Source organism: Bradyrhizobium sp. 41S5 (assembly GCF_011516665.3).
GTDB classification, from domain to species: domain Bacteria; phylum Pseudomonadota; class Alphaproteobacteria; order Rhizobiales; family Xanthobacteraceae; genus Bradyrhizobium; species Bradyrhizobium quebecense.
Map to the genome: position 1 here is coordinate 7,708,721 of NZ_CP083721.1, position 228,289 is coordinate 7,937,009.

Annotated in this window: 216 protein-coding genes, 2 pseudogenes and 1 riboswitch (1 of these 219 only partly in view); of the genes and pseudogenes, 92 read left to right on the forward strand and 126 right to left on the reverse strand. The window is 64.7% G+C overall.

Going from position 1 to position 228,289, the window contains the following annotated elements; all coding sequences use genetic code 11:
- Positions 1-167: 167 nt before the first annotated feature.
- Positions 168-1,223 carry an ABC transporter substrate-binding protein gene (locus HAP47_RS36955; protein WP_173643794.1) on the forward strand — a complete coding sequence of 352 codons (1,056 nt, stop codon included), beginning with the start codon at positions 168-170 and terminating at the stop codon, positions 1,221-1,223.
- A gap of 13 nt (positions 1,224-1,236) precedes the next feature.
- Here HAP47_RS36955 and HAP47_RS36960 read toward each other — a convergent pair.
- Positions 1,237-1,996 (reverse strand): annotated as a pseudogene (locus HAP47_RS36960) (IS5 family transposase).
- A 303-nt stretch (positions 1,997-2,299) separates the two neighbouring features.
- Here HAP47_RS36960 and HAP47_RS36965 point away from each other — a divergent pair.
- From HAP47_RS36965 to HAP47_RS36985, 5 genes are all read left to right on the forward strand, one after another.
- Positions 2,300-4,078, forward strand: a complete 1,779-nt coding sequence (locus tag HAP47_RS36965) for a glucan ABC transporter ATP-binding protein/ permease (RefSeq protein WP_173643793.1) — start codon at positions 2,300-2,302, stop codon at positions 4,076-4,078.
- Between the two features lie 251 nt (positions 4,079-4,329).
- Positions 4,330-5,733 carry a D-alanyl-D-alanine carboxypeptidase family protein gene (locus HAP47_RS36970; RefSeq protein WP_173643953.1) on the forward strand — a complete coding sequence of 468 codons (1,404 nt, stop codon included), beginning with the start codon at positions 4,330-4,332 and terminating at the stop codon, positions 5,731-5,733.
- A gap of 177 nt (positions 5,734-5,910) precedes the next feature.
- Complete coding sequence (locus HAP47_RS36975) at positions 5,911-7,593, forward strand: long-chain fatty acid--CoA ligase (protein WP_173643952.1); 1,683 nt, start codon at positions 5,911-5,913, stop codon at positions 7,591-7,593.
- Positions 7,594-7,601: 8 nt separating this feature from the next.
- Positions 7,602-8,180 carry a DUF924 family protein gene (locus tag HAP47_RS36980; protein ID WP_173643792.1) on the forward strand — a complete coding sequence of 193 codons (579 nt, stop codon included), beginning with the start codon at positions 7,602-7,604 and terminating at the stop codon, positions 8,178-8,180.
- Positions 8,181-8,288: 108 nt separating this feature from the next.
- Positions 8,289-8,774 carry a peroxiredoxin gene (locus tag HAP47_RS36985; protein ID WP_097673720.1) on the forward strand — a complete coding sequence of 162 codons (486 nt, stop codon included), beginning with the start codon at positions 8,289-8,291 and terminating at the stop codon, positions 8,772-8,774.
- A 176-nt stretch (positions 8,775-8,950) separates the two neighbouring features.
- Here HAP47_RS36985 and rnhA read toward each other — a convergent pair whose 3' ends face one another.
- Genes rnhA through ispH form a run of 3 tightly spaced genes read right to left on the reverse strand, consistent with a single transcriptional unit; the run spans position 8,951 to position 11,360 of the window.
- A complete protein-coding gene (gene rnhA / locus HAP47_RS36990) occupies positions 8,951-9,412 on the reverse strand; it encodes a ribonuclease HI (RefSeq protein ID WP_171947839.1) in 462 nt (153 codons plus the stop codon).
- On the reverse strand, positions 9,400-10,380 hold the full coding sequence (locus HAP47_RS36995) for a homoserine kinase (RefSeq protein WP_173643791.1): 981 nt from the start codon (positions 10,378-10,380) through the stop codon (positions 9,400-9,402). The genes rnhA and HAP47_RS36995 overlap by 13 nt, the downstream gene beginning before the upstream one ends.
- Before the next feature lie 5 nt (positions 10,381-10,385).
- A complete protein-coding gene (ispH, locus tag HAP47_RS37000; protein ID WP_173643790.1) occupies positions 10,386-11,360 on the reverse strand; it encodes a 4-hydroxy-3-methylbut-2-enyl diphosphate reductase in 975 nt (324 codons plus the stop codon).
- A 229-nt stretch (positions 11,361-11,589) separates the two neighbouring features.
- Between ispH and HAP47_RS37005 the strand changes: the two genes are divergently transcribed.
- Positions 11,590-12,285 carry a DUF1013 domain-containing protein gene (locus HAP47_RS37005; protein ID WP_050405544.1) on the forward strand — a complete coding sequence of 232 codons (696 nt, stop codon included), beginning with the start codon at positions 11,590-11,592 and terminating at the stop codon, positions 12,283-12,285.
- 114 nt (positions 12,286-12,399) lie between these two features.
- Here the strand turns inward: HAP47_RS37005 and HAP47_RS37010 are convergent, their stop codons facing one another.
- The 4 genes from HAP47_RS37010 to HAP47_RS37025 all read right to left on the reverse strand — a co-directional run bounded on the left by HAP47_RS37010 (position 12,400) and on the right by HAP47_RS37025 (position 16,985).
- On the reverse strand, positions 12,400-13,500 hold the full coding sequence (locus HAP47_RS37010; protein WP_173643789.1) for an acyltransferase family protein: 1,101 nt from the start codon (positions 13,498-13,500) through the stop codon (positions 12,400-12,402).
- 78 nt (positions 13,501-13,578) lie between these two features.
- Positions 13,579-13,851 carry a hypothetical protein gene (locus tag HAP47_RS37015; protein ID WP_173643788.1) on the reverse strand — a complete coding sequence of 91 codons (273 nt, stop codon included), beginning with the start codon at positions 13,849-13,851 and terminating at the stop codon, positions 13,579-13,581.
- A 316-nt stretch (positions 13,852-14,167) separates the two neighbouring features.
- On the reverse strand, positions 14,168-16,078 hold the full coding sequence (locus HAP47_RS37020) for a propionyl-CoA synthetase (RefSeq protein ID WP_173643787.1): 1,911 nt from the start codon (positions 16,076-16,078) through the stop codon (positions 14,168-14,170).
- A 124-nt stretch (positions 16,079-16,202) separates the two neighbouring features.
- The gene (locus HAP47_RS37025; RefSeq protein ID WP_173643786.1) at positions 16,203-16,985 is read right to left on the reverse strand and encodes a hypothetical protein; all 783 of its coding nucleotides are present in this window, start codon (positions 16,983-16,985) and stop codon (positions 16,203-16,205) included.
- A 160-nt stretch (positions 16,986-17,145) separates the two neighbouring features.
- Here HAP47_RS37025 and HAP47_RS37030 point away from each other — a divergent pair, with 160 nt between their 5' ends.
- A complete protein-coding gene (locus HAP47_RS37030) occupies positions 17,146-18,690 on the forward strand; it encodes a cation:proton antiporter (protein ID WP_173643785.1) in 1,545 nt (514 codons plus the stop codon).
- Between the two features lie 16 nt (positions 18,691-18,706).
- Here the strand turns inward: HAP47_RS37030 and HAP47_RS37035 are convergent, their stop codons facing one another.
- From HAP47_RS37035 to HAP47_RS37055, 5 genes are all read right to left on the reverse strand, one after another.
- Entirely contained in the window at positions 18,707-19,513 is an 807-nt protein-coding gene (locus HAP47_RS37035) for an SDR family NAD(P)-dependent oxidoreductase (protein WP_173643784.1), read from the reverse strand.
- 96 nt (positions 19,514-19,609) lie between these two features.
- On the reverse strand, positions 19,610-20,023 hold the full coding sequence (locus HAP47_RS37040; RefSeq protein ID WP_173643783.1) for a DUF1850 domain-containing protein: 414 nt from the start codon (positions 20,021-20,023) through the stop codon (positions 19,610-19,612).
- On the reverse strand, positions 19,984-22,092 hold the full coding sequence (locus HAP47_RS37045; protein ID WP_173643782.1) for a TRAP transporter permease: 2,109 nt from the start codon (positions 22,090-22,092) through the stop codon (positions 19,984-19,986). The genes HAP47_RS37040 and HAP47_RS37045 overlap by 40 nt, the downstream gene beginning before the upstream one ends.
- Before the next feature lie 222 nt (positions 22,093-22,314).
- Positions 22,315-23,262 carry a TAXI family TRAP transporter solute-binding subunit gene (locus HAP47_RS37050; RefSeq protein WP_173643781.1) on the reverse strand — a complete coding sequence of 316 codons (948 nt, stop codon included), beginning with the start codon at positions 23,260-23,262 and terminating at the stop codon, positions 22,315-22,317.
- A gap of 180 nt (positions 23,263-23,442) precedes the next feature.
- The gene (locus HAP47_RS37055; protein ID WP_173643780.1) at positions 23,443-23,595 is read right to left on the reverse strand and encodes a hypothetical protein; all 153 of its coding nucleotides are present in this window, start codon (positions 23,593-23,595) and stop codon (positions 23,443-23,445) included.
- Between the two features lie 279 nt (positions 23,596-23,874).
- On the opposite strand from HAP47_RS37055, the gene HAP47_RS37060 reads away from it, so the two are divergent.
- A complete protein-coding gene (locus tag HAP47_RS37060; RefSeq protein WP_173643779.1) occupies positions 23,875-25,089 on the forward strand; it encodes an EAL domain-containing response regulator in 1,215 nt (404 codons plus the stop codon).
- Positions 25,090-25,103: 14 nt separating this feature from the next.
- Here HAP47_RS37060 and HAP47_RS37065 read toward each other — a convergent pair whose 3' ends face one another.
- Positions 25,104-26,006 (reverse strand): HpcH/HpaI aldolase/citrate lyase family protein, encoded by a 903-nt coding sequence (locus HAP47_RS37065; RefSeq protein ID WP_210285302.1) that lies wholly within the window; start codon positions 26,004-26,006, stop codon positions 25,104-25,106.
- 19 nt (positions 26,007-26,025) lie between these two features.
- Positions 26,026-26,505 carry a hypothetical protein gene (locus HAP47_RS37070; RefSeq protein WP_173643777.1) on the reverse strand — a complete coding sequence of 160 codons (480 nt, stop codon included), beginning with the start codon at positions 26,503-26,505 and terminating at the stop codon, positions 26,026-26,028.
- Positions 26,506-26,711: 206 nt separating this feature from the next.
- On the opposite strand from HAP47_RS37070, the gene HAP47_RS37075 reads away from it, so the two are divergent.
- Positions 26,712-27,011: a hypothetical protein gene (locus tag HAP47_RS37075; protein ID WP_173643776.1), complete on the forward strand. Its 300-nt coding sequence runs from the start codon at positions 26,712-26,714 to the stop codon at positions 27,009-27,011.
- Between the two features lie 116 nt (positions 27,012-27,127).
- Here the strand turns inward: HAP47_RS37075 and HAP47_RS37080 are convergent, their stop codons facing one another.
- Complete coding sequence (locus tag HAP47_RS37080; protein ID WP_173643775.1) at positions 27,128-28,324, reverse strand: hypothetical protein; 1,197 nt, start codon at positions 28,322-28,324, stop codon at positions 27,128-27,130.
- A gap of 157 nt (positions 28,325-28,481) precedes the next feature.
- Positions 28,482-29,111, reverse strand: coding sequence for an NUDIX hydrolase (locus HAP47_RS37085; RefSeq protein ID WP_173643774.1), 630 nt, complete (start codon positions 29,109-29,111; stop codon positions 28,482-28,484).
- Positions 29,112-29,203: 92 nt separating this feature from the next.
- Between HAP47_RS37085 and HAP47_RS37090 the strand changes: the two genes are divergently transcribed.
- The 3 genes from HAP47_RS37090 to HAP47_RS37100 all read left to right on the forward strand — a co-directional run bounded on the left by HAP47_RS37090 (position 29,204) and on the right by HAP47_RS37100 (position 30,972).
- A complete protein-coding gene (locus HAP47_RS37090; protein WP_173643773.1) occupies positions 29,204-29,629 on the forward strand; it encodes a PaaI family thioesterase in 426 nt (141 codons plus the stop codon).
- 12 nt (positions 29,630-29,641) lie between these two features.
- A complete protein-coding gene (locus tag HAP47_RS37095; protein ID WP_173643772.1) occupies positions 29,642-30,652 on the forward strand; it encodes an aldo/keto reductase in 1,011 nt (336 codons plus the stop codon).
- A gap of 119 nt (positions 30,653-30,771) precedes the next feature.
- Positions 30,772-30,972, forward strand: coding sequence for a hypothetical protein (locus HAP47_RS37100; RefSeq protein ID WP_173643771.1), 201 nt, complete (start codon positions 30,772-30,774; stop codon positions 30,970-30,972).
- 114 nt (positions 30,973-31,086) lie between these two features.
- Here the strand turns inward: HAP47_RS37100 and katG are convergent, their stop codons facing one another.
- A complete protein-coding gene (katG, locus tag HAP47_RS37105; protein ID WP_173643770.1) occupies positions 31,087-33,252 on the reverse strand; it encodes a catalase/peroxidase HPI in 2,166 nt (721 codons plus the stop codon).
- A 118-nt stretch (positions 33,253-33,370) separates the two neighbouring features.
- On the opposite strand from katG, the gene HAP47_RS37110 reads away from it, so the two are divergent.
- Positions 33,371-34,330, forward strand: coding sequence for a LysR substrate-binding domain-containing protein (locus tag HAP47_RS37110; RefSeq protein ID WP_173643769.1), 960 nt, complete (start codon positions 33,371-33,373; stop codon positions 34,328-34,330).
- A 166-nt stretch (positions 34,331-34,496) separates the two neighbouring features.
- Here HAP47_RS37110 and galU read toward each other — a convergent pair whose 3' ends face one another.
- Together galU and HAP47_RS37120 are read right to left on the reverse strand one after the other, a co-directional pair.
- A complete protein-coding gene (galU, locus tag HAP47_RS37115; protein WP_173643768.1) occupies positions 34,497-35,372 on the reverse strand; it encodes a UTP--glucose-1-phosphate uridylyltransferase GalU in 876 nt (291 codons plus the stop codon).
- A 141-nt stretch (positions 35,373-35,513) separates the two neighbouring features.
- Positions 35,514-36,815: an NADH:flavin oxidoreductase/NADH oxidase family protein gene (locus HAP47_RS37120; RefSeq protein WP_173643767.1), complete on the reverse strand. Its 1,302-nt coding sequence runs from the start codon at positions 36,813-36,815 to the stop codon at positions 35,514-35,516.
- Positions 36,816-36,915: 100 nt separating this feature from the next.
- Between HAP47_RS37120 and HAP47_RS37125 the strand changes: the two genes are divergently transcribed.
- The 3 genes from HAP47_RS37125 (at position 36,916) to HAP47_RS37135 (ending at position 40,938) form a co-directional block, all read left to right on the forward strand.
- The gene (locus HAP47_RS37125) at positions 36,916-37,335 is read left to right on the forward strand and encodes a MerR family transcriptional regulator (protein WP_173643766.1); all 420 of its coding nucleotides are present in this window, start codon (positions 36,916-36,918) and stop codon (positions 37,333-37,335) included.
- 134 nt (positions 37,336-37,469) lie between these two features.
- Entirely contained in the window at positions 37,470-38,849 is a 1,380-nt protein-coding gene (locus HAP47_RS37130; protein WP_173643765.1) for a lytic murein transglycosylase, read from the forward strand.
- A 361-nt stretch (positions 38,850-39,210) separates the two neighbouring features.
- Entirely contained in the window at positions 39,211-40,938 is a 1,728-nt protein-coding gene (locus HAP47_RS37135; protein WP_173643951.1) for an SGNH/GDSL hydrolase family protein, read from the forward strand.
- A gap of 121 nt (positions 40,939-41,059) precedes the next feature.
- Here the strand turns inward: HAP47_RS37135 and HAP47_RS37140 are convergent, their stop codons facing one another.
- Both HAP47_RS37140 and HAP47_RS37145 read right to left on the reverse strand, forming a co-directional pair.
- Complete coding sequence (locus HAP47_RS37140) at positions 41,060-41,434, reverse strand: CsbD family protein (RefSeq protein WP_173643764.1); 375 nt, start codon at positions 41,432-41,434, stop codon at positions 41,060-41,062.
- Positions 41,435-41,494: 60 nt separating this feature from the next.
- Positions 41,495-42,229 carry an SDR family NAD(P)-dependent oxidoreductase gene (locus HAP47_RS37145; protein ID WP_173643763.1) on the reverse strand — a complete coding sequence of 245 codons (735 nt, stop codon included), beginning with the start codon at positions 42,227-42,229 and terminating at the stop codon, positions 41,495-41,497.
- Between the two features lie 194 nt (positions 42,230-42,423).
- Here HAP47_RS37145 and HAP47_RS37150 point away from each other — a divergent pair, with 194 nt between their 5' ends.
- Positions 42,424-43,203: an SDR family NAD(P)-dependent oxidoreductase gene (locus HAP47_RS37150; RefSeq protein ID WP_173643762.1), complete on the forward strand. Its 780-nt coding sequence runs from the start codon at positions 42,424-42,426 to the stop codon at positions 43,201-43,203.
- Positions 43,204-43,304: 101 nt separating this feature from the next.
- The gene (locus HAP47_RS37155) at positions 43,305-44,192 is read left to right on the forward strand and encodes a TauD/TfdA dioxygenase family protein (RefSeq protein WP_176396259.1); all 888 of its coding nucleotides are present in this window, start codon (positions 43,305-43,307) and stop codon (positions 44,190-44,192) included.
- Positions 44,193-44,406: 214 nt separating this feature from the next.
- Here the strand turns inward: HAP47_RS37155 and HAP47_RS37160 are convergent, their stop codons facing one another.
- A complete protein-coding gene (locus HAP47_RS37160; RefSeq protein ID WP_173643761.1) occupies positions 44,407-45,066 on the reverse strand; it encodes a YqgE/AlgH family protein in 660 nt (219 codons plus the stop codon).
- 136 nt (positions 45,067-45,202) lie between these two features.
- Between HAP47_RS37160 and HAP47_RS37165 the strand changes: the two genes are divergently transcribed.
- Together HAP47_RS37165 and HAP47_RS37170 are read left to right on the forward strand one after the other, a co-directional pair.
- Positions 45,203-46,039: a protein-disulfide reductase DsbD domain-containing protein gene (locus HAP47_RS37165; RefSeq protein ID WP_173643760.1), complete on the forward strand. Its 837-nt coding sequence runs from the start codon at positions 45,203-45,205 to the stop codon at positions 46,037-46,039.
- 274 nt (positions 46,040-46,313) lie between these two features.
- Complete coding sequence (locus HAP47_RS37170) at positions 46,314-47,705, forward strand: lipopolysaccharide biosynthesis protein (RefSeq protein WP_173643759.1); 1,392 nt, start codon at positions 46,314-46,316, stop codon at positions 47,703-47,705.
- A 114-nt stretch (positions 47,706-47,819) separates the two neighbouring features.
- On the opposite strand, the gene HAP47_RS37175 is transcribed toward HAP47_RS37170, so the two are convergent.
- The 12 genes from HAP47_RS37175 to cysG all read right to left on the reverse strand — a co-directional run bounded on the left by HAP47_RS37175 (position 47,820) and on the right by cysG (position 59,509).
- Complete coding sequence (locus HAP47_RS37175; RefSeq protein WP_173643758.1) at positions 47,820-48,608, reverse strand: 3-hydroxybutyrate dehydrogenase; 789 nt, start codon at positions 48,606-48,608, stop codon at positions 47,820-47,822.
- Between the two features lie 12 nt (positions 48,609-48,620).
- On the reverse strand, positions 48,621-49,790 hold the full coding sequence (locus HAP47_RS37180) for a DUF3734 domain-containing protein (protein ID WP_173643757.1): 1,170 nt from the start codon (positions 49,788-49,790) through the stop codon (positions 48,621-48,623).
- 162 nt (positions 49,791-49,952) lie between these two features.
- A complete protein-coding gene (locus HAP47_RS37185; RefSeq protein ID WP_173643756.1) occupies positions 49,953-50,450 on the reverse strand; it encodes a CAP domain-containing protein in 498 nt (165 codons plus the stop codon).
- Positions 50,451-50,765: 315 nt separating this feature from the next.
- Positions 50,766-51,815, reverse strand: coding sequence for a sulfate/molybdate ABC transporter ATP-binding protein (locus HAP47_RS37190; protein ID WP_173643755.1), 1,050 nt, complete (start codon positions 51,813-51,815; stop codon positions 50,766-50,768).
- A complete protein-coding gene (gene cysW, locus HAP47_RS37195; RefSeq protein ID WP_231168647.1) occupies positions 51,805-52,767 on the reverse strand; it encodes a sulfate ABC transporter permease subunit CysW in 963 nt (320 codons plus the stop codon). The genes HAP47_RS37190 and cysW overlap by 11 nt, the downstream gene beginning before the upstream one ends.
- Before the next feature lie 11 nt (positions 52,768-52,778).
- On the reverse strand, positions 52,779-53,564 hold the full coding sequence (cysT, locus tag HAP47_RS37200) for a sulfate ABC transporter permease subunit CysT (RefSeq protein ID WP_231169037.1): 786 nt from the start codon (positions 53,562-53,564) through the stop codon (positions 52,779-52,781).
- 84 nt (positions 53,565-53,648) lie between these two features.
- Positions 53,649-54,638, reverse strand: coding sequence for a sulfate ABC transporter substrate-binding protein (locus HAP47_RS37205; RefSeq protein WP_173643754.1), 990 nt, complete (start codon positions 54,636-54,638; stop codon positions 53,649-53,651).
- A 197-nt stretch (positions 54,639-54,835) separates the two neighbouring features.
- On the reverse strand, positions 54,836-55,564 hold the full coding sequence (locus HAP47_RS37210; protein WP_173643753.1) for a phosphoadenylyl-sulfate reductase: 729 nt from the start codon (positions 55,562-55,564) through the stop codon (positions 54,836-54,838).
- The gene (locus HAP47_RS37215; RefSeq protein WP_173643752.1) at positions 55,561-56,076 is read right to left on the reverse strand and encodes a DUF934 domain-containing protein; all 516 of its coding nucleotides are present in this window, start codon (positions 56,074-56,076) and stop codon (positions 55,561-55,563) included. The genes HAP47_RS37210 and HAP47_RS37215 overlap by 4 nt, the downstream gene beginning before the upstream one ends.
- Positions 56,063-57,718, reverse strand: coding sequence for a nitrite/sulfite reductase (locus HAP47_RS37220; protein WP_173643751.1), 1,656 nt, complete (start codon positions 57,716-57,718; stop codon positions 56,063-56,065). Before HAP47_RS37220 ends, HAP47_RS37215 begins: the two co-directional genes overlap by 14 nt.
- A gap of 25 nt (positions 57,719-57,743) precedes the next feature.
- Positions 57,744-58,061, reverse strand: a complete 318-nt coding sequence (locus tag HAP47_RS37225) for a DUF2849 domain-containing protein (RefSeq protein WP_173643750.1) — start codon at positions 58,059-58,061, stop codon at positions 57,744-57,746.
- Positions 58,058-59,509: a siroheme synthase CysG gene (cysG, locus tag HAP47_RS37230; protein WP_173643749.1), complete on the reverse strand. Its 1,452-nt coding sequence runs from the start codon at positions 59,507-59,509 to the stop codon at positions 58,058-58,060. Before cysG ends, HAP47_RS37225 begins: the two co-directional genes overlap by 4 nt.
- Positions 59,510-59,756: 247 nt before the next feature.
- On the opposite strand from cysG, the gene cysD reads away from it, so the two are divergent.
- The 3 genes from cysD to HAP47_RS37245 all read left to right on the forward strand — a co-directional run bounded on the left by cysD (position 59,757) and on the right by HAP47_RS37245 (position 64,803).
- Positions 59,757-60,551: a sulfate adenylyltransferase subunit CysD gene (gene cysD, locus HAP47_RS37235; RefSeq protein WP_050425832.1), complete on the forward strand. Its 795-nt coding sequence runs from the start codon at positions 59,757-59,759 to the stop codon at positions 60,549-60,551.
- A 24-nt stretch (positions 60,552-60,575) separates the two neighbouring features.
- On the forward strand, positions 60,576-62,495 hold the full coding sequence (gene cysC / locus HAP47_RS37240) for an adenylyl-sulfate kinase (RefSeq protein ID WP_173643748.1): 1,920 nt from the start codon (positions 60,576-60,578) through the stop codon (positions 62,493-62,495).
- Between the two features lie 145 nt (positions 62,496-62,640).
- On the forward strand, positions 62,641-64,803 hold the full coding sequence (locus tag HAP47_RS37245; RefSeq protein WP_173643747.1) for a malate synthase G: 2,163 nt from the start codon (positions 62,641-62,643) through the stop codon (positions 64,801-64,803).
- A 477-nt stretch (positions 64,804-65,280) separates the two neighbouring features.
- Here HAP47_RS37245 and HAP47_RS37250 read toward each other — a convergent pair whose 3' ends face one another.
- The 3 genes from HAP47_RS37250 to HAP47_RS37260 form a co-directional block, all read right to left on the reverse strand.
- On the reverse strand, positions 65,281-65,436 hold the full coding sequence (locus HAP47_RS37250; RefSeq protein WP_061880958.1) for a Thivi_2564 family membrane protein: 156 nt from the start codon (positions 65,434-65,436) through the stop codon (positions 65,281-65,283).
- 112 nt (positions 65,437-65,548) lie between these two features.
- Entirely contained in the window at positions 65,549-66,178 is a 630-nt protein-coding gene (locus HAP47_RS37255; RefSeq protein WP_173643746.1) for a DUF2865 domain-containing protein, read from the reverse strand.
- A gap of 125 nt (positions 66,179-66,303) precedes the next feature.
- Positions 66,304-67,122 (reverse strand): L,D-transpeptidase, encoded by an 819-nt coding sequence (locus HAP47_RS37260; RefSeq protein ID WP_173643745.1) that lies wholly within the window; start codon positions 67,120-67,122, stop codon positions 66,304-66,306.
- 210 nt (positions 67,123-67,332) lie between these two features.
- Here HAP47_RS37260 and HAP47_RS37265 point away from each other — a divergent pair, with 210 nt between their 5' ends.
- The 3 genes from HAP47_RS37265 (at position 67,333) to HAP47_RS37275 (ending at position 69,461) form a co-directional block, all read left to right on the forward strand.
- Positions 67,333-68,445: an AI-2E family transporter gene (locus tag HAP47_RS37265; RefSeq protein ID WP_173643744.1), complete on the forward strand. Its 1,113-nt coding sequence runs from the start codon at positions 67,333-67,335 to the stop codon at positions 68,443-68,445.
- A gap of 76 nt (positions 68,446-68,521) precedes the next feature.
- A complete protein-coding gene (locus tag HAP47_RS37270) occupies positions 68,522-68,893 on the forward strand; it encodes a DUF883 family protein (protein WP_173643743.1) in 372 nt (123 codons plus the stop codon).
- Positions 68,894-69,011: 118 nt separating this feature from the next.
- Positions 69,012-69,461: a hypothetical protein gene (locus HAP47_RS37275; RefSeq protein ID WP_173643742.1), complete on the forward strand. Its 450-nt coding sequence runs from the start codon at positions 69,012-69,014 to the stop codon at positions 69,459-69,461.
- 188 nt (positions 69,462-69,649) lie between these two features.
- Here HAP47_RS37275 and HAP47_RS37280 read toward each other — a convergent pair whose 3' ends face one another.
- From HAP47_RS37280 to HAP47_RS37315, 9 genes are all read right to left on the reverse strand, one after another.
- Positions 69,650-70,042 (reverse strand): hypothetical protein, encoded by a 393-nt coding sequence (locus HAP47_RS37280; protein ID WP_173643741.1) that lies wholly within the window; start codon positions 70,040-70,042, stop codon positions 69,650-69,652.
- A 342-nt stretch (positions 70,043-70,384) separates the two neighbouring features.
- A complete protein-coding gene (locus HAP47_RS37285) occupies positions 70,385-70,558 on the reverse strand; it encodes a hypothetical protein (protein ID WP_173643740.1) in 174 nt (57 codons plus the stop codon).
- 123 nt (positions 70,559-70,681) lie between these two features.
- Positions 70,682-70,861 (reverse strand): hypothetical protein, encoded by a 180-nt coding sequence (locus HAP47_RS37290; protein WP_173643739.1) that lies wholly within the window; start codon positions 70,859-70,861, stop codon positions 70,682-70,684.
- Between the two features lie 82 nt (positions 70,862-70,943).
- Entirely contained in the window at positions 70,944-71,870 is a 927-nt protein-coding gene (locus HAP47_RS37295; RefSeq protein WP_173643738.1) for a DMT family transporter, read from the reverse strand.
- A 76-nt stretch (positions 71,871-71,946) separates the two neighbouring features.
- On the reverse strand, positions 71,947-72,627 hold the full coding sequence (locus HAP47_RS37300) for a transglutaminase-like domain-containing protein (protein ID WP_173643737.1): 681 nt from the start codon (positions 72,625-72,627) through the stop codon (positions 71,947-71,949).
- Positions 72,628-72,799: 172 nt separating this feature from the next.
- A complete protein-coding gene (locus HAP47_RS37305; protein ID WP_173643736.1) occupies positions 72,800-73,018 on the reverse strand; it encodes a hypothetical protein in 219 nt (72 codons plus the stop codon).
- A gap of 169 nt (positions 73,019-73,187) precedes the next feature.
- Positions 73,188-73,574 carry a fluoride efflux transporter CrcB gene (gene crcB, locus HAP47_RS37310; protein ID WP_173643735.1) on the reverse strand — a complete coding sequence of 129 codons (387 nt, stop codon included), beginning with the start codon at positions 73,572-73,574 and terminating at the stop codon, positions 73,188-73,190.
- 242 nt (positions 73,575-73,816) lie between these two features.
- Positions 73,817-73,877: riboswitch (Fluoride riboswitch) on the reverse strand.
- Positions 73,878-73,938: 61 nt separating this feature from the next.
- Positions 73,939-74,061, reverse strand: coding sequence for a hypothetical protein (locus HAP47_RS41455; protein ID WP_256459670.1), 123 nt, complete (start codon positions 74,059-74,061; stop codon positions 73,939-73,941).
- Positions 74,062-74,098: 37 nt separating this feature from the next.
- Positions 74,099-74,275, reverse strand: a complete 177-nt coding sequence (locus HAP47_RS37315; protein ID WP_173643734.1) for a hypothetical protein — start codon at positions 74,273-74,275, stop codon at positions 74,099-74,101.
- Positions 74,276-74,455: 180 nt separating this feature from the next.
- Between HAP47_RS37315 and HAP47_RS37320 the strand changes: the two genes are divergently transcribed.
- The gene (locus tag HAP47_RS37320) at positions 74,456-74,701 is read left to right on the forward strand and encodes a hypothetical protein (protein WP_173643733.1); all 246 of its coding nucleotides are present in this window, start codon (positions 74,456-74,458) and stop codon (positions 74,699-74,701) included.
- Positions 74,702-74,727: 26 nt separating this feature from the next.
- Here the strand turns inward: HAP47_RS37320 and HAP47_RS37325 are convergent, their stop codons facing one another.
- The 3 genes from HAP47_RS37325 to HAP47_RS37335 form a co-directional block, all read right to left on the reverse strand.
- A complete protein-coding gene (locus HAP47_RS37325; RefSeq protein ID WP_173643732.1) occupies positions 74,728-74,868 on the reverse strand; it encodes a hypothetical protein in 141 nt (46 codons plus the stop codon).
- Positions 74,869-74,925: 57 nt separating this feature from the next.
- Positions 74,926-75,807, reverse strand: a complete 882-nt coding sequence (locus tag HAP47_RS37330; RefSeq protein WP_173643731.1) for a DMT family transporter — start codon at positions 75,805-75,807, stop codon at positions 74,926-74,928.
- 84 nt (positions 75,808-75,891) lie between these two features.
- Positions 75,892-76,617, reverse strand: coding sequence for a TetR/AcrR family transcriptional regulator (locus HAP47_RS37335; RefSeq protein WP_173643730.1), 726 nt, complete (start codon positions 76,615-76,617; stop codon positions 75,892-75,894).
- Between the two features lie 214 nt (positions 76,618-76,831).
- Here HAP47_RS37335 and HAP47_RS37340 point away from each other — a divergent pair, with 214 nt between their 5' ends.
- Positions 76,832-78,043, forward strand: coding sequence for a cytochrome P450 (locus HAP47_RS37340; protein ID WP_173643729.1), 1,212 nt, complete (start codon positions 76,832-76,834; stop codon positions 78,041-78,043).
- A 25-nt stretch (positions 78,044-78,068) separates the two neighbouring features.
- Here the strand turns inward: HAP47_RS37340 and HAP47_RS37345 are convergent, their stop codons facing one another.
- Both HAP47_RS37345 and HAP47_RS37350 read right to left on the reverse strand, forming a co-directional pair.
- On the reverse strand, positions 78,069-82,160 hold the full coding sequence (locus HAP47_RS37345; RefSeq protein WP_173643728.1) for an ATP-binding protein: 4,092 nt from the start codon (positions 82,158-82,160) through the stop codon (positions 78,069-78,071).
- 169 nt (positions 82,161-82,329) lie between these two features.
- Positions 82,330-83,142, reverse strand: coding sequence for a response regulator (locus HAP47_RS37350; RefSeq protein WP_016847263.1), 813 nt, complete (start codon positions 83,140-83,142; stop codon positions 82,330-82,332).
- A gap of 264 nt (positions 83,143-83,406) precedes the next feature.
- Here HAP47_RS37350 and HAP47_RS37355 point away from each other — a divergent pair, with 264 nt between their 5' ends.
- Together HAP47_RS37355 and HAP47_RS37360 are read left to right on the forward strand one after the other, a co-directional pair.
- Positions 83,407-83,610, forward strand: coding sequence for a NepR family anti-sigma factor (locus HAP47_RS37355; RefSeq protein WP_173643727.1), 204 nt, complete (start codon positions 83,407-83,409; stop codon positions 83,608-83,610).
- Positions 83,610-84,158, forward strand: a complete 549-nt coding sequence (locus tag HAP47_RS37360) for a sigma-70 family RNA polymerase sigma factor (protein ID WP_016847265.1) — start codon at positions 83,610-83,612, stop codon at positions 84,156-84,158. The genes HAP47_RS37355 and HAP47_RS37360 overlap by 1 nt, the downstream gene beginning before the upstream one ends.
- Before the next feature lie 258 nt (positions 84,159-84,416).
- Here the strand turns inward: HAP47_RS37360 and HAP47_RS37365 are convergent, their stop codons facing one another.
- Positions 84,417-87,326, reverse strand: coding sequence for an EAL domain-containing protein (locus tag HAP47_RS37365; protein ID WP_173643726.1), 2,910 nt, complete (start codon positions 87,324-87,326; stop codon positions 84,417-84,419).
- Positions 87,327-87,540: 214 nt separating this feature from the next.
- On the opposite strand from HAP47_RS37365, the gene HAP47_RS37370 reads away from it, so the two are divergent.
- Positions 87,541-87,906 carry a methylamine utilization protein gene (locus HAP47_RS37370; protein ID WP_173643725.1) on the forward strand — a complete coding sequence of 122 codons (366 nt, stop codon included), beginning with the start codon at positions 87,541-87,543 and terminating at the stop codon, positions 87,904-87,906.
- A 21-nt stretch (positions 87,907-87,927) separates the two neighbouring features.
- On the opposite strand, the gene HAP47_RS37375 is transcribed toward HAP47_RS37370, so the two are convergent.
- A complete protein-coding gene (locus tag HAP47_RS37375) occupies positions 87,928-88,911 on the reverse strand; it encodes a hypothetical protein (RefSeq protein ID WP_173643724.1) in 984 nt (327 codons plus the stop codon).
- Between the two features lie 335 nt (positions 88,912-89,246).
- Between HAP47_RS37375 and HAP47_RS37380 the strand changes: the two genes are divergently transcribed.
- Positions 89,247-89,387, forward strand: a complete 141-nt coding sequence (locus HAP47_RS37380; RefSeq protein ID WP_173643723.1) for a hypothetical protein — start codon at positions 89,247-89,249, stop codon at positions 89,385-89,387.
- Positions 89,388-89,417: 30 nt separating this feature from the next.
- On the opposite strand, the gene HAP47_RS37385 is transcribed toward HAP47_RS37380, so the two are convergent.
- From HAP47_RS37385 to urtA, 17 genes are all read right to left on the reverse strand, one after another.
- Positions 89,418-90,446 carry a cytochrome-c peroxidase gene (locus HAP47_RS37385; RefSeq protein WP_173643722.1) on the reverse strand — a complete coding sequence of 343 codons (1,029 nt, stop codon included), beginning with the start codon at positions 90,444-90,446 and terminating at the stop codon, positions 89,418-89,420.
- Between the two features lie 186 nt (positions 90,447-90,632).
- Positions 90,633-92,294, reverse strand: a complete 1,662-nt coding sequence (locus HAP47_RS37390; protein ID WP_173643721.1) for a CHASE domain-containing protein — start codon at positions 92,292-92,294, stop codon at positions 90,633-90,635.
- A gap of 380 nt (positions 92,295-92,674) precedes the next feature.
- Positions 92,675-93,334, reverse strand: coding sequence for an urease accessory protein UreG (gene ureG / locus HAP47_RS37395; protein ID WP_173643720.1), 660 nt, complete (start codon positions 93,332-93,334; stop codon positions 92,675-92,677).
- A gap of 162 nt (positions 93,335-93,496) precedes the next feature.
- A complete protein-coding gene (locus tag HAP47_RS37400; RefSeq protein ID WP_173643948.1) occupies positions 93,497-94,234 on the reverse strand; it encodes an urease accessory protein UreF in 738 nt (245 codons plus the stop codon).
- Positions 94,215-94,832, reverse strand: a complete 618-nt coding sequence (ureE, locus tag HAP47_RS37405) for an urease accessory protein UreE (protein WP_173643719.1) — start codon at positions 94,830-94,832, stop codon at positions 94,215-94,217. Before ureE ends, HAP47_RS37400 begins: the two co-directional genes overlap by 20 nt.
- Positions 94,833-94,839: 7 nt before the next feature.
- Entirely contained in the window at positions 94,840-95,139 is a 300-nt protein-coding gene (locus HAP47_RS37410) for a putative quinol monooxygenase (RefSeq protein ID WP_173643718.1), read from the reverse strand.
- A 25-nt stretch (positions 95,140-95,164) separates the two neighbouring features.
- A complete protein-coding gene (locus HAP47_RS37415) occupies positions 95,165-95,464 on the reverse strand; it encodes a putative quinol monooxygenase (RefSeq protein ID WP_173643717.1) in 300 nt (99 codons plus the stop codon).
- Between the two features lie 112 nt (positions 95,465-95,576).
- Positions 95,577-97,292 carry an urease subunit alpha gene (ureC, locus tag HAP47_RS37420; RefSeq protein WP_173643716.1) on the reverse strand — a complete coding sequence of 572 codons (1,716 nt, stop codon included), beginning with the start codon at positions 97,290-97,292 and terminating at the stop codon, positions 95,577-95,579.
- Positions 97,289-97,831, reverse strand: a complete 543-nt coding sequence (locus HAP47_RS37425; protein WP_231168649.1) for an HD domain-containing protein — start codon at positions 97,829-97,831, stop codon at positions 97,289-97,291. Before HAP47_RS37425 ends, ureC begins: the two co-directional genes overlap by 4 nt.
- Positions 97,832-97,882: 51 nt before the next feature.
- Positions 97,883-98,188 (reverse strand): urease subunit beta, encoded by a 306-nt coding sequence (locus HAP47_RS37430; protein WP_028334688.1) that lies wholly within the window; start codon positions 98,186-98,188, stop codon positions 97,883-97,885.
- A 9-nt stretch (positions 98,189-98,197) separates the two neighbouring features.
- Complete coding sequence (locus HAP47_RS37435) at positions 98,198-98,500, reverse strand: urease subunit gamma (RefSeq protein WP_166302064.1); 303 nt, start codon at positions 98,498-98,500, stop codon at positions 98,198-98,200.
- 27 nt (positions 98,501-98,527) lie between these two features.
- A complete protein-coding gene (locus HAP47_RS37440; protein WP_173643715.1) occupies positions 98,528-99,364 on the reverse strand; it encodes an urease accessory protein UreD in 837 nt (278 codons plus the stop codon).
- A gap of 50 nt (positions 99,365-99,414) precedes the next feature.
- Positions 99,415-100,110 carry an urea ABC transporter ATP-binding subunit UrtE gene (gene urtE / locus HAP47_RS37445; RefSeq protein ID WP_173643714.1) on the reverse strand — a complete coding sequence of 232 codons (696 nt, stop codon included), beginning with the start codon at positions 100,108-100,110 and terminating at the stop codon, positions 99,415-99,417.
- Positions 100,111-100,114: 4 nt separating this feature from the next.
- Entirely contained in the window at positions 100,115-100,876 is a 762-nt protein-coding gene (gene urtD, locus HAP47_RS37450) for an urea ABC transporter ATP-binding protein UrtD (protein ID WP_173643713.1), read from the reverse strand.
- 4 nt (positions 100,877-100,880) lie between these two features.
- Positions 100,881-102,050: an urea ABC transporter permease subunit UrtC gene (urtC, locus tag HAP47_RS37455; RefSeq protein ID WP_173643712.1), complete on the reverse strand. Its 1,170-nt coding sequence runs from the start codon at positions 102,048-102,050 to the stop codon at positions 100,881-100,883.
- Positions 102,047-103,624, reverse strand: coding sequence for an urea ABC transporter permease subunit UrtB (urtB, locus tag HAP47_RS37460; protein WP_371821838.1), 1,578 nt, complete (start codon positions 103,622-103,624; stop codon positions 102,047-102,049). Before urtB ends, urtC begins: the two co-directional genes overlap by 4 nt.
- A gap of 138 nt (positions 103,625-103,762) precedes the next feature.
- A complete protein-coding gene (gene urtA / locus HAP47_RS37465) occupies positions 103,763-105,091 on the reverse strand; it encodes an urea ABC transporter substrate-binding protein (RefSeq protein WP_173643710.1) in 1,329 nt (442 codons plus the stop codon).
- A gap of 532 nt (positions 105,092-105,623) precedes the next feature.
- Here urtA and HAP47_RS37470 point away from each other — a divergent pair.
- From HAP47_RS37470 to HAP47_RS37480, 3 genes are all read left to right on the forward strand, one after another.
- On the forward strand, positions 105,624-107,054 hold the full coding sequence (locus tag HAP47_RS37470; protein WP_173643709.1) for a DEAD/DEAH box helicase: 1,431 nt from the start codon (positions 105,624-105,626) through the stop codon (positions 107,052-107,054).
- A 24-nt stretch (positions 107,055-107,078) separates the two neighbouring features.
- Positions 107,079-107,372 carry a translation initiation factor IF-1 gene (infA, locus tag HAP47_RS37475; RefSeq protein ID WP_016842649.1) on the forward strand — a complete coding sequence of 98 codons (294 nt, stop codon included), beginning with the start codon at positions 107,079-107,081 and terminating at the stop codon, positions 107,370-107,372.
- Positions 107,373-107,639: 267 nt separating this feature from the next.
- Complete coding sequence (locus tag HAP47_RS37480) at positions 107,640-107,852, forward strand: cold-shock protein (RefSeq protein ID WP_016842648.1); 213 nt, start codon at positions 107,640-107,642, stop codon at positions 107,850-107,852.
- Positions 107,853-107,961: 109 nt separating this feature from the next.
- On the opposite strand, the gene HAP47_RS37485 is transcribed toward HAP47_RS37480, so the two are convergent.
- From HAP47_RS37485 to HAP47_RS37505, 5 genes are all read right to left on the reverse strand, one after another.
- Positions 107,962-108,609, reverse strand: a complete 648-nt coding sequence (locus tag HAP47_RS37485; RefSeq protein ID WP_173643708.1) for a TadE/TadG family type IV pilus assembly protein — start codon at positions 108,607-108,609, stop codon at positions 107,962-107,964.
- On the reverse strand, positions 108,600-109,154 hold the full coding sequence (locus tag HAP47_RS37490; RefSeq protein WP_173643707.1) for a TadE/TadG family type IV pilus assembly protein: 555 nt from the start codon (positions 109,152-109,154) through the stop codon (positions 108,600-108,602). The genes HAP47_RS37485 and HAP47_RS37490 overlap by 10 nt, the downstream gene beginning before the upstream one ends.
- Positions 109,155-109,325: 171 nt before the next feature.
- The gene (locus HAP47_RS37495) at positions 109,326-109,832 is read right to left on the reverse strand and encodes a pilus assembly protein N-terminal domain-containing protein (RefSeq protein ID WP_173643706.1); all 507 of its coding nucleotides are present in this window, start codon (positions 109,830-109,832) and stop codon (positions 109,326-109,328) included.
- 250 nt (positions 109,833-110,082) lie between these two features.
- Positions 110,083-111,528, reverse strand: a complete 1,446-nt coding sequence (locus HAP47_RS37500; RefSeq protein WP_173643705.1) for a hypothetical protein — start codon at positions 111,526-111,528, stop codon at positions 110,083-110,085.
- A 24-nt stretch (positions 111,529-111,552) separates the two neighbouring features.
- Positions 111,553-112,383: a sterol desaturase family protein gene (locus tag HAP47_RS37505; protein WP_173643704.1), complete on the reverse strand. Its 831-nt coding sequence runs from the start codon at positions 112,381-112,383 to the stop codon at positions 111,553-111,555.
- A 279-nt stretch (positions 112,384-112,662) separates the two neighbouring features.
- On the opposite strand from HAP47_RS37505, the gene HAP47_RS37510 reads away from it, so the two are divergent.
- The 9 genes from HAP47_RS37510 (at position 112,663) to HAP47_RS37550 (ending at position 121,418) form a co-directional block, all read left to right on the forward strand.
- Positions 112,663-112,827 (forward strand): Flp family type IVb pilin, encoded by a 165-nt coding sequence (locus HAP47_RS37510; RefSeq protein WP_173643703.1) that lies wholly within the window; start codon positions 112,663-112,665, stop codon positions 112,825-112,827.
- 170 nt (positions 112,828-112,997) lie between these two features.
- Positions 112,998-113,522 (forward strand): A24 family peptidase, encoded by a 525-nt coding sequence (locus HAP47_RS37515; protein WP_173643702.1) that lies wholly within the window; start codon positions 112,998-113,000, stop codon positions 113,520-113,522.
- 127 nt (positions 113,523-113,649) lie between these two features.
- Entirely contained in the window at positions 113,650-114,444 is a 795-nt protein-coding gene (gene cpaB, locus HAP47_RS37520) for a Flp pilus assembly protein CpaB (RefSeq protein ID WP_173643701.1), read from the forward strand.
- A 17-nt stretch (positions 114,445-114,461) separates the two neighbouring features.
- Entirely contained in the window at positions 114,462-115,931 is a 1,470-nt protein-coding gene (locus HAP47_RS37525) for a type II and III secretion system protein family protein (protein WP_173643700.1), read from the forward strand.
- Positions 115,932-115,939: 8 nt separating this feature from the next.
- Positions 115,940-116,692, forward strand: coding sequence for a CpaD family pilus assembly protein (locus HAP47_RS37530; RefSeq protein WP_173643699.1), 753 nt, complete (start codon positions 115,940-115,942; stop codon positions 116,690-116,692).
- Complete coding sequence (locus tag HAP47_RS37535) at positions 116,689-117,957, forward strand: AAA family ATPase (RefSeq protein ID WP_173643698.1); 1,269 nt, start codon at positions 116,689-116,691, stop codon at positions 117,955-117,957. Before HAP47_RS37530 ends, HAP47_RS37535 begins: the two co-directional genes overlap by 4 nt.
- A 24-nt stretch (positions 117,958-117,981) precedes the next feature.
- Positions 117,982-119,445, forward strand: a complete 1,464-nt coding sequence (locus tag HAP47_RS37540) for a CpaF family protein (RefSeq protein ID WP_173643697.1) — start codon at positions 117,982-117,984, stop codon at positions 119,443-119,445.
- Between the two features lie 11 nt (positions 119,446-119,456).
- A complete protein-coding gene (locus tag HAP47_RS37545; protein WP_173643696.1) occupies positions 119,457-120,434 on the forward strand; it encodes a type II secretion system F family protein in 978 nt (325 codons plus the stop codon).
- Positions 120,435-120,443: 9 nt separating this feature from the next.
- Positions 120,444-121,418, forward strand: a complete 975-nt coding sequence (locus HAP47_RS37550; protein ID WP_173643695.1) for a type II secretion system F family protein — start codon at positions 120,444-120,446, stop codon at positions 121,416-121,418.
- A 181-nt stretch (positions 121,419-121,599) separates the two neighbouring features.
- Here the strand turns inward: HAP47_RS37550 and HAP47_RS37555 are convergent, their stop codons facing one another.
- Positions 121,600-122,397 (reverse strand): tetratricopeptide repeat protein, encoded by a 798-nt coding sequence (locus HAP47_RS37555; RefSeq protein ID WP_173643694.1) that lies wholly within the window; start codon positions 122,395-122,397, stop codon positions 121,600-121,602.
- Between the two features lie 206 nt (positions 122,398-122,603).
- Here HAP47_RS37555 and HAP47_RS37560 point away from each other — a divergent pair, with 206 nt between their 5' ends.
- Positions 122,604-123,983 (forward strand): leucyl aminopeptidase family protein, encoded by a 1,380-nt coding sequence (locus HAP47_RS37560; protein WP_176396258.1) that lies wholly within the window; start codon positions 122,604-122,606, stop codon positions 123,981-123,983.
- Positions 123,976-124,818 carry a C40 family peptidase gene (locus HAP47_RS37565; RefSeq protein ID WP_173643693.1) on the forward strand — a complete coding sequence of 281 codons (843 nt, stop codon included), beginning with the start codon at positions 123,976-123,978 and terminating at the stop codon, positions 124,816-124,818. Before HAP47_RS37560 ends, HAP47_RS37565 begins: the two co-directional genes overlap by 8 nt.
- Before the next feature lie 106 nt (positions 124,819-124,924).
- On the opposite strand, the gene HAP47_RS37570 is transcribed toward HAP47_RS37565, so the two are convergent.
- The 6 genes from HAP47_RS37570 to HAP47_RS37595 all read right to left on the reverse strand — a co-directional run bounded on the left by HAP47_RS37570 (position 124,925) and on the right by HAP47_RS37595 (position 133,404).
- The gene (locus tag HAP47_RS37570; protein ID WP_173643692.1) at positions 124,925-126,550 is read right to left on the reverse strand and encodes an ABC transporter ATP-binding protein; all 1,626 of its coding nucleotides are present in this window, start codon (positions 126,548-126,550) and stop codon (positions 124,925-124,927) included.
- 3 nt (positions 126,551-126,553) lie between these two features.
- Complete coding sequence (locus HAP47_RS37575) at positions 126,554-127,732, reverse strand: ABC transporter permease (protein WP_371821839.1); 1,179 nt, start codon at positions 127,730-127,732, stop codon at positions 126,554-126,556.
- A gap of 5 nt (positions 127,733-127,737) precedes the next feature.
- On the reverse strand, positions 127,738-128,847 hold the full coding sequence (locus HAP47_RS37580; RefSeq protein WP_173643690.1) for a microcin C ABC transporter permease YejB: 1,110 nt from the start codon (positions 128,845-128,847) through the stop codon (positions 127,738-127,740).
- A gap of 3 nt (positions 128,848-128,850) precedes the next feature.
- A complete protein-coding gene (locus HAP47_RS37585) occupies positions 128,851-130,722 on the reverse strand; it encodes an extracellular solute-binding protein (protein ID WP_173643689.1) in 1,872 nt (623 codons plus the stop codon).
- A gap of 16 nt (positions 130,723-130,738) precedes the next feature.
- A complete protein-coding gene (locus HAP47_RS37590) occupies positions 130,739-132,640 on the reverse strand; it encodes an extracellular solute-binding protein (RefSeq protein WP_173643688.1) in 1,902 nt (633 codons plus the stop codon).
- Between the two features lie 215 nt (positions 132,641-132,855).
- Positions 132,856-133,404 carry a c-type cytochrome gene (locus HAP47_RS37595; protein WP_173643687.1) on the reverse strand — a complete coding sequence of 183 codons (549 nt, stop codon included), beginning with the start codon at positions 133,402-133,404 and terminating at the stop codon, positions 132,856-132,858.
- A 199-nt stretch (positions 133,405-133,603) separates the two neighbouring features.
- On the opposite strand from HAP47_RS37595, the gene HAP47_RS37600 reads away from it, so the two are divergent.
- Together HAP47_RS37600 and HAP47_RS37605 are read left to right on the forward strand one after the other, a co-directional pair.
- Positions 133,604-134,344, forward strand: coding sequence for a 3-deoxy-manno-octulosonate cytidylyltransferase (locus tag HAP47_RS37600; protein ID WP_173643686.1), 741 nt, complete (start codon positions 133,604-133,606; stop codon positions 134,342-134,344).
- 21 nt (positions 134,345-134,365) lie between these two features.
- The gene (locus HAP47_RS37605; protein ID WP_173643685.1) at positions 134,366-135,226 is read left to right on the forward strand and encodes a prephenate dehydratase; all 861 of its coding nucleotides are present in this window, start codon (positions 134,366-134,368) and stop codon (positions 135,224-135,226) included.
- Here the strand turns inward: HAP47_RS37605 and HAP47_RS37610 are convergent.
- Positions 135,223-136,239 (reverse strand): LLM class flavin-dependent oxidoreductase, encoded by a 1,017-nt coding sequence (locus HAP47_RS37610; RefSeq protein WP_173643684.1) that lies wholly within the window; start codon positions 136,237-136,239, stop codon positions 135,223-135,225. The genes HAP47_RS37605 and HAP47_RS37610 overlap by 4 nt on opposite strands.
- Before the next feature lie 377 nt (positions 136,240-136,616).
- Between HAP47_RS37610 and metF the strand changes: the two genes are divergently transcribed.
- The 3 genes from metF (at position 136,617) to maiA (ending at position 142,283) form a co-directional block, all read left to right on the forward strand.
- Positions 136,617-137,531 (forward strand): methylenetetrahydrofolate reductase [NAD(P)H], encoded by a 915-nt coding sequence (gene metF / locus HAP47_RS37615; RefSeq protein ID WP_173643683.1) that lies wholly within the window; start codon positions 136,617-136,619, stop codon positions 137,529-137,531.
- A 3-nt stretch (positions 137,532-137,534) separates the two neighbouring features.
- A complete protein-coding gene (gene metH, locus HAP47_RS37620) occupies positions 137,535-141,398 on the forward strand; it encodes a methionine synthase (RefSeq protein WP_173643682.1) in 3,864 nt (1,287 codons plus the stop codon).
- A gap of 225 nt (positions 141,399-141,623) precedes the next feature.
- Positions 141,624-142,283: a maleylacetoacetate isomerase gene (gene maiA, locus HAP47_RS37625; protein WP_173643681.1), complete on the forward strand. Its 660-nt coding sequence runs from the start codon at positions 141,624-141,626 to the stop codon at positions 142,281-142,283.
- Positions 142,284-142,618: 335 nt separating this feature from the next.
- Here maiA and HAP47_RS37630 read toward each other — a convergent pair whose 3' ends face one another.
- The 3 genes from HAP47_RS37630 to HAP47_RS37640 all read right to left on the reverse strand — a co-directional run bounded on the left by HAP47_RS37630 (position 142,619) and on the right by HAP47_RS37640 (position 145,263).
- The gene (locus HAP47_RS37630; RefSeq protein WP_173643680.1) at positions 142,619-143,749 is read right to left on the reverse strand and encodes a Cj0069 family protein; all 1,131 of its coding nucleotides are present in this window, start codon (positions 143,747-143,749) and stop codon (positions 142,619-142,621) included.
- A gap of 156 nt (positions 143,750-143,905) precedes the next feature.
- Positions 143,906-144,979, reverse strand: coding sequence for a nickel/cobalt efflux transporter (locus tag HAP47_RS37635; RefSeq protein ID WP_173643679.1), 1,074 nt, complete (start codon positions 144,977-144,979; stop codon positions 143,906-143,908).
- Positions 144,980-144,984: 5 nt separating this feature from the next.
- Complete coding sequence (locus tag HAP47_RS37640; RefSeq protein WP_092126226.1) at positions 144,985-145,263, reverse strand: metal/formaldehyde-sensitive transcriptional repressor; 279 nt, start codon at positions 145,261-145,263, stop codon at positions 144,985-144,987.
- Positions 145,264-145,444: 181 nt separating this feature from the next.
- Here HAP47_RS37640 and HAP47_RS37645 point away from each other — a divergent pair, with 181 nt between their 5' ends.
- The 7 genes from HAP47_RS37645 to HAP47_RS37675 all read left to right on the forward strand — a co-directional run bounded on the left by HAP47_RS37645 (position 145,445) and on the right by HAP47_RS37675 (position 150,559).
- Positions 145,445-145,801, forward strand: a complete 357-nt coding sequence (locus HAP47_RS37645) for a hypothetical protein (RefSeq protein ID WP_173640442.1) — start codon at positions 145,445-145,447, stop codon at positions 145,799-145,801.
- A 227-nt stretch (positions 145,802-146,028) separates the two neighbouring features.
- Positions 146,029-146,847, forward strand: coding sequence for a chromate resistance protein ChrB domain-containing protein (locus tag HAP47_RS37650; RefSeq protein ID WP_173640441.1), 819 nt, complete (start codon positions 146,029-146,031; stop codon positions 146,845-146,847).
- A complete protein-coding gene (gene chrA / locus HAP47_RS37655; protein ID WP_173640440.1) occupies positions 146,844-148,235 on the forward strand; it encodes a chromate efflux transporter in 1,392 nt (463 codons plus the stop codon). The genes HAP47_RS37650 and chrA overlap by 4 nt, the downstream gene beginning before the upstream one ends.
- A gap of 58 nt (positions 148,236-148,293) precedes the next feature.
- Entirely contained in the window at positions 148,294-148,527 is a 234-nt protein-coding gene (locus HAP47_RS37660; protein ID WP_173640439.1) for a PepSY domain-containing protein, read from the forward strand.
- 44 nt (positions 148,528-148,571) lie between these two features.
- Entirely contained in the window at positions 148,572-148,907 is a 336-nt protein-coding gene (locus tag HAP47_RS37665; RefSeq protein ID WP_173640438.1) for a hypothetical protein, read from the forward strand.
- A gap of 181 nt (positions 148,908-149,088) precedes the next feature.
- Entirely contained in the window at positions 149,089-149,685 is a 597-nt protein-coding gene (locus HAP47_RS37670) for a superoxide dismutase (RefSeq protein ID WP_173640761.1), read from the forward strand.
- 157 nt (positions 149,686-149,842) lie between these two features.
- Positions 149,843-150,559: a dihydrofolate reductase family protein gene (locus tag HAP47_RS37675; RefSeq protein WP_173640437.1), complete on the forward strand. Its 717-nt coding sequence runs from the start codon at positions 149,843-149,845 to the stop codon at positions 150,557-150,559.
- An 82-nt stretch (positions 150,560-150,641) separates the two neighbouring features.
- On the opposite strand, the gene HAP47_RS37680 is transcribed toward HAP47_RS37675, so the two are convergent.
- Positions 150,642-151,466 carry an outer membrane protein gene (locus HAP47_RS37680; RefSeq protein ID WP_173640436.1) on the reverse strand — a complete coding sequence of 275 codons (825 nt, stop codon included), beginning with the start codon at positions 151,464-151,466 and terminating at the stop codon, positions 150,642-150,644.
- Between the two features lie 162 nt (positions 151,467-151,628).
- Positions 151,629-152,354 carry a TetR/AcrR family transcriptional regulator gene (locus tag HAP47_RS37685; protein WP_173640435.1) on the reverse strand — a complete coding sequence of 242 codons (726 nt, stop codon included), beginning with the start codon at positions 152,352-152,354 and terminating at the stop codon, positions 151,629-151,631.
- Between the two features lie 205 nt (positions 152,355-152,559).
- On the opposite strand from HAP47_RS37685, the gene HAP47_RS37690 reads away from it, so the two are divergent.
- Entirely contained in the window at positions 152,560-153,837 is a 1,278-nt protein-coding gene (locus tag HAP47_RS37690; RefSeq protein WP_441299937.1) for an HlyD family secretion protein, read from the forward strand.
- Positions 153,837-155,441, forward strand: a complete 1,605-nt coding sequence (locus HAP47_RS37695; RefSeq protein WP_173640434.1) for a DHA2 family efflux MFS transporter permease subunit — start codon at positions 153,837-153,839, stop codon at positions 155,439-155,441. Before HAP47_RS37690 ends, HAP47_RS37695 begins: the two co-directional genes overlap by 1 nt.
- Positions 155,442-155,520: 79 nt before the next feature.
- On the opposite strand, the gene HAP47_RS37700 is transcribed toward HAP47_RS37695, so the two are convergent.
- Positions 155,521-156,420 (reverse strand): LysR family transcriptional regulator, encoded by a 900-nt coding sequence (locus HAP47_RS37700; protein WP_173640433.1) that lies wholly within the window; start codon positions 156,418-156,420, stop codon positions 155,521-155,523.
- Between the two features lie 80 nt (positions 156,421-156,500).
- Here HAP47_RS37700 and HAP47_RS37705 point away from each other — a divergent pair, with 80 nt between their 5' ends.
- The 4 genes from HAP47_RS37705 to HAP47_RS37720 are packed head-to-tail and all read left to right on the forward strand — an operon-like array spanning position 156,501 to position 162,086.
- Positions 156,501-157,097 carry a hypothetical protein gene (locus HAP47_RS37705; protein ID WP_231168651.1) on the forward strand — a complete coding sequence of 199 codons (597 nt, stop codon included), beginning with the start codon at positions 156,501-156,503 and terminating at the stop codon, positions 157,095-157,097.
- On the forward strand, positions 157,094-158,293 hold the full coding sequence (locus tag HAP47_RS37710) for an efflux RND transporter periplasmic adaptor subunit (protein ID WP_173640432.1): 1,200 nt from the start codon (positions 157,094-157,096) through the stop codon (positions 158,291-158,293). Before HAP47_RS37705 ends, HAP47_RS37710 begins: the two co-directional genes overlap by 4 nt.
- Positions 158,290-161,409, forward strand: a complete 3,120-nt coding sequence (locus tag HAP47_RS37715) for an efflux RND transporter permease subunit (protein ID WP_173640431.1) — start codon at positions 158,290-158,292, stop codon at positions 161,407-161,409. The genes HAP47_RS37710 and HAP47_RS37715 overlap by 4 nt, the downstream gene beginning before the upstream one ends.
- Before the next feature lie 20 nt (positions 161,410-161,429).
- On the forward strand, positions 161,430-162,086 hold the full coding sequence (locus HAP47_RS37720) for a hypothetical protein (RefSeq protein WP_173640430.1): 657 nt from the start codon (positions 161,430-161,432) through the stop codon (positions 162,084-162,086).
- A gap of 95 nt (positions 162,087-162,181) precedes the next feature.
- Here the strand turns inward: HAP47_RS37720 and HAP47_RS37725 are convergent, their stop codons facing one another.
- The 8 genes from HAP47_RS37725 to coxB form a co-directional block, all read right to left on the reverse strand.
- A complete protein-coding gene (locus tag HAP47_RS37725; RefSeq protein WP_231168652.1) occupies positions 162,182-163,003 on the reverse strand; it encodes an SURF1 family protein in 822 nt (273 codons plus the stop codon).
- Positions 163,000-163,386, reverse strand: a complete 387-nt coding sequence (locus HAP47_RS37730) for a DUF983 domain-containing protein (RefSeq protein WP_092119130.1) — start codon at positions 163,384-163,386, stop codon at positions 163,000-163,002. The genes HAP47_RS37725 and HAP47_RS37730 overlap by 4 nt, the downstream gene beginning before the upstream one ends.
- 62 nt (positions 163,387-163,448) lie before the next feature.
- The gene (locus HAP47_RS37735) at positions 163,449-164,345 is read right to left on the reverse strand and encodes a cytochrome c oxidase subunit 3 (RefSeq protein ID WP_092119134.1); all 897 of its coding nucleotides are present in this window, start codon (positions 164,343-164,345) and stop codon (positions 163,449-163,451) included.
- Between the two features lie 55 nt (positions 164,346-164,400).
- Positions 164,401-165,039 carry a cytochrome c oxidase assembly protein gene (locus HAP47_RS37740; RefSeq protein ID WP_173640757.1) on the reverse strand — a complete coding sequence of 213 codons (639 nt, stop codon included), beginning with the start codon at positions 165,037-165,039 and terminating at the stop codon, positions 164,401-164,403.
- A gap of 5 nt (positions 165,040-165,044) precedes the next feature.
- Positions 165,045-165,209 carry a CoxF protein gene (locus HAP47_RS37745; protein ID WP_173640429.1) on the reverse strand — a complete coding sequence of 55 codons (165 nt, stop codon included), beginning with the start codon at positions 165,207-165,209 and terminating at the stop codon, positions 165,045-165,047.
- Positions 165,210-165,247: 38 nt separating this feature from the next.
- Positions 165,248-166,186, reverse strand: a complete 939-nt coding sequence (locus tag HAP47_RS37750; protein WP_173640428.1) for a heme o synthase — start codon at positions 166,184-166,186, stop codon at positions 165,248-165,250.
- Between the two features lie 62 nt (positions 166,187-166,248).
- Entirely contained in the window at positions 166,249-167,865 is a 1,617-nt protein-coding gene (ctaD, locus tag HAP47_RS37755) for a cytochrome c oxidase subunit I (protein WP_173640427.1), read from the reverse strand.
- A 111-nt stretch (positions 167,866-167,976) separates the two neighbouring features.
- Positions 167,977-168,816 carry a cytochrome c oxidase subunit II gene (gene coxB / locus HAP47_RS37760; RefSeq protein WP_173640426.1) on the reverse strand — a complete coding sequence of 280 codons (840 nt, stop codon included), beginning with the start codon at positions 168,814-168,816 and terminating at the stop codon, positions 167,977-167,979.
- Positions 168,817-169,302: 486 nt separating this feature from the next.
- Here coxB and HAP47_RS37765 point away from each other — a divergent pair, with 486 nt between their 5' ends.
- The 5 genes from HAP47_RS37765 (at position 169,303) to HAP47_RS37785 (ending at position 173,436) form a co-directional block, all read left to right on the forward strand.
- Positions 169,303-169,830, forward strand: a complete 528-nt coding sequence (locus HAP47_RS37765) for an invasion associated locus B family protein (protein ID WP_173640425.1) — start codon at positions 169,303-169,305, stop codon at positions 169,828-169,830.
- A gap of 382 nt (positions 169,831-170,212) precedes the next feature.
- A complete protein-coding gene (gene tldD / locus HAP47_RS37770) occupies positions 170,213-171,637 on the forward strand; it encodes a metalloprotease TldD (RefSeq protein ID WP_173640424.1) in 1,425 nt (474 codons plus the stop codon).
- Positions 171,637-172,407 (forward strand): signal peptidase I, encoded by a 771-nt coding sequence (gene lepB, locus HAP47_RS37775; protein WP_173640423.1) that lies wholly within the window; start codon positions 171,637-171,639, stop codon positions 172,405-172,407. The genes tldD and lepB overlap by 1 nt, the downstream gene beginning before the upstream one ends.
- A gap of 10 nt (positions 172,408-172,417) precedes the next feature.
- Positions 172,418-172,759 carry an MmcQ/YjbR family DNA-binding protein gene (locus HAP47_RS37780; RefSeq protein WP_173640422.1) on the forward strand — a complete coding sequence of 114 codons (342 nt, stop codon included), beginning with the start codon at positions 172,418-172,420 and terminating at the stop codon, positions 172,757-172,759.
- A gap of 110 nt (positions 172,760-172,869) precedes the next feature.
- On the forward strand, positions 172,870-173,436 hold the full coding sequence (locus HAP47_RS37785; protein ID WP_173640421.1) for a nucleotidyltransferase family protein: 567 nt from the start codon (positions 172,870-172,872) through the stop codon (positions 173,434-173,436).
- Positions 173,437-173,628: 192 nt separating this feature from the next.
- On the opposite strand, the gene HAP47_RS37790 is transcribed toward HAP47_RS37785, so the two are convergent.
- Entirely contained in the window at positions 173,629-174,243 is a 615-nt protein-coding gene (locus HAP47_RS37790) for a hypothetical protein (protein WP_231168653.1), read from the reverse strand.
- A 150-nt stretch (positions 174,244-174,393) separates the two neighbouring features.
- The gene (locus HAP47_RS37795) at positions 174,394-175,095 is read right to left on the reverse strand and encodes a MipA/OmpV family protein (protein ID WP_231168654.1); all 702 of its coding nucleotides are present in this window, start codon (positions 175,093-175,095) and stop codon (positions 174,394-174,396) included.
- A gap of 431 nt (positions 175,096-175,526) precedes the next feature.
- On the opposite strand from HAP47_RS37795, the gene HAP47_RS37800 reads away from it, so the two are divergent.
- Both HAP47_RS37800 and HAP47_RS37805 read left to right on the forward strand, forming a co-directional pair.
- Complete coding sequence (locus tag HAP47_RS37800) at positions 175,527-176,207, forward strand: response regulator transcription factor (RefSeq protein ID WP_173640418.1); 681 nt, start codon at positions 175,527-175,529, stop codon at positions 176,205-176,207.
- On the forward strand, positions 176,204-177,571 hold the full coding sequence (locus HAP47_RS37805; RefSeq protein ID WP_173640417.1) for a sensor histidine kinase: 1,368 nt from the start codon (positions 176,204-176,206) through the stop codon (positions 177,569-177,571). Before HAP47_RS37800 ends, HAP47_RS37805 begins: the two co-directional genes overlap by 4 nt.
- 68 nt (positions 177,572-177,639) lie before the next feature.
- Here the strand turns inward: HAP47_RS37805 and HAP47_RS37810 are convergent, their stop codons facing one another.
- From HAP47_RS37810 to HAP47_RS37820, 3 genes are all read right to left on the reverse strand, one after another.
- Positions 177,640-178,194 (reverse strand): PAN domain-containing protein, encoded by a 555-nt coding sequence (locus HAP47_RS37810; RefSeq protein ID WP_371821722.1) that lies wholly within the window; start codon positions 178,192-178,194, stop codon positions 177,640-177,642.
- Positions 178,195-178,337: 143 nt separating this feature from the next.
- Positions 178,338-179,708, reverse strand: coding sequence for a glutamate--cysteine ligase (locus tag HAP47_RS37815; protein WP_173640415.1), 1,371 nt, complete (start codon positions 179,706-179,708; stop codon positions 178,338-178,340).
- Positions 179,709-179,801: 93 nt separating this feature from the next.
- Positions 179,802-180,326: a MarR family winged helix-turn-helix transcriptional regulator gene (locus HAP47_RS37820; RefSeq protein ID WP_092119179.1), complete on the reverse strand. Its 525-nt coding sequence runs from the start codon at positions 180,324-180,326 to the stop codon at positions 179,802-179,804.
- Positions 180,327-180,456: 130 nt separating this feature from the next.
- Here HAP47_RS37820 and gstA point away from each other — a divergent pair, with 130 nt between their 5' ends.
- The 3 genes from gstA (at position 180,457) to HAP47_RS37835 (ending at position 182,317) form a co-directional block, all read left to right on the forward strand.
- Positions 180,457-181,074 carry a glutathione transferase GstA gene (gstA, locus tag HAP47_RS37825; RefSeq protein ID WP_176396257.1) on the forward strand — a complete coding sequence of 206 codons (618 nt, stop codon included), beginning with the start codon at positions 180,457-180,459 and terminating at the stop codon, positions 181,072-181,074.
- A gap of 24 nt (positions 181,075-181,098) precedes the next feature.
- A complete protein-coding gene (locus HAP47_RS37830) occupies positions 181,099-181,704 on the forward strand; it encodes an HlyD family efflux transporter periplasmic adaptor subunit (RefSeq protein WP_231168655.1) in 606 nt (201 codons plus the stop codon).
- Between the two features lie 361 nt (positions 181,705-182,065).
- Positions 182,066-182,317 carry a hypothetical protein gene (locus HAP47_RS37835; RefSeq protein WP_231168656.1) on the forward strand — a complete coding sequence of 84 codons (252 nt, stop codon included), beginning with the start codon at positions 182,066-182,068 and terminating at the stop codon, positions 182,315-182,317.
- 323 nt (positions 182,318-182,640) lie between these two features.
- Here HAP47_RS37835 and HAP47_RS37840 read toward each other — a convergent pair whose 3' ends face one another.
- From HAP47_RS37840 to HAP47_RS37855, 4 genes are all read right to left on the reverse strand, one after another.
- Complete coding sequence (locus tag HAP47_RS37840; RefSeq protein ID WP_173640414.1) at positions 182,641-184,854, reverse strand: FAD-dependent oxidoreductase; 2,214 nt, start codon at positions 184,852-184,854, stop codon at positions 182,641-182,643.
- 18 nt (positions 184,855-184,872) lie between these two features.
- The gene (locus HAP47_RS37845) at positions 184,873-186,081 is read right to left on the reverse strand and encodes an acetyl-CoA C-acetyltransferase (RefSeq protein WP_173640413.1); all 1,209 of its coding nucleotides are present in this window, start codon (positions 186,079-186,081) and stop codon (positions 184,873-184,875) included.
- Between the two features lie 73 nt (positions 186,082-186,154).
- Positions 186,155-187,942, reverse strand: coding sequence for an acyl-CoA dehydrogenase C-terminal domain-containing protein (locus HAP47_RS37850; protein WP_173640412.1), 1,788 nt, complete (start codon positions 187,940-187,942; stop codon positions 186,155-186,157).
- Between the two features lie 108 nt (positions 187,943-188,050).
- Entirely contained in the window at positions 188,051-188,467 is a 417-nt protein-coding gene (locus HAP47_RS37855) for a nuclear transport factor 2 family protein (protein ID WP_173640411.1), read from the reverse strand.
- 163 nt (positions 188,468-188,630) lie between these two features.
- Between HAP47_RS37855 and HAP47_RS37860 the strand changes: the two genes are divergently transcribed.
- Together HAP47_RS37860 and HAP47_RS37865 are read left to right on the forward strand one after the other, a co-directional pair.
- Positions 188,631-189,218: a PadR family transcriptional regulator gene (locus HAP47_RS37860; protein WP_173640410.1), complete on the forward strand. Its 588-nt coding sequence runs from the start codon at positions 188,631-188,633 to the stop codon at positions 189,216-189,218.
- A gap of 368 nt (positions 189,219-189,586) precedes the next feature.
- Positions 189,587-193,135, forward strand: a complete 3,549-nt coding sequence (locus HAP47_RS37865; protein ID WP_173640409.1) for a tetratricopeptide repeat protein — start codon at positions 189,587-189,589, stop codon at positions 193,133-193,135.
- A 13-nt stretch (positions 193,136-193,148) separates the two neighbouring features.
- Here the strand turns inward: HAP47_RS37865 and HAP47_RS37870 are convergent.
- Positions 193,149-193,911 (reverse strand): annotated as a pseudogene (locus HAP47_RS37870) (IS5 family transposase).
- 324 nt (positions 193,912-194,235) lie between these two features.
- Here HAP47_RS37870 and HAP47_RS37875 point away from each other — a divergent pair.
- The 3 genes from HAP47_RS37875 to HAP47_RS37885 all read left to right on the forward strand — a co-directional run bounded on the left by HAP47_RS37875 (position 194,236) and on the right by HAP47_RS37885 (position 197,125).
- Complete coding sequence (locus HAP47_RS37875) at positions 194,236-195,096, forward strand: hypothetical protein (RefSeq protein ID WP_173640408.1); 861 nt, start codon at positions 194,236-194,238, stop codon at positions 195,094-195,096.
- A gap of 320 nt (positions 195,097-195,416) precedes the next feature.
- The gene (locus HAP47_RS37880) at positions 195,417-196,346 is read left to right on the forward strand and encodes a sulfite exporter TauE/SafE family protein (protein ID WP_097676658.1); all 930 of its coding nucleotides are present in this window, start codon (positions 195,417-195,419) and stop codon (positions 196,344-196,346) included.
- Positions 196,343-197,125, forward strand: a complete 783-nt coding sequence (locus HAP47_RS37885; RefSeq protein WP_210285298.1) for a TIGR02186 family protein — start codon at positions 196,343-196,345, stop codon at positions 197,123-197,125. Before HAP47_RS37880 ends, HAP47_RS37885 begins: the two co-directional genes overlap by 4 nt.
- 25 nt (positions 197,126-197,150) lie before the next feature.
- Here the strand turns inward: HAP47_RS37885 and HAP47_RS37890 are convergent, their stop codons facing one another.
- The 3 genes from HAP47_RS37890 to HAP47_RS37900 are packed head-to-tail and all read right to left on the reverse strand — an operon-like array spanning position 197,151 to position 200,243.
- Positions 197,151-198,482 (reverse strand): NRAMP family divalent metal transporter, encoded by a 1,332-nt coding sequence (locus HAP47_RS37890; RefSeq protein WP_173640407.1) that lies wholly within the window; start codon positions 198,480-198,482, stop codon positions 197,151-197,153.
- A gap of 58 nt (positions 198,483-198,540) precedes the next feature.
- Positions 198,541-199,305: an MBL fold metallo-hydrolase gene (locus HAP47_RS37895; protein WP_173640406.1), complete on the reverse strand. Its 765-nt coding sequence runs from the start codon at positions 199,303-199,305 to the stop codon at positions 198,541-198,543.
- Entirely contained in the window at positions 199,302-200,243 is a 942-nt protein-coding gene (locus HAP47_RS37900) for a DMT family transporter (RefSeq protein WP_173640405.1), read from the reverse strand. The genes HAP47_RS37895 and HAP47_RS37900 overlap by 4 nt, the downstream gene beginning before the upstream one ends.
- 98 nt (positions 200,244-200,341) lie before the next feature.
- Here HAP47_RS37900 and HAP47_RS37905 point away from each other — a divergent pair, with 98 nt between their 5' ends.
- Positions 200,342-201,205: a LysR family transcriptional regulator gene (locus HAP47_RS37905; RefSeq protein WP_173640404.1), complete on the forward strand. Its 864-nt coding sequence runs from the start codon at positions 200,342-200,344 to the stop codon at positions 201,203-201,205.
- Between the two features lie 196 nt (positions 201,206-201,401).
- Here HAP47_RS37905 and pdeM read toward each other — a convergent pair whose 3' ends face one another.
- The 4 genes from pdeM to HAP47_RS37925 form a co-directional block, all read right to left on the reverse strand.
- Positions 201,402-202,073: a ligase-associated DNA damage response endonuclease PdeM gene (gene pdeM, locus HAP47_RS37910; protein WP_173640403.1), complete on the reverse strand. Its 672-nt coding sequence runs from the start codon at positions 202,071-202,073 to the stop codon at positions 201,402-201,404.
- A gap of 146 nt (positions 202,074-202,219) precedes the next feature.
- Positions 202,220-204,997: a ligase-associated DNA damage response DEXH box helicase gene (locus tag HAP47_RS37915; protein ID WP_173640754.1), complete on the reverse strand. Its 2,778-nt coding sequence runs from the start codon at positions 204,995-204,997 to the stop codon at positions 202,220-202,222.
- Positions 204,998-205,264: 267 nt separating this feature from the next.
- On the reverse strand, positions 205,265-206,491 hold the full coding sequence (locus tag HAP47_RS37920) for an ABC transporter substrate-binding protein (protein WP_173640402.1): 1,227 nt from the start codon (positions 206,489-206,491) through the stop codon (positions 205,265-205,267).
- A 142-nt stretch (positions 206,492-206,633) separates the two neighbouring features.
- Positions 206,634-207,560, reverse strand: coding sequence for a methyltransferase domain-containing protein (locus tag HAP47_RS37925; protein WP_173640401.1), 927 nt, complete (start codon positions 207,558-207,560; stop codon positions 206,634-206,636).
- 132 nt (positions 207,561-207,692) lie between these two features.
- Here HAP47_RS37925 and HAP47_RS37930 point away from each other — a divergent pair, with 132 nt between their 5' ends.
- The 5 genes from HAP47_RS37930 (at position 207,693) to HAP47_RS37950 (ending at position 213,068) form a co-directional block, all read left to right on the forward strand.
- Positions 207,693-208,751: a ligase-associated DNA damage response exonuclease gene (locus HAP47_RS37930; protein ID WP_173640753.1), complete on the forward strand. Its 1,059-nt coding sequence runs from the start codon at positions 207,693-207,695 to the stop codon at positions 208,749-208,751.
- The gene (locus HAP47_RS37935) at positions 208,748-210,469 is read left to right on the forward strand and encodes an ATP-dependent DNA ligase (protein WP_173640400.1); all 1,722 of its coding nucleotides are present in this window, start codon (positions 208,748-208,750) and stop codon (positions 210,467-210,469) included. The genes HAP47_RS37930 and HAP47_RS37935 overlap by 4 nt, the downstream gene beginning before the upstream one ends.
- A gap of 92 nt (positions 210,470-210,561) precedes the next feature.
- The gene (locus tag HAP47_RS37940) at positions 210,562-210,870 is read left to right on the forward strand and encodes a DUF6460 domain-containing protein (protein ID WP_173640399.1); all 309 of its coding nucleotides are present in this window, start codon (positions 210,562-210,564) and stop codon (positions 210,868-210,870) included.
- 23 nt (positions 210,871-210,893) lie between these two features.
- Positions 210,894-211,628, forward strand: coding sequence for an MBL fold metallo-hydrolase (locus HAP47_RS37945; protein ID WP_173640398.1), 735 nt, complete (start codon positions 210,894-210,896; stop codon positions 211,626-211,628).
- Positions 211,629-211,742: 114 nt separating this feature from the next.
- Positions 211,743-213,068: an MATE family efflux transporter gene (locus tag HAP47_RS37950; RefSeq protein ID WP_173640397.1), complete on the forward strand. Its 1,326-nt coding sequence runs from the start codon at positions 211,743-211,745 to the stop codon at positions 213,066-213,068.
- Between the two features lie 93 nt (positions 213,069-213,161).
- Here HAP47_RS37950 and HAP47_RS37955 read toward each other — a convergent pair whose 3' ends face one another.
- Positions 213,162-214,259, reverse strand: coding sequence for a quinone-dependent dihydroorotate dehydrogenase (locus HAP47_RS37955; protein WP_173640396.1), 1,098 nt, complete (start codon positions 214,257-214,259; stop codon positions 213,162-213,164).
- Positions 214,256-214,600, reverse strand: coding sequence for a DUF952 domain-containing protein (locus tag HAP47_RS37960; RefSeq protein WP_173640395.1), 345 nt, complete (start codon positions 214,598-214,600; stop codon positions 214,256-214,258). The genes HAP47_RS37955 and HAP47_RS37960 overlap by 4 nt, the downstream gene beginning before the upstream one ends.
- Positions 214,601-214,800: 200 nt before the next feature.
- On the opposite strand from HAP47_RS37960, the gene HAP47_RS37965 reads away from it, so the two are divergent.
- On the forward strand, positions 214,801-215,454 hold the full coding sequence (locus tag HAP47_RS37965; RefSeq protein ID WP_173640394.1) for a S24 family peptidase: 654 nt from the start codon (positions 214,801-214,803) through the stop codon (positions 215,452-215,454).
- A gap of 188 nt (positions 215,455-215,642) precedes the next feature.
- On the opposite strand, the gene HAP47_RS37970 is transcribed toward HAP47_RS37965, so the two are convergent.
- The 6 genes from HAP47_RS37970 to HAP47_RS37995 form a co-directional block, all read right to left on the reverse strand.
- A complete protein-coding gene (locus tag HAP47_RS37970) occupies positions 215,643-216,428 on the reverse strand; it encodes a class II aldolase/adducin family protein (protein WP_231168657.1) in 786 nt (261 codons plus the stop codon).
- A 212-nt stretch (positions 216,429-216,640) separates the two neighbouring features.
- The gene (locus tag HAP47_RS37975; protein WP_173640392.1) at positions 216,641-218,281 is read right to left on the reverse strand and encodes a lysine--tRNA ligase; all 1,641 of its coding nucleotides are present in this window, start codon (positions 218,279-218,281) and stop codon (positions 216,641-216,643) included.
- A 120-nt stretch (positions 218,282-218,401) separates the two neighbouring features.
- Positions 218,402-219,424: a transporter substrate-binding domain-containing protein gene (locus tag HAP47_RS37980; protein WP_173640391.1), complete on the reverse strand. Its 1,023-nt coding sequence runs from the start codon at positions 219,422-219,424 to the stop codon at positions 218,402-218,404.
- Between the two features lie 90 nt (positions 219,425-219,514).
- Positions 219,515-220,105, reverse strand: a complete 591-nt coding sequence (locus HAP47_RS37985; RefSeq protein ID WP_173640390.1) for an SCO family protein — start codon at positions 220,103-220,105, stop codon at positions 219,515-219,517.
- An 18-nt stretch (positions 220,106-220,123) separates the two neighbouring features.
- On the reverse strand, positions 220,124-220,360 hold the full coding sequence (locus HAP47_RS37990) for a hypothetical protein (protein WP_173637101.1): 237 nt from the start codon (positions 220,358-220,360) through the stop codon (positions 220,124-220,126).
- Positions 220,361-220,461: 101 nt separating this feature from the next.
- Positions 220,462-220,929: a hypothetical protein gene (locus HAP47_RS37995; RefSeq protein ID WP_173640389.1), complete on the reverse strand. Its 468-nt coding sequence runs from the start codon at positions 220,927-220,929 to the stop codon at positions 220,462-220,464.
- A 278-nt stretch (positions 220,930-221,207) separates the two neighbouring features.
- Between HAP47_RS37995 and HAP47_RS38000 the strand changes: the two genes are divergently transcribed.
- A complete protein-coding gene (locus tag HAP47_RS38000; protein WP_173640388.1) occupies positions 221,208-222,866 on the forward strand; it encodes an FAD-binding dehydrogenase in 1,659 nt (552 codons plus the stop codon).
- 51 nt (positions 222,867-222,917) lie between these two features.
- Here HAP47_RS38000 and HAP47_RS38005 read toward each other — a convergent pair whose 3' ends face one another.
- A complete protein-coding gene (locus HAP47_RS38005; RefSeq protein ID WP_173637100.1) occupies positions 222,918-223,103 on the reverse strand; it encodes a hypothetical protein in 186 nt (61 codons plus the stop codon).
- A gap of 322 nt (positions 223,104-223,425) precedes the next feature.
- On the opposite strand from HAP47_RS38005, the gene HAP47_RS38010 reads away from it, so the two are divergent.
- A complete protein-coding gene (locus HAP47_RS38010; RefSeq protein WP_173640387.1) occupies positions 223,426-224,943 on the forward strand; it encodes an arylsulfatase in 1,518 nt (505 codons plus the stop codon).
- 306 nt (positions 224,944-225,249) lie between these two features.
- The gene (locus tag HAP47_RS38015) at positions 225,250-225,594 is read left to right on the forward strand and encodes a hypothetical protein (RefSeq protein WP_173640386.1); all 345 of its coding nucleotides are present in this window, start codon (positions 225,250-225,252) and stop codon (positions 225,592-225,594) included.
- Between the two features lie 241 nt (positions 225,595-225,835).
- On the opposite strand, the gene HAP47_RS38020 is transcribed toward HAP47_RS38015, so the two are convergent.
- On the reverse strand, positions 225,836-226,201 hold the full coding sequence (locus HAP47_RS38020) for a winged helix-turn-helix transcriptional regulator (RefSeq protein ID WP_231168659.1): 366 nt from the start codon (positions 226,199-226,201) through the stop codon (positions 225,836-225,838).
- 263 nt (positions 226,202-226,464) lie between these two features.
- On the opposite strand from HAP47_RS38020, the gene HAP47_RS38025 reads away from it, so the two are divergent.
- Both HAP47_RS38025 and HAP47_RS38030 read left to right on the forward strand, forming a co-directional pair.
- Positions 226,465-227,388 (forward strand): alpha/beta hydrolase family esterase, encoded by a 924-nt coding sequence (locus HAP47_RS38025; protein WP_176396256.1) that lies wholly within the window; start codon positions 226,465-226,467, stop codon positions 227,386-227,388.
- A gap of 182 nt (positions 227,389-227,570) precedes the next feature.
- Positions 227,571-227,921, forward strand: a complete 351-nt coding sequence (locus tag HAP47_RS38030) for a RidA family protein (protein WP_173640385.1) — start codon at positions 227,571-227,573, stop codon at positions 227,919-227,921.
- Between the two features lie 76 nt (positions 227,922-227,997).
- Here HAP47_RS38030 and HAP47_RS38035 read toward each other — a convergent pair whose 3' ends face one another.
- Positions 227,998-228,289: the 3' end of an alpha/beta fold hydrolase gene (locus HAP47_RS38035; protein ID WP_231168661.1), read on the reverse strand. 773 nt of this gene lie beyond the right edge of the window; only the last 292 of its 1,065 coding nucleotides appear in the window; its start codon lies off the right edge, out of view — the gene reads right to left on this strand; the stop codon is at positions 227,998-228,000.

Consider the following 228,289-nt stretch of genomic DNA (forward strand, 5'->3'; position numbering starts at 1 on the left):
CCTGGGGTTAAATCATGGCAGTCATCGGCTGTTCACCTTGCCTGGGGCAGGATGGCCCGCAGATACGCTTGAAATTGATGCTTGAATTGCACCCTGCCCTGGCGCATTCGATGTCATGAAGCAGGCGCAGCCGGCGCGGCACTTTGTCTCGCCTCCCGGATGTCATGATGCAGGTAAGTCGGACCACCGTTCTCCGCTGGATACTGGCCGGCATGATCGGCCTTTCGGGCGGCGTGTGGCCGGCCGTCACGCCGCTGCGCGCCGGCGATGCGCCGCAGCCACTCACCATCCAGTTCACGCTCGACCGTCCGCTTGATGCTGCCGCGGCCCCCTTCGTGATGGCGTCGGCCGGCGGCCTGTTCAGCGCCGAGGGCCTTGCGGTCGGCACCAACGTCGCCACCAGTTCGGCGGATGCGATCGCGCGCGTCGCCGACGGCTCGAGCGATTTCGCCCTCGTCGACGTCAACGCGCTGATCCGCTTTCGCGACAAGCCTGGTGCTGTCCCCGTCAAGGCGGTGTTCGTGCTCTTCAACCAGGCGCCTTATGCGATCATTGCCCGCAAGAGCCGCGGCATCAACGCGCTGGCCGACATCCAGGGCAAGAACCTCGGCGTCGCCGAGGGCGACCTGTCGATCCGGCTGTGGCCCGCGGTCGCCAGGCAGAACGGCATCAAGCTTGCGAGCGTGAAGCAGAACACGATCAGCGCCGCGGTGCGCGAGCCGATGCTTTCCGCGGGCCAGGTCGATGCCGTCACCGGCTTCTCCTATCTCTCGGCGATCAACTTGCGCGATCGCGGCGTGCCTGCCGATGATCTCGCGGTGCTGCGCTTCGCCGACTATGGCTGCGAGGCCTACGGCTTCGCCGTGATCGTCAGCCCGCGCCTTGCCGCGGCGAAGCCGGACGCGGTCAAAGGCTTCGTGCGCGCGGTGATCGGCGGCACCAACCTCGCCGTCAAGGACTCGGCCCGCGCCGCCGGCGAGGTGGCGAGCCGGATGGATGGCGGTTCGCGCGATCTGGAGCTCGAGCGGCTGGGCGCCATCATCCGCGACAACATCTTGACCGGCGAGGTGAAGCGCAACGGCCTCGGTGGCATCAAGCCGGAGCGCTTCGAGCGGTCGGTCGACCAGCTCGCGGAGGACTTCAAATTCCAGAAGCGGCCGCACGCTGCCGACATCTTCGACGACCAATTCCTGCCGCCGATCGATGGCCGGCTGGTGAACTAGGTCGTGTGGACACTTACCGCATCCATAGGACGGTGGCTGCGATGGTAACGACGGCAAGGTAATTTCGGGCGGTCTTTTCGAAGCGGGTTGCGACGCGGCGGAATTGCTTGAGTTTTGAGAAGCAGCACTCCACGAGATGACGCTGGGCATAGAGATGCTTGTCGAGCGGATATTTGAGTGCCCGTGACGGATTGTTGGGGATGACGGCGAGTGCTCCCTTGGCGGCGATGGCTTGGCGCAAATGATCGGCGTCATAGGCTGTATCGGCCATGACGACCTCGGCTGGTAATCCCTCGAGCAAAGCAGCCGCTTGTGGCGCATCGCCCTTCTGACCTGCGCTCAGCGTGAACCGTACGGGACATCCCAAGCCCCGAACGGCCATGTGAATCTTGGTGCTCAGACCACCGCGCGAGCGGCCGATCGCCTGATCTTCAGACCCCCTTTTTTGGCCCCGGCAGCGTGCTGGTGGGCTCGGACGATGGTGGAATCGACGATCAGATATTCGAAGTCCGGATCATCGGACATCACCTCGAATATCCGCCACCAAACTCCCTTGAGGCTCCAACGACTGAAGCGACGGAAGACGCTGTTCCAGTCCCGAATGCTTCAGGCAGATCACGCCAGGGAGCGCCCGTACGAACGATCCAAAGCACGCCTTCCACGAACATCCGATTGTCGCGCCCGGTCGAGCCTTTCTGGTCAGGACCTATAATCAGAGGCGCCATTCGTTCCCATGCCGCATCGCTCAAAACCAAACGGTCCAGCACACCCAAGACTGCCTCCCCAAAGGCAGCCTTGAATCTGATTTGCTCCTAAAAGGGAATCCCTAGAGTCCACACGACCTAGGCCTCCCTATCGACGTCATTGCGAGCGAAGCGAAGCAATCCATTGTCGCCGAACACAAGACAGATGGATTGCTTCGTCGCTGCCGCTCCTCGCATGACGGGATGCTCGCAGCAGAATCGATGAGTTGGATAACGCCAGAAGCGGCCATCGCCCGCTGGCCCTGCATCCCGAACCCTGATTAAATTGCGTCCCGCCTGACCGGGCGCCCACCGCTGACGAGTCCCGCCGGCATGTCCATGCTTCGCCTCTATACCCGCGTCCTCGAACTGCTCGGCAAGGAGGCGCGGCTCGGCTGGATCCTCGCCGCCGCCAACATGCTGCTCGCCGGCGCGCAATTCGCCGAGCCGGTGCTGTTCGGCAAGATTGTCGACGTGCTGTCGGGCCGGCCGGTCACCGGGCTGTTCGCGACCTCCTCGGCATGGCCGCTGCTCGCGGCCTGGGCGGCGTTCGGCCTGTTCACGATCGCCTGCAGCGCGATCGTGGCACTGCAGGCCGACCGGCTGGCGCATCGCCAGCGCCAGGCGGTGCTGACGGATTATTTCGAGCACATCCTGCAGCTGCCGCTGACCTTCCACTCCGGTACCCATTCCGGGCGGCTGATGAAGGTGATGCTGAACGGCACCGATGCGCTGTGGCGGCTCTGGCTCGGCTTCTTCCGCGAGCATTTCGCCGCCATCATGTCGCTGATCGTGCTGCTGCCGCTCGCGCTCTACATCAACTGGCGGCTGGCGATCCTGCTGTTCGCGCTTTGCGTCGTGTTCACCGTGCTGACCACGCTGGTGGTGCGCAAGACCTACGGCATGCAGAGCGAGGTCGAGGCCTATTACAGCGACCTCTCGGCGCGCGCCTCCGACGCGCTCGGCAATGTCGCGCTGGTGCAGAGCTTCGTGCGGATCGATTCCGAGGTGCAGGGCCTGCGCTACGTCGCCGACAAGCTGCTCGCGGTGCAGATGCCGGTGCTGTCATGGTGGGCGCTGGTCACCGTGATCACGCGCGCCTCGACCACCATCACGGTGCTCGCCATCTTCACCGTCGGCATCGCGCTTCACAATGAAGGCCTCACCACGGTCGGCGAGATCGTGATGTTCGTCTCGTTCGCCACCATGCTGATCCAGAAGCTCGAGCAGGTGGTGAGCTTCATCAACAATGTGTTCATGGAAGCGCCGCGCCTGCAGGAATTCTTCGACGTGCTCGATGCTGTGCCGGCGGTGCGCGACCGGCCCGGCGCCGTCGATCCCGGCCGGCTGTCCGGGCTGGTCGAATTCAACGACGTCTCGTTTTCCTATGACGGCAAGCGGCCGGCGATCGAGGACCTCACCTTCACCGCATTGCCGGGCCAGACCATCGCGCTGGTCGGCTCGACCGGCGCCGGCAAATCCACCGCGATCGCGCTGCTGCATCGGGCGTTCGATCCGCAATCCGGCATCATCAAGATCGACGGTATGGATATACGCGCGCTGAAGCTGACGGCGCTGCGGCGGAACATCGGCGTGGTGTTCCAGGAGGCGCTGTTGTTCAACCGCTCGCTCGCCGACAATCTGCGTGTCGGCAAGCCCGATGCGACCGATGAGGAGCTGCGTACCGCCGCGGCGCGCGCGCAGGCGCTGGATTTCATCGAGCGCAGCGAAAAGAAGTTCGACACCCATGCCGGCGAGCGCGGCCGCATGCTGTCCGGCGGCGAGCGGCAGCGGCTGTCGATTGCGCGTGCGCTGCTCAAGGATCCGCCGATCCTGATCCTCGACGAGGCGACCAGCGCGCTTGACGCCGTCACCGAGGCCAAGGTGAATGCTGCTCTCGACGAAGTGATGAAGGGCCGCACCACGTTCGTGATCGCGCACCGTCTCTCGACCATCCGCTACGCAACCCGCATCCTGTTGTTCGACCAGGGACGGGTGATCGAAAGCGGAACTTTCGATGAACTGGTGGCGAAAGGCGGGCGTTTTGCCGACCTCGCGCGGGCCCAGTTCATGGTCCAGGAACAGGCCGGCGCCGGCATCGAGGCACCATAATTCTCCCCTTTCCAATTGAGGCGGCTGCCGAAATTCGGCCGATTTCGTCCACGATATAGTCGGCTGGCCTCTGTTCTCAGCTGGCAAGCCGGTATAGGTTTGCATCGCCGCAATGCGGCGCCGGACACGCTTGAAACCCGTACGTCACATCGCAAGACCTCCTTCTTGAAGGCGGGTCTCAAAGGACCGGAACCGTCGTGTATTTTCCTTGCCCGCTGCGCCCGTCACTGAAATCGATTCTGGCCGTCGCGATGCTCGTCATCGCAGCGCCGCAGATGGCGCGAGCCGAAGCGCTGCTGGTGGTCGAGGCCGATACCGGAAAGGTGCTGCAGGCCGACAATGCGACGATGCCGTGGTACCCGGCTTCGCTCAGCAAGCTGATGACCGCCTATGTGACGCTCAAGGCGGTGAAGGACGGTCGCGTGTCGCTCGACACGCTGCTCACGGTGTCGCCGACCGCATCGTCGCAATCGCCCTCGAAGATGGGCTTCCGGCCCGGCACCCAGGTCACCGTCGACAATGCGCTGAAGATGATGCTGGTGAAGTCGGCCAACGACATGGCCGTGGTGCTGGCCGAGGGCGTCGGCGGTTCGATCGACGGCTTTGCCGGGATGATGAACGAGACCGCTCAGAAGCTCGGCATGACGCAAACGAGCTACGTCAACCCGAACGGCCTGCCCGCCGACGGCCAGATCACCTCGGCGCGCGACATGGCGATCCTCGCCCGCGCCATCATCCGCGACCTGCCGGAATACGAGTATTTCGTCCACATCCCGTCGATCCGCTTCGGCCGCCGCATCACCCAGAACTTCAACAAGCTGATCGGGCGCTATCCCGGCGCCGACGGCTTCAAGACCGGCTTCATCTGCGCCTCCGGCTACAATCTCGTGGCGTCGGCGACGCGCGACGGCAAACGGCTGATCGCCGTGGTGCTCGGCGCCTCCTCGGGCCGCATGCGCGCGATCCGCGCCGCGCAGCTTTTGGATCGCGGCTTTGCCAACAACGGGCTGGCGTGGCTGCGGCCCTCGCTCGGCACCGTCGACAATCTGGTGCCGATCGATTCCACCCCGCCAAACCTGCGCGAGGAGATGTGCGGCGCCAAGCACAAGCGGCCCGGCAGCGACGAGGACGGAGAAGACACCGTCGCGAACGCCGGCACGAGCACCAACGGCGACAGTGGCGTGAGCTTCTTCGCCTCGGGCCTGCAGGCCGCGATGCCGACAAAGCCGGCCGAACTGCTGGCGCAACCGGCGGCGGCGTCCGAACCGGTCGTGGTTTATACGGGACCGACCAAGACCGGAGCTGCCTTGATCGCCGCGGTCGAGGCCGACACCGAGAAGCTGCAGCCGGCCAAGCGCGGCAAGGGCAAGCACACCCGTGTCGCCGGCAAGAAGTCCGATGCGGCTGATGACGCCAAGGGTGACAGCAAGAGCGCCTCCAAGTTGGATAGCTCCAAGTCGGATAACAAGCCGGCGGCCAAGCCCGTACGCCACGCCAACGCCAAGCCGGATGCCGCAGCTGCGAAGCCCGCCGCGGACAAGCCTGCCGCCGCAAAGCCTGCCGGCAAACCGGCGGCGGCAAAGCCTGCTGCGAAGCCCAAGGCCGAGAAGCCCAAGGCTGAGAAGCCGAAGGCCGACGCCAAGCCGGCAGGCTAGCAGAGCGCCACCCCCTCCGATCTCCCAATGCGTCGATAGCGCGCAGCGGCTTGCCATTGGCCGCAGCATCGCTCAATACTGCCTGAAATAAAGCGGCCAAGATAATACGGCCCAGGGTCGGGAAACCCGGAAACAATCCGGGACATCAGCCAAATTTGAGAGAGGGGATTGACCATTATGGAGCGCATCTGGCTCAAGCATTATCCGGCCGGCGTGCCCGCCGATATCGACGTCACGCAATATTCGTCGCTGGTCGAATTGCTGGAAGAGAGCTTCAAGAAGTTCGCCGATCGCAAGGCGTTCATCTGCATGGACAAGGCGATCACCTATCGCGAGCTCGACGAGATGTCGACGGCGCTCGGCGCCTACCTGCAGAGCAAGGGCCTGCAGAAAGGCGCGCGGGTCGCGCTGATGATGCCGAACGTGCTGCAATATCCGATCGCGATCGCCGCCGTGCTGCGCGCCGGCTATGCCGTGGTCAACGTCAATCCGCTCTATACTCCGCGCGAGCTCGAGCATCAGCTCAAGGATTCCGGCGCGGAAGCGATCATCGTGCTGGAGAACTTTGCCACCACCGTGCAGAAGGTGCTGGCGAACACCGCGGTGAAACAGGTGATCGTCGGCAGCATGGGCGACCTGCTCGGCTTCAAGGGCGTCATCGTCAACCTGGTGGTGCGCCGGGTGAAGAAGATGGTGCCGGCCTGGTCGATCCCCGGCGCGGTCACCTTCAACGAGGCGCTGTCGGCCGGCCGCGGCATGAAGCTCAACAAGCCCGTGCTGACGCGCCAGGACGTCGCCTTCCTGCAATACACCGGCGGCACCACCGGCGTTTCCAAGGGTGCCACGCTGATCCACCAGAACGTGCTCGCCAACGTGCTGCAGAATGACGCCTGGCTGCAGCCAGCGCTGAAGAAGCCGCCGATCGTCGACCAGATGGTCATCGTCTGCGCGCTGCCGCTCTATCACATCTTCGCCCTGACTGCGTGCTACCTGCTGGGCGTGCGCTCCGGCGGCACCAATCTGCTGATCCCCAATCCGCGCGATATGGCCGGCTTCATCAAGGAGCTGGCGAAATATCAGGTCAGCTTTTTTCCGGCAGTCAACACGCTCTATAACGGCCTGTTGAACACGCCAGGCTTCGACAAGCTGGATTTCTCCAAGCTGAAGATCGCCAATGGTGGCGGCATGGCCACGCAGAAGCCTGTCGCCGAGAAGTGGCTCAAGGTCACCGGCATTCCGCTCTCGGAAGGCTATGGGCTGTCGGAGACCTCGCCGACGCTGACCTGTAACCGCGCCGACATCGAAAGTTTCTCCGGTACGATCGGGCTGCCGGTGCCCTCGACCTATCTGTCGATCCGTGACGACGACGGCAACGAACTGCCGGTCGGCCAAGCCGGCGAAATCTGCGCCAAGGGTCCGCAGGTGATGGCGGGCTACTGGAACAGGCCGGACGAGACCGCGCGCGTGATGACGTCGGACGGCTATTTCCGCACCGGCGACATCGGCGTGATGGACGAGAACGGCTACACCAAGATCGTCGACCGCAAGAAGGACATGATCCTGGTCTCGGGCTTCAACGTCTATCCGAACGAGATCGAGGAAGTGCTGGCGAGCCATCCGGGCGTGCTCGAATGCGCCGTGATCGGCGTTCCCGATGCGAAGTCCGGCGAGGCGGTGAAGGCCTTCGTGGTCAAGAAAGACCCCAACATCACCGCCGAGGACATCATCAAGTTCAGCGCCACCCAGCTCACCGGCTACAAGGTGCCGAAGCAGATCGAGTTCAGGACCGACCTGCCGAAGACCAATGTCGGCAAGATCCTGCGCCGCGAGCTGCGCGACGAGAAGAAGGCCGCGGCCTGAAACAAGTGATGCGGGCGTTGGACGGACATGACTTTGATGCTCGCATCGCGACGCCTGCGGACATCCTGGCGTTCTGGCTGAAGGCCGGCCGCGACCGCTGGTACACGCGCGACGAAGCCTTCGATGCCGAAATCCGCAGCCGCTTCCTTGCCACCTGGCAGAAGGCGGCTGCCGGCGAATTGTCGTCATGGGAGGCGAGCGACGAGGGCGCGCTGGCGCTGACCATCGTGCTCGACCAGTTTCCGCGAAACCTGTTTCGAGGCAACGCCAAGACCTTTTCAAGTGATGCGCTGGCGCGTGAGGTGGCAAGGCACGCCATCGACCGCGGCATCGATGCGCGGACCGACCCGGTGCTGCGCGAATTCCTCTATCTGCCTTTCGAGCATTCGGAGGACCTCGACGACCAGCAGCGCTGCGTGACGCTGTTCCGGCAATATGACTGCCATCCCGACAACCTGAAATACGCCGAGGACCACGCCGACATCATCCGCCGGTTCGGCCGCTTCCCCCACCGTAACCGGGTGCTGGGTCGGGAAACCACCGCGGACGAGCAGGCCTTTCTCGACGCCGGCGGGTTTTCCGGCTGATGACGGAACGGTGACTGCGCTTCGGCATTGCCGTTCCCGCAGCAGGTCGTATTGTGCGGTCCAACCGCCGGGTTTAAGACAATTCCGCTTCACCGAGGGAGAACAACGATGACGATCAATGTTGGCGACAAGCTGCCGGAAGCCAAATTTCGCGTGATGACCGCCGAGGGTCCGCAGGTCAAAACCACCGACGACATTTTCAAGGGCAAGAAGGTTGCCCTGTTCGCGGTGCCCGGCGCCTACACCGGCACCTGCCACAAGATGCATCTACCGAGCATCTTCCTCAACGCCTATGCCCTGAAGAACAAGGGCGTCGACACCATCGCGATCGTCTCGGTCAATGACGCCTTCGTGATGAACGCCTGGAAGCGCGACACCGACCAGCGCGACGAAGCCGTCTTCCTGGCCGACGGCAATGCCGACTTCACCAAGGCGATAGGCATGGAGCTCGACGCTTCCGGCAACGGCCTCGGCATCCGCTCCCACCGCTACTCGATGCTGGTCGAGGACGGCGTGGTGAAGAAGCTCAACAAGGAGCCGGCTCCGGGCAAGGTCGAGGTCTCCGGCGGCGACACGCTGCTCGGGCAGCTCTGAGCTGACGGCCCACGCACACTGTCATCGCCCGGCTCGACCGGGCGTCCAGTACGCCGCGGCCTCCCGTTTCAATTGCCGATGTCTCTGGAATACTGGATCGCCCGCTTTCGCGGGCGATAACAGTTTTGGGAATGGCTACAGCCGGGATCGCTGATGCGCAGTCGGCAAGCGCCGCCCTACCCCTTCAACCTCGCCATCGCCACGCCTTCGCGCGCCAACTCGTCGGCGCGCTCGTTCTCGGCGTGGCCGGCATGGCCCTTGATCCAGTGCCAGCGCACCTCATGCGGCTTCAGCGCGGCGTCGAGGCGCTGCCACAGCTCGACATTCTTCACCGGCTTCTTGTCGGCCGTGCGCCAGCCATTGCGCTTCCAGCCGTGAATCCATCCGGTAATGCCTTGGCGGACGTACTGGCTGTCGGTGGTGAGGTCGACCACACAGGGCTTCTTCAGGGCTTCCAGCGCCGAGATCGCCGCCATCAACTCCATGCGGTTGTTGGTGGTGTGCGCCTCGCCGCCCTTCAATTCCTTCTCGACGTCGCCGAACCTGAGGATCGCGCCCCAACCGCCCGGTCCGGGGTTTCCTGAGCAGGCACCATCGGTGAAGACAATCACATGCGGCTTGTCGCTCACGCCACGCATCCTGCCGGCGTGATGCCGTAGTCGTTGATAGCAGCGACGTTCTGGTGGAAGCGCAGCTTGCGGACGTATTCCAGCGGGTCCTTCGGCTGCACCAGCGCACCCGCGGGCACGTTGAGGAAATCGACCAGGCGCGTCAGCAGGAAACGGAGCGCGGCGCCGCGCGCGAGCAGCGGCAGCGCGGCCTGTTCCGCCGCCGACAATTGCCGCTCGCGGCCATAGGCATTGAGCAGCGCGCGCGCCTTGGTGACGTTGAAGGAATGATCCGGCTCGAAGCACCAGGCGTTGAGGCAGATCGCGACGTCGTAGGCCAGGATGTCGTTGCAGGCGAACGGAAAGTCGATCAGGCCCGAAAGCTTGTCGCCGAGGAAGAAGACGTTGTCGGGAAACAGGTCGGCATGGATCACGCCGACCGGAAGGTCCGCTGGCCACGCGGATTCGAGATGATCGAGCTCGCGCGCGATGAAGTCGTGCAGACCCGGCTGCACGCTGTCGGCCCGCGCGGCGGCGAGATCGAACAGCGGCCGCCAGCCGGAGACCGACAGCGGATTGTTGCGGACCAGCGGAAAGTCGCGGCCGGCCAGATGCATTTTGGCCAGCGCCGCGCCGACGCCTGAGCAATGTGCCACGTTCGGCCGCCGCGGCCACATGCCTTCGAGGAAGTTGATGATCGCCGCCGGCCGGCCGGCAAGCCGGCTGTAAACCTCGCCCTTGCGGTTGCGCGCCGGCTGCGGGCACGACACCCCGCGCTCGGCGAGATGCGCCATCAGCGAGAGGAAATACGGCAGGTCGTCCTCCGCCACGCGCTTCTCATAGAGCGTGAGGATGTAGGCGCCCTGGCTGGTGTGCAGCAGGAAGTTCGAATTCTCGACGCCCTCGGCGATGCCCTTGTAGGAGAGCAATTCGCCGATCTCGTAGCTCTTGAGGAATTCCGCGAGGTCTTCGGCGGCAACGTCGGTGTAAACCGCCATATGGTCTATTCCGCGGCGGCAGCGTCGGGCCGCAGCGAACGTGGCAGCGGGAAGAACTCGTTCTCTTCCGCGGCCGAGACCGTCTCCACGTGAAGTTCGAAGCGCTCGGCGAAGGCGCCCATGATCTCCTCGACGATCACTTCCGGCGCCGAGGCGCCCGCGGTGATGCCGAGGCTCTTGATGCCTTCGAACCTGCTCCAGTCGATGTCGCTGGCACGTTGTGCAAGCACGGCAATGGGACAGCCCTCGCGCTCGGCGACCTCGCGCAGGCGCTGCGAGTTCGACGAGTTCGGCGCGCCGACCACGATCAGGGCATCGACCACCGGCGCCACCTTCTTGACCGCAAGCTGACGGTTGGTGGTGGCGTAGCAGATGTCTTCCTTGTGCGGACCGTTCACATTCGGGAAGCGCTGCTTGAGCAGCGCCACGATCTCCGCGGTGTCGTCGATTGACAGCGTGGTCTGGGTCACGAAAGCGAGGTTGTTGGGGTCCTTCGGGACGAAGGTCTTTGCATCCTCGGCGGTCTCGATCAGGGTCACGGCGCCGACCGGGAGCTGGCCCAAGGTGCCGACCACCTCGGGGTGATGGGAATGCCCGATCAGGAGGATCTCGCGGCCGCGCTTGAAATGGATCGCCGCCTCGCGGTGGACCTTGGTCACCAGCGGGCAGGTCGCGTCCAGCGAGAAGAAATTGCGGGATTTGGCCTCAGCCGGAACCGACTTGGGAACGCCGTGGGCTGAAAATACCACCGGCGCATTGGTATCGTCGGGGATTTCGGCCAATTCCTCGACGAAAATGGCGCCTTTGGTCTTCAGGCTGTCGACCACATACTTGTTATGGACGATTTCGTGCCGGACATAGACCGGGGCACCATAAATGGTGAGCGCGCGTTCGACTGTATCGATGGCGCGGACCACCCCGGCGCAAAAGCCGCGGGGGGAACAAAGCACGATTCTAAGATCGGGTTTTTTCGCTGACATCAGGCTGTCTCGGGGCAATCTCGGGACCGAATCACCCCTCGCCGGCGGGCGGGGAACGGCCAGTTAGGATAAGGACTTGGGACTGCTTTCGGGCGCTGTCAAGGCGATTTTGCTGGCCCATTGCGCCATTCCCCCCGGAGGGCTTATATAGGCCCTATAATTCCCGTCATCGCCGATGACTACCAGCTTCGCCTCTACAGAGGTGGGCGAAGCACAAAGGAGATTTGCCATGAGCAACGCACCGCTGATGCCGAAGGCGACTGCCGTGTGGTTGGTCGATAATACCGCCCTGACGTTCGATCAGGTGGCCGATTTCACCAAAATGCACCCCCTGGAGGTGCGCGCCATTGCCGACGGCGACGCCGCCCAGGGCATCAAGGGCATGGACCCGATTTCCAACGGCCAGCTGACCCGCGAGGAGATCGAGCGCGGCGAGCGGGACCAGAATTACCGCCTCAGGCTCCAGGAGAGCAAGGTGGTGCTGCCGACCGCCGCCAAGAAGAAAGGCCCGCGCTATACCCCGGTGTCGCGCCGCCACGAGCGGCCGAGCGCGATCCTTTGGCTGGTGCGCAACCACCCCGAATTGAAGGACGCGCAGATCATGCGTCTGGTCGGCACCACCAAGACCACGATCGCCAGCGTGCGCGACCGCACCCACTGGAACGCCTCGACCCTGACCCCGATGGACCCGGTGACGCTCGGCCTGTGCTCGCAGATCGAGCTCGATTTCGAGGTGCAGCGCGCCGCCAAGGAAAAGCCGACCACGACCGTTTACGGCGGCGCCACGCTGCTGCCGGCCTCCGAGACCACGCGCAAGGACGAGCTGGACGATCAGCCGATCGAGCGGCACGACGATCTCAACGTCGATGCCGTGTTCGCCAAGCTGAAGACGATCGGCGGCAAGAAGGCCGACGACGAAGAGTAGGCTCCGTTTCGCGAACACCGGACTACGAAACGCGGCAGGGCAACCCGCCGCGTCTTTGTTTGGGGCACGGGTAGCCTTGATCCCGCACCCGCCGCGCCGGTGGCCCGCTTTCGCTTACCCGAACGAGAAGCGCCGGTGGGCGAAGTCGAGCAGCGGACGTTCGAAATAGCGATAACTCAGGGCGCACAGCCCGAGCGTCAGCGCGAGCGCGCCGAAGGTCAGCGAGAGGCCGGCGAGGCTCTCGACTGTCCTCGGTTGATGCAGCACGGCGAACAGCAGGTATGCGATGACGTGGTGGGTGAGATACGCCGCGTAGGACGTCCTGGCGAAGAAGGTCGCGACCGAGCTGCGCAGCAGTGCGAGTTTTGGCGAGCCGCGATTTTCCAGAACGACGAACAGCAGGGAACCGAAGAAGATCTCGACCTGCGTGTGCGAGAACGCCACCGACCAGCGCTTCCACCCGAACAGCCACAACAGGGGAAGCGACATGCTCGACCATTTGAGGATGGCGGCGACGCGTCTGGAGACCTCGGCATCCGGCTTGCGATAGAGGCGCCACCAGGCGATCAGCGCGCCGATCGCCAGCGAATCGATCCTGAATTGCGGCAGCACGTACCAGCCGTAGGCGTCCGGCAGCGCGCTGTCGATCAGGCGCCCGATCGGGCAGATCAGGATCGGCACCAGCAGGATCGCGAACAGCCGCTCGGGCGGGACGTTGCGGACCAGCAACGGAAACAGCAGATAGAACTGCTCCTCGATCGCAAGCGACCAGGTGACGGCCAGAAAGTAGGCGCCATCGGTCTGGGCCTTGGCCATGCCGAAGTTCTGCAAGCCGAACAAATACAGCCAGCCGGGCACGCCCCTTGTGTCGAACAAGTCAGGGCTCAGCGAGAAGGTCCAGCCGATCAGAGCCGCGGCGCACATCAGGTAGTAGAGCGGCCAGATGCGAAACGCGCGCCTGCCGTAGAAGGCGGAATAATATCGTTCAGCCGCGCGATGCCGCAGCAGAATATCGGTGATCAGATAGCCGGACAGAATGAAGAACAGGTCGACACCGAAGCGGCCGACATGCAGCAATTTCCACGGCCAGCCCTCTGGACCATCAGGCGTTCCGAAATAGTGCCAGATGACGACGATCAGAACCGCGATCGCGCGCAAACCGTCGAGCTCGCCGATCCTGTCACGTTGCAGCGCGAGCTCGCCTTCAACAAGCACAGGACCTGATCCATCCAAAAGGGCCGCTCACGATCGTGCGGCGGCGAGCCGATAGCTCAAGGGAATTTGGCCCGGCGCCTAGTGCACGTCGGGATGGTTCATCATGTACTCGCCGAGATCGCGCTGCCGGCGATCGGTACGGGCTTCGGCGTTCTGGCGCTGCACATCGCGGTCCTTGCGGCAGGCGACATATTCGGGCGAGCCGACCGCGACCTTGCCATTGCCTTGGCAGTACTGATCGTCGTCGCCCATGCTCTCCGCGATCGGCGATCGGCCGCGCTCGAGACAGCCTGCCAGCAGCGGCAGGGCGAGCAGCAATGCGAAAGTCGCGCGTGCGGAAATGGTTCGCATCTGTGGGTCCGTGTCTCGTGGGGTCTTGGCGTTGGATGCCGGGATGACCCGGCAATCCATCAAAATCAAGGCCATTCTGCTTCCGGACGCGTTTCGATGCGCAGGGCTCGATTGCGCGGTGCCGGGGGCGCCGGCATTCGACAAGGCAACTTGACACGTCGGGCAACTCAGGGGGATAATTCCAATATTCCGAAATCGCGCACCCCTCGGGATGGAAACCTCACCAAGATGCGCCCCTCACACGCGATGTTGGGGAAAGGGGGGCCACACGGCGCGCTCTCTCCACTGAAGAGAGCAACGCCCGAGTGACGTCGACCTACGCCTTGTCCTTCAGCGCCTCGCCGATCTCGTCGAGCACCTTGGGGTCCTCGATCGTCGCCGGCATGGTCCAGGACTCGCCGTCGGCGATCTTCTTGATGGTGCCGCGCAGGATTTTTCCGGAGCGGGTCTTCGGCAGCCGCGCGACCGTGATCGCGAGCTTGAACGCCGCGACCGGCCCGAGCTTCTCGCGTACCAGCGCCACGACTTCCTTCTCGACCTGATCCGGCGTCTTGCTCACGCCGGCCTTCAGCACCAGGAAGCCGCAAGGCACCTCGCCCTTGATGGCGTCCTTGACGCCGAGAACGGCGCATTCGGCGACGTCGGGATGCGAGGCCAGGATCTCCTCCATGCCGCCGGTGGAGAGCCGGTGGCCGGCGACATTGATGATGTCGTCGGTGCGGCCCATCACCCAGACATAGCCGTCCTCATCCTTGTAACCGGCATCCGAGGTCTTGTAGTAGCCGGGGAATTCCGAGAGGTAAGCGTCCCTGAAGCGATCATCCTGCTGCCACAGCGTCGGCAGGCAGGCCGGCGGCATCGGCAGCTTGATCACGATCGAGCCCATGGTGCCCGCAGGCACCGGCTTCGCCGCCTCGTCGACGATGTCGACCTGATAGCCCGGCATCGGCACCGTCGGCGAACCGTGCTTGACCGGCAGCATGCCGAGCCCGACCGGATTGCCGGCGATGCACCAGCCGGTCTCGGTCTGCCACCAGTGATCGATCACCGGCACCTTCAGCTGCTGCTCCGCCCACTCCACCGTCGGCGGATCGGCGCGCTCACCGGCGAGGAAAAGCGTGCGGAAGCGCGAGAGGTCGTAACTCCTCAGCAGCTTGCCCTCGGGGTCTTCCTTCTTGATCGCACGGAATGCGGTCGGCGCCGTGAAGAAGGCGACCGCCTTGTGCTCGCTGATCACGCGCCAGAACGCGCCGGCATCCGGCGTGCCGACCGGCTTGCCCTCATACATGATCGTGGTCGCGCCATGGATCAGCGGGCCATAGACGATGTAGGAGTGACCGACCACCCAGCCGATGTCGGAGCCGCACCACCAGATCTCGCCGGGCTTGACGCCGTAGAGATTATACATCGACCATTTCAGCGCAACGAGATGCCCGCCATTGTCGCGCACCACGCCCTTCGGGATTCCGGTCGTGCCCGAGGTGTAGAGGATGTAGAGCGGATCGGTCGCGGCGACCGGCACGCAGGGCGCGGCCTTGCCGGCGTCGAACGCGGCGCGGCGCAGCGTCGCCCAGTTATGGTCGCGGCCCGCGGTCAGCTCGCAAGCCTGCTGCGGCCGCTGCAGGATGATGCAGGTGTCGGGCTTGGCGCCGGCGAGGCGGATCGCCTCGTCGAGCAGCGGCTTGTACTGCACGATGCGTCCGGGTTCGATGCCGCAGCTCGCCGAGAAGATCAGCTTCGGCTTGGCGTCGTCGATGCGGGTCGCGAGCTCCTTGGCCGCGAAGCCGCCGAACACCACGCTGTGCACCGCGCCGATCCGCGCGCAGGCGAGCATCGCAACGACAGCCTCCGGCACCATCGGCATATAGAGGATGACGCGATCGCCCTTGGCCACGCCGAAATCCTGCATGACGGCGGCCAGCGTCCGCACCTCCGCCAGCAGCTCGGAGTAGGTGAATTTGGTGATGGTGTTAGTGAGCGGGGAATCGTGGATCAGTGCGACCTGGCCGGCGCGGCCGCCGGCGACATGGCGATCCAGCGCGTTGTAGCAGGTATTGACCACGGCGCCGGAGAACCAGCGTCCATAGGCGCCCATGGACGGATCGAAGACTTTCTTGGCCGGTTCGATCCAGTCGATCTCGCGCGCCGCCTCCATCCAAAAGCCCTCGGGGTCGCGAAGCGAGCGGGCATACACCTCATGATACCGGCTCTTCTGCTGGACGTTCATTGCGCTTCTCCCTCGCCTCCATCGTCGTGGTCGAGCATGACGACTTTGGATGGTTGTCTCTCTTTGGCGGCCATTGTCATGGACGCGACCGATAATTCAAGCCAGAAACCTACCGACGTTGGCACTAGTAGCCGTCGACGCCGTTGATCTGCCGCAACCGCTCGCGCATGGCGTTTTGCAGGTCATAGTCCGGCTTGCCGAATTCCGCGTTGCGGCGGGCGATGAACTGATCCTGCTCGCGCTGCAGATCGCGCGCCCGGCGCGGATCCTTTGCCTCGCGCACGGCGCGAAAGGTCGATGCGCCGATCTCGCGATCGAGATCGGCAAGCTCGGGATTGGCGCAGATCGCCTTCTCCACCGGCCGGCGCGCCTTGCGGCAATCGAAGCTCGGCTTGCCGGCGACCGCCATCATGGCGCCGATCCGCTCCAGTTCCAGCGACAGCGATTTGTAGTTGGCCTTGGCGGCGGCGTGGTCGGGATTGAGCTTGACGGCGGCACCGAAATCCATGATCGCCTTTGGCCGGTCGCCCTTGCGGCGCCAAAGCTCGCCGCGCGCATTGTGGGCGTCGGCAAGCGACGGATCGAGCCGGAGCACGGTGTCGTAATCCGAGATCGCGCGATCGATCATCTGCTTGCGGTCATAGGCGCTCGCGCGTGCCATCAGCGCCTTGATTCGATCCGGCTTGGGCGCCTTCTCATTGTCGATCAGCACGCCGCAGGCATCGATGGTCTTGTCGTCATCCGTTGCCGCAACCGCAGCGATGCAGGGCCCGGCATCGGCCTGCACATCCTTGCCGGGCTCGCTGCCGGCCGCGCGCGCAACGCCTGACGTCAGCGCGCCCGACAGGCAAACGCACAGCAGCGCCAGAACCAGATTGAAGGCCAGGTTTGCAGCTCTTCGTCGCATTCCGATTGCCGACAAGACTTCCCTCTCCCGCACCCGAACCGCCGGCCTCTGATGTCCGGCAGCGCGCCATTTGCCGCAAAACCACACGCTGGATTATACGTCAATTGCGAAAATCGGCTGCACTTGGAGCCGCACTTGAAGCCGTAGTTGGGGGTTCGCCTTGCTGACATTCGAATGGATCATCGGCCTGTTGCTCGCGGCGGTAGCGCTGTCGGCGCTGGCGCGGCGGATCAAGGTGCCCTACCCGACCTTTCTTGCGCTCGGCGGCGTGCTGCTGACCCTGCTGCCATTGGCCCCGACCTGGGCCCTCGAACCGAAACTGGCGCTGGCGCTGTTCGTGGCACCAGTGCTGCTCGATGCCGCCTACGACACCTCGCTGCGCGATCTCCGCAACAACTGGCTGCCGGTCTCGACGCTGGTGGTGGTCGCGGTCGGCGTCACGACAGCGGCGGTCGCCGTGGTCGCGCACTGGCTGCGCCCGGACATGCCCTGGCCGGTCGCGATCGCGCTCGGCGCCATCGTGGCGCCGCCGGACGCGGCTGCGGCCACCGCGATCCTGCGCCAGGTCAACCTGCCCTACCGGATCCAGAAGATCCTCGAAGGCGAGAGCCTGCTCAACGATGCCACTGCGCTGTTGATCTATCGCGTCGCGGTCGGCCTGGTCGCCGCCGAACACATGAAGATCCGCGAATTCGTGCCGTCGATCACGGTCGCGCTGGTCGGCAGCCTTGCCGCCGGCTACCTGTTCGCGCAAGTCTGGATGATGATCACCCGCCGCATCACCGAGGCGCCGAGCGCGATCATCACGCAGTTCGGCGGCACCTTCATGGTGTGGATCGTCGCCGAGCATCTCGGGCTGTCCGGCATCCTCACGATCATCGCCTATGCAATCACCATCGCCCGCACCGCGCCGGCCCGCACATCGGCGCGGCTGCGCGTGTCGTCCTATGCGGTGTGGGAAACCGTCGTCTTCGTGCTCAACGTGCTCGCCTTCATGCTGATCGGCCTGCAATTGCGTCCGATCTGGTCCGAGCTCGACGATGAGGTGCGGTGGAAATATTGCAGCTTTGCCGCCGCGATCCTCGCCGTCGTGATCCTCGCCCGCATCCTCTGGGTGATGCCCTACGGCGCCCTGCTGCGCATGCTGAAGGCACGCAGTTGGCTGCCCGCCCATGTGGTGGAGGCCGTGCCGACCCTGAAGCGCAGCTTCATCGTCTCGTGGTGCGGCATGCGCGGCATCGTTACGCTGGCGGCCGCGTTTGCCCTGCCCGAGTATTTTCCATATCGCGACCTGATCCTGCTGACGGCGTTTGCCGTGGTGCTGGGCTCGCTCGTGATCCAGGGATTGACCTTGCGGCCTCTGATCCTGGCGTTGAATTTCGATGACGACGACCCGGTCGGGCGCGAGGCGGCCCATGCCCGCGGCGTGGTCTTTCGCGCAGCGCTCGAGGAGATCGACGCCGACCCGTCGGAGGAAGCCGAGATCCTCCGGCTCGAATATCGCGCCGTGCTGGTGCGCGCCGAGAATGACCCAGATGGCGGCCTGACCTCACGCGAGCTGCCGTCGGATCCGCTGCGCCGCCGCGCCATCGCGGCCGCGCGTCGGGCGCTGCTCAATCTGCGGCGCACCGAGACCATCGGCGACGACGCGTTCCATCTGGTCGAGGAGGAACTCGACCGGGCCGAGCTGAGCGTCGAGGCCTAGTTCCTTCAGCGACCACTCAAGCGCCCGACTTCGAGGTGATGCCGCCGTCGACCACGAGCTCGATGCCGGTGACGTATTTCGATTCGTCCGACGCCAGGAACAGCGCGGCATTGGCGACGTCCCAGGCGTCGCCCATGTGCCCCATGGGCACCTGCGCGTCGCGGGCGCGCCACATCGCCTCGACATCACCCTTGGCGTAACTCTGCGCCAGCCCCGCCGAGTGTTCGACCATCGGCGTCTTCATCAATCCCGGCAAGATCGCGTTGACGCGCACATGCTTGGAGGCGAACTCGACCGCGGTCGAGCGCGTCATCTGGTTCATCGCCGCCTTGCTCGCATTGTAGCTGACATAGGAAATGCCGACGTGGCGGATCGAGGCGATCGAGGAGATGTTGATGATCGAGCCGCCGCCCTGCTTGATCATGACCGGAATGACGTGCTTCATCGACAGATAGGCGCTCTTGAGGTTGACCGCGAAGACGCGGTCCCAGTCGGCTTCCGCGACTTCCACCACGCTTCCGACCTCGGCGATGCCGACATTGTTGTCGAGCACGTCGATGCGGCCATAGGTCTTCAGGCAGGCCGCGACCATCGCCTCGACCTCGCTGGCGCGCGAGACGTCGGCGGTGAATGCGGTCGCCTTGCCGCCCTCGCCGGTGATGATCTTGACCGTCTCTTCGGCCGCGGCGCCGTTGCGATCGACGCAGAACACGCTGGCACCCTCGCGCGCGAAGGTGACGGCGGTCGCCTTGCCATTGCCCCAGCCGGGCCCGATCGAGCCCGCGCCGACCACCATCGCAACCTTGCCCTTGAGCCGATCCATCGCTTGTTCTCCCGTTTGTTGTTGTGACGATCGTAGCCCGCGTGGGCGCAGCGATATCCGGGGCGGTGTCCCCGCATATCGCTCCGCTCATGCGAGCTACGGACTTTTACACAAACTCATCGTTGTGACATTAGCACCGATCGGATGGCCGAAAATCTCCGATAGCGTCTGGCAGCGTCCCGCCTCGCACAGATGCCATTCGCCCGCCGCGCCGGAATTGCCAAGCACGACCTCCGCCCTCGGCACAGGCGGCGGCGACCATTGAAACCAGCCGTCAGTGAGGCGCGCTTCCGGCGGCGGCTCCATGCCGGCCCCCGTGCCCTTGATGCGCGCCTGTTGCAGCGTCAGTCCGGCCGGCGTGACCAGCCAGTCTTCCTGCCAGGCGGTCTTCTCGATCGAATGCGTCCAGGCGAGCGTGAAGGCTGCGATCGACAGCGTCTTCACGACACCCGCGGATGCAAGGCAGAGGCTCAAGCCGCCGCGATCGCGTTGCGCGGGCGCTGCCGCCATTGCCACAGCACGACCGCTGCGGCGAGAGTAAAGCCCGCCGTATCCGAGAACTGGAAGTCACCGAGCAGGCAGAGCGCAGCACCGAAGGCAACCAGAATCTCGATAAAGGTCAGCCGCGTGAACAGGAAGCCGATCGCGACGATGCCGAACAGCGCGATCGCCACCAGCGCCTTGAAGCTCGCCAGCGCCACCGCGCCGTAGAAGCCGAGCTGCGCCTGCATCGGATCGCCCGCTTGCAGCATCAGCGCCGGCGAATAGACGAAGATGAAGGGAATGACGTAGCCGGCAAGCGCGATCCGCATCGCCTCCCAGCCGATCTTGTCCGGATTCTCCTTGGCGATCGGCGCCGCCGCCAGCGCCGCGAGCGCCACCGGCGGCGAGAGGTCGGCCATGATGCCGTAGTAGAACGCAAACATGTGGCTTGCGATCAGCGGCACACCGAGCTTGGCCAGCGCAGGCGCGGCGAGCGCCGCGGTGATGATGTAGGTCGGGATCGTCGGGATGCCGGTGCCGAGAAGGATCGACAGCAGCATGGTCATGATCAGCGCGAGGAACAGGCTCTTGGCGCCGAGCCCGATGATCCAGCTGCCGAAGATGGTGCCGACGCCGGTCTGCGTCATCATCCCGATGATGGTGCCGACGATGGCGCAGGCCATGCCGACGGTCAGCGCCGACTTGGCGCTGTCGGCGAGCGAGTCACGGCAGGCCCTGAGCGTGGCGCGACCGCCGTGCGTGATCGCGGCGATCACGATCAGGCCTGCGACGACGCTCGCCACCGGAACGATCTCGAGCCCATGGCGCGAGACCGCGGCAACCACCAGCGCGAGTCCGATCCAGAAGATGTAGCGCACTATGGTGTTGGAGACGCCGAGCGTGATGCTGGCGCCGAGGATCAGCGCGACCGTCAACGCGAGCCCCATGCTGCCGGCATAGAGCGGCGTGAAGCCCTCGAACAGCATGTAGACCAGCGCCGCGAGTGGCAAGACGAGATACCAGCGGGCGACCAGCGCCTTCCAGGCGCTCGGGATCTCCGAGCGCTTCATGCCGACCAAGCCGTGCTTGCCGGCTTCCAGGTGCACCATCCAGAACGCCGAGGCGAAATACAGGATCGCCGGAATCACGGCGGCCTTGACGATCTCCGAATAGGGAACGCCAAGCGTCTCGGCCATGATGAAGGCGACCGCGCCCATCACCGGCGGCATGATCTGGCCGCCCATCGAGGCGGTAGCTTCGACGCCGGCTGCGAACGCGCGGCGATAGCCGAACTTGATCATCAGCGGAATCGTGAACTGGCCGACGGTGACGACGTTGGCGACGCCGGAGCCCGAGATCGTGCCCATCATGCCCGAGGCGAACACCGCGACCTTGGCCGGCCCGCCGCGGGTGCGGCCGAACAGGCCGAGCGAGACGTCGGTGAACAGCTGGATCATGCCGGCACGCTCCAGGAACGAGCCGAACAGGATGAACAGGAAGATGTAGGTCGCCGAGACATAGATCGGCACGCCGTAGAAGCCTTCGGTCCCAAACGAAAGATGGGTGACGATCTGGTCGAAGTCATAGCCGCGATGGTTGAAGGGCGACGGCAGATATTGTCCAAAGAACCAGTAGAGCAGACAGGCGCCGCACATCAGCGGCAGCGCCGCCCCCATCAGCCGCCGCGTGCCCTCGAAGATCAGCACCGCGAGTAACGTGCCGACCGCGAGATCCATGTGCGTCGGATCGCCGTCGCGGGCGATCAGGTCGGCATAGAAGATCCACTGATAGAGCCCGCAGAGGAAACCGGCGGCGCCGACGATCCAGCTCACCGCGCGGCCGAAATCGGTCCTGGCGGTGAAATTGCCGATCAGGCCGAAGGTCAGCAGAATCAGGAAGCCGACATGGACGCCGCGCACCACCTGGCTCGGCAAATAATTGAAGGCCGCGACATAGAGCTGGAACACCGCAAAGGCGAGACCGATGGCATAGGCCAGATGGCCCCAGGCGCCCGGGCCAAAACCTTCCGGAAAACCATGCTCGAAATTGTCGAATTCAACCTTGATGAGCTGCTCGCCCGCAACCTGCCGCTGCATATGATTAGTCCCCCGCCGTGCCCGCGACGCTTATAACCACCGACTCCGCCCACCGAAAGCCGCGTCACGAAAACGCGCCCCGTCATTGCGAGCCACCCGGTCGCCGCGAAGCGCCGCCGGATGACAGGCTCCGCGAACCAATCCATCGCACCGCAAGCGAAGGAATGGATTGCTTCGTCGCTTCGCTCCTCGCAATGACGGCGAGGAATAGACGGCCCGGCCCTACTTGATCAGGCCCTTTTCCTTGTAATAGCGGATCGCGCCGGGATGCAGCGGCACCGGGCTGCCGGTCGCGGCGGTCGCGAGCTTGATCTCCTTGCCCGCGGCGTGGGCATTGGCGAGTTCCGGCAGCGATTCGTAGACCAGCTTGGTCATCTGATAGGCGAGATCGTCCGACACCGCGCTGGAGGTGACGAGGTAGTTCACGACCGCAGCGGTCGGCACATCCTTGTCCTGGCCGGTATAGGTGTTGGCCGGAATGATCACGGAGACGAAGGGCGGGCCGATCTTGTCGACGGTCTCCTTCGGCACGGCCACCACGGTGATCTCGCTCGAGGTCGAGAGGTCCTTCAGCGAGGCGACGCCGAGGCCGGCGGACTGCAGCGTGGCGCTGAGCTGGCGATTCTTCATCAGGTCGACCGATTCGGCGAACGGCAGATACTCGACCTTGCCGAGATCCTTGTAGCTCATGCCGGCGGCCGCCAGGATCGCGCGCGAGTTGAGCTCGGTGCCGGACTTCGGCGCGCCGACCGACAGGCTCTTGCCCTTCAGATCGGCGAGCGTCCTGATGCCGCTTTCGGCGGTGGCGACGATCTGGATGTAGTTCGGATAGATCGCGCCGATGGTGCGCAGCTTGTCGAGCTTGTTTTTGAAGCCGGCCTCGGCGTCGCCTTCCCAGGCGGCCTTCAGCGAATCGCCGAGCGTGAAGGCGATCTCGCCCCTGCCCTGCTGCAGCAGCACCAGGTTCTCCACCGAGGCCTTGGTCGCCTGCACCTGGGTCTTCACGTCAGGGATCTTGTCGCCGTAGATCTTCCCGATCGCGACGCCGAGCGGATAGTAGACGCCCGAGGTGCCGCCGGTGAGCACGTTAATGAACTGCTGGGCCTGTGCGACAGGCGCGGACAAAACACTGGCGGCCACGATCGCGGCGGCCATCAACCTTGAATTCATGAGTATTATTCTCCCCTAAGCCGGGCCGGAAATTGGCCGCACGCTCCTGCCGGGTCAACCCATCCAAATGACGCATGCAGGGCCGAAATTCCCTGATAGCAGCACCACTTTACCTGCGCAGGAGCTCTGCGCGCGCCGCCTCCTGTTCCTTGCGGCCGTCGCTTGCGCCGGGCTGATCGGCTACTGCGCATTGATGCCGAAGACATTGCGAACGGCCACGACGACATCAGGCACGACTGCATTGGCATCGCAGAACGGATGATCTGATTCGCCGTTGGTGCTCGGCGGCAACTCGATTTGATGTCCGACAATGGTGCAATTCCGCTTCTGCATCGACCCGACATCACAGTCATTAACGTCGTCTCACGATGACACACGCGCACAACGTTTCCGGCGCGATGCAGCGACGGACACGATTGCTCTCATGAACGCCAGATGACGCATTTGTTGCGCCTGTAACCGCGGCAAGACGCGGCGATTCCGGAAACATTTGAGTCGAATTGAATGCTTTAAGGTTAGCGAGCCAATCAATGTATGAACCAGAAATTTCCATGATTGCCTCCGCTCTTGGATGTACGAGTCAGGCCGGGGTAATTACGGATAAGGCGGGGCATGAACCACATCAGTCACATCGGACAAACGCGAGCCGGCTGGTTCGGACATCGCAAGCTGACCCCACGCGCATGCATTGCGGACAGCAAGAAACACCTTCGGACCTTCCTCGCAGAGGCGCTGGAAGACCTCGGCTTCATCACCAGCGAATGCGGCCAGGCTTTGGAACTCGACACCGTGCTGGACGCGGAACGGCCCGATCTTCTGGTGCTCGGCGTGTCCGTGGACGGCATCGAAGTCAGTAAAATTCTCGAGACTTTGGTGAGAAAGGACTACGGCGGCAAGGTCCTCGTCATCGGCCAGCCGGACTCCATCATCGTCAAAGCGGTCCGGCAGATCGGCGACGAATACGGCATCGCCATGCTGCCGGCCCTCTCCACCCCGTTCAGCGCCGGAACCCTTCGTGACAGTCTTGCGTCATTGATGCCGCTCGAGCCCGCACCGAGCCCGGCAGTGGATGTGCCCGAAGCGCTGAAGGCCGGCTGGCTCGAGCTGTGGTATCAGCAGAAAATCCATCTCCGGACATTGGTTCCGAGCGGCGCCGAGGCGCTGATCCGGATGCGCCATCCCGCATGGGGCGTCGTGCCGCCTGCCTACTTCATCCCCGACGAAAGCGATCCGCATTTTCATGCGCTGTCCGAGTTCGTGATCGAGCGCGCCATCGAAGACTGGCGCTATCTCCTCGAACAGGTCGGACCGGTCGATCTCTCGATCAACCTGCCGATCTCGTTTCTCGCCGACGATCACGCGGTGCGCGAGCTTTGCTACCGGATTCCGGATCATGCCGCCTTCGCCGGCCTGCTGATCGAGATCGACAGCGCCGAGGTGGTCGACAATCTCGATTTGGCGATCGATGTCGCCCGGCGCGTTCGCCTGCACAATATCGGCATCTCGATCGACAATGTCGGCGCGAACTGGCCATCCTTGCTGGGATTGCCGAACTTTCCGTTCGTCCAGCTGAAGGTCGACCATCAATACGTCACCGGTTGCGCGGATCAGCGCCTGAAGCAGACGGTGTGCCGGCGTATCGTCGAGCTCGCACACGACGCCGGCGCGCAGGTTATTGCGCAGGGGGTCGAGACGCGCGCGGACTTTCTTGCGGCGCACGAGATGGATTTCGATCAGGTCCAGGGCTACCTGTTCGGCAAGCCGATGGGCGTCAAGAAGTTCGCCCGCTCGCGCATGCACTTCTCGGAGAAACAGCCGGCGTCCTGAGGCATGGCCTGCGGTCAGGCTCGAACGTTGTGATTAATCGCACGCAGCGCTTCGCCGCGCGCGATCAGGCGCTTAGCGTTGGAATAGGTCGGGACTTCCAGCAGCGAGCCGTCAAATTCGACGCGCCCAAGGCCCTGTGCCCGCGCCGCTTCGAACGCCGCGACGATCCTGGCCGCCTGGCGCAACTCATCCTCGCTCGGCGTGAGGATGCCGTTGACGATGGCGGCATGCGCAGGATCGACCAGGCTCTTTGCGGTGTAGCCCAGCCGTCGTGCCCAGATCGTGTCGCGTTCGACGCCCGCGACGTCGCTCCAGGTGTAGGGACAGTCGACCGCGACCACATTGGCGGCGCGACATTCGACGATGAAGCGCTGCCGCGCGTACGCAAGCTCCAGGCCGTCGCTGCCGCGCTCGGCGCCGAGATCGGCGGCGAGGTCTTCGGAGGCCATCAGGCAACCGATGGTGCGCCGGCTCGCCGCAGCGATCCCGCCGGTCTGCACCAGGCCGCGCGCGAACTCGATGTTCGGCAACAGCGACGTCGATCCCTCGGCGATGCCATAGTCGCGCTCGAACCGCGCCACCGCCTCGTCGAGCCTTGCGACATGGTGCGGCTCGGCGACCTTCGGCAGCGCGACGATGTCAGGATGGCCGCGCATCACGGCGGCAAGATCGTCCATGCCGTCCTGGTCCAGCGGATTGACGCGGACCGCGACCACCACGCCCTGCTCGCGCCAGGCCGCGTAGAGCTCGGCCGCCAGCGCCCGCGCCCTCGGGCGCAGCGGCGGCGGGGTAAAGTCCTCGAGCTCGTGGATCAGCACATCGGCGCCGCCGGCGGCCGCGCTCTGCAGGACCGCCTCGTTGGCACCTTCGAGAAACAGCCAGGAGCGGCACAGCGGGGCCGGGCGCAGCTTGCGCATCACGTGGCCCGCGCCGCCGTCACTGAAACGTCATGTCGAGGCATTTCGAGATGTCGGAGCCGAGACCGGATGAGATGGTGATGCAGCCGCGGATCTTCTGGGTGTTGGTGTCGCTGGCCCAGATCGCATAGCCGCCCGGACCGAAGAACGAATTGGTGTTCGGCGGCTCGGTCTCGGTGGCGTCGAACGTGTAGTTGCCGTCGGTGTCGAAGATGCGCGGCTTCTTGGTGCAGCCGCCGTCGGCCTGCACGTTGATGACCTCCTTGTTGTCCCGCGTCAGCGCCAGCGAGACCTGGCAGCGGAAGTATTCGGAGGTCTTGGCGTTGAACAGATAGGCGTAGGACTTGCAGGTCGACGTGTTGAGCTTGCCGGCCGACAGGCCGCGGCTGCAGGAGATCCGCTGGTTGTTGGAGAGCTTGAACTCGTCCGCCTGCGCGACTGACGCCAGCGCCATGAACGACAGAGCGACACCGATACCGATCTTCATGACGTGGTTCATCCCGATCATCCCCAGGTAGTGTTTCCGGCAATCGAACCGTTTGTAAACGGTAACGCGAAGATAGTCGCCAAGCTTGATGCGGGAAATCACAAAGTCGCTGATGGACGATTGCGGTCGCGCCGATTGTCGTATTGACGCGCAAATGCCGTTCGTGATTTGTTCAAGAACGTGGGGACGACGCCGTTTTTCTCGGCCGGAGGTGGATCATGACGCATTTTTTGACCAAGACCTTTGTTGCGACTGCGGCGTTTGCCGCGCTGACGACATGCGCATTCGCGCAGGAGGCTGCGCCCTGGGAGCTGAAGACCGACATGGGCTACGCCTATGACAAGGAAGGCAAGACCTGGGCCTACAAGATGGGGACCAACAATGCCAACACGCTGCTGAAGGGCGCCAAGAAGGTGCCGAAGGGGACGCTGTTCTTCATCGGCCGCAACGGCCAGCTCTACATGCGCTCCGGGCCCTATCTCGAGGGCGACGGCAAGTTCATGTTCGGCTCGAACTAGAGAGCGTTTTCGAGCGAAGTGGACGCCGGTACGCGTGAAGAAACGCGTCGAGAGAAGGGTCTAGAGCTTCGGTTCTGATTCAACCAGAACCGAAGCTCTGACGTCTTCAGCAGACCTCAGAACGCCGCGGCCAATTCCCTGGCGCCGGGCTTGTTGCTGTTGAAATCCATCCGCTCGTTGGTGATGGCGAGCAGCTTGGCCACGGTGTTGTGTCGGATCGCGACCGGATTGCGTTCGTAGCCGGAGCGCTGGAAGAAATTCGTGGTCGGCACCTGCTCGCGCATCGCCTGCGGCATGGTCACCATGTCGAGCCCGGTGCCGTCGCCGGTCAGGTTCATCATCTCGAGCTCGGCCGCGGTCAGCGGTCTTGTGTAGCCCTTGTTGCGGGCGAAGATCACCGAGGTCAGCAGCTTGTGGGTCTGCAGCATCGGGCCGATATCGATGTCGAGCACCATGGCGTGACACGCCCAGCCCTGCGGCGTGTCGGCGAGGCGCTGATGTGCCGACCAGTCGTCGGGCACGGTCCGCGTGAATGCGACCATCTTCTTCAGCACCGCGAGCTTGTGCTCCATGGCCTTGCGCGCCGGCCCCTGCGTCGCCGCCACCCGCGCGGTCAGATCCCGTACGAATTCATGGCCCTGCTCGGCCAAGAGCTCGACGGTGTTGGTGGTGAGCAGCTGGTTGTAGCCCATCGCGGTGGAGATCGCGCGCTTGCCTCCGTGCTCGATGCCCGCCTGCACGTCGTAATTGCCGGTGCCGCCGGTCTCGAACGAATAGACCCGCACCGCCTGCTCCGGCGTCAGCCCCGCCGCGCGCGCGTAGCGGGCATAGGCGCGCTTGAACTCGACCTCGCTCGACGGACGCTGCGGCGCGAACTGGAATTGTTCGGCCGCCGCCCTGACCAGATCCGAGACCACCGGTATGGTTTTGGGCGGGCGCGGCGGCTTGCCGCCCTCTTCTTCCGGCGCCGGATTGACCGGCCGCTTCGGGCCCTCATAGACCGGCGGCTGCTGCAGCACGTAATCGTCCAGCGTGATCTGCACGCGGTCGCGGCGCTTGGCGTTGCGGCCGCGCCGTTTGTCGGCGATCGCGCTCCAGTAGGCGCTGGCGTCCTGCTCGAAGGCGTCGCGGGCCTCCTGATATTCCTGCAGCTTGCGGCGATATTCCATGATCGCCTGCGGCGAGGCCTGCGCCATCGCATTGGCGACGGACGGCGGCAACGCATCGGCCTCGCCGGCCAGTACGGACGGCGCGCCGGCGGCGAGCGCGAGCGCGACAAATCCAGGAACGAGGCGAATCAATTGCGGGCGCATGGCCTCGTTGTAGCAAGCGCCGCCGCGAAGTCAGCCCGGAAATGTCCGGAGCGCAAGCGGCCGGATGCCGCGATCAGGTCCAGAATTTTCGCCACAATGCGGTGTTCCCCGAGGAATGCCGTGGAGATGCGGTGCGCCACCGCCTGGCCGAGGTTCGTCACTTCCATGCGAACACCGGCTGCTCGAGATCGGCCACGCGGGTGTTGCGGCCGGCGAGCACCTCACGGAACTGATAGATCAGCGCGGCGGTCGGCGCATGGATCTGCTGACCACCGAGCCGGAAGCGGATCACGCGCCGCGCGCTCTCGGGAATCGCGACGAAGGTGAATGCATCGTCGAGCTCGACAGCATCGAGACCGATGCGATGAACGGATGCGACCTCGTCCGGGTTCGGCGTGATCGCCGCCGGCGCACCGGCCCAGACCACGACCGGCGTGATCAGATAGCCGGACCGCGTCGGATAATCGTCGAGCATGCCGAGCACGTCGCGTTCGGACAGCGCCAGCCCAAGCTCCTCGTGCAGTTCGCGCAGCGCAGCCTGGGTCTGTGTCTCGCCGGCATCGCAGCGTCCACCCGGCAGCGCCCATTGCGCGCTGTGGGCACGCAAGCGCGCGCTGCGGCGGGTCAGCAGGAAGGCCGTGCCGTTGCCGTCATCACCTTCGGTCAGCGCGATCGCGACCGCCGCGCGCTTCAGCGTCGGCGCCGCATCCGCCGGCGCGAGGCGCGAGAATGCGGCGCAGAGCTCTGCGATATTCCGCCGGGTGGCATCGTCAAATGTGCGGGCCATGGAGCTTGACTACAACACAACAGCGTTTGATGAAATGAGCGGAACGACATGCCTCCTGCGATCAATCATCTCAAAGCAAGGGATCCCTCCTCATGACGGCCAAGGCCGCGGACAAGCTCAAATCCGACGGCTGGAAGATCGCCGACACCACGGGTTTCCTGACACTGATCGGCCCGTTGTGGGAGCGGTTGAAGGACGGCGCGCTCGAGCTCGCGCTGATCACCGAGGACAAGCACCATAATCGCCGCGGCCTGGTGCAGGGCGGCGTGATCATGACCTTTGCCGACCGCGCCTGCGGCATGGCCGCGCGCTTCGTCTCGGGCAAGCCGACGCTTGCGACGGTGCAGCTCGACACCCATTTCGTCGAGGCCGGCAAGATCGGCGAAATCCTGACGACGCGGCCGCGCGTGGTGCGCTCGACCCGCAGCCTGATCTTCATCACGACCGAGGTGACCGTCGACAAGCGCTGCATCGCGATGGCCAGCGGCGTGTTCAAGATCTTGAAGAACGACAGCTAGGGAGCCTCCCCGATGCAATATCGCCAGCTCGGCCGCAGCGGCCTGAAGGTTTCGCCGATCTGCTTGGGCACCATGATGTTCGGGGGGCCGACCGACGAGGCGACCTCGTCACGGATCGCGGCGAAGGCGCGCGAGGCCGGCATCAATTTCATCGACAGCGCCGACGCCTATAATGGCGGCAAGTCCGAGGAGGTCGTGGGACGCGCGATCTCGAACAGCCGTTCGGGCTGGGTGCTCGCGACCAAGCTCGCCAATCCGATCGGCGACGATCCGAACCATGGCGGGCTGTCGCGGCGCTGGGTGTTGCAGGCCGCTGACGAGAGCCTGAAGCGGCTCGGCACCGATTACATCGACGTCTACTATCTGCACAAGGAAGACCACGCGACGCCGCTCGACGAGACGGTGCGCGCGATGGGCGACCTGATCCGCGCCGGCAAGGTGCGCTATTTCGGTGTCTCCAACTACCGCGCCTGGCGCGTCGCCGAGATCTGCAACATCTGCGACCGGCTCGGCATCGACCGTCCCGTCGCGAGCCAGCCCTATTACAATGCGATGAACCGGATGCCGGAGGTCGAGCATTTCCCGGCCTGCGCCTATTACGGCCTCGGCATCGTGCCCTATAGCCCGCTGGCGCGCGGCGTGCTGACCGGCAAATACGCACCGGACGCGGCGCCGCCTGCCGACACCCGCGCCGGCCGCAACGACAAGCGCATGATGCAGACCGAGTGGCGGCCGGAATCGCTGCAGCTCGCGCAGGAGATCAAGCGCCACGCCGAGAGCCGCGGCATCACCGCCGGCCAGTTCGCGGTGTCCTGGGTGCTGAACTCGTCGTTCGTCAGCGCGGTCATTGCAGGCCCGCGCACCGAAGCGCAATGGGACGACTACATCCGCGCGCTCGATTATCGCTTCACCGCCGAGGACGAAGCCCTGATCGATCGCCTCGTCGTCACCGGCCATCCCTCGACGCCGGGCTTCAACGATCCCGCCTATCCGATCGAGGGACGCCGGGCGCGGACCGGATAGCGTCCAGCCTTCGGCACTCCCATCGGCTACGCCGAAGTCACGTTTCGTAGCTTCCGAATTGCGCAAGCGCCGTGTCGGCTGCACCATCATCGCATGGAAATGCTGATACCGGTGCTGCAATGACGGCATCCAATGTACTGGACTGGATCGTGGCTCTCCTGGTGTGCTGGGCGAGCCTGACCGCGATCTTCGAGCCTTCGCGCGGGGCCTCGCAGTGCGATGCTCCCATCGTGACGAGCAGCGCAGCGCAATCGCCACCGGCGATTCCGACGCAGGCGGAGTTCGAGGAGATGATCCGGGACATGAAGCTGCACGACTGAGCAAAGCTGCGGAAAGCCTTTCGTCTTCATAATTGCATCCCCCAAATGAAACAGGGCGGCGCCGAAGCGTCGCCCTGTCCCTGATTGCCGTTACCGGCCGCTTACTCGTCCAATTTACTTGGCGAGATCGAAGCGATCGGCGTTCATCACCTTGGCCCAGGCCGCGACGAAGTCGTTCACGAACTGCTCCTTGGCATCCGACGAGCCGTAGACCTCGGCGAACGCGCGCAGCTGCGAGTGCGAGCCGAAGATCAGGTCGACGCGGGTGCCAGTCCACTTCACCGCCTTGGTCTTGCGGTCGCGGCCTTCATAGACGCCCTGGCCGGCATCGCTCCACACCGTGCCCATGTCGAGCAGGTTGAGGAAGAAGTCGTTGCTCAGCGTCCCCGGCTTGCCGGTGAAGACGCCGTGCTTCGACTTCTTGGCATTGGCGCCGAGCACGCGCAGGCCGCCGACGAGGACCGTCAATTCCGGTCCGGTCAGCCGCAGGAGCTGCGCACGGTCGACCAATGCCTCCTCGGGCTGCAGGAACTGATGCTTGCCGCTGATGTAGTTGCGGAAGCCGTCAGCCCGCGGCTCGAGCGCAGCGAACGATTCGACGTCGGTCTGGTCCTGCGTCGCATCGGTGCGGCCCGGCGTGAAGGGGACCTTCACATGGGTGCCGCCGTCCTTCGCCGCCTTCTCGATCGCGGCCGCGCCGCCGAGCACGATCAGATCGGCGAGCGAGACCTTCTTGCCGAACTCCTTCTGGATGGCTTCGAGCTTGGCCAGCACCCCCTTGAGCTGGGCCGGCTCGTTGACATCCCAGTCCTTCTGCGGAGCAAGGCGGATGCGCGCGCCGTTGGCGCCGCCGCGCTTGTCGGAGCCGCGGAAGGTCGAGGCCGAGGCCCAGGCGGTCGACACCAGTTCGGACACCGAGAGACCCGAAGCGAGGATCTTCGCCTTGAGCGCCTCGATATCCTTGTCGTCGATCACGGGGTGATCGAGCGCCGGCACCGGATCCTGCCAGATCAGCGTCTCCTTCGGCACCAGCGGGCCGAGATAGCGCGCGATCGGACCCATGTCGCGGTGCGTGAGCTTGAACCAGGCGCGGGCGAAGGCGTCCGCGAACTGATCCGGATGCTCATAGAACCGGCGCGAGATCTTCTCATAGGCCGGGTCGAAGCGCAGCGACAGGTCGGTGGTCAGCATGGTCGGGACATGCTTCTTCGACGAATCGAACGCGTCCGGAATGACGGCGTCCGCGCCCTTTGCCTTCCACTGCTTCGCACCGGCCGGGCTCTTCGTCAGCTCCCATTCGTACTTGAACAGGTTCTCGAAGAAGTGGTTGCTCCATTTGGTCGGGGTCTGGGTCCAGGTCACCTCGGGACCGCCGGTGATCGCGTCAGCGCCGACGCCGGTGCCGAACTTGCTCTTCCACCCCAAGCCCTGATCCTCGATCGCGCTGCCTTCCGGCTCCGGCCCGATCAGCGACGGATCGCCCGCACCGTGGGTCTTGCCGAAGGTGTGGCCACCGGCGATCAGCGCAACCGTCTCCTCGTCGTTCATCGCCATGCGGAAGAACGTCTCGCGGATGTCCTTGGCCGCGGCAACCGGGTCCGGATTGCCGTTCGGGCCTTCCGGGTTGACGTAGATCAGGCCCATCTGCACCGCGCCGAGCGGCTCGGAGAGCTGACGCTCGCCGCTATAGCGCTCGTCGCCGAGCCAGGTGCCTTCCGGACCCCAAAACAGCTCTTCCGGCTCCCACACGTCGGCGCGGCCTCCCGCAAACCCGAACGTCTTGAAGCCCATCGATTCCAGCGCGACGTTGCCGGCGAGGACCATCAGGTCGGCCCAGGAGATCTTGCGGCCGTATTTCTGCTTGATCGGCCACAGCAGCCGGCGCGCCTTGTCGAGGTTGGCGTTGTCAGGCCAGCTGTTGAGCGGGGCGAAACGCTGCTGACCGGCACCGGCGCCGCCGCGGCCGTCGGTGATGCGATAGGTTCCCGCCGAGTGCCAGGCCATGCGAATCATCAAGCCGCCGTAATGGCCGAAGTCGGCCGGCCACCATTCCTGCGACGTCGTCATCAAGGCCGTGAGGTCCTTGATCACGGCGTTGAGATCGAGGGACTTGAATTCCTTGGCGTAGTCGAAGCCCTTGCCCATCGGATCGGACAGGCTGGAATTGTGATGCAGCACCTGAACGTCGAGCGTCTCCGGCCACCAGTCGCGATTCGCGTGCCCGCGGGGCCCGCCCGTGAATGGGCATTTGCCCGCGCCGTCGTCGGTTTTTGCGTCCATGTTTCTTCTCCGAGGTGATGGATTCTGGAATGCGCTGGAGCTCTTCCAGGAACGATTCTACGCGTCCCAATCCATCAGGTGAAATTGACTTTAATGATCGCGCCAATAAGATAATCTGATGATAAATGTCACACTCCGGCAACTGAGGTATTTCGATGCGCTGGCGCAGCACGGGCATTTCGGGCGCGCCGCGGATGCCTGCGCGGTGTCGCAGCCGGCGCTGTCGATGCAGATCCGCGAATTGGAACGAGCGGTCGGCGGCGTGCTGATCGAACGCAATGCCCGACAGGTCACCCTGACGACCTTCGGCGAGGACCTGCTGCACCGCGTGCGCGACATCCTTCGCTCGGTCGACGAGCTCGGCGACTTCGCGCGCGCTTCGCGCGACAAGCTCGCCGGTCGCCTGCGCGTCGGCATGATCCCGACGATTGCGCCATATCTGCTGCCGAGGGTGATCGAGACCCTGGCTCGGCTGCATCCCGAGCTCGACATCCATGTTCGCGAGACGCTGACGCCGAAGCTGATCAAGGCAGTCGCCGAGGGCCGGCTCGACACCGCGATCGTCGCACTGCCGGTGCATGAACCGTCGCTGACCGAGGTCGCGCTGTTCTCCGAGAATTTCCTGCTGGTGCGGCCGGGCCAGGACGCCAGGACGCCGGTGCCGAGCGCCGAGATGCTGCGCGAGATGCGGCTGTTACTGCTCGAGGAAGGCCATTGCTTCCGCGACCAGGCGCTGTCGTTCTGCAACATGCAACCGTCGTCGCCGCCGCGCGAGGTGCTGGATGCGAGCTCGCTGTCGACACTGGTGCAGATGGTCGGCGCCGGCATCGGCGTCACCCTGATCCCCGAGATGGCGGTGACGGTCGAGACGCGCTCCGCGCCCGTGACGGTCTCGCGCTTCAAGAACCCGCAGCCCTCGCGCACCATCGGCATGGTCTGGCGCAAGACCAGCCCGCTCGCCGCGCAGCTGCAGCAGATCGCCGAAGTGGTCTCGCTCGCCGCCCGCGAGCTGCGCGCGCCGAAGGGCGATGGCGCGAAAGAGCCAACGAAACGGGCGGGGCGAAGGAAGGTGGCTTGATTGAGTCGGGGTGCGGCGGAGACGATGCCGTCCGTGTTTGACGCACACGTCGCGCCATAATTACAGCTGTCGTCCCTGCTTTCGCAGGGACGACATCGAATATGTTGCGCGGTCTGTGAATCATCGTCCGCGGTCTCGCGGCGAATGACGTGATGGGGCAGCGCCCCTACTTCTCCAGATATTTCTTCATCTCGGCGATCAGGCCTTCGCGCAGCTCGGCACGCTTGAGGCCGAAGGCGATATTGGCGCGGAGGAAGCCGGGCTTGGAGCCGCAATCGTGGCGCTCGCCCTCGAACTCGACGCCGTAGAACTTCTGCGTCTTGGCAAGCCCGATCATCGCGTCGGTGAGCTGGATCTCGCCGCCGGCGCCGCGCTCCTGCGTGGCCAGGATGTTGAAGATTTCCGGCTGCAGGATATAGCGGCCGGTGATCGACAGGTTCGACGGCGCGGTGCCCTTCGGCGGCTTCTCGACCATGCCGTCGACCTCGAAGATGTTGCCGGTGCGTGTTCCCACGCCGCAGATGCCGTATTGATGGGTGAGCTCGTCGGGCACCGCCTCGACCGCGATCACGTTCGACTTGTCGCCAAGCTTGTTGGCGGCGTCGATCATCTGCTTCAGGCAGCCCGGCGTGTTCAGCACCAGTTCGTCCGGCAGCACCACCGCGAACGGCTCGTTGCCGACGATGTCGCGCGCGCACCACACCGCGTGGCCGAGCCCAAGCGGCGATTGCTGCCGGGTGAAGCTCATCGCGCCGGCTTCCGGCTGGTTCTGCGCCAGGATGTCCTGCTCGGTCTTCTTGCCGCGCTGTGCGAGCGTGGTGTCGAGCTCGAACATGCGGTCGAAATGATCCTCGATGACGCCCTTGTTGCGGCCGGTGACGAACACGAAGTGCTCGATGCCGGCCTCACGGGCCTCATCGACCACGTACTGGATCAGGGGCTTGTCGACGATCGTCAGCATCTCCTTCGGCATCGCCTTGGTAGCGGGCAGCACGCGGGTGCCGAGACCGGCGACGGGAAATACGGCTTTGCGGATCTTCATGGGATTATCGGGAGCCTTGAAACGGGTGGGACGGCGCGAAATGTAATCGCTTCTTCGTACCCGTTTTGCAGCCGAGAACAAAGGCGGATGTGTGATGCGCAGCAATCCGCCTTGTTAACCCGAGCACCTTGAGCGGCCGGCCTACCGAGGCATCCCGACGGCGCGCGCATTCGCGCGTGACGAGATCGGCGCGCCGTGAGAGGCAGCCGCCGCGGCGGCCGATGCCGCGATCCAGCGGCGATATTTGCGGGTGAGCAACGCCGTGCGCAACTGGGCCAGAACCAACGCCTTCAGCGGCGAAACGTTCGGATTTGCGATGCGGCCCCGGCTCAACCGCCGCAGCTGGAATTTCACGACGGCCATGGCGGCAAGCGAGGCCAGCGGCTTGCTCTTCCAGCTGATCGGCGCGACTTCTGGCCGCAGATCCTCACCCCTGCGCCAGGCGTTCGGCAGATCCGGCCTGATGGCGAGCGCAGTGGCGATACCCGCGATGGCGACGCCGCTGTCGAGGACCTGGTGCACGACGCCGATGCGGCGAATGCCGCCGGTGACCATGACCGGCATCCTGGCGACCCCTGCGATACCGCGTGCGAAGTCGAGGAAATAGGCCTCGCGCCCCAGCGTGCGGCCATCGCGCGCATCGCCCTGCATCGCCGGCGCCTCGTAGCTGCCGCCCGACAGTTCCACCAGATCCACGGGCAATTCGTTCAGCATCTCGACGACCGTCTTTGCGTCCGCTGCATCGAAGCCGCCGCGCTGGAAATCGGCCGAGTTCAATTTGACCGCAACGGAGAAGCCGGGCGACGCCGCGGCGCGGACCGCCTTGACGGTTTCGATCAACAGACGCGCCCGATTTTGCAGCGAGCCGCCCCAGCCGTCGGTGCGCCGGTTGGTCAACGGCGACAGGAACTGGCTGATCAGATAGCCGTGCGCCGCGTGGATCTGCACGCCGGAGAAGCCGGCTTGCTCTGCAAGTTGCGCGGCCGTGACGAAGCGCGCGATCACCTCGTCGATGTCGTGCTCGGTCATCGCTTTGGGCATCGCAAACAGGTTCGAATGCTTGCCGAGATCGAGCGGCACCGCCGATGGCGCCAGAGTCTGCTGGCCCATGTTTTTCATCATCTGCCGACCCGGATGATTGAGCTGCAGCCAGATTTGCGCGCCCTTGGCCTGGCCGATCCGCGCCCAGTTTCGGAACGCCTCAAGCGGCGTGCCGTCCTCCAGCACGACGCCACCCGGTCCGGTCATGGCGCGGCGATCGATCATGACGTTGCCGGTGATGATGAGGCCGGCGCCGCCGTCGGCCCAGTCCTGATAGAGGCGCAGCAGGTCGGCCGACGGAAGATGCCCGGCGTCGGCCATGTTCTCCTCCATCGCCGCCTTGGCGATGCGGTTGGGAACGGTGCTTCCGTTGGGCAGAGTGAGGGAGTCGAACGGCGACATGAGCCAGGTTCCTTGATCAAGTTCCTTAATCGAGTTCCTTGATCTACGCGCACCTTAACCTTAAAGTAAACTTTAAGGTCAAGCAGCGTGGAGCACGGCAGTGAAGATCGGGGAACTGGCTCGGAAGTCTGGCCTCACGCCGTCGCGTATCCGCTTCTATGAGCGAGAGGGTCTGATCGGGTCGATTGATCGCGGCTTGAACGGCTATCGGCAGTATTCACGCGGAACCAGGCAGGTCCTCGAGATCATCGTGATGGCCCAGCAGGCCGGATTTTCGCTCGACGAGATCCGGAACCTGCTGCCGCCCCACGGCAAGGGAGACTGGAGCCGCGACACGCTGGTGGCCGCGCTCAAGGCCAAGGTGGTCAAGGTCGCAGCCCTGCAGCGCCGATTGTCTGAAACACAGGCCGGGCTGGAGGCCGTGATCGCCCGGATCGAAGCCACGCCGCCGGGCGGCGACTGCTTCGAGAATGCCGAAGCTGTTTTGGCCGGTCTCAGGGAACAGCCAAAGGCGGGTTGACGACGCCGGGCAATTTGTCCCGGTCACACCATCGCGCGCGATTTCGTCACGCCCCAAATGCTGCCCTTTGTTAAGCTATTGGAAACCGTGACGGGGCCTTCTGAGGCGGCACGATTTTGACAGGCATACGACACATGCGCGCGACCGGAACATCAAGGACCAGGCTTTGCAGCGCGAGCTTGATCGCGCTGGCCCTGCTGCTGCCCGGCAGCACGCAAGCTCAATCGGCCGGCAACGGCCTGACCAACCTGATCGACAGCATCTTTTCGGGGAACGCCGCGACGCCGCCGCAGGCCGCGACCGGACAGGACGGCGCGGCGCCGCCCTGGAGCGGGGAAGACGGCGCCTCCGGCCATCCCTTGATGACAGCCGCCGCGATCCGCCAGGCCGCATCCGACTTCCCGAACTGCGTCGCCGCGATGTGGCCGGATGCCGCGCGGCGCAACATCACCCAGCAAAATTTCGAGCGCTTCACCGCGGGCCTGCAGCCCGATCTGCGCATCATGGATCTGCTGGATTCGCAGCCGGAATTCACCAAGGCGATCTGGGACTATCTCGACATTCTCGTCAGCGACGCCAGGCTCGCCAAGGGCCGCGAGATCCTTGCCAAATACAAGCCGCAGTTCGACGCGACCGAGAAGGCCTATGGCGTCGATCGCTATATCATCGCGGCGATCTGGGGCATCGAGTCGAACTACTCGACCCAGATGGGCGATCGCAGCGTGGTGCAGTCGACCGCGACGCTCGCCTGCATCGGCCGCCGCCAGGCCTATTTCAAGGACGAATTCCTGTCGGCGCTGGAGATTCTCAACCGCGGCGATCTCAGACCCGAGCAGATGCGCGGCTCCTGGGCCGGCGCGTTCGGCCCGACCCAGTTCATGCCGACCGCGTTTAAGCGCTACGCCGTCGACGGCGACGGCGACGGCCGCCGCGACGTCGTCGACAATCCGAGCGACCTGATTGCCTCCACCGCCAACAATCTGAAGAAGGACGGCTGGCAGACCGGCGCGAGCTGGGGCTACGAGGTGGTGCTGCCGCAGGGCTTGAACTACATGCTGGCCGATCGCGCCAAGGCGATGCCGCTGTCGCAATGGGAGCAGCTCGGCGTCAAGCGGCCGGGCGGCCAGCCGTTCCCGCGGCCGTCCGACAAGGCCTATCTGCTGGCGCCGGCGGGTGCCGAAGGTCCGGGCTTCCTGATGCTGCAGAATTTCCGGGTGATCATGAAGTACAACCCGGCCGAGGCCTATGCGCTCGCGATCGGCCATTTCGCCGATCGCCTGCGCGGCGGCCAGCCCTTCGTGCAGCCCTGGCCGCGCCAGGAACGGGTGCTGTCACGCGCCGAACGGCTGGAACTGCAGCAGCTGCTCGCCCAGCGCGGCTTCTACAAGGGCACGCCCGACGGCCAGTTCGGCGGCCAGACCCGCGAGGCGCTGCGCGGCTTCCAGGTGTCGATCGGGGCGCCGGCCGACGGTTTTGCCACCGCCGAGGTGCTGGAGCGGCTGCGCGGGCGGTAGCGCGGCCTACGAAGCTTCTTCACCTCCCCTTGCAAAGGGGAGGTCGCTTTGCTCGAGAGAGCAAAGCGGGTGGGGATCGTCTCTCCCCACGAGCGACGGTGTGTGTGGCTGGCCCCCCCCATTCCGACCTTCCCCCTTTCAGGGGAAAGGAGAAGGCTATGCCCCGGATGAGGCGCCCGCGCCATCCGGGTTAAGGGTATGGGCGTTGGGCCCCAGGGCCCAAAACTAACCGTGAAATCCGATATTTGCCCGGCGCCTTGACGACGGCCGGAGGCACCCGATTTATGGTGGAAAAGCTGCCCGCTTGCGGCCCGATTCCGCTAATATGCTCGCGTACTTCCTGATCATTGCGACGAACTCGATGGCGAAGCCGAAATCCTTCCTGCGCCTATTCACCGAAGCCGGTCCGCTGGTCGCGCTGACGGTGGCGCTTGCGCTGTTGGTCGGCATTGCCGAGCCCGCCTCGGCGCAGTTTTTTGGCTTTCCCGGCTTCGGTGGGGGACCACCGCAACCGCAGCGGCGCGCTCCGCCGCAACACGGCGGCGGCGGCTGGTTCGGGGGCGATTTCTTCGCACCGTTCCAGCAACAGCAGCCGCAATCACAGCCGCAGCGGCCGCGCGAGGATTTCTCGCGGGCGCCACCGCCGGCCAAGCGCGAAGCCGCGGCCGAGCGCAACGTGCTCGTGATCGGCGACGCGATGGCCGACTGGCTCGCCTACGGCCTGGAAGATGCCTATTCCGACCAGCCCGACATGGGCGTCATCCGCAAGCACAAGACGGTCTCCGGCCTGATCCGCTATCAGCCCAAGGGCGATCCTGCGGACTGGGCTGCGGCCGCGAAAGGCATTCTCGCCACCGAGAACCCCGACGCCATCGTCGTGATGCTCGGCCTCAACGACCGCACCGCGATCCGCGAACCGGTCGCGGAGAAGAAGGTCGACAAGAAGGACGACAAAAAGGACGCGCGCGGCAAGCCGGACGCAAAGCCCGGCGACAAGCCCGACGCCGCCGCCAAGACCGATGGCAAGTCCGACGGCAAGACCGACAGCAAGCCGGTGGATGCCGAGCTACCGGCCGACGACGCCGACCCCGACTCGCAGGCCGCGCCGGAAAAGACCGCGCGCTCGCCCAACGGCCTCTATGAATTCCGCGACGACCGCTGGGTCGAGCTCTACGGCAAGAAGATCGAGGAGCTGATCAACGTGCTGAAGAGCAAGGGCGTGCCGGTGCTGTGGGTCGGCCTGCCCGCGATCCGCGGCCAGAAGGGCACGTCGGACATGCTGTTCCTCGACGCGCTCTATCGCGACGGCGCCGGCAAGGCCGGCATCACCTATGTCGACGTCTGGGACGGCTTTGTCGACGAGGCCGGCCGCTTCATGCCGAAGGGGCCGGACTTCGAAGGCCAGCCGCGCAAGCTGCGCACCGATGACGGCGTGTTCTTCACCAAGGCCGGCGCGCGCAAGCTCGCGCACTATGTCGAGCGCGAGGTGACCCGCCTGCTCGCGGTGCGCACCGGCCCGATCGCGCTGCCGAGCGAACCGGCAACGCCCGAGACCAGCACTGAACCCGGCAAGCCCGCGCCGCGGCCGCTGGCAGGCCCCGTGCTGCCGCTGGTCGCCTCCACGGTCGGCACCGATCAATTGCTCGGCGGCCCCGGCTCGCGGCCTGCCGCGGTCGACGCGCTCGCCGCACGCACGCTGGTGAAGGGCGAAGCGTTGGCGCCGCCGGCCGGCCGCGCCGATGATTTCGCCTGGCCGCGCCGCGAGATCGGACGCGAGCAAGCCAAGGGCGACGTGCCGGTGGCCGCGACCACGCCAGCCGCACCGGCGGCGGCCGGGCCAGCGAATCCGCCGCCCTCCACCACCGCAATCGCGCCCGACGGCTCGATCATCACCGCGCCGAAGCCGCCGAGACGTGTGTTCCGTCCGGCCCAGGCCCAGCCGCAACAGCAGCCACAGACGCAGCCCTGGCTGCGTGACATCTTCGGATTCGGCGCGCCGCAGCAGCAGCGCCCGCTGGTCGCCCCGCCGCCGCGGCCGCCGCGCAATGTCGGACAGCGTGCCGCGGTGCCGGGGAATCCGTGGCAGTAGGCGGCGCGCGCGTTCAGATCATGGAAACACTGTAGGGCGGGTTAGGCGAAGCCGTAACCCGCCGATGTCGTATGTGCGGAGAGACGCGGGGTTACACCAACGCTAACCCGCCCTACGCAGCTCAGCCGTAATAGCGCCAGCGTGACGGCGGGCGGCGCGGCTGGCGCGTCATCAACAGCGCCAGCGCGAAGCCGATGCCGCCGGCGATCAGGAGCGATCCGAGCGGATTGTCCTGCACCGTTTGCGCCATCGCTTTCTGTCCGCTGCGAACGGTCTCGCCGCGGTTCGCATAAGCATCCTTGGCGTAGTTGACCGCGGTGTCGGCCGCGTCACGCGCGACATCCTTGGCCTGGCCGTAGAGATCCTGCACTGCGCCAGCGGCTTCGCGCGCGCGGCCCGACGCCTGCGTGCGCGCATCACCAGCCACATCGCCGACTGCGCCTTCGGCCTTGCCCGCGAACTCCTTCGCCGTACCGAGAATCCGATCCTTGTCCATCACAACGACTCCCTGAAATGTCGGGAAGCCAACCGCTGAACCTCGCGCAAGTTCCTGGAGTTAAAGAATCAATCCGCCGTCGACCACGATGGTCTGGCCGACGACGTAGGAGGCGAGCGGCGAGGCCAGGAACAGCGCGGCGCCGGCCATGTCGGCGGGCGTGCCGAGACGCTTCAGCGGAATGCGCTCGAGCGCGCCTTCGAGCCGCTTTGGATTAGCCGTCGTCGCCTTGGTCATCTTGGTGTCGACGAGGCCCGGCGCGATGCCGTTGACGCGGATGCCGTTCTCCGCCCAGGCCTCGCCGAGCGTGCGCGTCAGGCCGACCGCGCCGGTCTTCGAGGCGTTGTAGGCCGGATTGCCCATGGTGGAATGGTAGGCTGCGGTCGAGCTCACGATGATCAGCGATCCTTTGCTCGCGCTCAGCATCGCGTGGAATTTGGTGGCGCAGGCCATCAGGCTCATCAAATTGACTTCCATCACCTTGCGGAAACCTTCCATCTGGAATTCCCCGCGGCGGTAAATCACCGCGCCCTGCGCCAGCACCAGCACGTCGAGCCGATCGAACGACGGTGCGAGACTCTCGATCGCCTGCGGATTGCTGACGTCGAGCTGCGCATAGGCAAGGCCATCGAGATGCGAGCCTTCCTCAGTGGAATAGTCGCTCGCCTGCGCGCGGGTGCCGTACACGGCAACGCGCGCGCCCTTGGCGCGGAAGGCCTGCGCGATGCCGTTGCCGATGCCGCTGGAGCCGCCGACCACCAGTACTTGCTTGCCGCCGAAATCGAGCTCGTTCATCGCGTTCCTCTCCCGTGCTGTTTTCGGGATTGAGCATGATCTTTTTCGAAAAGCCAACGCAAAAGCCACCGCAGAACTTGCGTTAACGCGCTACGCGCGCGCCGATATCGGATCAGTGGTTTGACGTCATTGCGGATCGGTGCCAGCGTTGCCGGTCTCACAACGCGCCAAATTTCATCTCGCGAGAATCCGTCATGTCCGAATTCAAACAGCTCAGCCGTTCGGTGAAGGGCCTCACCGTTCTCGTCACCGGTGCCGCCAGCGGCATGGGCCGCGCCACCGCGCGCGTGTTCGCCGATGAAGGCGCCAATGTCGCGGTCACCGATCTCACCGAAGAGGGCACGCAGGCGGTGGCAAAGGAAATCGCGGCAAGCGGCGGCTCGGCCAAGGCCTGGACGCTCGACGTCAGCGATCGCGACGCCATCACCAGGGTCGTCAACGATGTCGCCGCGCAATTCGGCGGGCTGGACATCATCGTCAACAATGCCGGCATCTCGGTGCGCGTGCCGATCGACGATCCAGCTTACGAGGACGCCTGGGCCAAGGGCATCGCGGTGATGCTGACCGCGCATCCGCGCATTATCCGCGCCGCATTGCCATACCTGCGCAAGTCGCGTTCGCCGCGCATCGTCAACATCGCCTCGACCGAAGCGCTCGGCGCGACCGGGATGCACAGCCCCTACTCCGCGGCCAAGGGCGGCGTCACCAGCCTGACCCGCTCGCTCGCGGTGGAACTGGGGCGCGAAGGCATCACCGTGAACTGCATCTGCCCGGGCCCGATCCGCACCGCCATTACCGACCGCATCTCCGAGGAGCACAAGACGATCTACGCCAAGCGCCGCACAGCGCTTGCGCGTTACGGCGATCCGGAAGAGGTCGCGCATATGACGCTGAGCCTGTGCCTGCCCGCGGCCTCGTTCCTGACCGGCGCGGTGATTCCTGTCGACGGCGGGTTGATGGCGCGGAATGCCTGACCCGCGTCTGGTCGCGAAGCGTTGACAGGGCGCGCGTCGGGAGTAGCCTTCTCGTCAAACGAAGCGGGACAACCGCCCGCGGAATACGGGGAGAAACGCCAATGACGGTCCTGATCCGGCAGCTTCACAAGCATTTCGTCGGCGAGGTTTCCGGCGTCGATCTGCGCAAGCCGCTAACGAAGAAGGAAGCGATCGACATCGAGGCCGGCATGGACAAATACGCCGTGCTCGTCTTCCACGGCCAGGACATCACTGACGAGCAGCAGATGGCGTTCGCGCTGAACTTCGGCGAGCGCGAGAACGCGCGCGGGGGCACGGTGACCAAGAAGGAAGACTACCGCCTCTCCTCCGGGCTCAACGATGTCTCCAATCTCGGCAAGGACGGCAAGCCGCTGCCGAAGGATCACCGCACCCATCTGTTCAATCTCGGCAACTGCCTGTGGCACTCCGACAGCTCGTTCCGGCCGATCCCGGCGAAATTCTCGCTGCTGTCCGCGCGTGTCGTGAACCCGAAAGGCGGCAACACCGAGTTCGCCGACATGCGCGCCGCCTATGACGCGCTCGACGACGAGACCAAGGCCGAGATCGACGACATGATCTGCGAGCACTCGCTGATGTATTCGCGCGGCTCGCTCGGCTTCCTCGACTACACCGACGAGGAGAAGGAGATGTTCAAGCCGGTGCTGCAGCGCCTGGTGCGTACCCATCCGGTGCACGGCCGCAAGTCGCTGTATCTGTCGTCACATGCCGGCGCCATCAGGGGCATGAGCATGCCGGAGGCGCGGCTGTTGCTGCGCGATCTCACCGAGCACGCCACGCAGCCCGAGTTCGTCTATGTGCACAAATGGACGGTGCATGACCTCGTGATGTGGGACAACCGCCAGACCGTGCACCGCGTGCGCCGCTACGACCAGTCGCAGCCCCGCGACATGCGCCGCGCCACGGTGGCCGGCACCCAGCCGACGGTGGCGCAGGAGGCGGCGGAGTAGGCAAGACTACGGCCGTCGCAGCCAAATCCACCGCTGCAAGCGAAGCGCGACCCGGGACCCATAACCACGAATGCATGTGATGGCGAAGGCTTTGGCCCCAGCGCGGCGTCGCAACGACGCCCTGTGGTTATGGGTCCCGGCCTTCGCCGAAACGACACCGTGAATGCGGAGAGACCGTCGCTACTCCGGCAGATCTGCGCGAGGCCGGCGTTGTTTACGCGTGGCCCGCGTCGTTCGACAGCATGCCGGCCTCGATGCCGATCTTGCGCAGGGCGCGCGCGTATTTCTCGTCGACATCGGTGCCGAAGATCAGTTCCGGATCGGCGTCGCAATGCAGCCAGCCATTGTGCTGGATCTCGTTCTCGAGCTGGCCCGGCGCCCAGCCGGCATAGCCCAGCGCGAGGATCGCGTGCTTGGGACCGGAGCCCCTGGCGATCGCCTTGAGGATGTCGACGGTCGCGGTGAGCGAGATGCCGTCGTCGATGTTCAGCGTCGCATCCTGAATGTAGAAGTCGCTGGAGTGCAGCACGAAGCCGCGGCCGGTATCGACCGGGCCGCCCTTCATCACCTTCATCATCTCGGCGTTTTCCGGCAGCGTGATCTGGTCCGACTTCTCGATGATGTCGAGCTGCACCAGCAGCCCCGGAAAATCGATGCTGCCGGCCGGGCGGTTGACGATGATGCCCATCGCGCCCTCCGACGAATGGGCGCACATGTAGATCACGGAGCGTTCGAAGCGCGGGTCGTTCATCACAGGCATCGCGATCAGCATCTGGCCATCGAGATAGCCATCTTCGGTGGCATGGGGACCGACGGCCGGGCTTCTGCCGGCGGCGGTCTTGCGAGTCTTGCCTGTTTTGCCTTCAGGGCGCATCCGCAAAGGCCTCTCCTGCTGATTTGGCATCCTGATATTGGGTCGCGGTTCTGTCAATCAACCTTCGGCCGCAGTGCGGCGATGCATCACAAGCAATTCAATGGTTTGCACCGAAAGTTGCAGGTAAAGACGTCTCATGATCGTCACAGTTCCCTTGCGGGCCGCATTTGCCGTTGCCGTCACATTTTCCGTCGCATCCGTGGCAACGGAGGTTCGCGCCGACGACGCCTCGCCCTGGCAGCAGGACACGCATTCGGCGGTCAGGCTGCTGGCGGGATCGCGCAGCGGCGCGGTGCTGCTCGGCGGCATCGCCTTCCAGCTGCAGGACGGCTGGAAAACCTACTGGCGCACGCCAGGCGATTCCGGCGTGCCGCCGCGATTCGATTTCTCCAGGTCGGACAATGTCGATGCGGTCACGGTGATGTGGCCGGCACCGCGCCAGTTCGACGACGGCGCCGGAGGTACCTCGCTTGGCTACAAGCACCAGGTGGTGCTGCCGCTGCGCATCGTCGCGAAGAATCCCGACAAGCCGCTGGTGCTGCGCGCCGATATCAACTACGCGGTGTGCGAGAAGCTGTGCGTGCCGGTGGAGGCGAAGGCCGAGCTCGCATTCGCGAGCGTCGCCTCGACCGAGGACGCCGCGCTGTCGGAGGCGCTCAACGCGGTGCCGAAGCCCGCCAATATCGGCGACCCCACCCCGGTCACGATCCGCGACGTCAAGCGCGACGGCAACAACGTGCTGGTCGATGTCACGGCGCCCGAAACCAAGGACCTCAGCCTGTTCGTCGAGGGGCCGACGCCCGACTGGGCACTGCCCGTGCCCAAGCTCGTCGAGCACGCGCCGTCGGGCGTGAAGCGCTTCTCGTTCGAGCTCGACGGCTTGCCGCCGGGTGCCAAAGCGGACGGCGCCGCGCTGAAACTGACGCTGGTCGGCGGCGACAAAAGCTACGAATTCAATATCAATTTGAACTGACGCCGAGGCGTCGTTCCAATAGGACGTTTCGGCCTAGTGCGCAATTGCGCACGGGAGCCGGGACACGTTCTCGCGGCTGCAGTCTGAGGCACGCTGTGGATCAAGCTGTATGCACCAACTGTTCCCTGTGGTTATGGATCCCGGCTCCCGTGCGCAATCGCGCACTAGGCCGGGATGACGCAAGATGGGAACATCCGTCACCCAACCCAATCTTAACGTTTCGTTGATAGATCGGGGCCATTGCCGGCTTGCGGCGCCTTAGGAATTTTCCGCCTTGGCTGTGATGGAAACACAATCCGCAACCCCTGCGCCATCGGGCCCGGTCGCACGCCTGCGCGGCCTCGCCGCGCGCCTGCTCGGCGGCACCAAGGAAGCGTCGGTCACCAAGCGCCTCGCCGGCACCATCTTCGTCATCCGCGTCATCAGCGCCGCCATCGCCTATCTAGCGCAGATCCTGCTGGCGCGCTGGATGAGCGGCTCGGACTACGGCATCTATGTCTATGTCTGGACCTGGGTGCTGCTGCTCGGCAGCACTATGGATTTCGGCATCGCGCCGTCCTCGCAGAAGATCATCCCTGAATATCGCGCGCGCGGCGACCTCGCCGCGCTACGCGGCTTCCTCTCCGGCGGCCGCTGGGTGGTGCTTGCCGCGTCCAGCACGGTCGCGCTGCTGCTCGCCGGCGTGATCCACCTCGCCTCGCCCTGGATCGATCCCAACGCGGTCGTGCCGCTCTATATCGGCTGCCTGACATTGCCGCCCTTCGTGGTTGCCAACACCCAGGACGGCATCTCGCGCGCGCATGACTGGATGCAGCTCGGCCTGATGCCGCAGTTCATCGTGCGGCAGGGACTGATCATCGCCCTCACCGCCGGCGCGCTGGCGCTCGGCCTCAATCTCGGCGCGACGGCCGCGATGATCGCGAGTGCGGCTGCGGTGTATATCGCCGCGATCGGCCAGATGATCGTGCTGAACCGCCGCCTTGCCGCCCATGTCGGGCAAGGCGAGAAGACCTACGACGTCAGGGGCTGGTTTGCGATCTCGCTGCCGATCATGCTGGTCGAGAGCTTCTATCTCCTGCTCGGCTACACCGACGTGCTGATGCTGCAGCAATTCCGCTCCTCCGAGGAGGTCGGGATCTATTTCGCCGTGGTGAAGACGCTGGCGCTGGTGTCGTTCGTCCACTACGCGATGTCGGCAACGACGGCGCATCGCTTCGCCGAGTACAACGCGCTCGGCGACAAGGAGCGGCTCTCGGCCTATGTCGCACACGCCATCAGCTGGACGTTCTGGCCCTCGCTGCTCGCGACCGTCGCCCTGCTGGCGTTCGGCAAGCCGCTGTTGTGGCTGTTCGGCCCGAAATTCGTCGACGGCTACAGCATCATGTTCGTCGCCGCGATCGGGCTCGTGGTGCGCTCGGCGATCGGGCCGGTGGAGCGCCTGTTGAACATGCTGGGACACCAGAGCATCTGCGCCACCGCCTATGCGGTGTCGTTCTTCATGAATGTCGGGCTCTGCATTGCGCTGGTTCCGCGCTACGGCGGCATGGGCGCGGCCGCTTCGACCTCGCTGTCGCTGACCTTCGAGACGATCCTGCTGTTCGTCGTGGTGCGCTCGCGCCTCGGCCTGCACGTGCTGGCGTTCGGGAAGGCCCGGTCGGCGCCGTAGCATTGAGGCGGGCTGGATGCCTCACCGCCGGCGGCGATCATCAGATCGAAAGCAAAAGCCGGCCCTGATCGGATCAGGGCCGGCTCATTCTTCGGCGAAAATCCCGCCGGAAAACTACTCCGCGGTCCAGCCGCCGTCGATCGAGAGATTGGCGCCGGTAATCTGCGCGGCGTCGTCGCCGCACAGGAACAGCGCGAGTGCTGCGACCTGCTCCGAGGTGACGAACTCCTTGGTCGGCTGCGCGGCGAGCAGCACGTCCTTGATGACCTGCTCCTTGGTCATGTTGCGCGCCTTCATGGTCTCCGGAATCTGGTGCTCGACCAGCGGCGTCCAGACATAGCCCGGGCTGATGCAGTTGCAGGTGATCTTGAACTGCGCGAGCTCGAGCGCCACGGTCTTGGTGAGGCCGGCGATGCCGTGCTTGGCCGAGACATAGGCCGACTTGAACGGCGACGCGACCAGCGAGTGCGCGGAAGCCGTGTTGATGATGCGGCCCCAGCCACGCTTCTTCATGCCCGGCACCGCGGCGCGGATGCCGTAGAACGCCGACGACAAATTGATCGCGATGATCGCTTCCCACTTCTCCGGCGGGAATTCCTCGATCGGCGACACGAACTGGATGCCGGCATTGTTGACGAGGATGTCGACCGAACCGAAGGTCTTTTCGCCGAGCGCGATCATGTCGGCGATCTCGGCCGGCTTGGTCATGTCGGCCGGCGAATGCACGGCCTTGACCTTGAAGTCGGTCTCGATGCCGGAACGCTCCTTCTCGATGTCGGCCGGCACGCCCATGCCGTTGAGCACGATATTGGCGCCGGCGCCGGCGAAGGCGCGCGCATAAGCCAGTCCGATGCCGCTGGTCGAGCCGGTCACAACGGCGGTCTTGCCTGTCAACGTACCCATTGTTCTTCGCTCCTATTTGCTTGCAGGGGGCGAGGGTTCGTCCCCCGTGAGATCGTAAGTCACCATGGTTTCCCCGGACTGCGGCCGTTCTAGCCATTCTTTGTGACGCATCGACAAATGCACGTCGCGGACGCCCGCGCCCCAGTGCTCGACCATCGCAACATGGGAGAAGTCGTAGTCCTTCGACGAGCTCTCGTAATTCTTGCTCTTGTAGATCAGGTGAACCACCGTGACGGTGTTCTCCTTGGACGCCTTGCGCAACAGTTCGACCGACGGATCGTTTTTCAGGTAATCGGGCAGCTTGCTGATCAGGTCGCGCACCGCCATGCGGGCGTTGTGGACCTGCTTGTTCTTGTCGGTGTTCATCCGCGTTCGGCTGGAAAAGCGGATGTCCTTTTCGCGCTCGGCGGCCTCCAGCAGCGTCTCCGGCACCGGCCCGCGCGCGCTGAACAGGTCGACCTGGAAGATCAGGAGATCGCGGCTGATCTCCTCATCGAGCACGAAGTCGAGCGGCGTGTTGGAGGCGATGCCGCCGTCCCAGTAATGCTCGCCCTCGATCACGACGGCGGGAAAGCCCGGCGGCAGCGCGCCCGAGGCCATGATGTGCTCGGGGCCGATCTTCTTGCCGAGCTTCTTGAACTCGTAATTGTCGAAATAGCGGAAATTGCCCGAGGTGACGCCGACCGCGCCGACCGACAGCCGCGTCTTGAGATCGTTGATGCGATCGAAGTCGACCAGCCGCTCCAGCGTCTTCTTCAGGGGCGCCGTGTCGTAATAGCTCAGCGATTGCGAGCTGCCGGGCGGCCACAGCGGCGCCGGCGGAATCCGCGGCGTGAAGAAGCCGGGCACGCCGAAGGTCGCGATGATGGCGGCGCTGGTCTCGTTGAACAGCGAGCGGGCGCGCTCATGTTTCGAGATCGGATTCCAGGGCACCGGCGCCGACACCATATCCCAGAATTCCTTCAGCCGCGGCACGCGCATGTCCGGCTCATTGCCGGCAATGATCGCGGCATTGATGGCGCCGATCGAAATGCCGGCGATCCATTCCGGCTCGAAGCCTGCATGGCAGAGCGCCTGAAAGGCGCCGGCCTGATAGGAGCCCAGCGCACCGCCGCCCTGAAGAACCAGTACACGCTGCGCTTGCGCCGGCGTCGGGCCGGGCGCGGAATCCGAAGTATCCATTCGTAACCGTTCGGTTCAAATGACTTGAAGGCGCACCGTGGCGGCTGTTCGCAGCCGCGTCAATCAACGAGATGGAGGGCTCTCTGTTTGAGCATGATCTTCTCGGAAAACCGCTTCACACTTTTCCGGATCATGCTCTAGATCACGCGGAATTTATCGAGATCAGGTTGCCGCCAAAATGAGCGTCCAGAACACCTTGTATTTGGTATTCGGAGCATAAACGGCCGCGATGCCCATTTTTGTGACACCGCTTTTGAGCATGTTAGCCCTGTGCGGCGGTGAATCGCGCCAGCCAGAAAATGCTTCCGCGAGCGTGTGATAGCCGGCCGAGATGTTCTCGACCGCCACGGTCGCGGGATAGCCGCCGGCCTCCAGCCGCTTGCCGAGCGGGGCCTTGACGTCATGGTCCATCTTGTTGCGCGCGGCCATCGCTTGCGACTGCTGTTCGGCGAGCCTGGTCAGGTCGGGATCGACCACGACAGTGCCGAGACCATTGTTCTGGCGGTACTGCGAAAACATGATCGCGGCGGCCTGGCTGTCCAGCACGGCACCGGGCTGCGCCATGTTGAGATACATGGCCGGTTCTTCCGGGATTTTGGTGTCTGTGCCGCAGCCGGCAAGCACCAGAAGCCCGAACAGGGCGACCGTCGTCCGTTTCACTACTGAAAACCCCCAAGGTTGGCCCGCCGTTGTTGCATACCAACCGTGGCTGAATGGTGAACAGGGGCTAACTTTTGGCCATCAATAGCCACCGATCTCCGGGAACAGTCGATCTTCCGAGCGAAGTCCCGGATTTCGCTGTGCGCCATCCGGGCTACGGAGCTTCTCCCTTCCCCTGAAAAGGGGGAAGGTCGGGATGGGGGGCGGCCACAGGCGACACTGAATGTGGAGAGAGAAGATCCCCACCCGCTTTGCTCTGGCGAGCAAGGCGACCTCCCCTTTTCAAGGGAGGTTTGAGCATCCGGGCTGCGGAACCTATTCCTGGGCGGCAAAGATCCGGTAGCGGCGGGGCTGCAGCGAGACGATTTCGCCGGCCTGCAGCTCGCGGTCGCGGGGGGCGTCGATCTCGATCACGGTCTTGCCCTCGCTCCCCGACAGGGCCACCTCGGCGCGCTGGATCGGACCGAACGAGCGGACATGCCGGATGGCGCCTTCCAAGGCGCCGGTTCCCGCCGGGCCGACCGCCATGTCGTGACGGCGCACGAACAGCTTTGCTGCCCCGGACGCGGCGCCCAATGCCGGAATGTTCAGGGGACGGCCGTCGAGCCGCACCGCGTCGCCGGCCACATCGACCGGCAGCACGATGGATTCACCGATGAAGCCGTGCACGAAGGCGGTCGCCGGATTGTCATAGACCTCGCCGGGCGAGCCGATCTGCTCGATCTTGCCCTTGTCCATCACAACCACGCGGTTGGCGACTTCGAGCGCCTCCTCCTGGTCGTGGGTGACGAAGATCGAGGTGACGTGGATCTCGTTGTGCAGCGAGCGCAGCCATTGCCTGAGCTCCTTGCGCACCTTGGCATCGAGCGCACCGAACGGCTCGTCGAGCAGCAGGATCCGCGGCTCGATCGCGAGCGCACGCGCCAGCGCAATGCGCTGACGCTGACCGCCGGACAACTGGCTCGGATAGCGATTGGCGAGCCAGTCGAGCTGCACCAGATCGAGCAGGTTCTTGACGCGGGCGCGGATCGTCGCCTCGTCCTTGCGGATCGTGCGCGGCTGCACGCGCAGGCCGAACGCGACGTTCTCGAACACCGTCATGTGGCGGAACAGCGCGTAGTGCTGGAACACGAAGCCGACCTGACGCTCGCTCGCACCGCGCGAGAGCGCATTCTCGCCGTCGATCGCGACCTCGCCCGAGTCAGGCCAATCGAGGCCTGCGATGATCCGAAGCAGCGTGGTCTTGCCGGAGCCGGACGGGCCGAGCAACGCCAAGAGCTCGCCGTCGGCGACCTTGAGATCGACATTGTCGAGCGCGGCAAAGCTGCCGAATTTCTTTACGATATTCGTGACTTCAATCGCCATCGGGCACCTCTGGCTCGTCGAGCCGCCGCTCGAGAACGGTTTTCGCCACCAGCGTGATCAGCGCCAGCATCGCCAGCAGCGACGCGATCGCGAACGAGGCGACGAACTGATATTCGTTGTAGAGAATCTCGACCAGGAGCGGCATCGTGTTGGTCTCGCCGCGGATGTGGCCGGAGACGACGGACACCGCACCGAACTCGCCCATCGCGCGCGCGTTGCAGAGCAGGACGCCGTAGAGCAGGCCCCATTTGATGTTGGGCAACGTGACGCGGAAGAAGGTCTGCAGGCCGGAGGCGCCGAGCGAGATCGCCGCCTCCTCTTCCTGGGTGCCCTGCTCCTGCATCAGCGGGATCAGCGCGCGCGCCACGAAGGGGAAGGTGACGAAGATCGTCGCCAGCGCGATGCCGGGCACCGCGAACAGGATGTGAACGTTGTGCGCCTGCAGCCATGGCCCGAAATAGCCCTGCGCGCCGAACAGCAGCACGAAGACCAGGCCCGAGATCACGGGCGAGACCGAGAACGGCAGGTCGATCAGCGTGATCAGGAAGGTCTTGCCGGTGAATTCGAATTTCGAGATCGCCCAGGCCGCGACCACGCCGAACACGAGGTTGAGCATGACCGAGATCGCCGCGATCAGCAGCGTCAGTTTGATCGCAGCGAGCGCCTCGGGCTCGGCCAGCGCCGCGAAATAGGCGACGATGCCTTTCGAGAAGGCCGACGCGAACACGACCACCAGCGGCAGCACGACGAAGATGCTGAGGAAGGCGATCGCGAGCGCGATGATGATCAAGCGGATCGGGCCCGGTTCGGTGCGCGGGTTGCGCCGCGCCGCGACCGGCTCGGCGCGCGCGATCGCGAGCCGCGGGGCCGGGGCCGCAACGCTGACATCGGTCGCGGGCGCGTAGGTCCGCAGCTGCGTGGTCGAGGTCGCCAATCCCGTCTGCATCGACATCTCTTGAGACCTCAATGCACAGGGATGCGGGCTTGCGCCCAGCGCTGCAGCCGGTTGATCAGGAAGATGATCAGGAACGAGGCCACCAGCATCACGACCGCGATCGCGGTGGCGTCGGCGTAGCGGAATTCGGACAGCCGGATCACGATCAACAGCGGCGCGATCTCGGAGACGTTGGGCAGATTGCCGGCGATGAAGATCACCGAGCCGTATTCACCGATGGCGCGGGCAAAGGCCAGCGCAAAGCCGGTGAGCAGCGCCGGGATCAGGCTCGGCAGGATGACGCGAAACACCGTGTGCCAGCGGTTGGCACCGAGGCTTGCCGCCGCTTCCTCGATCTCGGGATCGAGATCGATCAGCACCGGCTGCACCGTGCGCACCACGAAGGGAATGCCGATGAAGATCATCGCGATGAAGATACCGATCGGCGTGAACGCGACCTTGATGCCGAACTCGGCGAGCGGCGCGCCGAGCCAGCCCTTCTGGGCAAACAGCTGCGTCAGCGCCACGCCTGCGACCGCGGTCGGCAAGGCAAACGGAATATCGACGATGGCGTCGAACAGCCGCCGGCCCGGAAAACGGTAGCGCACCAGCGCCCAGACGATGATGGTGCCCATCACCAGATTGACGCAGGCGGCCGCAAACGAAAGCCCGAACGAAATCTTCAGGGCGTTCAGGGTGCGGCGGCTGGTGACGATGCCCCAGAACTGATCGAGGCTGAGCTCGAACGTCTTGAGGAACAGCGCGGCCAGCGGAATCAGGATGATAACGGAGAGCCATGTCAGGGTCAGTCCCATGGTGAGACCGAACCCCGGCAGGGTACTGCGCCGTGCAACCGCTGTGCTCACAATTCCCCCTGTTCGACCCGGGCGATATCTCGATCAGTTCTTGTAGATCTGATCGAAGATGCCGCCCTCGGCGAAGTGCTCCTTCTGCGCCTTGGTCCAACCACCAAAAACGTCGTCGATGGTGAAAAGTTCAACCTTGGCGAAGGATTTTTCGTACTCCTTGGCGATCTCGGGATCGCGCGGCCGGTAGGAGTTGCGCGCGGCGATCTCCTGGCCTTCTTTGGTGTACCAGTACTTCAGATAGGCTTCGGCGACGGCACGGGTGCCCTTCTTGTCGGCGACGGCATCGACGACGGCGACCGGCGGCTCGGCCAGGATCGACTGCGCCGGGGCCACGATCTCGAACTTGTCCGGACCGAATTCACGCAGCGCCAGAAAGGCTTCGTTCTCCCACGCGAGCAGCACGTCGCCGACGCCGCGCTCGACGAAGGTCACGGTCGAGCCGCGCGCACCGGTGTCGAGCACCGGGACATTCTGATAGAGATCGGCGACGAACTTCTTCGCCTTGTCGGCCGAGCCGAACTTCTTCTGGGCATAGCCCCAGGCGGCGAGATAGTTCCAGCGGGCACCGCCCGAAGTCTTCGGGTTCGGCGTGATCACGGCAACACCGGGCTTGATCAAATCGTCCCAGTCCTTGATGCCCTTGGGATTGCCCTTGCGAACCAGGAACACGATGGTCGAGGTATAGGGCGAGGCGTTGAGCGGCAGCCGCTTCTGCCAGTCCGCTGCGAGCAGGCCCTTGCCCGCGATCGCATCGATGTCATAGGCCAGCGCCAGCGTGACGATATCCGCCTGCAATCCGTCGATCACCGAGCGCGCCTGCGAGCCCGAGCCGCCATGCGACTGCTTGATCTCGACGCTCTTGCCGGTCTCCTTCTGATAGGCCGCGGCGAACGCCTTGTTGAAATCGACATAGAGCTCGCGCGTCGGATCGTAGGACACGTTGAGCAGCGAATAGTCGGCCGCGAAGGCCGAGCCCGCCCACAACAATCCCGCGACCAGCGGCAGCATACGACGGATCATTTCTGTCTCCATTCAACCTGAGAACGTCAGGGAACACGCAAGACATCACTCACGGTGAAGCGGCCTCAAGTCAACGAAACCGGTTTTCTTTGTTTTCAGCGGCGCAGCGCGCTTGTGCTACGAAGCCGCCGCGCTGCGAAGGCTTTGTCGCGTCGCCAGATCGCGATGAAGCGTCAGCGCGATCTGGCTGCGGCGTCCTACGACATCTCCGTCGTATGGATGCCGCATTCCGTCTTCGCCCGGCCACGCCAGCGGCCGTCGCGCGCATCCTCGCCGGCCGCGGCCCGGCTCGAGCAAGGCATACACCCGACCGACTGATATCCCGATGCGACAAGTGGATGCGGCGGCAGCTTGCCGAGCCTGTAGATCGCCTCGATCTCCTCGCGCGAGACGTTGGCGAACGGATTGAATTTCAGCCTGACGCCGTCGTCCTCGACAACATGGATATCGGCGCGGGCACCGCCCTGGAAGCGCTTGCGGCCGTTGATCCAGGCGGCGAACGGCTTCAGTGCGCGCGCCAAGGGCTCAACTTTGCGGATGCGGCAGCAGGCGTCGGGATCGCTGAACCACAATTCGCGGTCCGGGTCCTGGCGCGACAGCGCCTGCTCATCGGGCTTGATCGAGCGCACATCGGTGAGGCCGAGCGTCTTGATCAGCTTATCACGATAAGCCAGCGTCTCCTCGAACAGCCAGCCGGTGTCGAGGAAGACCACCGGGATCGCCGGATCGACGTCCGCCATCACCTTGAGCAGCGCGGCGGACTCGGTGCCGAACGACGACACCAGCGCCAGCCTCTCGCGGCCGACCGTCTGCAACGCGGCCGCGATCACCTCGGCGGGCGACGCTTTGCGCAGCGCGCGATCGAGCGAATCGGCCGCGGGAAATGCGGCCGGCGCCGCTGCGAGCTCTGGTGCAAGCGTGCTCACTGGCCGGCGCTCTCCGAGTGACGCAGCTGCATGCGGCGGTTGAGTGCGGTGACGCGGCCGTCGCCGGTCGGCTGGTAGAACACCGAATAGCGCTTCATGGTCTGGGCGAACGCGTCGGCGTCGGCATCCTTCTTCACCTCGAAGGCGTCGAAGCCGGCGCGCGTCATGAACACGAACTGGTCGCGCAGGATCTGCCCGGTGGCGCGCAGCTCGCCGTCATAGCCGTAACGCTCGCGCAGCAGGCGGGCCTGGCTATAGGCACGGCCGTCGCGGAAGGTCGGGAACACCAGCGCAACCGAGGCCAGCCGATCGAGATACGGCACGAGTTCGTCGAGGTTGCGGTTGTTCGGCCAGATCACCCCGAGCTTGCCCGGGCGGCGCAGCAGCGCCTTCGGATCGGCGAGAAAGCGCTCGGCCGTCACCAGCACCGCGCCGTCGCCCGGCAGCTCGGCGCCGTCGGCGACATGCACGAACAGATCGGTGGTCAGTCTTCCCTGCTTAACGAGTGGCATAGACGCGCTCCCTGAAAGGCTCGACGCCCAGACGCTTCACCGTGTCGACGAACAATTCCTCGGGACGGTCGCGCAGCGCGAGATAGGCTTCGACAATGTCTTCGATCACGTCGGCGACTTCCGCATAGGGAACGGCCGGGCCGATCAGGGTGCCCATCTGCGCGTTCTCGTCGGCGCGGCCGCCGATCGTGATCTGGTAGAACTCCTCACCGTTCTTCTCGACGCCGAGAATGCCGATGTGGCCGACATGGTGATGGCCGCAGGCATTGATGCAGCCGGAGATGTTGATATGCAGCCGGCCGATCAGGTCGGCGGTGTCGTGGTTGGCAAAGCGCCGCGTCAGCTCCTGCGCGATAGGGATCGAGCGCGCGTTGGCCAGCGAGCAGTAATCCAGCCCCGGGCAGGCGATGATGTCGGTCACCAAATTGACGTTCGGCGTCGCGAGGCCGAGCCGGTCGAGCGCCTTGAACAGCTGGGGCAGATCGCGCTTGGCGACATGCGGCAGCGCCAGGTTCTGCTCGTGGCCGACGCGTATCTCGCCGAACGAATATTTGTCGGCGAGGTCGGCGACCGCGTCCATCTGCTCGGCGGTGGCGTCGCCGGGCGGACCACCGACCGGCTTCAGCGACAGCGTCACGATCGAATAGCCCTGCACCTTGTGCGCCGACACCGAATTCTTGCGCCAACGCTCGAACAGCTTGTCATGCGCGGCCTGCTTCAGCTCGTCCGGCATGTGCGGCAGCTTTTCGTAAGGAGGATAGGAGAAGCGCGAGCGAACCTCCTCGATGGCGGTGTGGTCGAGCGTCAGCCCGACATCGCCCATCTGCTTCCACTCCTCCTCGACCTCCTTGGCGAACTTCTCGATGCCGAGCTCGTGCACCAGGATCTTGATGCGCGCCTTGTAGATGTTGTCGCGGCGGCCGTACTGGTTGTAGACCCGCAGGATCGCCTCGATGTAGCTCAGGATATCGCGGCCGGGGACGAACGGCTTGATGGTCTTGGCGATGAATGGCGTGCGGCCGAGACCGCCGCCGACCAGCACCTCGAAGCCGGTCTCGCCGTCGGCGTTCTTGTGCAGGCGCAACCCGATGTCGTGGATCTTGATCGCGGCGCGATCGTGCTCGGCGGCGGTGATCGCGATCTTGAACTTGCGCGGCAGGAACGAGAATTCCGGATGCAGCGTGGTGTGCTGGCGGATCAGCTCTGACCAGATCCGCGGATCCTCGATCTCGCCCGGCGCGACGCCGGCCCACTGGTCCGAGGTGACGTTGCGCATGTTGTTGCCGGAGGTCTGCATCGCATGGATGCCGACCTCGGCGAGATCGGCCAGCGCGTCCGGCAGCTCGGCGAGCTTGATCCAGTTGAACTGGATGTTCTGCCGCGTGGTGAAGTGGCCATAGCCGCGGTCGTAGCGGCGCGCGACATGGGCGAGCCGACGCAGCTGCTTCGACGACAGCGTGCCGTAGGGGATCGCGACGCGGAACATGTAGGCGTGCAGCTGCAGATACACGCCGTTCTGCAGGCGCAGGATCTTGAATTCGTCCTCGGTGAGTTCGCCGGAAAGGCGACGCCTCACCTGATCGCGGAATTCGGAAACACGCTCGTTGATCAGCGTGCGGTCGAGTTCGTCATAAGCATACATGTTCGATGAGCCTTACGCCGGCGTCTTACGCGGGGACCTGGAGATCGATGGTGACGCCCTTGGCGCGGATGTGTTCGCGGAGATTGCCCGGCTTGACCTTGCCGCCATCCTTGAGCTCGACCGGCGCGATATAGGGGCCGACCGCGCCGACGTCGTCGGCGGCGGCTTCGGCCAGCAGCGCACGGGCGTCGTCGGAGGTGCTGACGACGGCGGAATCGGAAAGTTCGGTGGACCAGCCTTGTTTGGCGGTTCGGTACACGACGGCGCCGTCCCAGGTGCGGTTGGCGGTCACCACCGAGGGGCCTGTGATCCTGATTTTCTTCTGTTCGAGCGGAGAGGTCATTCGGCAGCTTTCAGCAGTTCGGAGAACATCTGGTTGGAGAACAGTTGGGTGACGTTGGATCGGCTCCACGGCGCGGAATGCGCGACCACGTCGCCGATGATGAGGACAGCGGGACCGCCATCGACCTGTTTGACCAGTTCGGGCAGCCGCGCCAGCGTGCCGACCGCGGCCTTGGCGTCCGGCCGCGTCACGCGCGCGAACACGCCGACCGGTGTCTCCGGCGAGCGGCCCGCGGCGAGCAGGCCTTCGCGGATCGAGGGCGCCGCGGTCATGCCCATGTAGACGACGACGGTCATCCTGGTGTCGGTCAGCACCGACCAGTCAACGACTTCTGCATCGCGCGCCTTGTGCGCGGTCAGGAAGGTGATGCGCAGCGCCTCGTGCCTGAAGGTCAGCGGCACCTCGAATTGCGCGGCCGCGCCGAGACCGGCGGAGATGCCGGGAATGATGGAGTAGGCGACGCCGGCGTCGCGCAGCGCCTCGATTTCCTCGCCGCCGCGGCCGAACACAAAGGGATCGCCGCCCTTCAACCGCACCGCACGCTGGCCCGACTGTGCGGCCTCGATCATCAGGCGATTGATGGCGTCCTGGCCGATGCCGGGCTTGCCGATGCGGCGGCCGACCGGAATCCGCGTGGCATCGCGCCGGATGCGGTCGAGAATTTCTGGTGACACCAATTCGTCATAGAACACGACGTCGGCGTCCTGCAGCGCGCGCAGCGCCTTCACGGTGAGCAGATCCGGATCGCCGGGACCGGCGCCGACCAGCGTCACATGGCCAACAGCCTTGCCTTCCGTATCAGCACCGGCAAATGCGGCGGGATCGCCGATCGCGTTCAGCGCGTGCTCGGCTTCGTCGTTGCGGCCGGCCAGCACCAGCGCGCCGATCGGGCCATCGACGATGCGCTCCCAAAAGCGGCGGCGCAGCGGAAACTCCTCAATCCGCGCATGCATGGATTTGCGGAAGCGGCCGATGAAGCCGGCGAGATCGCCGATCCGCGCCGGCAGCACCGCTTCGATCTTCTCGCGGATGCGACGCGCCACGACCGGCGACGTGCCGCCGGTTCCGACCGCGACCACGACGTCGCCGCGATCGACGATCGCAGGCATGATGAAGGTGGAATGCACGAGGTCGTCCATCACGTTGACCGGCAGGCCAATCGCCTTGGCGCGCACCGACATCGCAACACCGACCCCGCCTGCGCCGGCGCAGAACACGGCAATGACATCGGAGAGATCGGCCGCGAGCGGATCGCCCTCGGCGCGCTCGATGCGCGCGGCGTCCTCCGCCGCGATGCCGGCAAACTCATGATCGCCATCGGTCGCGTAGCAGCGAACTGCGGCACCGGCAGCTGCGAGCAGCCGCAACTTGGCGCGCGCGAGCTCGCCCGCTCCAACGAGCAGCACCTTGCCGCTTTGCAGATCCAGAAACACGGGCAGATATCGCATCAGACACTCGCTTCCCCAACTGGGGGGTTGACTGAAATTATTTTCTATTTATCTCTCGATCAAGGCCAGCAAAGAGAAAATTATTTCTTCTCTATTGCAGCGCAACTTTAGAATTTTCCACTCCACAGGCCAAGGCCAAGAGATGCATCTTCTCGACAACGAATCCGCCGCTGCCGGAACGCGGTCCGCAGCCCTTCGCAGTGCATCTTCCGTGCCGGGGATTCCTGCCAACCAGGCCCCCCCGTCCATGGATCATCTCGATGAGCTGGAGGCCCAGAGCATCTACATTCTGCGCGAGGCATTCGCCCGGCTGAAGAAGCTCGCGCTGCTGTGGTCGCTCGGCAAGGACTCCAACGTGATGATCTGGCTGGCGCGCAAGGCGTTCTTCGGCCGGGTCCCGTTCCCGGCGCTGCATGTCGACACCGGCAAGAAGTTTCCGGAGATGTATGCGTTCCGCGACCGCTTCGGAAAGGAATGGGATCTCGATCTGCGCGTCGAGCCCTGCCCGCCGATCGATGCTGTCGATCCGACCCTGCCGCCGGCTGCACGTTCGGCCGCGCGCAAGACCGAAGGGCTCAAATGGGCGCTCAACAAATACGGCTTTGACGGATTGATCGCCGGCATCCGCCGCGACGAAGAGGCAACGCGCGCCAAGGAGCGCGTATTCTCGCCGCGCGGCCTCGAAGGCGAATGGGACGTGCGCGACCAGCCGCCGGAATTCTGGGATCACTTCAACGCCTCGCCGCCGCAGGGCGCGCACTTGCGCATCCATCCGATCCTGCATTGGACCGAAGCCGACATCTGGGCCTACACCAAGCGCGAAGGCATTCCGATCATCCCGCTCTATCTCGCCAAGGACGGCAAGCGCTATCGCTCGCTGGGGGATCAGGACATCACCAACCCGGTCGCTTCGACCGCGTCCAACATCGACGAGATCCTGGCCGAACTCGACGCCACCAAGATCCCCGAGCGCGCCGGCCGCGCACTCGACCACGAGACCGAGGATGCGTTCGAGCGGCTGCGTGTCGCCGGCTATCTCTGATCCCAGTTTGGCGTGAGTGCTCTGATGAACATGATCCTTCCCACCGCCTCGATCTCGGCGACCCCCAACGGCACCACACGTCCCCAGGTGCGAATCGTCATCGTCGGCCATGTCGACCACGGCAAGTCCACCCTGGTTGGCCGCCTGCTGCATGAGACCGGCAGCCTGCCGGACGGCAAGCTGGAGATGCTGAAGGCGGTCAGCGCACGGCGCGGCATGCCATTCGAATGGTCGTTCCTGCTCGACGCGCTGCAGACCGAGCGCGACCAGGGCATCACCATCGATACCACCCAGATCCGCTTCCGCACCCGCTCGCGCGACGTCGTGCTGATCGACGCGCCCGGCCACGCAGAGTTTTTGCGCAACATGATCACCGGCGCCTCGCAGGCCGACGGCGCGGTGCTGATCATCGACGCGCTCGAAGGTGTCCGCTCGCAGACGCGGCGGCACGGCTATCTCCTGCATCTGCTCGGCGTGAAGCAGGTCGCGGTCGTCGTCAACAAGATGGACCGGGTCGATTTCAGTGCCGATCGCTTCAAGGAGATCAGCGACGAGATTTCCGCGCATCTGATCGGCCTCGGCGTGACGCCGACCGCGGTGGTCCCGATCTCCGCGCGCGACGGCGACGGCGTTGCCGAACACACGCCCCGGATCGGATGGTACAGGGGACCGACCGTGGTCGAGGCGCTCGATGCGCTCGAGCCGGCACCGCCTCTGGCGGAGCTGCCGTTGCGGCTGCCGGTGCAGGCGATCTACAAGTTCGACGACCGCCGCATCGTTGCGGGCCGCATCGAGTCCGGCAGCCTGAAGGCCGGCGACGAGATCGTCATCATGCCCACGGGCAAGATCGCGAAGATCAGGACGGTCGAGAGCTGGCCGGTGACGCCGGTACACGGCCCGCAGGGCGCCGGGCGCTCGGTCGGCATCACGCTCGACCGCGAGCTGTTCCTCGAGCGCGGCGACGTCATTGGACATAGCGGGCAGAGCCCGCGCGATACCCGTCGCATCCGCGCGCGGATCTTCTGGCTGCACGACAAGCCGCTGACCAAGGGCGAGCAGATCCTGATCCGGCTCGGCACCAAGGAAATCCGCGCCACCGTGGTCGCAATCGAAAAGGCGATCGATCCCGGCGCGCTGTCCAACGAAGAGAACACCGCGATCGCGCGCAACCATGTCGGCGAGATCGACATCTCGCTGGCGCAGCCGGTTGCGACCGACCCCTACACCGACAATCCGCGCACCGGCCGCCTCGTGATCGAGGTCAACGGGCGCATCGCCGGCGGCGGCCTCGTGCTGTCGGTCGACGCCGGCCGGCCTGCGGTGCCGATCGACATCGTGCCGGTGGAGTCGGCGCTGCGGCCGGATGAGCGCTCGGCGCGCTACCATCACAATGGCGCGGTGATCTGGCTGACCGGCCTGCCCGGCTCCGGCAAGTCGACTTTGGCGCGCGCGCTGGAGCGGCGGCTGTTCAGCAATGGCGGCTCGCCGATCCTGCTCGATGGCGACACCTTCCGTGCCGGACTGAACAGCGACCTCGGCTTCTCGCCGCAGGATCGCACCGAGAACATCCGCCGCCTCGCCGAGGTCGCGACCCATCTGGCGCGCAACGGCCATATCGCAATCGTCGCCGCGGTCTCGCCGGCGGCCGCCGACCGCGCGGCCGCTCGCCGCGTCGCCGACAGCGCGTTCCGCGAAGTCTACGTCGCGACGCCCGCCGAGGTCTGCGAGACCCGCGATCCCAAGGGCCACTACGCCAAGGCGCGCTCCGGCGGATTGCCGTCCTTTACCGGCATCACCAACGACTACCAGCCGCCGACCGGCAATGAACTGACCATCGACACCTCGAACCGCTCGGTCAGCGATGCCACCGACGCGATCGAGCGGATGCTGGCCACCACCGGCATCCTGTTCGACGAGCTGACCGATCTCGCGGCGAATATATAGGCGGCGCAGCCTCCTCGTCTGGAGGGCCTTCTCAGAGCCGTGGCTTTAGGGCAAAAAGGGCCGTGAACGTCGCCTTTGGCGCGGTTTTTGCTGATTTCTTGCGAAAGCAGCCCCTAAACGCCCCATTTCTTTGAGAAAGCCCATCATGACTCGTGTCGATGCCCATGGATTGAAGATCGCCCCTGTCCTGTTCGATTTCATCGCCAAGGAGGCGACGCCGAAAACCGGGATCGCGCCCGACACGTTCTGGGCAGGACTCGCCGCCATCATCCAGAAGCTCGGCCCGAAGAACCGCGAGCTGCTCGCGGTCCGCGACGCGCTGCAGGCCAAGATCGACGACTGGCATCGCGCCAACAAGGGCAAGCCGTTCGACATCAACGCCTACACCGCGTTCCTCAAGGACATCGGCTATTTGCTGCCCGAGCCCGCGACCCACAAGGTCGAGACCTCAAATGTCGACGAGGAAATCGGCAAGATCTGCGGCCCGCAGCTCGTGGTGCCGCTCACCAACGCCCGCTACGCGCTGAACGCCGCCAACGCGCGCTGGGGTTCGCTGTACGACGCCTTCTACGGCACCGACGCGATCCCGCATGATCCGAGCGAGGCTGGCCGTGGTTACAACAAGGCCCGCGGCGACAAGGTGATCGCGAAGGCGAAGGCGTTCCTCGATGCCGCTGTGCCGCTCGCGACCGGAAGCCATACCGACGTGACCTCCTACGGCGTGATCGCGGGTCAGCTGTCGGTCAAGCTGAAGAGCGGCAATTCGACCGCGCTGAAGAACGCCGCCCAGTTCGCCGGCTATCTGGGTGACGCTGCCCAGCCTTCCGCGATCCTGCTCGTCAACAACGGCATGCATGTCGAGGTCAAGATCGACCGCAGCAACATCATCGGCAAGGACGATCCAGCCGGCGTCGCCGACATGATCCTGGAGTCGGCGGTCTCGACCATTCTCGACATGGAAGACTCGGTCGCCGCCGTCGACGCCGAGGACAAGGTGCTGGTCTATCGCAACACGCTCGGCCTGATGAACGGCACGCTGTCGGCCGATTTCGAGAAGGGCGGCAAGACGCTGACGCGTTCGCTCAATGCCGACCGCGTCTACAAGAAGCCCGACGGCGGCGAGTTGAAGCTGCACGGCCGCAGCCTGCTCCTGATGCGCAATGTCGGCCACCACATGTTCACCGACGCGGTGCTCGACGCCAAGGGCGAGGAGATCCCCGAAGGCCTGCTGGACGCCGCGGTCGCCGGCCTGCTCGCGATCCACGACCTCAAGGGCAATTCCAAGGTCAAGAACAGCCGCACCGGCTCGGCCTATATCGTCAAGCCGAAGATGCACGGCCCCGACGAGGTGACGCTGACCTGCGACCTGTTCGCCGAGGTCGAGAAGATGCTCGGCCTGCCGGAGAACACGCTGAAGGTCGGCATTATGGACGAGGAGCGCCGCACCACGGTCAACCTCAAGGCCTGCATCCAGCGCGCCTCCAAGCGCATCATGTTCATCAACACCGGCTTCCTCGACCGCACCGGCGACGAGATCCACACCTCGATGGAAGCGGGTCCGATGATCCGCAAGAACGACATGAAGGCGCAGCCGTGGATCAAGGCCTATGAGGACTGGAACGTCGACAACGGCCTGATCGACGGCCTGCCCGGCCATGCCCAGATCGGCAAGGGCATGTGGGCGGCGCCCGACAAGATGGCCGACATGCTGGCGCAGAAGATCGGCCATCCGCAGGCCGGCGCCACCACCGCCTGGGTGCCATCGCCGACCGCGGCCACGCTGCACGCCCTGCACTATCACCAGGTCAACGTGATCGCCCGCCAACAGGAGCTTGCCAAGGGCGGGCCGCGTGCCAAACTCTCCGACATCCTCACCATTCCGGTGTCGCAGTCGAACTGGGCGCCCGACGACGTGAAGCAGGAGATCGACAACAACTGCCAGGGCATCCTCGGCTACGTCGTGCGTTGGATCGACCAGGGCGTCGGCTGCTCCAAGGTGCCCGACATCCACGATGTCGGCCTGATGGAAGACCGCGCGACGCTGCGCATCTCGAGCCAGCATCTGGCGAACTGGCTGCATCAGGGCGTCATCACCAGGGATCAGGTGATGGAGTCGCTGAAGCGCATGGCCGTCGTCGTCGACAAGCAGAACGCCGGCGATGCCCTGTACAAGCCGATGGCGCCGGCGTTCGACGGCGTGGCCTTCAAGGCGGCCTGCGACCTCATCTTCGAGGGACGTACGCAGCCGAACGGCTACACCGAATACATCCTCACCGCGCGCCGCCGCGAGGCCAAGGCCGCGGGCTGATCCGCGAGCGATCGCAACCACAAGCAAAAGCCCCGGCGATGAGCCGGGGCTTTTTTGTTGGCGCCGCAGGTGGCGCTAGAGGAGCCGGATGCGATAGCCTGCCGTCGCAGGGGCGCACTGCCAAAATATCGAAAACAACCCCATGCAAAGGAGCCGGCGACTGCCAGCGGATACCGCAACTTGACTCGTCGGGCAAATCAGCTCCATATTTCCATTATCCAGAAATCGTGCGAGGGCCGCTGGCTGATCCACGATCCCTGCGACAAGCAAAAGCCCCGGCAATGAGCCGGGGCTCTCTTATTTGGCAGTCCACGACTGCATCCACGTCGTTGCGAGCGTCAGCGCGGCAATCCATCGCTCCCCATATGCGGACGGGATTGCTTCCGCCTTCGCCAAGGCTTCGGCGGACAGGTCGTCGCGTAGCCTGTCATCGGGCCGCGCTTCGCGCGGACCCGTTAGCTCCTCGCAATGGCGAAGCTAGAAGACCGCGAGATATTTCAGCAGCGAGACGATGCCGATGATAATGACGACGACACGCGCGATCTGCTTGGCGCGGCCGTCGAGCGGCAGCATGTTGATGAGATAAAGAACCAGAATAACGACAAGGAAAGTGACGAGTACGCCGACGAGCATGCGGGGCCCCCTGATGGCATCGGTAAATGTGCTGTTCGCCCGTTGCTAACGTGCGACGAGGAATCCGGTTCCGGACCAAGGAACCGAAAGTGGCGATCTCGCGTGAGCGACCCTATTCGCGCGCCAGCACCGGCGCGCGCTCATACTTGGCGCGGATGCGATCCGGCGCCGGCGTGAAGTTGAGAGATGCCCCGCGCCGGTCTGGGCGGCCGACCGACATCAGCCCATCCTTGCCGGCGACGATGTCGCCCTTGCGCAAGGTCGGATCGTCCTCGATCTTCACCGCGGCGAGCCCGACAGGGTCCTTGCCGTTGCAGGTGCAGCCCGAAACGATCTCGTCGCGATAGCGGAATGCGTTCGGCAGCTCGGAATACGGCTTGCCGTCGTCCGTCGCGGCGTTGTCGATGTTGCCGCCATAGACCACTTCGGTCGCGCTCGCCGGGCAGAAGCTGTTGCAGCTCTCTGCCTTGCTCTGGTTGCCGGTCGCAGCCAACGGGAAATAGCGGCCGTCGCAGGTGCGCACGCAATAGGCCTGGCCGACATCATAGCGCGCGCGCCGCTCGGCCCGAGGCACAGGCGCCGGGCCGTCATCGAACGGCATCCGGATCACCGGCGGACGGCCCTGCATGAAGCCGCCGAACAGTTGCGAGAAGAAATCCTGGGCTTGCGCCGCGGGCGCAAGGGACAGGCCGAGCAATGCCGCCGTCCCGAACGCCCACCGCCTTACGTGCCGCCTTGCCATCACCGACCCTCAGTACGATGCAGATCCCTGAAGCCCCGTTCCGATTGAATTGGAACGCGGCTCTAGATTCTTGTTCTGACGCGTTTTCTTCACGCGAACCGCTATCCACTTCGCTCGAAAACGCTCTAGTACAACGAGGCAGTCGCCGGGATGTTCATCGCCTGACGGCCGGACGGCAGCGTCATCACCGCGGGGCGCGGTTGCGCCGGAGCCGGCCGGACCGAGATCTGCGTCGCGGTCGGACCGAGCTCGCGGGCGGCGATATGCGGCCCGTTCTTCGGCAGCACCACGACCTTGGTGCCGACATTGACGCGGTTGAACAGGTCGGTGACGTCTTCGTTGGTCAGGCGGATGCAGCCAGACGACACGAACTTGCCGATCGTCGACGGATCGTTGGTGCCGTGGATGCGGTACTCGCTGGAGCCGAGATACATCGCGCGGGCACCGAGCGGATTGCCGGGGCCGCCGGCCATGAAGCGCGGCAGATAGGGCTGGCGCCTGATCATCTCGGCTGGCGGATGCCAGTCCGGCCATTCCGCCTTGTTGCTGATGGTCTGGGTACCCGCCCAGGTGAAGCCTTCGCGGCCGACGCCGACGCCGTAGCGGATCGCGCGGCCACCGCCGAGCACGTAATAGAGCGCGGTGTTGCCGGTATCGATAATGATGGTGCCGGGCGCCTCAGACGTGTTGAGCGCGACGGTGGTGCGGCGCAGCCGCTCCGGCAGGGCACCGTCCTCGGTGGTCACGGCCGAAGGGTCGCTCATCACCTCGTCGGAGGGGAATCCGCCCGGCTGCGTCGACGCATAGCCGAGCGCGGACGAGCGAACCTGAGCGCTGGCCGAATTGGCGACCACGAACGGCGTCGCGAACAGGACGCTGGCGAAGGCAAGGGTGCGCGCGGCGCGCGACGCGAGCCGGCGGCTGGAGAGAGACTGCTGTGTCATGTGCTGCCCCTGGACGGGATGCGCATCATGGTGATGCGATGAACACCCAACGCGCGTGACCATCAGACAGTTCCGCTGCGAATCGTCGCGAAGTCGCGATTGTCAACCCGCCATCTCTCACGAGAGCGCGATGGAACCTTTGCCGGGACAACGCGGTTGTCGTGCGCAATTTGAGGCGAAATGCATTTGTCCCCATTCGGGAGGAGTCTGGTGCGCGCCTTTCCGGGTGAACGTATGCTTGGCAAGGCGACCGAAGGCACGCCCGTCCCCGACAGCAAAGCCGAAACGCCGCCGGTGATCAACCGCGCCGAGGTAGTCGCCTTCGCGCTGGTTGCGCTGCTGGTGATCGCCGTGGTGGCGGTGCTCTATCTGGCACGGGCCGTCTTCCTTCCGATCACCATGGCCTTCATCGTCGGCACCATGCTGTCGCCGGCGGCGAGCCTGCTCGAGCGCTACCGTATCCCGCGCGCGCTCGGCGCGGTGCTGATCGTGCTCGCAGTCGGCGCCGCCGTCAGCTTCATGGTCGGACTGATCGCCTCGCCTGTCATGGACTGGAGCTCGCGACTGCCCGAGCTCGGCGCGATCCTGAGGGAGAAGCTGCATGTGTTCGACCGGCCGCTCGGACTGTGGCAGGAACTGCAGAGCATGGTCGGCGGCTCCGATACGCTGGCAACGCTCCAGCTGCCGAAATTCGAATGGGTGCAGCCGACGCTGGAATTCCTGTCACCGACCTTCGCCGAATTCCTGCTGTTCATCGCTACCCTGATCCTGTTCATCGCGAGCTGGAAGGATCTGCGCCGCGGGTTGGTGATGACCTTCAGCGACCGCGCGGCGCGGCTGCGCACGCTGCGAATCCTCAACGAGCTCGAGACCCATCTCGGCAACTATCTGCTGACGGTGACGATGATCAATGCCGGCGTCGGCATCGTCACCGGCGTGATCTGCGCGGCGACGGGCATGCCCAGCGCGGCCGGGCTCGGCGCGCTCGCCGCGACGCTGAACTTCATTCCGATCATCGGGCCGGTCGCGATGTTCGTGGTGCTGGTTGTGGTCGGCATCATCTCCTCGCCGACCATTGGCGCCGGGCTGCTCGCGCCGGCGTGCTTTGCCGTCGTGACCTTCATGGAAGGGCATTTCGTGACGCCGACGATCGTCGGCCGCAGGCTGTCGCTGAATGCGCTCGCGGTCTTTCTCGCGCTCGCATTCTGGACCTGGCTCTGGGGCCCGATGGGGGCCTTCCTGTCGTCACCGTTGCTAATCGTGGCATTGATCGTCAAGGAGCATTTGATGCCGGTCAATTCGCCGCAGCTGCCCGAGGACTAACCTTAGTTTCGCATCTGGAACCTTGCGAGGTGCGAAGCGTTTTTCTCCGAGCACACACTTTCTCCGGGAGCTTTCGATGTCGAGCACGGACAGCGCATTTGGGATCAGGAACATGACCGACAAAGCGACCTACGAACGCCTCGAAAAGGATGTCACTGCCGTGAAGAACGATATCGCAGCCCTCACCGAACAGATCACCGACGCGCTCAACTCGTTTGCCAACAATGCAGGCAAGCAGGCCCGCAACCGCTACAAGGATGTGCGCGCCAACGCGGAATCGACGCTCGACGACATGTCGGAGCGCGGCAGCGCGATGATGGGCGCGGCGCAGGATGCGGCGTCCTCGATCGAGGAATCGCTGGAAGAGGTGATCACGCAGCGGCCGCTCGCGACCGTCGGCCTTGCGCTCGGCCTCGGCTTTTTGATCGGCGTCACCTGGCGGCGCTAGGTCATGCACAAGCCACCGTTCTGGACGCGATGGCGGCGCTGGCGCGCCGCCACCTCGTTTGTCGATGCGCTTTTCAAGGCAAGGTTCAAAGCAAAACTTTTCAGGGCAGGGCTGGTCAATGTTTCAGCGGCTGATCGATGACGTCAAGCAATCCACTGGCAGCGCGCTGCGGCTGACGTCGCTCGCGGCCGCCGCCGCGATCGCGTTGTTCATCACCATCGCCTTCCTGTGCGCGGCCGCCTTCGTCTATGTGCTGCAGCACTATGGTCCGGTGGAGGCATGCCTGGCCGGCGCCGCGGTGTTCCTCGTCGTTACGATGATCGCGATTGCCGTTTACATGGCGCGCAAGCGAGAGATGCGCCTCCGCGCGGAGAAAGCGGCCAAGGCCGCGAAATCGGCCGCGGCGACAATGCTCGCCGACCCCGCACTGATCGCCACCGGCCTGCAGATCGTGCGAGCCATCGGCGTGAAGCGGCTGATCCCGATCCTCGCGGTCGGCGGTCTCGCGCTCGGGCTGATGGCAAGCCGCAGCGCCGCCGGGAACAGCGAGCCGGACCAAGAGGAATAGCCCTCCCGGTCCGCCACCACACCAACAAGCGCTGTTGTCATCGCCAGCCACCGGGTCGCGCGAATGCGCGCCCGATGACAGGCTCCGGCGGCCGATCGAATACGCCGCGGCCCATCGGCCAACGACAACTGTCTCTGGAATACGGGATCGCCCGAACAAGCCGAACGAGGACAATGTTCAAGGGGTGCTCAGGTCACGCAGCGGCCGGGCTGCAGCAGCTTGGCCACTTCGGTCAGGACGCTGACCACGGGCTCGCAAGCCACCTTGCGGGTGTCGCCGGGCCGCGCCCGCGCCGGCGCTGCGGGGTGATTGCGGGCCTCTTCCCGCGCCACGGGAACACGGACCAGGACCGACGTATCGGGAAGTCGATCAACCTTCAGCGCGACGGTCCGGCTCGGCAGGCCGGTCATCGGAACCGCGGCACGATCGGTCTTGGCGGCGCGATTGACCGCGCTCTCCGGCGCCAATTGGGTTGTGACCTGCTGTCCGCCAATGAGATCATGGCCAGACGCCAGCTGGACCGCGCCAAGCGTCAATCCAGCCGCCAACGCAGCGAAAATTCCCTTTTGAATCTTTGACATGGTGATGTCCCTCGCCCCATGGAAATTCCCGTTGGCGATCACAGACACAACGCGAGCGAAACCTGTGGGGTTCTCGCGTCCAGCCATCACTTAACCGTGTACGAAAAAATTTTGGTTCGCGCGGAACGAGTCCGGGGGTCCGCGAGTCATTGGAAGAGCCGGTTATTCCCCCTGCCCCATTGACCGGCGACGTAGGGCGCGACCGTGGTGATGCCGGTCGCGCCCTGCTCTTTTTTCGGCTGTGCCGCGAACGATGCGTCAGCCGGCCTGTCGCTCAGCCGTCGCAATCGAAGCCCGGCGCTGAAGGAGCAGTCCTTCCGCCAAGCGAGAGGACTGCCTGCATCAGGCATTATCGCTTGATGGCATGTCCTGGGATCGAACCACCGTCACTTCACGGCAGGACAGGCAACGACCGACATGAAACTTGATTCCAGTCGTCTGGTCGTCGACGAGCATCAATTCGCTCAAGGGCTCGCCGCATTTGCAAGTGACCGTTTTCTTATCGGCAAAATACATCTGAGGTCCTCCATAAGCCTGGAGATTTCATCGCGTCACTCCGGCGAACTCGCTCGCGCGCGCCCCCTCGCCTCCGCTCCTTCTCGGTCCGGGACATCCGATGGTTGGTGTGGCTCTCGGCGCCTATTTTGTAGCGGATGGCTTCCGTGATTCCGCGGCTTCACGCGCCTGCCGCTCGGCCTTGAGGCGGTGGAAGTTGCTGTAGAACGCCTTCTCGTGGGCGAGGTGCTCCTTCATCGCCTGCGACGCGTCTTGCTGACGCTGCTCGTTACGAACCTTGCGCTGCTGGGGAGTGAGATTCATACGACCTCCGACTAAGTTCTTGAATCAACGCTGGATTTAACGCACGAGGCTGGAAAAGGTTGCACCCCGGAAGGAGCTGGATCTATTTGCGCAGGCTCGCCCAGACGCCGCCGAGGATCAGCAAGCCGCCAACCAGATGGATCAGCTTCGGCGGCTCGCCGAGAATGATCCAGGACAACAGTGCGCTTGCGATCGGCGCGACGTAGAGCACCAGCGACGTCCGTACCGAGCCGAACCTTGCGCCGAGCCAGGCGAAGCCGGCATAGGCGATCAAGCCCGGGACCAGGCCGGCGAACACATAGGCCTCGAACGCCCGGGCGTTGAAGACCGCAGCCGGCGTCGTCCACATCTCCTGGAGCGCCGGCGGCAGCGAACACAGCGCGCCGGCGGCCGAGAACAGGCTGACCCGCGCCAGCAGCGAGGCGCGCGGCACGACGCGCGATTGCACCAGCGTATAGCCGGACCAGCCGAGCATCGCGCACACCACCAGCAGATCGCCCCAGGCCGCGCTCGATTGCGTCAGCGTTTCCAGATGGCCGCCAGAGACGATCAAAAGCGCACCGGCGAGCGCCAGCGCCGTGCCGAGCCATTGCAGCGGACCGATATGCTCGATGCCGAGCGCGGCCGAGATCAACAGCACCATGATCGGCGACAGCGCGAAAATCAGTGCGATATGGATCGCGGTGGTGGTGATGCCGGCGATGTAGACCGGGCCGCCGCACAGGAACATGCCGAGGAAGCCCGCGGCGAGGATCGGCCAAAAGTTCTGCGCCAGCGGGATCTTGCCGTCCCGGATCGCCGCGATCGCGAACGGCGCAAGGCCGATGGCGATGATGCTCCAGCGGAAGAAGGCCAGCGAGAACGGCGGCACCGAGCCGGCGAGGCCGCGCGCCAGCACCTGATTGGAGGCCTGCCCGACCGCGACCAGGATGAAGCCGGTCAGCGCGACCGCGTCCTCCCAGCCCGGGGCCGGGCGGCCGACCTGACCTTTCGGCAGCTCCGCATCCATGACACCGCCCCCTCAGCCGGCGCACGTTCACCCAGGACGGCTTCCGTCAGCGCACCACGTTCGCAGCGCGCTCGCGCTATTGCTCCGCCGCCTCGCGCTCCATGTCGCGGCCGGACATGTCCTCGCCCTGCATGTTGGCGTATTCGCGCGCCATCTCGCGCATCAGGAATTTGGCGGGGACGTCGTGATAGGTGCCGTGGTCGTTGACGTATTGCATGTAGGCGCGCCCCGCGCCGTCGAAGGGGTGCAGCAGCGCATCCGAGTGACCGTCGAAATCGAGCGGCTGGACGCCGAGCTTGGCGCACAGCGTGTCGTTGAAGGTCGGCGTCGCCTTGCGCCAGGCGCCGTCAACGAACACTTCGGTGAAGCCGTGCCAGGTGAACAGGTCCGAGCCCATGCTCTGGCGCAGCTTCTCGGTGGTGAGATGGTTGCGGACATCGGCGAAGCCGACCCGGGCCGGGATGCCATGGACCCGGCAGGCCGCGGCATAGAGCGCCGCCTTGCCGACGCAGTAGCCATTGCCGGCGGCGAGCACGCTGGAGGCCCGGTAGCTCTCGGGCGAGCGCATGCTGACATAGGGGTTGTAGCGGATGCCGTCGCGCACCGCGGTGTAGAGCCGGCTCGCTATGTCGCGGGTGCCGGCGTCGGCCGCCACGGCGGCGCGGGCGAACGCCTCGACGGCGGGATGGTCGCTGTCGACATATTCGCCTGGGTCGGTGTAGAGGCGGCTGATCGTATCGGGAAGATGCTCGGTCATGGCGCAACCTTAGCAAGCCATGTGCGCAGTTCAATGCAGCAGGTGCAGCCCTTCTTGCAGCCCTGCCCCGCCAGAGCCCTTCCGTTCCGATTGAATCGGAACGGGGACTCCGGCTTCCAGTTTTGACGCGTTTTCTTGACGCGAACCGGCGGCCACTTCGCTCGAAAACGCTCTAGTTCCTGAAGCGTTCGTCCCACTGCGGCGGCCGGTAGCTGCGCTTGGCCTTGAAATATTCGCGTGCGAAATGGATGCCGATCCCGATCAGGAACGGCGGGGCGAGCGCGGCGGCGATCATCAGCGCGGTGATCGACTTCGGCGTCAGGATGTCCAGCACCATCGACGCCAGCAGCCATAGCGTGGCAGCAATCACCGCGACGTCGACATGCTTCATTCCCCAGTCTTTCCTTGGTCCCTGACCACGATCCGGGTTCCATCCTACCGGCTGGCCCCGGGCGCGCCAAGGATTCCGGCGGCAGAGGATACCGCCAGCCCTTCACTTTTTTGGACGGTCCGCAGGCAAACCGGACGACGAACCCGCACGCCGGCGGTCGTTCCACCGATCAAGCCGCGAACGCCCGCACCAGCAGCAGGCCGGCGAACAGCGCGAGGATCGAGAGCGCAACGGAGGCCGCGATGTAGGCAGCGGCCGGCCATAGCTCGCCCCGCTGCATCAGCACGATCGCATCGAGCGAAAAGGTGGAGAAGGTGGTGAACCCGCCGCAGATGCCCACGGTGAGAAACACCCGCAGCGCCTGGCTGACATTCCAGGTCAGCGCGAAGGACTCCGCAAAGACGCCGATCAGGAACGAGCCCACGATATTGATTACCAGCGTGCCCCATGGAAATCCGGTGCCGACCAGGCGCCCCGCGCCGATCGCCACCAGATAGCGCGCGACCGACCCCAGCGAACCGCCGATCGCGACCGCCGCCAACAACTGAACGTTCAAGATTCTGCCTTTCCGCCCCGCCACTCGGCGACGCCTGTCACAAGCCCAACAACGAAGGCCACGGCGACCAGCTCGCCCGGGGGCGCCGACCAGCAGGGCGACGACACCGAAGAGCTGGATCGACCCGACCAGCGATAATGCGATTGAGAGTGAACCAGGAAGACCCGTCATGCTCTGCCCCTTTCTCATTCGCGGGGCGCGCTGCGGACCGGCGGTGGCGCATGCTCCTACCGACGCTGGCGCGCCCGGTAGGAGTCATCAGCCTTGCGGCGGTTATCGGGGGACTCCATCCCCATCAACGCAGGGATGGTAGGCGAGCGCAGCGGCGGGAGCAAGTGGGCGTCCCGCCGTGCCGGGTGTCGGCTCATTCGCTCATCGACAGCATCGCGTTCAGCTCGAAGGCGGTCCGCAGCTGCTCGATCCGCGCGGCAATTTGCTCGCGTTCGGCGCCGCTCGGCAGTTGCGCGAGCCGACCCTCAAGCCGCAAGCGATGCTCTTCGAGCCGCTGCTCGAACGTATGGGGCTCAGATCGCTTCCGCTTCTGAATCGTCTTCTGCATCACTCACCTTTGGCGGTTGCAGACCGGGACTATTGGCCCAGCGGTCCAGTTGATCGATGACCTGCGCGTGGCTCGGACGCCGCGGTTCAGGGGCTTCCGGCTCCTCGGATAGCTTTCGGGGCAGCTTGACGTGGTTGGTCATGGCATCACTCCCGCAACATAACGGGCAAGCCAGCCGAAACGTTCCCTGATTATTTCTTGTAAGCTATTGATTTTATTTGATAAACTTACTCAATCGACGTCTTTATCTCAATCTGCGGAACCCGCCGCGACTTGGTTCGTTTAGCAAATTACTCAACTAACTAATTCTGGGCGATTTGCGATGAATGAGCTTCGCGCTGAACGTCTTCAAGTCATGCTTTCACCCGAAGAATTATCGGCCCTCGACGATTTCCGCTTCAAGTACCGAATGCCGACCCGTGCCGCGGCGGTACGCGAGTTGCTCAGGCTTGGCCTGGCCGCCGGCAACGGCGTCGATGCAGGGGCCGGCGTAAAGTCGAGTGAGTATGGGCTGTTCAACCGGGGGCCGGATGGGCACACCCAAGCGGACGCGCCGCAAGAGGAATGACGGCGCGTTGGCGCTGATGCGGCGGTTCAGCCGGCGACGAAGAGGTCCACGACCGCTTTCAGCGTGCAGACCACCAACGCCGAGGTGAACATCGCCGTGCCGAGATCTGCGAGATAAAGCAGCTGCGCCTTCTGCTCCGCATCAAGCCGCGCGATCGCCTTGCGCATGGCCAAGCTCCCTTTTCAGGAGAACGCGTCCCGCGAACGTCGGTTCCTTGGGCGGCCTCACGCCCGCTGCAGCGCCAGTGTCACGCCGCCAAGCGTCAACGCCATCGCGCCGATCTCACGCAGGCCCAGCGGCTCGCCGAGGATGATCGCGGCCGAAATCACGCCGATGACCGGCACCAGCAGCATGCCGGTCGACGCCGATGTCGGCGGCAGGCGGCGCAGCGTCTCGAACCAGGTGAGATAGCAGATGCCCATCGGCATCAGCGTCATATAGGCAAAGCAGCCGAGGGCGAACGGCGTGATCGCGGCATAATTCGGGTGCTCGAACAGAACGCCGAGCAGCAGCATCACCAGACAGCCGATGCCAACCTGCCAGGCGACCACCGCGAGCGGCGGCATCGGCAGCGGCTTGCGGTTCAGTACATTGCCGAGCGCGAACAGGATGGCACAGGCGAGCGCAAGCGCGATGCCGGTGAGCTTGCCGGCGCTGAACGCAAAGCCGTTGCCGCCGAGCAGGAGCGCAACCCCGGCGACGCCGAGCACCAGCGCCGCCAGATCCCGCAGCGTCGGGCGGCTGTGCAGCACCGGCCAGGCGAAGAGCATCGCCCAGATCGGCATCGTGTAGGCGAGAAGTGCCCCCTCGCCGACCGCGACGAATTTCATCGCGATGGTGCCAAAGCCCATCCAGGCGAAGACATTGGTGAAGGAGGCAAACAACAGCCGCGGGACCGCCTCGCGCGGCACGGCGAGCCACTGGCCGCGGGCCAGCGCCAGCGTGCCCAGGATCACCGCCCCGCAGGTCCCGGCCAGCCCGCGGGCGAACAGCGGCGGCCATTGCTGTAGCAACAGCTTCATCAGCGGCCAGTTCAGGGCCCAGCCGAAGGCCGTCACCACCAGGCAGAGAAAGCCGATCGACCTGTCGCGTTGCGTCTTGTCCATCGGCCGCGCTTAGCAGGCGGAGGCAGGCGATTCCACTTCGCAGCGCGCATGCCGCGTCGGCGTGTACCTTCGGATACCATTCCGTCAGGCAAAGGTGCCGATCGAGACCCGCGGCCAGCTCTCGCCTTTCCGCGCGGCGGCAAGCTTGCTCGTCCAGGCATCGATCAGGCTTGCGATGAGCAGACGGCCGGTGCCGCGCATGTCGGGCAGTTTCATGGTCGGCGTGCCGAGCGTGAGCGCGACCACGCCGTGCACGGCCGCAAGCAGCGCAGTCGCCAGCCGCGGCGGCAGGCCGGACGCCGGCTCGGCGTCATGTGCCGCGAGAAATTCCCGCACCGAGATCACGAACAGTTCGTAGCTGCGGCGGGCGATCTCGGTCTCCCCGAAATAGACGCCGTCGGGAAAACGGCGGTCCTCGACCGTGCCCGACATCGAGAACAGCGAACGGAAGTGATCGGGATTGTCGGCCCAATAGTCGAGATAGGTTTCCATCACCCGCCGCAGCCGCGCATCGCTGTCGGCCGTCTGCGCGCGGACCCGTTCGAGCTGTTCGGCAACCGCCTCGAGATTCTGCTGCTTCACCGCGAGCAGCAGCAGCAGCTTGGTCGGATAATATTTGAGGACGGTGCCCTTCGAATAGCCGATCGCGTCGGCGATCTTCTGGATCGAGACGGTCTCGAGCGTGCCGGCGGCGAACTCCTTGCGCGCGGTCTCGAGGATCAACGCCTTCAGCGCCTCCTTGTCGGCCTCCTGACGCGCCCTGCGCTGAAAGCGCCGCGCACCCTTGCTGGATCGCTCCTCGATCGACATTGCCGTCTCCTAAAGCATGATCCGGAAAAGTGCGAAGCGGTTTTCCGAAAAGATCATGCTTAAACAAAGAGCTAAAGCGCGGTGACGATTCAACCTGATCTCATCGCGCTTTAGAGCCTTTTCCGGTCCGATGGAATCGAAACGTAGCCACCTCTTGCCATAGCCTAGTTAATTGACTATGGTCAATTAATTGATCATGAAACGGGAGGATGCAATGAGCGCCCTTGGTAGCCCGCCTGCCGGCGAAATTCTCCGCAGCGATTTCGATCCGTTCAGCCCTGCGACGCGGGCCGATCCCTACGGCACCTATGCGGCGCTGCGTGCCGCGGCGCCGGTCGTTCGCCTGACCAAATATGACATCTGGGCCGTGCCGCGCTTTGCCGAGGTCAAGGCGATCTTCGGAGACCATGTCAATTTCAGCAACGCCGGCGGCGCCGGGCTTGCGAACCACTTCAAGGAAAAGCCGTGGCGGCCGCCGAGCATCGTGCTGGAAGCCGATCCGCCGCTGCATACGCGGACCCGCGCAGTGCTGGCGCGGATCCTCTCGCCCGGCGCGATGCGACGGCTCGCGGATGATTTCAAGGCCACGGCGACGCGGCTGATCGACGGGCTGGTCGAGCGCGGATCGTTCGATGCGATCAAGGACATCGCGGAGGTGTTTCCGGTCAGCGTGTTTCCCGACGCGCTCGGCATCGATCAGGAGGGCCGCGAGAACTTCCTGACCTATGGCGCGATGGTGTTCGCCGGCTTCGGGCCCGAGAACGACTATTTTCGCGACCTGATGAAAGAGGCGCCGCGCGTGCTGCCCTGGGTGGCGGCGCGCTGCCAGCGCGAGGCGCTGCGGCCGGGCAGTTTTGGCGCGCAGGTCTACGAGGCGGCCGACACCGGCGAGGTCAGCGCCGAGGAAGCTCCGCTGCTGGTGCGTTCGCTGCTCTCGGCCGGTCTCGACACCACGATCAGCGCGATCGGCATGGCGCTGTACACGCTTGCGCGCCATCCGGAGCAATGGGCATTGCTCGCTGCCGACCCGTCGCTGTCGCGCGCGGCGTTCGACGAGACGCTGCGCTTCGATTCACCGGCGCCGTTCGTGTTCCGCACCACGCCGCATGACACCAAGATCGCGGGCGTCCGGATCGGCAAGCACGAGAAGGTGCTGCTGCTGCTCGCCTCCGCCAACCGCGACGCGACGCGCTGGGAGCATCCCGACCAGTTCGACATCAGACGGCGGCTGTCCGGACACATGGGCTTCGGCGTCGGCATCCACGGCTGTGTCGGGCAGATGGTGGCGCGGCTGGAGGCGGAGGCCGTGATCGCAGCGCTCGCCAGCCGCGTGAAGCAGTTCGACATTGCGGGTCCGACAGCCTTCCGCGACAGCTCGGGCCTGCGGGCGCTCAGCACGATGCCGGTCCGCGTCACCCGCAAGTAGCATCAAGGAAGCGCAGGATTGGTCGCTAGATCCCGTCAAGGACCTCGCGAACCTTGGTCGCCAGTTCATCGATCGAGAACGGCTTCGGCAGAAGGTTGGTGCCGGGGTCAAGGATCCCGTTGTGGACAATTGCGTTGCGCGTGTAGCCGGTGGTGTAAAGCAACTTGAGGCTTGGAATTCGTTCTCGCGCCCGCACGGCGAGTTCGTGGCCGGACATGCTGGGCATGACCACGTCGGTGAAAAGCAAAGCCACCGAAAGCCCGCCGTCCAGCAGTTGCAAGGCTTCGTGAGGACTGGCCGCGTCGACCACGGTGTAACCGAGTTCGCGCAGCGCCTCGACTGAGAGGCCGCGCACGCGATCCTCATCCTCGACCACCAAAATGACCTCGTCCTTCTGGCCGCGATACGAGGCGATCGGTGCGCGCCTGACAGGATCTGGACCGTCATCGCCCCGGTGCCGCGGCAGATAGATCTTGACGGTCGTGCCGACCCCGACCTCCGAGTAGATCTTCACGTGGCCACCGGACTGGCGCACGAAGCCATAGACCTGGCTGAGCCCGAGACCGGTGCCCTTGCCGACACCCTTGGTGGTGAAGAACGGGTCGAATGCCTTGGCAATGACCTCTTGGCTCATGCCGCTGCCGTTATCGGCAACCGCGGTCATCACGTATTGGCCTGACGGAATCGCATATGCCCTCGCCGCGGCCTCATCGACATAGGCATTGGCGGTCTCCAGCGTGAGCTTGCCGCCGCCCGGCATCGCGTCGCGGCCATTGACGCAGAGGTTGAGGATAGCGTTTTCGAGCTGGCCGGGGTCGGCGCGAACCCGCCACAGCCCCGCTGCCAGCACGGTCTCGAAACTGATGGTCTCGCCAAGCGTGCGCGCCAACAGGTCGGCCATGCCGGAGATCATCTTGTTGCCATCCAGCGTCACCGGCGCAAGCGGCTGCTGACGGGAGAACGCTAGCAGGCGCTGGGTCAGGCCCGCGGCGCGCTGCGCGCCGTCGACGGCGGCTTCGACGAAACGCTCGACGTCGTTTTCCCCCTTGGCAAGCTTGCGCTGGATCAGATTGAGGCCCGCGAGGATCACGGCCAGCATGTTATTGAAGTCGTGGGCGATGCCGCCAGTCAGCTGACCTACGGCTTCCATCTTCTGGATCTGGCGCAACTGCTCTTCGGCCTTGGTGCGCTCCTGAACCTCTTCCACGACCCGCTGCTCCAACGTGGTGTTGAGGGTCTGCAATGCGGCTTCGGCACGGCGCCGCTCGGAGACCTCGCGCTCGGCGGCCTGGAACAGCCGCGCAGTGTCGATCGCGGTTGCGGCCTGCGCGGCAATGCCGGCGAGCAGCCGCTCTGCACGCTCGCCGAAGATGCCAGGCTCCGGGTGACCGAAAAACAGACCTCCCAGCACTTGGCCGGAACGCGACACCACGGGTGCGGCGAGATAGCTGCGCACCGGCAGATGCCCTTTCGGCATCCCGTAATGCGGGTCGTTCTTGCCGTAGCGCGGATCCTGCAGGATGTCGTCGGACCGCACGATCGCCTCGCCGCCGAAGGTCGGCGCGAACACCGCCGTGTTGCGCGGCATCGGAAACCGGGAGAACGCCTCGCGCGGCACGCCGGACAGGGCGTAGAGCATGTAGCTCTCGCCCTTGTCGTCGATCACATTGTAGAAGAACGAGCCAAAGGCTGCGCCGGTCAATTCGGTCGCCGCATCGGTGACGATCTCAACCGCGCGATCGAGATTAAGCTCGCCCGCAACCGTGCTGCCTACCTTGTTCAGGAGCTCGAGCACGTGAGCCTCTTCTTCAAGGCGCACCGCCCGCTCCGACCGCGTAGCCGACAGCTCAAGATTGGCGGCAACACGCGCAAGCAGCTCGCGCGCGCTGAACGGCTTGACGAGATAGTCATCGGCGCCGATTTGCAGGCCTTCGACCTTGGCCTCTTCGCCGGCACGTGCCGACAGGAAGATGACGGGCAAACCCTTCATGTCCTTGTCCGAGCGAAGCGCATTGAGAAGGCTGATGCCGTCGAGCCGCGGCATCATGATGTCGCTCAGCACAAGATCGGGGCGACGTCGCCATGCCGCCTCCAGCGCGGCTCTTCCGTCCTCGACCGCCTCGACATCGTAGAACGGCTCCAGCAGCCGCCGCACATATTCGCGCATATCGGCATTGTCGTCCGCAAGCAGAATGCGCTGCCGGCGTCCGGAGGGGGTAGGCGCGGCGACGCCAAGATCCTCCGGCGAGGATGGATCAGGCCGGTCGGCAGTGCCGCTGCCGTGCAGCCATCCGAGCGCCTCGTCCAGATAGGCCTGTGCACGGGCGCTGCTCCGGGGCGCCGGCGCGGTCGTGTTGACCTGATCGGCGGGGAGATGATCCGTACCGAACGGAAGCGTGATGGCGAACGAGGTGCCGCGATCGACCTCGCTTTCGACCCGAATTTGGCCGCCATGCTGCTTCACCAGCTCACGGACCAGCGCAAGGCCGATGCCGCTGCCCTCGAAGGATCGGCCGCGCGCGCCCTCGACGCGCTCGAAACGCTCGAACACATGCGACAGCGCCGATGCGGGAATGCCGGTCCCGGTATCGCTCACGATGACTTCGGCACCCTCGGGCGTGGCCTTGACCGCGACCGCGATCTCGCCGTCGAACGTGAACTTGAACGCGTTCGACAGCAGATTGAGGACGATCTTCTCCCACATGTCACGATCGACGTAGACGGGCTCCGGCAGTGGCTCTGTCTTGATCGCAAGGCGCAGACCCGCCTTTTCGATCGCCGAGCGGAAGTTCGAGGCGAGATCGGACGTCAGCCCCGCGAGGTCGACGGGCTCGAAGCTGGCGGTGACGCGGCCCGCCTCGATTCGCGCGAAGTCGAGCAAGGTGTTGACCAGCTTCAACAAGCGCTGTCCGTTGCGGTGAGCGACGTCGGCCAGCGAGCGCTGCGCGGGAAGCAGTTGGCCCTCCCCCTCGGACAACAGCTCTTCCAGCGGGCTCAGCATCAAGGTGAGCGGCGTGCGGAATTCGTGGCTGACATTGGAGAAGAAGGTGGTCTTGGCGCGATCGATCTCGGCCAGCGCCTCGGCGCGGCGGCGCTCCTCCTCGTAGGCCTGGGCATTGTTGATTGCGGCGGCGATCTGCGCCGATACTAATCCGAGAAAGCTCGTGTAGCGTTCGTCGTACAGGCGGAATGGATTGAGGCCCGCGATCAGGAAGCCGGCAACTGCATCACCGGCAGCAAGTACCGGAAGGACGACGGCCTGCCCCGGCGCCTGGCGCCAGCCACCGGATGGAAAATCGAGACCGAACAGGCTTTTCAAGTTCTGCACCAGCGCGCCGTCACGGCTCGCCTGCGCCTCGGCGATCGGCCACACTTCGCTGCCGTCGAGCGCCAGCTGCGACTTCACCCCGATATGATGCCGATCGATGCCGCTGGCTGCGGCCAGCCGCGCAACCTGCTCCTGCGAATCGATCAGATAGATCATCGCAAAGGGCAAATCCTGCGGATCGGTCGCAAGCGCCGCGGCGCTGCGTTCGCAAGCCTCGCCGACGCTTCGCGCCTCAGCCGCGCGACTGGCAAGCTCGCGCAAGAGCGAGAGCTGGCGTTCGCTGATGACACGCTGCGTATCGTCAGTATTGGCGCAGAAGATTCCGGCGGGCAGACCGTCGGCATCGGGAATCGGGCTGTAGGAGAACGTGTAGTAGGTCTCTTCGGGGAAGCCGTTGCGCTCCATGATCAGCAATTGGGCCTCGACATAGGTGCCCTCACTCCCACTCATCGCCTTGGTGAGGAGCGGCGCAATGTCATCCCAGATCTCGTGCCAGACCACGCGGGTCGGCTCGCCGAGCGCGCGCGGATGCTTGCCGCCGATGATCGATTTGTAGGGATCGTTGTAGAGGAAGGTCAGTTCGTCACCCCAACCGATCCAGATCGGCTGCTGCGAGGTGAGCATGATGCGTACCGCGGTCTTGAGGCTCTCCGGCCATGCCTCGGGCGGCCCTAACGATGTGCCTGCCCAATCAAGATTCCGGAGCAACCCGGCAAGCTCGCTACTGCCGATGAAGAGACGTTCGGTGTTCTCGCCACGCCATGTCGCCGGGGTTTGCAATCTCGACACAACGGCTCCTGCCAAAGCCCAAAACAATGAAAAATAAACTCGTGCTGACTATGTCGGTTCCTATGCACGCCGACCTGTGCAGCGACGCACAGCAAGAGTCGGGGCTCAAGAAAAACCGGCGTATCTTTCGATACGCCGGCTTGCATTTTGCCTCTTGCGTAAGTTCAGCTCATGCCGACGCCGCGCGCGGCGTGCGGTTGCGCGAGTTGCGCTGGAAGAACAGCGCCTGGCTCGCCACCGCCGACACCATGGCCGGCTGGAACGGCTTCGAGATCAGGAACGCCGGCTCCGGCCGCTCGCCCGTCAGGAAGCGCTCGGGATAGGCCGTGATGAACACCACCGGCACCTCGAACGTGCGCAGCAGCTCATTCACCGCATCGAGGCCCGACGAGCCGTCGGCGAGCTGGATGTCGGCGAGGATCAGGCCGGGCTTCTTGTTCTTGGCGAGCGCCACCGCATCGGAATGCGTGCGCGCAACGCCGATGACGTTGTGGCCGAGATTCTTCACCAGGCTCTCGAGGTCCATGGCGATGAAGGTCTCGTCCTCGATGATCAGGACATCGGTGGCGATCTCGGCGGCCATCTCGCGGCCGGCGGCATCGGTCAGCTTGCGCGTCTCGGCAATGTCGGTGCCGAGAATGTAGCCGACCTCTTCCTCCGAGAAGCCTTCCAGCGAAAGCAGCAGGAAGGCCTGCCGAGGCAGCGGCGTGATGTTGGAGAGCCGGCGCTCCGGCGGCAGCGAGAGCGTCGCAACGTCGGCATTGTCGTTGTTGTTCACCGACACCGAATTCCAGATCTGGGTGAACAACCGAAACAGGCCGGCGCGCGGACCGTGGGTCTGGTCCAGCAATGATCCGTCCTGCAACAGGGCCTCGAGCATGGCCCCGACATAGGCGTCCCCGGACGCCTGGTTTCCGGTCAGTGCGCGCGCATACCGGCGCAGCAGCGGAAGGTGTTCGGCAACGATCTGTGATCGGGACATTCCCACTCCATCCTTGTTCGTGAGGCCAATCGGCCTGAAACCCGTACTCGGGGGCGGCGTACCATTTTGGGGCGCCCCGGTTCCCCTGCATGCCCGACTACGCGCGAGCGCCGAAAAAGTTCCACGAAATAGTTCCAGTGTTCCGGAACTTTCTGCGCAACTTTGCATTAGCTCCTGACCGACGAGGTAACGCGGCCAGCCTCTTTTTCGAGGATTCGACTTGAAAATCAGAGACTTCACTCCCGGGGAAGCGTGGATCACATCATGAAGGAAGTAAAGAAGCAGGGCGGTCTCAACGCCGAGATTCAATCGAGAATCGGCCACCAGCTTCGCGCCATGTACGACGACGTGGTGCGGCAGGGGGTGCCCGACCGCTTTGCGGAGCTGATCCGTAAACTCGATGGGCCCGAGGCTGCCGCGGCGGCCGTCGCCGGCGGCGATACTGACAAGAACAATGGAGGGGAGTAATGCCTCTCACGAATGAACTTCGCGACGACATCCTGGCGTCGGTCCCGAGCCTGCGCGCGTTCGCGATCTCGCTGTCCGGTAATGGTGACCGTGCCGACGATCTGGTGCAGGAGACCCTGCTGCGCGCGATCGCCAATATCGACTCGTTCCAGCCCGGCTCGAACCTGCCCGCATGGCTGTTCACCATCCTGCGCAACCTGTTTCGCTCCGACTACCGGAAGCGTCGGCGCGAGGTGGAGGATGCCGAGGGCAATTATGCCAAGACGCTGAAGAGCCAGCCGTCGCAGGCGGCGCATCTGGAGTTCGAGGAATTCCGCGCGGCGCTCGAAAAGCTGCCGCAGGACCAGCGCGAAGCGTTGATCCTGGTTGGTGCCTCCGGCTTCTCCTACGAGGATGCCGCGGCAATCTGCGGCTGCGCGGTCGGCACCATCAAGAGCCGCGTCAACCGCGCGCGATCGAAGCTCTCCGCGCTGCTCTACGTCGACAGCGCCGAGGATTTCGGCCCCGACAACACCGTGCGCGCCGTGATCGGCGGCAATGGCGGCTAGACAAGCGCGATGCTGGAACGGAAGGGCGGCCCGATCGGGCCGCCTTTTCTTTTGCAAGGGATCTCGCGGGCCGTCGCTTCGCGCGTCGCACACACTGCGATCCGCCTGGCATACGGAATGGGGAATGAAAACGAGCGAGTGTCCAGGCGCGTCCTCGCGGATTCTGGACGGGTTGGGCTTTCGCCGGACCGGCGTCGTGAGGGATGACGATATCGGCGAGGCCTGGGGATGGATCCGCGCGGCACCCGACGCAACAGCCTAGCCCGCCATCGCCTGCTTGACGGCAGTCGGCTTGAAGCCGTTTCTCAATTCGAGAATCTTGCCCGCGATCTCGGTCACCGGGACCGGATGACTGAACAGGAAGCCCTGGGCCTCGTTGCAGCCCTCGGCCCGCATGTGGTCCAGCTGCTCGACGGTCTCGATGCCTTCGGCGATCGTGGTCATGCCAAGGCTCCGGCCCAGGCTGATGACGGCGCGCACGATCGATTTCGATCCATGCGTCGCGGTAGCGTCGCCCACGAAGGATTTGTCGATCTTGAGCTTGTCGAACGGAAAACTGCGCAGATAGCTCAGCGACGAATAACCGGTGCCGAAATCGTCCAGCGCAATGCGCAGTCCCAGCGCCTTCAGCTTGTGCAGCGTTGCAAGCGTCTCGCTGCTGTTCGCGAGGAAGACGGACTCGGTGATTTCGAGCTCCAGCCGGCGCGGCGACAATTTTGACGCCGCCAGCGCGTTGACGACGACGTCGATGAAGTCGGGGTCGCGAAACTGGACCGCGGAGACGTTGACCGCGAGCTTCATCTCGCTGGGCCAAGTGACGGCCTGCTCGCAGGCGCGATTGAGCACCCATTCTCCCAACGGGCCGATCAGGCCGATCTCTTCGGCGATCGGGATGAACTGGTCCGGCGCCACCAGTCCGCGCTTCGGGTGATGCCAGCGAAGCAGCGCCTCGAAGCCGCAGATGCGGTCGAGATGGAGATCGTAAAGCGGCTGGTAGTACAACGAGAACTCGTCCTTGGTCATCGCCTCGCGGAGATCGAGTTCGATCGCCCGGCGCCGCTGCAGGCTGGCGTCCATCGCTGGCTCGAAGAAGCGCCAGGTACCCCGCCCTTCCATCTTGGCACGGTACAGAGCGACGTCGGCGTTCTTCAGGAGCTTCTCTCCGGTGGTGCCGTCGACCGGCGACATCGAGATGCCGGCGCTGCACCCGACCACGACGCGATGCCCGTTCAGCTCGTACGGAGCGCCGACGCACTCCACGATGCGGCGGGCGAGGCGCTCGGCCTCCTCTCCGGCCTGGACGCCACACTGGATGACCGCGAACTCGTCGCCGCCCAGACGCGCGACGGTATCGACCTCGCGGACGCAGGCGTTGAGGCGGTCGGCGACCGCACACAGCAGTTCGTCGCCGACCGGATGTCCGAGCGTATCGTTGACCTGCTTGAAATTATCGAGATCGAGGCAGAACACCGCGAAGCCGGATCCGCGGCCGACCTGAGCGACCGCCAGCTCGATCCGTTCGGCCAGCAAGGTCCGGTTCGGCAGCCTGGTCAGGGCATCGTGCCGGGCCATGAACGCGATCTGCGACTCCGCCCGCTGCTGTTCGGTGACGTCCTCGCAGGTGACAAGCCAGCCGCCGTCGGATGTCGGTCGTTGCGCGATGGCAATGATCCGTCCATCGCTGAGATGCTGCAGATAGTTGCCCTCGTGCTGGGCCATCGATCGCTCGCGTTCCGCCAGCAGGTCGACGACGGTCTGGTCACCGTGATTGTCGGCGGCGACGCTGAGGCCGAGCACGTCCTCCATGGTCATTCCGGGAACGACGAGCTCCGGCGAAATATCGAATATCTCGCAGAACCTGCGGTTGGCGACCTGAAGCCGCGCCTCGCTGTTGTACAGGCACAACCCTTGCGACATGTGCGTGAGCGCCGCGTCGAGCCGCAGATTGGTTTCATGCAACTCGGCCTTCTGCTGCTTCAACGCGGAGATGTCGCTGTAGACGAGGACGACGCCGCCCTCCTGCGTCTCGCTGCGGCTGACACGCAGCCAGCGCCCGTCGGAAAGCTGCGCCTCGCTCGCGAAGCCATCGATGTCACCGTCGGCCGGCACAAGGCTGGGCGCATCGAGCCGATCCGACTGCAGAAGCTGCGGCGAGAGACGGATGAATTCGCTGGCGCGCGAGTTGGCCAGCGCGATCTGACCATCCGCGTCGAGCAGCACGACGCCTTCACGCGACGTTTCAAGCGCATCGGAAAGCCGCGCCTGCGCGGAGCGGCGTTGCGACACCTCCTGATCGACCATCCGCCTGATGTTGTCGCGCATGGTTTCCATGGCGGTCAGCAGCGTGCCGAGCTCGTCGGTCCCGCCCTTGGGGACGGTCGCGTCGAGGTCGCCGCCGGCGATGCTCCGCGCAGCCCGCGATGCAATGGCGACAGGCCCGATGATCCGGCGCGCCAACAACCACGAGAACAGCGCCGACAGGAACAGTGCGACGGTCAGCCCGGCGACGTTGAGCTGCAGATCCCGCTTGATCGTCGAGAGCGCCTTTTGCCGGAACAGAAAGCCGTCGCCGGCGGTATAGTTGACCAGGAGCTCGACCTGCTGGCTGACGATCTTGGAGTAGCGGTCGACATCGCCGACCGTCGTCCCCGAGGACTGCGGATCAGCCGCCGGATTTCCCTCGAGCGAGGATCCGATTGCACGGCGATGCAGCGCCATCCAGGCGTCGGCGGCTTCCTGAACCTTTGCCGCGGCTTGCGCAGCCCGCGAGGATTGCGACCGGTCGGCAGCGATCGTCAGGTCTTCCGAGAGCGTTTTGGCGAGCTTTTCGATCTGGCTGTCGAGGCTGGCGCGAATTTCCGGATCCGTGGTCAGCAGACGCTGCGACGACGCGACCCGCATCGAGGCAAAGTCCGCACCGGCCGCGCGGGCGTAGTTGATCGACATCAGGGATTCGTCGAACGTCTTGGCCACCAGATCGCCGGCATGGCGGATGCCGAGGATCGAGTATCCGCCGAGCGCGACGGCGACGGCGCTCATCGCTAGGCAGAAAATCAGAATCTGGGTGCGGATCGAACCCTTGGTCAGGGCAAGACGCGACAGGCCGCCGGTCGCGAGCCGAAAGGCTGCACCGCTCTTTACCTTGAGGTTGCCTAATAGGCTATCCATAGCCGCGTTTCGCCGTAGTGCTCGATGTTCAAGCTACGCAGAAACGCGCAGCGCTTGCGGAAAAATGGCTGTCTGCTCAAAATTGCTTTAGTAGTGACTGCAACTCATGCTGAAATCGTTAAGATCAGCCGGCGATAATCACCCTTACAGGTAAATGCGAGACGCATCATTGCACGCTAGATTGGCCGGCGTCGGAATTCCAAGCGGGGGTCTCATGCAGTCAGGCTTGTTGCGCATCCTGCGCCTCGGCCGGTCCGGGGGCGTGCCTTTAGTGGCCGCGATTGTCACGGGAGCGCTGGCCGGCGCCGCTCTGGGTGCGGCGCCTTACGTCGTTTCGCAGAAGGATCGCGAATTCAAGCCGGCGGAGATCTCGATCAAGCGCGGCGAGGTTTTACGATTCATTAACGATGACGGCGAACTGCTGCATCACGCTTATTTGAGCACTGATACGTTCAGTTTCGACTCGGGCGACCAGCAGCCGGGCAGCAAGTTCGACGTCACCTTTTCCGTGCCCGGCGACTACACCGTGTTGTGCGGCATCCATCCGAAGATGAAGCTCGCGGTCCACGTCGCCAAATAGTCCCCCTCGGGGATTAACGACCTACAGGACCGAGGTCTTGAAGATCGCGGCGTGGCCGAAATAGTAGACGAACAGCGTCAGCGACAGCGCAGCACAGAGCGCAACCGGGGCAAGCCACGGCGCGCGACGATCGCGCGGCAACACCTTGTTGTCGGCGAGAATCGCAAACAGCACGGCGATGATCGCCGAGTGTCCTATGGTGTCGATCTTGCCGAACTCGAAGCACGCGCTGATGAACATCCCCGTCAGCACGGCTGCGGCGCAGCGCCGGACCAGCGGCGTCCAGATCAGGGCGAAGGCGAGCGCGAATTCCACCATGCCCGCGGCGCGCATGTAGAACTCATTGTCGAAGCCGAGGGTCATAGGGGCATGCTCGATCAGGAGCGGGAAGCTCCATTCCGGATAGGCCCATTTTTCGACCGAGGCCCACATCAGCGTCACCGCCGCAGCGTACCGCATCACGTCGATCGGGCGGATTCCGAACAGGTCCTTGTTCAGCCCGATCAGCGCAAAATAGGCGGCAACGCCGAGAAAAATCGGGTAGTCGGCAAGATGAAAGACGCCGTAGTCGCGAACGCCGATGCCGAACAGGATCGCCATCCCCACGGCCGACAGCGGCAGCGTGCGCCGCGACAGCATGCCGGCGGCGATGGCGAGCTGCAATGCGCCCACGAGCGGTGACGACGTCTTCAACTCGGGCGTCAGCAGGATCCCGCCCACGGCCCAGATCGAGATGAAGAAGAACGCGCAGACCGCGCGCATCATCAGTTCGGTGTGCAGCCGAAGTCCCTCGGTGACGCGGTCCAGCACGCGAATGGTCGCATCGCCCAGCGATGTCGGCTCGATCAGGCAGCCCGCAAACAGCCAGAAGACGGCGACGCCGAGCAGCAGTTCAAAATCGAGGCAAAGGACATTCTCGAGTCCGCGCGGCTGACCGGCGACATCGTAAGCGCAAAACCATTTGACATGTGCCTCGGCACTGCGCGCGGCTGTGACGCAAAACAAAACCGCTGCAAGGCACGTGGCGAAAAAGGAGCGCACAGCCGACGCGGCATCTCGCTCTCGCCCACTAAACATTGAACCAACCGCCCACACACATACGCTTAAGGACTTGTTTAACTTATATCAAATTTTACGCTTTGCGCCTGCCTCGGACATCCGCTGGTTGCATTGTGGTTAATTGCGGCAGGCAGACCCAACCCGTCCTTTCAGCGCCTCTTTTCCGGCCGGTTCCATCGAATTTTAGCTAATTCCGGCACGGGGGCTCAATTCAACTGTCGTAGTGAAACCCGGACAAATCGGATCGGGAGGCCGGATAGATGTTCGGAGTGCTGAGCGTCGTGAGTATCGGGGTGGGGTCAGCCCTCGCCTACATGACAAAATCGTCTCCGTCGCGCACGGCGGCCCTCGAGACCTGCGCGGGTGCGTTCCTGGTCGTCGGGCTCGGCCTGCTTGGGGCTGCACTGCCGCACCTCGCCTGACGAGCCCCCGTTCCAGACCCTCTGCTGCGCTCAGCGCGGCAATTTGGGGATCCCCGCCACCGGCGGGGCCGTGGCGGTCAGGGTTTGCAGAAAGGCGATGAGGTCCTTCTTCTCGCCTGCCGTCAGCGACAACGGCTTGATGTCGGGCGACCGGCTCGGCCGCTCGATCCCGCCCTTGTTGTACAGCTCGATGACATCTTCCAGCGTTGCGACCGATCCGTCGTGCATGTAGGGCGCACGGCGCGCGACGTCGCGCAATGTGGGGGTCTTGAACGCATATTTCAGCTTCGCCGAGGTCGGAAAGTAACGTCCGCGCCCGATGTCGTGGCCTTTGGCGGTGCCGATATCCTGGAAGGACCCGTCGGAGAAGGATGGGCCGCTGTGGCAGGACGAACAACGTCCCTTGCCGTTGAAAAGCTCAAAGCCGCGCTGGGCCGTTGCGCTGATCGCGCTCTCGTCGCCCTTGATCCAGCGGTCGAACGGGGCTTCGCCCGCGACGATGGAGCGCTCGAAGGTCGCCAGCGACTGCTCGATCCTCGGCCGCGTGATCGCGCCGTCGCCGAACGCGTGGGTGAATGCACCGACATAGCCGGGGATCGCCGCGAGACGCGCGATCAATTCCGGCTCGGTCATGTTCAGGTTCATCGGGCTCAGAATCGGCCCGAACGCAACGGATTCGAGATCCTTGAACTTGCCGTCCCATCCCAGCGGCTCGAAGAAGGCCACATCGATCAGCGTCGGCGAGCGGATCGGCAAGCCTTTCGGATCCTCACCGATGGCGCGCGGCAGGCCGTCGGCCCACGACAGGCTCGGCTTGTGGCAGCTCGCGCAGGAATGCGTCTTGGACCGCGACAGCAGCGGATCGAAGAACAACATCTGCCCCAGCGCGGATTTCGCCTCCGAATAGGGATTGCTGCTCGGGAACGGAACGACGTCGGGCCGGCGATAGCCGGCACGGATTGTCGCAGGGTCGCGGGGCGCCGTCGCCGGGGACAAGGCAAGCGACAGCCCTACAGGCAAAACTGCCGCGAGCAAGGTCAGGCTGACCCAAAGCCTCATCGGGGTCCTCAGACGGTATCCTGCTCGGTATATGCCCAAGCATGTTCAACGAAGTTTTAACGCTCGGTTGCGGTCTATTACGGATGCCGGATTTCGACACAGATCATTTGAGCGTCGTCCGGCGCGCCTGATTTCGATCAATCCGCGCAATAACATAGCCGCTCAACCTGGGGCAGCTGCGGCGTTCTACTTCTTGGCCGGGCGGACCGGCGCGGAGAACTGCTCGGTGCGGTCGCGCTCGGTCATGTCAACCACAGTGTCCATCGGCGCGGTGAGCTCATAGACATAGGAGACGTCGGTGAAGTAGCGCTTCGCGGAGCCGCCCAGCGCCTCCGGCGCGACGCGGTCGAGCAGGATCAGGCCGAAATCGCTGTCGGCGCGCCGCGTCGCCTGGCTGGTGTTGAACTCTTCCCAGCGGAAATGGAAGACCGAGTCCGCATCCTCGCCGGCGACTTCCCAGTTCGCGACGATGTGCGGATGCTTGCCGACCAGCGACAGCCCTTCGTCGGAGTGCGAGGCAAGCTCGAAAAACAGCAGCGACAGCGATTGCGCGGCGCGGGCGCTGACCGTGATGTCGGGACCGTTCACCGCGATCCGGTCGGCATGCGGAATCGCGCGCGATTCGAACAGGCCCTTCAGCTTGACGCCCTGCCACTGGCTCTCGCTGAGCAGCGTGACGACATTCGACATCGCGTGGATACGCCCGATCAACAGTTCGCGCGCGACGTCGATGTCGGCACCGTGCCGCAGCGTGCGGGTCACGATCGACTGGATCACCGCGAGGATGTTCTTGACCCGGTGGTTGAGCTCGTCGATGACCGCAGTCAGCCGGCGCTCGAAGCCGATCCGGACCTCTATCTCGCGGCTGAGACGCAAATTATTGTAGGCGACATAGCCGAACAGGCCGCAGACGATGCCGGTCAACGCGAGGCCAATCGCCGCGACGATGGTCGCGGTCTGCTGCGCGCGCACCGTGGCGTTGCTCTTGGCGTAATAGTCGAGCGACCAGTCCCGACCGCCGAACGTCACCGTGCGGACCATCGACGGCAGCGGGCCGTCCTGGCGCACCGCGCGCGAGGTGACGATGCCCTGCTCGTTGGCGGTGAACTCGTCATTGGAATCGCGCGGGTCCTTCAACGCCACCGCGAACAGCGAGGAATCGTCGTTGGTCAGCATCAGCGACGACAGCTCGTAGGAAAAGGTGATGAAGCCGGCCGGCTCGGACCCACCCTCCTGGAACACCGGCGCGGCGAGCACGACCCCGACCGGGCCGTTCTGCCGCAGCAGCGGCACCGGGTCCGAGGCCACGGGCTTGGCGTTCGCCATCGCCTGCGCCAGCATCGGACCGACCACGGAGTGGCGGTCGAAGGCGCGGCCCGGGATGCTCAGGGTCTCCGGATTGCGCGGCTCGACGTCCATCAGCACGTTGATCGGCTTGTCGAGCGCCTTGATGTCGAGCGCCTGATCGTCGAAATCGCGGATCGAGGGATTGGTGAAACCCGCGGCCCTGAGCTCCGCCTCGGCCGCGGTCAGCTCGTTCGGCTTGAGCCGCGCGATCCAGGCGGCGACGACGAAATCGGTCTTGAAGGCGTAGATCGCCGAGCGCAGCGGCTGCAGCATATTGGCCTTCACCATCGACGGGGTCCGGAACAGTCCCGAGGCCACCCGCGCCAGCAGCTCGCGCTCGGTCAGGCGGTCCTGCACCAGGCTGGCATGGACGTCGATCGCCCGCGCTAGCGCGATACCGTCGATTGCGAGCTCCTGATCGTGCACCCGATAGGCGGCAAGACCGGAGAGCAGAACTCCGATCAGCGCAATCAATGCAACGATGAAGCCCAGTCGAACCACACGCTTACTCGGCAATCAGGGGGTGGCGAAAGGGGACGGTAGGCATCTGGCTTCTGCGGGGGCGGCGACAAATCAGGGTGCGATGAACGCCAGCCGCAAAGGAATATGGAATAGCGATCATCAGTACGCAACAGGAGCCGGTCGGCAACATTAACGACGACGCCATCCGGCGGTCTTTGGCGGCACCAAAGGTTGCTAATCGTCAAAGTTGGAAATTGTTCCGGCGATTGCGCAGCTTTTTTGCGGCGGGGAGCGCGCCTCCCGTTCACCGTCACCCCCGCGCAAAGGCTTCGCCCTTGTCGCTGGAGGAGCGGGGTACGCTCGCTCCGCTCGCACCTCAGGATGACGGGACTGGTCGCCGCTGCCACAATGATTAACGACTAGCCCGCCTTCGTACTCGCCTTGGCTGCCTTGCCCGGGCCGTGCGACCGAAGGCCGCCCTTGGTCTCGATGAAGCTGATGATGCGGTCGAGGCCGTCGCTCTTCTTCAGATTGGTCATCACGAAGGGCCGCTCGCCACGCATCCGCCTGGCGTCGGTGTCCATCTTCTCAAGCGACGCACCGACATGGGGTGCGAGGTCGATCTTGTTGATCACCAGAAGGTCGGACCGCGTGATGCCGGGGCCGCCCTTGGAAGGGATCTTGTCGCCGGCGGCGACGTCGATGACGTAGATCGTGAGATCCGCCAATTCCGGCGAGAAGGTCGCCGCCAGATTGTCGCCGCCGGATTCGATCAGGACCAGGTCGAGATCGGGGAATTTCGCCCGCATGTCCGCGACCGCAGCGAGGTTCATCGAGGCGTCCTCGCGGATCGCGGTGTGCGGGCAGCCGCCGGTCTCGACGCCCGCGATGCGGTCCGGTGTCAGCGAGCCGGAGCGTACCAGAAACTCGGCATCCCATTTGGTGTAGATGTCGTTGGTGATCGCCGCGATGTCGTAACGCTCGCGCATCGACTTGCAGAGCAGATCCATCAGCGCGGTCTTGCCGGAGCCGACCGGACCGCCGACGCCGACGCGCAACGGGCCATGAGAAGTGGGCATGTGAACAGTGCCTCCGCTATCGTCGTCCCGGCGAAGGCCGGGACCCATAACCACCGAATAGAGTCGTTGCGCGAAGCTGGGGCCGCAGACTTGCATAACCACGAAGGCCGGTGGTTATGGGTCCCCGCTTTCGCGGGGACGACGCGTGGATGGGGTGGCGCCTCATGACCGAAACAGCCTTGTATACTGCGCTTCATGGCGCAGGCTTGCGAGGTCGGCCCGAAAGGTCGCGCTGCCGAGATCGTCGAGCGAAGCTGCGTCGGCCCGCATTGCGGTCGCGGCAACGACCGGCTCGAGATCGGCCAGCACGCGCTGGCTGTCGGTCTGCCCGAGCGGGATCAACCGGCTGCCTGCTGAAATCCAGTTCGAGAGCACGGCATGCAGGAAGGCATGCAGCGATGGCGCCAGCCGGATGCCATGCGCAGTGCTGACGATACCGACCGCGACCGGGTACACGATCGGCCCGTCGCAAGCCGCAATCATCGCGCCGAGGCCGGACGAATTCCAGGCCGCGCGGGCGATCTCGATGAAGGCGCGCCCCTGCGTCGTGGTCTCGAGCTGCCGCTCGCGCGACGGCACGAAGGCAGCAGCAAGCTCGGCGATCTCCTTCAATCCGGCGTGGCCGGGCTCCGACGCCGCACGATGGCTCTGCGCAAGGAACACGGCGTCGCAAAAGCCGCTGCCGTCGGTGAGCATCGCCGCGAGCCAGCCGCGCAGCGACGCGGCATCGGTGATGTCGCCGGCCTCAACCGCCCATTCGATACCGCTGGAATAGGCGAACGCCCCGACTGGAAAGGACGGCGACAGCCACGTCATCAGCCGGTACAGCGCGGCCGCCTCGTCCTCCGCCATCCCGCCGCGCACCGCAGCGGGATCAGGCTCATTTGTGGTCGTGAGCATGGGAGTGGTCGTGGTGATGATGGGCATGGTCGCAATGCTCATCATGGTGATGGTCGTGGTCATGCCCATCGTGATGCCCATCACCATGGTGGTGACCATGATCGCGCGCGTCGCCATGGGCATGATCGTGCCCGGTATGACCATGTGCGTGCTCTTCGGCATGCGCATGCTCGGCATAGGCGCCGCCCTCGGGATCGAACGGCGCCTCGATCTCGATGACACGGGCCCCTAACCCCTTCACCATCGCCTCGATCACGTGATCCCTGCGAATGCGCAGGCCTTTCGGCATGATCTGCGTCGGAAGATGGCGGTTGCCAAGATGCCAGGCGACCCGGATCAGATGATGCGGATCGCTGCCGCGGATTTCCGCGAGCGGCTCCGGAGCTGCGACCACCTCGACGAGGCGGCCGTCCTCCAGCACCAGCGCGTCGCCGCCGCGCAGGGCGACGGCGTTTTCGAGATCGAGCAGGAATTCGAGCCCGCGCGTCCCTGACATTGCCATCCGCCGCCGGTGCCGGTCGTCGAAATCGAGCACGACGGTGTCGGCTGCGGCTTCTGTCCAGCGATGCTGTCCCAGGACTTTTGTTGCGCGGATCATCGAACCCTCAGAACTTCTCGACCTTGGCGTCACTGATAATCTCGATCACCGTCGGGCCGGTCTTCATCTGCGCGGAATATTCGCGCCACACCTTCATGTGCGGCGCCTTGCCGTGCGCGTTGAGGTCCTCGCGGCTCTCCCAGCGCTCGACCACCACATAGAGATTGGGATCGTTGACGCTGACATGGCCCTCGTAGGAGAGGCAGCCCTTCTCCTTGTGGGTCTCGGCGATGCAGGCCTTGTGTCCCCTAATGAAGTCGTCCTTGTTCTCCGGCTTCATCGGCGTGGTGGCGATGACATAGATCATGGTGTTTCTCCCGTTCTTGTTCTTGTTAGCGAACGTCGACCTTCTCGGGCGTGATCACCTCGATCTTCGGAGGCGCGGCCATGCACTTCACCGCAACGCGGCCGAACGTCTTCATGTGCTCGGCGGTGCGATGCGGCACCAGCGCCTCGGCGTTTTCCCACTGCTCGACGAACACCATCTTGCTGTCGTCGGTGACGCTCTCGTGCAAATCGTAGGCGATGTTGCCGGGCTCCTTGCGGGTTTCCTTGATGCAGGCCGTCGCCGCAGCGATGAATTCGGCGCGGGTCTCGGGCTTGATGGTCAGCGTAGCTACGACGTAAATCACGGAAATTCCTCCCGGTTTTCTCTTTTGGTTTCGAGTCTTGTTTTGACGCGTTTTCTTTCCGCGAACCGGAAATCCACTTCGCTCGAAAACGCTCTAGTTACCGGGAGTGGTTTTAGAACATAAAGTAGCGCTGTGCCATGGGCAGCACCTCGGCCGGCGCGCAGGTCAGGAGTTCGCCGTCTGCGCGTACCTCATAGGTCTCGGGATCGACCTCGATCTCGGGCGTCGCATCGTTATGGATCATGCTCTTCTTGGAGATCTTTCCGCGGGTGTTCTGCACCGCGTAGAGCTTCTTGCTGATCCCGAGCTTGCGGGCGAGGCCGCCGGTGACCGCAGCCTTCGAGGCGAACACCACCGAGGAGGCGGTCAGCGCCTTGCCGAAGGCGGCGAACATCGGCCGGTAGTGCACCGGCTGCGGTGTCGGGATCGAGGCGTTGGGATCGCCCATCGGCGCCGCCACGATCGAGCCGCCCTTGATGATGCAGTCCGGCTTGACGCCGAAGAATGCCGGCGACCACAGCACGAGATCGGCGAGCTTGCCCTTCTCCACTGAACCGATCAGCTTCGACACGCCATGCGCAATCGACGGGTTGATGGTGTATTTGGCGATGTAGCGCTTGACGCGGAAATTGTCGTTGTCGTTGCCCTTGTCCTGCGGCAGCGCTCCGCGCTGCTTCTTCATCTTGTCGGCGGTCTGCCAGGTGCGGATGATCACCTCGCCAAGCCGTCCCATCGCCTGCGAGTCCGACGACATCATCGAGAGCGCGCCGAGATCGTGCAGGATGTCCTCGGCCGCGATGGTCTCCTTGCGGATGCGGCTTTCGGCGAAGGCGAGATCCTCGGCGATCGATGGATCGAGGTGGTGGCACACCATCAGCATGTCGAGATGCTCGTCGATGGTGTTGCGGGTGAACGGCCGGGTCGGATTGGTCGAAGACGGCAGCACGTTCTTCAGGCCGGCAATCTTGATGATGTCGGGGGCGTGGCCGCCGCCGGCGCCTTCGGTGTGGAAGGCATGGATGGTACGGCCCTTGAACGCCTTCACGGTGTCCTCGACGAAGCCGGATTCGTTCAGCGTATCCGAATGCAGCATGACCTGGACGTCGTAATCGTCGGCCACCGAAAGGCAGGTGTCGATCGCAGACGGCGTGGTGCCCCAATCCTCGTGCAGCTTCAGCGCGCAGGCGCCGCCCTTGATCATCTCGACCAGCGCCGCCGGGCGCGAGGCGTTACCCTTGCCGGAAATACCGAGGTTCACCGGGAAGGCGTCGAACGACTGAATCATCCGCCCCATGTGCCACGGACCGGGCGTGCAGGTGGTCGCAAAGGTGCCGTGCGACGGACCGGTGCCGCCCCCTAACATCGAGGTGACGCCACTCATCAGCGCGTGCTCGATCTGCTGCGGGCAGATGAAGTGGATATGGCTGTCGAATCCGCCCGCAGTGAGGATCTTGCCCTCGCCCGCGATCACGTCGGTGCCGGGCCCGATGATGATGGTGACGTTGGGCTGGATGTCGGGATTGCCGGCCTTGCCGATGGCGGCAATCATGCCCTCCTTGATCGCGACGTCGGCCTTCACGATGCCCCAGTGATCGACGATCAGCGCGTTGGTAATGACGGTATCGGCCGCGCCTTGCGCGTTCGTCACCTGCGACTGCCCCATGCCGTCGCGGATCACCTTGCCGCCGCCGAACTTCACCTCCTCGCCATAGGTGGTGAGATCCTTCTCGACCTCGATGATCAAATCGGTGTCGGCAAGTCGCACCTTGTCGCCGGTGGTCGGCCCGAACATGTCGGCGTAGACGGAACGTTTGATCTTCGTGCTCACAGCGTGCTCCTTGCAAGCTTAACGGTGTCGTCGAACATGCGGTCGAGCTCGGCATTGACGCCCCGACAGCCCAGAACGACTTTCTCGGCCCAATCGACGTAATCGGTGAGATCCGCGCGTTCTTCCGCGCTAGGATCGGAATGGATGCGAGCGCGAATGTTGCTGATCTTATCGGCGATCTTGATCAGCTTTGCGCTGGGCGACTTGCCAGGTGCTTCCATGACTTGCAGTTGACGACGCGTACTCTTGGGCAACCTCATATCATCGGTCACCTCTGCGACCAGACCGGCAACACGCGCATTGAATCGTTCCGCCAGTTCTCCCTGCGTGGTGGGCGTATCCTCAATCGTATCGTGAAGCCAACCAACTGCAATCAGCTCGGCGTCGCGTCCCCCGGTCACTGTCGCGATCAGATTTGCTACCTCGGCAAGGTGATTGATGTACGGCTCGTCGCCGCGTCCCTTACGTGACATGCCGGTATGACGACGCGCAGCAAATTCCGCCGCTTCGGAGACGAGACAGATCGGGGACATCCACATGTCACGGTCTCCTCTGGTAAATCGGGCTCCATTCGGCGAGCAATGCGTAAATCAAAGCTTCCCCTTCACCTCGGCGCGGAAGCCGTAGATCACGCGCTTGCCGGCGAGTGCCACCAGCTGGACGTCGCGGGTCTGGCCGGGTTCGAAGCGGACGGCGGTGCCGGCGGCGATGTCGAGGCGCATGCCGCGGGCCTTCTTGCGGTCGAATTTCAGCGCCGGGTTGGTTTCGAAGAAATGGTAGTGCGAGCCGACCTGGATCGGGCGGTCGCCGGTGTTGGCCACCGACAGCGTCACGGTCTTGCGGCCGGCATTAAGCTCGATCTCGCCGTCCTTGATGAAGAGTTCGCCGGGAATCATGTCGCACTCCTATCGGATCGGCTCGTGCACGGTGACGAGCTTGGTGCCGTCGGGAAATGTCGCCTCGACCTGGATGTCGTGGATCATCTCCGGGATGCCGGCCATCACCTGGTCGCGGGTCAGGACCTTGGCGCCGGCCTGCATCAAATCGGCGACGGTGCGGCCGTCACGCGCGCCCTCGACAATGAAATCGGTGATCAGCGCGATCGCCTCGGGGTGGTTCAGCTTGACGCCGCGCTCAAGCCTGCGGCGCGCCACCATGGCGGCCATCGATACCAGGAGCTTGTCCTTTTCGCGGGGAGACAAATTCATGCGAGCACTCTGATGATCTTGAAGGGTCTAGTTGAGCCACAGCCGCGGCAGCGGGACTAAGGAGGCGCGGCCGAGCACCGCCATCATGTCGGCACGCAAGCGGGCCGCATCTTGGGCACAGAAGCGCGCCATTGCAAAGCCATTCCAGGCCGAGATGCCGACTTCGCCGCCGAAGCTTTCGGACGCCTCGCGGATGCGCTCGACCAGCGCCTCGTCGCCCGGCAGGATCAACGCGGTGCCGATCGCGCAGCCGCCCCCCGCGATCGCGGGCCTTGCCAGTTTCTCACCGATCTCGCCGTCGAGCCTGATGGTCTCGGCAAACACCAGCCGGCCGCCGCGGCGCATCCGCCAGCGGTCGACGAACTCGCCATGGCGCATGGTCTCGCCCATCGCGGCGCGGCCGAACACCACGATCTCGCACAGCAAGAGCGAAGCGCCTTCAGCCAGGTCGATGTCGAAGCGGCGATGAATACGGGCGCGGTCGAACAGGATGGTCTCCTGCGGCAGCCAGGAGAGATGCGCGCCATCAGCGACCTTCAGCGCGATGTCGAGCCGCGCCGCGGCGCCCGGAGCACGATAGACCTTTTCGGCGGCCGCCGTGGTCAGCGTCAGGCGGGCGCCCTCACCGGCCGCGATTGCGATGTCGAAGCGGTCGCCGCCGGCAATGCCGCCGGCGGTGTTGACGAACATGGCCGACAGGCCATCGTCCTCCGGTGACGGAAAACGGACGCGCAGCGAGCCCGATTCATGGAGATCACCGCGGCGGGTCGCGCCATCCTTGCGATGCACGCCGAACCTGACAGCGCCCTGGGCGCGGTTTGCCGCAAACGTCGCCGCTGCCGCGCCTGCGATCCCGGTCCGCATTCCCCCGACGCTCCCTTGCGCGCGCCGCGAAAGGCGGCGTCACATCAACTTCACAGCGCCATCTGGCGGCTGATCTCGGCGGGATCGAGGCTTGCACGATCGCAGGCATATTTCACCGCGCCCCGGTCCATCACGGCAAAACTGTCGCCGAGTTCGCAGGCAAAGTCGAGATATTGTTCGACCAGCACGATTGCGATGTTGCCGAGATTACGCAGATAGGAAATGGCGCGGCCGATATCCTTGATGATCGAGGGCTGGATGCCTTCGGTGGGCTCGTCGAGCAGCAGGAGCTTTGGCCGCATCACCAGCGCGCGGCCGATCGCAAGCTGCTGCTGCTGGCCGCCGGAAAGGTCGCCGCCGCGGCGGCCCAGCATGGTCTGCAGCACCGGAAACAGCGAGAACACGTCGTCGGGGATGTTGCGGTCCTCGCGCTTCAAGGGACCGAAGCCGGTCTTGAGGTTTTCCTCGACCGTCAGCAACGGGAAGATCTCGCGGCCCTGCGGCACGAAGCCGATGCCGCGCCGTGCCCGCTCGTAGGGTTTTAGCGCGGTGATGTCCTTGCCGTCGAAATCGATCGCGCCGGAGGCGATCGGATACTGGCCGACCATGGCGCGCAGCAGCGAGGTCTTGCCGACGCCGTTGCGGCCGAGCACGCAGGTGACCTTGCCCGGCTCGGCGGTCAGCGACACGCCGCGCAAGGCCTGCGCCGCGCCGTAATAGAGATTGATGTTGTCGACCTTCAGCATCGCCCTAGCGCCCCAGATACACTTCGACCACCCGCTCGTTCGACGACACCTGGTCGATCGAACCTTCGGCGAGCACCGCGCCTTCGTGCAGGCAGGTCACCTTGACGCCGAGCTCGCGCACGAAGGTCATGTCGTGCTCGACCACCATGATGGTGTGGTTCTTGTTGATCTCTTTGAGCAGTTCCGCGGTCAGATGGGTCTCGACATCGGTCATGCCGGCGACCGGCTCGTCGACCAGCAGCACCTTGGGGTCCTGTGCCAGCAGCATGCCGATCTCGAGCCACTGCTTCTGGCCGTGCGACAGGCTGCCGGCGAGGCGGTTGCGCGCATCGGTCAGGCGGATGGTCTCCAGCACCTTGTCGATGCGCTCGGACTCGGCCTTGCTGCCGCGCCAGAACAGCGTGCCGCGCACGGAATGATCGACCTTGAGCGCGAGCAGCAGGTTGTCCTGCACGGTCTGGCTCTCGAACACCGTCGGCTTCTGGAACTTGCGGCCGATGCCAAGCTCGGCGATGCGGGTCTCGTCGAGCCGGGTCAGGTCGACGGTGCCATCGAACAGCACCGCGCCCTCGTCCGGCTTGGTCTTGCCGGTGATGATGTCCATCATCGTGGTCTTGCCGGCGCCGTTCGGGCCGATGATGGCGCGCATCTCGCCGGGCGCGAGCGTCAGCGACAAATTATTGATGGCGTGGAAGCCGTCGAACGAGACGTGCACGCCGTCAAGATAGAGCATGGCCGAAGTGGCGCGGGTATCCATGACGTTCATCTGCCTACTCCGCCGGGTTCGGTGCGCTGACGCCGTCTTCGCGCGCGGCGCTTGCCCTGTCGACCGCAAGGGCCGCGCTGCGCCGCGTCTCCCACCAGCTGTTGAAGGTGCCGACGATGCCCTTGGGCAACAGCAGCGTGACCAGGATGAACAGCGCGCCCAGCATGAACAGCCAGTACGGCGCGAGTGGTCCCGAGGTGAAGAACGTCTTGGCGTAATTGACGACGACGGCGCCGAGCGCGGCGCCGATCAGCGTACCGCGACCGCCGACCGCGACCCAGATTACCGCCTCGATCGAATTGCCGGGCGCGAACTCGCTCGGATTGATGATGCCGACCTGCGGCACGTAAAGCGCTCCGGCGACGCCGGCCATGCAGGCCGACAGCGTGAACACGAACAGCTTGTAGGATTCGACGCGATAGCCGAGGAAACGGGTCCGGCTTTCGGCGTCGCGCACCGCGATCAGGACCTTGCCGAGCTTCGAGGTCACGATCGCGCGGCAGATCAGGAAGGCGATGATCAACGCCAGGCAACTCAACAGGAACAGCGCGGCACGGGTTCCTTCGGCCTGCACGTTGAAGCCGAGGATGTCCTTGAAGTCGGTCAGTCCGTTGTTGCCGCCGAAGCCGAAATCATTGCGGAAGAATGCCAGCAGCAGCGCGTAGGTCATTGCCTGCGTGATGATCGAGAGATAGACGCCGGTGACGCGGGAGCGGAACGCGAGCCAGCCGAAGCAGAACGCCAGCAGGCCGGGCACCAGGAGAACCATCAGCGCCGCGAACCAGAACATGTCGAAGCCATTCCAGTACCACGGCAGTTTCGGATAGTTCAGGAACACCATGAAGTCGGGCAGGATCGGGTTGCCGTAGACACCACGGCTGCCGATCTGGCGCATCAGGTACATCCCCATCGCGTAGCCGCCGAGCGCGAAGAACGCGCCGTGGCCGAGCGAGAGGATGCCGCAATAGCCCCAGATCAAATCGATCGAGAGCGCCAGGATGGCGTAGCAGACATATTTGCCCCACAGCGCCACCAGATAGGTCGGCACGTGGAGGGTGGAGCCCTGTGGCAGCAGCAAGTTGGACAGCGGAATCAGCACGCCGAGCGCGGCGACGACCAGGATGAAGGTGGTCGCCGCGCGATCGAGCGAGCGGGTCAGGATGTGCGGGGTCATGCTTCCACCGCTCGTCCCTTGAGCGCGAACAGGCCGCGCGGCCGCTTCTGGATGAACAGGATGATCAGCACCAGGATCGCGATCTTGCCGAGCACCGCACCTGCCACCGGCTCCAGGAACTTGTTGGCGATGCCGAGCGTGAAGGCGCCGACCAGCGTGCCCCAGAGATTGCCGACGCCGCCGAACACCACGACCATGAAGCTGTCGATGATGTAACTCTGGCCGAGATTGGGGCTGACATTGTCGATCTGCGACAGCGCCACGCCGGCGATCCCGGCGATGCCCGAGCCGAGGCCGAAGGTCAGCGCATCGACGCGCGAGGTGGCAATCCCCATCGAGGCGGCCATGCGGCGATTCTGCGTCACCGCGCGCATCTCGAGCCCGAGCGCGGTGTAGCGCAGCATCGCGAGCAGGATGGCGAACACCGCGAGTGTGAAGCAGAAGATCCAGAGCCGATTATACGTGATGGTGATCTGGCCGACCTCGAACGCGCCGCTCATCCAGGAGGGGTTGCCGACTTCCCGGTTGGTGGGGCCAAAAAGCGTGCGCACAGCCTGCTGCAGCACCAGCGACAAGCCCCAGGTCGCCAGCAGCGTTTCCAGCGGGCGGCCATAGAGGAAGCGAATGATGGTGCGCTCGATCAGCACGCCGATCCCGCCGGCGACCAGGAAGGCGAGCGGCACGGCGATCAGAAGCGAATAATCGAACAGGCCGGGATAGCTGGTGCGGATCACCTCCTGCACCGCGAAGGTGGTGTAGGCGCCGAGCATCACCATCTCACCATGGGCCATGTTGATGACGCCCATCACGCCGAAGGTGATGGCGAGGCCGATCGCGGCGAGCAGCAGCACCGAGCCGAGCGAGAGGCCGTACCAGGTGTTCTGCACCATCGACCACATTGCCAGCCTGCTCTGGATCGCCGCAATCGCGCTTGCCGCAGCATTGGCGACCAGCGGCGGCTGGCTTGTGCCGAGGTCGCTGAGCATCGCCATCGCTTCCTGGTCACCGCGCGCCTTGACCACGGCGATAGCATCGAGCTTGTCGCTGTCTGACGCGTCCGACTTGAACAGGATGATGGCGGCGCGCCCCTCGGCCAGGGCCTGCTTGATAGACTTGTCGGTCTCCTTGGCGAGCGCGCTGTCGACCGTCGGCAGCATGCTCTCCTCGTGGCTCTTGAACACCGATTGCGCGGCGGACAGCCGCTTCGCCGGGTCCGACGACATCAATGTCAGGCCGCCGACCGCGGCCTCCACGGTGCGGCGCAGGCGGTTGTTGAGGCGGACGTCGGCGACATTGTCCGGCAACTTGTCGACGGCAGCGCCGGTCGCAGCATCGACGAAAGTGCCGTCGGTCCGCGTGATAAAGACCTTCTTGGTGTCGGGATCGGCCTGCAGCCGGCCATCCTGAAGCGCGCTGATGATCGCGGACGCCAGCGGATTGCCCGACGATGCGATCTCGCCGATCGCCGCCTCGGTGTCCGAGAAATCGTCATTGGCGAATTTGGCGACCGAGTCCTCGAACGGCCCGGCCAGTGCCGGCAGGGCGAAGCAGGTCAGCAGCAGGATGGAGAGAATGAGTGCGCGAAAGCGATCACGGCAATGAACGAACACGGCAGTACCCCGGCAGGAGTGTGAGGAGAAGGCGGCGGTCGCCGCCTTCTCCAGTGTCTTGGAAGGTTGTGTTGTGTCGTTGATCAGATCAGGAGTCCCGGATCAGGAACCCGAACCGAGGCACTTGTTGGTCTTGGTGTTGTAGTTGCCGCACTTCTTGCCGACCCAATCGCCGACCAGGTCCTTGGAGTCGGGCAGTTCCTTCGACCATGCGTCGCCGGCGACTTCCGCCGGCGTCTTCCACACCACGTCGAACTGGCCATTGGCTTTGATTTCGCCAATGTAGACCGGCTTCGTGATGTGATGGTTCGGTAGCACCTTGGCAGTGCCGCCCGTGAGGTTCGGCGTCTCGATGCCGGGAAGCGCGTCGATCACCTTGTCCGGATCGGTCGACTTCACCTTTTCGACCGCCTTCACCCACAGATTGAAGCCGATATAGGTGGCTTCCATCGGGTCGTTCGTGGTGCGCTTCGGATTCTTGGTGTAGGCCTGCCACTCCTTGATGAACTTCTCGTTCGCAGCGGTCTTGATCGATTCGAAATAGTTCCAGGCGGCGAGATGGCCGACCAGCGGCTTGGCGTCGATGCCGGCGAGCTCTTCTTCACCGACCGAGAACGCGACAACCGGGATGTCGGTCGCCTTGATGCCCTGGTTGCCCAGCTCCTTGTAGAACGGAACGTTGGCGTCGCCGTTGATGGTGGAGACCACGGCGGTCTTCTTGCCGGCCGAGCCGAAGGTCTTGATTTTGGAGACCTCGGTCTGCCAGTCGGAGAAGCCGAACGGGGTGTAGTTGATCATGATGTCTGCGGGCGCAACGCCCTTCGACTTCAGATAGGCCTCGAGGATCTTGTTGGTGGTGCGCGGATAGACGTAGTCGGTGCCTTCGAGCACCCAGCGCTTCACCTTCTCGTCCTTCATCAGATAGTCGACGGCGGGGATCGCCTGCTGGTTCGGCGCCGCACCGGTGTAGAATACGTTGCGCTCGGACTCTTCGCCCTCATACTGCACCGGATAGAACAGGATGTTGTTCAGCTCCTTGAACACCGGGAGCACGGATTTGCGCGATACCGAGGTCCAGCAGCCGAACACGACCGCGACCTTGTCCTTTGTGATCAGCTCGCGCGCCTTTTCGGCAAACAGCGGCCAGTTCGAGGCCGGGTCCACCACGACGGCTTCGAGCTTCTTGCCCATCACGCCGCCCTTCTTGTTCTGCTCATCGATCATGAACAGGACGGTGTCCTTCAGCGTGCTTTCGCTGATCGCCATGGTGCCGGAAAGCGAATGGAGTACACCGACCTTGATGGTGTCGTCGGCCGCTTGCGCGGGCGCGAACGGCGAGGACGCAGCCAGACCCAAAACCAGGCCGGCCGTCGCCGCGAGCGCGCGGCGGCGGGTCATCGTCGTTACTTTGTGAGTAAGCTGAGTAAGCATGAAATGTCGTCTCCCTGACGCAGGCGTGAACGCTTGCGAAACGGCCGCTTGGCCGCCTGCGTTAAGGGAATCGCAAGAACTGTGCCACGGCGTACGGGCACCGTAAGGCGATGAACCAATTCGATAATTTTACGAGTTCCGGGCAAATACGGGTACCAGCTGCCCAATCATTGAGCCGCCAACTTGACTGCTGAAAGAGCAGCCAGATTATTTCTTGGGCAAAATTGACATTCTGGCTAAATTTCCGGCACCAGTTTGTGACAGTTTGCGCGATGGTTCAGCGAACCTTCGAGCATCGATCCAGTAATCTCACCTTGAAACCGCCCAGTTCCTGGTCCATATGCTGGGGAATGCCCGCGACATCGCGGTGCCTTCGCGAGCTGCGTGTTCAAGCCGCCCCAAGCGGCTTCTGGCTCGCCTTTCAGCTAACCCAGCTTGACGCCCCAGACACGCGGGTGTCCCCGAATGCTTTCATGCGATTCCGGCCGATACTGGCCGGGACGATGACGGCTTTTATGGAAAGAACCACCTTTTGACCTCCTTTCAGGATTTCGGCCTCGCCGATCCCATCGCCCGCGCGCTTCGAGAAGAAAACTATCTCACGCCGACCCCCATCCAGGCCCAGACCATCCCGCTCGCACTTGCCGGCCGCGACGTCGTCGGCATCGCCCAGACCGGAACCGGCAAGACCGCGTCCTTCGCGCTGCCGATCCTGCACCGGCTGCTCGAGAACCGTATCCGCCCGCAGCCCAAGAGCTGCCGCGTGCTGGTGCTCTCGCCGACCCGCGAACTGTCCGGGCAGATCCTCGACAGCTTCAACACCTATGGCCGCCACGTCCGGCTGTCCTCGACGCTCGCCATCGGCGGCGTGCCGATGGGCCGCCAGGTCCGTTCCCTGATGCAGGGCGTCGAGGTGCTGGTCGCCACCCCCGGCCGCCTGCTCGATCTCGTGCAGAGCAACGGACTGAAGCTCAACCAGGTCGAGTTCCTCGTGCTCGATGAAGCCGACCGCATGCTCGACATGGGCTTCATCAACGACATCCGCAAAATCGTCGCCAAGCTGCCGATCCGGCGGCAGACGCTGTTCTTCTCGGCCACCATGCCCAAGGACATCGCAGAGCTGGCCGAGGCGATGCTGCGCGACCCCGCCCGCGTGGCGGTGACGCCGGTGGCCTCGACGGTCGATCGCATCGCCCAGCGCGCGATCCAGGTCGATTTCGCGGCCAAGCCGGCGGTTCTCACCCAGCTTCTGAAGCAGGAGGCGGTCAATCGTGCCCTGGTGTTTACCCGCACCAAGCACGGCGCCGACAAGGTGGTGAAGAGCCTTGCCAAGGCCGGCATCGAGGCCAATGCGATCCACGGCAACAAGTCGCAGAACCATCGCGAGCGCACGCTGGCGGCGTTCCGCTCCGGCGAGATCCGCACGCTGGTGGCGACCGATATCGCCGCCCGCGGCATCGACGTCGACGGCGTCAGCCACGTCGTGAACTTCGACCTGCCCAACATTCCGGAAACCTACGTCCACCGCATCGGCCGAACCGCGCGCGCCGGCGCCGACGGCATCGCGATCTCGCTGGTCGCCGGCGCCGAGGAGATGGGCTATCTGCGCGATATCGAGCGGCTGATCCGGATTACCGTGCCGCGGGAAGACCGCCGCACGCAAGGCGGCTCCCCTGGCAGCCGCGAGGCCGCCGCGCCCGCACCGGCGACCCACCCCCACCGGGGCGGCCGCTCCGCGCCGCGCGCGCATAATGTCCGTGGGAATGAGCCCGCTCCAAGTGCAAAAGGGCCTCGCCGCCGCCGCCGTCGGGGTGGTAATAATGGCGCGCCGCAGACGAGCCGGGGCGAGTCGCCGCGTCCGTCGCAGGCCGGCAACAGCGAAGGCATTCAGGGCGTCGCCTTCTTGCATCGCGAGAGCCGGCCGAATCCGCAACCCAACCGCAACAACCGACCGAAGCACTAGCCGTCGCTCGATCTGGAGAAACATATGGCTAAGGAAGAGCTGATCCAGTTCGAAGGACTGGTGACCGAAATCCTCCCCGACGCTCGTTACCGGGTGCAACTCGATGCCGGACACGAGATCGTCGCCTACACCGCCGGCAAGATGAAGAAAAACCGCATCAAGACGCTGGCCGGCGACCGCGTCACGATCGAAATGTCGCCCTACGATCTCGAAAAGGGCCGCCTGATTTTCCGGCACAAGGACGAACGTCCGAGTGGCGCACCCGGCGGTCCGCCGCGGGGCGGAGCACAGCGCGGCGGCCAGTTCCGCCGCCGATAGGCTCAACATTGCAACCGTTGCGCGCAGACGTCGTGATGTCCTGCGCAACAATTGGCCGGCGGCTGCGCCGGCCAAAAAATCGCGCACGTCAGGATTGTTTTGAGCCCTTCTATCGAATAATATCCTACCCATCGATTTTCGGCCGGACGACATTAGCCAACACCGGTACAGCCGGTTCAGACGCTGACGACCCTTCCAAAAATTCGATCTCACCACCCCGCCGACAAGCGGGTCTTGAACTTGTATATCTGAGAAGGGACTACCCACGTGAGCATGGGAACCGTGAAGTGGTTTAACGCGACCAAGGGCTACGGCTTCATCCAGCCGGATGAAGGCGGGAACGACGTGTTCGTGCACATCAGTGCAGTCGAGCGCGCCGGCCTTGGCACTCTGCGTGAAGGCCAGAAGATCTCCTACGAGATCGTTGCTGACCGCCGTTCCGGCAAATCCTCGGCCGACAATCTGCGCGCCGCTGGATAAGCCGATATCCCGGGAGCGCGAAGCTCCGGGAAATTGCCGTCAAAGCATCAAGGGCCGCACCTTCGGGTGCGGCCCTTTTTGTCTGGATCGCGAGTCTGCCGCAACGGTCCTAGTAAGTCGAGCAGGTCGTCGGCATGGTGGCGGACGTCGGGGCATAGAACACGCAAACCGACTGCCGCGGCCGCGTAAAGGCAACGTCGCTGAGATTGATGCCGGCCTTGGCCATCACATAGCCGATCGTCGGAACGTATTTGTAGCTCACTTCGCTGAAGATCAGATAGCTGCCAGCAACCAGCAGCGCCGACGGAACGATGCTTGTCACGATGTCACCCTGATTGCGGGTCGAGGCCGTCACGGTGGCCTGCGTGGCCCCCGAGGCGATCGTCCCGGCCTTGCTCCACTGTATCCGCGCGATGTTCGAGTTATCGACGTAGATCTCCGACAACGTGACCTTGGTCGGCGACGCATCGTAGGGCGTCATGATGCCGACGCTGGCGCTGAAGAAGTTTTGCAGGTCCGCATCCACCACCTGCGTCGCCTGCGAGGTGAGATCTGACGCGGCGCGCGCCATCAGCGTGACCTTGCGGTCGACCGCGACCCCGGATGAAAATTCGACGGTGCCGAAGAACATCACCAGCATCAGCGGCATGATAAAGGCAAACTCGACGGCGGCGAGGCCCCGGCGGTCATGCGCGAGAGCAGCAACTGAGCGCAGCAAGGCCGCAGACAGGGTTTTCACGACCTTGCTCATGAGCATGTGGTCCCAGCCGTTCCGGACGGCTCGTTCTTGAATGTCGCGGTCGCGATCAGGAGCCGCTTGCCATTGGGAAGGTTCGAGGCGTTGAAGCCCAGCTGGGTGACAAACAGCTGCCATTGATAGAACAGCCGGACCACCACGACGTCGCCGTCCTTGCCGGGACACCATTTCACCTGGGTCGGATCGGTGATCGGCGTGATGTTGACGCTGCTAAAGCCTGTCGCAGATGGATAGCTGCGGACGTCGACATAGATGCCGTTGGTGCAGTCGAACAGCGCATTGATCTGGCCACAGACGTAGCTCTTGAACTGCGCTTGGGTATAGCTTGCGCCCTGGGCCTGTCCGGTCATGATGAAGCGAGACGAATCCTGCGTTACCGTCTCGAGCACCTGGCTGGCAAAGAAGATCATTGCCACTTCGATGATCGCAAAGAGCAGCCCGAAAAACAGCGGCGCGACCAGCGCGAATTCGACCGCGGTCACACCACTGCGGTTACGGCGAAAGCGACGGAGGAGGCGTGCAAGACAATGAGCGGGCAGCGGCATCAACGACCCCGGATCAACATGGTGGCAACAACTACCGAAGAGTCATTGTCGAAGTATTTCGCCGGATCGAGACAGAGCGACCCGATCCGTTAGGCCTTCATTAAGCATGTCGGGCGAGCCGCCCGCGATCGGCCAAGGCCCCGGCGTGTGAAGCGCCCGGACGGACCCACGTCAGTTCTGCGGCTTCGCGCCGCCGCCCGAACCGGAGGCCTGATTGTTGAGCGTGCCGGCCTGCTCCATCGTCGTCTTGAAATAGGCGTCGCCGTCGCCGAGGGTGATGCGGCGCTGACAAACCGGCATGCAGCTATAGGTCTCGCGATCGATGCCGCGATAGACGGTGACCAGCTGGTCGGACGGACCTTCGACCTGGATCTGGCGATCCACCAGCACCTGGCCGGAGCGGTCGAGTGCGATGAAATTGGTCGCGCCATAACCCTTGCCGGTGACCACGACAACCCCGCCATTCTGCAGGGTGACGTCGGCGATCAGCGGATTGCCGACCACGATCGTGGCGATGCCGCCGGGCAGCTTGACGAGCTTGGCCTGATCGACATTGACCGCGATCCGGTCGGGATCCGGCGCTGCCGTTGCAAGTGCGGGCCCCAGCAGCATGGCTGCGGCCATCGAGATGAAACCAATGCGCGTGACGGCGCGAATACGCTGGGACTGAAACGACATACTCTACCCCGGGACGTTAACTGGCCGGCAAAGACGATACGCTGCGGACCGGCGCCCGACGCTGGCAAATCTGACGGCAATTCATTTAGGAAGAGCAAAGATCGACCGCCGAATTGCGCGGATGTCGCGACTTCCCGAGGTCGGCCAACCGTCCGGTACCTCGCGCAGGACTATCCGGTCGCCGATCCCGTCGTCCTGCCATTGGGCGGGACGCGGTGCGCTTATGGCAATCTTGAAAATAGTGGCGGCTTCAACTGGCGGCGCGGACGTGAACGACCACGCGCTCATCGGCGTAGAGGCGCTGCCATCCTCCGATGTGATCCAGCAATTTGGACGCCGGCGTGGTCGGATCGAGCATCACCGCATCGATGTCACTGGTCGCGAGCAGATCGAGGAAACCGTTGACGTCCTTGAGCTGAAGCGCGCGGGCCAGGCTCATGCCGAACGCCTCGCCATAGAGCTCGGCGCGCCCGTCGATGAACACCGGCATCTGACGCCAGATCAGGTAGCCGCCGAACTGCAGATCGTTGAGCACGCGCTTGACGTTGTGCGCCTTCATCGCGTCAACGGCGGCAGCCGGCGAATAGATCGGCGGTGGCGATATGACCTGGCGCGCGGCAACGAGTACGGTCCACGCGCAAAGCCCGACGATAAGGATTGCGGCCGGAGCAACTCTCGGGCGGACGGGGCTAGCGGCACGCAGCCCGAACTGGGTGGCGACCGGCGTCAGCACGGCCAGCGGCAGCAGCAGGGCGAGCAGCTCGAGATTTCTGACATGGGACAGCGCCATATGCAGCAAGCCCAGCACCAGGATGATTCGCGGCAGCGGCAACCTCGCCCCGCAATAGAGCCCAGCGCCGAGCAGGCCCAGGATCGATAGTCCAAACGGGTCGATCTCGCCGAACGTCGCCGGCCTCCACTCTGCGATCAGATGCAACAATTCACCGAGGCCCAGAATCCTGAGCGAGGCGAGGATCGAGCCCCAGCCATAAGGGGTCACGCAGCAGGCAGCCAGCGCGCCGATGCCGAACGCCCCCCAGCGCAGCGCCAGCGCCAACCTTTGAGCCGGCAAGGCATTCCACATCGCATCGAGCGCAAATGCGCCAGCCAGCACCAAACCAAATAGAAAGCCGCCGTGCAGATTGGCCCACAGCGCGATCAGCGGCAGCAGCCAGACCGAGGGCGCCTTGCGGCGTTCGCTGGCAGTCATCAGGCCGTTCGCCCAGACGATCATAATGGGCATCGCCAGCACATGCGGACGGGCCAGCAGGTGCCCGCAGGTCAGGACCAACGCCGCAAGGGCGATCAGGCTCGCGTAGATCGTCGGCAGCGCGCGGCTGAGGATGGCGGTGAGCAGCGCGAAGCTGGCAGCGGCGCAGGCGGCGGCCAGCGCCACCGGGCCGGTCCACCCGGCGAGGTCATAGGCCTTCGCGAACAGAACCTGCGCCAGCCAGGACGACGACACCCATGGCTCACCTGCCTTGGTGAACGAATAGATGTCGACGGACGGCAGCGTGCGATGGTCGAGGATCCAGCGGCCGACGGCAATCTGCCAGTAGGTGTCGGAATCGGCGAGCAGCCTGTCGCCGACGAACAGCAGCAGCGCATAGACGCCGCACGCCATCCAGAACCAGGCCGGAAGCTCGGCGAACGCGAAGGCCTTCGCGCGCGGGAAGGTCGCGGTCTCTGCGCTCATGATCGCACCGGCCGGCTGGCGGCGTCATTGCCGGAACGGATAGGCCAACTGTCCGCCGATCTCGGACGGCACGCCCTGCTCGGCATCGACGCCGTAATCTTCCGGAAGCTTGCCTTCGGGCATCCGGAACGTTCCGAACAGAATATCCCAGAGCGGAAACGTGCCCGCGAAATTGGTGTCGCCGCCGTCCTCGAGCCCGGTGTGATGCCAGCGGTGAAACACCGGCGTCGCGATCACGTATTTGAACGGGCCGAGCGTCCAGTTCAGGTTGGCGTGCACGAATGCCGAATGGAACGTGGTGAACGGCCCGACCCACAGCATGATGTTCGGCGAGATGCCCGCCATCAGCAGGATCACATCGACAGTGATCGTGCCGATCAGAAGATTGACCGGATGGAAGCGTGCCGCCGAGATCCATTCAAGATCCTCGGAGGAGTGATGAATGGCGTGGTACTTCCAGAAGCCGCCGCCATGGAACATCCGGTGCAGCCAGTACAGCATGAAATCGGAGGCGACGAGGAAGATAATGGACTGCAGCCAGAGCGGAAGCTGCGCCAGTGGGCCATGTCCGTTGTCGTAGAACGCGATCAGATCGTCGGCGTCGTGAACGTTGAACACCACGGCTGCGCCCACCACCAGGAGCCCGATCCGCAGCACGCGGGCGAACACCGGCACGAAGAACCAGTAGCAGATGTCGGTGACCAGCTCACGCTTCTGCCACCACGGCTTGCCGGGATTGCAGGCCCAGAAATGAGTGAGCACCGTGAAGAACAGCGCGAGCGCGATCGTGATCGGCACCACCTTCATCATCGTCTGGCCGATCATCTCGATGACTTCAAAGGGAAGGCTGGGCATGACGGCCTCATTTGACGGAAGCCCCATGGGTATAGATGTGCGCTTAAGGAGCCGTGAACAGGTGCCGATAGCGGGCCCCCGGCAACAATGCGCAATCTTAGCGGTCCGCTTAATTCCAAATTTACTGTGCGCAACAACTGCGGGTTCCCGCTGTGTTTATACGATCAAATTAACTGCGCCGAAATTGTCGAACCGTAGGGTGCCGGAATGGTCACGGTGCTGAGAACGCCGGCGAGACCAAACCTAGTTTGACCAGCCACGTGTACACAGGAGTTACTTATGAAGAACCTCGTCTCGCGCTTCGTGAAGGATGAGTCGGGCGCGACCGCCATCGAATACGGCCTGATCGCCACCGGTATCGCGATCGCGATCATCGCTGCGGTCAACGGCGTCGGCACCAAGCTCTCGGGCACCTTCAACACGGTCGCCAGCTCGCTGAAGTAATCCGGTTCCCAGGAACTCGCATCAAAGGTCCCGGCACCCCCGGGGCCTTTGCTATTTGGCGGACCGGCCGTCGGCGCCTTGATGGCGACCACGGCGGCCTTTCCCGATTGTTCACCATTGGCCGCTAGCGTCGGGTCTCGACCGCAGCTCCAGCTTGACGGCATGAATCCATGATCCTCGACATCGCACGCTTGATGCTGTTTCCGGCCCTGATGGCCTTCGCGGCGGCGAGCGATCTCTTGACCATGACGATCCCGAACCGGATCTCGCTGGCGCTGGCGGCCGCCTTCTTCGTCCTGGCGCCGCTGACCGGGATGGGCATGCACGAGATCCTCAGCCATGCGGGCGCGGGCGCGCTGGTTCTGGTGGTGGCATTCGGCATGTTTGCGATGGGCTGGGTCGGTGGCGGAGATGCCAAGGTCGCGGCCGCGGCCGGCCTGTGGTTCGGATTCGAGCATCTGCTCCCTTATCTGGTCTTCGCGTCGCTGTTCGGCGGCGCCCTGACGGTGCTGCTGCTGCAGCTCCGGCAATGGCCGCTGCCCTATGCGCTCGCGAACCAGGCCTGGCTCAGCCGCCTGCACGACAAGCAGACCGGAATTCCCTACGGCATCGCACTCGCCCTCGGCGCCCTGCTGATCTATCCCGAGACGGACTGGATCAAGACGATCGATCTCGCGCACTTCGCCATGCGCTGAGAAAGCAGCGGTAACCGCCCGTTAAGGCGATTTAGATACGCCTCATTAACCATGCTTTGACGAATAGCTGGTCAACTCCCATCACGGCGGCGGCAGCGTCGCGGCGTCATGTGGAAAGTGAAGCGTAATGGATAAGGCCCGCATTCTGGTCCTGGCAATCGCAGGCTGCGCCGGCCTTGCGGCGCTCTATTTGGCGAGCGGAAGCGACGACAAGCCGGCACCGGCTCCGCCGGTCGCGCAGCTGCCCACCGTCGACATCCTGGTCGCGAAAACCGACATCGGCCTTGGCCAGGCCGTGAAGCCCGAAGATTTGCAATGGCAGACCTGGCCGGCGGCAACCGCCAGCGCCAGCTTCATGCGCAGGGACAGCAACGCCGAAGCGATCAAGGAAGTGACTGGCTCGATCGCGCGCGCCCCGTTCATCCAGGGCGAACCGATTCGCGAGCAGAAGCTCGTCAAGGCCGACGGCAGCGGCTTCATGGCCGCGATCCTGCCGACCGGCATGCGCGCGGTATCGACCGAAATCTCACCCGAGACCGGCGCCGGCGGCTTCATCCTGCCGAACGACCGGGTCGACGTCCTGCTGTCGAAGCGGGACAAGAATCCGGACCGCAACGGCGCCGACATCGTCAACTCCGAGGTGATCCTGACTAACATCCGCGTGCTCGCGATCGACCAGGCACCGAAGGAAAAGGACGGCACCAACGCGCTGATCGGCAAGACGGTGACGCTGGAGCTGAAACCCGAACAGACCGAGACGCTGGCGCGCGCGCGCCAAAGCGGCGTCCTGTCGCTGGCGCTGCGCAGCATCGCCGACAACAACGCGCCCGAAACCAGGACCGACGACAACCGGCAGAGGCGCGGTGACACGATCAACGTCATCCGCTTTGGCGTTGCCAATCAGGCGACGATGCAGAAGTGACCATGAGGACACACGTGATGAAGGGCGGGGCAAATCAACGAACGATGCGGGCCTTCATGGTCCGCGCATTGTCGTTCTCGGCCGTCGCGGCGCTCACACTCAATCCGGCGCTAACACCGGTGGTGGCGAGCGATTACCGCGCCGCGCCCGCCCCTGCGGCATCGGCCGATGGCGGCCAGATGAATGCCCGCTTCCTTTCGCTCGGCGTCGGCAAATCGATCGTGATCGACCTGCCCAGGGACATCAAGGACGTGCTGGTCGCCGATCCCAAGATCGCCAACGCCGTGGTCCGCTCGGCGCAGCGCGCCTACATCATCGGCGCGACGGTCGGCCAGACCAACATCGTGTTCTTCGACGCCGCCGGCCAGCAGATTGCGGCCTATGACATCGCGGTCAAGCGCGATCTCAACGGCGTGCGCGCCGCGCTGCGCGCAGCACTGCCGAATTCCGATATCCAGATCGAGGGCGTCGGCGACGGCGTGATGCTGAGCGGAAGCGCAGCGAGCCCGATCGACGCACAGCAGGCCGGCGAGATCGCCACGCGGCTGGTCGGCAGCCCCGACAAGGTCGTGAACTCGATTACGGTTCGCGGCCGCGACCAGGTGATGCTGAAGGTCACGGTTGCCGAAGTCGCGCGCAGCCTGATCAAGCAGCTCGGCATCGACCTCACCGCGAACCTCAACTACGGCACGACCGTGGTAAAATTCGCCAACAGCAACCCGTTCACCGCGAACAGCTCACCGCTCGTGGCCGGCAATAATCTCACCACATCGTTCGGATCGTCGGTGTCGGCGACGATCCGCGCCATGGAAAGCGCCGGCGTCGTGCGGACGCTCGCCGAACCGAACCTGACCGCGATATCAGGCGAGTCGGCGACCTTCATCTCGGGCGGCGAGTTTCCAATTCCGACCGGCGTGACCTGTCAGACCTCGTCGACGGGCACGATCGGGAATTGCGTCCAGACCGTCAGCTTCAAGAAATTCGGCATTTCGCTCAACTTCACGCCGGTGGTGCTGACCGAAGGCCGCATCAGTCTGCGGGTGATGACGGAAGTCTCGGAAGTCTCGACCGAGAACGCGCTGACCGGCGGCGCGGGTGGCACGACGATCCCTTCGATCAAGACCCGCCGCGCCGAGACCACGCTGGAAATTCCCTCGGGCGGCTCAATGGCCATGGCCGGCTTGATCCAGGACCAGACCAAGCAGGCGATCAACGGCCTTCCCGGACTGGCGTCCCTGCCCGTGCTCGGCACGCTGTTCCGCAGCCGCGACTTCGTCAACAACCAGACCGAACTGATGGTTCTGGTGACGCCCTATGTCGTTCGCGCCGTGGCGCAGAAGGACCTGTCGCGTCCGGATGACGGCTTTGCCAACGCGTCCGATCCGCAGGCCGACCTGCTCGGCAGCATCAACCGCGTCTACGGCGTGCCTGGCCGCACCGAGCCGGCTCGGAATTACCGCGGCACCTACGGCTTCATTACCGACTGAGGCGGACGATGACACAGACCACACCCAGAACATCCGCCGATTACAAGCGCACCGCCGGTCTCGCCGGAGCGCTCGTCGGCCTTGCCATGACGCTCGGCGCCTGCCAGCACGCCGCCGACAACAGTTTCGCGATGGCAGACTCGCCGGCCGACTATCGCTTGCGTCACCCGATCGCGGTGACCGAGGCCGATCGCTCGATCGTGGTCTTCGTCGGCCGCAGCCGCGGCGGCCTGACCGCGGAGCAGCGCGCCGAGGTGATGGGAATGGCGCAGGACTGGATGCGTGAGGGCACCGGCGCCGTCACCATCGACGTTCCCGCCGACACGCCGAACGCCCGGCCCGCGCAGGAATCGTTGCGCGAGATCCAGGCGACCTTCGCCGCCGCCGGCGTGCCGCCGCGCGGGATCCTCGTGCGCAAGTACCATCCCGAGAATCCGCGCCTGATGCCTGCGATCCGCGTGAACTATCCAAAGATGAAAGCGGAGGCAGGGCCGTGCGGCCTGTGGCCGGAAGATCTCGGCCCGTCGATGCACAACGGTTCCTACATCCAGAACAAGCAATACTACAATTTCGGCTGCGCCAATCAGCGCAACCTCGCAGCCATGGTCGAAGACCCGACTGACCTCGTGCAGCCGCGCGCGGAGACCCCTGCCTACACGTCGCGCCGCAATATCGCCTTCGACAAGTATCGCAAGGGCACCACCACCGCCACGACGTATCCCGAGTCCGACAGGGCCAAGCTAAGCGACACAGGAAAATGATCACCTACGCGCAGCAAAACTCCGAAGAGCAGACGGACGCCCCGCCGCAGGCCGTGGACGACCATATTGCTCCGGCGCCAAGGGTCTCGGTTCAGGCGTTCTGCGAGACGGTCGAGACCGCTGCCGCCGTGCAGTCGGCGGGCGAGGATCGCCGGCTGGCCAAGGCCCATCTCAAGATCCAGATGGGCGGCATGGCGGCTGCCATCGAGGCCTATCGCTCGGCGCCGACGCCCAATGTCATCATCCTCGAGACCGAGGGCCGCAGCGACATTCTGGCCGGGCTCGACCAGCTCGCCACGGTCTGCGACGCCGGCACAAGGGTGGTCGTGATCGGCCGGGTCAACGACGTCACGCTGTATCGCGAGCTGGTGCGCCGCGGCGTCAGCGACTACGTGATTGCGCCGGCCCATGCGATCGACGTGGTGCGCGCGGTCTGCAACCTGTTCTCGGCGCCGGAAGCCAAGGCGGTCGGCCGCGTCGTCGCCGTCGTCGGCGCGAAGGGCGGCGTCGGCGCCTCGACGATCGCCCACAATATCGCCTGGGCGATCGCGCGCGATCTGGCGCTCGATTCCGTGGTTGCCGATCTCGACCTTGCATTCGGGACCGCCGGCCTCAACTACAACCAGGATCCGGCGCAAGGCATCGCGGATGCCGTGTTCTCGCCGGACCGCGTCGATACCGCCTTCATCGACCGCCTGCTGTCGAAATGCACCGACCATCTGAGCCTGCTGGCGGCGCCGGCCACGCTCGACAAGGTCTACGATTTCGGCGCCGAGGCGTTCGATGCGATCTTCGACACGCTGCGCACCACGATGCCCTGCATCGTACTCGACGTGCCGCACCAATGGTCCGGCTGGACCAAGCGCGCGCTGATCGCGGCCGACGACATCCTGATCGTGGCGGCGCCCGACCTCGCCAACCTGCGCAACGCCAAGAACATGTTCGACCTGCTGAAGGCGTCCCGGCCGAACGACCGCGCGCCGCTGTACTGCCTGAACCAGGTCGGCGTGCCGAAGCGTCCGGAGATCGCGGCGGGCGAATTCGCCAAGGCGATCGAAAGCCCGCCGATCGCCGCCATCCCGTTCGATCCGCAGATCTTCGGTTCGGCCGCCAACAACGGCCAGATGATCGCGGAAATCTCCGCCAATCACCGCGCAGTCGAGATGTTTCTGCAGATGGCGCAGCGGCTGACAGGCCGCGGCGAAACCAAGAAGCCGAGGGGGTCCTTCCTGTCGCCCCTGCTCGAAAAGCTGCGGTCCAAATAGTGGTCCGCGTGGAGTCAAGACGTCGTGTTTGGTAAGCGTAGCGGAAACGATGGGGATCTGCGGGCACCCAAGCCCGCCTTTCAGACGCCGGAGCCTGCCGGCTCGTCGCCGATGGTGCGCGAGTCCGCCGCCCCGCCGATATCGTCGCCGCCGCTGGCGCCGGCCAAGCCACCGCCTGCTCCCGCCATCGAAGCCCGGCGCTCGGACAACTACTACCAGGTCAAGGCAACGATCTTCGGCGCCCTGATCGAGGCGATCGACCTTGCCCAGCTAGCCAAGCTGGACAGCGAGTCGGCGCGCGAGGAAATCCGCGACATCGTCAACGAGATCATCGCGATCAAGAACATCGTGATGTCGATCGCCGAGCAGGAAGAGCTGCTCGACGACATCTGCAACGACGTGCTCGGCTACGGACCGCTGGAGCCGCTATTGTCGCGCGACGACATCGCCGACATCATGGTCAACGGCGCCGGCACGGTGTTCATCGAAGTCGCCGGCAAGATCCAGCGCACCGGCATCCGCTTTCGCGACAACCAACAGTTGCTCAACATCTGCCAGCGCATCGTCAGCCAGGTCGGCCGGCGCGTCGACGAATCCTCGCCGATCTGCGACGCCCGTCTCGCCGACGGCTCGCGCGTCAACGCCATCGTGCCGCCGCTGGCGATCGACGGGCCTGCGCTCACCATTCGTAAGTTCAAGAAGGACAAGCTGACGCTGGACCAGCTCGTCAAGTTCGGCGCGATCACGCCGGAAGGGGCGACCATCCTGCAGATCATCGGCCGTGTCCGCTGCAACGTGATCATCTCGGGCGGTACCGGTTCGGGCAAGACCACGCTGCTGAACTGCCTGACCAACTATATCGAGCACGACGAACGCATCATCACCTGCGAAGACGCCGCCGAACTTCAGCTGCAGCAGCCGCATGTGGTGCGGCTGGAAACCCGGCCGCCGAACATCGAGGGCGAGGGCCAGGTCACGATGCGCGAACTGGTCCGCAACTGCCTGCGTATGCGCCCCGAGCGCATCATCGTCGGCGAAGTCCGCGGACCCGAGGCGTTCGACCTGTTGCAGGCGATGAACACCGGCCACGACGGCTCGATGGGCACGCTGCACGCCAACAATCCTCGCGAAGCGCTGTCGCGCTGCGAATCGATGATCACGATGGGCGGCTTCTCGCTTCCCTCGCGCACCATTCGCGAGATGATCTGCGCCTCGGTCGACATCATCGTGCAGGCCGCGCGCCTGCGCGACGGTTCGCGCCGCATCACCCACATCACCGAGGTGATGGGCATGGAAGGCGATACCATCATCACCCAGGATATCTTCCTCTACGACGTGGTCGGGGAAGATGCCAACGGCAAGATCATCGGCAAGCACCGCTCGACCGGCATCGGCCGGCCGCGCTTCTGGGAGCGTGCGCGCTACTACAATGAAGAGAAGCGGCTTGCGGCGGCGCTGGATGCCTCCGACTCGCCGGCGCCGGTCTAGGGGAACGCAGGATGCAGACGCAAACCCTTGCCCTGGCCTTCCTCGCCGCCACCACCGTGGGCGGCATCGCCTGGGTCTTCCTCTATCCCTACCTCTCGGGGGAAAAGAAGGCCGAGTCGCGCCGCGCATCGGTGGCGCGCAGCGAGCCGTCGGCGACGCGAGGTACCGACCGCACGCAGCGCTCCCGCCGCGAGCAGGTCGAAGGATCGCTCAAGGAGCTCGAGGCGCGTCGGCAGAAGGACAGGAAAGTCCCGCTCGGTGTGCGCATCTCGCAGGCCGGACTGGAGTGGTCCGAGCAGAAATTCTGGATGATCTCCGGCGCCCTCGGCCTGTTCGGGTTCGGCGCGGCATTCATGGTCGGCGGAGGCCTGCTGGGCGCGGCCGGCATCGGCTTTGCCATGGGTCTCGGCCTGCCGCGCTGGCTGCTCGGGTTCCTCAAGAAGCGGCGTGAAAAGGCCTTTTTGAAAGCGCTGCCTGACGCCGTCGACGTCATCGTGCGCGGCATCAAGGCCGGCCTGCCGCTGTTCGAATCGCTCAAGGCGGTCGTCAACGACGCACCAGAGCCGCTGCGCAGCGAGTTCCTTGCGATCATCGAGACCCAGGCGATCGGCATGCCGCTCGGCGAAGCCTGCGCCCGGCTGTACGAACGCATGCCGCTGCCGGAAGCGAACTTCTTCGGCATCGTGATCGCGATCCAGCAGAAGTCCGGCGGCAATCTGTCGGAAGCGCTCGGCAACCTGTCGCGGGTGCTGCGCGACCGCAAGAAGATGGCCGAGAAGATCCAGGCGATGTCGATGGAAGCGAAAGCTTCCGCCGCCATCATCGGCTCGCTGCCGCCGATCGTGATGATCCTCGTGTTCCTCACGACGCCGGACTACATCGCCCTGCTGTGGACGAACTCGATGGGCCAGCTCATGCTGGTTGCCTGCGTCGTCTGGATGTCGATGGGCGTGCTGGTGATGAAGAAGATGATCAACTTCGATTTCTGACGGTGCAGCATGATTGATATTCTGGTCGCCAAGCTCCACGACGTCAGGTTCATGACCATGCTGCTTGCCTTCATCGCGGCAAGCGCGACGGTCTACACGCTGGTGATGCCGCTGCTCGCCGGCGGCGACCTCAACAAGCGCATGAAGGCCGTCGCCAGCGAGCGGGAGCGTCTCCGGCAGCGCGAGCGCGATCGTCTTGCCAAGACGGAGAAGGTGGCGCTGCGGCAGACCCCGAAGCAGGTGGTCTCCCGGGTGGTGGATGATCTCAACCTTACGAAATGGCTCGCCCAGGAAGCAGCGCTCGATAAGCTCGTGATGGCGGGCTATCGCGGCCACGCCCCCTACGTCACCTTCCTGTTCGCCCGCGCGGTGACGCCGATCGTGCTGCTGCTCGGCGCCATCGTCTATACGTTCTTCATCGCGGGCGCGAACTGGTCGCTCACGCTCAAGATCGGCATTTGCGTCGGTGCGGCCTATGCCGGCCTCCAGGCGCCGATGCTGTTCCTGAAGAACGCGATCTCCAAGCGCCAGCTCCAGATCAAGCGCGCGTTCCCTGATTCGCTCGACTTGCTGCTGATCTGCATCGAGTCGGGCATGTCGGTCGAGGTTGCGTTCCGGAAGGTGGCCAACGAGATCGCCGGACAGTCGATCGCGCTGTCGGAAGAGTTCGCGCTGACGACCGCGGAACTGTCCTATTTGCAGGACCGCAAGTCCGCCTACGAGAACCTGGCGCGCCGCACCGGGCTCGAAGGCGTGAAGTCGGTGTGCATGGCCTTGCAGCAATCCGAACGCTACGGCACGCCGCTCGGCCAGAGCCTGCGCGTGATGGCGCAGGAAAACCGCGACATGCGCATGAACGAGGCCGAGAAGAAGGCGGCGGCGCTGCCGCCCAAGCTGACCGTGCCGATGATCCTGTTCTTCCTGCCCTGCCTGTTCATCGTGATCCTCGGACCGTCCTACATCAAGATCGCCACGATGCATTGAGCCGCGCCGCCGCGGACTGCGCCGACCGGTCTTCTCCTTCCCCCTGAAAGGGGGAAGGTCGGGATGGGGGGGCAGCCGCAAACGACGCTGCTCGCGGTGAGAGATGATCCCCACCCGCTTTGCTCTCGCGAGCAAAGCGACCTCCTCTTTTCAAGGGGAGGTGTGGAAGTTGCCGTGTTGGCTAATCGTCCTTGGCAACAACAGGTGCGGCGCGCGATGCGGTCCGCGGACCGTCCTTGCGGTTCAGCATGTCGCGGAGATAGGCGACATTGGCCGCCGCCTCATCGGCCGGCAGGTCGGCCTTGACGATGGTCTCGGCCTCCGCGAAGCGGCCCTGCAGGCCGACGACGAGCGCAAGATTCTGCCGGATGCGGGTGTCGGCGCGGGCGCTGGCATAGGCCTGGCGCAGCGTCTCTTCCGCCTTCGGCAATTCCTTGGTCAGCATGTAGGACAGGCCGAGATTGGACAGCACCGACGGCTCGTCGGGGGCCAGTCGAAGCGCACTGGTGTAATAGCGCCGCGCTTCCTCGTGCCGGTTCAACTTGTCGAGCGTGGTGCCCTGCACCGACAGGATCCGCCAGTCCGGATTGTCCGGACTGTGTGCGCGGCTCAGCACGTCGAATGCGGCCTGCGAATTGCCGTTGTCGGCGAGCGCGCGGCCATAGGCGGCGAGCAGCGGCTTGCTGCCGGGGGTGGCGAGTGTGGCCTGCTCCAGCACGGCGCAGGCCTGCGAACGCTGTCCGGTCATACGCAACGCCTGACCGTAAGCTATGGCGGCGTCGACATCCTTGGGATTCTTGCGGTAGCGCTCGCCATAAACCTCGAGATTGCGGCGCGGATCGTCTGGCACCGGATCGGACCGGGACGCGATCGATCCGGTGACGTCTGACATGGTCTGGCAACCGCCAAGCCCGGCGGCCAGGACCGCCACGAGGGCTGCGGAAGCGAGATGCCGGGTCAAAATGGACTGTCGACGCATGGCACTGTGACTCACGAAATCGGGCAAATGGATCGAGCCGAGCGTGCCAGCAATAGACTGTTAACCCTAACGTCTGGTTAACTGCGGCACCGGCGACCGGCGCGCCGGTTCCAGTCCCGCAGGTCGCGTCAACCGCGGGCGCGCTACCATCCACCGCGAAAGGCGTGTTAGTCACCAGCAACGACGCCAGAACAGCCGAGAGCCGCATGCCATCCGTGTTCGAGACCACCCCCACGACCGCCGTCACGCCGATCACCTTCGTCAGCAAGGCGACATGGGATTCGATCCGCAGCGAGTTGCCGGCGCCGGCGCGCCAGTTCGCGGAGGCCAATGACTTTGCGGCGAAGCCGGGCAAGGCCCTCGCCCTGCCGGCAGCCGATGGCGGCATCGCGCAGGTGCTGTTCGGCCTCGAGGATGCAGACCACAAGGCGCGCGATCCGTTCCGTGCCGGCGCCCTGCCCGGCCTGCTGCCCCCGGGCATCTACCGCTTTGCCAACGCGCCGCATGACACGCGGCTTGCCACGCTCGCCTTCGCGCTCGGCTGCTACCGCTTCGGCCGCTATCGCAAGAACAAGACCCCCGAGGTCCGCCTGGTGCCGCCCGATGGCGTCGACACGGCCGAGATTGCGCGGATGGCAGACGCCGCGGCGCTGGCGCGCGATCTCATCAACACGCCGTCCAACGATATGGGTCCGGCCGAGCTCGCCGAGGCGGCACACGACCTCGCAACGCGGTTTGGCGCCGCCTTCAATTGTATCGATGGCGACGAGCTCGCACAGAACTTCCCGCTGATCCACGCCGTCGGCATGGCATCGACCCGCGCGCCGCGGCTGATCGATCTGAGCTGGGGCGACTCGGCCCATCCGAAGGTAACGCTGGTCGGCAAAGGCGTCTGCTTCGACACCGGCGGGCTCGACCTCAAGCCGTCGAGCGGCATGCTGATCATGAAGAAGGACATGGGCGGCGCCGCCAACGTGCTGGCGCTGGCGCAGATGGTGATGGACGCGAAGCTGAAAGTGCGGCTGCGCGTGCTGATCCCGGCGGTCGAGAACGCGGTCGCCGGCAACGCGTTCCGTCCGCTCGACATCTTCAAGTCGCGCAAGGGCATCACCGTCGAGATCGGCAACACCGACGCCGAGGGGCGGCTGGTGCTCGCCGACGCCCTGGCGCTGGCCGACGAGGAGACCCCGGACCTGCTGGTCGATCTCGGCACGCTGACCGGCGCGGCGCGCGTGGCGCTCGGCCCTGATCTGCCGCCGTTCTACACCAATGACGAGGCGCTCGCCGGCGACGTCGCGGCTCACGCCACAAGCGAGAACGACCCGTTGTGGCGGATGCCGCTGTGGCCGGCCTACGATGCCTGGCTCGACTCCAAGACCGCCGACATCACCAACGCGCCGTCAGGCGGTTTCGCGGGCTCGATCACCTGCGCGCTGTTCCTGCAGCGCTTCGTCGAGCACGCCAGGAGCTGGCTGCATGTCGACATCTATGGCTGGACGCCGTCGGCAAAGCCCGGCCGCCCCGAAGGCGGCGAGTGCCAGGCCGCGCGCGCGATCTACAAATTGCTGAGCCAGCGCTATGCATGATGTCAGACTGACGCCGGCCCGCGAGGACGTCGCGGCAAAATATCTCGAGGGTAAGGTGAAGGCCGCGCGCTTCGTCGACGGCGAGACACTCGAGGTTGGCGACGCCATCGCGCCGCTGCGGCGGGCGCCGGCGGCCGATGCCGAACAGATGACGCAGGCATTCAGGGGCGAACGCGTCACCGTGTACGACCGCAACGGCGAAGGCTGGGCCTGGGGCCAGCTCGCCGATGACGGCTATGTCGGCTGGATTGCCGAGGCCGCGCTGACGGCGCCCGGCGCGGCACCGACACACAAGGTGACGGCGCTGCGCACGCTGGCGTTTCCGGGACCGTCGATCAAGCTGCCGCCGGTCGAGGCGCTGGCGATGGGGACCAGGCTCGCAATCGCTCGCGAGGACGGCCCCTTCGCGGTGACCCGCGAGGGCTGGCATCTGCCACGCCCACATCTCGCCTCCCTCGACACGATGGCGCAGGATTTCGTTGCAATCGCCGAGCAGTTCGTCGGCACGCCCTATCTCTGGGGCGGCAAGTCGAGTCTCGGCATCGATTGCTCCGGCCTGGTGCAGATCGCGCTGACCGCCGCCGGCACCGGCTGCCCGCGCGACAGCGACATGCAGCAGGACGGGCTCGGCCGCGAATTGACAACAGCGGAATCCAAGCATCTGCAGCGCGGCGACCTGATCTTCTGGAAGGGCCATGTCGCCATCGTGCGCGATGCGACGACGATCGTGCACGCCAATGCGCATCACATGGCAACGGTGGTGGAGAACACACACGCCGCGATCGTGCGGATCAAGGCCGGCGGCAGCGACGTCCTCGCGATCAAGCGGCTTTGAGCCTGTCTTTCCGGAGCGACGCAAAGCGTCGAACCCGGAATCCATTCATCCACCGAACGTGCCGGTCGATGGATTCCGTGCACGCCCTCGGAATGACGCGTGATGGCTACGTCGCCACCGTCCCCTCGCCGGTCGCTTCGATGCGGAACGCAGCGGCGAACAGCGCGCGGGTGTAGTCGCTCTTCGGATTCTTGAACAGCTCGGAGGCCGGCCCCTCCTCCTCGACCTTGCCGGATTTCATCACGATCAGGTGGCTCGCGAGCGAGGCCACCACGCGCAAATCGTGCGAGATGAACATGTAGGTGAGATCGCGCTTGCGCTGCAGGTCGCGCAACAGATCGACCATCTGGGCCTGGAGCAGCATGTCGAGTGCACTGGTCGGCTCGTCCAGCACGACGAAGTTCGGCTCCAGCACGACCGCGCGCGCGATCGAGATACGCTGGCGCTGGCCACCGGAGAATTCGTGCGGATAGCGGAAGCGCCATTCAGGATCGAGGCCGACATCTTTCAATGCCTTGATCACCCGCACCTCGCGCTCCTCGCGCGACAGCTGCTTCTGGTGCACCTCGAGCCCCTCGGCGATGATGTCGGCCACCGACATGCGCGGGCTGAGCGAGCCGAACGGGTCCTGGAATACGATCTGCATGTCGCGGCGGAACGGCAGCATCTGCTTGAAGCGCAGGCCCTGGATGTCCTTGCCGAGGAACACGATCGGGCCATCGGACGAAATCAGCCGGAGCAGCGCGAGCCCGAGCGTGGTCTTGCCGGAGCCGGATTCGCCGACGACGCCGAGCGTCTCGCCCTTGCGCACCGCGAGGCTGACGCCATCGACCGCCTTGATGTGGCCGACGGTCGAGCGCATCAGCCCGCGCTTGATCGGAAACCAGACCTTGAGATTGTCCGCCGATATCACGACCGGCGCGTCCGGCTGCGGCGGCGCCGGATCGGGCTTCGGCTCGGCCGCCAGCAGCGCCTTCGTATAGGCGTGCTTCGGCGCGGTGAAGACCTGCTCGACCGGGCCCTGTTCGACGATCTTGCCGTTGTTCATCACACAGACGGTGTCGGCGATACGGCGGACGATGCCGAGATCGTGGGTGATGAACAACAGGCTCATGCCGAGCCGAGCGCGGATCTCGGCCAGCAAGGCGAGGATCTGCGCCTGCACGGTGACGTCGAGCGCGGTGGTCGGTTCGTCCGCGATCAGCAGATCGGGCTCGTTGGCAAGCGCCATCGCGATCATCACACGCTGGCGCTGACCGCCGGACAGTTGATGCGGATAGCTCTTCAGCCGCGTCTCCGGCTCGGGGATGCCGACCTGGCCCAGCAACTCCAGCGTCCGCGCCCGCGCCGCCGTACCGCTGATGCCGCTGTGCAGCGACAGGATCTCGCCGATCTGGGATTCGATGGTGTGGAGCGGATTGAGCGAGGTCATCGGCTCCTGGAAGATAATCGAGATGTCGTTGCCACGAATCCCGCGCATCTCGCGTTCCGACGATCCCAGGAGGTCGCGGCCCTTGAAACGGATCGCCCCGGAGGGATGCGACGCCGCCGGATAGGGCAGCAACCTCAATACCGACAGCGCGCTGACCGATTTTCCCGAGCCGGACTCGCCGACCAGCGCCGTGCACTCGCCGCGCTTGATCGAAAAGGAGACGCGATCGACCGCAAGCGAGCGGCCGAAGGCTACGGAGAGGTCGCTGACGTCGAGCAGGGGCTGGTTGGTCGCGTCCATGCGTCAGCCCTTCGAGAACGTCTTGCGCGGATCGAAAGCGTCGCGCGCGGCTTCGCCGATGAAGATCAGGAGCGACAGCATGATCGCGACCGAGAAGAAGCCGGTGAGGCCAAGCCACGGCGCCTGCACATTGGCCTTGCCCTGCGACAGCAATTCACCGAGCGAGGGCGAACCGGGCGGCAGGCCGAAGCCGAGGAAATCCAGCGCCGTCAGCGTCATCACCGAGGACGAGACGATGAAGGGCAGGAACGTCATGGTCGCAACCATCGCGTTCGGCAGCAGATGGCGGAACATGATCACGCGGTTGGAGACGCCGAGCGCGCGCGCCGCCTGGATGTATTCGAAGTTGCGGCCGCGCAGGAATTCGGCGCGCACCAGGCCGACCAGCGAGACCCATGAGAACAACAGGAGGATGCCGAGCAGGATGAAGAAGCCCGGCGGCAGCACCGCCGAGATGATCAGCAGCAGATAGAGCGAGGGGATCGCGGTCCAGATCTCGATGAATCGCTGGAAGCCGAGATCGATCCAGCCGCCGAAATAGCCCTGCACGCCGCCGGCGGCAACGCCGATGATCGAGGACAGGATGGTCAGCGTCAGGCCGAACAAGACCGAGATGCGGAAGCCGTAGATCAGCCGCGCGACGACGTCGCGGCCCTGATCGTCGGTGCCGAGCCAGTTGTATTCGAGGTCGCGGCAGCCGGTCAGCCCCTTCCGCTTCACCACGTCCGCGCACTGCTTTTCGGTCAGGAGCCAGGTCGGCTTCGACGGCACCGCCGTCGGCGGGTCGAGGTTGCGGCTGTCGTAGGAATAGCGGATCGGCGGCCAGATCATGCTGCCGCCCTTGGCGGCGATCTGCTTCTGCAGATAGGGATCGCGATAGTCGGCCGCGGTCTCGAAATCGCCGCCGAAGGTGGTCTCGGCATAGGTGAACACCACCGGCCAGTAGAGACGGCCGTCATATTTGACGACCAGCGGCTTGTCGTTGGCAATGAAATTGGCGAACAGCGACAGCACGAACAGCACGAGGAATATCCAGAACGACCAGTAGCCGCGGCGGTTCGCCTTGAAATTCTGCCAGCGCCGCTGGTTGAGCGGCGACGGCGAAAAACTGCGGCGCGTGACGGGCACCGCCTCGCCGAGCGGCGATTGCGTCGAGGTCTCGACCGGCGGGGGCGCGAGCATCGCCATCAGACCTCCCGCGCCTCGAAGTCGATCCGCGGATCGATCCACATATAGGCAAGATCGGAGATCAGATTGACCACCAGTCCGACCAGCGAGAAGATGAACAGCGTTCCGAACACCACCGGATAGTCGCGGTTCAACACGCTCTCGAAGCCGAGCAGGCCGAGCCCGTCGAGCGAGAAGATCGTTTCGATCAGCAGCGAGCCCGAGAAGAAGGCGTGGATGAACGCGCCCGGGAAGCCCGCGATCACGATCAGCATGGCGTTGCGGAAGATGTGGTTGTACAGCACCTGGCGCTCGCTGCAGCCCTTGGCGCGCGCGGTCATCACATATTGCTTGCGGATCTCGTCGAGGAACGAATTCTTCGTCAGCAACGTCATGGTGGCGAAGGCGCCGAGCGCCATCGACACCAGCGGCAGCGTCAGGTGCCAGAAGTAATCGATGATCTTCCAGTACCAGGGGAATTGCGACCAGCCGTCCGAGGTCAGGCCGCGCAATGGGAAGATATTGAGGAACGATCCGCCGGCAAACAGCACGATCAACAGGATCGCGAACAGAAAGCCCGGAATCGCAAAGCCGATGATGATCACGGCCGAGGTCCAGGTGTCGAACCGAGAGCCGTCCTTCACCGCCTTTCGGATGCCGAGCGGGATCGAGATCAGATAGGTCAAGAGCGTCATCCAGATGCCGAGCGACATCGAGACCGGCAGCTTCTCCTTGATCAGCTGGAGCACGCTGACGCTGCGGAAATAGCTTTCGCCGAAGTCGAACCGCGCGAAATTCCAGACCATCAGCGCGAACCGCTCCGGCGCCGGCTTGTCGAAGCCGAACTGCACCTCGAGTTTCTTGATGAAATCGGGATCGAGCCCCTGCGCGCCGCGATATTTCGAGTTGATGGCCGCGCCTGCGGCCGCGCCCTGGCCGCGCTGCGCGCCGAAATCGCCGCCGCCACCCGACACGCGCGAGGTGCCGCCGGTGTCGGCGCCGTTGATCTGCGCGATGACACGCTCGACCGGACCGCCGGGGGCAAACTGCACGACCACGAAGGAGACGAACAGGATGCCGAGCAGCGTCGGCAGCATCAGGAAGATACGTCGGGCGATATAGGCGCTCATCGGCTACTTCGCCTGCTCGAGCTTGGCGGCCTTGGCCGCATCGTACCACCAGTTCTCCGGCGCCCCGACGCCCTGGGTATATTTCGCCAGCTTTTCCATATGGCTGAACTGGTCCCAATAGGCGATCGGATGCGTGTTGCGGTACCATTGCGGCACCCAGTAACGGCCGGCGCGAAACACGCGGTCGAAAGCGCGGCAGGCGATCGTCAGCTCATGGCGGCTGTTCGCGCCGATGATCTTCTCGATCAACGCATCGATCGCCGGGTTGGCGATGCCTGCGAGATTGTAGGACCCCTTGGTCTTGGCGGCCTGCGAGGAGAAGAACGGCCGCATGCTGTCGCCTGGCGTCGCCGAGGCGCTGAAGCGCTGCATGGTCAGGTCGAAATCGAAGTCCTCGACGCGTGCACGATACTGCACCGCGTCGACCAGGCGGAACGTCGCGTCGATGCCGAGCGTGCCGAGATTCTTGATGTAAGGCCCATGATGCGGTTGCAACGACGGCTCATCGTTGAGGAATTCGATGGTGAGGGGTCCGCCGTTTGGCAGCACACGCTTGCCGTCCTTGATGACGCAGCCGGCGTCGTTGAGGAGTTGCACGGCCTTGCGCAGCAGCGCGCGGTCCTGACCGGAACCGTCGGACATCGGCGGCACGAACGGCAGGCCGAACACCTCGTCGGGCACCTGGCCGCGGAACGGCTCGAGCAGCGCAAGCTCCTCCGGCGAGGGAGGTCCTTCCGCCACCATGTCCGAGTTCTGGAACGGCGAGACGGTGCGCGCGTACGCATCGTACATGATGGTCTTGTTGGTCCACTCGAAGTCGAACGCGTAGATCAGCGCCTCGCGCACGCGTGGATCCTTGAACTTGTCGCGGCGCGTGTTGATGAACCAGCCCTGCGCGCCGGACGGCGTGTCGTCGGGCAGCGTCTCGCGCTTGACCCGGCCGTCCTTGACCGCGGGGAAATCGTAGCGTGTCGCCCAAACGCGCGCGGTGAACTCCTCGCGGAACAAATAGCTCTTCGAGGTGAAGCCCTCGAATGCCACATCGCGGTCGCGATAGAATTCGTAGCGCACGGTGTCGAAATTGTAGCTACCGCGATTGACTGGAAGATCGGCGCCCCACCAGTCCTTGACGCGGTCGTATTCGACGTAGCGATTGACCTCGAACCGGCCGACCTTGTACGGCCCCGAGCCGAGCGGCGCATCAAGCGTCGATTCCTCGAACGACCGCGTCGCGTAATAGGCCTTGGAGAAGATCGGCATGCCCGCGACATAGAGCGGGACGTCGCGCGCGCGCCCTGCCGCGAAGGTCACCACCACGGTCGCGTCATCGGGCGCCTCGGCCTTGACGAAGTCGCGGAGCTGCACCTGGATCAGCGGATGACCTTTTTCCTTCAGCGTGGTGAGCGAAAAGACAACGTCCTGCGCGGTCAGCTTCGAGCCGTCATGAAACCGCGCCTCGGGGCGCATGGTGAAACGGTAAGTCAGCTTGTCCGGCGAGATCTGCACCGACTTCGCGGCATAGCCGTACATCGCGTCGGGCTCGTCATTGGCACGCGACATCAGGGTCGCGAAGGTCATGTCCATGCCCTGCGCGCCTTCGCCCTTCAGGACATAGGCGTTGAGCGAGTTGAACGTGAAGTAGGATTGGTTGTAAGCGCGGACCGAGGGAATTAGCGAGAACACACCGCCCTTCGGCGCCTTCACGTTGACATAGTCGAACTGCTGGAAATCCGCGGGATATTTCAGGTCGCCGAACACCGACATGCCGTGCGTCTCGGTTCCGTTGTCGGCCACTGCCGGCGCAGCACGCAAGCCTGCAGCACTCAACGCACCGATGCCGAGGCCGAGTGCGTGCCGACGGGAGAATAGCGCCATGCGCGGATCCTTGAGCTTATGAACGCTTGAGCTTGGCTGCCTTGTCGGCGTCGTACCACCAGATCGCCGGGAATCCCGAGAGGCCATATTTGGGCAACTCTGCCGGACGGCCGAAGCGATCCCAACGCGCCGTGCGCAGCTTCGGATAATTCCACTGTGGAACGACGTAATGATTCCACAATAACACGCGGTCGAGTGCCTTCGTCGCCGCGACGAGGTCTTCGCGATCCGTCGAAAAAATCACCCGCTCGATCAACTTGTCGATCACCGGGCTCTTGATGCCGGCAAGATTGCGCGATCCGGCGGTGTCCGCGGCTTTCGATCCCCAGAATTCACGCTGCTCGTTCCCGGGTGACAGGGATTCCCCCCAAGACCCGATGACAATGTCGAAATCCCAATTGCGAAGGCGATTCTCGTATTGGATCGGATCAATCGTGCGCACGGTGATCGAAAATCCGAGCCGTTCGAGTGCCGGCTTGTAAGCCAGCATGATCCTCTCGAAATTCGGATCCTCACTCAATAGTTCGATGGAGAACGGCTCTCCGCTCTTGGAATCCACGAGCTTCCGGTCTCGGACTTCATAGCCCGCCTCCTTGAGCAGACGCGATGCTTCGCGGAGGTTTTCGCGGACCGCCTCGGGATTGCCGCCGACCGGGTTCGTATAGACCGTTGTGAATACTTCGGCTGGCACCTGATCACGCACGGTTTCAAGGATGGCGAGTTCCTTGCCCTGCGGCAGTCCAGTCGCCATCAGTTCCTCGGCGCCGTCAAAGTAGCTGGTGATCCGCTTGTACTGGCCGAAGAACAACAGCTTGTTGACCTCCTCGAAGTCGAACGCGTAGTTCAGAGCGCGGCGAACACGCGAATCCTTGAATTTGGAACGACGCTGATTCGGGACGAAGGCCTGCATGACGCCTGAACTGCGGTTCGGAAACTCTTCCAGCACCACACGCTTGTCGGTCACAGCCGGAAAATCGTAGGCGGTCGCCCAGGCCTTCGCGCTGTTCTCTGTACGCCAATCGATCTGGTCGCCCTTGAACGCCTCGATCGCAACCGTGGGATCCCTAAAGTACTCGTAGCGCAGTTCGTCGAAGTTGTTGCGACCGACATTGATCGCGAGGTCGCCTGCCCAATAATCCTTGACACGCTCGAGAGTGATGGTGCGTCCGGCGACGAACTCCTTGACGCGATAGGGCCCCGATCCGAGCGGCTTCTCAAGCGTCGTCGCCGAGACATCGCGCTTGCGGCCTCCGCTGTCGGTGCCCTCCCACCAATGCTTGGGCAGGATCGTCAGCTGACCCACGATCTGCGGCAGCTCTCGATTGCCCGGCATGTCGAAGACAAACTTCACGTCGCGATCGCCAAGCTTCTCCGCTCTCACCACATGACTGTAATAGGCGGAGAACATCGGGTGATGCGCCTTGAAGGCGTCAAGCGAGAAGATCACGTCTTCTGGGGTAACCGGCGATCCGTCATGCCACTTTGCCTGAGGACGCAGACGATACACGACATAGGAGAAGTCAGCGGGGTAACTTACCGCCTCCGCCAGCGATCCGTACTCCGTTGAGACTTCGTCGAGCGATGGTGTCGTCAGCGATTCGTAAATGAGGGCGACGCCGCCTGCGATGGCGCCTTTCACGCCCGAGACCACGATGTTGAAATTATCGAAAGTGCCGATTGCGATTTGGCGGGCGAGACCTCCCTTCGGTGCATCCGGATTGACATAGTCAAACCGCTTGAAGTCGGCCGGGTATTTGACATTGCCGAAAAGCGACAAAGCGTGGCGCCATTTCAGCCCGTTGGGGGCGTCGTCGGCGAACGCCGGCGTGATCGCCGACAGGCCGGAGTTCAGTCCGAGCGCCGGAGCGAGTGCCGCCAGTGCGCTGCCTTGAAGGAGGTGTCGTCGGGTGATCGCCAAATTCGGTCTTCCTGCTTGCGGCCCCGGTTACATGGGACCCAATATAAGGCAACGGTTCGACAAATTACGTTGCTTTTTCCTCATGATATTGGCCCGGGAACAATACCGGTGCGGCGAAACGTCCCGATAACACCCCCGCGACAGCGGATTCCCCATGCAAAAACGGCCAGGCATTGCCTGGCCGTTTCATCCGCGTGCTTGCGCGAAGCAATTCGTTACTTCGAAGCGGTCGGGAGCGGAGCCGGATGCTCCGAGTTCGAATTCAGATAGGCGATGATGTCGGCGCGCTCGCTGTCCTTCGGCACGCCGGCGAAGCCCATCGCGGTGCCGGGGACGAAGCCCTTCGGGTTGGTCAGGAACTTGTTGAGGTCATCGAAGGACCAGTCGCCGCCCTTGCTCTTCATCGCGGCCGAGAAATTGAAGCCACGGCCCTCGCCCTTCTTCTCGCCGACGATACCGTAGAGGTTCGGACCGACGCGGTTGGGGCCGCCCTTCTCGAAGGTGTGGCAGGCCTGGCACTTCTTGGCGGCGGCTGCGCCCTTCTCGGCGGAAGCGGTTTGCAGCAGCTTCTCGATCGGCTCGGAGGCAGCCGCAGCGGCCTCGCCACCACCGCCATGGGACTCTTCCTTCACCGCGATCTCAAAACCCGGCTTTTCCGGCAGCTTCGCGGAAAACACCGATCCGGCGGCAAAGCTCATCACCAGGACGACGATGCAGGTGCCGAGAATTGCACCGAGGATTTTGTTGAGTTCGAAGGAGTCCATTTCGGTCAGGCTCCGGGCCTTGAATGTCGACTTCAGGCCGGGAATACGGCCGCGGGGAAAGACCTGGGAATCGGCCTTATCGCACCGCCCCAAGCAGGGTTGAGATATCGGTTTGCCCGCGCTCTGGCAACCCGTATAAACGCGCCGAATTCAACCTCCTCCCCGCCAATTTCCGCAGGCCGGACGGGCCCCGACACGAATGACCCAACCCCGTACCTTGGTGCTGATTCCGGCCCGCATGGCCGCCACGCGCCTCCCCGGCAAACCGCTGCTCGATATCGCGGGCGCGCCGATGATCGTCCATGTGCTGCGGCGCGCCGAGGCGGCCGGGATCGGCCGGGTCGCGGTCGCGACCGACACGTCGGAGATCGCGGCGGCGGTGCAGGCCGCGGGCGGTGAGGTGGTGATGACCCGCCCGGACCATCCCTCCGGCTCGGACCGGATTTATGAAGCGATGACGACCCTCGACCCGGACGGCGCTGCCGAGATCGTGGTCAATCTGCAGGGCGATTTCCCGACCATCACGCCCGAGACCATCCAGAGCGTGATGCCGGCGCTCGCCGACCCCACCGTCGACATCTCGACGCTGGCCTCGCGCATCCATACCGAGGAGGAGGATCGGGCCCCGAGCGTCGTCAAGGCGGTGGGGTCACCGATCGGCGCCAACCGGCTCCGCGCACTCTATTTCACCCGCGCCACCGCGCCCTACGGCGACGGACCGCGCTACCACCATATCGGCCTTTATGCCTACCGCCGCGCCGCCTTGGAGCGGTTCGTGCGGCTGCCGCCCTCGCCGCTGGAGCAGCAGGAGAAGCTCGAGCAGCTGCGGGCGCTGGAGGCCGGGATGCGGATCGACATCACTATCGTCGACACCGTCCCCCGCGGCGTCGACACTCCGGCCGACCTCGAAACCGCCCGCAGAATACTTTCCAAAGCCTGACCGGGTGCTAAAAGGCCCGCCATGACCAAGAAGCTGAAAATCGCGTTCCAGGGCGAGCCTGGCGCCAATTCCCATATCGCGATCGTCGAGGCCTATCCCGACGCCGAGCCGATGCCTTGCCCGACCTTCGAGGACGCGCTGGCCGCGATTTCGTCCGGCGAGGCCGATCTCGGCATGATTCCGATCGAGAATTCGGTCGCCGGCCGCGTCGCCGACATCCATCATCTCTTGCCCGCCTCGGGCCTGTTCATCATCGGCGAATGGTTCTTGCCGATCCGCCACCAGTTGATGGCGGTCAAGGGCACCAAGCTCGCCGACATCAAGAGCGTGGAGAGCCACGTCCATGCGCTCGGCCAGTGCCGGCGCATCATCCGCAAGCTCGGCATCCGGTCGATCGTCGCCGGCGACACCGCCGGCAGCGCCCGCGATATCTCCGAGCGCGGCGACAAGAGCGTCGCGGCGATCGCTTCGCGCCTCGCCGCCGACATCTATGGCCTCGACATTCTCGCCGAGGACATCGAGGACGAGGCCCACAACACCACCCGCTTCGTGGTGCTGGCGCGCGAGTCCAAATGGGCTGCACAGGGCTCCGGGCCGCTGGTCACCAGTTTTGTCTTCCGGGTGCGCAATCTGCCCGCCGCGCTCTACAAGGCACTAGGCGGCTTCGCCACCAACGGCGTCAACATGACCAAGCTCGAAAGCTACATGGTCGACGGCAATTTCTTCGCCACGCAATTCTATGCCGATGTCGACGGTCATCCTGACGACCGTGGACTCGCCTTCGCGCTGGAGGAATTGAAATTCTTCTCGCGCGAATTCCGCATCGTCGGCGTCTATCCCGGCCACCCGTTCCGCGCGACCTTCAGCGAAACGCAGAGCTAGGCCAATTTCTTCTGCAGCCCGAACGCCTCCGCAAGCAGGCTGTACGACTTCTTTCGCGCCGCGTGATCGTAGACCGCGGTGATCACCATCAGCTCATCCGCCTGGCTCGCCGCGATCAGGGGCTCAAGCTTCGTCATCACGGTTGCGGGGCTGCCGACGAACAAGCGCGCGCGGTTGCGCGCGATCGAGGCGCGCTCGGCGTCGGTGTAGGGATAGGCCTCTGCCTCCTCGACGCTCGGCAGCGGCAGATACAGGCCGCGATCGCGGCGCAACCGGTTGAGATCCATCGACATCGCGAGCCGCTCGGCTTCCGCATCGGTCTCGGCCGCGACGACGGCGACCGCCAGGATCGACTGCGGCGTCGCACGCCAGCCCGACGGCTTGAAATGCGCACGATAGTTCGTCATCGCCGCGATTGCGTCGTGAGTGGCAAAATGATGCGCGAACGCAAAGCCCATCCCGACCTGCGCGGCAAGCTCGGCGGAATAGTCGCTCGAGCCGAGCAGCCAGATCGGCGGCAGCGGCGAATCATCCGGCATCGCTACCACATTGTTGTAGGGATGGCCGGCCGGGAAATCGCGTGTCTCCCAAAGCGTCAGCTCATGCAGCCGCTCGAGGAAATCATCGCCCTCGCGGCGATCGAGCCGGCTGCGCAGCGCGTGGGCGGTGGCGCCATCGGTGCCGGGCGCACGGCCGAGGCCGAGATCGATGCGGCCGGGAAACAGCGCCTCCAGCATCTTGAAGCGCTCGGCGACCACGAGCGGTGCGTGGTTGGGCAGCATCACGCCGCCGGAGCCGACGCGGATATGCTGCGTCACTGCCGCGATCTGCCCGATCATCAGATCGGGCGCCGGGCTCGCGACGGAGGCGAGGTTGTGGTGCTCGGCGAGCCAGTATCTGACGTAGCCGAGACCGTCGACATGGCGCGCCAGGTCGATGCTGTTGCGGAGCGCGGCGGCGGGCCTGGTGCCTGTGGTGACGACGGACAGGTCGAGGACGGAGAGCGGGATCATGGCCGACAACCTAATGTGGCGCCACGAGGCGACAAATACGCCGGCCCCGCAACGGAAAGTCAGTGGGGGTCAGCACGGCTATTGGGACGAAATACGAAGATTCGTTGACATGCGGACCTGCCCACGATTGATTCGGGCACCTAACAGGTTGCGAATTTGTTTTTTATACATATAATTCAATGCATTAATTCCGCTGCTCGCTGATTGAAGGCACAGCCCATCACTCGTTCTCGATCGCTCATTTTGAGCACATCCGCGTCGTCAATGGGCAATTTCCCATATCCGATGGGCTGTTTTAGCCCACCGGTTTCGCCTATCTTGGGGCCTCCATATCCAGGCCGGACGTCTGCCCTCCAGTTGCGGAGCCCTTGCGTATCATGACCGAGACCATTTCCTCCCTGCCGAACGGGCAGCGCGTGCCGAAAACGCCGAAAATCTCCTTCGAGTTCTTCCCGCCGAAGACCGAGGAGATGGAGCGCAGTCTCTGGGAGACCATCAATCGCCTGGCGCCGCTGACGCCGAACTTCGTCTCGGTCACCTACGGCGCCGGCGGCTCGACCCGCGAGCGCACCCACTCCACCATCAGCCGCATCCTCCGCGAGACCGATCTGCTGCCGGCCGCGCATCTGACCTGCGTCAGTGCCTCGCGCGGCGAGATCGACGAGATCGTCGACCGCTACCATGAGGTCGGTGTCCGCCACATCGTAGCGCTGCGTGGCGATCCGCCCGGCGGCATCGGGACGCCCTACTTCACCCATCCCGACGGCTACCAGAGCTCCGCCGAGCTCGTCGCCGCCATCAAGAAGCGCCACGCCGACATCGAGATCTCGGTGTCCGCCTATCCGGAAAAGCATCCGGAAGCCGCCGATTTCGACGCCGACATCGACACGCTGAAGGCCAAGGTCGACGCCGGCGCGACGCGCGCGATCACCCAGGTGTTCTTCGACAACGATCTCTACCATCGCTATGTCGACCGGGTGCGCACACGCGGCATCGAGATTCCGATCGTGCCCGGCATCATGCCGATGCACAATTTCAAGCAGGCCCGCAATTTCGTGACCCGCGCCGGCACCAGCGTGCCGGACTGGCTCGCCGAGAAATTCGAGGGCCTCGACAACGACGCCGAGACCCGCAAGCTGGTCGCCGCCACCGTCGCCGCCGGCCAGGTGCAGAAGCTGTTCAAGCACGGCGTCGACACCTTCCACTTCTACACCATGAACCGCGCGGACCTCGTGTTCGCGATCAGCCACCTGCTCGGCATCCGGCCGACCGGTGCCCAGAAAGCTGCCTGAATCATGTCCGTACCGGTTTCCCCCAAGCGTAACGCTTTGCTCGCGGCTGCCCGCGAGCGCATCCTGGTGCTCGACGGCGCCATGGGCACGATGATCCAGGGCTTGCAGTTCGACGAAGCCGCCTTCCGCGGCGAACGCTTCAAGGACTTCCACCGCGACATCAAGGGCAACAACGATCTCCTGATCCTGACCCAGGCCGAGGCGATCACGGACATCCACGCCGCCTACCTGCGTGCCGGCGCCGACATCGTCGCGACCAATACCTTCTCCTCGACCTCGATCGCGCAGGCCGACTACGACATGTCGGACCTCGCCTACGAGCTCAACCTGCAGGGCGCGCGGCTCGCGCGTGCGGCCGCGGAGCGGGTGAGCGCCGAGGACGGCAAGCAGCGCTTCGTCGCCGGCGCGCTCGGCCCGACCAACCGCACCGCCTCGATCTCGCCCGACGTCTCCAATCCCGGCTATCGCGCGGTGACCTTCGACGATCTGCGCAAGGCCTATGGCGAACAGGCCAAGGGCCTGCTCGACGGCGGCGCCGACCTGCTGCTGGTCGAGACCATCTTCGACACGCTGAACGCCAAGGCGGCGCTGTATGCGATCGCCGAGCTCATCGAGGAGCGCGGCATCGACGTGCCCGTGATGATTTCCGGCACCATCACCGACAAGTCCGGCCGGCTGCTCTCCGGGCAGCTGCCGGAAGCGTTCTGGCATTCGGTGCGGCACGCCAGGCCGATCACGATCGGCTTCAACTGCGCACTCGGCGCCGAGGATCTGCGCGCGCACATCGCCGATATCGGCCGCGTCGCCGACACGCTGGTTTGCGCTTACCCCAACGCGGGCCTGCCCAACGAGTTCGGTCAGTATGACGAGACGCCGGACTACATGGCGCGGCTGATCGGCGAATTCGCCGCCGCCGGCCTCGTCAACATCGTCGGCGGCTGCTGCGGCACGACGCCCGATCATATCGCGGCGATCGCCAGGGCCGTTGCCCCGCACAAGCCGCGCGTCGTGCCCGAGATCGAACCGCGGCTCAAGCTCTCCGGCCTCGAGCCGTTCACGCTGACCGACGCGATTCCGTTCGTGAACGTCGGCGAGCGCACCAACGTCACCGGTTCGGCGCGCTTCCGCAAGCTGATCACCGCGGGCGACTATACCGCAGCGCTTCAGGTGGCGCGCGACCAGGTCGAGAACGGCGCCCAGGTCATCGACGTCAACATGGACGAGGGCCTCCTCGACTCCGAAGCGGCGATGGTGACGTTCCTCAATCTCGTCGCCGCCGAGCCCGACATCGCGCGGGTGCCCGTGATGGTCGACTCCTCGAAATTCCACGTCATCGAGGCCGGCCTGAAATGCATCCAGGGCAAGCCGATCGTGAACTCGATCTCGATGAAGGAAGGCGAAGAGAAATTCCTGCACGAGGCGACCGTCGCCAAGCGTCACGGCGCCGCCGTGGTGGTGATGGCGTTCGACCAGACCGGGCAGGCCGACACGTTCGCGCGCAAGACCGAGATCTGCAAGCGCGCCTACGACCTTCTGGTCAACCGGCTCGACTTCCCGCCCGAGGACATCATCTTCGATCCGAACATCTTCGCGATCGCGACCGGCCTCGAGGAGCACAACAATTACGGCGTCGACTTCATCGAGGCGACGCGCTGGATTCGCCAGAACCTGCCCGGCGCCCACATCTCCGGCGGCGTCTCCAACCTGTCGTTCTCGTTCCGCGGCAACGAGCCGGTGCGCGAGGCGATGCACTCGGTGTTCCTGTATCACGCCATCCATGCCGGCATGGACATGGGCATCGTCAATGCCGGACAGATGATCGTCTATGACGACATCGCCCCCGAGCTGCGCCAGACCTGCGAGGACGTGATCCTCAACCGCGACCCGGGCGCTTCCGAGCGGCTGCTGGCGCTTGCCGAGAAATTCCGCGGCAAGGAGAAGCAGACCAAGGAGCAGGATCTCGCCTGGCGCGAATGGCCGGTCGAGAAGCGGCTGTCGCACGCGCTGGTGCACGGCATCACCGAGTTCATCGAGGCAGACACCGAGGCCGCGCGGCAGAACGCCACCCGTCCGCTCGACGTCATTGAAGGCCCGTTGATGGCCGGCATGAACGTGGTCGGCGACCTCTTCGGCGACGGCAAGATGTTCCTGCCGCAGGTCGTGAAGTCGGCGCGCGTGATGAAGCAGGCGGTCGCCTATCTAATGCCGTTCATGGAAGAGGAAAAGGCACGCAACCTCGCCAACGGCATCACCGGCGGCCGCAACGCCGCGGGCAAGATCGTGCTCGCGACGGTGAAGGGCGACGTCCACGACATCGGCAAGAACATCGTCGGCATCGTGCTCCAGTGCAACAATTTCGAGGTCATCGACCTCGGCGTCATGGTGCCCGCCAACAAGATCATCGAGACCGCGAAGGCCGAGGGCGCCGACATCATCGGCCTGTCCGGCCTGATCACGCCCTCGCTCGACGAGATGAGCTTCCTCGCCGGCGAGCTGGAACGCCAAGGCATGAACGTGCCGCTCCTGATCGGCGGAGCCACCACGAGCCGCGTGCACACCGCCGTCAAGATCGACCCGAACTATCCGGGCGGCCCGGTCGTGCACGTCAATGACGCGAGCCGCGCCGTCGGCGTCGCCTCCTCGCTGCTGTCGGCCGAGAAGAAGCAGGCCTATGCCGCCGAGGTGCGCGCCGAATACGCCAAGATCTCGACGGCGCATTTCCGCGCCCAGGCCGACAAGAAGCGGCTGAAGCTCAACGACGCCCGCGCCAACAAGGTCGCGATTGACTTTGCGGCGGCGCCGCCGAAGAAGCCGGCGTTCTTCGGGCTGAAGAGCTTCGATGCCTACGATCTCGCGGAGCTGGCCGACTACATCGACTGGACTCCGTTCTTCCAGACCTGGGAGCTGACCGGCCGCTTCCCGGCGATCCTGGATGACCCCAAGGTCGGCGAAGTCGCCCGCTCGCTCTATGCCGACGCGCGCAAGATGCTGGACACGATCATCCAGGAAAAGTGGTTCACTGCGCGGGCCACCATCGGCTTCTGGCCGGCGAATGCGGTCGGCGACGACATCGAGGTCTATGCCGACGAGAGCCGCGCCAAGAAGATCGCGACCTTCCACACGCTGCGCCAGCAGCTCGAGAAGCGCGAGGGCCGTTTCAACGCCGCGCTGTCCGACTTCGTCGCGCCTAAGGAGACCGCCGTGCCCGACTATATCGGCGGCTTCGTCGTCACCGCGGGGATCGGCGAGGATGCGGTCGCCGACCGTTTCAAGAACGCCAATGATGACTACTCCTCGATCCTGTGCAAGGCGCTGGCCGATCGTCTGGCGGAAGCCTTTGCCGAGCGCATGCACCAGCGCGTGCGCAAGGAGTTCTGGGGCTATGCGCCCGACGAGACGTTCTCGGCGGACGAATTGATCCTCGAGAAGTATGACGGCATCCGCCCCGCGCCCGGCTACCCAGCGCAGCCTGACCACACCGAGAAGCGGACGCTGTTTGCGCTGCTTGATGCCGAGAACACGTCCGGCGTGAAGCTGACCGAGAGCTACGCGATGTGGCCGGGTTCGTCGGTTTCGGGCCTGTATTTCTCGCACCCCGAAAGCTTCTATTTCGGCGTCGGCAAGATCGAACGCGACCAGGTCGAGGACTACGCTGCGCGCAAGGCCATGACGGTCGCCGAGGTCGAGCGCTGGCTGGCGCCGGTGTTGAACTACATCCCATCGCAGGACGGCGCCAAGGGCCAGGCGATCGGGCCCGCCGCGACGCCCGCCAACGACGAGGAGTTTCGGGAACTGGCCTCGCATCCGCAGGGCTGCACCTGCGCGGTGCACCTTGCCTGGCGGAAGAAGAAGGTGGGCGCGGGGTAGCTCCAGCCGCCTCCTCACCTCGCCCCGCACTTGCGGGGAGAGGGCGAAGCCGAAGGCTTCGGGTGAGCGGTGCCTCCGCAATGACGGTTTCCTTTATTGTCCGGTGAGGATTTCCGAGTCGGAGAGGTCTATAGTGCGGCACGATCGTGCCATGCCCTTCACCTGGCGCTGCGCGCCGACCTCTCCCCGCAAAAGGGCGGGGCGAGGTGAACATCGGACCTCCCCATGCAATTCTTCTCCTTCTGGCGGTCGCTGGCGAGCTTTCGGGTACGGATTGCGCTCAATCTGAAGGGCGTGCCGGCGGAAGTCGTGTTCGTCGACATCGATGCGGACGCGCATCGCACTGATGCCTATCGCAAGATCAATCCGCAGATGGCGCTGCCGGCGCTGGTGACCGACGATGGCACGGTGCTGTTCCAGTCGCTCGCGATCATCGACTATCTCGACGAGACCTATCCGGGCCCGCCGCTGTTGCCACCAGATCCGCTCGGCCGCGCCCGGGTGCGCGGGCTGGCGCTGATCGTCGCCTGCGAGGGCCATCCGCTGCTGACGCCACGGGTGCGCCGCTATCTCGACCACGAGCTCGATCTGCGCGACAGCCAGCAGAACGCGTGGCGTCGGCACTGGACGATCGAGACGCTGGCGGCGCTCGAGGGCCACCTCGCCGGCCACAACGCAACCGGCCAGTTCTGTCACGGCGATGCGCCGACCCTCGCCGATATCTGCCTGGTCGGCCATGTCACCGCGGCGATGAACCAGCAGATCAGCCTCTCGCCCTGGCCGACCGTGAAGCGCATCCACGACACCGCGATGGCGCTGCCGGCGTTCGCCAAGTCGCATCCCTCCGCGCAGCCGGATACGCCCGAGGCGATGCGGGCGAAGTAGTGCGTCGCTAGCATTCCCGTCATCCTGAGGAGCGCGCACTTGCGCGTGTCTCGAAGGATCGACGGCCCCGCTGGTGGCCGTTTCATCCTTCGAGGCTCGCTCCGCTGGCACCTCAGGATGACGGGGCTCGCAGCTGATTCAGTTGCCAAACAGACATTCAGTGTCATCACCCGCCCATGCGGGTGATCCAGTATTCCAGAGGCGCCAGTGCTTGATTCGCGATGCCACAGCGCCCTCCAGGCGTCGTCCCGGCGAAGGCCGGGACTCATACTCCGCAGCAGCTGTTGTGAGAGGGACTCGTCGTTCCAACGTCGCGCAACGATAGTCATTCGTGGTTATGGGTCCCGGCCTTCGCCGGGACGACGGTGAGTGTCGTGGCGCGGCTTGTGAGTCATACAACCGCATTCTCGCGACATGACCGTCCGCGCGATCGCCGCCGGCGCCTCTTCGGGAATCGCAAAGCACGAGCTCGCGTTGATCTCGCAGAGCACATAGCTATCGGCGCCATCGGCATCGCGCGGACCGTAGAGGAAGTCCGCATCCCAGATCACCGGCAACGACGCTTCATCGATCGCCAGCGCCGCCATCAACCCCGGAATCCATTCGTCCTCCATCAGCCGCCGCAGCGTGTGGAATTGTGCGGCATCAGGACCGTGCATGATGCGCGGTCCGGGTTGAGCTTCCGGTGAATCCGGACCTTGCGGCGGCGGCGGGATCAAGGCCTTGATCAGCTGGTGTCCGAAGCCCGCGACCTTCGATCCGCTGACATAGCAACGGATCATGCCCTCGGGCAGCCGCGGCTGGAATGCCTGATCGATGATGCAGCCGCCCCAACCGAAATACGGCTCGCAGCGCGCCATGAAAGCGTCCAGCGGCAGCTCCTCGGGTCGGCTGCCGCGCAGTGCGTGAAGCACGCGGACGGAGGCGTCCGCATTCGGTAAGCCTTCCGCCTTCAAGGCTTCCACCTTCCAGACGCCCTGCCCGCCATTGCCACGGTTCTGCTTGAGCACGCGCGGCCCGGCCGCTTGAAGGCGCGACGGGAATTCGGCGCGGAAGGCGTCCGCGGTGGCGTATCGGTGCGTGTCGGCGCCCCAGCTCAGATGGCGCGTCCGGAAGAGCACGTCCTTGACGCCCATCTTGAGGATGACATCGGGATGTGCGCTGACCCACGGACGTTTCATCGCGACCTCGCGCAGCAGCGGATCGAGCGCCGCGCGGGTCTTGCCCTGATGGATCGGATCGACCCAGACGAGAACGCCGTCCGTGGTCAGTAATTGGTCGCGGACGAGATCGGCGACGGCCTCGTCATAGACGACGGGAAAAGCGTCGATGCCGGAAGCGGCGAGGGCTTCGAAGACGCGAACGAAACGGCTGTTTTGTGGGGTCGCCTCGTGCCGGGACGCGGCGTCGCCACGCCACAGGATGGCGATTTTGGAACGACGGGATGTGTGCTGATCGGTGTCCATAACAAGCTCCACGACGTGAGTGTCGCGCAGAGCTTGGACCGAAGTCTCACGGGGAGTCTGCCTTGCCCCCGTAGGGACAAGTCTAGACGACTTCGCGCAGGTTTCAAGATGGACGTGGGATCAGGCAATGATCCCCGATCATACCAAGATCCGGGATCAGGCCGTGATCCCGTGCAACCCCAGCCAGCCCGTGTAGAGGCCGACCAAAACGATCAGCGCGGCCGACACGTAGGGGGCGCGTCCGGCAAAGCGGCTGAAGCCGCCCCAATGGCGCTCGACATGACGCAGACTGAGCGCCGCCGCGACACCGACCGATACCATGGTGATCGCAAGCCCGATGCCGAAGCAGAGCACCAGCACGAACCCGAGGCTGAACTGCTTGAGCTGAAGGCAGAGCAGCAGCACGGTAATCGCCGCCGGACACGGAATGAGCCCGCCGGTCAGGCCGAACAGAATGATCTGCCACGTCGTGACCGTCCGTCCGGCAAAGCGCTTGCGGATGTCGGTAGCGTGCGCGCGCGCATGCGCATCGTCGGCGTCGCCGAGATCCATATGCGCATGGTCATGCTCCTCGAACAGGATTTCCGCACTGTCATCCCGCACCGACACGCGCGCCTTGAAGGTATGCGGCTCCGGAATTTCGTCGATGCTTTCCAGATAACCGTCCCGCGCGGCGAAGCGGAACTGCTGCTCGCTGCCGTCAGCGCGGATCGTCACGACATCGACCTCGCCGGGTGCCGGAAGCGCCCCGGCCTCGCTTCGCAACCGCCAGCGCGGCGGCACGCCGTCCTCGAAGACCTCGAGCGACAGCAATTGCCCGGCCAGGGTCAATTGCCGCGCATCGTCGTGATGATGGTGATCATGGTCGTGATCGTGGTCGGAATTCTGCTCGCGCCAGGTGCGCCAGGCCATCCAGGCTGCGATCGAAATGATGATCGCCGCCGAGGCCAGTTGCAGCCAGGCCTCGCTGCGTTCACCGGACCATTGCTGGCCGAAATGCAGCCCCGCCAGCGCGATGATCCAGACGATGGCCGTGTGCGAGATCGTCGCCGACAGGCCGAGCAGCACCGCCTGCACCACGGTGCCGCGGATGGCGACGATGAAGGCCGCCATCATTGTCTTGGAGTGGCCGGGCTCGAGACCATGCAGCGCGCCGAGCAGGATCGCACTGGGGATGAACAGCCATGCATGCGCGCTGCTCTGCTGGAGCAGCTGGGACAGATCGGTCATGTGCTTCACTTCAAATAGGTACGAACAACGTCGATCAGGTCCGCGGCGCCCTGCGCTCTCTCGGGATCCTTTTCCCGGGCAGGATCCACCACGTGATGGCGGATGTGATCCTCGAGCAGTTCCGCGGTGAGACCGTTGATGGCGCCGCGAACCGAGGCCACCAGCATCAACACGTCGGCACAGCCGATTTCGGACTCCAGCGCCCGCTCGACGGCGTCGAGCTGACCCTTGATGCGGCGAACCCGGCCGACGAGTTTGGACTTGTGCTTGATCGTGTGCGACATGGCTATAATATAGGGGGGTACCCTATATTGGTCAACCCGTTTCAGGCCCGGTGGGGTGCGCGGGCGCGGCCGCGCTCACGCTGGGTTGCCTGGCCCGCGCTTTACATTGCGGCGCCGACGGCATTGAATCCGGTCAATCCAGGAACAAGGGTCACGAAACAACTCGCAAGGGAGGCGTCGCGTGAAAATCCACATCCTGATGCTGGCTCTCCCGATCCTGCTTTCGAGCGAGCTGCCGGCCGTGTCCAAGAGCAGCATCGGGCATATTGACGGCCCCTGGAATTCCGATCACATCGACAGTTTGCCGTCCGAAGTCCGGCAATACATCGCAGGGATTTGCGGAGGGCCAGCCAGCGCCCAACACGACTTCGCGACCTACTCGCCGCGTGAAAAACGCTGGCGGATAAACCTCGAATATCTCCGATGCAACGGCATCGGCGCGTTCCGTTGGGGCAACCAGTGCCTGGACGTGGACTTCGTCGAGCAAGGCTCGCGATTTCACGTCGGCGCAAAACAATTCAGGGATTGCGGCTTCTAGATCGCAGCGATCCTGACCGTCTGAGTCTTGCGTCGCGGTCGGAACATTGTTCCAAACCGCGCAGGTGAACTGTTCGTGACAGTGACCTGGACGTTTCGCTTGTGACCGCGGGCGCACTCCGGTTGACATCGATCAACCCAAGGTCTTAATTCCGGGGCACGGGGATGTGCGATCTCCCCGCGAGGCGACATGCCCAAGAATCGCGTCCTGTTCACCAAGGACGCACCATGTCGTCATACACATCGATCTCATCCGAAAAACTGTCTCGTCTCATCGGTACGGCCAAGGCGCCGGCGCTTGTCGACGTTCGCCTCGATGAGGATTTCGTCGCCGATCCGCGCTTGATCCCGGGCGCTATCCGGCGCTCCCATCTCGACGTCGAGGATTGGGCTTCCGGCCTCTCCGGCCAATCCGTGGTCGTCGTCTGCCAGAAGGGGCAGAAACTGGCCGAAGGCACCGCCGCCTGGCTGCGGTGCAGCAACATTGCAGCTGAAGTTCTGGAGGGTGGGCACCTCGGCTGGAGGGAAGCGGAACTTCTGACCGTTCCCGCCGACAGGATTCCGAAACGTGACGGGCGCGGCCGCACCGTCTGGGTGACGCGATCGCGACCGAAGATCGATCGCATCGCCTGTCCGTGGCTGATCCGACGCTTTGTCGATCCCGCGGCCGTCTTTCTGTTCGTCACATCGGCGGAGGTCGAAGGCGTCGCCGAACGATTCGAGGCCACGCCGTTCGATATCGAGAATGTGTTCTGGAGCCATCGCGGCGAACTCTGCACGTTCGACGTCATGGTGAGGGAATTTGGTCTCTCGACGCCGGCGCTGGAGCGGCTCGCGACGATGGTGCGCGCCGCGGACACCGCGCGGCTCGAGCTTTCGCCGGAGGCGTCCGGACTGCTCGCCGCCTCGCTCGGCCTGTCGCGCATGTTCGACGACGACCTCGAACAGTTGAGCGCCGGCATGCTGCTCTACGACGCCTTCTATCGCTGGTGCCGCGACGCGACCCGGGAGACGCACAACTGGCCGACCAGCAAGGTGAAGCCATGACGGACGTCGCAACGACACCAAGGGCGCGCGGAGAGGAGCACGCGCACGGCATCTCATTTCACGAGGCGCTGCTCGTATGGATGCGTGTCGCCATCCTGAGCTTCGGCGGACCGGCCGGCCAGATCGCCGTGATGCATCGCATTCTGGTCGAGGAGAAGAACTGGATATCGGAAGGACGGTTCCTGCACGCCCTCAACTACTGCATGCTGCTGCCGGGACCGGAAGCGCAGCAGCTCGCGACCTATATCGGTTGGTTGCTGCACCGGACGCTTGGGGGCATCGTGGCAGGCGGATTGTTCATCCTGCCCGGCATCTTCGCCATCATGGGCCTCAGCTACGTCTACGCAGCGTACGGCAATGTGGGGTTTGTGGAGGCCCTGTTCTTCGGCCTGAAGGCCGCGGTGCTTGCCATCGTCATCCAGGCCGTGGTGCGGGTCGGCAAACGCGCGCTGCGCAACCGGGTGATGGTCGCGCTCGCGGCCATCGCCTTTGTCGCGATCTTCTTCTTCGCCGTGCCGTTTCCACTGATCATCGGAGCCGCGGCCGTCGTCGGCCTCGTCGGCGCACGCCTGGGCCGGCCGGAATTTGCAGCCGTCAAGCATGGCGGGAAGAGCTCAGCCGCGATCGACAGCATGCTCGGCGACGCGGTGCCGGATCACGTCCGTCCCAACGCATCGCGCGCCTTGCGGGTCGGCGCGGTCTGGCTCGCGCTTTGGCTTATCCCGGTGTTCGGGCTGCTCATCGTCTTGGGGCCCGGCGACCTGTTCACCCAGATCGCGATCTTCTTCAGCAAGATGGCGATGGTGACGTTCGGCGGGGCCTACGCCGTTCTGGCCTATGTCGCGCAGCAGGCGGCGGAACATTATCACTGGGTTAGCGCACGCGAGATGCTGGACGGGCTCGGCATGGCCGAGACCACGCCCGGACCACTCATCATGGTGGTCCAGTTCGTGGGCTTCATGGCCGCGTTCCGCGAGGCAAGCGGGCTGTCTCCGATGCTAGCCGCCACGCTCGGCGGGTTGCTGGCGACATGGGTGACGTTCACACCGTGCTTCCTGTGGATCTTCGTCGGCGCGCCCTACATCGAAGCGCTGCGCGGCAACAAGGTGCTGGCGGGCGCGCTTTCGGCAATCACGGCCGCCGTGGTCGGCGTGATCCTCAACCTGTCGATCTGGTTTGCGCTGCATACGCTGTTTCGGCAGACCTTTGCGATGCACGGGCTTGGCCTGTCGTTCGACGCGCCGGTGCCCGATAGCATCGACTGGCCTGCGCTTGCGCTGTCCGTCGCCGCCGCCATCGCGATCTTCCGTTTCAATGTGGGGATGCTCAGCGTCCTCGCCGCGTCCTGCATCACGGGCGTGCTGCTGCGCCTGGCAGGTCTCATCTGAACGGAGCGGCACGCGTCACGAGAACCTGGGGCAGCACAACACAACCAGGAGAACGACCATGCAGAAAGCAACCATCTCGCATTTGATCCTCGCGCTTGCGATCGCGGCCGGCGCGATGCCCGCCAACGCCCTGACGCAGGACGAGCTTGTCGCGAAGCTTCAGGCCGCCGGCTACGGGAACATCAGCGACGTCAAATCGACGGCCGAGGGTATGACGGCGAAGGCGATGAAGAACGGCAAGCCCGTGAGGCTCGTGATCGACAGCAGCGGTCAGGTCAAGGAGCAGGACTGAGGTCCTGGCGGAACCACCACAATCGAACTGAACGAGGAGCAATCATGCCCAAATCAACCTTGGCACTGTGTGTCGCCCTGCTTTGGCCCGCAATGTCTCTCGCGACGCCGAGCGACGGCAGCGAGCCGCAGCAAGCCGTCGTTGCACTGGCCGCGACGGCGGTGGTCCAGCCGCCCGCGATCGAGATCCTGCGCGGCGGCGTCGACAGCATCGATGAACGCAACGACACGATCAGGATACGCCTGTCTCCGGACAGAATAGAGCCGTTCAAGGTTCAGGACGGCCTGCTCTTCAACGCCGTTCGCTTCGGCGACCCCGTCGCGTTCTCGGTGCAGGACATCTCGGGATTCCGGACCATCGTCGGGCTCACGAAGGAATAGCGCGAATTTTTGCGCCTTAGATCCAAACGTATCGGCATTTCCAACATCAGGAGGACCAATGACCATCAACACCGAGCGCCGAAACTTCATCACCGCGGTCGGCGCGGCCACCGCGTCGGCAGTCGTGCTGGGCGCCAACCAAGCCGCTGCCGAAACCAAGCAGCAGACAGGAACCAGGGCCATGTCCTATCAGGCAAAACCGATGTCGTTCGACCCGAAATCGATCAGCGGCATCTCGGAGAAGATTCTCGTCAGCCACTACGAGAACAACTACGTCGGCGCGGTGAAGCGGCTGAATGCCATCGGCACGCAGCTTGCCGAACTCGACTTCGCCAAGGCGCCGAACTTTGTGATCAACGGCCTGAAGCGCGAGGAACTGATCGCAGCGAACTCGATGATCCTGCATGAAGTTTATTTCGATGGACTCGGCGGCGCCGGCAAACCGAACAGAGCGCTCGCCGAGGCGATTACGCGCGACTTCGGCAGCATGGAGCACTGGCAGACGGAATTCGCGGCGATGGGCAAGGCGGAAGGTGGCGGTTCGGGGTGGGTGATCCTCGCCTACTCGCCCCGCGACAAGCGGCTGGTCAATCAATGGGCCGCGGATCATACGACGACGCTGGCCGGGGGCCGTCCGGTCCTGGTGCTCGACATGTATGAGCACGCCTATCACATGGACTTCGGTGCCGCCGCGGCCCGCTATGTCGACATCTACATGGAGGCCATTCGCTGGGACAATGCAGCCCGGCTTTACGAGCAATACGCGAAGGAGACGTGAGGAGAGACGTGGAACGGCGCTGCCGGTTCCATTTGGTGGGCGCGTTGCCAAACACTGCTGGCTTATCGGCATTGAGAACGCGCCTCCGCCATTCTAGATCAGAGCTTGCCCCTCCCCCGGGCGCCGGCACCGCGCCGCTCCACAGAAGAGTTAGTCTATGCGACCCCACATCATCTGCCACATGGGCACGTCGATCGACGGCCGGCTTCATCCCAGCCGCTTCACCAAGCCGGCCACCGGCATCCCGGCCGACGTGCTGCGCTCCCACTATGAGAGGATCCATGACGGCTTCAATGCCGATGGATGGATCATCGGCCGCGTCACCATGAACGAGATGGCCAAGGGGACGGAGCGCCAGTTCGCCAATGTGCCCAAGCTGCCGCGCGAGCCGCATCTCGGCAACCGCAACGGCCGCAAGCTCGCTGTTGGCATCGATCCGTCGGGCCGCGTGCATTTCGGCAAGGACAATGTCGGCGGCGATCACGCCGTTGCGGTGCTCGGCGAGCAAGTCTCGGACAGCCATCTCGCCGAGCTGCGCGAGGACGGCGCGTCCTACATCTTTGCCGGGGCGAAGGGCGACGATCTGGCGAGCGCGATGACGCAGCTCGCGGCGCTGTTCGGCGCCAAGACGCTGCTGCTCGAAGGCGGCGGGGGGATCAATGGCGCGTTCCTGAAGCACGGGCTGATCGACGAGTTCAGCACGCTGATACATCCGGCGGTCGACGGCGTGGCGGGATCGCAATGCATCGTCGATTATCACGGCCCGGAAGGCGACCGCCCCGGCGCCGGGCAGTCGCTCCGGCTCACGCACTGCGAGGCGCTGGAGGGCGGCATGGTCTGGCTGCGTCACGCCGTGGAGCGCGCGCCGGGCTGAGCGATCCCGGAGAGAGGGCCACATAGCCGCCTCACCTCTCCCGCGTGTGGGAGAGGAATGTAGCGCTTTGCTCGCGCCGATGTCAGAACTTGTAGCTCAACGCGGCGTGCGCAACGCTGAACTTGTTTTCGCGGCTGGCATTGTAACGGATCTGGCTCTGCAGCGGATCCGTGCCCTGGAATGTCGCCGTAGCACCGCTGCTACCGAGATCGACATAAAGATATTCGCCGCGCAGCGTCCAGCTATTGGTGAAGGCATATTCGAGGCCGCCGCCGGCGGTCCAACCGACGCGGACGTCGGAGTTATCGCCAAGCCAGAGTCGCGAAAAGCCATTGGAAAAAACTTCCGAATTGGCGATATGGGTCTTCACCTCGCCATAGGCAAGGCCGCCTGTCCCGTAAATCAGCAGGCGCTCGGTCGGCACAAATCCGATGCGACCCCGCACGGTGCCGAACCAATCGATGTTGCTCGTGCTTTGAAAATTGAAGCTTTCCGTGGGGCTATGAAAGAAAGTGACGACGGTGCTTCCACCGCGGGAAGACTTCAGGTCGGCATAGTTGAAATCAGCTTCCACCCCGAGGACGATCTTATCCAACTGATAATTGTATCCGAGCAATCCACCAGCGGTAACACCCGACTGGCTACCGTCCGAAACGGGGACGCGAATGATGTTGCCGGGGGCGATGAGCGAGGTGATATTGCTGCTAGTCGTGATATTCCCGCCATCGTACCAGCCGCCGCCCACATTCACCCCGGCGTAGAATCCGGACCAGTTAAACGCGGGAGCCACCAATGGCGGAGCCTTGGTCCAGCTGCGCTCCGGCAAGTCAGCGGCTGACGCCGCGCCTGCAAACCCCGTGATCAAGAGCAGGCTAGTCCCAACGATTGCAATACGACGCACTTCCATTCCCCTTGTGCTGGCCGCAAGCCAGCGACGCACGTCTCTGCCATGGAGGGAACGAATGCGACAGCATGTCTCATTCGAATCTCAATCTTTTCCGCTGCCTGTTGCTAAGTTGCAACGACCCGCGCTCACAACCGGATGAGTGGACTTATCCGGGCGACCGAATCAATCGGCGCCGAACCGGTAGCCGCTCCTGCATCCCGCGACGAAGAACGCGACGCCGCGCGCGACGTGCTCATCGAGCTCGGGATCGAGCGCCTTCAGGTCGACTTCGTAGAGAGCCCGGAGCAGCATCGGCACCGCGATGATGTCGAGGAACAGGCGCGCCGTGGTCGGCAGGTGCTCCGGCGCGAAGGCCGGCAGCTTGCCGAGTTCGTCGGATTGCGTCAGGTCGCGCAGCAGATGAACGCCGAGTTCGGTGGCGAGCGCGCGCGCCCTGCGGTTGACGGTGGCGGCGAGATCCGGAAAGCGATGCGCCTCCGCGATCGCAAGCCGCATCAGCCCGATCCGGTCGGCGTCAAGGCCCCAGTGCAACAGGGTCGAGGCGACGCTGGTGAGGCGCTCCTCCACCGTCGCGCCGAGAGGCGCGTCCGCCTTGAACTCCGCGATGCGCGACAGGATGTCCCGCGTCACAACCTCGGTGAACAGCGCGCGCTTGTCGCGAAAGCGCGCATAGATGGTACGCTTGCCGGAGCGCGCGACTTCTGCAATCTCGTCGATGCTGGCGCCTTCGAACCCGCGCTCAAGGAAGACCTTGCGCGCAGCATCGAGGATGCGCGCATCGACCTCGCCCGCCGCCTCCTTTGGCGGCCGGCCGGCGCGTACCTCGACTGGCGCGGTCCCCGTCCTGATCTTGGGCGCCCGCGGCATCTTCAGGGTACTGGTGGTCATCAGTCTTCCCCGGGTTCCATGGGCCGGTCCGGCCGGCAACATCAGGCAAACATAGCTCTATCACATCTAGTTGTAAATAGAACGGTACAGTTCCGTTTCTATTGACGCTGCGCTGCCGCGAGACTATTTGCCACATAGAACGGAACGGTACCGTTCCCTTTTGCGAAGGCCTTGCAGACCTCGCCTGACAGCAGGAGCAGCCATCATGTTCGAAGACACGGTTTTGGAGCGCGACCAAGGAGGGCACGAGAGCATCGAGGGTTCGCCCTCGGCGCCGGCCGGACACGAGCCCAACGTCACGTCCGAGCGGCCGGAGGTGACCGCGCGAGCTCCGGCGCAGGAGCGCCCCACAAGCAAGGAGCCCGCCCCGCCCGAAACAGTCCCGCCAGAAGTCGCCCCTCAGAGGCGCGGCTTCCTGCGCCGCCGTCCGGTCGTCTCCGCGATCGGCGCCGTGCTGCTCGCCGCCACGCTCGGCGGCGGCTATCTCTACATGGATTACGCCGGGCATTTCGAATCCACCGACGACGCCTTCATCGCGGCGCGGCAGTTCGCACTCGCGCCAAAAGTCTCCGGCTACATCACCGCGGTTCCGGTCACCGACAACCAGCACATCGCCGCCGGCGACGTGATCGCGCGCATCGACGACCGCGACTATCGCGTCGTGCTGGCGCAGGCCGAGGCGCAGGTCGCGGCCGCGCAGGCCAGCATCCAGAATGTCGATGCGCAGCTCGACGTGCAGCAGGCGCAGATATCAGCCAACCAGGCCCAAGTCGACCAGGCCCAGGCGGCGCTGACCTTCGCCCAGCAGCAGGCGACGCGCTACCAGCATCTGGAGCAGACCGGCTACGGCACGGTGCAGAATTCCGAGCAGTACACATCGCAACTGCATCAGCAGCAGGCGTCTCTGTTGAGCGCGCAGGCGACGCTCAACCTGGCGCAGCGCCAGGTGGAATCGCTGAAGGCGCAGCGCAAGAGCGCGGTCGCCAACCTTGCCCAGGCCGAGGCGCAGCGCGACCAAGCAGAGCTCAATCTCTCCTATACGACGGTGACCGCCGCGCAGCCGGGCCGCGTCGTCAACCTGTCGGCGGCGGTCGGCCAGTTCGCGCAGGCCGGCACCAACCTCACGATGTTCGTACCCGACCAGACCTGGGTTACCGCGAACTTCAAGGAGATCCAACTCGACCAGATGCGTCCGGGCGAGAAGGTGACACTGAAGATCGACGCCTATCCCGGCCGCACGATCAAGGGCCATGTCGAAAGCGTGCAGCCCGGATCGGGCACCGCGTTCTCGCTGCTGCCGGCGCAGAACGCCACCGGCAACTACGTCAAGATCGTGCAGCGCGTGCCGGTCAAGATCGTGATGGACAACCCGCCGACCGACGTCGCGCTCGGCCCGGGCATGTCTGTCGTCCCGAGCGTGCGGATCAATCCGGCGCCGTCACTGCTCGAACGTCTTAAGAAGTTGAATTTTGGGAGGCTGTAATGAGCGCGGCCGCAATCGACGCCAAAGGCATCCCGGCTCCGAGCGTCACCGTCAATCCCTGGCTGATCGCCATCGTGGTTGCGCTCGCGAGCTTCATGGAGGTGCTCGACACCACCATCGCGAACGTCGCGCTGCCCTATATCGCGGGCGGCATGGGCGTGAGCGAGGACGAGGCGTCCTGGGTGGTCACGACCTACCTGGTGTCCAACGCCATCATCCTGACCGCCTCCGGCTTTCTCGCAAGAATGCTGGGCCGCAAGACCTTCTTCCTGATCTGCCTCGGCATCTTCACGGTGAGTTCGGTGCTGTGCGGCTTCGCGCCCAATCTGAACGCACTGCTGCTGTTCCGCATCCTGCAGGGCCTCGGCGGCGGCGGCATGGTGCCGGTGGCGCAGTCGATCCTCGCCGACGCCTTCCCGCCGGCCAAGCGCGGCCAGGCGTTTGCGGTGTTCGGCATCGCCGTGGTGGTGGCGCCGGTGGTCGGGCCGACGCTCGGCGGCTGGCTGTCCGACAATCTGTCCTGGCACTGGTGCTTCCTGATCAACGCCCCGGTCGGCGTGTTCGCGATCGCGCTGATCGCAGCGGTGCTGCAGGAGCCCGCGAAGGCCAAGGGAGCGCAGAAGGCCGCGCAGTCGCAGAACAACTCCTTCGATTTCATCGGCTTCGCGCTGGTTGCGACCTTCCTCGGCGCGCTCGAGGTGACGCTCGACCGCGGCCTCGAGGACGACTGGTTCTCTTCGCTCTTCATCGTCACCTTTGCGGCGATCAGCGCCATGGCGTTCGTGCTGATGATCCCGTGGGAGATGACCCGCCGTAATCCGATGATCGACCTCAGAATGGTCGCGACCCGGCAGTTCGGCGCCTGCTTCCTGGTGATGCTGGCGACCGGCGCCATCCTGCTCGCGACCACCCAGTTCCTGCCGCAGCTGGTGCAGCAGGATTTCGGCTACACCGCGACCTGGGCCGGCCTCGTGCTCTCGCCCGGCGGCGTGGTCACCATGGTGATGATGTTCGTGGTCGGCCGGCTAGCCGCCAAGGTGCAGCCGAAATATTTGATCGTCGCCGGCGCACTGGTGATCGCCGCCTCGATGTACAGCATGACCAACGTGTACGGCGATCTCGGCTTCTGGTTCATGGCGCGCTCGCGCATGCTGATCGGCGTCGGTCTGCCCTTGATCTTCGTGCCGATCATGGCAGCGTCCTATGACGGCATTCCGCCTGACAAGACCGACCAGGCCTCCGCGCTGATCAACGCGGCGCGCAACACCGGCGGCTCGATCGGCGTTTCGATCGTCTCCAACGTGCTGACGCATCGCCAGCAATTCCATCAGAGCCGGCTGGTCGAGCAGGTGACGCCGTCGAGCCCGCAATATCAGGACACGCTGCACCATGTCACCGATTTCTTCGTCGCCCAGGGCAACTCGCTGGCGCAGGCGCACAGCCAGGCGATCCAGTGGATCGGGCAGCAGGTGCAGACCCAGGCCTCGTTCCTGTCCTATATGGACGCGTTCTGGGTCCTGATGCTGATCTCGCTCTCGGCGATCCCGCTGGCGCTGACCTTGCGCAAGGTCAAGCTCGGCGGCCCCGCCCCCGTCGGTCATTGACGAGTGCAGAGGCCAACTGCGATACGCCCGCGCCAAAGATCGGCGCGGGCGCACTGATTCGGGATCCTCTCGGCGCAATTCAAATGCCGCGCGTGGCGGCAACGATCGTGTCCCGCAGCCAGCGGTGCGCCGGCAGATCGTCGAAGCGGCGGTGCCAGCTCATGACGCTCTGCAACTTCGATGCATCGAACGGCAGCTCCCGCATCTCGATCGGATAGGCGCGGCGGAATTCGAGCGCGAGCTTGCGCCCGAGGATCGCAACCATGTTCGATTGCACCAGGACCGCGCCGGCGGACAGATACGGCACATCGGAAGCAATGATGCGGCTCGCCTTGCGTGCCCGCAGCCAGGCGTCGATGAAATCCAGATCTTCGCCGCTGGAGGTGATCGCAAGGTGCGGCAGCTCGACCAGCGTCTCGCCGGTCAGCTTCTTGCGCAACGCCGGATGACCGGCCCTCAGCACCGCGACGAAGCGGTCCTCGATCAACCGGCAGGAGGCGAAGCGCTCGCCCTCCAGCGCGCGCGCGGAAATCGCGAGATCGAGTTCGCCGCGGTCGAGCCTGTCGGCGAGATTGAGCGTCCCGCTCGGCACCAGCGTCAGCCGCACCTTGGGTGCCTGCGCGCGCACCGCGGCGATGATCGAGCCGGTCGCGACCACCGCGGCATAATTGTTGACGGCAATGGTGAAGCGCCGTTCCGCCTGCGCCGGATCGAAACGATCTCCCTCGACCGCGAGTTGCAGTTCGCTGAGCGCCTTGCGGACCGGCAGCGCGAGCGCTTCCGCCCGCGGCGTCGGCAGCATGCCGGACGGCGTGCGGACGAACAGCTGGTCTTTCAGCGCATGACGCAGCCGGTTCAACGCGTGGCTCACGGCGGGCTGGCTGATGGCAAGCGCGCCGGCCGCGCGCACCACGCTGCGCTCACGCATGACGGCGTCGAACACCAGCAGCAGATTGAGATCGAGATTGCGCATCCGCATGCCTTCATCATGCATGATATGAATTGATGGATAAAGACAATTCATTTGAATAATATCGGGCCAAAGCCCAGCTTCCGGGCATGTCCGAAAGCCCGCACAGCGCAATCGCAACCCGGCCCCGTCGCGCCACCACGGGCGTCCTGGTCGGCGTCCTGGTCGCCCCCGATGCCGCGTCCATCGCCGTGCCCGAAACCTTCGCGCGCTGGCGCCGCCTTACGCCGCTTGCAACGTGGCTGCCGATCGAGCTCCGCGAAGCGAGCTATGCCGGCATCCTGAGCGGCGTCGCCGCAGCGCTCGATCGCGTCGGCATGATCCCGCGGCAGCTGATCCTGCTCGGCGAGGGATCGGTCGCGCGGCGCATGCTCGAACTGGCGCTGCGGGGCGAGTTGCCCTGCGGCGGCATTGTCGCGATCGACGGCGCCTCCGACGCACTGCCGTTTCACATCGTGCTGACGGTGACCGCGATCCGGCTCGTCGTTCATCGCAACGACGATGCGCCGCAAGGCAGCCTGATCGGCGCGTTGCGCGCCGCCGATCTCGACGCACGCATCATCTACCTCGATTTGACCGCCGGCCGCGGAACGGAAGCGGCCGCAGCGAGCGCAACTGAAACCTTCGTCCTGGAGCTGGTCGCAACGATCGGCCGCCGGACAACCGATGGAGCTGGTGATCCATGATATCGAAAGTCTTCAAGATCGCGTGCGCGGGTCTGGTGGCCGCCGCCGCAATCGGCGCCGGCGCTTATGTCGCGCATCGGCCGGACGGCGCAACGGACCATGCACCGGCAGCGACGCAGTCCGCCGCGGCCACATCCGTCGTTCCGGTGACGGCGGCGAAGGTCCTGCAGCATGATGTGCCGATCGTGCTCGAAGGACTGGGCACGGTGACGCCGATCAATACGGCCACCATACGCACCCAGGTGCAGGGCACGCTCGACAGCGTCGATTTCGTCGAGGGCAAGCAAGTGAAGCGCGGCGACGTGCTCGCCAGGATCGACCCGCGGGTCTACGAGGCCCAGGTCGATCAGGCCGAGGCCGCGCTGGCGCGCGACGAGGCGAGCCTGAAGAACGCCAGGACCAATCTGGCGCGAACGCAGCCGCTCGCCAATCGCGGCTTTGCGACCCAGCAACTGCTCGACACCCAGGATTCGCAGGTCACGCAGGGCGAAGGCACGGTCGCGTTCGACAAGGCGGCGCTGGAAGCCGCGCAGACCCAGCTGAGCTTCGCCACGATCACCGCGCCGTTCGACGGCGTCACCGGCATCCGCCGCATCGATCCCGGCAACATCGTGCACCCGACCGACACCAACGGGCTCGTGGTCCTCACCCAGCTGCAGCCGATCGCGGTGATCTTCACGCTGCCGTCCGGCGAGATCCCGGGCGTGCGGCAGGCGCTGGCGTCCGGAGACGCCTCGGTCGACGTCTATGATGCACAGAACAAGCGCAAGCTCGACCACGGCAGCCTGATGCTGATCAACAACCAGGTCGACAGCACGACCGGCACGGTGCAGCTGAAGGCGTCCTTTCCCAATGCCGGCAACACGCTGTGGCCCGGCACCTTCGTCAACGTCCATCTGACGATCGCGGTTCGTCACGACGCGCTCACCGTGCCGCTGACGGCGGTGCGCCAGGGACCGGACGGCAGCTTCGCCTATGTGGTCGGCTCGAACAACGTCGTCAGCATCCGCAATGTCACCACCGGCCAATCGCGCGACGGACAGGTCCTGATCGAGCAGGGCCTCGCCGCGAACGAGACCGTCGTCACCGCAGGTCAGTACCGGCTCAATCCGGGGACGACGGTCGAGATCGTGCCCGATGACAAGAAAGACCGGGTCCAGGACGCAACCACCGCAAGCGCAGGCATGCTGCCATGAACATCTCCGCAGGTTTTATCCGCAAGCCCGTCGCCACCGCCTTTCTGGCCATCGCCATCGTGCTGGTCGGCATGATCGCCTTCGTGCGGCTGCCGGTCTCGGCGCTGCCGACGGTGGACACCCCGACCATCCAGGTCACCGCGCAATTGCCAGGCGCTGATCCGCAGACCATGGCCTCCTCGGTCGCGACACCGCTGGAGCGGCAATTCGGGCAGATCGCCGGCCTCACCGGCATGAGCTCGAGCAGCGGGCTCGGCAACACCCAGATCACGCTGCAGTTCGCACTGAACCGCAGCGTCGATGCGGCCGCGCAGGACGTGCAGACCGCGATCGATGCGGCATCGGGGCAATTGCCGAAGACCATGCCGTCGCCGCCGACCTTCCACAAGGTCAACCCGGCCGACGTGCCGGTGTTGCTGATCGCGCTGATGTCGGACACCGAGCCGCTGACCAAGGTCGACGACTATGCCGACAGCATTCTGGCGCAGAAATTGTCGCAGGTGCCGGGCGTTTCGCTCGTCACCATCGGCGGCATGCAAAAGCCCTCGATCCGGGTGCAGGTCAATCCGGCCAAGCTCGCCGCCGCCGGGCTCGATCTCGAGCAATTGCGCACCACGCTCGGCAACATCACCGTGAACCAGCCCAAGGGCGTGCTTTACGGCAGTCAGCAGGCCTACACGCTCGCCACCAACGACCAGGTGCTGGTCGCGAGCAAGTATGACGATCTGATCATCGCCTATCGCAACGGCGCACCGGTCCGCCTGCGCGATATCGGGCATGCCGTGGTGGCGGCCGAGGACATCACGCTGCATGGCTGGTACAACGACAAGCCCGCGATCATCCTCGCGATCCAGCGTCAGCCCGGCGCCAACGTGATCAGCACGGTGGACGGCATCAAGAAGCTGCTGCCGCAGCTGGTGGCAAGCCTGCCGTCCGACATCAAGGTCCAGATCGCCTCCGACCGCACCCAGACCATCCGCGCCAGCGTCGCCGACGTTCAGCTCACTTTGGTGCTGACCATTGCGCTGGTGGTCGGCGTGATCTTCCTGTTCCTGCGCAATCTGTGGGCGACCATCATTCCCGCGGTCTCGGTTCCGATCTCGCTGATCGGCACCTTCGGCGTGATGTATCTGCTCAACTACAGCCTCGACAATTTGTCGCTGATGGGCCTGTCGATCGCGGTCGGCTTCGTCGTCGACGATGCCATCGTGATGATCGAGAACATCTCTCGGCATATCGAGGAAGGTCTCTCCCCGATGCAGGCCGCGCTGAAGGGCGCCGGCGAGATCGGCTTCACCATCATCTCGATCTCGGTCTCGCTGATCGCGGTGTTCATTCCGCTGCTGCTGATGGGTGGCGTGATCGGCCGCATGTTCCAGGAATTCGCCGTCACGGTGTGCGTTGCCATCGCGGTGTCGGTGATCGTCTCGGTGACCCTGACGCCGATGATGTGCGCCTATCTGCTGTCACCGCACCAGGGCGCCAATGCCGGAGCGGTGTCGCGCGCCCTGGAACGCGGCTTTGTTGCGATCCAGGCGGCCTACGAGGCGGTGCTTGCCAGAGCGTTGCGCTACAAGGCGACGACCCTGTCGGTCATGCTGGCGAGCGTCGTCCTGACCGGCCTGCTGTTCGTGGGCATCCCCAAGGGCTTCTTTCCTCAACAAGACACCGGCATGATCACCGGCATCACGGAGGCGTCGGCGGACATCTCGCCGGCGCAGATGGCGACGCTGCAACGCAGCGTCATCGACGTCGTCGCCAAGAACCCCTCGGTCGCCAATGCGACCGGCTATATCGGACCGGGCGGCCCGACCGTGACCGAGAACAACGGCCGCCTGTTCGTGCTGTTGAAGCCGCGAAACGAGCGCAATGCTTCCGCCGATCAGGTGATCCGGCAGCTCGACACCGCGCTGCAGAAGATCAAGGGGATGTCGGTGTTCATGCAGGCGACGCAGGACATCAATCTCGCCAGCCGGCTGTCCAAGACGCAGTACCAGTACACCCTCACCGACGTTAACCAGGACGAGCTCAATCTGTGGGCCGGCAAGCTGTATCAGAAGCTGAAGACGTTGCCGGAACTGGCCGACGTCGCCACCGACCAGGCCAACGCCGCGCGTCAGCTCAAGCTGCAGATCGACCGCGACGCGGCCTCCCGCCTCGGCATCGATCCGGCCGCGGTGGACAACACGCTCTATGACTCATTCGGCCAGCGTCACGTCGCCCAGCTGTTCACGACACTCAACACCTACTACGTGATCCTCGAGGTCGATCCGTCGTTCCAGCTCGGCCCCTATGCGCTCAACCGCATCTACGTCCGCTCGTCCGCGGGCACGATGGTGCCCTTGAGCCAGATCGCGAGCATCGACTACGGCACCGCGCCGCTCGCCGTGAACCACCAGAGCCAGTTTCCGTCGGTCACGCTGAGCTTCAACCTGGCGCCGGGCACGGCAGTGGGGACTGCGGTCGCGGCGGTCCAGAAGGCGACCGCCGACCTGCACGTGCCCTCGACCGTGATCACCAGCTTCCAGGGCAATGCGCAGGCGTTCCAGGCCGCGCTCGCGTCGACGCCGACCCTGATCCTCGCCGCGGTGGTCGCGGTCTATCTGATCCTCGGCATGCTCTATGAGAGCACGATCCATCCGATCACGATCCTCTCGACTCTGCCGTCCGCCGGGCTCGGCGCGCTGCTCGCGCTGTGGGCCTTCGGCTTCGGGCTCGACGTGATCGGGCTGGTCGGCATCATCCTGCTGATCGGCATCGTGCAGAAGAACGGCATCATGCTGATCGATTTCGCGCTGGAGGCCGAACGCCACCAGCATCTCCCTGCCGAGCAGTCGGTCTATATGGCCTGCAAGGCGCGCTTCCGCCCGATCCTGATGACGACGATGTGCGCGATGCTCGGCGGCGTTCCGCTGATGATCGGCACCGGCACCGGATCGGAGCTGCGCCAGCCGCTCGGCTTTGCCATCGTCGGCGGCCTGATCGTCTCGCAGCTGATGACGCTGTTCACGACGCCTGTCGTGTACATCTATCTCGATGGCTTGACCCAATGGATCAACCGAATGCGCCGCGGCCGTTCGGGTGAGCCCGCGGCACATCCGACATTGTCGACCTGAACGCTGCCGGGGAGACGCGCATGGACATGCGTCATATCGAGATGCGATGGACGAGCGGAGTGCGCGAGGCCGCGTTTCGCTTCTGGGCGGTCAGGACCTTTGCCGCAGTGCTGGGCGAAATCGGAGGCCATGCGGTCGCGGGCAAGGGCAGCCACGTCCTGGCCGCGGCCGGCGTGGTATCGATCGGGGTCCTGTATGGGCGCGATCGTGCCGGTCGGATCGCCTTCTGGCCGGTGCAGGTCGGCGTCCTGGTCCTCAGCGCGGCATTGGCCCATATGGCGGACCGGTCGCTCGGGATCGGCGATCTTGTCGCCTCCGTTCAGCTGGCGGCGCTGTTCGCGCTGGCCCTGATCGTCTGGGCCCGGGTGGCGGGAACAACGGGATTTCTCTGCGTCGGCTCGGTTCGCGACCAGGCTCCGTTCTGGGTCGTCGCGATGCTGGCGCAAGCATTCGCCAGCTCGTTGGCCGACTGGGTGGTGGACCCCGGCCAGACCGGTTCGTCCATTGTGTTGCTGGCCGTCGCAATCGGCCTGCCGGCGGTCGCCGCTGCCGCATGGGCGCGGATCGCGCGTCCCGCGCTGTTCTGGACCGCGTTCGTGCTGACCGGAATTCTCGGCGCGCTATGGGGCGACATGCTGATCCGCTTGATCGGAGCCGGCCAGGCGCTCTCCACCTGACGCGCGATAAGATCGGGTCGAAGCCTCATCGCGCTTGTGCTTCGCGATAGCTGGGCAGCCCCGCGCGGCGCGCCGCAGCAGTCACCGAGTCTCTCTCAGGTCGCCCGGCGGCGTTGGCCGCGCCACCACAGGCCGAAGGCGATCGTGACCGCGGCAGCGAGCGAGAACCAGGTGATGGCGTACTGCATGTGGTCGTCCTTGAGCCGCACCTTGAGCGGTCCGGGTTTCGGCGTGCCGCTGTCGGGCACCGGCGCCTCGAGGTCGATATAGAACGGCGCGACCTGTCCCCAGCCGAGCGCCTGCGCCATCGCGCGATGATCGCGCACGAACCACAGCCGCTTCGCAGAATCTTCCTTCGGCGTCAGCCGGCCCGGCGGCTCGGGAAAGCGGATGTAGCCGGTCAGCTCAACCGGCGCGCCGGTGACGAGGCGGCCGGCGACGCGATCCTCGAAGGCACGGTCCTGCATCGTGTTCTGGACAAAGCCGGTGTTGATCACGACGGTCTCGCCGCTGGCGAGCTTGGCCGGCAGGAACGCCCAGGTGCCGGGTCCCGCGACATCGTGGCGCACCGCCGAGCCGGAGCTGAAGACCATCGCGTCCGGCTGTTTGGCGTAGGTTGCGGTCAGCGTGACGCGGCGGAATTCATCCTTGGCCGAGGTCACCGCAGGCCACGCCGATGGCGGCGGTAGCGCCTCGGTCGGGGCGGCCAGGCGCTCGTCGAGCGCGGCAATCAGCGCATGCTTCTCGACCCTGCGCTGCAACTGCCAAACGCCGAGGGCGATGAACACCGCGATCAGGATCAGCGTGAAAATGCCGAAGCCGGCCGCGCTCGGCCGCTGAGAGCCTTTTGAGGCGTTTCCTCCGCGCGAACCGGTGCCCACTTCGCTGGAAAACGCCTTGTTCGTCGCATCATTCATTGCGGGTCGCGCTCGATCAATTGGCCTTCGGCGGCCTTGTGGTGGAATTGCAGCGCGATCAGAAGCGCCTTCATCGAACGCAGCGGCAAGATCGTGGTGACCACGATCAACGGCAGCCACAGCGCGGCGTGGACCCAGAACGGCGGCTGGTATTTCACCTCGACGATCAGCGCCGCCGCGACCACGATGGCACCGGCCAGCATGATGACGAAGATCGCCGGCCCGTCACCGGCATCGATGAAGGCGAAGTCGAGGCCGCAAGCCTGGCAGCGCGGCGCCAGCGTCAGGAAGCCGGAATAGAGCTTGCCCTTGCCGCAGCGCGGGCAGCGGCAGGCGATGCCGCGCAGCGCGCTTTCGGTCACAGTGGGCGGGGTATCCGTCATCGGTTCTCTTCAAAAGCAAAGGGGCGGCCATCAGGCCGCCCCTTCTTAGCACGTCAGCGAGGTTAGTGTGCGCCGTGCGCCATCGACTCGGCGCCGTGACCCCAGACGTAGATGCAGATGAACAGGAACAGCCAGACCACGTCGACGAAGTGCCAGTACCAGGCGGCGAACTCGAAGCCGAGGTGCTGCTTCGGCGTGAAGTGGCCGGCATAGGCGCGGATCAGGCAGACCAAGAGGAAGATGGTGCCGACCAGCACGTGGAACCCGTGGAACCCGGTCGCCATGAAGAAGGTCGAGCCGTAGACGTTGCCGCCGAACGAGAACGTCGCATGGGCGTACTCATACGCCTGTACGCAGGTGAAGCAGGCACCGAGGATCACCGTGAGGATCAGGCCCTGCTTGAGGCCCTGGCGGTCGTTCTCCAGCAGCGCATGGTGCGCCCAGGTGACGGTCGTGCCCGAGGTCAGGAGCAGCAGCGTGTTGAGCAGCGGCAGATGCCAGGGATCGAAGGTCTCGATGCCATGCGGCGGCCAGGTGCCGGGAACCGAGCAGGCGCCCATCGCCGTGCCGGCGCCGCAGCCGAACACCGCATCGCGGGTGGCGTGCACCGCATCGGCCGGGAACAGCGCCGAATTGAAGAACGCCCAGAACCAGGCGACGAAGAACATCACTTCGGAGGCGATGAACAGGATCATGCCGTAGCGGTGGCTGATCTGCACCACGCGGGTGTGGTCGCCCTTGTACTGGGCTTCCTTGATCACGTCGCCCCACCAGCTCGCCATGGTGTAGAGCACGCCGATGGTGCCGACGCCGAACACGATCGGCGCGGCGGAGAACATGTGGTGCATCCAGCCGATCGCACCGAGCGCCATGATGAAGGCCGAGACCGAGCCGACCACCGGCCACGGGCTCGGGTCGACGAGATGATAGTCGTGATGCTTGACTTGCGCCTCAGCCATTGCCGTCTCTCCATTCGCGTGCCGCAAGGCACGTCTTAATCTTGAAATTCCAGAACTAGCCGCCCTTGCGCTGCTCCGCCTCGCCCGCAGCCACGGGCTTCGGCGCGACTTCGCGCACGGGGAAGAAGGTGTAGGACAAAGTGATGTTCTTCAGCGTGTCGTTCTCGCTGTCCTTGGCCAGCGCAGGATCGACATAGAACACCACGGCCATCTCGCGCTTTTCGCCCGGCGCCATGGTCTGTTCGGTGAAGCAGAAGCAGTTGATCTTCTGGAAATAGGCGCCGACCGTCAGCGGCGCGACGTTGTAGGCGGCTTGTCCCGTCGTGGTGCGCGCCGACTGGTTGGTCACGGTGTAATAGACCGTGACGACCTGACCGATCTTGACGTCGATCGTGTTCTGCTCGGCCTCGAACTTCCAGGGCAGGCCCGGCGCGACGTTGGAATCGAAGCTGACCGAAATGGTGCGCGCGAGCGGCGCATCCGTCGGCACCGAGGTCGCGACCTGGGTGGTGCCGTTGAAGCCGGTGGTGCGGCAGAACCAGTTGTAGAATGGCACGGCCGCGTAGGACGCGCCAACCATCAGCACCACGACGAAGCCGCAGATCGACGCGACCACGGCGTCGCGCGTCAGCATGCGGCGCGTGACCTTGGCGCCCCCGCCTTGCGGAGCCTGCGGTGCGCCCTGGTTTGCCATCTCACTCACAGCGGCCGCACCAGCACGGCCGGCCCCTTGACCAAGGTGACGGCGAAGAACAGCACGACCATGACGCCGAGCGCGAGCGCAATGGCGATCGAGCGCTGGCGGCGGCTCTTGAGCTGCGCCGCGGTGAGGACGATTCCTTCTGGTTCGCGTTTCTCGTCCATTGGTATCCCATGCGCCCCCATCTTGCCCCCCGGCGTCCCTACCCGATGAAGACAGGCAGGATCGCGCGGACGACCACCTCGGCGAGGAGGACGGCAAACAGCGCGAATAGATAGAGGATCGAGAAGGCGAATAGCCGGCGCGTGGCGCGGTTGGCGGCAGTGCCCTCACGGCGGCGATAGACCTCGACGGCGAGCCACAGCATGCCGGCACCCAGCGCCAGCGAGGTGACGCCGTAGATCGCGTCGAAATAGCCGAGCGGCCACGGTGCCAGCGCGATTGCGACCAGCACGATGGTGTAGAGCAGGATCTGCAGCCGGGTCGCGTCGGGACCGGCGACCACCGGCAGCATTGGGATGCCGGCGCGCGCATAGTCGTCGCTGCGGAACAGCGCCAGCGCCCAGAAGTGCGGCGGGGTCCAGAAGAAGATGATCAGGAACAGCAGGATCGGCTCGACCGAGAGCGAGCCGGTCGCGGCCGCCCATGCCACCACCGGCGGCAGCGCGCCGGCGGCGCCGCCGATCACGATGTTCTGCGCGGTCCAGCGCTTCAGCAACATCGTGTAGATCACAGCATAGAAGAAGATGGTGAAGGCAAGCAGCGCGCCCGCCACCCAGTTGACCAGGATGCCGAGCGTCATCACCGAGAAGAAGGCGAGCGTCAGGCCGAAGGCGGCCGCCTCGGCCTGGGTGATGCGGCCGCGCGGGATCGGCCGGTTGGCGGTGCGCGACATCAAGGCGTCGACGTCGCTCTCATAGGCCATGTTGAGCGCGCCGGAGGCGCCGGCGCCGACGGCGATGCAGAGGATCGAGGTGAACGCCAGCACCGGATGCACATGCACCGGCGCGATCATCAGCCCGACCAGCGCGGTGAAGATCACCAGCGACATCACGCGCGGCTTCAGCAGCGCGATGTAGTCGCCCACTTCGGCCTCGGAAATCCGGGGCAGCTCGATGGCGTTGTGATCGACAACCGACAAGATCAGGTCTCACTTCTCTCAAATGGCGCGGCGCACCCAGGGTGCGCCGCGTTGTCTTGGACTTACTGCACGCGGGGCAGCACTTCGAACTGGTGGAACGGCGGCGGCGAGGTCAGCGTCCACTCCAGCGTGGTGGCACCGGCCCCCCACGGATTGTTCGCGGCCTGCTCCTTGCGGACGAAGGCATCGATCACGCCGTAGATGAAGATCAAGACGCCGACGCCCGAGATGTAGGAGCCGTACGACGAGATCAGGTTCCAGCCGGCGAACGCATCCGGATAGTCGACGTAGCGGCGCGGCATGCCCGACAGGCCGAGGAAGTGCTGCGGGAAGAACACCAGGTTGACGCCGATGAAGGTGAACCAGAAGTGCGCCTTGGCGATCCGCTCCGAGTACATGTAGCCGAACATCTTCGGGAACCAGTAGTACCAGCCGGCGAAGATGCCGAACACGGCGCCGAGCGACAGCACGTAGTGGAAGTGCGCCACCACGTAATAGGTGTCCTGCAGCACGCGGTCGACGCCGGCATTGGCCAGCACGACGCCGGTGACGCCGCCGACGGTGAACAGGAAGATGAAGCCGATCGCCCAGATCATCGGCGCCTTGAACTCGATCGAGCCGCCCCACATCGTGGCGATCCAGGAGAAGATCTTCACGCCGGTCGGCACCGCGATCACCATCGTGGCGGCGACGAAGTAGGCCTGCGTCGCCGACGACATGCCGACGGTGTACATGTGGTGCGCCCACACCACGAAGCCGATGCCGCCGATCGCCACCATGGCGTAGGCCATGCCGAGATAGCCGAACACGGGCTTGCGCGAGAAGGTGGAGACGATCTGGCTGACCATGCCGAAGGCGGGCAGGATCAGGATGTACACTTCGGGGTGGCCGAAGAACCAGAACAGATGCTGGAACAGCACGGGATCGCCGCCGCCGTCAGCCGCAAAGAAGGTGGTGCCGAAATTGCGGTCGGTCAGCAGCATCGTGATCGCACCGGCGAGCACCGGCAGCGACAACAGCAGCAGGAACACGGTCACCAGGATCGACCACACGAACAGCGGCATCTTGTGCAGGGTCATGCCCGGCGCGCGCATGTTGAAGATCGTGGTGATGAAGTTGATGGCACCGAGGATCGACGACGCACCGGCGAGATGCAGCGACAGGATCGCGAAATCGACTGCCGGACCGGGATGGCCCGAGGTCGAGAGTGGCGCGTACATGGTCCAGCCCGCGCCGACGCCGTTGGCGCCCGGCTCACCCTCGACGAAGGTGGACAGCAGGAGCAGCGCGAACGAGGCCGGCAGCAGCCAGAACGAGATGTTGTTCATGCGCGGGAACGCCATGTCCGGCGCGCCGATCATCAGCGGCACCATCCAGTTGCCGAACCCGCCGATCATCGCCGGCATGACCATGAAGAAGATCATGATCAGACCGTGCGAGGTCACGAACACGTTATAGGTGTGCGTTTCGTGGAATATCTGGACGCCCGGGTACATCAACTCGGCACGGATCGCGATCGACATCGCAGCGCCGATGATGCCCGCGATCACCGCAAAGATAAGGTACATCGTACCGATATCCTTGTGGTTCGTGGAGTAGAGATAGCGCCGCCATCCGGTCGGATGGTGGGCGTGATCATCATGGGCGTGATCGTCGTGTGTCGCTGCGCCTGTCGCCATGTTCAAAATCCTGCCTTGCAGTCCCTCTTGGACCCTGCGGTCCCATCGCCCTTATTCCATCCGCGCCGCAAGCCTTGGGGCCTTAAGCCTTGGGGCCTTAACCCTCGGGGCTTACTGCGCCGCCTGACCAGCCGAGGCGTAGGAATTCGCCGGGTTGGTCGCAAACTTCTTCTTCGCCCCTTCAACCCAGGTCGCGAATTCCTGGTCGCTGACGACCCGCACCGCGATCGGCATGAAGGCGTGGTCCTTGCCGCACAGTTCCGAGCACTGGCCGTAGAACACGCCGGTCTTGGTGGCCTTGAACCAGGTCTCATTGAGGCGGCCGGGGATCGAGTCGATCTTGATGCCGAAGGACGGCACCGCGAAGGAGTGGATCACATCGGCGCCGGTGGTCTGAATCCGCACCACCTTGTTGACCGGAACGACCATCTCGTTGTCGACACCGAGCAGACGAGGCTGCTTGTCCTTGTCGAGCAGCGAATCGAACTCGAACTTGCCGTTATCCGGATAGGCGTAGGACCAGTACCACTGCTTGCCGGTGACCTTCACCGTGAGGTCCGGCTTCGGCACGTCGAGCTCCAGGAACAGGAGGCGGAACGACGGCACCGCGATGCCGACCAGGATCAGGACCGGGATCAGCGTCCAGGCCACCTCGATCAGCGTGTTGTGGGTGGTCCTGGAGGGGACCGGATTGGCCCGGGCGTTGAACTTCACCACCACGATGACGAGCAGCGCCAGCACGAACAGCGTGATCACGGTAATGATCGCGAGCAGCAGATTGTGGAAGGTGATGATTTTCTCCATCACCGGAGTCGCCGCCTCCTGCAGCGTGTGTTCCCACGGCGCCGGCTGCCCCATTTCGGCGAAGGCCGATCCCGCGCCAACCGACGCCGCACCCGCTACCGCCAACCCCAGCAATTGCCTGCCCAACCGGCCAATCGACATATTCATGCCGTTCGCGCTCCCTTGCATTATTCCCCAACGCACCCCCGGCACGTGACCGGAGATACAGCACGATCCGCCCTGACAAATGGCCTTCCGGACATACCCGTCTCTGAGTCAAGGTGGGTACGGGAGCCAGATCGCTAGAACGCGTCGAAATCCAGCCTCTCAAACCATAATTCGCAGGCGCTCGCAATGCAGTAGTACGGCCGAAAGCCATGCGCGTGCGATGAAGCTGCCGCTTGCTAATTTTCCCGCAAAATCAAGCGAAAGTCGCCGAAACGGCGCCGCGCACTGTTGACAGGCGGATTACCGGATGTACGCACAGACGGGATGGCCCGCAGGAACCTGATTCGCTGCGGGCCGCCCCAATCCGGCGCGGGAATGGCTTCAAGATCGCCTTCAAGGCGCCCAATTGCGGTATCAGTCGACTGATGCGTGCTACCGGCGGCCTCGACGGCCGGACCGACCGAACAATCAAAGGATCGACCCCGGATGGGCGCTTCGAAAATTCAGGCAGGACGAAAGGCCGGCTGGCTCGGCGGCCTGCTGATTCTGGCCCTCTGTTTTGGCCTGACCCAGCCGGCGAACGCGCAGGGCGCGGTGCGCTCGGTCCATGGCGACTGGCAGATCCGCTGCGACACCCCGCCCGGCGCCCAGGCCGAGCAATGCGCGCTCATCCAGAGCGTGGTAGCCGAAGACCGCTCCAATGCCGGCCTGACCGTCATCGTGCTGAAGACCGCCGACCAGAAGAGCCGCCTGATGCGCGTGGTCGCCCCGCTCGGTGTGCTCTTGCCCTCCGGCCTCGGCCTGAAGCTCGACAACCAGGACGTCGGCCGCGCCGGCTTCGTCAGATGCCTGCCCAATGGCTGCGTCGCCGAGGTCGTGATGGACGACAAGCTGCTCGGCCAGCTCAAAAACGCCAAGACCGCGACATTCATCATCTTCGAGACCCCGGAAGAGGGCATCGGCTTTCCGCTCAGCCTGAATGGGCTCGCGGAGGGCTATGACAAATTGCCGTAGGCGAATTACAGCGTCCGCCAAGGCGTTCAAACCGGCGTTTGACGAGCCGTGCCGGTGATGGCGACGAGCCGGAAAGCCAGCCGCGGAAGGCGGATCGGCGCGCTGGCTGATGACGACAAGGTGACAATCGCGTGGGGCTGCCGTGATCGACCGCACGGCCGCGGGCACTCCCGGTTTGCCACCCCAAACACTATCTTTGCGGATCGCCGTCCAGGCCTGAACCGGGACCGGCACAGGTTTCCGGGTTGTAAGGTGAGTTTTCCGCTCGTCTCTGCTTCAATCGCCCGAAAGTCCTGCTTCCGGGTTCCGCACTGGCAATCAGCTGCGCTTCAGGCAAGGATGACAAGGAATCGCCAAGCAATCGCATTGCGTCGGAGTGACCATGACCAATCCTGCCACCACCTCCCTGCTCGAGCGCGCCAATCTGGACCGCGATGCCGTCCGCCGCGAGGTGTCCCGCGGACTTGAAGGCGCCGACGACGGCGAGCTGTTCCTGGAGTTCGGGCAGACCGAGGCGCTGGTGTTCGACAATGGCCGGCTGAAGCAGGCGACCTATGACACCTCGCAGGGCTTCGGCCTGCGTGCCGTCAAGGACGATGCGGTCGGCTATGCGCATTCCTCCGACGTCTCGATCCCGGCGCTGATTCGCGCGGCGGACGCGGTGGCGGCGGTGCGCGGCGGCTATGCCGGGACTTTCGCCGCGGCGCCGGCCCACACCAATGTCAGGCTCTATGGCGACGAGAACCCGCTCGATGGACCGGCGTTCGAGGCCAAGGTCAAGCTGCTCGGCGAGATCGATGCCTATGTCAGGGACAAGGACCCACGGGTGCGGCAGGTCTCGGCCAGCCTCACCGCGACCTGGCAGGTGGTGGAGATCCTGCGGCCCGATGGTGAGAGCTATCGCGACATCCGCCCGCTGGTGCGCGTCAACATTTCGGTGGTCGCCGGCCAGGGCGACCGGCAGGAGAGCGGCAGCAAGGGCTATGGCGGCCGCGAGGGCTATGCCCGCTTCATCGAGACCAAGGCCTGGCGCGACGCCGCCGATGGCGCGCTGCGCGAGGCGCTGGTCAATCTCGAATCGGTGCCGGCGCCCGCCGGCGAGATGGATGTCGTGCTCGGCGCCGGCTGGCCCGGCGTGATGTTGCATGAGGCCGTCGGCCACGGGCTCGAGGGCGACTTCAACCGCAAGCAGACCTCCGCTTTCGCCGGCCTGATGGGCCAGCAGGTCGCAGCCAAGGGCGTCACCGTGGTCGATGACGGCACCATGGCATCGCGCCGTGGCTCGCTGTCGATCGACGACGAGGGCACCCCGACCAACCGCACCGTGCTGATCGAGGACGGCGTCCTGGTCGGCTACATGCAGGATCGCCAGAATGCCCGGCTGATGGGCATGAAGCCGACCGGCAACGGCCGCCGGCAGAGCTATGCCCATGTGCCGATGCCGCGCATGACCAACACCTACATGCTGGCGGGCGACCGCGACCCGGCAGAGATCATCGCCTCGGTGAAGAACGGCATGTATGCCGCCAATTTCGGCGGAGGCCAGGTCGACATCACGTCGGGCAAATACGTGTTCCAGTGCACCGAGGCCTACAAGATCGAGAACGGAAAGCTCGGCGCGCCGCTGAAGGGCGCCATGCTGATCGGCAATGGACCGACCGATCTCCACAGGATCACCATGATCGGCAACGATCTTGCTCTGGATACGGGAATCGGCACCTGCGGCAAGAACGGTCAGGGCGTGCCGGTCGGCGTCGGCCAGCCGACGCTGCGGATGGAACGGATTACGGTCGGAGGAACAGGCTAGTGAGCAGCGGAGACGAAGTCGTGGCGGCCAAGCCGACCAGCTGGCGCGGGCAGGCCGTGCAACTGGCCGCGATCGTGGCCGTCGTGTTCCTCGCCAAGGGCGCGATCGCCGAGCCGTTCTACGTGCCGTCGGGCTCGATGGAACCGACGCTGCTGATCGGCGACGCGCTGGTCGCCTCGAAATTTCCCTATGGCTACGGCGCCGCGTCGCTGCCGATCCAGATCACGCTGCCGGAGACCGGCCGGGTGTTCGGCGAGACGCCGAAGCGCGGCGACGTCGTCGTGTTCCGCTGGCCGGGCGACCGCTCGCAAGCCTGGGTCAAGCGCGTGGTCGGGCTGCCCGGCGATCGCATCCAGATGCGGCAGGGCCAGCTCTTCATCAACGATCACCCGGCGGCGCTGAAGCCCGATGGCACCGGCTTTGCCGAAGACGATCGCGGCGGCGGCGAGGACGCCTACCGCTACATCGAGACGCTGCCGAACGGCGTCAGCCACGCGATCTTCAAGATCCGCGACAATGGAAGGCTGGACAACACGGCCGAGGTGACCGTGCCGCCCGGCAACCTGTTCGTGCTCGGTGACAACCGGGACAATTCGGCCGACAGCCGCGTGCCGGTGCGCGACGGCGGCGTCGGCCTGTTGCCGATCGACAATCTGATCGGCCGCGCCGACGCGGTGGTCGGCTCCTGGGACATGGGCATCCGCAGCCAGCCGGTCTGGACCTGGCTCTCCGGCTTCCGCCTCGCACGCTTCTTCACGTCGGTGCAGTGAGCTCGCCAACGTGACCTTCGACGACGTCAGGACCCTGGTGCTGGCGTGGCCGGAGGTCGAGGACGGCTCGTCCTACAGCACACCGGCGCTGAAGGTGCGCAAGAAGATGCTGGTGCGGCTCAAGGAAGACGGCGACAGCCTGGTGATGCCCGGCGTGCCGCCCGATGAGCGCGATATGCTGGTCGAGCGACGGCCGAAGATGTTCTACTTCACCGATCATTACCGCGCTTATCCGATCGTGCTGATCCGCCTGTCGAAGACCACGCGCCCAACTGTCGAGCCGCTGCTGCGCCGGCACTGGCGCACGCTGGCATCGAAGAAGGCGGTCAGGGATTATGACGCGACGGGGTAATGGTTTCTCGTCATTGCGAGCGCAGCGAAGCAATCCATGTCACGGCATAACGGATCAATGGATTGCTTCGTCGCTTCGCTCCTCGCAATGACGGCGAGAGACCTGGAAATATGACTCGGGACCAATTCCTCGCCGCGGCGCTGCGCAACCCGGTCAATCCAGCAATCACGGACGAGCTATATCGCCTTGCGCTGCCCGGTGCCTGGCTGGTGGCCGGCTGCCTGGTGCAGACCGTGTGGAATGTGTTGACCAGCCGGCCGCTCGATCACGGCATCAGCGACTACGACATCTTCTATTTCGATCCTGACACCTCGTGGGAGGCCGAGGACGCGGTCATCCGCGAGCTCAAGGCGCGGCTCGGCCATCTGGGTGTCGCGATCGAGGCACGCAACCAGGCCCGGGTCCATCTCTGGTATCCCGGCAAGCACGGCCTGCCCTACCCGATGCTGTCGCGTTCGACCGACGGCATCGATCACTTTCTCACCGAGAACACGCAGATCGGCATCCGCCGCAGCACGAGCGGCTACGACATCTATGCGCCGAAAGGTTTCGACGATGTCGCCGGCATGATCGTGCGGCCGAACCGGACCGCCAATTTTTCGGCGGCGAACTATGCGAGGAAGGCTGAGCGGTGGAAGGCGCTGTGGCCGGAGATCACGGTGCTGGCGGCGGAGTAACCTGTCGTCCCTGCCTACCGCGCACCACGCCTGACGTGCCCCCCTCGCGATGCGGCGTGCCTGATCTAGGGGCCGATGATCAAGCTTAGACTCGCCAGGAAAATCAAGACAACGCCAAGCAAGACGGCCAGCAGGAACCAGTACCGGTCAAACATCGACGTCTCCAAGCAGTTCTCCCAGTTTGTTGATTGGTCAGCGGACAGCCGCGAGATGCATGTCGCCCAACGTCGTCGGCAGGCTGCGCGTAATCAGATCGACGATCGCCCGGTGCAGGCCCTCATCGTTGCCGTCGCCCGAGCTGATCGGAAAACTCCCGTCGACCGGCCGGCTCGGACCGGCGAGCGGGACATTTCCCGCATTGCCCAGCGGCTGGGCCGATTTCTTGTCGATGACGTCAAACGTCTTGCCGTCGATCACCCTGATTTCGTAGAGCGCATAGATCTGGCTGTAGGACTCCGTCACCGTCTGGTAGGTGATGAAGCCGACGCCTTCGACCTTTCGGTGGCCGCCACCGTAGGCCGCCTGCGCCTTAGTGATGACAATATACGCATCGAGCCCTTGCGGAGACACCTCAGTCCGGACCAGCTGCTTGAACGGATCGCCGCGAACAAGGTTGGCGGGCGTGAACACGGAATCCTTGATGGTGGCAAAGGCGGAACGGCTGTAGGTGACCGGCTGCACCTGAAAGCGGCCACCCAGCGCCTCCGTCGCCTGCTGGACGATCAGATCATCAAGCCCCCACGGCTCGATAGCGAAGCTTTTGCTGCCATTGTCCAGGCCCGTGAGCCCTCCCTTGGCGACGGTCACTTGATCGCCGACCGCCGAAATGATGCCGACGGTCTTGACCGCCTGCAGCTTGCTGTCGCTGGTCGCAAACGTCGCGCACCCGGCCACATTTGCGGCGACAAGAACGACCGCCGCGAAGCTCGCACATCGACCGCTGCGTCGCATGGGCTCTCATTGAACCTTGACGTCGAATGAATAGGAGGCGCCGACGCCGAATGTGGTCTGATTTGCCGAGCCGCGGACCGTCACGATCGGGCTCTTCGTGGCGTCGCCGAGCAGTCGATCATATTCGACATAGGAATGAACTTCCCACTTCGGATTGATCCGATACGACAGCTGCGCGCCGACACCAGCCGAATGCGCCCCTCCTTTGGCGTCAAACACCGGCAGCCCGGTCGCCATCGCATGCACGGTATCGATGCTGAAATAGGGCGAGACCGCCTTTGCGGTCTCCAGCGTGAAGCGCGGTCCGGCGGAAATGGTGAGGCCGCCAAACACCGGCACGATGAAGTCCGCCGAGAAGTCGGAAACGATGCCGTGGTGCCCGCCAAGGCCCTGGCGCGTCTCGTTGCGCACACGAAGCCAGTCGACCGGAAAGTATTCGACGAATCCGCCGAGCTCGAAGGCCGCGTTGACGTCGGCAAGACCGCTGAGCTCGGGGTACCTGCTCGCTTTTCGCGATGTCACGAACTTGCCGACGGGACCGGCCCGAAAATCACCGAAGTCGACGATCGCGATGCTCGCATTGTCGCGCGGGCTGCGAAACTGGTCGACGGTGCCGGCGCGACGGATCGCGAAAATCGGGACCGGGGTGAACTTGGTGTGGTTTGTACCCTCGAAATCCGGTTTGGACGCCCCGCTCGCGCCAATCATCACAGTCCAGTTGCCCGAGACCGAGGGCAGGAAAGGGACTGAAAAAGGCGGAGCCGGCAACGTGAACGCGGTTTGAGCGGCAGCCCGACTGGGAAAGGCCGCGACAACGCCAAATGCGGCAGGAAGAGCAGCAACGACGGCACGACGCGCGGTCTTCGCCGCGCAAGAACGGAAGAACTCTCGCATGGCGGAATGCTCAAAACCTCTGACCTGGGCCTTGTGGGAAGCGTTGTCGTATGGTCGCGGGTAGGTGGCCTGTGAACATTGCCCGAAGATTGCCGCGCGGCGGGCGCCCGCGAAGCACGAAAAGATTCGTGGCTTGCCTTGTCAAAGCCGCCTGCCGATAAGTGCTGCGAGCGCTGAACCATCGCTGGCGCGATGCCGACACAATCGCCTGCAAGATCATCGACCGAACATGCGAGGCAAGGTCCGTGCGTTTTCTCGTGATCGAAGACGAACCGCAAATCGCCGCCTATCTCGACCGGCTGCTCGGACAGCTCGGCGGCGTTATCGACATCGTCGAGTCCGTTACGGATGCGAGGCATGCGCTCAGCAGTTTCAATTACGATCTGGCGATCGTCGACCGAATGCTGCCCGATGGCGATGCGCTCAATATCGTCACGACGCTGAGCCGGCTGCCGGAGAGGCCGGCCATCATCATGCTGACCGCCAAGGACGCCAAGGAAGATGTGATCGACGGGCTGAACAACGGCGCCGACGACTATCTGGGCAAGCCCTTCGAGCCGCAGGAGTTCGTCGCGAGAGCACGGGCCGTGCTGCGGCGGCCCCGCGTCTTCGTGCCGTCAATGCTTTCGTTCGGCAATGTCGAACTGAAGATCGGCACCAACGAGGCGACCGTCGCCGGCCACACGGTCCTGCTCCGGCGCCGCGAGGCCTTGATCCTCGAGGCGCTCTTGATGCGACGCGACCGCGTCATCGCCCGCGAGGCACTGATCGAGGCCATCTACGGATTCGACGACGAGATCGAATCCAACACGCTCGAGTCGCAAGTGTCTCGGCTTCGCAAGAGGCTGTCCGAACTTGGCAGCAATGTCGAGATCCGCAGCATGCGGGGCATCGGCTACATTCTGAGGATGGCAAATATCCGATGACGTCGATCGCACGGACATTGACGCTCTCGCTCGGGACGGCCGCCGCTGTGATTTTCTTCGCCGCGCTCGGCCTCGTCTTCTGGCTGTTCATCGCCCAGGAGCCCGAACGCAGCGGCTGCTTTGCGGCCGCCTACGTTCTTGGTCGCGCCACCGACATCAACTCCGGCGACAGGCTCACAGTCAGCCCCACCGCCCGATTGGAAGAGCTGAAATCCCAAAGCCCGGACCTGTGGTACGTCGTGGCTTACGGCGATGTGACAAGCGAATTCGGGCGCGAACGCAGGCCACCGCTTCCGGTTTCGCTGCCCTTTATCGGACCAAGCGGTCTGTCCATGCTCAAGTCGCTCGACCAGAAGAGCTCGTTCTGCATGGTCGTCATGCACAGCGGCCACGTCCCCGAACTCGTGATGATGATCGGAAATGCCCACGTCCGTCGTGACCAGATCGCGATGTGGTTCATCCTGAAAAATCTGTTCGAGATTTCCCTCTACGCGGCGGGGTACGTACTGATCGTGGCGATCGGCGTATTTCTCGCCGCGCGCTTCGTTGCGCGCAGCATCGAACGGGTGACGAAGCTTGCCCTCGCGATCGATCCGGCCGCGCCGCAGGGATCGATTTCGCTCGATCGGGTCCCCGCAGAACTGAAGCCGCTGGCCACGGCGCTGAACCGCGCGTTTGATGAAATCCATGCCTACATCCGGACGCAGCGCCGGTTCCTGGGCAATGCCGCCCATCAGCTCCGCACCCCTCTGACGTTGCTGCGCGCAAGGGTCGAGGACGTGGCCGATCCCGCCTTGCGGGTGGAGCTAATTCACGATGTCCGCCGGCTGACATCGCTTGTTTCGGCCATGCTGGACCTGGCGCGACTGCAAAACGGGACGCTCGAAAAGCGGCCGATCGACCTTGCGACCGTGACGCGCGACGTGCTGGCAGATTTCAGCCCGTCGGCTTTGGACGCCGGGATCGAACTCTCGCTGGAACACAGCGACGAACCGGCCACCATGGTGCAGGGCGTCGAAGCTGCTGTCAGGAGCGCGCTGGCCAACCTGGTCGGCAACGCGCTTATTCACGCCCGGGGCGCCCGAAGCATCAGGGCCAGCCTAAGCCGCGGCCGCGTATCGATCAGCGACGACGGCGCCGGACTCTCTCCGGGCTCGGAGTGCAAGCTGATCGAGCCATTCCAGACCGGCGGCACGGCCAGGAACAGCGCCGGCCTCGGCCTGTCGATCGTGCAGGAGATCATGGCCTCGCATGGCGGAGAGCTCGTCATTGCGTCGAACCGTGGACAGGGAACGACCGCTTGCCTTCGCTTTCCGGAGGCCGCGTCGGCCATGCCAATTCAGCGCGCGGCCGGGGTAAGCTGAGGGAGCCCGGTCGGTGAGGATCGGATGGGCGATCATCGTATCCAGAGGCCGGTCAACCGCCCTTGGCGCTAGCGCACCACGCCTGACGTGAACCCCGCCTTGCGGCGCGGCGGCTTGATCTCCTTCTTCAGGAAGCAATGCGCGTCGCGGCCGGCATAGCCGGGCCGGGCGTAGGTCCAGGCACGGCACTTGTTGTCCGCGGTGCAGGCGGCCTGGCAGGCCTCGTCGCCGTCGCTGCTCTTCAGCTCGAAATTCTTGTAGTCGCCGCCGAGGCGGTCGATCGAGGTCTCGATGGCGCCGTTGCGCGGTTCGACCACGCCCGCGCCACGCACCCCGGAGACGCAGCAGACGTCCTGCACCCGCGCCGGCACGGTGTTCTTCAGCCAGCACACCGCGCCGTTGTTGGCGTCGGTCGGATAGTTGAAGCTCCAGGCGCGGCAGCGGCGGTCACGCTCGCAGGTGAGCGCGCAATCGGCGGGATCGCCTGATGTCACCGGCGCATTCAGGTAGTCGCCGCCGGGACGGTCGAAATTGGTCTGCGCCAATGCCGGGCGTGCGACGAAAGCGGCCGCGAAAACCGCGAACAGCACCATCCACGCCCTAAAGAGGCGACCTATCCCCATGAGATTGCTTTCAAATTCGCACAGCCCCGCGCACTCCGCGGGGCGTCATTTGAACGCCATGAACCTGTACGGCTGATGAACGGCGGGTGCGACACCAGCGCCGTCCGCGCACGTTCCGAACCCGAATTCAGGCCAAGCGGGGACTAGAAGGCGTACTCCTGATAGGCCGGTTCCACCGAGCCCTTCCACGGGCCGTTGAACTTCTCCAGCATCTCCTCCGCCGGCGAGCGGCCGGTCTCGATGATGTGCTCGAGCGGTTCGAGGAAGCGGCTCTCGTCGCGTCCGAGATGATCGATCCGGCCGCGCCGCCGCAACCCGGCATGCGACAGGATCAGGCACTCCTTGGCGATCTCGAACAGATAGCGGTCCTTGATCCGCGACTTGAAGCCGAAACGCGGCACGTCGTCGCGCAGCGCCTGCCGCTCCGGCGCGGTCCAGTGCCGGACGATGTCCCAGGCGGCATCGAGGCTGTCATTGTCGTAGAGCAGCCCGACCCAGAACGCCGGCAGCGCCGGCAGCCGGCCCCACGGCACGCCGTCGGCGCCGCGCATTTCGAGGTAACGCTTCAGCCGCACCTCGGGGAAGATCGTCGACAGGTGATTGGCCCAGTCCGACAAGGTCGGACGCTCGCCGGGGAAGGCGGCATTCTTGCCGGCGAAGAAATCGCGGAACGACGAGCCGGAGACATCGATATATTCCTCGCCGCGCTTGACGAAATACATCGGCACGTCGAGCGCGTAATCGACATAGCGCTCGAAGCCCATGCCGTCCTCGAACGCGAACGGGATCATGCCAGAGCGCGCATTGTCGGTGTCGCGCCAGATCTCGGAGCGGAACGAGAGGAAGCCGTTGAGCTTGCCTTCCGTGAATGGCGAGTTGGCGAACAGCGCGGTCGCGACCGGCTGCAGCGCCAAGGATACCCGCAGCTTCTTCACCATGTCGGCTTCGGAGGAGAAGTCGAGATTGGTCTGCACCGTGCAGGTCCGGAACATCATGTCGAGGCCGTATTTGCCGACCTTCGGCATGTAATTTCTCATGATCTTGTAGCGGCCCTTGGGCATCACGGGGATCTGCGCCCGCGACCAGGACGGCGTCATGCCGAGGCCGAGGAAGCCGATGCCGAGCGGGGTCGCGACCTCCCGCACCTGCGCCAGATGCGCCATCAGCTCCGATTGGGTCTGATGCACGGTCTCGACCGGCGCGCCCGACAATTCGAACTGCCCGCCCGGCTCGAGCGAAATCGCGCCGCCGCCAGTGACGTCATAGAGCCCGATGATGTTGCCGCGCTCCATGATCGGCTCCCAGCCGAGCAAGAGCTTCATGCCCTCGAGCAGCGCGCCGATGCCCTTCGCGCCTTCATAGGGCACGGGGTGATGGCCCTCGAGCGTGAACGGGGTCTTCTCGTGCTCGGTACCGATCCGGAATTCGGACTCGGGCTTCACGCCGGCTTCAAGCCACGCCACGAGTTCGTCGCGCGACTGCAGCGGCGTCATGTCGATCTGGTCACGCGCCATAGAAAATCCAACTCAAGGGCGCTTCGATCGAAGGCGCGCGGTGGCAGGGACATCCGCGAGCCACAACGGCCGCGGATGATGGGGTCAGGAATATCATCGGGCAGGCACGCCGTCTCGCGCCGGCGCGGCCTTGGTATCGCTCTTCGCATCGACCTTGGTGTCACCTTTGGCGTCGCCGCAGGAGCAGCCCAGACGGTCGAGCAGGCCGCACAGCCTGGCCGCGTCGGCATCGGACAATTTGGAGCCGACATGCTTGTCGATCGCGGCCGAATAGGCGCTCCACATCTTCTTCTGGAGCTCGCGACCGGCCTCGGTGATCTCGACGAACTGGCCGCGCTTGTCGATCTTGCATTCGCGCCGGGCGGCAAGCCCCTCGTCGACCAGCTTGTCGATCAGCCGCGAGGTCGAATATTGCGGGATCAGCATCTGGCGCTCGAGCTCGACCGGGCGCAGCTCGCCCGACGGCGCGCGCGACAGCTCGAGCAAGGCGTCATACCAGGCGAGCGGCGGAAAGCCGGCCTTCTTCAAATCCTGCTCGACGCAGTCCAGCACCCGGCTCGGCACCCGCATCAGGCGGATCCAGGCGGCCGTCGCCTCGCTCGATAGCTTGCGTTTCATCGTCTAGTCCATAAGGTCCCGGCACCGACTGTACCGCACTGAATGCATCTGCATCAATCTTGACTATTTCATGCAGGTGCATGTAGGCAATCCCTCTCCGGAAGCCAAGAACAAGGGAAGGAATACCCCCATGAAGCTTTATTACGCCCCCGGTGCCTGCTCCCTCTCCCCCCACATCGCCCTGCTCGAGGCCGGCCTGCCCTATGACCTGGTCAAGGTCGATCTGCGCGCCAAGAAGCTCGAAAACGGTGACGATTTCCTGCAGGTGAACCCCAAAGGCCAGGTGCCGGCGCTGGCGCTGGATACCGGCGAGATGGTCACCGAAGGGCCGATCATCATCCAGATGATCGCCGACAAGGCCGCCGACAAGAAGCTGGCGCCGGCGAGGGACTCCAACGAGCGCTACAAGCTGCTCGAATGGCTGAACTACATCACAACCGAGCTGCACAAGAACCTCGGCCCGATGTTCTCACCGATGCTCGCCGACGACGCCAAGGCCTTCTTCAAGGACCGCGCCATGAGCAAGTTCAAGTATGTCGAGAGCCAGCTCGCCGGACACGACTACCTGATGGGCAACCAGTTCACGGTCGCCGACGGCTATCTCTTCACCATGATAATGTGGGCCACCGACCGGCTCGGCTTCGATCTCTCGGGCCTGCCGAATGTGATGGCCTACAAGGCCCGCGTCGCGGGCCGCCCGAAGGTGCAGGAAGCGCTGAAGAAGGAAGGCCTGCTGAAGGCGGCCTGAGCTTTCGCGCCAGTTTCATCAGACGTGAAAGGGCCGGATCAGGATCCGGCCCTTTTTTCTGCGCGCGACCTAAGAGGTCGCGGCAAGCGTCACCGCGCTGCAAGGCGATTCGGCGCGGCTGCTCGGCGAGCGCGGTCGGCTCACCGCATCGATCGCACAGGCCAAGGGCAAGATCTCGGAGACCGAGCTGAAGATCCGCAGGTCGATCAGGATTGCCGCTCCGGCGTCGCCAAGGAGCTGGCCGACATCCGGGCCAAATATGCCGATACGATCGAGAAGCAGGTCACCGCGAAGGACCAGACCGAGAAGCTCGAGATCCGCGCGCCGCAGGCCGGCGTCGTGCACGATCTCACCATCCACACCCAGGGCGGCGTCATCGCGGCAGGCGAAACCATCATGACCATCGTGCCCGACCAGGACAATCTGATCGTGGAAACTCATGTTGCGCCGCAAGATATCGATCAGGTCAAGCTGGGCGCATCGGCGGTGCTGCGCTTCACCAATTTCAACCAGCGCACCACGCCTGAAATCGAGGGCGAGGTCAGCCGGATCGGCGCCGACGTCTCGCGCGACGACAAGACGGCTCCGACCTACTTCCTTGTACGCATTTCGATCCGCGGTCGGAGCTGAACAAGCTCGCGACCGCGCATCTGCTGCCGGGCATGCCGGTCGAGGTCTTCATCCCGACCAGCAAGCGGACCGTGCTGTCCTATCTGATGAAGCCGCTGGCCGACCAGGCGCACCGCGCATTCAGGGAGAAATGAGCGGTGCAAACTTTCGACACGCGCTGGAACAAATCAAATTTGATCCGCATTGTACCGATTAAGACTAAGTCGGTGTACTTCCGGCTGAGGGCGTTCTTGTCCTTGTTCGAGCGATCCGACTGACCGACTATGACCTGCGGCGCGCCCTCCGCTCCAACTGGTCTAAAGATGTGACGATCGCCTTTACGCTTTTGTTGACCAGTGCGCTCGTCGGGCTGGCAGCCAGTTTGTACTTTCGGGTTTGGACCTTGATGCTGCTGTCGCCGCTGATCGCGGTGCTCGCGGCAATCGTGCTCCAATCGGACGGCTATGCCTTTGCCACCGGCGCCCCGATCACCGTCGCCTGCCTCGCATTCAACCAGATCGCCTATCTCACCGGCGCTGTGCTCTTGCCGGACCACGACGGCTCAATGGCGGAAGAAGTCGACGGCATTCCAGGCGGCCGCCGCGAGAACAAGGTCCACGGCCAGAACGAGTAGCATCAGGCCGATCCAAGAAGGCCCTTTGCCCCGCAAGCGCAGCGGAATCCAGCGTCGCGGCGGCGAGAGCGAGAAGGAATGCTTGCCCGTGGCCTCAGCGGCACCTTCCTTGACCACAGAACGCATTGCAGGACACCCTAACCCTGATCGTCATCTTTGGTGATCGTCTTGGCGATCGACCAGCAAGAGTGATGCCAGCAGCATGGTGCCAGTTGGGAGCAAGCGTGGCCGGACTTTGACCTGCGCGACCGTCACGCAACAGGATCAAGTCGGATCGATGACCGGCTTGATCCTGCGCAAGTTGGCTCAAAACGTAACGGCGCTTACGCCGCCTGCTTCTTCGGCGGGAAGCGGCCGTAGAAGGTCTCGCCCTTGGCAGCCATCTCCTCAAGCAGCTTCGGCGGCGTGAAGCGCGAACCGTACTTCTTCTCGAAGGCGTGGCAGAGCGCGACGAAGTTCTTGGTGCCCATGAAGTCGATATAGGACAGCGCACCGCCGGTGAACGGCGCGAAGCCGAAGCCAAGGATCGAGCCGACATCCGCCTCGCGCACGTCGGTGATGACGTGATCCTCGACGGTGCGCGCGGCTTCCACCGCCTGCACCACCAGGAAGCGCTGCTTCAATTCCTCGACGCTGAGCGTGTCGGGATCGAGCTGCTTGGGCTGCAGATTGGCCAGCCCCGGCCACAGGCTCTTCTGACCCTTGCCCTTCTCGGGATAGTCGTAGAAGCCCTTGCCGTTCTTGCGGCCGAAGCGGCCCTGCTTCTCGACCATCTCGACCATCAGCTTCTTCTGCGCCTGGTCGATCGCGTTGGGGCCGAGGTCGGCCTCGGTCGCCTTGGTGATCTTGAGGCCGAGATCGAGCGCGACCTCGTCCTGCAGCGACAGCGGCCCGACCGGCATGCCCGCCATCTTGGCGGTGTTCTCGATCATCGCCGGCGGCACGCCTTCGAGCAGCATCTCATTGCCCTCGGAGATGTAGCGCATCACGCAGCGGTTGGCGAAGAAGCCGCGGGAGTCGTTGACGACGATCGGCGTCTTGCCGATGGCGCGGACATAGTCGAGCGCAGTCGCCAGCGCGACGTCGCCGGTGTTCTTGCCCAGGATGATCTCGACCAGCATCATCTTCTCGACCGGCGAGAAGAAGTGGATGCCGATGAACTTGCCCTGGTCCTTGAACTCCTCGGCCAGCGAATTGATTGGCAGGGTCGAAGTGTTGGAGGCGAAGATCGCGCCCGACTTCAATAGCGGTTGCGCCTTGGCATAGGTGTCGGCCTTGACCTTGCGGTCCTCGAACACGGCCTCGATGACGAGGTCGCAGTCCGAGATCACATTGTAGTCCGCAGTGGCCGAGATGCGCGCGAGGATGGCGTCGCCGGCCTCCTGCTTCATGCGGCCCTTCGCGACCAGGCCGTCGACCACGGTCGTGGCGTGGCCCTTGCCCTTGTCGGCGCTGTCCTGGTCGCGGTCGACCAGCACGACGTCGATGCCGGCCTGCGCCGAGACATAGCCGACGCTGGCGCCCATGAAGCCGGCGCCGATCACGGCGAGCTTCTTGACCTTGGTCGGCGGCACGCCTGCCGGGCGGCGCGCGCCCTTGTTCAATTCCTGCATCGACAGGAACAACGAGCGGATCATCGCAGCCGCTTCCTTCGAGCGCAGGACCTTCGTGAAGTAACGCGACTCGACCCGCAGCGCGGCGTCGATCGGCAACTGCAGCCCCTCATAGACGCAGCTCATGATGGCGCGCGCGGCCGGGTAGTTGTCGTAGGTCTCGCGACGGTAGATCGCGTTGCCGGCCGGGAACATCTGCATGCCCATCTTGGAGAAGACGGGGCCGCCGGGCAGCTTGAAGCCTTTCTCGTCCCACGGCGCGACCGCCTTGCCGCCGCCCTTGATCCAGTCCTTCGCGGCCTTGATCAGATCGGCCGCGGGCACGACGGCGTGGATCAGATTGAGCGCCTTGGCGCGGGTCAGATTGACCGCCTCGCCCTTGAGCAGCAATTGCATCGCGTCTTGCGGCGACACCAGGCGCGGCACGCGCTGGGTGCCGCCCGCGCCGGGGAACAGGCCGACCTTGATCTCGGGCAGGCCGAGGCGAGTCTTGGGGTTCTCGGCCGCGACGCGGTAGTGGCAGGCCAGCGTGATCTCGAAACCGCCGCCGAGCGCGAGGCCGTTGATCGCGGCGACCCACGGCTTGCCCGAGGTCTCGATCGCGCGGAACGACTGCGACATGCGGCGGCTCTGCTCGAACAGCATCTGGTTCGCCGCTTCCTCGCCCTTCTCTTTGAAGAGCTGCGCATAGCTGCGGTTCATGCCCTCGAGCATCGAGAGGTCGGCGCCGGCGCAGAACGCCTCCTTGGCCGAGGTGATCACGACGCCCTTGATCGCGGCATCGCTGGTCGTCTGCTTGATGATCTCGCCGATCTCCTGGGTCGAGACCTCGTCGAACACGTTCATCGAGCGGCCGGGGATATCCCAGGTGACCAGCGCAATGCCGTCGGCGTCAACGTCGAACTTGAAATTCTTGTAGGCCATGTTGCTCGCTCCCTCGCCTCAGACGCGCTCGATGATGGTGGCGGTGCCCATGCCGCCGCCGATGCAAAGTGTCACCAGCGCCGTCTCCTTGTTGGTGCGCTCGAGTTCGTCGAGCACGGTGCCCAGGATCATCGCGCCGGTCGCGCCGAGCGGATGGCCGAGCGCGATCGCGCCGCCATTGACGTTGATCTTGGCGGTGTCGATGTCGAACGCCTGGATGTAGCGCAGCACCACCGAAGCGAAGGCCTCGTTGAGCTCGAACAGGTCGATGTCCGACTTCTTCATGCCGGAACGCTCGAACAGCTTTTCGGTGACGTCGACCGGACCGGTCAGCATCATCGCCGGCTCCGAGCCGATATTGGCGAATGCGCGGATCCTGGCACGCGGCTTCAGCCCGTGCTTGGCGCCCGCCTCCTTGCTGCCGAGCAGCACCGCGCCGGCGCCATCGACGATGCCGGAGGAATTGCCGGCGTGATGCACGTAATTGACCTTCTCGACCTCAGGGTGCGACTGGATCGCCACCGCGTCGAAGCCGGCCATCGCCGCCATCGCCGCGAAGGACGGCTGCAGCTGCGCCAGCGACTGCATCGTCGTGGTCGGGCGCATGTGCTCGTCCTTGGCGAGGATGGTCAGGCCGTTGATGTCCTTGACCGGCACCACCGACTTGTTGAAGCGGCCCTCGTCCCAGGCCTTGGCCGCGCGCTGCTGGCTCTGCACGGCGTAAGCGTCGACATCGTCGCGCGAAAAACCGTATTTGGTCGCGATCAGATCGGCCGAAATGCCCTGCGGCATGAAATAGGCAGGCACCGCCATCGAGGGATCCATCGGCCATGCGCCGCCAGAGGCGCCGATGCCGACGCGGCTCATCGATTCGGCGCCGCCGCCGATCACGAGCTCATGCTGGCCGCTCATGATCTGGGCCGCGGCGAAGTTCACGGCATCGAGGCCGGAGGCGCAGAAGCGGCTGATCTGCACGCCCGGCACCTTTTCGCCGAGACCGGCCTTCAGCGCGGCGAAGCGGGCGATGTCGGAGCCGGCCTCGCCGACCGGATCGACCACGCCGAGCACGACGTCGTCGACGGTGTCCTCGGGCAGGTTGTTGCGCTCCTTGAGCGACTTCAGCGGCACCGTGGCGAGCGCCAGCGCGGTGACCTCGTGGAGTGCGCCATCGGCCTTGCCGCGGCCGCGCGGGGTACGAACGTGATCGTAGATGTATGCCTCAGGCATGACGCCCTCCTTGATATGAGGATCATAATATATACGGAAGGAAGCGCCGCCGCACGGGGTGCGGCGGTAATTTTCAGAACGCTTCCGCGGCCAATTCCATCGTGGTGGCGCTGCCGCTCTGGATCCGGGCCAGATGCACGGCGGTCTCCGGCAGCAGCCGCTCCATGAAAAAGCGCCCGGTCACGAGCTTGGTGTTGAGATAGGGCGTGGTGCCTGCGGCGGCCTTGTCCTGCGCCACCTTGGCCATCTTCGCCCACATGTAGCCGAGCGCGACGAGGCCGAACAATTTCATGAAATCGGTCGCGGCAGCGCCGGCATTGTCGGGCTTGGTCAGCGCGTTCTGCATCAGCCAGCCGGTGGCCTGCTGCAGATGGCCGAGCGCCGTGGAGAGCGGAGTGATGAACGGCTTCATCGCCTCGTTGGCGCCATGCTCCTTGGCGAAGGCGGCGACCTCGCCGAAGAACGCCATCGCGGCGCGGCCGCCGTCGCGCGGCAGCTTGCGGCCGACCAGATCGAGCGCCTGGATACCGTTGGCGCCCTCATAGATCATCGCGATGCGGGCATCGCGCACGAATTGCTCCATGCCGTGCTCGGCGATATAGCCGTGGCCGCCGAACATCTGCTGCGCGGAGACCGTGTTGGCGAAGCCGGTGTCGGTCAGAACGCCCTTCAGCACCGGCGTCATCAGGCCCATGTGATCGTCGGCGGCCTGACGATCCTTCGGGTCGTTGGAGCGGTGCGCGACGTCGCTCTTCAGCGCGGTCCACACCACCATGGCGCGCGCCGCCTCGTTGAAGGCGCGGATGGTGAGCAGCGTCCGACGCACGTCGGGATGCACGATGATCGGATCGGCCGGCTTGTCAGCCGCCTTGACGCCGGTCAGCGAGCGGCCCTGCAAACGCTCGCGCGCGTAGGCGACTGCGTTCTGATAGGCGACCTCGGACTGCGCGAGGCCCTGCACGGCAACGCCGAGACGCGCTTCGTTCATCATCACGAACATGCCCTGCATGCCCTTGTTCTCTTCGCCGATCAGCCAGCCGGTGGCGTTGTCGTAATTCATCACACAGGTGGAATTGCCGTGGATGCCCATCTTGTGCTCGATCGAGCCGCAGGTGACGCCGTTGCGCTGCCCGAGCGAGCCGTCGGCATTGACCAGCACCTTGGGCACGACGAACAGCGAGACGCCCTTGATGCCGGCCGGCGCGCCTTCGATGCGCGCCAGCACGAGGTGGATGATGTTCTCAGTGAGGTCATGCTCGCCGGCGGAGATAAAGATCTTGGTGCCCGTGATTTTGAAGCTGCCGTCGGCCTGGCGCACCGCCTTGGTGCGGAGCAGACCGAGATCGGTCCCGCACTGCGGCTCGGTCAGGTTCATGGTGCCGGTCCACTCGCCGGCGACCATCTTCGGCACATAGGTCTTTTTCTGCTCGGGGGTGCCGTGCACCAGCAGCGCGGCGGTCGCGCCCATAGTCAGCCCGCCATACATCGAGAACGCCATGTTGGCGGAGATCTGGAATTCGTTGACCGCCTGCGAGAGCGTCACCGGCAGGCCCTGGCCGCCAAATTCAGTCGGCGCCGACAGGCCGAGCCAGCCGCCTTCGGCGACCTGCCTGAAGGCTTCCTTGAAGCCCTTCGGCGTGGTGACGCTGCCGTCGTCATTGCGCTTGCAGCCTTCGAGATCGCCTGTGCGATTGAGCGGCTGCAGCACTTCCTCGCTGAGCTTGGCGGCCTCGCCGAGGATCGCCTCGCGCACATCGGCCGACGCATCGGTGAAGCCGGGAAGATTGCCATAACGATCGATCTGGAAGACGTCGTTCAACAGGAAGCTGACGTCTTCGACGGGGGCTTTGTAGGTCGGCATGCTGATCTCCCGGCTGGCTCGCGGTCGCACGCGCGACCGATGCTGCGCAGCCTGTCCTTGGGTTTGTTGGAACGGACCTTATCCGGTTCGGGAGGTCCGCGGCAGGTCCTAGCGAGACTGTGATTGCGACGTTGCGCCGCTCTGCTTCATCAACTCCTCGCCCATCATCCGATGCAGCAGGTTGATCGCCTTGAGCGGACGCACCATCACCTTGAAATGCGTGATCCGGCCGTCACCGTCGAACGTGATGATGTCGACGCCGTTGAGCTTGATGCCGTCGATCTCGTTCTCGAACTCCAGCACCGCACCGGTGTCGTTGCGCCACTCGCCGAGATATCTGAAGGTCGGGCCGCCGAGCACCTTGGCGGCGCTGGTGAGATATTTGAAGGTGATGTCGCGGCCGCGCTGCGGGGTGTGCACGACCGGGCTTTCGAACACCGCATCGGGATGCAGCAGATCCCACAGAGCGGCGGTGTCGTGGGACTTCATGTAGGCGTACCACTTGTCGAGGCCCGGCTTGCTCATTCGGACGTCTCCTGCGGCGGGGGTTTAAGAAGCCTGAACATCGGCCGCGCGCGACAAGGCGGCACGCCGATCACCATATGCATATTGACGCATATGCACAGTTACGCATAAAGTCAAGCGAACTTCGGAATGGCGAACTCGGGAACTGAGATGGAGGTGGGCGTTGGCACTCGGTGACGCAATCCTCGCATGCCTCACGGAACGTCCGATGACGGGCTATGAGCTCGCCAAGACGTTCGACGCCTCGATCGGCTTCTTCTGGAAGGCCGACCATCAGCAGATCTACCGCGAACTCTCCCGGCTGCGCGACAAGGGCCACGTCCAGGGCCGCGAGGTGGTGCAATCCGGCAAGCCGAACAAGCTGGTCTACACCCTGACGGTCGAGGGCCGCGCGGCGCTGAAGCACTGGGCGGCGCGGCCGAGCGTTCCGCCTTCGATCAAGGACGACCTGCTGGTCCGGCTCTACGCACTCGACTGCGTCGACATCGAGCCGCTGCGCACCGACCTGATGGCGCGGCTGGAGCATCACCGCGACCGCTATGAGCGCTACGAGCGCCTGCTCAACAAGCGCTTTCCCGACGGCGCCGCGCCGCCCGCCGATGTCGGCAAGATGCTCAGCCTGCGTCTCGGGATGCGCCATGAGCGCGTCGTGGTGGAATGGTGCGAGGAGGCGCTCGACGCGCTGTCGGCGATGTCCGGCCATAGCAATGTGCTGCCGCTCGACGACGGCAAGCGCGAAGGCAACGGCTAGAAACCAATCTCCAACCTCCCCTTGAAAAGGAGAGGTCGCTTTGCTCGAAGAGCAAAGCGTGTGGGGATCATCTCTCTCCACACGCAGAGGTGTGTGCGGCAGACCCCCATCTCGACCTTCCCCCTTTCAGGAGGCAGGCGAAGTTTGGCGGTAACACAAGTTGCTGTCCTGATCCGGCGCAACAGGTTCCCGGAATCCCTAACTTTAAGGCGCGCCGGCCGCATTCCTTAACCCGTTATTTACCGTGACGGGAAAAAGTCAGCAGCTGAAGCAGACGACCAGCGCAGAATTCGATTGTCTCTTAACGGGAATGCGCGGGGAGGCTGCGGGCGCAGGGTGTAGCGCCGGAGTCGGGACCGGACGGAATCATGAATTCGCGCGTATCGTGGAGTGTTGAAGGCATCGATCCCTCCGTCCGCGACAGGGCCGAGGCGGCTGCGCGCCGCGCCGGCATGTCGCTGAACGACTGGCTCAACTCCACCGTCGGCGAGCCGAGCCCGCCGGATTGGCGCACGGCGCCCGAGCAACGGCAGCCGATGCCGAGCCGGGAAAGCCGCGAGGTCGCCGATATCCATCAGCGGCTCGACGCGATCACCCGCCAGATCGAACAGATTGCAAAGCCAATGTCGCGCGCCGAAGCCGTGCGCGCCGAAGTGCCGCGCGGCCAGCCCGCGGTCGCACGGCAGCTGAACGACGCGATCTCGCGCCTCGATGCGCGGCTGTCGCAGATTTCGCGACCGCAGCCGGCGCGCGAGCCGCAACCCCAGCCGATGCGTGAAGCGCAGATGCAGCGGGAGCCGCAGATGCAGGACCGGCAACTGGAGGAAAGGCTGCGCCAGGCGGAAGCGGTCGAGCGCGCCGCAGCCCAGGTCTACCGCCCCTCGCCGCCGCTCAGCCCGGCGTCGTTCGATTCCGCGATCGCGGAGATCGCCGCGCGCCAGAACGAGCTCGACGGATCAGCGCCACGGCAGATGCCGCCGCGCAACGCTCAGCCGATGCCGCAAGCGGCGCCGCCGATGGCCGCCTATGCGCCGCCGCCGGCAGCACCGGCCGGACCCGACTTCTCCTCGCTCGAGCGGCACCTGCTCAAGATCACGAGCCAGATCGAGGCGCTGCAGCGGCCCGATCATATCGAGCAATCGATCGCGGCCTTCCGCGGCGAGCTTGCCGAAATCCGCCAGGCGATCACCGAGGCGATGCCGCGCCGCGCCATCGAATCGATCGAGAACGAGATCCGTTCGCTGCATCACCGGATCGACGAGATCCGCCAGGACAGCAGCAACGGCCAGGGCCAGGTGATTACCGGCATCGAACGCGCGCTGGCGGAAATCCGCGAGGCGCTGCGCACGCTGACGCCCGCCGAGCAGCTCACCGGCTACGACGAGGCGATCCGCAATCTCGGCGCCAAGCTCGACATGATCCTGCGGGCCAACGACGATCCGTCGACGGTGCACCAGCTCGAGAGCGCGATCGCCGCGCTGCGCGCCATCGTCTCCAATGTCGCCTCCAACGACGCGCTGCTGCAGCTCTCCGGGGACGTGCATGCGCTGGCGGCGAAGGTCGACCAGCTGTCGCAGACGTCGCGCGCCGAGTCCCACGTCGATGCCTTCGCCGGGATCGAGCAGCGCATCGCCGCATTGGCCTCGACGCTGGAAACCCGCGAGCGGCCGGTCGCTGGCTACGACAATACCGACGCCATCGAAGGCGCCCTGCGCTCGCTCTCGGAGCGGATCGACCGCCTCCAGGTCGGCAATGACAGCTCGTCGGCGTTCGCCCATCTCGAGCAGCGCGTCTCCTATCTGCTCGAGCGCCTGGAGTCCGCCGACCAGCGCTCCGGCAATCTCGGCCGGGTCGAGGAAGGGCTGCATGACATCATGCGGCACCTCGAGGCGCAGCACGCCCATCTCGCCTCGCTAGCCGACGCCACCCGCAACAACATCAACACCGCCGCGCCGCAGCCGATGATGGACAGCGGCATCGTCGACCTGGTGAAGCGCGAACTGTCCGATATCCGCTTCAGCCAGTCGGAGACCGATCGCCGCACCCAGGATTCGCTGGAGACCGTTCACAACACGCTCGGTCATGTCGTCGATCGGCTGGCGATGATCGAGAACGATCTGCGCACGGTTCGCACCGCGCCGCCGGCGGCCCCCGCGCCGGCCGAACCGCGGATGGAAGCACCGCGCATGGAGATGCCGCGCGCGGCGATGCCGCAGCCGATCGCGCAGCCCCAACCTGAATCGTACAGGCCTGAATCGTACAGGCCCGAATTGCCCAATCCTGCGCTGGTGCAGGAGCACTTCATGTCCGCGCCGCGCGAATTCCATGCCGCGCAGCCGGTCGAGACCGCGCCTCCGCCGCTGCCGCCGCGCGCGATCAGCGAGATCCTGGAGCCGCATGCCGCCTCCGCGCGCGCCGCGATCGCGCCGGATCTGCCGCCGGATCATCCGCTCGAGCCGGGCACGCGCCCCTCGGGCCGCGCGTCGTCGCCGTCGGAACGGATCGCGGATTCCGAGCGCGCGATCTCTGATCTTCCCGCCGGCAAGAAGGAGCCGGTCTCGACCTCGAGCTTCATCGCCGCCGCGCGCCGCGCCGCGCAGGCCGCCGCCGCGCAGCCCGTCAACGACAAGGCCGCGCGCGCAGCGAGCAAGGCCGCCGCCAAGGCCAAGGAGAAGGCCGACAAGGCCGCGAAGGCAGCTGCCGGCAAGGCCGGCGCGCCCGCGACTGGCGCGCCGGAGGCCCAGCCTTCGACCATCACCTCCAAGATCCGCTCGCTGCTGGTCGGCGCGAGCGTGGTCGTGATCCTGCTCTCGACCGCCAAGATGGCGATGAACCTGCTCGACACCAGCTCCGCGCCGCAGACGCCGGCGATCGAGCACAGCGAGCCGGCCGCGCCCCCCGTGCAGCCGCCCGCCGAGAACTCTGTCGTCCCAGCACCGGCTGCGCCGTCCGGCACGCCCGGGCCGTCAGTGCCCGGGCCGTCGATGACCTCGCCGACTCCGCTCGGCCGCCAGTCCAACAACACGGCGGCGCCGAATACGCTCGACAGCGCGCAGGTGACGATCCCTCAGGCTCCCGCGCCCGCCGCGGCGCCAGAGCCGGCTGCGGCACCGGTCGCCGCTGCCAGCGATATCACCGGCACGATTCCGACCGCGCCGCCGCTCGGCGGCAAACTTGCCATGGTCCAAATTCCCGCGGGCGAGAAGCTGCCCGACGCGATCGGCGGTCCGGCGCTGCGCACGGCTGCGATCAAGGGCGATGCGGCCGCGGCCTACGAGGTCGGCGTCCGCTTTGCCGAGGGCAAGGGCGTGCCCGCCAATGTCGACGAGGCTGCCAAATGGTATGGCCGCGCGGCACAGGCCGGCGTGGTGCCCGCGATGTTCCGGCTCGGCACGTTCTACGAGAAGGGCCTCAGCGTGAAGCGCGATTTCGATGTGGCACGGCGCTACTACGTGCAGGCTGCAGAGCGCGGCAACGCCAAGGCGATGCATAACCTCGCGGTGCTCGACGCCGATGGCGGCGGCAAGGGTGCAGACTACAAGAGCGCCGCGCAGTGGTTCCGCAAGGCGGCCGATCGCGGCGTCGCCGACAGCCAGGTCAACCTCGGCATCCTCTATGCCCGCGGCATCGGGGTCGAACAGAACCTCGCCGAGTCCTTCAAATGGTTCAGCCTCGCGGCCGCGCAGGGCGACGCCGACGCCGGCCATAAACGCGACGATATCGCCAAGCGGCTCGACCCGCAGTCGCTGGCCGCAGCGAAGCTTGCGATCCAGACCTTTACCGCCGAGCCGCAGCCGAGCGATGCGGTCAACGTGCCGGCCCCGGCCGGCGGCTGGGACGGCGCACCGGTGCAGCCCGCGGCGGCGAGGTCCGTCAAGCCGCCGTCGAAGCGGACCGCGGCGCTGGCCGCACACTAGGTCGTGTGGACACTTACCGCATCCATAGGACGGTGGCTGCGATGGTAACGACGGCAAGGTAATTTCGGGCGGTCTTTTCGAAGCGGGTTGCGACGCGGCGGAATTGCTTGAGTTTTGAGAAGCAGCACTCCACGAGATGACGCTGGGCATAGAGATGCTTGTCGAGCGGATATTTGAGTGCCCGTGACGGATTGTTGGGGATGACGGCGAGTGCTCCCTTGGCGGCGATGGCTTGGCGCAAATGATCGGCGTCATAGGCTGTATCGGCCATGACGACCTCGGCTGGTAATCCCTCGAGCAAAGCAGCCGCTTGTGGCGCATCGCCCTTCTGACCTGCGCTCAGCGTGAACCGTACGGGACATCCCAAGCCCCGAACGGCCATGTGAATCTTGGTGCTCAGACCACCGCGCGAGCGGCCGATCGCCTGATCTTCAGACCCCCTTTTTTGGCCCCGGCAGCGTGCTGGTGGGCTCGGACGATGGTGGAATCGACGATCAGATATTCGAAGTCCGGATCATCGGACATCACCTCGAATATCCGCCACCAAACTCCCTTGAGGCTCCAACGACTGAAGCGACGGAAGACGCTGTTCCAGTCCCGAATGCTTCAGGCAGATCACGCCAGGGAGCGCCCGTACGAACGATCCAAAGCACGCCTTCCACGAACATCCGATTGTCGCGCCCGGTCGAGCCTTTCTGGTCAGGCCGACCTATAATCAGAGGCGCCATTCGTTCCCATGCCGCATCGCTCAAAACCAAACGGTCTAGCACACCCAAGACTGCCTCCCCAAAGGCAGCCTTGAATCTGATTTGCTCCTAAAAGGGAATCCCTAGAGTCCACACGACCTAGAGCATTTTCGGTTCTGATTGAATCAGAACCGAAGCTCCAGATTCTTGTTTTTGACGCATTTTCTTCACGCAAACCGGTGTCCATCCCGCATCAAGTGCGGGACAGGCTTCGCTCGAAAACGCTCTAATCGCACTCATTTGAAAGCTGCTGCGGCGCCTTGACGGCGCCGCTGTCCTATCCCTCCGCCGTTCCGCCGTGTAGACAGGCGCGAAACCCAGCGCCGACGGCGCACGCGTTCCGGAGGGTCAGGCTTGTCTGTCGACGATCGTCAGGATGATGGAACGGGCCATCGTTCGTCGCCGACCGGTCCCCGCGTCGCGCCGCGTCCGACGCCGTCGCCATATGCCGCGCCTCCCAAGCCTCGGCCTTCTCCTCGGCCTCCGCCCCCGCAAGGGCAAGGACAAGAGAACGTGGCATCGCCGCCCCGCTCGTTCCGGTTCTCGCTCTGGTCCATCATCATCTTCGTGCTGCTGGTGTCGAGCGTCGCCATTCAGGCCTACCGGGACCTGTCGAAGCCGGGTGCCTGGGACTTCTGGCGCGAGACTTATGTTGCCGCGAGCATGAGTTCGGCGGTGATTTCCGACGTCGACATCGACGGGTCGGGCCGCGGCCGGCGTGCGCTTGCGATCAACGGCAAGATCGGCTCGGCCAGCGCGAGCTGGTTCCGCGACCGGCTCAGCGAGGCGCGTCTCGCACCGGGTGATGCCGTGCTGCTGTCGTCGCAGGGCGGTGCGCTGAACCAGGCGGCGATCATAGGCGAGGTCATCCGCACACATGGGCTCGTCACCGCCGTCGCCACATCGGACGCCTCGGGCAAGCTCCGCCCCGCTGCCTGCGCCAGCGCCTGTGTGCTGGTCTTTGCCGGCGGCCAGACCCGCTATGGCATCGCGGGCTCGCGGCTCGGCGTGCATCGCTTCACGACCAGCGCACCGGTCAGCGATCCCCTCGCCGAGGCGCAACGCATCCAGGGCATGGTGTTGGGCTACATGACCAAGATGGGCGTCTCGTCCAGGATCGTGGAAGCGATGTCGCAGACCTCGGACATCCGCTGGCTGAACCCGAAGGAAGCGCTCGCGCTGAACCTGATCACCAGGCCGGTCGATCGGCCCTAAAGCATGATCCGGAAAAGTGCGGAGCGGTTTTCCGAAAGGATCATGCTCAAACAAGCCGGCACCGGCGCCATTAATCTGAATTATCAACCACGTCGGCAGCCGAGCTGCCAGTGCAGCGAAAAATGCCACCCGAGGCGGAATCTTTAGTCCCTCCCCTCGCCGATTTCGGTTATGCAAGAATGCGGCAATCGACCCGCGTTCGCCTGCTTCTTGCGCGCCGACCGGATTCGTTCAGCCGGAGAATGCCCGACCAGAACGACATCACGCCGTGATGCGGCCTTGCGCCCCAGCATGTGGCGAACCGAAAAGAAGCGACGCGCGTGCAGCTCTACCTCCCGATCGCCGACATTCCGGTCAATGTCTTCCTCATCCTGGCGATGGGCGCGGCGGTTGGATTCGTCTCCGGCATGTTCGGGATCGGCGGCGGCTTCCTGATGACGCCGCTGCTGATCTTCGTCGGCATCGCGCCCGCGGTCGCGGTTGCCTCGGTGGCGAGCCACATCGCAGCCTCCTCATTCTCCGGCGCGATCTCCTATTGGCGCCGGCGCGCGATCGACCCGCTGCTGGCGGCCGTGCTGCTGGTCGGCGGTACGCTCGGCACCGCGCTCGGGGTGTGGACCTTCACCTTCCTGCGCTCGCTCGGCCAGCTCGACCTGATGATCGCGCTGTCCTACGTCATCCTGCTGACCACGGTCGGCGGCCTGATGTTCTGGGAAGGTCTGCGCGCGATGCTGCGTTCCCGGCGCGGCGGCCCGGTCACGCTGCGCAAGCCCGGCAGCCATGGCTGGATCCACGGCCTGCCGCTAAAGCTGCGCTTCAAGCGCTCCAAGATCTACCTCTCGGTCATTCCGGTGGTCGTGGTCGGGCTCGTGATCGGCTTCATCGGCGCGGTGATGGGGATCGGCGGCGGCTTCATCCTGGTGCCGCTGATGATCTATGTGCTGCGGGTGCCGACCTCGACCGTGATCGGCACCTCGATGGTACTCACCCTCGTCACCATGGTGTTCGCGACCATGCTGCACGCGGTGACCAACCATTTGGTCGACGCCGTGCTGGCGCTAATCCTGATGATCGGCGGCGTCACCGGCGCGCAGTTCGGCGCCCGCGCCGGCCAGAAGATCCGCGGCGAGCATCTGCGCCTCTTGCTCGGCCTGCTCGTGCTCGCGGTCGGCATCCGTTTCGCCGTCGAGCTGGTGATCCGGCCGCAGGACCTGTTCAGCATTCGCGAAACCGGCGGAGCCCCGCCATGAGGCTACACACGCCGCTTGCGATCGTGGGCCTCGTCGCCGCCTGTTTGGCGGCGGTCCCGGCGCGTGCCGAGCGGCTGATCGTGTCGGTCTCCAACCACCGCGTCACGGTGACGCCGAATTATTCCGGCGGCGAGCTCGTGCTGTTCGGCTCGGTCGAGAAGGACGACAAGACGCCGTCCAACCGCGGCAATTACGATCTCGTCGTCACGGTGTCGGGCCCGCGCGCCGACATGGTGACGCGGCGCAAGGAGCGCAAATTCGGGATCTGGATCAACACCGACTCGCGCCAGTTCCTGCAGGTGCCGGGCTATCTCGCGCTGTTCTCCAATCGTCCGTTCGAGCAGATCGCCTCGCCGGAGGTGCAGCGGCGGCAGCAGCTCGGCCTCAACAACGTGCTCTTGATGCAGCGGGTCGGGCCCGACTTTGCCGACGTGGTGCCGAACGATCCGTTCCGCAGCGCCTTCGTCCGGCTGCGCTCCGAACACGGGCTGTACCGCGAGTTGACCTCTGCGGTGACGTTCCTGACACCGACTTTGTTTCGCACCGGCATTCCGCTGCCGGCGGAGGTGCCGATCGGCACCTACAATGTCGAGATCAAGCTGTTTTCCGACGGCGCGCTGGTGACCAAGACCGAGACCGCCTTCGAGATCGTCAAGGTGGGCTTCGAGCAGTTCGTCGCCACCACCGCGCGGCAGAACGGCCTGGTCTACGGCCTCGTCACCGCGTTCATGGCGCTGATGACCGGCTGGATGGCCTCGATCGTGTTCCGCAAGGATTGAGGGCTGCTCCACACATCGTGCGAAGCTACAAGGCCAAGCCCAGCCCCATCGCGATCACGCTGAGCGCCATCGCGCCGGTCGAGAGCCAGCCGAGCCGATAGAGCCACCCGCCGACAACGAAGCGTCCCATCACCTCCTTGTGGCGGGCCATGACCATCAGCAGCACCATCACGGGCACGGCGAGCACACCGTTGACGACCGCGCTCCAGTACAGCGCCGAGATCGGATCAATCGGGGTGAAGTTGAGCGCGATACCGATGCCACCCGACAGCGCCAGCACCGAATAGAACGCCATCGCCTCCTTCGGTTTGCGCGCCAGTCCGACCGGCCATCGCCGGCCCTCGCCGACCGCGTAGGCGGTCGCGCCTGCGAGCACCGGGATCGCCAGCAGGCCGGTGCCGACGATGCCGAGCGCGAAGATCACCTCGGCAAAGGGCCCGGCAATCGGGCGCAACGCCTCGGCGGCCTGCGCCGAGGTCTGGATGTCGGTCTTGCCGGCGGCGTGCAGCGTGGCCGCAGCGGTGACGATGATCGACAGCGCGATCAGATTGGAAAACGCCATGCCGGTGACCGTATCGGCGCGGATGCGGGAGAACTCGTTCCGTGCGCCCTGATGCTTGTCGATCAACGGATGCTTGGTGACGTCGACCCGCTGCTCCTCCGCCTCCTGCGAGGCCTGCCAGAAGAACAGATAGGGCGAGATGGTCGTGCCGAAGATCGCCACGATGGTGGTAAAATAATCGGAGCTCCAGGTCAGGCGCGGAACGAGCACGCCAGCCAGCGCCTGCATCCACGACACCTTGGCGAATGCCAGCGCCGCGACATAGGCGAACAAGCTGAGCGTCAGCCATTTCAGGACCGCGACGTAGCGCCAGTAGTTCATGAAGATCTGGGCGGCGACCGAGGTAACGCCGAACAGCACAACGTAGAGGACGGCCGGACCGCCGATCAGGAGCCTGGTCGCGTCCGCCATGGCCGACAGGTCGGCGGCGATGTTGACGGTATTGGCGATGAACAGCAGCGTCACCACGATGACCAGCAGCCAGCCCGGATAATGCCGGCAGACATTGCCCGCTATGCCGTGCCCGGTGACACGGCCGACCCGCGCGGAGATCTCCTGGATCGCGGTCATCAGCGGGAACGTCAGCAGCATGGTCCAGCCGATGCCGTAGCCGAGTTGCGCGCCGGCCTGGCTGTAGGTGCCGATGCCCGACGGATCGTCGTCGGAGGCGCCGGTGATCAGGCCCGGGCCGAGCGACTTCACGACGCGCTTGAGGCTGAACGGCTCGCGCCGCGGCTTCGCCGCCGGCGCATCTTGATCCTTGTCGTGTTGCGAGATGGTCTCTTGCCGCGTCATGTCCGGTTCCAGCCGTCTGACAACGGGCCGGATACCGCCAAGGTTCCTGGGATGAAACCTAGGCCTCGATGACCGTGGCGACGCCGGGCGCGAGAATGCGCAGACGGCGGCCGAAGCCGAGCGTATCGAAGCTCGCGCGCAGGTCGCTCGCGTCCTGCCGGAAATGCGCCCAGCCGTCGGTATGAACGGGCACGATGACCGCGTCCGCAAAGGCGCGCGCGGTCTCGATCGTGTCATTGGTGTCCATGGTGAGATGAAACGGGCCGCGGGTTTGCGCCGCGCCGGCGAACGGCAGCACCACGCCGCAAGCGAAGCGACGCGCGACCTCGGCAACACCGTCGAACCAGGTGGTGTCGCCGCTGACATAGACCGGACGGCCGGGCTTCGCCGGCTCCAGGACGAAGCCGACGACGTCGCCGGACAACGGCTCGATGCCCGCGGGCCCGTGCCGCGCCGGCGTCGCGGTGACGGAGAGCGTCCGGCCGCGCTTCGTCAGTGTGGTCGAGGCCCAGGGCGCAAAACCCTCGGCGTTGCCGCCGAGCCGCTTGGCACCGGCCTCCGTCGTCAGCACGCGCTTCGCGCCTTTCAGGAAATCCCGGCCGGAATGGTCGAGATTGTCGGAATGCTGGTCATGACTCAGCAGCACCGCATCGATCTCGCCGACGTCGCCCGCGCTGAGCGCGGGTCCCGTCAGCTTCTCCAGTTTCACGTGCGGCAGTTGATAGTCGCCGGGCGCATCGAAGGTCGGATCGGTGAGCAGGCGGAACCCGTCGATCTCGATCAGGGCGGTCGGGCCCCCGATCAGGGTGATGGTGATGCTCACGTTACACTCCTCTTGGGCGTAGCCGCTGTGGGGCGGGTCACCAGGTAAATGCCGAGCGCGACCGGAATGATCCCGAGCAGATCGCGAAATTCGACATGCTCGCCAAGCACGAGATAGGCGAACAGCATGCCGAGCGGCGGCATCAGGAAGTGATAGGCGCTTGCGGCGGTCGCGCCACACACTTTCAGGAGATGAAACCAGAGCAGATAGGCGAGGATCGAACCGCCCAGCACGAGGAAGGCGAAGGCTCCGGCGAGTCGCATGCTGGGCACGATGTCGCCAACGCTGGAGAGCGTGAAGGCGAACGGCATCACCGCAAGGCCGCCGGCGATGTTCTGGATGCCGTTGCCGATCCACAGGCTGCCCTTCGGCGCCAGCAGCTTGAACAGGACGGTGCCGGCGACGATCGAGGCGAGCGAAGCCAATGTGAACAGGATGCCGTGCGGACTATCGGTGCCGACCTTCATGCGATGCCAGACGATGAAGGCGACGCCGACGATGCCGAGCACGAGACCAGTTACCTTGCGAAGGGTCATGGTCTCGCCGAGGAACAGCGCCGCCAGCATGGCGGTGAAGACCGGATTGGCCGACACGATCAGCGCGCCGAGGCCGGCGGAGACCGTCTTCAGGCCGGTATAGCCAAGGCCAAGATAGAGCGCGTTGTTGGCGACGCCGAGCACGGCGAACACCGCCGCATCGCGCCAGCTGAGGTCCCATTGATCCCGGCGCAGCCGGGAGATGCCGAGGATCAGGACCCCGGCGAGCGAGAATCGCGCGGCGAGCAGGATCAGCGGCGGACAATCGGTGACGCCGATCTTGCCGGCGACGAAGGCGTAGCTCCAGAGCAGGCAGAACAGGGCGATCAGCAGCGGCAGGGTGTTGAAGCGGGCGCGGGGGACGGACATCGAGGTTGCGGCGGGCGAGCTTGCAGAGGACATGGCAAATTCTCCTTCGCCCCATGATCTAGGCCCACGCCTTGTCATTTGGAAATTAAATGATAGACTGACATTCAGTGGATTTCTGAATGGAGACTGCGATGCTCGACCTGGAGCTTTTGCGCAGTTTCGTCTCGGTGGTCGACGCCGGCGGCTTCACCCGGGCCGGAGAGCGCGTCCACCGCACGCAATCGACGGTGAGCCAGCAGATCAAGCGGCTGGAGGAGGATGTCGGCCAGGCGCTCTTGATCCGCAGCGGCAAGGACGTCACCCCGACGGAGGCCGGCGAGCGGCTGCTGACCTATGCGCGGCGGCTGCTGTCGCTCGCGGAAGAGGCCCGCGACGTGCTCTCGCGCCCCGGCAGCGAAGGCGCGATCCGGATCGGCATCACCGAGGATTTTGCGGCCTACCGGCTGACCAAGCTGCTCGCGACCTTCGCGCGCAGCCATCCGAATCTGCGGCTCGACGTGCGCTCGGGCCAGAGCCTGTTCCTGTACCGCGATCTTGAGCGCGGCGACCTCGATCTCGCGCTGATCAAGCGCGCCGCCGATGAGAAGGGCGGCATCGCGGTGTGGCCGGAACGGGTGCACTGGGTCACCAGCAAGAGCCATCCGCGCGACACGGCGACCGGCTCGGTGCCGCTGATCGGCTTCGCTTCCGGCTGCCTCTATCGCGCCCGCGCCATCCACGCGCTGGAGAGCGCCGGCCGCAACTGGCACATGGCCTACACCTCCTCCAGCCTCGCCGGCATCCAGGCTGCGGTCGCCGCGGGCCTCGGGCTCAGCATTTTGTCAGAAATGTCGATCCAGGCCGAGCATCGCGTGCTGACGGCAAAGGACGGCTTTGCGCCGATCGAGCGGACGGAAGTCGCGCTCATCGCTGCCCCCGAAGCCAGCCCCGCGACGCTGCGGCTGGCGGATCGGCTGGCTGAGTATTGCGAGAGCGTGCAGGCGAAGGCGGCATAGGCAGAGACCGCGCCGCTACTTCGGTGTCGTCCCTGCGAAAGCAGGGAACCCATAACCACAGGGATGTGTTGCTGAGGCAGGCTGTGGCCCCAGCGTCGCGCAACAACGACGATCGGTGGTTATGGGTCCCGGGTCGCGCTTCGCTTGCCCGGGACGACACCGAGAATGATGGCGGATTGGAGTGGGCTGATCACTATCAATAACACCGCGACGCCACGAACGCGTGGACGCGGTTGTCGCCGAGCACGTGTGCCATGAAACCCGGCGATCCGAAAATCCGCGCGAAAGCGGCGTCGCGGATGCTCAAGCCCCCGGTGTAGGCGCCGAAGGCCGGCATCACCGCGCGCTCGCCGTCGGAGGCGAAGCAACGGCGCTCGATCGAACGGCCGCGGGTCGGCACCCGCGCCTTGGGGTGGAGGTGGCCGGCGATCTCGCCGGCAGCGCCAGTCGGCTCATGGCGGAACACGATCGGGCCGATCGCGACCTCGGTCGCGACCACGCCGCCGAGACTGGGCGGCAGCGCCGGATCGTGGTTGCCCGAGATCCAGATCCAGTTGCGCCGCACTTGCAGCGCCGCGAGCGCCTCGCGATCCGGCTCCGACAGGCGCGCATGCGCATCGCGGTCGTGAAAGCTGTCGCCGAGCGCGATCACCTGCCGCGGATCGTGCCGCGCGATCACAGCGGCAAGCCGGCTCAACGTCGCCACCGTGTCGTAAGGCGGCAGCAGCACGCCGCGGGCAGCGAAGCTCGAGCCCTTTTCCAGATGCAGGTCGGACACCACGAGCAGGCTCCGCTCTTCCCAGAACAGCGCGCCCGAGCAATCCGCCACGAAGCCGACATCCGCGACCGTGACCCTCGAAACGCGCATGTCGTCACCGTCTCGCAAAACCTGCGCGCTTGCCGTCACGTCCTGTTCCCCAAAGTATGATCCGATCAAATCGGATCATACTCTTTTTGTTTGGTCGCGTTTTCTTCACGCGAACCGGTATCCACTTCGCTCGAAACGCTCTCGCGCTATGTCGTCGCCTCCCGCACGAGTTCCTCGGCCGCCTCGGCCAGAAGCTCGTCGGATGCTTCGCCATAAACTGACTCGCGGCCGATTTCCAGCAGCGCGGGCACGGCAAGCGGAGAAACGTGGTCGAGATCCTTGTGGGTGATTCGGCCATGGATGCGCGAAAGCATGTCGCTGAGGCGGCGGAGATCGAGCAATCCCGTGGCGGCATCGCCGCGCGCGGCACGCAGCAGCACGTGATCGGCCTGGTGCTTGCGCAGCACGTCGTAGATCAAATCGGTCGAGAACAGCACCTGGCGGCGCGACTTCTCCTCGCCGGTGAAGCGGCGCGCGATCAACCCCGAGATGATGGCGCAGTTGCGGAAGGTACGCTTCATCAGCGCGGATTCCGCAAGCCACGCTTCGAGATCGTCGCCGAGCATGTCGGGGTCGAACAGCGCGTTGAGATCGAGCTTGCCATGCCGGATCATGAAGGACAGATCTCCGACGCCCCAGACCGCGAGCGAATATTCGTTGGCGACGAAGCCGAGCGGACGGGCGCGGGCGCGCTCCAGCCGGCGCGTCAGCAGCATGCCGAGCGTCTGATGCGCGAGCCGGCCCTCGAAGGGATAGCAGACCAGATAATGGCTGCCGCCGCGCGGAAAGGTTTCCACCAGGAGTTCGCGCACCGCAGGTACCCGCGAGAATTTCCGCTGCAGCGACAGCCAGTCATGCACCTGGTCCGGCAGCGTGTTCCAGGCCCGGCTGTTGTCGAGCAGCTTGCGGACGCGTTCGGCGAGATAGGTCGAGAGCGGAAACTTGCCGCCCATATAGGACGGCACTTTTGCATCTTTATCATTGGCGCGGGAGACATAGACCTGGTCCTCGACCAAGGCCTCGTAGCGCACCACCTCACCGCCAAAGACAAAAGTGTCGCCGGGCACGAGGCCCTCGATGAAGACCTCCTCGATCTCACCGAGCATCCGGCCGCCGCGGGCGATCGCGCCGGTCGAGCCTCCGCTTTTCCCTTGCCCGCCGGCGCGCGAGCGCACCAGCCGCACCTTCAGCATGGTCTCCTCGACGATGGTGCCGACGTTGAGGCGGTAGCTCTGCCGCACCTTCGGATTGGTAACGCGCCAGCGGCCCTGCTTGTCCTGCTTGATGCGCGCGAAGCGTTCATAGGTCTTCAGCGCGTAGCCGCCGGTCGCGACGAAGTCGACCACGTCGTCAAAATCGGTTCGCGCCAGCGACGCATAAGGTGCCGCGGTCCTGACTTCATCGTAAAGCTCGTCGGACAGGAACGGCTTGCCGCAGGCGCAGCCGAGCACGTGCTGGGCCAGCACGTCGAGCGCGCCGGAGCGCAGCGGCGGCGTGTCCTGCGCATTCTCGGCGATCGCATCGATCGCGACGGCGCATTCCAGCACCTCGAACCGGTTGGCCGGCACCAGCACGGCGCGCGAGGCCTCGTCGAAGCGGTGGTTGGCGCGGCCGATCCGCTGCATCAGCCGCGACGAGCCTTTGGGCGCACCGATATTGATGACGAGATCGACATCGCCCCAGTCGACGCCGAGATCGAGCGACGAGGTGCAGACCACGCCGCGCAAGCGGCCCGCGGCCATCGCGTCCTCGACCTTGCGGCGCTGCGCGACGTCGAGCGAGCCGTGATGCAGCGCGATCGCGAGCCCGTCGTCATTCATGCGCCACAGATCCTGGAACAGCATCTCGGCCTGGCTGCGGGTGTTGACGAACACCAGCGTGGTCTTGTTGCGCTTGATCAGCTCGTAGACCTCGGGCAGCGCATGGCGCGCGCTGTGGCCGGACCACGGCAGCCGCTCCCGCGTATCGAGCATCTCGACCACGGGCGGCGCGGCGCCGCCGGCGGTGACGACGTCGGCGGACACGCTCTCACCACCCGGCTGCGGCACCAGGAAACGCGCAAGCTGCTCCGGTTCGGCCACCGTCGCCGAGAGGCCGATGGCGCGCGCCTGCGACGCGATGGTCCAGAGCCGCGCAAGGCCGAGCGACAGCAGATCGCCGCGCTTGGAGGTGACCAGCGCATGCAGCTCGTCGAGCACGATGCGCTTCAGCGAGGAGAACAGGAAAGGCGCGTCGTCGGAGGCGAGCAGCAGCGCCAGCTGCTCCGGCGTGGTGAGCAGAATATCCGGCGGATAGCGCCGCTGCCGCTGCCGCCGCGACACCGGCGTGTCGCCGGTACGGGTCTCGATCCTGATCGGCAGCCCCATCTCGGCGACCGGCGTCTCCAGATTGCGCGCGATGTCGACCGCGAGCGCCTTGAGCGGCGAGATGTAGAGGGTATGCAGCCCGCCGCTGCGGCGAACGCCGCGGCCGGTGGAGATCAGGGTGGGGCGAGATCTCGCCGATGCGGCTGCTTCTCCGCTTGCGAGGTCGGCAGGCTCCCTCCCCCTGAAAGGGGGAGGGTTGTGGTGGGGGTCAGCCGCTTGCTCCGTGCCCGCGGCTGACCCCCACCCGTCACGCTCCGTCGCGCTGTCGCGCGCCTGTCCGCGCCGACCTCCGCCTTTCAGGGGGAGGTGAGAAGAAGCATCACGGTCAAATCCTTCCCCGCTCAACTCCACCAGCGTCGGCAAGAACCCTGCCAGCGTCTTGCCCGCGCCAGTGGGCGCAATCAGCAGCGCCGAGCGCTCCTCGTGCGCCTTTGCCAGCAGCGCGAGCTGATGCTCGCGCGGCGACCAGCCGCGTGAGGCGAACCAGTCGTGAAACCGGCGCGGCAAGAGATCGGCCGTTTCCGACGGCGTGACGGAAAAGAGATCGAGCGTCGACACGCCCAAGAGGTAGGTGGTTCAGCGGGTTTCGTCGAGGGCGGACGAAAATGGCGGCAGGTGGCAGGTACCGCCAGCTCGCTCTGTGGGCCGCGAAGCGCCTGGAAGTCACCTCGCCCCGCCTGCGGGGAGAGGTCGGATCGCATCGTCAGATGCGATCCGGGTGAGGGGGTACAGGTGTCTCAGCTCACACTGCCTGGTGGAGAGAGCCCCTCACCCCAACCCTCTCCCCGTAAGAACGGGGAGAGGGAGAAGAGAGAGCCTCTCCCCCTACTCCGTCATCGGCTCGCCCAAGAGGTCCCAGTCCTTGCCGTTGAAGATCGAGATATAGAGCGTCTTCATCGGCGTGTAGTCGTCGGGCGTATAGCTGTAGTTGATGCCGTCAAGGAAATAAGGCGAGTGGAAACCGGCGAGCGTGGTGGCGTGCTTCAGCACGTTGGCGCGGGTCAGATCGTCGCCGCAGCGGCGCAGGATTTCGCCCATCGTCGCCGCCTGGCCGTAGCCGGCGAAGGCGATGGTGTTGTCGGGATCGATGTTCGGCAGGTACTTCTTGCGCAGCTCCTCGAACGCGACCACATCCGCATCCTTCTCATAGCGGGGCACACCGACTTCCTTGTTGTAGCGGATCGCGACGATGTCCTTGGCGTTCTCGAGGCCCGCGGCGCTCAGGATCGAGCGGCCGGTCGAGCCCGCCGACAACAACTGCAACGGCTTCCAGCCGAGCTCAGCCACCTTGCGGATCGACTGCGACGTCGCCTTGCCGGTGGTGATGTTGTAGAACACGTCGGCGCCCGACTTCGAGAGATTGATGAGCTGGGAATCGACCGTCGGATCGGTGAGATCGTAGGTCTGCTCCATGATCACCTGTGCTTTGCCGCCGGCGTCGGCCAGCACCTTCTTGAACGGGCCGAGGAAGTCGCGGCCGAAATCATCGTTCTGGTAGAGGATGCCGATCTTGGCATTCGGCTTCACGCTGACGACGTGTTTCGCCAGGATGCGGGCTTCGGTCGGATAGAGCGGCAGACCCGCCATGGTCCATTTGAAATTCTTCGGGTCGTTCCACTTCGAGGCGCCGGTGTTCAGCAGCAATTGGGGAACGCCCTTGGAGTTGAGATATTTGTGTACGGCGGTCTGCGGTGCGGTGCCGAGCGAGCCATAGAGCGCCAGCACCTCTTCCTGCTCGACCAGGCGGCGCGTCGCCTCGACGCATTTCGGCGCGCTGTAGGCGTCGTCCATGGTGAGGAATTTCACCTTCCGGCCGTTGATGCCGCCCTTGTCGTTCAGCATCTGGAAATAGGCTTCGCCGACGCGGCCCAGCACGCCATAGAGCGAGCCGGGGCCGGAATGCGGCACGGTCTGGCCGAGCTTGATCTCGGTGTCGCTCGCCCCCGTATCGTACTTCTTGTCGGCGGCACGGACGAGCGGCGCGGGCAGCACGGAGGCTGCGATCACGGACAAAGCGGTGGCGCCGAACTCGCGCCGCGTATGTTTTTTCATTGGTTCTCTCCCTGAGGCGAAAAGCTCTCGCATTCCGCCCCGCGCCGGGCAAGCGCGAAGTCGCGGCTTTGCGGCGCAATGCCGCGTCACGGCAAATGCGTAGCGTGTAGACTCAAGTTTTCGCCTCGAAGAGACGGGTGCGTCACGGCTTGACGGCGACGGCGACAAGCCCGGGCGCCGGAATGTTGTCCTCATTGCGCGCCGAGAGATCGTCGAGCAGAGCCAGCGTCAGCCCCGCGGCGGCGACCGCGGCGCGCACGTAAGCTGCACTGTGGGCGTAGCGCAGCCCCTCGCCGATGATGACGCCTTCGCCGTCATGGGTCTCGGTGGTGAAGGCAAGCACGCCACCCACGACCAGCACGCGCGCGGCTTCGGCGAGCACGGGCGCGAGATCGGCGACATAGACCATCGCGTCCGCGGCGAGGATCAATTCGGCACTGGCGTCGGGCTTGCCCGAAATGCCCGTCAGCATGTCGTCGACCTCGAGCTCGGCATAGAGCCCGGTCGCGCGCGACTTGTCGATCATGCGCGGCGACAGGTCGATGCCGATGAATCGATCGACGTGCTGCGCGAATGCTGCGGCCGCCAGTCCGGTGCCGCAGCCGAGATCGATCGCGCGCTTGAAGAACGCCGGCTTCCTCGCTGAGGCGCGCACCGACAGCACCGCCTTGAACAACAGCGCCGGGCCGCGATAGCCGAGATCGCCGACCAGCGCGGCCTCGAAGCGCGGCGCATATTGATCGAACAGCGTCTGCACATAGCCTGGCGGCATTGCGCCGACGGCCTCGACGCCGAGCTGCATCAGGTGCAGGCCGGCGCCATGGCGGTCTTCGGGATCGGCATCGCGCGCGGCGCGGAAGGCTGCGATCGCGGCTTCACGCTGGCCGAGCTCGAGGCGGATCTTGCCCAGCGTGTACCAGGCCGACGGGAATTTCGGCACCAGCTCGATCGCCTGTTCGAGCAGCTCGGCGGCAGCCGGCAGATCGCCCTTCAATTGCAGGTCGCGCGCGAACTCGTAGCGGCGGTCGGCGACGAGGTCGCCGGAGGACAGAAACAGGCGGGGGGCCATTTTCTCTTAGGGAACCGATCTTGGCCAAGTCTGGCCGTCCATTAAAACACGGACTTTTTCCGAAGATGAATGCGCGGGTCAAGCCCACGCATGACGGTTAGGTATCGTGGAATCAATGCCTATATGTGCGGCATGCGCCCGCAAGACATCCTGATGCCCGTCCCGGCCGGGCTTTGCTGCAAGCCCGGCGGCTTCCACATCGATCCTGTCAGGCCAGTCGAGCGAGCCCTGATCACGCACGGCCATTCCGACCATGCCAGGCCGGGCCACGGCGCGGTGCTCGCGACCCAGGAAACGCTCGACATGATGCGGCTGCGCTACGGCGAGAACTTCGCCGGCTCAGTGCAGGCGGTCGCCTACGGCGAGGAGATCAGGCTCGGCGACGTCACGGTGACGTTTCATCCCGCCGGCCACGTCTTGGGCTCCGCCCAGATATCTGTCACCTGCAAGGATACAAGGATCGTCGCCTCCGGCGACTACAAGGACGCACGCGATCCGACCTGCGCGCCGTTCGAGCTGGTCCCTTGCGACGTATTCATCACCGAGGCGACCTTTGGCCTGCCGGTGTTTCGTCATGGCGATGCCGCCGATGAGGTGAAGAAGCTGCTGGCGTCGGTCAAGCTGTTTCCGGAGCGCGCGCACCTGGTCGGCGCCTATTCGCTCGGCAAGGCGCAGCGCGTGATCGCGCTGTTGCGCGAGGCGGGCTACGACGCGTCGATCTATCTGCACGGCGCGATGGAGAAGATCACTTCCTATTACCAGGAGCGCGGCATTCCGCTCGGCGAGCTCAGGCCTGCGCGTGGCATGAAGAAGGCCGAGCTCGCCGGCACCATCACGCTGGCACCGCCGAGCGCGACCTCCGATGTCTGGACGCGGCGCTTCCCCGATCCGGTCACGGCTTTTGCGTCGGGCTGGATGCGCGTGCGGGCCCGAGCCCGGCAGGGCGGCGTCGAGCTGCCGCTGGTGATCTCGGATCATGCCGACTGGGATGGGCTGACGGCAACGATCGCCGCCACCGGCGCCGGCGAGATCTGGGTCACCCACGGCCAGGAAGACGCGCTGGTGCATTGGTGCAAGAGCAAGGGCCTGTCCGCGCGGCCGCTCGATCTGGTCGGCTATGGCGACGAGGACGAGGGCGAGACGGCGGCGGTCACCGGCGAGGCCCAGTCCGCCGGCGAGGCAAAGGCATGAACCGCTTTGCCGAGCTGCTCGACCGGCTCGCATACGAGCCGGGCCGCAACAACAAGATCAAGCTGCTGGTTGGCTATTTCCGCGAGACCGAGGATCCCGACCGCGGCTACGCGCTAGCGGCGCTGACCGGCGCACTGTCGTTCAAGCACGCCAAGCCGGGCTTGATCCGCGACCTGATCACCGAACGCGCCGACCCGGTGCTGTTCGGCTACTCCTATGATTACGTTGGCGATCTCTCGGAAACCGTCGCGCTGATGTGGCCGAAGGCGGAGCTGCCGGGTCACAACAACCCGCCTCCTCCCACCCTCACCGACGTCGTCACCACGCTGCGCACGCTCGGCAAGGCCGAGCTGCCGGCGCAGCTGGCGCGCTGGCTGGACGAGCTCGACGAGACCGGGCGCTGGGCGCTGCTGAAGCTCGTCACCGGCGCGATGCGGATCGGGATCTCGGCGCGGCTGGCGAAGACCGCGGCGGCGGCGCTCGGCGATAAGGAACCGCACGAGATCGAGCTGATGTGGCCCGGGCTGTCGCCGCCCTATCTCGACTTGTTCGCCTGGCTCGAAGGCCGCGGCGACAAGCCGGTCAATCGTGATCCGACGCCGTTCCGCCCGGTGATGCTGGCGCATGCGATCGAGGATAGCGATTTCGCCAATCTCGACGCCACCGATTTCAGCGCGGAATGGAAGTGGGACGGCATCCGCGTGCAGGCTGTCGCCGGCCGCGACGCGCGCGGCCACATCCAGGCGCGGCTCTATTCGCGCACCGGCGAGGACATCACCGGCAGCTTCCCCGACCTCGTGCCGTCGCTGCATCTGCAAGATACTCTAGATTTGAAGCATGATGACTCCCGAAAACCGTCGCTTCACACTTTTCGGCATCATGCTTCATTCGCGATCGACGGCGAATTGCTGGTGCTGCGCGATGGTCGCGTGCAGACCTTCAACGTGTTGCAGCAGCGACTGAACCGGAAGGTGGTTTCGCCGAAGCTGATCAAGGAATTTCCGATCCATCTGCGCGCCTACGACCTGCTCGGCGACGGCGAAAACGATCTGCGCGAGCTGCCCTTCACCGAGCGGCGCGCGCATCTCGAAGCCTTCGTCGCCAGGCTGAACGATCCGCGCATCGATCTGTCACCGACGGTCCCGTTCGCGAGCTGGGAAGAACTGGCCGCAGCGCGCGCCGATCCAAAGAGCGCCGGCGCCGGCGACGATGCCGACGCGGTCGAGGGCGTGATGCTGAAGCGGCGCGACGCGCCCTACCTGCCCGGGCGGCCAAAAGGCCCATGGTGGAAGTGGAAGCGCGATCCGCACATCATCGACGCGGTGCTGATGTATGCCCAGCGCGGCCACGGCAAGCGCTCGTCCTATTACTCCGACTACACGTTCGGGGTCTGGACCCGTGGCGATGCCGGCGACGAGCTGGTGCCGGTCGGCAAGGCCTATTTCGGCTTCACCGACGAGGAACTGTTGCAGATCGATCGCTTCGTCCGCCGCAACACCACCGAGAAGTTCGGCCCGGTCCGCCATGTCGTGCATGAGCCGGATCAGGGGCTGGTGCTGGAAGTCGCCTTCGAGGGCCTGCAGCGCTCACCGCGTCACAAATCCGGCGTCGCGATGCGCTTTCCCCGGATCAGCCGCCTGCGCTGGGACAAGCCGCCGCGCGAAGCCGACCGGCTGGAGACGCTTGAACGGATGTTAATCTCCATGACAGGAAGTTAAACCCGAAGCGCGCATGGCAGCCATTGATCGCGGCTCGCGGGTTTCCCATGTGCTGCGCCGTGACCTATAATGCATTCCGCCAGGAGAGAACGATGCCGAACGACGTCAGGGACTTGCCGGCCGGTAGCCAGAGCGATGGCCTGTACCGCTTTCTCGGCGGATCGCCGCTCTCGGTGGCGTTCCGGCTGATCCTGCTCTCGATCCTGGTCGGCGTCGTGCTCGCCGCGATCGGCCTGGACCCGTGGAACATTCTGTACAGCATCCGCAGGCTGTTCCAGAGCATTTGGGATTTCGGCTTCGATGCGATCAACTGGGCGTGGCGCTACTTCCTGCTCGGCGCGGTGATCGTGATCCCGATCTGGCTGTTGTCGCGGCTGTTCGGCGCGCCGCGCGGCCGCTGATCGCAAAGGAAAGCTCGCAGCCGATGCAATTGCGATTTGTCGGCTGCGGCGATGCGTTCGGCTCCGGAGGCCGCTTCAACACCTGCTTCCATGTCAGCGGCGAGCGCATCAACTTCCTGATCGACTGCGGCGCCTCCTCGCTGCCGGCGCTGAAGCGGCTCGAGATCGACCGCGACGCGATCGACCTGATCCTGATCACGCATTTCCACGGCGATCATTTTGCCGGCCTGCCGTTCTTCCTGCTCGACGCGCAATTCTCCCGCCGCACCCGGCCGCTGGTAATCGCCGGACCCGAAGGAATCGAAACGAAATTGCCAGAGGTGATGGAGGTGATGTTCGAGCATTCCTCCAAGACCAGACAGCGCTTCGATCTGTCCGTCGTCACGCTCGTACCGCACGAGCGGCGCAGCTTCGGCGAGGTGAGCGTGACGCCCTACCCTGTGGTGCATGGCGAATCCGGCGGGCCATTTCTCGCCTATCGCGTCGAGGCGGAAGACCGCGTCGTCTGTTACAGCGCCGACACCGAGTGGACCGACGCGCTGATCCCGGCCGCGCACAACGCCGACCTCTTCATCGCCGAAGCCTATACCTACGACAAGATGGTCAAGAACCATCTCAGCCTGAAAACGCTGGAAGCGCATTTGCCGGCGATCAACGCCAGGCGCGTGGTGCTGACCCATATGAGCGACGACATGCTCGGCCGCGTCGACAACCTGCCCTACACGGCGGCGAGCGACGGCATGGTCGTGGTGTTCTGACCATGCCATGCCTCGTCGGCCGCCCCTCCGCCACCGCATTGCTCTGAGTACAATTCCAGCATGGTCGCGCTACGGATGTCGCGATAGAAGCGCATATTCCATGCAACTGTAGCCATGCACGCACCCATCCACCCGAAGATCACCACCCGCCAGGTGTTCGCCATCGCCGGTCCCGCGATGGTCGCCAACCTGACCACGCCGCTGATCGGCATCGTCTCGACCACTGCGATCGGCCGCCTCGACGATGCCGCGCTGCTCGGTGGGGTGGCGATGGCCTCGGTGATCTTCGACTGCCTGTTCTGGCTGTTCGCTTTTCTGCGCATGAGCACGCTGGCCTTCACCGCGCAGGCGCAGGGCGCGGGCGAGCCGCAGGAATATGCCGCGATCCTGGTGCGCGGCTTCATCGTCGCCGGCCTGATCGGCGCTGCGCTGATCGTGCTGCAGGTGCCGCTCGCCGCCGTCACATTCCACCTGATGGGCGGCAGCGAGGGCGTCACGCGCGCGGCCAAGAGCTATTTCATGATCCGGATCTGGTCGGCGCCGCTGGCGCTCGCCAATTACGTCATCCTGGGCTGGCTGGTCGGGCAGGCGCGCGCCAATCTGGCGCTGGCGCTCCAGATCGTGATCAACCTGATCAACATGGCGGCGACCGTGCTGCTGGTGCAGGTCTACGGCGCCGGCATCGCCGGTGCCGCGATCGCCGCCGTGCTTGCCGAGACGACCGGTTTCGCCGTCGGCATCGTGGTGGCGTGGGGGATCTCGCAAGCAGGCTTTGCGGTTCCTGCGGCCACGCTGTTCGACCGTGCCAAGCTGATGCGCATGCTGGCGGTCAACCGCGACATCATGGTCCGCACCGCGGCGCTGATCGTCGTGTTCCTGTTCTTCACCGCCAAGGGCGCGCGCGAAGGCGACGTGACGCTGGCAGCGAACTCGGTGCTGAACAATTTCCTGCTGGTGAGCGCCTTCTTCCTCGACGGCCTCGCCAACGCCGCCCAACAGCTCTGCGGCCGCGCCTTCGGCGCGCGCGACGCACGCGGCTTTGCCGATTCGACCCGGCTGGTGCTGCTGTGGGGTATAGGCTTTGCACTTGTCGTCTCGGTGCTGTTCGCGCTGTTCGGACCGGCGCTGATCAACCTGATGACGACAAGCGAGGACGTGCGCCGCTATGCGCGAGAGTTCCTGGTGTTCGTGATCCTGGCGCCCTTGCCCGGCGTGTTCGCGTTCGGCTTCGACGGCATCTATGTCGGCGCGACCTGGGCGCGCGAGATGCGCAATTTGATGCTGGCCTCGCTCGCGCTCTTCCTCGCCGCCTGGTGGGCGCTCAGCTCGTTCGGCAACACCGGGCTGTGGATCGCGCTGCTCGGCTTCTACGTCGCGCGCGGCGGCCTGCAGGGCCTGCGCTATCCGGCGCAGTTCAGGAAAACGTTCAAGACTGCGTAGCTCTGTAGCCCGGATGCGGCGAAGCGAAATCCGGGACCCTATCCGCGGTGAGGCTGTCCCGGATTGCGCTTCGCTTCGTCCGGGCTACGGCAATTACCTGACCGGCCAATCCTCGGCCGTGATGGTCGCAGCATCGGCGCCGACGATTTCCGACAGCGAGTCGCGGCCGGTGCGCAGCAGGGTCGAGGACAGATCGCGCTTGATGTCGTCGACCAGTCCGATGCCCTTGTAGACCAGCGAGGAATAGAGCTGGATCAGGCTGGCTCCGGCGCGGATCTTGGTCAGCGCGGCGCCGCCGCTATCGATGCCGCCGACGCCGATCAACGGAAATGCACCTTCGACGCGGACATAGGTCTCGGCGACCATCCGCGTCGAGAGACGGAACAGCGGACGGCCCGACAAGCCACCCTGCTCCCTGGCCCGGTTCTCCTCGCGCAAGGTCGAGGGACGCGCCAGCGTGGTATTGGCGACGATCATGCCGTCGACGCGCCGCGAGCGGGCGATGTGCACGACATCGTCGAGTTCGGTGAGGCTCAGATCCGGCGCGATCTTCAGCAGCACCGGCGAATCGCCGGCGTTCTTGCGCACACGCTCGCGGGTATCGATCACCCGCGCCAGCAGATCGTCGAGCGCCGCCGATTGCTGCAGATTGCGCAGGCCCGGCGTATTCGGCGAGGAGACGTTGACGGTGAAATAGCTCGCGACCGGGGCAAACGTCTCGATCAGCTTCACATAGTCGGCGACGCGGTCGGTCGAATCCTTGTTGGCCCCGACATTGACACCGATGATGCCGCCGCCGCTGGCGCGCGCGGCGAGCCGGCGCAGCACGGCTTCCGCGCCGTCATTGTTGAAGCCCATGCGGTTGATGACGGCCTCGTCGCGCTCGAGGCGAAACAGCCGTGGCCGCGGGTTGCCGGCTTGCGGCTTCGGCGTCACCGAGCCGATCTCGACAAAGCCGAAACCAAGCCGCAGCAGCGCGTCGGGCACCTCGGCGCTCTTGTCGAAACCTGCCGCCATGCCGATCGGGTTCGGAAAGTTCAGCCCGAAGGCGCGCACCGCGAGCTTGGGATCATCCGCCCGCTGCCGGATCGGCGGCAGCAGCTTCAAGCCCTGGATCGCCATGCGATGGGCATCTTCGGGATCGAACCAGCGCAGCAGCGGCAGCGAGAAGGCGTCGAAGGCGCGGATCACGGCTTGAGCTCCGGAACGTCGTGGCCGCCGTCGGAGCGCGCGCGAAGGCTGAGGATTTCGGTGACCGCGCCGAGGTCGAGTTCGCCATAGAGATGCGGGAACAATTCGTCATTGCGCGAGCGTTCCCAGCGCAAGGCGTCGCCGAGCGCATCGGCATCGACCGCGACCAGGAACAGGCCGGTTTGCCCGTGGTAGTGCTTGCGCGCGGTCTCGGCCACCTGGGAGGCGGTGGAAAAATGAATGAAGCCGTCGCGATGGTCGTCCGCACTGCCCCGGTAGACGCCCTGCCGCTCGGCCTCGCGCCAGGCCGAAGCGGGGGTGATTTTGTAGATCATAGGCACGGCCCGGCCTTCCCTTTTGTCCTTGAGTCTCTTGGGGTTTTATCCGGATTTGAGGGGAAATGCCCCGGACGCCATATGGCGAGCGAGGGACCGTATCGGCGGCAGCGGTGCAACTCAAGCGGTGCCGGGACACATCCGGCGGCAGATTTGCGGAAATGCCAGGTTTCAGGTAATAATTCCTACCATCCGGGGTATCCTCGATGGCCAAACAGTCCAAAGCCGCCCGACCGCTGACCCACGCGCAGGTCTGGGCCGCGCTCGACCGGCTCGCGGAACGCGCCGGCCTGTCGCCGTCCGGCCTTGCCAAGCAGTCAGGTCTCGACCCCACCACCTTCAACAAGTCCAAGCGCGTGACCGGCGACGGGCGTGAGCGCTGGCCATCGACCGAATCGCTCTCCAAGGCGCTGGCCGCGAGCAATGCCAGCATGGAGACCTTCGTGCAGTTGCTCGGCGATGGCCCGCGCGCCTGCCAGTCGGTGCCGTTGATCGGCTTCGCGCAGGCCGGCGCCGGCGGCTATTTCGACGACAGCGGCTTTCCCGCCGGCAAGGGCTGGGATGAAGTGGCGCTGCCGGCGACCACCGACGAGCACGCCTATGCACTGGAGATCGAGGGCGACTCGATGAAGCCGGCCTATCGCGAAGGTGACATCATCGTGGTGTCACCCGCGACCGCGATCCGCCGCGGCGACCGCGTCGTGGTGCGCACAACCGGCGGCGAGGTGATGGTGAAGGAACTGAAGCGACGCACCGGCAAGGTGCTGGAACTGGCATCGCTCAATCCGGAGCACCCCGACCGCATGCTCGACGCCGAGGAGGTCACGTGGATCGCGCGCGTCGTGTGGGCGAGCCAGTAGCCAGGCCGGTCGATCACCACATAATCGGTGTCGTCCCGGGCAAGCGAAGCGCGACCCGGGATCCATAACCACCGCACGTCCTGCTGGAGAAGGCTGGGGCCACAGCCTGCTCTAACAACCGAACCCTGTGGTAATGGGTCCCGGCTTTCGCCGGGACGACAGCGGAGGTTGGAGCGCCGTCCGAGCCCCTACGTCGCGTAGTCTGGCTCCTTGCGGTCCAGCATCCGCTTCAGCGCATCGAAATGCCGCTGCGCCGGGCTCGGGCCGTTGTAGAGATGGTCGTCGCGGAAATCGCGCTTGGTCTTCTCCACCACATGCTGCGGCAATTGCTTGAGCGGCTGTTGGGTCCACATCGCATAGATCTGCACCTGCGCGGCGCGCTCGATGTAATAGAGCCGGTCATAAGCGTCGGCGACGGTCTCGCCGACGGTCGAGATGCCGTGGTTGGCCATGAACAGGATGGTCTTGTTGCCGATCACCCTGGCGAGCCGCGCGCCTTCCTCGGGATCCAGCGCAGGGCCGGTGTAGAGATCGTCATAGGCGATCGCTTCCGACAACCCGACCTCCGTCTGGCCGATCTCCTTGATGCGCGGATCCTCGAGCCGCGTCAGCGCGCTCGCATACGGCATATGGGTGTGGAACACCGCCTTGGCCTGCGGCAGCGCCTTGTGGATCGGCGCATGGATGCAATAGCAGGAGCGCTCGACCTCACCCTCGCCGCGCTTTACGTCGGCATCGTCGATGCCGACCTCCATGAAGGACGACGCGGTGACCTCCGACCAGTGCATGCCGAACGGGATCTGGTAGTAGCGGTCGGTGCGGCCGGGCACCACGAAGGTGAGATGGTTGAAGATGCCTTCCGAAAACCCGTGGATATAGGCGAGCCGATGCGCGGCCGCGAGATCGACCCGCGCCTGCCATTCCTCGGCGCTCGAACTGTCCCGCAGCGATGTCGGCGAAACCCTGAACTGCATGCGCATGCTCCCATCTGTGCCGGCCTCTCGGCGGAGGCCGTGCTGATTTTATGAAACAGAGTGTAGCGTAATCCGGCCGCGGCCTCCGCTGAAAATGCCGCTGGCCAGCCATCCGGATTTTGCGGGCTTGTCGCCGCAACCACCCCTGTCGTCCCGGCCTGGTGCGCAATTGCGCACGGGAGCAGGGACGACAACAGTCAGAGTCCATCGAACTACGACGACCGCGCCAGCGCGCCGTCGATCATGTTGACGGCGTTCTGCACGCCGTAGACCGCGACGAAGGAGCCGAAGCGCGGGCCCTTCTCCTGGCCGAGCAGCACCTGGTAGAGCATGTTGAACCAGTCGAGCGAGACGCCGGGACGGCCGTCCTTGCCCTTCTTGACCATGTCGAGGAACGGCTCACGGCGGCCGATCTCGTAGACCACGTTCTGGATGTCTTCCGCGGTCGCGTCAGCCGGCATGTTGGCAAGCGCATCGCGCAGATCCTGCAGCGCGGCGCGCTCAGCTTCGGTGGGCTCGCGGAACTGCTTGGTCGGCGCCACGAAGTCGCGATAGTAATTGATGGCGTAGCCGACCATCGCGTCGAGCTTCGGATGGGTCTGCGGCGTCACGCCCGGACGATAGCGGCCGATGAAGCCCCACAGCGTCTCGGCATTCTCCGCATTCGACGACGACACCAGCGTCAGCAGCAGCTGGAAGGTGACGGGCATGTCGGCCTGGGGCGGCTTGCCGGAGTGGATGTGCCAGACCGGATTTTGCAGCTGCTGCCGCGCCTCCTGCCGCGTGAAGCCGTCGAGGAACTGCTGATAGTCGTCGACATTGCGCGGGATGACGTCGAAATAGAGCCGCTTAGCCGCCTTGGGCTCGCGATACATGAACAGCGACAGCGATTCCGGCGATGCGTAGCGCAGCCATTCGTCGATCGTCAGCCCGTTGCCCTTCGACTTCGAGATCTTCTGGCCCTTCTCGTCGAGGAACAGCTCGTAGTTGAAGCCCTCGGGCGGTGTGCCACCGAGCGCCGAACAGATCTTGGCGGACAGCTTCACCGAATCGATCAGGTCCTTGCCGGCCATTTCATAGTCGACGCCAAGCGCATACCAGCGCATCGCCCAATCCGGCTTCCATTGCAGCTTGCAGCGGCCGCCGGTGACGGGAACGGTGACGCTCTCCTTGGTCTCGGGATCTTCGTAGGAGATGGTGCCGGCCTTGGCGTCGTGCGCCGTCACGGGCACGTAAAGCACGAGGCCCGTGCGCGGACAGATCGGCAGGAACGGCGAGTAGCTCGCCGCGCGCTCCTCGCGCAGCGACGGCAGCATGATCGCCATCACCTTCTCGATCCGCTCCAGCATGCGCAGCAACGCGGCATCGAACCGGCCGGAGGTGTAGTACTCGGTCGAGCTTGCGAACTCGTAGTCGAAGCCGAACTGATCGAGGAACGCGCGCAGCCGCGCATTGTTGTGCTGGCCGAAGCTCGGATGGGTGCCGAACGGATCGGGCACCTTGGTCAGCGGCTTGCCGAGGTGCTGCGCCAGCAATTCCTTGTTCGGCACGTTGTCCGGCACCTTGCGCAGGCCGTCCATGTCGTCGGAGAAGGCGAGCAGGCGCGTCTTGATCTTGTCCTCGGTCAGCACGCGGAAGGCGTGGCGCACCATCGTGGTGCGCGCGACCTCGCCGAACGTGCCGATATGCGGCAGGCCCGAGGGGCCGTAGCCGGTCTCGAACAGCACCTCGTCCTTCGGATTTTTCTTCAGCCGCGCCACAATCGCTTTCGCCTGCTCGAACGGCCAGGCGTTGGATTGTTCGGCGAGCGCCCGCAGGTCGCTCGGGCTGGCAGCAAGATCAATCACGGACATTTCTTCAGGCTCTCTCCAAAAAGGCCGCGAAAACTAACGCTTTCGCGGCAAAATGCAAAACAACGGGAAGTTCTTCGTCATTCCGGGGCGACGCGCAGCATCGAACCCGGAATGACGAATTCAGAACGGGCTGATCGAGAAATAGCGCAGCCACAGATCGGTGAAGCGGCCTTTTTCCCAGATCCGGAACAGCGCCCAGTTCAGCGACTGCCGGAGCAGATCGTTGCCCTTGCGCACGGCGATGCCGACGCCCTCGCCGAAATAGCGGCTTTCGACAAAGGGGCCGCCCGAGAACGCGCAGCATTCGGCGGAATCGGTGCCATTGATCCAGAACGCGAGCGAGATCGCATCGCCGAAGATGAAGTCGACCTCGCCGCGGCGAAGCGCAGCGCGCAGCGCGTCGTTATCCGGATAGGAGTGGATCTCGGCGTCGGTGAACATCGCCTTGAGGTAGGCCTCGTGCGAGGTGCCGGCGATGACGCCGACCTTCTTGCCCTCGAGATATTCGGGGCGGATCTCCGGCATCACGTTGTCGCGGCGCGACACGAAGCGCGCCGGTGCGCGATAATAGGGATCGGTGAAATCGAGTTTGGCGCGCAGCTGCGGGGTCACGGCCATCGACGCGATGATGGCATCGCCCCGGTTGGTCGCCAGCGCATCGATGAGGGTCTCGAAGCGGCGCATCTGGATGGTGCAGGTGACCTTGATCTCGTCGCAGAGCGAGCGCGCCAGGTCGACATTGAAGCCGGCGGGATTGCCATCCGGACCGGTGAAATTGAACGGCGGATAGTCGGTCTCGGTCAGGAAGCGGATCACGGTGAGACGCGACAGGTCCGGCCGATCCGGCCGCCGCCGCGGGTCCCAGAAGCCCGGCACCGCCTGCGGCGCGGCCTCGGCGGCCTTGGGCGGCTGATTCGGGGCCGACGGGGCGGCCGCTGCCGGGGGTGTCGCGGGCACCGTTTGTGCAGGGGCAGGCCTGGCGGGTTGAGCCGGTGCAGGAGCCGCCTTGGGCGCCGCCGGTGCCGGGGGCGTCTGTGCGATCGCGGGCCCCGCCATGGCCAGCACGACGGCCGCCATCATTGTCGCGGCCAGGCGAAGCTGGCGCGGGCGGACGGCAAAAGGCTGGGCAGGCGGATTTGGCATAACCGGCAATATCAGGAAATTGAACGGCTTATAGACCATCCGGCGCGTGATGCGAGCGCCGATTGGGTTAATTCCGAACCGGATCAGCGGTTAGAGATACCGTTTGAGATCGGTCGCCGCCTCTTCCGGCGTCCGTTTCAGATTGAACGGCGCGACGAAATGGCCGTCGCGGTCCATCAGATAGATCAGCGCGGTGTGATCCATCGTGTAGTCGCCATCCTTCAGCGGCACCTTCTTGGCGTAGACCCGGTAGCTCGACAGCACCTTGGCGATCGCGGCGGGATCGCCGGTCAGGCCCTTGAGGTGCGGATCGAAGCTCGAGAGGTAGTCCTTCATCGCCGCGGCGGTGTCGCGTTCCGGGTCGACCGAGACGAAATAGGCATTCACGCGGTCGGCGTCCTTGCCCATCGCCTTCAGGACCTCGGAGATCTCGAACAGCGAGGTCGGGCAGATGTCCGGGCAATGGGTAAAGCCGAAGAAGATCAGCGTCGGCTTGCCCTGGAGGTTCTTGTCGGTGACGGTCTGGCCGGATTGGTCGGTAAGCTGGAACGGCCCGCCGATCGCGGCTGGCGCGGCGACGGTGCGCAAGCCGCCGACCGCCCACAACATGAGGAACAGGCCGACCGCCAGACTGCCCGCGAAGGCAGCAAAGATCACCAATGGGCGCGTGGTCCGGGGCATGATGCGAGGGCGTCCTTGTCAGAAGCAGGCGGAGATGCCGGCCGTGATCATTTCGAAGAAAACCGCGGTCCCGTAGTGGAACCAGAGCGCGGCAGCGGCGAGCAAGGCCAATCCGCCGATGCCGGCAGCGCCCCACAGGATCGCAGATGCCACCCGGCCCTGCGGAGCCGTCACGAGCTCGGATCGGGTGGAGATCGGCTGAACCATGCGGTGGAGATAAGCCGGGTTCCGGCGGGCAGCAAGCGCAATGGCCATCGCAGGCCGTCAAATGATAGCGAGGTGCTGCCCGGCGCTGACCTCGTCATTGCCCGGTCTGCCGGCCATGACGAGAGACGACGCTCGCCGAGATCGGCGGCTCAGCGCGCGGGCTTGGGCGCCGAGGCCTGGGCGTTGAGGTAACACGGTTTGTACAGCGCCTGCAGTTGCTTGCCGCGCAGGAAGATCATGTGCCGGGTCAGGCCACCGCGGTCCGCGATCCATCTGCGTACCGCCGGCGGGTACATCAGGTACAGCATATGGGTGGCTTCGGGATTGGGGACCGGGCGGCCGTTGTCGCCGTAATCCCAGGCGGCATGGAAGCCGAGACTGGCGTGTGAGGTCACACAAATCCGGTCATGCGGGACCTTGCCGAGCACGATGGTGCAGGCCGAGGCGCACAGCCCGTCGATGATCACGGTCTCACCCGACGTGCGCAGGTCCTGATACTTGTCGACATAGACGCCGATCTTGCCGCCGCGATCATCGGCGATTCTGACCACTGCTTGAGACGCCCCCATTCCCGCCAGCAGGAGAACCGCAGCGAGCAACCCCGTCCTCAACTTCATTTTGGCCAGCCCCAGTCGAAACCGAATCTGTTTGGTCTGTGATGCAAGACAATCGTCAGCGTGTTGCGGTCGCGGATTTTTGTCCAGACGAGCGAGGCCGGTCAAAACAAATTCAAATTGGGTGTTGCGCGGACGCTGCAGTGGCGCGTGGAAAAGGTCCCAAACTGGAACAGCTTGCCGCAACTGCTTGATGCCTCGCCGCCACAGGCAAGGTCCATTTGACGTTGACCGCGCACAACGACGCGGTCTTGAATTCCGGCGGGACGGGGGAGATCAACATGGCTGACGATGCAGATGTGATCGTGATCGGCGCCGGACTTGCCGGTCTGGTCGCTGCGACCGAGATCGCCGACGCGGGCAAGCGCGTCATCGTGCTCGACCAGGAAGGGGAACAGAGCATCGGCGGCCAGGCTTTCTGGTCGTTTGGTGGATTGTTCCTGGTCGATTCGCCGGAACAACGCCGGCTCGGCATCAAGGATTCCGTCGAGCTGGCGCTGCAGGACTGGATGGGCACTGCCGGTTTCGATCGCGAGGAGGATCATTGGCCGCGCAAATGGGCCGAAGCTTATGTCGCGTTCGCGGCGGGCGAAAAGCGCGACTGGCTGCGCGCGATGGGCCACCGCATTTTCCCGGTGGTCGGCTGGGCCGAGCGCGGTGGTTACGACGCCATGGGCCATGGCAATTCGGTGCCGCGCTTCCACGTCACCTGGGGCACCGGCCCCGGCATCGTCGAGCCGTTCGAGCGCCGCGCGCGAGAGGCCGACAAGAGCGGACAACTGGTGTTCAAGTTCCGTCATCGCGTCGATGCACTCAGCATCAGCAACGGCACGGTCGAGGGCGTGAGCGGCGCGATCCTGGAACCATCTGATGTCGAGCGCGGCAAGAGCTCCTCGCGCAACGTCGTCGGCGATTTTTCGCTGCGCGCACAGGCGGTGATCGTCGCCTCCGGCGGCATCGGCGGCAATCATGATCTGGTGCGGCAGAACTGGCCGAAGCGGCTCGGCGAGCCGCCGAAGTTCATGATCTCCGGCGTGCCCGAACATGTCGACGGCCGCATGATCGGGATCACCGAGGCGGCGGGCGGCCGGCTGATCAACCGCGACCGCATGTGGCACTATGTCGAGGGCATCCAGAACTGGAACCCGATCTGGCCACGTCACGGCATCCGGATCCTGCCGGGACCGTCGTCGCTGTGGTTCGACGCCACCGGCAAGCGGCTGCCGGCGCCGCTGTTCCCGGGCTCCGACACGCTCGGGCAACTGCACTACATCATGGGCACGGGCTACGATTATTCGTGGTTCATCCTGACCCAGAGCATCATCAAGAAGGAGTTCGCGCTGTCGGGCTCCGAGCAGAACCCCGACCTCACCGGAAAAAGCTGGCGCATGACGATCAAGCGCGCCACCAACAAGGGCGCTCCGGCGCCGGTCGAAGCCTTCAAGCAACACGGCGCCGACTTCATCGTGCGCGACAATCTCGCCGACCTCGTCGGTGCCATGAACAAGCTCGCCGGCGATGACCTCTTGCAGTTGGATGCCATCAAGACCCAGATCGAGGCACGCGACCGCGAGATCGCCAACCCTTACGTCAAGGATGCGCAGGTGATGAACCTGCACAATGCGCGGCGCTATATCGGCGACCGGCTGATCCGGACCGCGAAGCCGCATCGCATCCTCGATCCCGAACACGGCCCGCTGATCGCGGTGAAGCTCAACATCCTCACCCGCAAGACGCTCGGCGGCTTCGAGACCGACCTCGATTCGCGGGTGTTCGGCAGGGATCGCCAGATCATCCGCGGACTGTATGCAGCCGGCGAAGCCGCCGGCTTCGGCGGCGGCGGCGTACACGGCTATCGCTCGCTGGAAGGCACGTTCCTCGGCGGCTGCCTGTTCTCGGGCCGCAACGCCGGGCGTGCGGCGGCGAAGGCGGTGGGCTAGTCGAGACCCGCCGGGCGTGAACCGGCGTCTTCTTGTTGAGTCCGAACTTCTTCAGGCCGTCTTGGTGAAAAGCGTCAGGACGCCGTTGGTGAGATTGACGGCGACAACTTGTGCCGAGCTCATGCCCTTCGCCTTCAGCGCGGATACTGCGCCCGTAGGCGCGTCGATGGAAGCCCGCAGGTTCTTCGGTGTGGGACCGTCGCAGGGGCGCTGCCAAAATATCGAAAACAACCCCATGCAAAGTAGCCGGCGGTGGCCTACGTTCGACCAGCAACTTGACACGTCGGGCAACTCAGGGATACATTTCTATTATTCCGAATTAATGCAGATGTCCCGCCACGGCTTACTCTCATCTTGCTCTAGGGCGCTTACTCATAAACTCGAAATGTCCGCTTTCGATGGCAAAGCGGGCACGCGACCCCGACCTCAGGAAGGTTGCCTTGTGACCCTAAGCGGCCATACGGGGCAGTGATCTGATCCTGCCGAACCTGCATAGCGTGTCACGCCGGTGGCGTTTATAATTCTTTATCCGAAACCTTTTGACGACGGAGGTTGGGAAATGAGCAGACACCTAGCCGTTAGTTTGCTGGCAGTTTTGGCTTTGACGGGAACTGCTTCGACGGCCGCACAACAACCCGAAAAGCCAAACGTCGTTTTCATTCTCGCCGACAATGTCGGGTACGGTGATCTTGGTCCTTACGGCGGAGGCGAACTGCGCGGCGCACCGACACCACGGATCGACCAATTAGCTCGCGAAGGCTTGCGGCTTACCCAATTCTTGGTCGAACCGGCTTGCACGCCATCGCGGGCGGCCTTGATGACCGGACGTTATTCGATCCGCGAGGGACTATCGCTCATTATCCTTCCCGGAGGGCCGAATACGCTCTCAGCGCAATCGGTCACGATGGGACAGCTGTTCAAGGAGCAGGGCTACGCCACGGCCATCTTCGGCAAGTGGCATTTGGGCAGCGAACCGCAAAGCCTGCCAACTGCGCATGGGTTCGACGAGTTCTACGGTATTCCCCCCGATATGACGTGGGACTCGGCAACGTATGTCGAAAAGATCGAAATCACACATTCATTCGCTGCACCGCCCGCCGTGTTGCTGGCCCGCGGGCCACAAATCGTGGAAGCGACGGCTGGCGGCGAGTTACACATCGTCAAGCCCTTCACACCGGAGGTACGAGCTGAAATCGATAACGAGCTTGTGGCCAAGTCGATCGAGTTCATGAAGAGGCAGACGGCGGCGCGGAAGCCGTTCTTCCTTTACCTGCCGTTCTCAATGGGGCACATACCCAACCTGCCTTCCGGCCAATTCAAGGGTAAGTCTCGCATCGGCAACTACGGCGACAAGCTTATGGAGGGCGACTATCACGTTGGCCAGATCCTCGACGCGCTAAAGCAACTCGGTGTGGATGACAATACGCTCCTCGTGTTCGCATCCGACAACGGCCCGTCGGGAGAAGCGTTTCGTGAATATGGCAATTTGGGAACGCCAGACATGGGCAGCCCGGGTCCGTTCCGTGGTGAGCTTGGTGAAGTGACGGAGGGCTCGATCCGGACCTTTTGCTTCATCCGCTGGCCGGGCCACGTCAAGCCGAACACAACCTCCTACGCGATGGTGTCTATCATGGACTTCTTCCCGACGTTCGCCGGCATCATCGGGGCCAAGGCGCCCACCGACCGTCCTATTGACGGCGTTGATCAGAGCGACGCGCTACTCGGGAAGAGCGAGACGGGTAAGCGTGACACTCTGTTGAGCTTTATCGGTGGCGAGTTGGTGGCCTCGCGGTGGAAGCAATGGCGTGTGTACTTTACCGACGTACACCCGACCGGCATCGGCCCCCAACGTCAACCCGGCCCCGGATCAGCCAGTGCTCCCATGGCAGGCTATCCGAAGGTCTTCAACATCGAGATGGACCAACACGAAGATCTGAACGTATTTGGGTTGTTTCCTATCGTCTCTGAACCCGCACTTAAAGCAGTTGAGGAATACTTGGCATCGGTCAAGAAATATCCAAATCCACCGGCCCCGAACGTCACGCAGTTTCGTAGTGGCGGTGGCGGCTGGGACTAGACATCTTACGTCCGGTTCTGGCCCGAAGCTGACACCAGCGATGGCGACGTGCTAGTTTGCTCCAGTGCGTCGAGCGAGCGGGATACAATGACTTCACCAAGTGCGAGCATGGATCGGATTGTCTCATGGCCGACCATACTGACCTGCTGTTTCCCTATCATCCTCGTCATCCTCTGGAGTGGGCCGTTCGACCTCGCTTTTCTGGGCGTTCCCGCGTTGATCGTAACGTGGATTGGGGCAGCGTGCTTGGCATTGGGTATAGCGATGGTTTCGGCGAGAGCACACAACTGGCGGCGGACAGTCTCGATGTCAGTCCTGCCGTTATTTACCCTGCTTGCGGTCGCCAATCTTGGCACTGTCTGGGGGCTCGCTATCGATGCTGGAGAGAGACTTCACTTCCAAATCATGCGCTCAAGCTACGTGGAAGATGTGTCCAAGATTGCGTTTTCTGGCGAGCCTCGTTTCGCCATGTGGAGGTGGGGCGGATTCGGGGTTGGGCACGGCGTGGTCTATGATGAGAGCGATGAGATAATGCTATCTGAGCAGTCGCTTGGCTGGAAAAAACGGGTCGCCAGTACCGAGGTCGGCATGTGTGGCGCGTGGGGCTCGCCGCTAGGCGACCACTTTTATCTGGTTCGCACGGGCTGCTGACTTTGATGGCTTCGAGTGATCTTCGGCGCTGCCTTCAACCGGAGGTGCCGTGCTCGCCATCGATCTCCGCTTCTGGCCCGTGCCGGACATTCACTTAGGCGTCGGTGACGTCTGCTGTTAAGGGCAATCCGGACCCGCCATTTCCGCATGCTCGTACCGGATTTATGAGTACGCAGCCTAATCTTACTGCGTCATGGATCTGGTCGCTCATCCTGAGAGGGCTTGACGATATGTAGCTCCGTCATTGCGAGGAGCGCGAGCGGCGAAGCAATCCATGCTTCCGCATATGCCGCGCGATGGATTGCCTCGCTTCGCTCGCAATGACGAAGTGGTCCCGCTGCACATCGCTACCCTTATGACACAGTGGAACTAGTCCGCCTCCGCGCCGAGAAACCGGACGCCGAACGTGTCGGTGTTGGCCTAGCCCCAATCGTGGAGCCTGCAGCATCGGCTTCAGCATCTCGCCGCGTTTGGTCAGGCAACAGCGCGAGGCGCCGCCGCCGCGCTCCTGCTTGACGAAGCCTGAATTGCAGAGATCACGCAGGCGCCCGGTCAACGCCTTATCGCTTTGCTGCGGGATGTCGTGGCGCAATTCGCCATAGCGCATCGGGCGGACCTTCAACCGGCTCAGGATCACGGTCTTCCATTTGCCGCTGAGCTGACCGATCGAGAACTCGACCGGGCAGCCATATTTGCTGCTTGGTCTTGCGGATCATCGCAACGCTCCCGCGGCACTTTCCATCTGGTTCGTTGAAAGCCGCCGTCGATCCATCTAGGCACGCTTCGCTTCGCGCCGCGCCCCAGCCAGACTGGTTGAACCCGCCTCGCCGGCGTGCTGCAATCGCCGCAGCAAAGCGGGGTTCTTTAGCGATGCGACGGTGTCCAATCGGTTTGCTGGCTCTGGCCGGCGCACTTGCGTTCAGCAGTGTGCCGGCGGCTGCGGATCCGCTCGTCATCAACGGCACGACGCGAACATTCACGCTGCAAGCTCCGGCCGCCAGGCCGGCGCCGCTCGTCATTGTGCTGCACGGCAAAACCCAAAGCGGTGCCGACATGATCACGCGGACGTCGTGGCCGTTGATCGCCAGGCGCGACGGCTTTGCGGCGGTCTATCCCGATGGGTTGAACCATGCCTGGGCCGACTCCCGGCCGGACCAGCGGCGCGCCGGCAATCCGCCGCCTGAGGGCACCGACGACGTCGCCTTCATCACCCAGTTGATCACAAAGCTGGTGGACGACGGCATTGCCGATCCCAAGCGCATCTATGTCACCGGTATCTCCAACGGCGGCGCGATGGCCATGACGCTGGCCTGCGAACGCGCCGACCTGTTTGCCGCGGCGGCCAGCGTCGTCATGAACCTGACCGACGAATCCGCCCGCGCCTGCCGGCCCGCGCGTCCGGTGCCGATGCTCCTGATGAACGGCACCGTCGACCCGCTGATTCCCTATCAGGGCGGCCGCGGCACCAGCTACTTCGCAGCCGACGGGTTCTGGTCGACCGAGCGCACACTGGAATTCTGGCGACGCATCGACGGCTGCGAGACCAGGGACGCCGCAACCACCGACCTGCCCGACCGCAATCCGTCCGATCAATCGACCGTCACGCGGATCGACTCGGCCTGCCCGCAGGGACATGACGTCGTACTTTACCGCGTGAATGGCGGCGGTCATCGCATGCCCGGCCACTTCCCGGACGCGCATTTTACGAAACTGGCGGCGACACTGCTCGGGCCCCAAAACGGCGACATCGACGGCGCCGACACGATTTGGGCGTTCTTTGCGCGCTTTCCGTGAGACGTACGCCTGCAAAATGCGCAGTGGCGGCGGTCGCCCTGACGCGCTAGAGGTCTGGCTCTGATCAAAATCAGAACCAAACTTCTCGATCTCTTGTCTTGACGCGTTTTCTTCACGCGAACCGGTAGCGACTTCGCTTGAAAACGCATGAGACAGTGCCCGCCAGTCAAGTGGAGACCCAAATGAGCATTCAGCGTTTCGAAACCGGCCCGCGCATGAGCCAGGCCGTCGTGCACGGCAACACCGTCTATCTCGCCGGCGTCGTCGCCGGCAAGGCCGCGGGCGGCAGCGTCACCGACCAGACCAAGGACATCCTGTCGATCATCGACGGCTACCTCGCCAAGGCCGGTACCGACAAGTCGAAGCTGCTCAGCGCGACCATCTACATCACCGACATGAAGACGTTCCCGGAGATGAACGCGGTGTGGGACGGCTGGGTCTCCCAGGGCAACACCCCGGCCCGTGCCACCGTCGAGGCCAAGCTCGCGGCGCCGCAGTACAATGTCGAGATCATGGTCGTCGCGGCGAAGTAGACGCGACGCGGATCATCGCAATCGCTCCGATGCCCCGGATTGCAAAACTGCAATTCGGGGCATTTCATTTGGCACCTCAGGCGCTGATCTGCAATCGCTCGCCCGCGGCCTCGCCGAGGTCGGACTGAAGCCAGCGGGCAATCCGACGCCACGAACCGGCCAGAGCCTTGCATCCGATGAACAGGCCGAGGTGATCGCACGGCTCGGTATCGCATTGCAGCCACGCGGGCGGCGTGCCCAACAGTCGCAACGTCGCAAATGCCTGGTCGGGCGGAACAACAATGTCGTTCTCGGCTGCGAGCAGGAAGACGGGCAGCTTCACCGCAGCAAGATCGATCTTGCAGCCAAGCGCGACAAAGTCTCCCGTC

Bases quoted from the DNA above. Each gene is read 5' to 3' on its own strand.
- HAP47_RS36955 (WP_173643794.1), top strand. From the start codon at position 168: ATGCAGGTAAGTCGGACCACCGTTCTCCGCTGGATACTGGCCGGCATG.
- HAP47_RS36965 (WP_173643793.1), top strand. From the start codon at position 2,300: ATGTCCATGCTTCGCCTCTATACCCGCGTCCTCGAACTGCTCGGCAAG.
- HAP47_RS36970 (WP_173643953.1), top strand. From the start codon at position 4,330: ATGCTCGTCATCGCAGCGCCGCAGATGGCGCGAGCCGAAGCGCTGCTG.
- HAP47_RS36975 (WP_173643952.1), top strand. From the start codon at position 5,911: ATGGAGCGCATCTGGCTCAAGCATTATCCGGCCGGCGTGCCCGCCGAT.
- HAP47_RS36980 (WP_173643792.1), top strand. From the start codon at position 7,602: ATGCGGGCGTTGGACGGACATGACTTTGATGCTCGCATCGCGACGCCT.
- HAP47_RS36985 (WP_097673720.1), top strand. From the start codon at position 8,289: ATGACGATCAATGTTGGCGACAAGCTGCCGGAAGCCAAATTTCGCGTG.
- rnhA (WP_171947839.1), bottom strand. From the start codon at position 9,412: ATGCGTGGCGTGAGCGACAAGCCGCATGTGATTGTCTTCACCGATGGT.
- HAP47_RS36995 (WP_173643791.1), bottom strand. From the start codon at position 10,380: ATGGCGGTTTACACCGACGTTGCCGCCGAAGACCTCGCGGAATTCCTC.
- ispH (WP_173643790.1), bottom strand. From the start codon at position 11,360: ATGTCAGCGAAAAAACCCGATCTTAGAATCGTGCTTTGTTCCCCCCGC.
- HAP47_RS37005 (WP_050405544.1), top strand. From the start codon at position 11,590: ATGAGCAACGCACCGCTGATGCCGAAGGCGACTGCCGTGTGGTTGGTC.
- HAP47_RS37015 (WP_173643788.1), bottom strand. From the start codon at position 13,851: ATGCGAACCATTTCCGCACGCGCGACTTTCGCATTGCTGCTCGCCCTG.
- HAP47_RS37020 (WP_173643787.1), bottom strand. From the start codon at position 16,078: ATGAACGTCCAGCAGAAGAGCCGGTATCATGAGGTGTATGCCCGCTCG.
- HAP47_RS37025 (WP_173643786.1), bottom strand. From the start codon at position 16,985: ATGCGACGAAGAGCTGCAAACCTGGCCTTCAATCTGGTTCTGGCGCTG.
- HAP47_RS37035 (WP_173643784.1), bottom strand. From the start codon at position 19,513: ATGGATCGGCTCAAGGGCAAGGTTGCGATGGTGGTCGGCGCGGGCTCG.
- HAP47_RS37040 (WP_173643783.1), bottom strand. From the start codon at position 20,023: ATGGCGGCAGCGCCCGCGCAACGCGATCGCGGCGGCTTGAGCCTCTGC.
- HAP47_RS37045 (WP_173643782.1), bottom strand. From the start codon at position 22,092: ATGCAGCGGCAGGTTGCGGGCGAGCAGCTCATCAAGGTTGAATTCGAC.
- HAP47_RS37050 (WP_173643781.1), bottom strand. From the start codon at position 23,262: ATGAATTCAAGGTTGATGGCCGCCGCGATCGTGGCCGCCAGTGTTTTG.
- HAP47_RS37055 (WP_173643780.1), bottom strand. From the start codon at position 23,595: ATGCAGAAGCGGAATTGCACCATTGTCGGACATCAAATCGAGTTGCCG.
- HAP47_RS37060 (WP_173643779.1), top strand. From the start codon at position 23,875: ATGAACCACATCAGTCACATCGGACAAACGCGAGCCGGCTGGTTCGGA.
- HAP47_RS37065 (WP_210285302.1), bottom strand. From the start codon at position 26,006: ATGCGCAAGCTGCGCCCGGCCCCGCTGTGCCGCTCCTGGCTGTTTCTC.
- HAP47_RS37070 (WP_173643777.1), bottom strand. From the start codon at position 26,505: ATGAACCACGTCATGAAGATCGGTATCGGTGTCGCTCTGTCGTTCATG.
- HAP47_RS37075 (WP_173643776.1), top strand. From the start codon at position 26,712: ATGACGCATTTTTTGACCAAGACCTTTGTTGCGACTGCGGCGTTTGCC.
- HAP47_RS37080 (WP_173643775.1), bottom strand. From the start codon at position 28,324: ATGCGCCCGCAATTGATTCGCCTCGTTCCTGGATTTGTCGCGCTCGCG.
- HAP47_RS37085 (WP_173643774.1), bottom strand. From the start codon at position 29,111: ATGGCCCGCACATTTGACGATGCCACCCGGCGGAATATCGCAGAGCTC.
- HAP47_RS37090 (WP_173643773.1), top strand. From the start codon at position 29,204: ATGACGGCCAAGGCCGCGGACAAGCTCAAATCCGACGGCTGGAAGATC.
- HAP47_RS37095 (WP_173643772.1), top strand. From the start codon at position 29,642: ATGCAATATCGCCAGCTCGGCCGCAGCGGCCTGAAGGTTTCGCCGATC.
- HAP47_RS37100 (WP_173643771.1), top strand. From the start codon at position 30,772: ATGACGGCATCCAATGTACTGGACTGGATCGTGGCTCTCCTGGTGTGC.
- katG (WP_173643770.1), bottom strand. From the start codon at position 33,252: ATGGACGCAAAAACCGACGACGGCGCGGGCAAATGCCCATTCACGGGC.
- HAP47_RS37110 (WP_173643769.1), top strand. From the start codon at position 33,371: ATGATAAATGTCACACTCCGGCAACTGAGGTATTTCGATGCGCTGGCG.
- galU (WP_173643768.1), bottom strand. From the start codon at position 35,372: ATGAAGATCCGCAAAGCCGTATTTCCCGTCGCCGGTCTCGGCACCCGC.
- HAP47_RS37120 (WP_173643767.1), bottom strand. From the start codon at position 36,815: ATGTCGCCGTTCGACTCCCTCACTCTGCCCAACGGAAGCACCGTTCCC.
- HAP47_RS37130 (WP_173643765.1), top strand. From the start codon at position 37,470: ATGCGCGCGACCGGAACATCAAGGACCAGGCTTTGCAGCGCGAGCTTG.
- HAP47_RS37135 (WP_173643951.1), top strand. From the start codon at position 39,211: ATGGCGAAGCCGAAATCCTTCCTGCGCCTATTCACCGAAGCCGGTCCG.
- HAP47_RS37140 (WP_173643764.1), bottom strand. From the start codon at position 41,434: ATGGACAAGGATCGGATTCTCGGTACGGCGAAGGAGTTCGCGGGCAAG.
- HAP47_RS37145 (WP_173643763.1), bottom strand. From the start codon at position 42,229: ATGAACGAGCTCGATTTCGGCGGCAAGCAAGTACTGGTGGTCGGCGGC.
- HAP47_RS37150 (WP_173643762.1), top strand. From the start codon at position 42,424: ATGTCCGAATTCAAACAGCTCAGCCGTTCGGTGAAGGGCCTCACCGTT.
- HAP47_RS37155 (WP_176396259.1), top strand. From the start codon at position 43,305: ATGACGGTCCTGATCCGGCAGCTTCACAAGCATTTCGTCGGCGAGGTT.
- HAP47_RS37160 (WP_173643761.1), bottom strand. From the start codon at position 45,066: ATGCGCCCTGAAGGCAAAACAGGCAAGACTCGCAAGACCGCCGCCGGC.
- HAP47_RS37165 (WP_173643760.1), top strand. From the start codon at position 45,203: ATGATCGTCACAGTTCCCTTGCGGGCCGCATTTGCCGTTGCCGTCACA.
- HAP47_RS37175 (WP_173643758.1), bottom strand. From the start codon at position 48,608: ATGGGTACGTTGACAGGCAAGACCGCCGTTGTGACCGGCTCGACCAGC.
- HAP47_RS37180 (WP_173643757.1), bottom strand. From the start codon at position 49,790: ATGGATACTTCGGATTCCGCGCCCGGCCCGACGCCGGCGCAAGCGCAG.
- HAP47_RS37190 (WP_173643755.1), bottom strand. From the start codon at position 51,815: ATGGCGATTGAAGTCACGAATATCGTAAAGAAATTCGGCAGCTTTGCC.
- cysW (WP_231168647.1), bottom strand. From the start codon at position 52,767: ATGTCGATGCAGACGGGATTGGCGACCTCGACCACGCAGCTGCGGACC.
- cysT (WP_231169037.1), bottom strand. From the start codon at position 53,564: ATGGGACTGACCCTGACATGGCTCTCCGTTATCATCCTGATTCCGCTG.
- HAP47_RS37205 (WP_173643754.1), bottom strand. From the start codon at position 54,638: ATGATCCGTCGTATGCTGCCGCTGGTCGCGGGATTGTTGTGGGCGGGC.
- HAP47_RS37215 (WP_173643752.1), bottom strand. From the start codon at position 56,076: ATGCCACTCGTTAAGCAGGGAAGACTGACCACCGATCTGTTCGTGCAT.
- HAP47_RS37220 (WP_173643751.1), bottom strand. From the start codon at position 57,718: ATGTATGCTTATGACGAACTCGACCGCACGCTGATCAACGAGCGTGTT.
- HAP47_RS37225 (WP_173643750.1), bottom strand. From the start codon at position 58,061: ATGACCTCTCCGCTCGAACAGAAGAAAATCAGGATCACAGGCCCCTCG.
- cysG (WP_173643749.1), bottom strand. From the start codon at position 59,509: ATGCGATATCTGCCCGTGTTTCTGGATCTGCAAAGCGGCAAGGTGCTG.
- cysD (WP_050425832.1), top strand. From the start codon at position 59,757: ATGGATCATCTCGATGAGCTGGAGGCCCAGAGCATCTACATTCTGCGC.
- cysC (WP_173643748.1), top strand. From the start codon at position 60,576: ATGAACATGATCCTTCCCACCGCCTCGATCTCGGCGACCCCCAACGGC.
- HAP47_RS37245 (WP_173643747.1), top strand. From the start codon at position 62,641: ATGACTCGTGTCGATGCCCATGGATTGAAGATCGCCCCTGTCCTGTTC.
- HAP47_RS37250 (WP_061880958.1), bottom strand. From the start codon at position 65,436: ATGCTCGTCGGCGTACTCGTCACTTTCCTTGTCGTTATTCTGGTTCTT.
- HAP47_RS37255 (WP_173643746.1), bottom strand. From the start codon at position 66,178: ATGGCAAGGCGGCACGTAAGGCGGTGGGCGTTCGGGACGGCGGCATTG.
- HAP47_RS37260 (WP_173643745.1), bottom strand. From the start codon at position 67,122: ATGACACAGCAGTCTCTCTCCAGCCGCCGGCTCGCGTCGCGCGCCGCG.
- HAP47_RS37270 (WP_173643743.1), top strand. From the start codon at position 68,522: ATGTCGAGCACGGACAGCGCATTTGGGATCAGGAACATGACCGACAAA.
- HAP47_RS37275 (WP_173643742.1), top strand. From the start codon at position 69,012: ATGTTTCAGCGGCTGATCGATGACGTCAAGCAATCCACTGGCAGCGCG.
- HAP47_RS37280 (WP_173643741.1), bottom strand. From the start codon at position 70,042: ATGTCAAAGATTCAAAAGGGAATTTTCGCTGCGTTGGCGGCTGGATTG.
- HAP47_RS37285 (WP_173643740.1), bottom strand. From the start codon at position 70,558: ATGTATTTTGCCGATAAGAAAACGGTCACTTGCAAATGCGGCGAGCCC.
- HAP47_RS37290 (WP_173643739.1), bottom strand. From the start codon at position 70,861: ATGAATCTCACTCCCCAGCAGCGCAAGGTTCGTAACGAGCAGCGTCAG.
- HAP47_RS37295 (WP_173643738.1), bottom strand. From the start codon at position 71,870: ATGGATGCGGAGCTGCCGAAAGGTCAGGTCGGCCGCCCGGCCCCGGGC.
- HAP47_RS37300 (WP_173643737.1), bottom strand. From the start codon at position 72,627: ATGACCGAGCATCTTCCCGATACGATCAGCCGCCTCTACACCGACCCA.
- HAP47_RS37305 (WP_173643736.1), bottom strand. From the start codon at position 73,018: ATGAAGCATGTCGACGTCGCGGTGATTGCTGCCACGCTATGGCTGCTG.
- HAP47_RS37315 (WP_173643734.1), bottom strand. From the start codon at position 74,275: ATGACCAACCACGTCAAGCTGCCCCGAAAGCTATCCGAGGAGCCGGAA.
- HAP47_RS37320 (WP_173643733.1), top strand. From the start codon at position 74,456: ATGAATGAGCTTCGCGCTGAACGTCTTCAAGTCATGCTTTCACCCGAA.
- HAP47_RS37325 (WP_173643732.1), bottom strand. From the start codon at position 74,868: ATGCGCAAGGCGATCGCGCGGCTTGATGCGGAGCAGAAGGCGCAGCTG.
- HAP47_RS37330 (WP_173643731.1), bottom strand. From the start codon at position 75,807: ATGGACAAGACGCAACGCGACAGGTCGATCGGCTTTCTCTGCCTGGTG.
- HAP47_RS37335 (WP_173643730.1), bottom strand. From the start codon at position 76,617: ATGTCGATCGAGGAGCGATCCAGCAAGGGTGCGCGGCGCTTTCAGCGC.
- HAP47_RS37340 (WP_173643729.1), top strand. From the start codon at position 76,832: ATGAGCGCCCTTGGTAGCCCGCCTGCCGGCGAAATTCTCCGCAGCGAT.
- HAP47_RS37350 (WP_016847263.1), bottom strand. From the start codon at position 83,142: ATGTCCCGATCACAGATCGTTGCCGAACACCTTCCGCTGCTGCGCCGG.
- HAP47_RS37355 (WP_173643727.1), top strand. From the start codon at position 83,407: ATGAAGGAAGTAAAGAAGCAGGGCGGTCTCAACGCCGAGATTCAATCG.
- HAP47_RS37360 (WP_016847265.1), top strand. From the start codon at position 83,610: ATGCCTCTCACGAATGAACTTCGCGACGACATCCTGGCGTCGGTCCCG.
- HAP47_RS37365 (WP_173643726.1), bottom strand. From the start codon at position 87,326: ATGGATAGCCTATTAGGCAACCTCAAGGTAAAGAGCGGTGCAGCCTTT.
- HAP47_RS37370 (WP_173643725.1), top strand. From the start codon at position 87,541: ATGCAGTCAGGCTTGTTGCGCATCCTGCGCCTCGGCCGGTCCGGGGGC.
- HAP47_RS37385 (WP_173643722.1), bottom strand. From the start codon at position 90,446: ATGAGGCTTTGGGTCAGCCTGACCTTGCTCGCGGCAGTTTTGCCTGTA.
- ureG (WP_173643720.1), bottom strand. From the start codon at position 93,334: ATGCCCACTTCTCATGGCCCGTTGCGCGTCGGCGTCGGCGGTCCGGTC.
- HAP47_RS37400 (WP_173643948.1), bottom strand. From the start codon at position 94,234: ATGCTCACGACCACAAATGAGCCTGATCCCGCTGCGGTGCGCGGCGGG.
- ureE (WP_173643719.1), bottom strand. From the start codon at position 94,832: ATGATCCGCGCAACAAAAGTCCTGGGACAGCATCGCTGGACAGAAGCC.
- HAP47_RS37410 (WP_173643718.1), bottom strand. From the start codon at position 95,139: ATGATCTATGTCATCGCCACCACGCCGATGAAGCCGGAGAACAAGGAC.
- HAP47_RS37425 (WP_231168649.1), bottom strand. From the start codon at position 97,831: ATGTGGATGTCCCCGATCTGTCTCGTCTCCGAAGCGGCGGAATTTGCT.
- HAP47_RS37430 (WP_028334688.1), bottom strand. From the start codon at position 98,188: ATGATTCCCGGCGAACTCTTCATCAAGGACGGCGAGATCGAGCTTAAT.
- HAP47_RS37435 (WP_166302064.1), bottom strand. From the start codon at position 98,500: ATGAATTTGTCTCCCCGCGAAAAGGACAAGCTCCTGGTATCGATGGCC.
- HAP47_RS37440 (WP_173643715.1), bottom strand. From the start codon at position 99,364: ATGCGGACCGGGATCGCAGGCGCGGCAGCGGCGACGTTTGCGGCAAAC.
- urtE (WP_173643714.1), bottom strand. From the start codon at position 100,110: ATGCTGAAGGTCGACAACATCAATCTCTATTACGGCGCGGCGCAGGCC.
- urtD (WP_173643713.1), bottom strand. From the start codon at position 100,876: ATGAACGTCATGGATACCCGCGCCACTTCGGCCATGCTCTATCTTGAC.
- urtC (WP_173643712.1), bottom strand. From the start codon at position 102,050: ATGACCCCGCACATCCTGACCCGCTCGCTCGATCGCGCGGCGACCACC.
- urtA (WP_173643710.1), bottom strand. From the start codon at position 105,091: ATGCTTACTCAGCTTACTCACAAAGTAACGACGATGACCCGCCGCCGC.
- infA (WP_016842649.1), top strand. From the start codon at position 107,079: ATGGCTAAGGAAGAGCTGATCCAGTTCGAAGGACTGGTGACCGAAATC.
- HAP47_RS37485 (WP_173643708.1), bottom strand. From the start codon at position 108,609: ATGCTCATGAGCAAGGTCGTGAAAACCCTGTCTGCGGCCTTGCTGCGC.
- HAP47_RS37490 (WP_173643707.1), bottom strand. From the start codon at position 109,154: ATGCCGCTGCCCGCTCATTGTCTTGCACGCCTCCTCCGTCGCTTTCGC.
- HAP47_RS37495 (WP_173643706.1), bottom strand. From the start codon at position 109,832: ATGTCGTTTCAGTCCCAGCGTATTCGCGCCGTCACGCGCATTGGTTTC.
- HAP47_RS37500 (WP_173643705.1), bottom strand. From the start codon at position 111,528: ATGAGCGCAGAGACCGCGACCTTCCCGCGCGCGAAGGCCTTCGCGTTC.
- HAP47_RS37505 (WP_173643704.1), bottom strand. From the start codon at position 112,383: ATGCCCAGCCTTCCCTTTGAAGTCATCGAGATGATCGGCCAGACGATG.
- HAP47_RS37510 (WP_173643703.1), top strand. From the start codon at position 112,663: ATGAAGAACCTCGTCTCGCGCTTCGTGAAGGATGAGTCGGGCGCGACC.
- HAP47_RS37515 (WP_173643702.1), top strand. From the start codon at position 112,998: ATGATCCTCGACATCGCACGCTTGATGCTGTTTCCGGCCCTGATGGCC.
- cpaB (WP_173643701.1), top strand. From the start codon at position 113,650: ATGGATAAGGCCCGCATTCTGGTCCTGGCAATCGCAGGCTGCGCCGGC.
- HAP47_RS37525 (WP_173643700.1), top strand. From the start codon at position 114,462: ATGAAGGGCGGGGCAAATCAACGAACGATGCGGGCCTTCATGGTCCGC.
- HAP47_RS37530 (WP_173643699.1), top strand. From the start codon at position 115,940: ATGACACAGACCACACCCAGAACATCCGCCGATTACAAGCGCACCGCC.
- HAP47_RS37535 (WP_173643698.1), top strand. From the start codon at position 116,689: ATGATCACCTACGCGCAGCAAAACTCCGAAGAGCAGACGGACGCCCCG.
- HAP47_RS37545 (WP_173643696.1), top strand. From the start codon at position 119,457: ATGCAGACGCAAACCCTTGCCCTGGCCTTCCTCGCCGCCACCACCGTG.
- HAP47_RS37550 (WP_173643695.1), top strand. From the start codon at position 120,444: ATGATTGATATTCTGGTCGCCAAGCTCCACGACGTCAGGTTCATGACC.
- HAP47_RS37555 (WP_173643694.1), bottom strand. From the start codon at position 122,397: ATGCGTCGACAGTCCATTTTGACCCGGCATCTCGCTTCCGCAGCCCTC.
- HAP47_RS37560 (WP_176396258.1), top strand. From the start codon at position 122,604: ATGCCATCCGTGTTCGAGACCACCCCCACGACCGCCGTCACGCCGATC.
- HAP47_RS37565 (WP_173643693.1), top strand. From the start codon at position 123,976: ATGCATGATGTCAGACTGACGCCGGCCCGCGAGGACGTCGCGGCAAAA.
- HAP47_RS37570 (WP_173643692.1), bottom strand. From the start codon at position 126,550: ATGGACGCGACCAACCAGCCCCTGCTCGACGTCAGCGACCTCTCCGTA.
- HAP47_RS37575 (WP_371821839.1), bottom strand. From the start codon at position 127,732: ATGCTCGCGCCCCCGCCGGTCGAGACCTCGACGCAATCGCCGCTCGGC.
- HAP47_RS37580 (WP_173643690.1), bottom strand. From the start codon at position 128,847: ATGAGCGCCTATATCGCCCGACGTATCTTCCTGATGCTGCCGACGCTG.
- HAP47_RS37585 (WP_173643689.1), bottom strand. From the start codon at position 130,722: ATGGCGCTATTCTCCCGTCGGCACGCACTCGGCCTCGGCATCGGTGCG.
- HAP47_RS37595 (WP_173643687.1), bottom strand. From the start codon at position 133,404: ATGGACTCCTTCGAACTCAACAAAATCCTCGGTGCAATTCTCGGCACC.
- HAP47_RS37600 (WP_173643686.1), top strand. From the start codon at position 133,604: ATGACCCAACCCCGTACCTTGGTGCTGATTCCGGCCCGCATGGCCGCC.
- HAP47_RS37605 (WP_173643685.1), top strand. From the start codon at position 134,366: ATGACCAAGAAGCTGAAAATCGCGTTCCAGGGCGAGCCTGGCGCCAAT.
- HAP47_RS37610 (WP_173643684.1), bottom strand. From the start codon at position 136,239: ATGATCCCGCTCTCCGTCCTCGACCTGTCCGTCGTCACCACAGGCACC.
- metF (WP_173643683.1), top strand. From the start codon at position 136,617: ATGACCGAGACCATTTCCTCCCTGCCGAACGGGCAGCGCGTGCCGAAA.
- metH (WP_173643682.1), top strand. From the start codon at position 137,535: ATGTCCGTACCGGTTTCCCCCAAGCGTAACGCTTTGCTCGCGGCTGCC.
- maiA (WP_173643681.1), top strand. From the start codon at position 141,624: ATGCAATTCTTCTCCTTCTGGCGGTCGCTGGCGAGCTTTCGGGTACGG.
- HAP47_RS37630 (WP_173643680.1), bottom strand. From the start codon at position 143,749: ATGGACACCGATCAGCACACATCCCGTCGTTCCAAAATCGCCATCCTG.
- HAP47_RS37635 (WP_173643679.1), bottom strand. From the start codon at position 144,979: ATGACCGATCTGTCCCAGCTGCTCCAGCAGAGCAGCGCGCATGCATGG.
- HAP47_RS37640 (WP_092126226.1), bottom strand. From the start codon at position 145,263: ATGTCGCACACGATCAAGCACAAGTCCAAACTCGTCGGCCGGGTTCGC.
- HAP47_RS37650 (WP_173640441.1), top strand. From the start codon at position 146,029: ATGTCGTCATACACATCGATCTCATCCGAAAAACTGTCTCGTCTCATC.
- chrA (WP_173640440.1), top strand. From the start codon at position 146,844: ATGACGGACGTCGCAACGACACCAAGGGCGCGCGGAGAGGAGCACGCG.
- HAP47_RS37660 (WP_173640439.1), top strand. From the start codon at position 148,294: ATGCAGAAAGCAACCATCTCGCATTTGATCCTCGCGCTTGCGATCGCG.
- HAP47_RS37665 (WP_173640438.1), top strand. From the start codon at position 148,572: ATGCCCAAATCAACCTTGGCACTGTGTGTCGCCCTGCTTTGGCCCGCA.
- HAP47_RS37670 (WP_173640761.1), top strand. From the start codon at position 149,089: ATGTCCTATCAGGCAAAACCGATGTCGTTCGACCCGAAATCGATCAGC.
- HAP47_RS37675 (WP_173640437.1), top strand. From the start codon at position 149,843: ATGCGACCCCACATCATCTGCCACATGGGCACGTCGATCGACGGCCGG.
- HAP47_RS37680 (WP_173640436.1), bottom strand. From the start codon at position 151,466: ATGGAAGTGCGTCGTATTGCAATCGTTGGGACTAGCCTGCTCTTGATC.
- HAP47_RS37685 (WP_173640435.1), bottom strand. From the start codon at position 152,354: ATGACCACCAGTACCCTGAAGATGCCGCGGGCGCCCAAGATCAGGACG.
- HAP47_RS37690 (WP_441299937.1), top strand. From the start codon at position 152,560: ATGTTCGAAGACACGGTTTTGGAGCGCGACCAAGGAGGGCACGAGAGC.
- HAP47_RS37695 (WP_173640434.1), top strand. From the start codon at position 153,837: ATGAGCGCGGCCGCAATCGACGCCAAAGGCATCCCGGCTCCGAGCGTC.
- HAP47_RS37700 (WP_173640433.1), bottom strand. From the start codon at position 156,420: ATGCGGATGCGCAATCTCGATCTCAATCTGCTGCTGGTGTTCGACGCC.
- HAP47_RS37705 (WP_231168651.1), top strand. From the start codon at position 156,501: ATGTCCGAAAGCCCGCACAGCGCAATCGCAACCCGGCCCCGTCGCGCC.
- HAP47_RS37710 (WP_173640432.1), top strand. From the start codon at position 157,094: ATGATATCGAAAGTCTTCAAGATCGCGTGCGCGGGTCTGGTGGCCGCC.
- HAP47_RS37715 (WP_173640431.1), top strand. From the start codon at position 158,290: ATGAACATCTCCGCAGGTTTTATCCGCAAGCCCGTCGCCACCGCCTTT.
- HAP47_RS37720 (WP_173640430.1), top strand. From the start codon at position 161,430: ATGGACATGCGTCATATCGAGATGCGATGGACGAGCGGAGTGCGCGAG.
- HAP47_RS37725 (WP_231168652.1), bottom strand. From the start codon at position 163,003: ATGAATGATGCGACGAACAAGGCGTTTTCCAGCGAAGTGGGCACCGGT.
- HAP47_RS37730 (WP_092119130.1), bottom strand. From the start codon at position 163,386: ATGACGGATACCCCGCCCACTGTGACCGAAAGCGCGCTGCGCGGCATC.
- HAP47_RS37735 (WP_092119134.1), bottom strand. From the start codon at position 164,345: ATGGCTGAGGCGCAAGTCAAGCATCACGACTATCATCTCGTCGACCCG.
- HAP47_RS37740 (WP_173640757.1), bottom strand. From the start codon at position 165,039: ATGGCAAACCAGGGCGCACCGCAGGCTCCGCAAGGCGGGGGCGCCAAG.
- HAP47_RS37745 (WP_173640429.1), bottom strand. From the start codon at position 165,209: ATGGACGAGAAACGCGAACCAGAAGGAATCGTCCTCACCGCGGCGCAG.
- ctaD (WP_173640427.1), bottom strand. From the start codon at position 167,865: ATGGCGACAGGCGCAGCGACACACGACGATCACGCCCATGATGATCAC.
- coxB (WP_173640426.1), bottom strand. From the start codon at position 168,816: ATGAATATGTCGATTGGCCGGTTGGGCAGGCAATTGCTGGGGTTGGCG.
- HAP47_RS37765 (WP_173640425.1), top strand. From the start codon at position 169,303: ATGGGCGCTTCGAAAATTCAGGCAGGACGAAAGGCCGGCTGGCTCGGC.
- tldD (WP_173640424.1), top strand. From the start codon at position 170,213: ATGACCAATCCTGCCACCACCTCCCTGCTCGAGCGCGCCAATCTGGAC.
- HAP47_RS37785 (WP_173640421.1), top strand. From the start codon at position 172,870: ATGACTCGGGACCAATTCCTCGCCGCGGCGCTGCGCAACCCGGTCAAT.
- HAP47_RS37795 (WP_231168654.1), bottom strand. From the start codon at position 175,095: ATGATTGGCGCGAGCGGGGCGTCCAAACCGGATTTCGAGGGTACAAAC.
- HAP47_RS37805 (WP_173640417.1), top strand. From the start codon at position 176,204: ATGACGTCGATCGCACGGACATTGACGCTCTCGCTCGGGACGGCCGCC.
- HAP47_RS37810 (WP_371821722.1), bottom strand. From the start codon at position 178,194: ATGGGGATAGGTCGCCTCTTTAGGGCGTGGATGGTGCTGTTCGCGGTT.
- HAP47_RS37815 (WP_173640415.1), bottom strand. From the start codon at position 179,708: ATGGCGCGTGACCAGATCGACATGACGCCGCTGCAGTCGCGCGACGAA.
- HAP47_RS37820 (WP_092119179.1), bottom strand. From the start codon at position 180,326: ATGAAACGCAAGCTATCGAGCGAGGCGACGGCCGCCTGGATCCGCCTG.
- gstA (WP_176396257.1), top strand. From the start codon at position 180,457: ATGAAGCTTTATTACGCCCCCGGTGCCTGCTCCCTCTCCCCCCACATC.
- HAP47_RS37840 (WP_173640414.1), bottom strand. From the start codon at position 184,854: ATGGCCTACAAGAATTTCAAGTTCGACGTTGACGCCGACGGCATTGCG.
- HAP47_RS37845 (WP_173640413.1), bottom strand. From the start codon at position 186,081: ATGCCTGAGGCATACATCTACGATCACGTTCGTACCCCGCGCGGCCGC.
- HAP47_RS37850 (WP_173640412.1), bottom strand. From the start codon at position 187,942: ATGCCGACCTACAAAGCCCCCGTCGAAGACGTCAGCTTCCTGTTGAAC.
- HAP47_RS37855 (WP_173640411.1), bottom strand. From the start codon at position 188,467: ATGAGCAAGCCGGGCCTCGACAAGTGGTACGCCTACATGAAGTCCCAC.
- HAP47_RS37865 (WP_173640409.1), top strand. From the start codon at position 189,587: ATGAATTCGCGCGTATCGTGGAGTGTTGAAGGCATCGATCCCTCCGTC.
- HAP47_RS37885 (WP_210285298.1), top strand. From the start codon at position 196,343: ATGAGGCTACACACGCCGCTTGCGATCGTGGGCCTCGTCGCCGCCTGT.
- HAP47_RS37890 (WP_173640407.1), bottom strand. From the start codon at position 198,482: ATGACGCGGCAAGAGACCATCTCGCAACACGACAAGGATCAAGATGCG.
- HAP47_RS37900 (WP_173640405.1), bottom strand. From the start codon at position 200,243: ATGTCCTCTGCAAGCTCGCCCGCCGCAACCTCGATGTCCGTCCCCCGC.
- HAP47_RS37905 (WP_173640404.1), top strand. From the start codon at position 200,342: ATGCTCGACCTGGAGCTTTTGCGCAGTTTCGTCTCGGTGGTCGACGCC.
- pdeM (WP_173640403.1), bottom strand. From the start codon at position 202,073: ATGCGCGTTTCGAGGGTCACGGTCGCGGATGTCGGCTTCGTGGCGGAT.
- HAP47_RS37920 (WP_173640402.1), bottom strand. From the start codon at position 206,491: ATGAAAAAACATACGCGGCGCGAGTTCGGCGCCACCGCTTTGTCCGTG.
- HAP47_RS37925 (WP_173640401.1), bottom strand. From the start codon at position 207,560: ATGGCCCCCCGCCTGTTTCTGTCCTCCGGCGACCTCGTCGCCGACCGC.
- HAP47_RS37930 (WP_173640753.1), top strand. From the start codon at position 207,693: ATGCGCCCGCAAGACATCCTGATGCCCGTCCCGGCCGGGCTTTGCTGC.
- HAP47_RS37935 (WP_173640400.1), top strand. From the start codon at position 208,748: ATGAACCGCTTTGCCGAGCTGCTCGACCGGCTCGCATACGAGCCGGGC.
- HAP47_RS37940 (WP_173640399.1), top strand. From the start codon at position 210,562: ATGCCGAACGACGTCAGGGACTTGCCGGCCGGTAGCCAGAGCGATGGC.
- HAP47_RS37945 (WP_173640398.1), top strand. From the start codon at position 210,894: ATGCAATTGCGATTTGTCGGCTGCGGCGATGCGTTCGGCTCCGGAGGC.
- HAP47_RS37950 (WP_173640397.1), top strand. From the start codon at position 211,743: ATGCACGCACCCATCCACCCGAAGATCACCACCCGCCAGGTGTTCGCC.
- HAP47_RS37965 (WP_173640394.1), top strand. From the start codon at position 214,801: ATGGCCAAACAGTCCAAAGCCGCCCGACCGCTGACCCACGCGCAGGTC.
- HAP47_RS37970 (WP_231168657.1), bottom strand. From the start codon at position 216,428: ATGCAGTTCAGGGTTTCGCCGACATCGCTGCGGGACAGTTCGAGCGCC.
- HAP47_RS37975 (WP_173640392.1), bottom strand. From the start codon at position 218,281: ATGTCCGTGATTGATCTTGCTGCCAGCCCGAGCGACCTGCGGGCGCTC.
- HAP47_RS37980 (WP_173640391.1), bottom strand. From the start codon at position 219,424: ATGCCAAATCCGCCTGCCCAGCCTTTTGCCGTCCGCCCGCGCCAGCTT.
- HAP47_RS37985 (WP_173640390.1), bottom strand. From the start codon at position 220,105: ATGCCCCGGACCACGCGCCCATTGGTGATCTTTGCTGCCTTCGCGGGC.
- HAP47_RS37990 (WP_173637101.1), bottom strand. From the start codon at position 220,360: ATGGCCATTGCGCTTGCTGCCCGCCGGAACCCGGCTTATCTCCACCGC.
- HAP47_RS37995 (WP_173640389.1), bottom strand. From the start codon at position 220,929: ATGAAGTTGAGGACGGGGTTGCTCGCTGCGGTTCTCCTGCTGGCGGGA.
- HAP47_RS38000 (WP_173640388.1), top strand. From the start codon at position 221,208: ATGGCTGACGATGCAGATGTGATCGTGATCGGCGCCGGACTTGCCGGT.
- HAP47_RS38005 (WP_173637100.1), bottom strand. From the start codon at position 223,103: ATGGGGTTGTTTTCGATATTTTGGCAGCGCCCCTGCGACGGTCCCACA.
- HAP47_RS38010 (WP_173640387.1), top strand. From the start codon at position 223,426: ATGAGCAGACACCTAGCCGTTAGTTTGCTGGCAGTTTTGGCTTTGACG.
- HAP47_RS38015 (WP_173640386.1), top strand. From the start codon at position 225,250: ATGTCAGTCCTGCCGTTATTTACCCTGCTTGCGGTCGCCAATCTTGGC.
- HAP47_RS38020 (WP_231168659.1), bottom strand. From the start codon at position 226,201: ATGCGCTATGGCGAATTGCGCCACGACATCCCGCAGCAAAGCGATAAG.
- HAP47_RS38025 (WP_176396256.1), top strand. From the start codon at position 226,465: ATGCGACGGTGTCCAATCGGTTTGCTGGCTCTGGCCGGCGCACTTGCG.
- HAP47_RS38030 (WP_173640385.1), top strand. From the start codon at position 227,571: ATGAGCATTCAGCGTTTCGAAACCGGCCCGCGCATGAGCCAGGCCGTC.